Source organism: Polaromonas sp. P5_D5, assembly GCF_054049435.1.
Genome location: NZ_JBFUMJ010000002.1, coordinates 908,836 through 1,128,512 on the forward strand (window position 1 = coordinate 908,836; position 219,677 = coordinate 1,128,512).

Here is a 219,677-nt window from a genome sequence, read left to right on the forward strand (position 1 = left end):
TATCAATTTAATAGCTAACTCGCTTTGCGTGAACCTCAGGCCGTACACCGGGCGACTCCAGCGCTGTGCCTTTCGCGCGGACATTCAGCTCAAGCTCCACCAGCTCCTGCGCGTAATAAGCAAAAGCCTCTGCCCGCGCTCCGGCATGCACACGAGCGCCTCTTTCAGGGGCCGCTCACGCGGCCATCTGTACGGCGTGCCGGAAGATATCGCCCGGCGTGCTCATCCAGACCTGGCCCCGGTCACGTGCGGAGGCGACATGCTGAAGCGCGCGCCGCAGGTGGCGCAGGCGGTAAGGCTGGCCGACGATGTAGGGGTGCAGTGCAATGCCCATCACCAGTGGTGCTGAACCGCTGGCCTGCGATTGCTCCAGCATCTCATCAAGCTGATCGATGATCAGCTGCGCAAAGTCTTTGCCGTCCATCTGACGCGCAATGATCATCGGGATGTCATTGAGTTCCTGCGGGTAAGGCACAGCCCACAAAGCCTTTCCGCTGCGGGTGCGCATTGGCAGCGGCTGGTCGTCGTGGCACCAGTTCAGGGTGTAGCCATAGCCGCTTTCAGCGAGCAGGTCAGGGGTATGCAGGCTTTCCGAAATCCACGGTGAAAGCCACCCGGCGGGGGACTGGCCGCTCTCCTGTTGCATGCGTGTGCGGCACTGCACCAGCAGGCTGCTTTCGTCCGCTTCACTCATGGCGGCCTGGCGTTCGGCGTTGGTGTGGCCATGGCCGACCAGTTCATCGCCGCGCGCTACGCAGGCAGCCACCAGCTCGGGGCAGTGGTCATACAGTGCGGTGTTGATCAGGGCGGCCGCCGGCAGGCCCAGGCTGTCAAACAGCTCGAGGCAGCGCCAGCTGCCCACGCGGTTTCCGTACTCGCGCCAGCTGTAGTTCAGGACATCCGGCTGCGGGCTGGCCGGGCCGATGGTGGCACCCATGCCCTCGCCGAAGGCAAAGTGCTCGATGTTGAAACCCAGGTAGACAGCCAGACCAGCACCGTTGGGCCAGCGATAAGGTTTGCGCTGGTTGATCGCCTGGTAGTCAAAGCGATTGTGCGTCGGCAGGGCGCCGCTGTAGCTTGCCGCCATCAGCTGATCACAGCACAGCCAGGCCTGCCCGCACCAGCAGCCATTCGGCGCTGTCGTTCCACACGTCCATGTGTGTGATCAGCCCGCTTTTGACGACATAGCGGTCCACATAGCGGTTGCCTTCGAAAGGCGTTCCGTCAGGCCATTCTCCGTACAGGGTTCCCAGGCTGTAGACCACCGCTTCGTCGGGCACGGCACCGTTTGAGCCAGCGGCAACCGTTTCGGTGCGCTCAATCCTTTTTTTCACCCATTTGTAGCGCGATGCATTAAATTTGGTGCACTCAGCGGGGGCGCTCATGGCCCGGCCTCCGGTGAAAAGAATCTTCATGCCGGGTGCGGTGAACCGGCTGGCGGCCACCGGGTCAGGAAGCATGATGAGCCGGAGGAACTCATTGACCACGTCGGCAGCGCTTGCCGTGTCGCTGGAAAAGGTGTGAGTGCTGCTCAATCAGGATGCTCCTGCGGCTGTCGTTGCCGGAAAAATCATGTTATCACCTCGACGTTGGCCAGCTTGGCCACGCTGCGCCAGGTGTCGATCTGCGAATTGATCAACTGAACGAACTCTGCGCCGACCACCGCATTCTTGCGCGGCAGGGTCTGGATTTCTTCCAGTCTGGCTGCGATGTCCGGTTTGGCGAGAATTTCAGGGATCAGTGCCGTCAGCCGCGCAAGAATGGGCCCAGGCAGGCCTTTGGGCGCTGACAGCCCCAGCCACTGGGAACCCGTCAGCCTGGGAAAGCCGAGCTCGGCAAAGGTCGGAATGTTGGGAAGCGCTGGCAGGCGGCTCGGGGTAGAGACAGCCAGCGCGCGCAGGGACCCCGCCTTGAGTTGGGCCACGTTGGTGGTGATGGGATCGAGCAGGCTGTCGATCTGCCCGCCCAGCAGGTCTTGCATGGCCGGCGCGCTGCCTTGGTAGGGGATGTGGTCGTGTTGGGGCGCCTTGCCTTCAATCTTGAGCATTTCGCCAAACAGGTGATTGGCAGAACCGATGCCCGATGAGCCATAACGCACAGGCCGGGTCCTGGCGGCCGTCAGGTATTGCTCCAGGGTCTGGAAGGGCGACTGTGCACGCACCAGCAGCACCATGGGCGCTTCGACCAGCATGCCCATGTGAGAAAAATCATTCACCGGGTCAAAGGGCATGACTTTGCGGGTGGCTGTGGCATAGATGTGCACCGACGCATGGCTGACCAGCAGGGTGTAGCCGTCGGCGGGCTGCTTGGACACGTAGTCGGTGCCGATCAAGCCACCCGCACCCGCGCGGTTTTCCACCAGGACGGTCTGGCCCAGCGCCTGCGACAGGTGTGGCGCCATCATGCGTGACACGGTATCAACCAGACCGCCTGGTGGGAATTGCGCGACCAGTCTGATCGGCCCACGCGAAGGCCAGGCGCTTTGGGCGCTTGTCCATGCTGGAGCGGTCAGGGCAGAGATGCCGGCGGCCAGGGCGTGACGACGTTTCATGGAATGCTCCTGAAGGGCTGAAGGCTGCATTGGCAACCATCAACACGATTGAAAGCGGGGAAGCGGGGAAGCGGCTGATGACATCTGGCGATCAGCAACTTGTGTGCCAATTCGACTGTTCAGGCATTCGCGCTTTGGAGCCGGGTTTTCTTTGTGCCCCGACGCTGGCACCAGGAGGTGCCTCCCGGCCCAGGTCGTGTGACGGGATAAGCCTCATGTGACGGAAAGCCGGCACTGACCCGAACGGGACGGTCCGGTTTTGAGATGGTAAAAAGCGCAGCAGCCCCTCGCCGGATTTGCTCAATACGCTATGTAATTGATAGCATCCGCAGTACTGCCGCTCAAATCACGGCCGCACGCCCGGCGTCTCCATTGCCATGCCTTTTGCACGGGCATTCAGGTAAAGCTCCAGTTCCACCAGCTCCTGCGCGCCATAGGCAAACGGCTCGGCACGCACCCCGCTCATGCAGCCGCGGATGCGGCGCTGCAGCGAACCCAGCGCCTGCCATTCGAGACGGTACACCGGGTAGCCCGTGGGATGTGCCTCGGGAATCAGGCTGCTGGCCAGACGCCTGCCGGCCAAACCGTCATGGCACTGCGCGCAGGACAGGTTGAGCTGGCCCATGCGCTGCGCGAAAAGCTGCTGCCCACGCTGGCGGAAAGGCTCCAGCCGGGCATCATCGGGCGGTAATATTGGCAGGCCGCGCGACTGCAGCGCCACATAGCTTTCCAGGCTCAGCAGATCCTGGCTCTCCGGACGAAGTGGCGCGGCCTGCTGGTGATGCTGGCGGCACTGGTTGATGCGCTGGCTCAAGGTGATGGGCCGGCCGAGTTGAATGTCAAACGCCGGGTATCGCGCCGACACGCCGCGCATGCTGTCCGGCGTTGTGTGGCAGCTGATGCACGCCTTTCCGTTGGCACCTGTTGGCTGTTTCCACAGCGCTTCGCCGTCCTTGACCCACAACATGCCGGGATTCAGCGCATCGTCTTTCTGCATGGCCTGGGTGGATGCGCTCATGTCCTCAAAGCCTGAACGGCGAAGGTCTTTTGGCGGCGCGGTCTGTGCGCCGGCATGGCATGCCAGCAGGAAAGACAAAAGGCCCGCGGGGATGCGCGTCATCCCGTGACGGCCAGGTTGATGCTTTCAGTCTGCGCAAAACCGTTGTCGCCTTCCCAGCGAAGCACCAGCGTACCGCTCTCGGTGGCCACGGTATGGAAGGCGAGGTAGGGATTGGCCGAGACGGCCGAAAACAGCTCGGCGCTGAAGACCAGTTCGCCGTTGTAGCGGCAGCTGAAGGTCTTGATGATGTTGCGCGGCAGGATCTTGCCGTCCTCGCCGGCGCGAAAGCCGGTTTCCATCGGGTGGCCTATGGTCGCGCGTATCTCGATGACTTCACCGCGTCTGGCGGTAGTTGGGGCATTGATGAGTGTGCGTGCCATCAGGGATCGCCTTCAATACAAGCCGCCAGGGTCACGATGACATTGACGGTGTGCGACCAGTAGCTGCCGTCGCTCATCAGCGCCACTGCCACAAGCTGCTGCGAAGTGGCGAGCCGGATGCGCGTGGTCACGCTGGCCTTGCCGGAGCGAGGCCCTAGCGTGAAGCGGGCCACATCGCGCTGGGGGTTTTTCTCGTTGAAGACGGCAATGCTTTTCACGTGGTCGGCCGCCGTCATGGGGCTGTCCACCGTGACGGTGATGGGCACCACATTGCCGTTGTCGACCAACTCGGCTATGTCAAGCTTGACTTTGCCCGCTCGTACCGGAGCGCTTTGGGCATAGGCCGCCACCGCTGCCGCCAGCTCACCGGCCTGCGCCGCTGCGGGACGCAAAACGACGCCCAGGCCCATGCTGGCCGCGCCCGCCAGAATCTGGCGCCGATTAAAAGAAATAAAACGGCCTGCTGTGGTCATGAGTTCACTTCAGTGTGAGCAGAAAGGCCACCACGTCTTCAATTTGCTGGGCGTTCATGATGGGCTTGCCCTGCCAGGCCGTACCCACGCGCACGAGGCCGTCGTTGCGGTAGTAGGCGGGCATGATGCTGGCCGGGTTCAGGCGTTGCGCGTCGGCAATGCGCAGGCGCAGCTGCCCTTCGTTCCAACGTGCGCCCGCGCCCGCCAGGTCGGGCGCCAGGTTGCCCTGGAAGCGCTCTTCGGGAATGGGCCCGGTGTGGCAGAGCAGGCACAGGCCGTGTTGGCGGCTCGCGACGATGGCGCGGCCGCGTGCCGGGTCGCCGGGCGTGACCGTCAGTGCCTGGGGTATCGCGTCGCCAACAACCTGCAGCGCCGGGACGGATTGTTGCGCGAAGCTGGTCCAGGGCGCCAGCATCATCACCCCGCCGGCGATGGCGCCATGCCAGTTCATGCCTTCTTGAGATCGTGGTTCTTCAGCGGCAGGTCGCGTATGCGTTTACCCGTCGCCGCGAACACGGCGTTGAGCACTGCAGGCGCGGCGACCGCGATCGTCGGTTCACCGACGCCGCCCCAGAAGCCGCCCGAGGCGACAATGATGGTTTCCACCGCCGGCATGTGCTGCATCTGTACGACGGGGTAGGTGCTGAAGTTGTCCTGCTCCATGCGTCCGTCTTTTTGTGTGCATTCGCCGAACAGCGCTGCTGACAGGCCGTAAGCAAAGGAGCCTTCGACCTGCGCCTCGATCTGCTGCGGATTGACCGCATAGCCCGGGTCGGTGGCGGCCACGATGCGGTGGACCTTGAGCACGCCGTCGCTGCTCACCGATACCTCGGCGCAGGCCGCCACGTAGCTGCCGAAACCCATGGTTTGTGCCAGGCCCCGGTAGACCTTCTGGCCGCCGACGTCGGGCGGGGGCACGTTCCACTTGACGCGTTCGGCCACGGCATTGAGCACGGCCAGGTGCTTGGGGTGGTTCGTCATCAGCTTGCGCCGCAAGGCCAGCGGGTCCTGCCTGGTGGCAACCGCGATTTCGTCGATGAACGATTCGAGGTAAATCGTGTTCTGGTTCAGGTTCACGCCGCGCCAGAAGCCGGGCGGCACACTGGGGTTGCGCATTGCATGGTCGATCAGCAGGTTGGGGAAGCTGTAGCCAATGGAGGCTTCAGGCCCCGGTGCGTTGAGGCCCTGAAACTGCACCGGGTCGAGTCCGTTGCGCACGTTTTGCGGCGCCACGCCGGCCAGGATGGACTGGCCTGAAATGCGCATGTGCAACGCGGTGACGTTGCCCTGCGCGTCCAGCCCGGCCTGCAGCTTGCACTGCGTAACCGGGTGGTAGCGCCCATGCAGCATGTCTTCCTCGCGCGACCACAGCAGCTTGACCGGCACACCCGGCATTTGTTTGGCAATGTCCACCGCCTGGCGTACCCAGTCGTGCACCGCGCCGCGCCGCCCGAAGCCGCCGCCCAGGTGAATCTTGTAGACCTCGCATTTGCCGGCCGGCAGGCCTGCCGCTTCGGAGGTGGCCGCCAGAGCCGCTTCACCGTTCTGGGTAGGCGTCCAGACTTCGCAGCGCTCGGGCGTCCAGCGTGCGGTCGCATTCATGGGCTCCATGGTCGCGTGGTTCTGGTGCGGGTAGGAATACACCGCTTCGATGCGTCTGGCCGCTGAGGCCAGCGCTGCTTTGGCGTCGCCGTTCTGGTTGCCGACGGCTGCGTCGGGCGCGTCCAGCCCGGCCTTGAGCATCTGGGCAACGCTGGCGCTGGAGTTGGCGGCATTGGGGCCGTTGTCCCATTCGATGGGCAGCGCGTCGAGTGCGGTCTTGGCGCGCCACCAGGTGTCGGCCACGACGGCCACCGCACTGTCTCCGACTGCCAGCACCTTCTTCACGCCGGGGCGTTTCTCAACTGCGGCGGCATTGAAGCTTTTGACCTTGCCGCCGAACACCGGGCAGTCCTTGATGGCCGCGTTGAGCATGCCGGGCAGTTTCAGGTCTGCGCCGTACACCTGCTTGCCGGTGACTTTGTCCATTGTGTCCAGGCGCGCCAGTCGCTTGCCCACGAGCTTCCAGTCTTTCGGGTCCTTCAGCTTGACCTCGGCGGGCGGCGCCACTTTGGCTGCCGCAATCGCCACTTTGCCGTAGGTGGTTTTGCGGCCCGATGGCGTGTGGGTGATCACGCTGCTGGCCGCGGTGCATTCGGCCGCCGGCACCTTCCATTCATCGGCTGCGGCCTGCACCAGCATCATGCGGGCGGTGGCTCCGCCTTTGCGCACATAGTCGTGCGATTCGCGGATGCCGCGGCTGCCGCCGGTAGAGAAGTTGCCCCAGGCCCGGTTACGCGCCAGGTTCTGGCCGGGTGTCGGGTATTCGGTGGTGACTTTGGCCCAGTTGCATTCCAGCTCTTCGGCTACAAGTTGCGCGAGCCCGGTCAGGCTGCCCTGGCCCATTTCAGAGCGCGCGATGCGGATGACCACCGTGTCGTCGGGGCGCACCACAACCCAGGCGTTGATCTCCGGCGAGGCTGCGCCCTGGGCAGCCGCCGTGCCGGCGAACGGAATGTGGAAACCTACGATGAGGCCGGCCGAGGCACCCGAGGCCAGGAAGCGGCGGCGCGAGAGACGCAGAGAGTTTGCGGAGGGCAGGGGGGTGGCGCTCATGTCGTGCTCCCGTCGGTGTGTTGAATGGCGAGCGCCGCGCTTTTGGTGTTACCGCCCGCGGCAACAACCTTGATGGCGGCGCGGATGCGGTTGTAGGTGCCGCAGCGGCAGATGTTGGTCATCGCCTCGTTGATGTCGGCATCGGTCGGGTTCGGCTTGGCCTTGAGCAGCGCTGCTGCCGTCATCACCATGCCGCACTGGCAATAGCCGCACTGCGGAACGTCCAGCGCAACCCAGGCCTTTTGTATGGGGTGCGAGCCGTCGGGTGAGAGACCTTCGATGGTCACGATTTTTTCGGTCGCACTCACCGTCGAGACGGGCCGCACGCAACTGCGTGTAGGCACGCCATCGATGTGCACGGTGCAGGCGCCGCAGGCCGCGATGCCGCAGCCGTATTTTGTGCCGGTGAGCCCAAGCTGTTCGCGGATGACCCACAGCAGCGGTGTGTCGTCCTCCACTTCAAACTCACGCACGGTACCGTTGACGTTCAGTTTTGCCATGGATGCGCTCCTCAATATTTGAAGGAAGGATGGGCCGGATGACTGGGGGATAGTAGCGCTGGTGCATGTCAAATGCACCCGGCAATGCTATACCTGAGTAATGTGCTGACTTGCGCTTGGCAATAAAGTTCGGCCGGGTAAACCCTTGTGAGACCGGCGCTTTTCGTCAGCGAGCTTCTGCCAGCGGCAGGCCGGTGAAAGCCGCGTAGCGTTGAGCGGCAAGCCGCAGTGCGCCGGCGCTGCCGCGCGGCAGTGGCGCGAAGGGCGCTGTGCTGATGCTGAGCGCGCCTTTTTTTACCTGCGCCTGCCAGGTGCCGGCCACGCGCCCGCCGACCAGCAGCGCCGGGCGGAACAGGCCATTGGGCGTCATGAGCTTGCCGGCGTGTTCGCTGTCGATGATGGCTTTGCGATCCGTATAGCCCAGCACGTATTCGTCGAAGCCGGCGAGTAATTGAAGCGCGGGCTTGCCGGCTGGCGGTAAAGGCGTGCGTTTGGACCACCACACGGTGTTCCCCTCAAACAGTGCCCGTGCCAGGCCGGTTTCGGCCATCTCCAGCGCCGCCCTGGCTTCGCCGGCGGCCAGCCCTGACCACCAGGAAAAATCGGCCAGCGTAGCGGGGCCATGGCTGGCGAAGTAGCGCTGCGCCAGTTGTTTGAGTGCGTCCTCGCGAAGCAGCTCCTTGCTGGCTTCGAGTCCGGGAGGCAGCCATTCATCGAGCAGTGTGTAGGTGGCCTGCTTGCCGCGCGGGTTGCCCAGGCAAATCAGCCCGACCTGGGCCGCGCGGTACAGGATGCGCCCCCCGCGATGGCCTTCAGTGTTGATACGGTGCTGCGCGAGTGCAGCAAAAAGTTCCAGGCGCGTGAGCTGCTGGCCGCCTTCCAGGCACTGCCGGATGGCCGGGAGGATTTTGCGGAAGGCTGCCTCATCCAGCTGGACCTCACGGTAGGCTGCCGCGGTGCGGGTCAGCAAAGCCGGTGCGGTCAGTGCCAGCAGCCAGCGCAGGTCGGCGGCCGCCACCAGGTGCAGCGTGCCGCGCAGGACCCAGCTGCGGACCACCTTGCGTTGAGCCAGTGCCTGTTCAATCGACGCGTCGGTGATGGCCGCAGCGGTTGTGAAGCGCGAGCCAACTGCCCATCGGGCGTGGGCATATTCCTGTGCCTGCACGGCGCCAAACCACTGCACGGCCTGATCGGTTCGTTTGAAATTTGAGGCCCCAGGCGGGGCGGTTGCAACAAGGCGCTGGCTGGCCTGCCGCAGCGCGAGCAGTTCCTGCCGCGAGATCTCCGCCATGCTCAGGCAACGTTTTCAAGCATGGCGAGCATGCGGCTTTGCCAGGCTGCGGAAGAAAACCGTTCACGCAGCAGTTGCTGCGACGCCTGCACCATGGCCTGGCGGCGGGGTACGTCTGCCAGCAGGTCGGCGCATGCCAGGGGCATGTCCTTGAGGTCTGCCATGACCAGATGAACGCCTGGCTCGATGCCGAAATCTTCAGCGCCTTCAAAGATGTCGGAAACGACGGCCGTGCCGGCCGCCCAGCTTTCGAATGTCCGGAACTGGTCGAAGTACGTGTGTTCCGGATCGGCATGGATGTTCAGGTTGATGCGCGCACCGGCGCGGCAGGCGTCGCGCGCGGCGCCCCACAGGCCGCTCCAGACGAATTCGGCCTTCAGGGTGGGCGCCGTGCCGGCGAAGTATTGCTCGGCATCCCGCCGCCGGGGCGTGTCGCCGCCCAGCATGATGATGTCGCGGGTTCTCTGCGCTTCAGGAAGGGGCGTTCGCACATGTTTGCCGGCCACCATATAGGGCAGCTGGCAAGTGGCAAGTGCCGGGAAATGCTGTGCGAGGTAGCGTGCTATGGAGGAATCCATCGCCAGCACAGCGTGCAAGCCGGGTGCGATGGCGTCGAAAAGATCGGTCTTGTACCGATGTACGGTAGCCAGTGCATTCTTTGTCAATGGATCAAACATCCACAGCACGTGCTTGCCGTTGCGCGGCAGGCCCTGCACGGAAAAACGGGGCAGTGCATAAATTCCGGCAATCAGCAGGTTGACGTCGCAGTGGCCGACATCGGGCAACGGCGCGTCGGTGCTGGTGCCCAGGTCAATGAACTCCACGTCATGGCCTGCCTTCACCAAAACGTCCATCCACAAGCGCGAAGCGTTGCCAAACAAGGTGTCGATGTCGGTGTAGATGTGGATTTTCAACGCGTCTTCCTGCGGCTTCTTTGTGTTGCTCTTCAGCTTATAGCGCAAGGCGCCAAGGTGGCCAGGGCCAAGCAGGCGTTGGCGATCCGCAAATAGACCCAGGAGTCATTGCCGCTGTGATCTGTTGTCATCGCCGTTCGACGGTCCGAATGGCGGCGCTTGTCGTTCCGGCAATGCCATCCGTGCGCGGTATCGGGGACCTGCGGCAAAACTTTACACAACGCACCTGGATTTCCTGGGGAATTCTTCACCGGCAAGAAAGATTTTCAGTAAGTCAAAGGTAACTGAATGTATGTCTTTCTGGCTCTAAATGTAACCAATAGGGCCGCGTAATGTGTGCAGAAAAGCCCTTTTTGAAAAAATTGGGGCGAAATCATTACATAAGACTGTTGGTAATTAATCACTTTTTCTCCCTTGTATCAGGTTTCACAATTGGTTACCGTGAATTAGTTCACAAAAAATACAGCCCGCAAGTGTCGAATCACAACACCTGCAGGCACTTCGGAAACCTTGATTTTCAACGGGGCTGGCGATGAAGCGTATCGATCATGTGGGCGTGCACAGGATGTGGACTGGTGCTTTTTCTGTGCTCATGGTCATTGCGACAACTGCGCTGGCGCAGCAGGCGCCATCCACCATTGACCCCGGCCGGGTTCGCGAGCGTTTTGATTTCCAGCCTGAGCCCGGCGCCTCAGCGGCACCTCCGGAAATCAGGACCGAGCCAACAGGGCCTTTGCCTGAATCACTCAGGGCCATTAAGGTCACGCTCAGGCGCATTGATATTGAAAGCAGTACCGTGCTGCCCGGTGGCATTCTTCAGGCGAATGCGGACAGCTATACCGGACGGGAGATTACCGGCAGCGAGATTCTGCAACTCGCGTCTTCGCTCACCGCGATGTACCGTAACGCAGGCTACATCCTGTCATTGGTGGTGGTGCCGCCGCAGTCTCTCGCCGACGGTACGCTCACCCTGCGTGTGGTTGAGGGCTACATCGACAAGGTGAACATTCAGGCAGGGGACGATGTCAGTGCCCATGTGAAGGAGCAGCTCGCAGCCATCGGCGAGAAGATCAGGGCGTCGCGGCCCATTCAGGGCCCCGTGCTTGAGCGCTACCTCCTGATCGCCAATGATTTTCCGGGTGTCGAGTTGCGCAGCGTGCTGGCCCCTGCGCATGCGCCGGGTGCGGCTGACCTCACACTGATCGCCAGCGTGAAGAAAGTCGAGGGCTTCGCTGCCGCCGACAACTATGGGTCGAAATACCTCGGCCCCGCCGAGATCGGCGTGGAAGTGAACATCAACCAGTTGCTGGGCGTCAACGACCAGTGGCGCTTTCGGGGTATGAGCAGCGGCAACTCCGAGCTGGCCTATGCACAAATTTCCTATAGCCAGGTAGTCACGACAGAGGGTCTCAAACTGTCCGCTGCCGTGTCCAGGGCTCGCACACGTCCGGGCGACATCCTGACGCCGTTTGATATGCGTGGCAACGCGGACACGATGACGGTCTCTGCTGCGTATCCGCTGCTTCGAACCCGCAATGAGAGCGTGACTGCACGGGCAACGTATGAGCACACCGACGTGCAAACCGACGTGCTGGGCACCCGGGTGATTGAAGACCATCTCCGTGTGCTGCGCCTGGGGCTTGGGTGGCGGGTGCTTGACCGCCTGGGCGGGCAGAACTCGCTGGATGTGGATTTCAGCCAGGGACTGGGTGGCACCCGGGAATCCGATCCGCTCAAAAGCCGGGCAGGGGCCAAAGGGGTGTTCAACAAACTTACCTTCGATTACGAGCGTACCCAGCCCCTTGCTTCGAACCTTGCACTTACGCTGGGCCTGAGCGGGCAGTGGGCCAACACCCCCCTGCTTTCGTCCGAGCAGTATGCGGTGGGCGGCCGGCGGTTTGGGCGGGCCTACGAGCCTGCTGAACTGGTGGGCGAGCGCGGGCTGGCGTTTCGCGCCGAACCTCGTTATTCCGGTTCCTCGGACTTCGCGGGCTTCAGGTCATGGCAGCTCTTTGCCTTTTATGACATCGGCAAGGTCTGGACGGTGGGCTGTACTTGTGTGGGCATGCCCAACAGCCAGAGCCTGGCATCGGCAGGGCTGGGGACTCGCCTCTTCCTTCCACGGAACGTGGTGGCTGCGGTCGAGATCGCCTGGCCCCTGACCAAACCCATCGCGAGTTATCAGCCCCACGGAAAAGACCCCCGGCTACTGGGCACGCTGCTGGTGCGCTTTTGATGATTTGTTCAATGACTTTTCTTTGCCTCAAGAGGTGATCCATGAACGCTAAGCTGAACCCCCCGCGTATTTTTCCTGCCATCCGGCGCCGGCGATCTTTTGCGCTGAAAGCCCTTCCGGCGGCGGTCGCCATGCTGTTCTCGCCGCCAGGCTGGCCGGTTGACATCGCCGGTGGCGCAGGCCTTCCCCAGAACGGCACGGTGTTTTCCGGCACGGCCTCAGGCTCGGTGTCGGGCAACCAGCTCACCATCAACCAGGGAACCGACCGCGCCGTGGTTAACTGGGGCTCGTTCGACATCAACCCCGGAAAGATGGTGCAGATCAACCAGCCCAACGCAAGCTCGGCCATGCTGAACCGCGTGACAGGCGACGCCAGCCCCTCCCAAATACTGGGCAGCCTTTCGGCCAACGGAACAGTGATGCTGATGAACCCCAATGGTGTGATGTTCGGGCAAAACGCCGTGATCAATGTGGGCTCGCTCATTGCCACCACGGGCAACATTGACGTCAACAACTTCATCAACACCGGCGGCGCACAGATCACGGGGGCCGTCGGCAGTATCACCAACCATGGCAGCATCACCGCGCAAAATGCCGGCCTGGTGGCTTTGGTCGCGCCGTCGGTCACCAACCACGGCAGCATCACCGCCACCGGCGGCACGATTGCCCTGGCCGGATCGACCGCCGCCACGGTCACCACGGTGTCGCTCAACAGCGGGCTGTATGAGTTCGCCATACCGGGCGGTGCAACGGGTTTGAGCGTGTCCAATATGAACCATGCCAGCCTGAACGGCGCGACCCTCTTGCTGGGCGTGGGCGATGCCGCCAATCTGCTGTCCGGCGTCATCAACCTGGAGGGCATTCAGCAAGCCAGCAATGCCATCGTTGTCAACGGCCATACGGTGGTGCTGAAGTCGGCACTGGACGCAACCCAGGTCAGCGGCAATGCAGGCCAGGTCGATGTGTACAGCGGGGCACGTATCCAGGACGCCGTCAACATTTCAAAGACCGGCACACCAGGAGCGGGGGGCTCTGTAGATGTTCACGGAGGCGCTTATGCCGAGCAGGTCACCCTGAACAAGGCCAACCTGACACTGACAGGCCTGGATGGCGCAAAAATCGTGGTGCCCGATGCCGGGCAGGTCAACGGCATCAGCATTACCGCCAACAATGTGACGGTGACCGGGATGGAGATCGCCGGGCCTGTTAACCAGCCCTACACAAGCTATGCGTGGGGCTCCAACATCAGCCGCGGCATTGCGGTGGCCAATGGCGTCACCGGTTTCACGATCAGCAACAACAACATCCATGATGTGCGCAACGGCATCCTGATCGACGGGCGCAACACGGGCAGTGTGACGGGCAACCGGATTGAAAATACCAAGAGCGCCATCTCTGTGCAGTACACCGACGGCAGCGGCATTGCGATGGCCGGTAACAGCCAGGGCCCGGTGGGCAACGAGTGGGGCCTGAACCTGCACCTGAACGGGCACATGGTTGGATCGAACCCCAACCCTGTCTCCAACAGCACGCCGATCGCTGCCGCTCCCACTCTTTTACAGCAGCAGTCTTTGCTGGACCTGAGCGCGGCCAATGGCGGCTGGTCCGTACAGGACCAGGCGTACACCTCGTCCAACCGCACGCACGTGACGGTGGCCACCACGGGCTCGTCGGGTGCACAGGGCAGCGTGCTCACCCTGCTGGGAAGCATCCAGGGCGGCGTGGATGCCGTGGTCACGGGCGGCACGGTGAACGTGGCGGCCGGTAGCTACAGCGGCAGCGTCAGCATCACCAAGTCGCTGACGCTGGACGGCGCGGGGGTGGGGCAGACGGTGCTGCAGTCCGCCTCGGCTGGCACCGGCGACGCGGTCACTATCAACAATGCTTCCAACGTGACGCTCTCCGACCTGTCGATTGCCGACTACCTGTACGGCTTGCGCATCAACGGTACATCCAACGACGTGACCGTCAATCGCGTGGCTTTCAACAACAACACCTTCGGCATGCGCAACGGCACCACGACCCGGGCCGACAACTTCCGCATGCTCAACAGCACCATCACCGGCGGACAGATCGGTGTGCAGACCTACAACGGTTACCAGATGGTCGGCGGCGCTCCGGTGGCCACGGGCTCTTTTGAGAATGCATTGTTTGAGAACGTCACGGTGGACGGCCCCAGCTTCAAGGGCTTTTATCTTGAAACCGCGAACAACCTGACTCTCAGGAACGTCACCGTCTTGAATGCCGGCAACTATGGGGCGCCTGCATCTTCATCGCTGCATAAACGTTATGGCGCCGGCATCGACATCAACCTGAAATACGACAACTTCAATGCGATCAATTTTGACAACGTGACGGTCAAAAATTCTGGCGCGAGTTCGGGTGATCCGACGGCTGCGGCGGTGGTCATCAAAACACGCGGCATCGCCGGTGACAGCGCCGACTACATGGCCGCACCGGCCAGCTTGCAAAGCGTCAACATCTCCGGCGGCAGCATCGAGGGTTCCAGCCGGACAGGCATACGCTTTGAAACCATGAGCAATGGCCATGGCGGCCAGCCCACGGTCGCCATCGGCGGCGGCACCCAGTTCAAGAACAACGGGCAGGACATCTCGGTGGACGCTGTTGCGGTTGATGCTCGCGGCGCCGTCTTCGACGGTGCGGCCGACGGTTTCGCCATCGAAGACCGCGTGACCCATGCGCTCGATACCAACGGGCGAGGCCTGGTGACATGGACGGACGGCAATGTCTACGTCACGCAGGCCAGCGGCAGCATCCAGAGAGGCGTCAATGCCGTGGTTGCCGGCGGCACGGTCAATGTGGGCGGCGGCACTTATGTGCAGCCCTCCACGCTGGTGGTCGACCGTAGCGTCACGCTGGCCGGTTCGGGCCAGGGATCGACCGTGATCGACGCACGCGGCGTCAGCGGCTATGGCATCAACGTGACAGCCGACAATGTCTCGCTCAAGGACTTCACGCTCTACGGCCCGAGTGCCAACGTAGCCGGGTCCTACGGCATCAAGGTGGCACCCGTGGGAGACGCGTCAGCGCGGCTGCGCAATTTCTCCATCAGCAATGTCACCAGCCGCGGCGCGGGCCGGGCCGAGCTGGACCTCAATGGCGTTGACGGCGCGCTGATAGACCGTGTGACGGCCGACGGTGCGCCGGTGGGCAACAACACCGGCACGACGCAGGGCGCCGGCATACAGCTGACCGACAGCGCCAACGTCACCGTCAGCAATTCGACCACCCGCAACAACGCCTGGGGCGGCCTGGCGCTTTACCAGGCCAACCGTCATTACAACCAGCAGGTGAACAACATCACGGTGGCGAACAGCAACAGTTTTACCGAACGCAATCCGGTGTACATGCAGGATGAATCAGCGAGCCGCAACTTTGGCGCACTCAGCATCGCGGGCTTTGACTTTGCCGTACGCAATGCCGGTGCAGCAGACAACAGCTACCAGTACACCTGGCTGCAGGCCTCGCAGCAAAACGCCCTGGACTATGCCGTCAATCTGGGTAACGCGGGCTCCAGCTACGTTCAGGGCTGGAACGGCGCGCAGGCCACACAGGACTTCCAGGTGGGCATCGGCAATCTGCTGGGCGGCGGGACACAGGCGCTATCCATCGGGACGGCCATGGGCAATGCGGCAACCGGTGCCAATATCCGCGTAGGCGCCGGTACCTACGCCGAGGACGTGGTGGTAAACAACCCCTACAACCTGTACTTCGGCGGCTCGACCCTGCACGGCCTGACGCTCAATGCCGGCGCGGGCGGCTCCGGCATCAGTGGCAACGTCACGGTTGACGGTGCGGGTGGCATCCTGTTCAATGCCCCGGTGAACCTGCTGGGCGACACAACGCTGGCAACCCTGGGCGCCAACATTACGCTCAACGGCGATGTGCAAAACGCCGGCAGCGCAGCCCGCGCGCTGCGGCTCGTCGCAGGCTCGGGCAGCACCCGCGGCAATGTGCACATGGTGACGGGCGGCACGGAAACCAACGCGCTCGGCCGGTTTGAGGTTGTGGCCAGTGACTTCAGCCTGGACAGCACCTTGTGGGTGAAAGGCTACGGCATTGACGCACTCGGCAATGTTGCCCTGAGCAACCACACGCTGCGCGGGCAGGACGCTGCACAGTCCAACACCCTGAACGCCGGCGGCGACGTGAGCGGCTCCACCATCAGCCTGGGTGCCGTCCAGGTCACCAGCGGCGGCGACGTTTCGGCCAACGTCACCGCCAGCGAAGTGGCGGTGGCCGCCGTAGGCGACGTAAGCGGCACCACCACCAGCCAGGGCAATGTGCAGATCAGCAGCAGTACCGGCGACATCAGCRGCAACATCACCGGCAACAACGTGGTGGTGCAGGCTCAGGGCGACGTAAGCGGCACCACCACCAGCCAGGGCAATGTGCAGATCAGCAGCAGYACCGGCAACRTCAGCRGCAACATCWCCGGYAACAAYGTGGTGGTGCAGGCGCAGGGCGACGTGAATGTCGTGGTCACTGCCAGCAACTCGGCATCGCTGGCTGGCGACACCGTGGTGGCCAACGTGGTCGCGCCCATCATGGCCGTGGAGGCCGTCACCGAGGTGCAAATTTCCGGCACATCCGCCCAGGTGAGCATTGATTCGCCAAAAGGCAGCGTTAGCGGCAGCTTCGGGCAGGTGACCAATTCGGGCAGCGGCCTCGTTAATGTCAACGGCAAGCCGCAGGGCAACCAGCAACTTTCGTCCAATGCGGAAAATAACCGCGTGATTCCGGCCGGCAATAACGTGGCTGACAACGCCGGGGCCGGGGCTGACAGTGCAGGGGCAGCTACGCCGACGCTTCAACTGGCGCTGGCCGGTGAAGGTACGACTTCTCTGGTTTCGAGCACCCCTGCCAAAGCAGGCGATGCCATCGACAACGGCCAGGCCGTGGAGCTGGACATGTCACCAGGCAATGGAAAAGAGAAGGAATGAGGATTGGCCGGTGAATTGCCGGGCTGGGTGCAGGGCCTGAGCTTGACCCGAAGATTGGCGCCGATGCGACGCCTGCACCCTTGATTTCGATTTAATTCCGGTATTGGTCCTGCTGCATCAGCAGCTCAGCCTGCCGCGCAGCCGACACCTGCGGGGCTGCCGCCTGAACGGATGGCTTGTCCGGCGCGGTGGCTTGCGGCTGCTGCGGGCGGGCGGGCAATACGGCCGCGCGGGGTGTGGCCTCTTGTGCCACCCCATTGGACGGCTGCACGCGGCGGGCGCCGTCAAAGCGGCGCTGCCAGTAGCTCACGCCCATGCTTTCGACGCGCACTTCAGCGCCGGGCTTGGGCGAGTGGATGAACTTGCCGTCGCCGACATAAATGCCGACATGGCTGAAAGCGCGCTTCATGGTGTTGAAAAACACCAGGTCGCCAGGTTGCAATTCGGTTTTGTCGATGCGCTGGGTGGCGGCGGCTTGTTGCTCGGCGCGGCGGGGCAGCAGCAGCCCGACGCTTTGTTCGTAAATGGCGCGTACAAAACCGCTGCAGTCAAACCCGGTTTCAACGGTGTTGCCGCCGCGCTTGTAGGGCACGCCCAGGAAGCCCATGGCGTTGACGACCAGCTCGGACGCCTTGTTGGTGACACTGTGGCGGACGTTGTCAATCTGGGTCAGCAGGCCCTTGTCGGCGAGCAGTTTGTCCATGTCGTTGTCGCCGCCTGAATTGCCGGGTGCCGCATGTGCGCCGGCTGCCAGCAGGGCGGCAGAGGCTATGACGAGGGCAGGGGCAATCATTCGCATGGCGCCAAGCATACTTGACGGATTAGTCCTACGTCAACTCATGTTGTTTCTTGATAACGTTGACAAGCCATTGATTTGTAACGAATTTGTAGGGGATTACCCGATTTATTACCCCTGTATGCCATGTTTTACACCGCCTTGGCCCCCGCTTGGACATGATCAAAAGGCGGTTTTCCCGGTCAAATGGGCGTGAATGGGCCGATCAATGTGCTTTCGGGGGCTTTTTTTAGGGTGAAATATGGCTTTAAACCAATACCAACGGGCGCAAGCTGCTATATCTTTAATAGCGGCCAGCACGCTGTTTCAACCCGCCCAGGCTCAGAGTGTTCGTCCTGAAACCGTGGCGGCGGGCCTGGAGAACCCCTGGGGCGTGGCTTTTTTGCCGGGCGAGCGTTTTCTGGTCACGGAGCGCCCCGGCCGCCTGCGAGTCGTTGGGCCGGGCGGCAAGCTGGGCGCGCCGGTGGCGGGCCTGCCAGAGATTGCCGCCGGCGGGCAGGGTGGCTTGCTGGACGTGCTGGTCGACAGCGACTTTGCCCGTAATCGAACGCTGTATTTCTGCTTTTCCGAGCCGGCTGCCACCGGTAACGGCAACAGCACGGCGCTGGCACGCGCCAGCTTGAGTGCTGACGACACCCGGCTGGAGAACGTCAAGATCATCTTCAGCCAGAAGCCCAAGGTGGCCAGCACGGCGCATTTCGGCTGCCGCATCGTGGAAAGCCGCGCAGCATCGAACGGCGCGCCCGATGGCAAGCTCTTTCTCACGCTGGGTGAGCGCTTCAGCCGCAAGGACGACGCCCAGAAGCTGGACAACCACCACGGCAAGATTGTCCGCATCAACAAGGACGGCTCGGTTCCCCAAGACAACCCTTTTGTCGGCAAAGCGGGGGCCTTGCCTGAAATCTGGAGCTACGGCCACCGCAACGCCCAGGGCGCGACGCTGGGGCCCGACGGCACCTTCTGGATGCATGAGCATGGGCCGCAGGGCGGCGACGAAATCAACCTTCCCAGGGCCGGGGCCAACTACGGCTGGCCCGTCATTACCTACGGCGAAAACTACGGCGGCGGAAAAATCGGCGAAGGCCTGACCGAAAAGGCCGGCATGCAACAGCCGCTGCATTACTGGGTGCCGTCCATCGCGCCTTCCGGCATGGCGTTCCTGACCAGCGAGCGTTACGGCAAGTCCTGGCGCGGCAACCTGTTTGTGGGTTCGCTCAAGTTCGGCTACCTGGACCGGATCGAACTGGCGTCGCCGTTCTCCGGCAAGGTGGTGCGCGAAAGCAAGCTACTGTCTGAAGCCGGTGATCGCATTCGCGATGTGCGCCAGGGGCCGGACGGGCTGCTTTACGTGCTGACCGACAGCAACAACGGCAAGCTCATACGCCTGCTGCCCGGTGGCTGAACGCAGGCAGGCCTAGCCGGCCACCGCGATGAGATCGATCTCGACCGAGGCACTCTTGGGTAGCTGAACAACGCCCACCGACGTACGGGTGTGGGCCCCGGTAGGGCCCAGCACGGCATACAGCACTTCAGATGCGGCATCGGCGACTTCGCTTTGCTGGGTGAAATCCTGCGCCGACTGCACAAACACCGTGATGCGCAGAATGTGCTTCACGCGGTCCAGGCTGCCGAGGCTTTGCCGCAGCAGCGCCAGCGCGCGCATGGCGCAGATTTTTGCCGCCAGCTGGGCCTGCAGAACAGACGTTTCCGAGCCTACGCGGCCGGTCACGACCACGGTATTGCCAACGCGCGGAATCTGCCCGCTGACAAAGACCTGGTCGCCGTGCTGCACGACAGGCACGTAATTGCCGCCTATCTTGATCTCACCGTCAAAGCTGTAGCCGAGTTCGGCCTGCACTGCGGCGAACCGGGTGTCGCGTGAATCTTCCATGGGCAGGAATTCCTCTTTATGTAGTTGGATGGAGCGTAATGCGGGTGTTTCAGGCAGGGCTCTTGAGCCGTAGCAGGCTCAGACCCAGCAGGCCAAACGCACCGCCACAGAGACGGTTGAAAATGCGGGCCCGGCGGGGCGTGCCAAACCATTGGTGGGTGTGTTTGGCCAACAGCACATAGGTGAAGTGGGAGACCAGCACGCACGCAGCGAAGGCGCTGGTCAGTGCGAAAAATTGCGGCAGCATCGGCGCCTCCGGATGAATGAACTGGGGGAACAGCGCGGTGAAGAACAGGATGCTTTTGGGGTTGGTCACCGCCACCAGCAGGCCTTGCCGGAACAGTGCGGCATTGCTCTTTCCGGAGGATGTCCCGGCCGGCAAGGGCGTGTCGAACATGGAGGTCTTGCTGGTCCACTGCCGCCAGCCCAGGTACATGAGGTAGACGGCGCCCACGGCCTTGAGCACAGCGAACAGCCAGGCCGAGGTGTGCAGCAAGGTGCCCAGGCCCGCCATGGCCGCGGTAGAAACGGCGAACACGCCGAGCACATTGCCGGTTGAACTCCACAGCGTCTTGCGCGGCCCCCAGGCCACGGCGTTGGAAACCGCCAGCAAAATGCCCGGCCCGGGGCTGAGCGCGGTGACAAGTGAGATGGTGATGAAGAGCAGCCAGGCGGAAGTGGTCATGGTGAGATCAATTAAAAAATGATGAGGCGATTTATTTCCGGCGGCGGCTATGCCGCCTCGGCGCCATGCAACCAGCTGCGCACGGCCTTCACGACTCCTGAAAAGTACCTTAAAAGCACGCTTCCCGTCTGGCCCGGGGCTTTTGCCGGGGCTTGGTTCAGCACGCATGCCGCGCCCCCGTGCTGGGCGGTCACCGTGATCCATCCAGTCTGGGTGACGGTATGCGACTGCCCCGCCTCCAGCGGCATGCTGTCGCGAAAGACCTGCTCGCCAAGCCAGCGCGGGGTGCCGGTCACCAACAGCGTGCCCGAGGTGCTGATCAGGGCGCTTCCCGCTTTGGTATGAAAAAACAGGGACTCACCGGCGTCCAGGTGAAGGTGGCGAGGGGCGAATTGCTCTTTCATGGCGGCTCCATTCATGGGTTGGTGAACTGGAAAAATGGGGGAAGGAGACACCAAGGTTAAAGAGACCGGCACTTTCCCGACAGAGCCAGGCAAGTCCTTTCTGTATCGGTACAGATGACTATTTATTCATCTGTTATGGTCTGATTTCGCCCCATCTGTGGCTGTGTCCCGGCTTCCCCTTCACGGATCATTCGGTTTATGGACATGCAACCCTCGCCATCCCTGTCGCAACCGCTCTATCTACAGCTCTCCAGTCACTACCGCCAGGCGATCCAGTCCGGCGTTTTGTCGCCCGGGCAGCGTATGCCGTCCGTCAGGGCGTTGACGCGGCTGCACCAGGTCAGCCTGTCGACGGCGGTGGAGGCCTGCCACACGCTGGAAGACGAAGGCCTGCTGGAGGCGCGGCCGCGTTCGGGCTACTTTGTGCTCAAGCGTCGCCGGATGGATATCCAGCCGCCCAGCGAGCCGGAATGCGGCCACAGGCTGGACCCGGCACAGTACGTCGGCATCCATGACCGGGTGTCCGATTTCGTCGCCAAATGCGATGTCTACCCGCTGGTCACCAACCTGGCAGGCACCTATGGTTCGCCCGAGATGTACCCCGCCGAGGCCCTGAAAAACGCCGCCACGCGTGCGTTGCGCAAGCACCCGCAGCTGCTGGTGAACCCGCCCGACTTTCTCAACGATTCACCGCTCAATGCCGTGCTGGCCAAGCGGGCGCTGGAGGCCGGCATGCGGCTGTCAGCGGAAGACATCCTGGTCACGCACGGCTGCATTGAATCGCTGAACGTGGCCCTGCGCGCGGTGGCGCGGCCGGGCGACACCGTCGCCGTCGAGTCGCCCACCTACCACGGCCTGCTGCAGATCCTCGAAAGCCTGGGCCTGCGCGCGCTGGAGATTCCCACCAGCCCGAAGCTGGGGATTTCCGTGGAAGCACTGGATTTGGCCTTCCAGACACACGACCGCATACGCGCCGTGGTGGTGATCCCCAATTTCCACAATCCGCTCGGCAGTGTGATGCCCGACAGTGAAAAGGAAAAGCTGGTCGCGCTGTGCGAGCGCCAGCAGGTGGCGTTGATCGAAGACGACACCTACGGCGCCCTGGGGCCCGATGACATTCCGCTGAAGGCGGCCAAGGCCTGGGACCGCAGCGGCTCGGTGATTTACTGTGCGTCGCTGCGCAAGACCCTGTCGCCCGGACTGCGCCTGGGCTGGGTTGCCGGCGGGCGTTGGCAGGCGCGTATCAAGATGCTCAAGTACGCGCAAAGCCGCGCCAACGACATGCTGGGCCAACTGGCCGTGGCCGAGTTCATGGCCTCCAGCGCCTACGACCGCCACCTGGCCCGGCTGCGCCGCATGCTCAACGTGCAGCGCGAGCAGATGGCCGAAGCGATTGCGGCGCACTTTCCCGCCGGAACCCGGCTGCAAGTGCCCCATGGCAGCATGATGCTGTGGGTGGAGCTGCCGGCGGGCACCTCCGCGCAGGCGGTATTCGACACCGCCATCCGGAAGGGCATACGGGTGGCGCCCGGCTCCATGTTTTCCAACTCGAACCGCTTTGACCACTTCCTGCGCATCAGTTGCGGCTCACCGTTTTCCAGCGAGACCGACGACGCCCTGCGCAAGCTGGCAGGTATTGTGTCGGCGCAAGCTGGGCCCCGGCCGGCTTGAGGGCATGCGCTGCTATTTTGAGGATTTTAGGGCTCCAGCCCTTTAGGGATATGCGCGAGCAGCTATCTTTTTTATAGCGTCATGCGCTTAATGCACCGCAGCGTGGCTGCGTTTCACGAAAAACAGGCCCGCACCCACTGCCATCAGCATGCCGCCGAACAGCCGGTTTTGCAGCCGCACCGCACGTGCATTCCTGAAGAGCTTTTGCAAGCGGCTCGCGGCAAACGCGTAGCCGTGCATCACCACAGTGTCGACTGCCACAGTCGTGAGCGCCATCACTAGCAGTTGCGGCCACAGCGGCCGGGAAGGGCTGATGAACTGCGGCAGCACTGCCACCATGAAGAGGATGCCTTTGGGGTTGGTGACGTTGGTCAGCAGCCCGGTGAGAAAGCGCCTGCGCGCTGAAATGCCGTTCGCATCAGCTGCCGGGCCGGCATCTTCCGCCGCGATGCCGTTTGATGACCGCCATTGCGACCAGCCGATATAGATGAGGTAGAGCGCGCCCAGCACTTTCACGACGCTGAAGGCCAGCTCGGACGCCACCAGCAACGAGCCCACGCCCGCCCCGGCCACCAGCAAAATCACCACCAGCCCGATCTGCAGGCCCGCGATGGTGGCACGCGTGCGCTGCATGCCGTAGCTCAGGCCATGGCTCATGGCCAGCACCGCGCCCGAGCCGGGTGAGAGCGCGATCAGAATTGAGGCGAGGAAGTAAGCGGTCCAGGTGTCGATGGCCATGATGAAGCGGTGGTGAAAAGGGAGAGAGGAGAGGGTGCCCGCACCGGGCGAAAGCCTGCCATCCTACATGGACAGGCAATAGCCCGCGGGTATCATGGCCCAATGGCTTCAACAGCATCATCCTGGCAAGGCCGCCTCTCGCAAACACGCCGCACCGCCCAGCACTGGCTGATCGAATGGTGGCGTCTGGTGAAATTGGGCGCGATCATCCTGGTGTTGACCCTCTCGCCTTCCAGCTACAGCCCGCAAAGCCGCACGGTGCTGTCCCGCCACATCTACATCAACACGGCGCCCATCCTGCTGGGCTTTACCTTGCTGTGCGCGCTGGTCACCGTGGTGCTCACGCGTATCGTGCTGGTGACTGCGCTGAGCTACGGCTTGTCGCAGTACGCGTTGCAGGTGGTCATCCGTGTGCTGGTGCTTGAACTTATTCCGCTGACGGCGGCGCTTTTTGTGGCGCTGCGCTGCACCATCCCTGATGGCGCCGAACTCACGGCCATGCAGGCCAGCGGTGAGCTTGACGAGATGCGCGAGCGCGGCATCGAGCCGGTGCGGCGCGAGGTGCTGCCGCGCGTGGTGGCGGGCATGTTCTCCGGCATCACGCTGGCTGCGCTCAGCTGTGTGGTCGCGCTGGTGGTGGCCTATATGGCGACCTACGGCTTTGCCTTGTCGGGCCTGGCGGCCTACACCCGGCTCTTCGGCCAGGTCTTCAGCCCTTCCGTCACGCTGATCTTTGTGCTCAAAACGTTGTTCTTCTGCCTGGCCGTATCGTTGATCCCCATGGCTTCGGCACTCTACGGCATGGGCGAAGCCAGCGTGCGCACCAGTGCCGAGATGCGCGGCCTCGTGCGCATGTTCGCCGTGATTTTGCTGATTGAAGTGGCTTCGCTGGTCGGCAACTACTATTGACCTGCTTAAAAAAATACCAAAAACAACACCAAAACAAACCATGAGTTCACCCCACGACCCTTCATCCCCGGAGCACGGCCGGCCGGATCCGCTCCAGCCGGCGCGCGAGGCAGAGTCTTCGCCGGCGGAGATCGCCAGCCTGGAGTTCAAGGCCCGGCTGCTGCTGCTCTTCATGCTGCTGTTGGTGGTGGGCTCGGCCCTTTATGTGATGTATGCGCGCGGGGCGTTTGAGTCCACGCAAAGCCTGGTACTCATTGCGGAGGATTCCGAAGGCGTGGTGGTTGGCATGGACCTGACTTTCTCGGGTTTCCCGATAGGCCGTGTCAAGCGCATCGAATTGGCCAGCGACGGCAAGGCCCGCATATTGGTGGATGTCGCCTCCAAGGATGCCCACTGGCTGCGCACCACCAGCGTCTTCACACTGGTGCGCGGCCTCGTCGGCGGCACCAACATCCGCGCCTACACCGGCTTGCTGAACGACCCGCCGCTGCCCGACGGCGCGGAACGCACGGTGCTGCTGGGCGATGCCGCCGGCGAGGTACCCAAAGTGATCGCTGCCGCCAAGGACCTGATTGAAAACCTCAACACCCTCACGGGTAGCGGCGGCGCGGTGGGCACCAGCCTGGCCAACCTGCAGACGCTGACGGAGCGGCTGAACGGGCCGGGCGGTGCGTTGACGGTGTTGCTGGGCAGCGAGGCAGAGGCCAAAAAGTTTGCTGCCACGCTGGAGCGCACCAACTCGCTACTCACCAAACTCGACGGGCTGGCCGCCAAGACCGACACCCAGGTGTTCGGCGACAAGGGACTGATGCCTGAAACCCGGGCCACCGTGGTTCAGCTCAACGCCATGCTGGGCGAGGCCCGCACCAGCCTCAAGAAGGTGGATGCATTGTTGCAGGATGCCCAGGCCGTCACCCGCAACGCCAAAGATGCCACTGACGACCTGGGCGCGCTGCGCGCCGACGTGGAAGCCAGCCTGCGCAAGGTCGAGGGGTTGATCAACGAAATCAGCCGCAAATGGCCCTTCGCCAAAGACGCCCGCGATGCGGAAATGAAGTTGCCATGAAGAACACCTTTACGCATACCGCCGCGCTGACTTCGGCCTTGCTGCTGGCCGCCTGTGCCGGCGGCCCGCAACCGCCCGATTGGCAACTTGAGGCCAAAGGTTCGATGGACCGCTCTGTGGCCGCCTACATGGAAGGCAACAGCCGTGTCGAGATGGCCGAACTCGGGCGTGCCCGCACCCAGCTGACACGCTCCGGCCGGGCCGAGCTGTTAGCCACTGCCGAGCTGCTGCACTGCGCCACCCGGGTTGCCAGCCTGGTGCTTGATGAGCCGTGCACCGGCTTTGAGAAGCTGCGTGAAGACGCCACCGATGCCCAGCGCGCCTACGCTGATTACCTCAAGGGTCAGGTACAGCCGCAGGGCATCGCGCTGTTGCCTGAAGCGCAGCGCCGTGCCGCGGCCGGCGACGCCGGCGCTGTGGCGGCCATTGCCGACCCTTTGTCGAAACTGGTGGCTGCCGGCGTGCTGCTGCAGGCCGGTAAAGCCAGTCCTGCGGTGATCACCCAGGCGATTGATACGGCGTCTGTGCAAGGCTGGCGCCGGCCGCTGCTGGCCTGGCTGGGCGTTCAGCTGCGCCGGGCAGAGCAGGGTGGCGACACCCAGGAAGCGGCAAAGCTGCGGCGCCGCATCGAGCTGACGCAGGGCATGCCTGCACCGGTGAAACCGCAAACACCCTGATCCTTGTCCCGTTTTGCCTTGAGAGAAACAACCGTGAGCTACCGCCTCAGGCTTTACGCCTATGAAGACGCCTCCGCAGAAGAGCTGCAGGCCGCCGAGCAACGCTTCCGAACGGCGCTGGAAACCGAACTGGGAGACGAAAGCCTGGTCTGGCCGGTGTATGCGGCCTACATGAAACTGGTGGCGACTTACGGCGAGGCGCCGGCTGAAGATGTCCTGTCAAGCGACGAGCTGGAAATTTTCAACCAATGGCAGGCAGCCGAGCTGGCCGCCGTGACGGCGGCGCTGGGCCCCAACCGCTACATGGGCGACGCGCAGTTTGAAATTCGTCCGGCCTGAAAGGGAACGGACCTGAAGCGTTCAGGGAGAGCGGCTCAGCCGCGGTGAGGCCAGCGCCTGGAGCTGGTCGGCAATCGCAATGTCGACAGGCTTGAGCTGTTTGAGCAGCTGCGCTTTTTCCAGCGCGGCGTGCAATTGCTGCAAGTCCTTGCTGCTGGTGGTCGCCTTGATCTGGGCCAGCGCTGCCGGGGTGTTGCCGGTTTTCAGTACAGCCAGCATCTTGCTGACCCATTCACTCGTTGCAGGCTTTTTGGGGTTCATGCGCCATTGTAGGTTTGCTATTAAAAGCATAGCTTCTTGCGCCCGTCCTTATTGCGCCAAAAGCCGATTTCATGGTGAATTTTGCGGCATTCCACCTCCAGGGCTTGACCTTGAGTGCACTCAAGGTATTCCAATCCTTTCAGGGCCCCGGCAATGTTGCCGGCCTCCATCCACTTCGCATTCCGTGCGAAGAAGCCTTCAAGGAGTTTCATCATGAGTGCAGCATCCACCAACAACATCACAGCCGCCAACCGCCAGCGCATGCAGGAGGTCATGGCTGAACTGGACAAAGGCAACGGCCAGGCATTTGTCGACGCCATGGCAGATGATTTTTGCTGGACCCTTGAGGGCAGCACGCCCTGGTCGCGCACCTACCGCGGCAAGCAGGCGGTCGTCACCGAGCTGCTGCGGCCGCTGTTTGCCCAGTTCGCCACGCCCTATGTCAGCACCACAGGGCGCGTGATGGCCGACGGCGACATGGTCGTCATCGAGTTCCGCGGGCAAGTTACCACCCATGCCGGCAAGGCCTACAACAACCGCTATTGCTATGTTTGCCGCATGGAAGGCGGGCAGATGAAAGAATTGACGGAGTACTTCGACACCGCCCTGGTGAGCGCTGCGCTGGAGGCGCCCGCGCTGGCCGCCTGAGCCGTTATACAGTCGGGCATGGCTGAAAGTTTTCTGATCGGGCAGCTTGCCGCACGCACCGGCCGCAGCGTGCACACCATACGCTGGTATGAGGCGCAGGGCCTGATCCCCGGCGTGACGCGCGACGCCGGCGGCCGACGCGTCTATGGCGACCTGCACATCAGCTGGCTGGACCTGATGGACCGGCTGCGACGAACCGGCATGTCGATTGCCGAAATGCGGGAGTACACCGCGCTGGTCAAGCAGGGCAGCAGCACGCTCAGGCAGCGGCAGACGCCGCTGGCCGCGCACCGCGCGCAGGTCAAGGACATGATTGCCGAATGGCAGCTGGCGCTCAAGCTGCTGGACAGCAAGATCGACTTTTACGGCGAGTGGGTGGCGTCAGGTAAACGCCCGGCCGTGAAGGTCGCTGAGCGTGCGGGCGTTGCGCTTGCGTCGCGGCCCAAAGACAAATCGCGGCGGCCGGGTAAGGCCTAGCGATTGCCTGTCCTGGCGGCCTGGTTGTCCAGCGCGTCCAGCAGCAGGCGCAAACCCGCCAGTGCGGGATCGCTGCCCTCCATCTGCGCCCGCACGATGGCGCCGTCCACTGCCAGAGCCGCAGCCCGCGCCGCCTCGGTTTGGCCCGCGCCGTATGGCAGCAAATCGGCAATGACCTGCTGCATGTCCTGCTTGTGCCGGCGTGCAATGTCTGCCACGCCCGGCAGGGTGCCGCCCACTTCCGCCACGGCATTGATGAAAGCGCAACCGCGAAACGCCGGGTCGGCAAACCACTCGGCCATGGCCTGCACCAGCGGCGCCAGCCCACCGCCGGGTTGCGCGCCATGGCGGCCCAGCGCGTCGACAAACCAGCCCATCCAGCGTTCATGCCGGTAGTCCAGGAAGGTGCGGATCAATTCGTCCTTGCTGGGAAAGTGCCGGTAGAAGGTGAGCTTGGCCACGCCCGACTCGGCAATGATGCGGTCGATGCCGGTCGCGCGCAGGCCGTCGCGGTAGAAAAGTTCGTGTGCCGTGACGAGGATGCGTTCGCGTGCGGGGAGGGTGGAAACATCCATGGCAGCATTGTAGACGTCATGTAGACAGGTTTGTCTACATGTGCCAGAATTTCGTCATGGTAGACAAATCTGTCTACATCTGGCTTTTTCCCCGTTTTCCCAATTTGTTCAACCCCCCCAGGAGATCCCCATGGAATCACGGCCGCCGCTTCCCCCTTTTACCTTTGAAACCGCCGTGCAGAAAGTCCGCGCTGCTGAAGACGGCTGGAACACGCGTGAGCCGCAGCGCGTGTCGATGGCCTACACGCCGCAAAGCAAATGGCGCAACCGCGCCGAGTTCGTCACGGGGCGTGAAGAAATCGCAGGGCTGCTGTCACGCAAGTGGGTGCGTGAACTGGACTACCGCCTCATCAAGGAACTCTGGGCCTTTGGCGGCAATCGCATTGCCGTGCGTTTTGCGTACGAATGGCATGACGATGCGGGCAACTGGTTTCGCTCTTACGGCAACGAGAACTGGGAGTTCGACGAAAACGGCCTGATGGCCGTGCGCCACGCCAGCATCAACGACCTGCCCATCAAGGCCGCCGATCGCAAGTTCCATTGGCCGCTCGGGCGCCGGCCCGATGACCATCCGGGCCTCAGCGATCTTGGGTTGTGAGGGGTTTGGGGAGGGCTGTAAAATCCGCTCCCCCTGCGCACCGTGTTGTTTGATGTTGTTTGAAGGCGGTGCGTGACCTGAATTTGCCCCCGGCCCCTTGCCGGGGCGCTCCACCCGAGTGACCGCGTTTTGACTGACTCCCACACCCCGCCGGCCGGCTTGGCCGATGAATCCCCCAACGACACTCAGCCCATCCAGGAACCCAGGCTTTGGTGCGGCGACGGCTGGACGGCCAAGGTCATCAAGAATGAAGACGACGACGGCTGGGCTGTCGCCATGATCAAGGACGGCGAGCCCGAGCCCGCGCTGGTGGGGCCGTGGACCATGGGGCGCGACAAGAAGAACCCCAAGCCGCTGGATGGCCCGGCCTTCAGCACGCTGGTCAAAACCGCTTCCGAATTTGTGCGCCGGCATGAGCAGCAGCTGCACGCCACGCTGCACCAGAGCATTACCGTGACGGCCAACGCGGCGCGTGTCACCGTCTCGCTCGACATCGTACCGGACGAAGACAACCCACACGGCCTGCTCGGCGCCGCCGACGAAGCGGGCGAGCAGCTTGCACAAGTGCGCGTGGCGCCGTCCTTCAAGCTCAACCGCGCCAGCGCTGTGGCGTGGGCCGAAAGCGGCTTCGCCAAGCCGGCAGGGCGGTGAGCGCACCCCGCGCCTGTGGGATCGACTTCGGCACCTCCAACTCCACGGCGGGCTGGAGCCGGCCGGGGTTTCCCGCATTGCTGGCGCTTGAAGGCGGCAAACCCACGCTGCCGTCGGTGGTGTTTTTTCATGCCGAGGACGAGCATGTGAGCTACGGCCGCGCGGCTCTGGCCGACTACCTGGCCGGCTATGAAGGCCGCCTGATGCGTTCGCTTAAAAGCCTGCTCGGCACGTCGATGATCGACGACCACACCGAAGTCGCCGGCCGCGCGCTGCCGTTTCGTATGCTGTTGGCGCAGTTCATCGGTGAGCTCAAGCACCGCGCTGAAAGAGCCGCCGACCAGCCTTTCATGCAGGCCGTGTTGGGTCGCCCGGTATTTTTTGTCGACGACGATGCTGCCGCGGACAAGAAAGCCGAAAACACATTGGCCGAGATCGCCCATGCAGTGGGCCTCAAAGACATCGCCTTCCAGTACGAACCGATTGCGGCGGCGTTTGACTATGAGTCGCAAATCCGGCGCGAAGAGCTTGTGCTGGTGGTCGACATCGGCGGCGGTACGTCGGACTTTGCGCTGGTGCGCCTGTCGCCCGAGCGGGCCCGCAAGGCCGACAGGCGCGACGATATTCTGGCCAGCGGCGGTGTGCACATAGGCGGCACGGACTTCGATAAATACCTGAGCCTGGCCAGCGTCATGCCCACGCTGGGCCTGGGCAGCCTGCTTCACAGCGGGTTGCAGGTGCCGTCGGCCCAGTACTTCAATCTGGCGACCTGGCACACCATCAACCAGGCCTACAGCAAGAAGTCGTGGACGCAGATCAGCGATATCCGGCGTGGCGCAATCGAGAAAGACAAGCTGGACCGCCTGCAGAACCTGGTGCGCGAACGGGCAGGGCACTGGCTGGCCATGCAGGTCGAGGCGGCCAAGATTGCGCTGTCCGATGCACCCGAAACCGTCATGGACCTGGGGCGCATTGCGCCGGGCGAGACGCTCACCTTGCACCGGCCCGATTTCGACGCGGCCATCAATGAACTGGTCGGCACTGTGGCGCGTACCGTGATGGGACTGGTCAAGGACGCGGTTGTCAACGCCGACGACATTGACACCGTGTTTTTCACCGGTGGCTCCAGCGGGGTGCCTTTGCTGCGCGAGCAAATTTCAGCATTGCTGCCGCAGGCACGCAGTGTGGAAGGCGACCGTTTCGGCAGCATCGGCGCCGGGCTGGCGCTGGATGCAGCGCGCAAGTTTGGTTAGAGGCTGTGTTCTGATGCCGTGCGCTTGCTCACAGCAGGTTCATGAATTGCTGCAAGGCTTGGCCGGGATGCTCGTCGCGCCGGCGGATAAAAAGTGTTTTGACGGCGTATTTCTTGCCCGTCGATGGATGGCAGCGTAAGGCGGACCTGTTGGCAGCGTTTTCGACAATGGACCGTGGAAGCAGCGAGATGCCGACCTCCGCGGCAACACAGCCCAGGATGCCTTCCAGTGTGCCCATTTCAAGCCGGGTGTACCTGGGCCAGCCGCGCTCGCTCAGAAGCTGTTCGAACCGCTGGCGATAAGAGCAGCCGGTCTTGAACATGATCGCCGCCGCGCCGTTTTCCAGGCGCCTGCCGAGCTCACTGGAGCGCACCCAGCTGGCAGACGAGACGAGCACCAGTTCTTCTTCGAACGCGACCAGGCTGAGCAGCGCATGGTTGTTGAGCGGGCCGGCGATGAACGCACCATCCAGGCGCCGCGTGAGCACGGCCTCGATCAGTGTCGCGGTCGGGCCGGTTTCCAGCGTGATGGCCACCTGCGGAAGCACGCGGCGGTATGCGGCGAGCAGCGACGGCAGCCGGACCGCAGCGGTGGTCTCCATCGAGCCGATTGTCAGGACGGCGGGAGCGTCTTCCTCCCCTTTGGCCGCGGCCTGCGCTTCATCCATCAGCGCCACGATGCGGTTGGCATAGGGCAGCAGCCGCTGGCCCGCACGCGTGAGCTCCATGCCCCGGCTATGGCGCTTGAAAAGCGCCAGGCCCAGCTCCGATTCCAGCAGCCGGATGCGCTGGGTGATATTGGATTGCACGGTGTGCAGCGTTTGCGCGGCAGAGGTAATGCCGCCCTGGCTGGCGACGGCGGCAAACGTTTTCAGGCCCAGAACATTCATGGTCAACCCATCGCTAAAAGAGAACGGAGGGATCACAACAAATCGTTTTTACAGAGACATCATATTAGATACAGTTTGTTTCACCTAGCAACATCTGTGGCAACGCAAAGGGCCTGACGAATGAACCAGCTCTTCAGTGATTTGCATGACGGCGGGGCCATCGCTGGCATCTTTTCGGAGCGGAATTTTGTCGACCGCTGCCTTCGTTTCGAGCGTGAACTCGCTGTCGTGCAGGCTGAACTGGGTGTGATTCCTCAGGATGCGGCGGATGAAATCTGTCGCGTTGCCCACGTCGAAAACATCGATTTTGCGCAACTCAAGCAGAAGACGCGCCTGGTCGGCCTGCCCATGGTGGGGCTGGTGAACCAGGTGGTCAAGCTGTGCCGCGATGACCTGGGCCAGTATGTCCACTATGGCGCAACGACCCAGGACGTGATGGATTGCGCACTGGCGCTCCAGATGCAGGAAGCGTTCGCACTGATCGGCGATTCGCTGGCGCAGTTCTCGGGGGCGCTGGGCGCATTGGCCACGGCCCACCAGCGCACCATCCAGGCCGGACGGACCAATCAGCAGCATGCGTTGCCCGTCACGTTCGGCTTCAAGGCTGCGGTCTGGAATTCGGGCGTGCTGCGGCAGATGGACCGGCTTGCACAGGCTGTGCCGCGCGTGGCGACCGGGCAGCTGGGTGGCGCCGTGGGCACGCTGGCTTCCTTCTCCGGCGCGGGGCATGAAACACGCCGGCGCCTGATGCAAAAGCTGGGCTTGAACGAACCGGATATTGCGTGGCATTGCATGCGTGACGGCCCGTCCGAGGCGGTGCTTCTTTTGTCGCAGATCGCTGCGACGCTCGGAAAGATCGGCCGGGACCTGCTGATGCTTTCCAGCACGGAAGTCGGTGAAGTGGCTTTTGCCGCCGGCAGGGGCGCCAGCAGCACCATGCCGCAGAAAAACAATCCGGTCGCGGCGTCGTCCGTCGTCGCTCTTTCGAGAATGCTGTTCCACACGGCTCCGATGATGCTGGACGCGGCGCTGGTGGAGAACGAAAGGTCGCTGGACGCCTGGTATATCGAGCTGCATGCGGTGCCGCTGTGCTTCTGCCTGATGGGAGCCCTTCTGGCGCAGGCCACGACCATGCTGGACGAGCTGGTGGTGGACTCCGCAAGGATGGCGCGCAACGTGGCCCTCACAGACGGGGCGATCGTCACCGAGACCGTGCAGATGGCGCTGGCCAGGCGCATCGGCCTGAACCGCGCGCATGAACTGGTTACCCGTGCCTGCCAGAAGTCCAGGGTGGAGGGTGTATCGATAGCGGCTGCCCTGGTGGACTTGCAGTGCGGGCTGGACGAAGCCGCAGTGAACGCGCTGCTTGATGTGAACGAACACCTGTCTTTTGGTGCGCGCGAGGTGGACGCATCGCGCAGGCCACCGTTTGGCGCCGAAGGCCCGGCAACGCAATCCGCATCCGTTTAACCAACCCGAGGGGGATTTATGACCAGAGCCATCTGCATTGCCTTCATGTTCACCTTCTGCGCTGCGTCTGCGTGCGCTCAGGAGGCCTATCCCACCAAACCGGTCACCCTGATCGTGCCCTTTGCGGCCGGGGGGCCCATGGACAAACTGGCCAGGGAGCTTGCCGTGCCGATGCAGGCCCAGCTGCGCCAGCCTGTGGTTATCCAGAATCTGTCCGGCGCCGGCGGCAACCTCGGCACGGTCATCGCCATGCGGGCACCAGCCGATGGCCATACGCTGCTGATGGGGCACATCGGCATGGCGACTTCGCCGGCGCTGTACCGGAACCTGGGCTTCAAACCGGATGTGGATTTCGCGCCGCTGGGGGTGGTGGTCGACACGCCCCTGGTGCTGGTTGCGCGGCCGCAGGTGCCTGCGGACTCCTTGGTGAGCCTCATCCGCTGGATGGCCCGGCAGCCGCAGGTGAGGCTCGCGCACGCCGGTATTGGCTCGTCATCGCACCTGTGCGGCTTGCTGCTCCAGTCTTCATTGAAAGTCAGCATTACCACCGTGCCCTACCGTGGCAGCGCGCCCGCAGTGGCAGACCTGCTTGGCGGGCATGTGGACATGATCTGTGACCCCACCCCTACGACGGTCGGCCATATCCAGGCCGGCAAGCTCAAGGCAATTGCCGTGACCTCCGCCAAACCCCTGACCGGCACGTCGCTCGCCGCCGTTCCGACCATGGCACGGTTCGGCATTTCGGGTGTCGAGCTGAGCATCTGGTTTGCCCTTTATGCGCCGAAGGACACGCCGCCGCACATCCAGCAGCGGCTCAATGATGTGCTGCGGGTGGCCATGAAAACACCTGCCTTCAGGCAGGCGCAAATTGCCTCAGGCATACAGGTTGTGGAAGATGACCGTGCCACACTGGCCGGGCACCGCAGCTTTCTGGGCAACGAAATTGCCCGGTGGGGGCCCATCATCAAGGCGGCCGGTGTTTATGCCGACTAGCTGTGGATGCTGTCCCATGTATGTGGCAGCGCTACAGGAATTAAAAGAAGAAGTCAGTCCTTGATAAACGATATTTAACTATTGTTTTTGTATAAAACGCTAGTTTAGTATTGATTGGTCTGACTTAATTAGATAAAATACTATCGTTTTAACAAGAAACGATATTTTTCTATCTATGAAAACATTGTCTGAAGTTGCTGCCAGCCTGGAAAGCCAGCGCCAACGCCTGGGACTGGATTACCAGGCCGTTGCCGAAAGCACAGGGCTGACGCCTTTGTCGGTGCGCAGCGTCCTTCAGGGCAAGACGGCGCCGCGCGTGACCACGCTGATGGCCATTGCCGACCAGCTCGGGCTGGAGGTGCTGCTCCTGCCCAAGCTGGTGGCTGCAGGGCTGCAGCCGCAAGCCGCCGAAGGGCCGGCGCCGGCCTTGTCGCGGGTGGACCGCATCGTGGCCGAAACTTCCCAGCTCGCTGCGGCAAACATCAAGAACGTCAGGCCCTGATCCATGAACGTTCTGGCGCTCGATATTTATATCGGCACCTTGCGTGCCGGCCTGCTGTTCCAGTACGGCACGGGCAGCAGCGCGCTCACACGTTTCATTCCAGACGAGGTTTTTTGGTCCAACCCCGATTCGCCGGTGTTCTCCTGGGCCGCTACCGACGACGACCCGCAGCGCCGGGAGATTTTCTGGCGCAGTTATGTGAACACGCCGTTCTTCAATGCCGAAGGCGGGCGCCTGCCGGCCTTCTTCCAGAACCTGCTGCCCGAAGGGCCGCTGCGCCGCCACCTGGAGCAGTTGCGCGGTTGCGGGCCGAACGACCATTTCGACATGCTGGCCGCCTGCGGCACAGACTTGCCGGGCAATGTGTATGCCTACCCTGCGCACCTTGATGCCGACGCGCTGGCAGGGGTGGTGACGCAGCACAACGATGCGCTCGAAATGTCCGTCACGGCCGATCCCTTGCCCGACGCGACATCGCTGTCGGGCGTGCAGCCCAAGCTGGCATTGGTGCAGCAGCCGGGCCGCTACGTGGCGCGTACCCGCGACGCGCAAGGCACCCACATCATCGCCAAGCTGCCCACGGCCGAATTTGCCCTGTTGCCCGAAGTGGAAGAGCTTTCCCTGCGGCTTGCGCGGGCAGCCGGCGTGAACGTCTGTGAGGCCTGGCTGGCGCCCATGGACGAGATCGTCGCCGAGCAACCCTTTGTGCTTGGCGAAAGCCGGCATTTCCTGGCCGTCAAGCGCTTTGACCGCGGGCCTGAAGGGCACATTCATTGCGAAGACTTTGCGCAGATCCTGCGCATCCAGCCGGAAGAAAAATACACGCATCCCGCCGCAACCTACGCCGCCATGGCCCGGACTTTGCGCGAAGGCATGAGCCTGGATGCGCACGTGGGCGTGGGCGCTGCAGAGGAACTGATCCGCCGCGTGATGGTCAATGAAATGCTCGGAAACTATGACGCTCACGTCAAAAACTTCGGTGTGGTGTACCCGGGTGGCCGCACACCCGAGTTGTCTCCGGCCTACGACGTGGTGGCCTACGCGGCCTACCTGGGCGGCAGGGGCCACGCGCTGCGCTTTGTGCCCGGCGGAGAAAAACAGGCCAGGCTGACCGCCAAGACCTTGCGCAGTTTTTGCAACGCCACGGGCATGTTTGAAACGCGCGTGCGCGGCGTGCTCAATGAAGCAGTGGGAAAAGCGTGTGAGTCATGGCCGCAGATGATTGCCGCCAGTTCGCTGCTCGAACGGCAAAAGCAGAACCTGCTCAAGCACTTTGACGCCTGCGAGGCGGTGGTCAGCTGGCGCGCCCGGCGCAGGGCGAAAAGCGCCGCAGCCGGCTAGCTGAGAAACTGGCGCGGTTCCGGCTGTGGCCGGGACTCTTTCAACCAGGCTTGCAGGTCCTCCGACCCGCCGATTTTTTGGCCGCCTGCGAATACTTGTGGCGCCGTTCCCGCGCCTGCAACCGCTTGCAGCGTGCTGGTGGTGATGCCCTGGCCCAGGATGATCTCCTCATAGCTAAGACCTGCTTCGTCCAGCTGGCCCGGGCTTTCGCGCAAAACGGGCAGCCCGGCTTGCTGAAGAGGGTGATGGGCTCGGGCGCCACGGCTTGCGGTGCAAGGTACTTGAGCATGGTGTCGGCGTCCGAAACTTCGAAGGGGTCACCCTCCTTTTCAGGCTCAATGAACATCTTCTCGACCACGCCGTCCCGCACCAGCATGGAATAACGCCAGGAGCGCTTGCCGAAGCCTAGATCCCTCTTGTCGACCAGCATGCCCATAGCCCGTGTGAAGTCGCCGTTGCCGTCCGGGATCAGCGTGATGTTGCCGGCCTCCTGCGCCTTTCCCCATTCGTTCATCACAAAGGCGTCATTGACCGAGAAGCAGACCACGTCATCAATGCCGTGGGCCTTGAAGGTGTTGGCCAGCGCATTAAAGCGCGGCAAGTGGGTGGAAGAGCAGGTGGGCGTGTAGGCGCCAGGTAGTGAGAACACCACGACGTTCTTGCCGGCAAACAGGTCGGCCGTTTTCACGTCAACCCACTGGTCGTTCTGGCGTGTCTTGAAGGTGACGTCGGGGACGCGCTGTCCCTCGTTGTTGGGGAGCATGGGAAATCCTTTGGCTGGTATGTGTGCGGGGGAGCGGTGTGGCATGGCTCTTGATCTAAAAATCAGGGTGCCGATGTCGGTCGCAACCTTGCCGTCTGATTCATTGTGGAGAGCGTCAACGGCAGGACATGTCGGACAGCGACGACATCTGTGTAGGGCATCGTCAGCAAGGCAGGCGACCGGCAGGCCTGCTGGCCTGATGTTTGCATGACAATACCCATTTCATGAACCCCCGGAGCCCCGCATGAACTTTGCGCCCGACCTTGCGACGGTCACCCACGGTATTCAACTGGCAGTGGCGCCGGTGTTTTTGCTCACCGCGGTGTCGGGCATGATCGCCGCCGTCGCCGGGCGGCTGGCACGCATCATCGACCGCGCGCGTTTCCTGGAGAACCGGCTGGAGACCGGCGGCGTGGAAGAGGCCCGCGCGCACCGCATGTATGCCGAACTGCGCGAGTTGCGCCAGCGCGGCTGGCTGGTCAACATCTGCATCGCCTTTCTGACCTTTTGCGCCATGCTGATCGGCACTACCATCATCCTGCTGTTTTTGGGTGAGACGAGTGAGTTGCCGACCCTGCGCATTGCCACTGTCTGTTTTTTGTCGGGCGTGGTGTGCTTTCTTCTCGCGCTGGTCTGTTTCCTGGCTGAAACGCTGCTGGCCACACGCCTGCTCAAGTTTGCCGAGCCGAAAAAATAGCGCGGTGGTTTGAGGTTTGATTGTTTTGCAGGTCTTAAATGCCTGCAGGCCAATTGGAACAAGCGCGAGCAGCTATAAAAAATATAGCAATAAGGTTTTTCTCCTGTCGTAATAGTGGCCGGCAGAAAACGCCAGACCTTCAGATACGTGACAACGTATGACTGTGAAACAGCTTGTTTCCTTACATCCCCATGCTGTGTTTCTCCGCCAGAATTGTGCAGCTCTGCGTGTAGCGGCACGCCCGTGCGGACGTGCCCGCAGCGTGCAGCGCGGCAGGTGAATGCCCTGTCAACGGCAACCGCAGGCCGCCGTTGAAAAAGGGACGCTGTGCACTTGTTGCCTGTGTCCGGCGAGCCCTGTACTGAAAACCACTGGAGAACCACGATGACAACAACACACACACCGACAACAGGTTTGCGCCTGACCAGCCGCAGCCTGGCACTTTTGATGGCAGGCGCGCTGATGTGCTCCGCGAGCTTTGCCGAGAAACCCGAATGGGCCGGCGGCGGCAAGAACAAGGACAAGGGCGGCAAGCACAGCCAGGTGGAGCAGTCAGACCAGGACGATCACGGCGGTAAAAAAGACAAGAAGTCCAAAGGCAAGAAACACGAAGACGTCAGGGTAGGCGGCTATTTTGTTCCCGAGCAACGTGTGGTGCTGCAGGACTACTACGGCAAGCAATTCAAGTCTGGCCATTGCCCTCCGGGCCTTGCCAAGAAAAACAACGGCTGCATGCCCCCCGGCCAGGCCAAAAAGTATGCCATCGGGCAACCGCTGCCTGCCGGCGTGGTGTATTACCCGGTGCCTGCATCGGTGGTGGTGCGTCTGGGCCCTCCGCCCTCGGGCCATAAATATGTGCGTGTCGCGACCGACATTTTGCTGATTGCGCTGGGCACCAGCATGGTGGTGGATGCCGTGCAGGATCTGGGCTCGCTCTAAGCCCTAAAAAGTCCTGAAGCCCTAAGGCTTTCCGGGTTTGCGATGTTTGAGCTGCTGCAGCCCGGGCTGCCACGCTTTCATGCGCTCCATGACCAGGTCGTGCAGCGCCTGTGCCGCCACCGAAAGGCTGCCTTCCTGCCGGCGCACGGCATAAATTTTTCGTGACAGGCCAGGCGTGGCCAGCGGCCGCGTCAGCAGGTTCTTTCGCTCAAAGTGAAAGAGCGTGAGCGCCGGCACCACGCTGATGCCGATGCCAGCCTCGACCATGCCGGTCACCGTCGCCAGCTGGTCTACTTCCAGCACCGTATGGGTCTGCAACGGGTGCAGCGCTGCGTCCAGCGCCTGTCGCACGCTGCTGTTGCGCGACATGTGGATAAACGGGAAGGCCGCCAGTTTCTTCAGCGTCAATACTTTTTCTGCGGCCAGGGGATGGTCCGTGCGGCAGACCAGGTGAAAACGGTCGGTGCAAAGCAGCTGCGTGGTCAGGCCCGCGTGCGTGGCGCCTGTCGAGGCGAGCGCGAAGTCGGCTTTGCCGCTGCGCACCAGCTCAATGCAAGCGTCAGACAGCAGGTCGCTGAGGTTGAGGTCAATACCGGGCCAGGCCAGCCTGAATTCCGCAAAGATGGAGGGCAGCCAGCCTGCCGCGAGGGAGGGCAGGGCCGCAACATGCACGCGTCCCTTGCGGCGCTCGACGTGATCGCTCAGTTCACCCACCGCGGCGCTGAAGTCACCCAGCAATTGCCGCGCCGGCGCTTCAAACAATCTTCCCTCCGCTGTCAGCTGCACGCTGCGCGTGTCGCGGTCAAACAGCCGGGTATTCAGCTCTGCTTCCAGTGTCTGGATCAGGGCGCTGAACGCAGGCTGCGACAGGTGGCAGGCGGCCGCGGCCCGGGTAAAGCTGCTCAGCTCCACCAGCGCCAGGAAAGCCCGCAGCTGGCGCGTCGACAGGTTGGGGCTGCGTGCAGGCGGGCGGGCCGCATTTTTCGGGGTGGTAGTGGACGCAGCCATTAATCTGATTTTCAAGTCAATCAATAGGAATTTTGCATTTTACAAATAAAAGGTTGGGGCTTAAATTCGTGGCATTCAACGCTTGGCCATGATGACCTCTACCACCGCCGCTGCAGCCGCCCGTACCGCCACACCGCCCGCCAGCCTGCTGATCGGTTGCGCGGCCGGCTTTTCGGGTGACCGTGTGGACGCGGCCGGCCCAGTGGTAGACACCCTGATCGCGCGGGGCGGGCCGGCCTTCCTGATTTTCGAGACGCTGGCCGAACGCACGCTGGCCCTGGCGCAACTGCGCCGCCGCGCCGACCCCGGCGCCGGCTTCGAGCCGCTGCTGGACGACATGCTGCGCCCCGTGCTGGCGCGCTGCCTGCAGCACAACATCCGCATCGTCAGCAACTTCGGCGCGGCCAACCCGATGGGCGCGGCGCGGCATATTCAGGCCATGGCCCGGGAGCTGGGTTTGGCTGCACCGCGTATTGCGGTGGTCGAAGGTGACGACCTCTCGGAAGAGCGGCACCGCCAGCTGCTGCGCACCCAGCTGGGCAGCGCGATGGACGGCATCCGCATGGTCAGTGCCAACGCCTACATTGGCGCTGAAGCGATTGCCGCTGCGCTGGACGCCGGCGCGCAAATTGTGGTGGCCGGCCGCGTGGCCGATCCGTCGCTGGCCGTCGGGCCTGCCATGTCGCACTTTGGCTGGCGTGCCGATGATTGGGACCTGCTGGCACGCGCCACCATGGCCGGCCATTTGCTGGAATGCGGGGCGCAGGTTTGCGGCGGCTATTTTGCAGACCCCGGCTACAAGGACGTTCCCGATTTGCACGCCGTCGGCTACCCGATTGCCGAAATCAGCGCCGACGGCAACTGCATCATCGGCAAGGCTGCCAACACAGGCGGGCTGGTGAACCTTGCCAGCGTCAAGGAGCAGTTGTTGTATGAAGTGCATGACCCGGCTGCCTACCTCACGCCCGACGTTGTGGCGGACATCACCACGGCGCAGATTGAACAAGCCGGCCCCAACCGCGTGGCGCTGAGCGGTGTGCGCGGCCATGCCCGGCCTCCCAGCCTGAAGGTCAACCTCTGCCATGAGGGCGGCTGGCTGGCCGAAGGTGAAATCTCTTACGCCGGCCCGCGCGCCGAGGCCCGCGCCCGTCTGGCGGCCGATGTGCTGCGCCGGCGCCTGCCGGCCCTGGCGCTGCGGGTGGACCTGGTCGGCGCACTCAGCGTCATGGGTGACGATGCCGGCAACCTGCTCGCCGCAACGCCGCCCGGTGACGCGCGCGACATACGCCTGCGCGTGGCTGCCACACACACTGACCGCCTTGAGGCCGAGCGGCTGACGCGGGAAGTCACCGCCCTGTACTGCTGCGGCCCAGCCGGCGGCGGCGGCGTGCGCACGACACTGACACCAAGGCTCAACACCTTGCCCTGCCTGGTGCCCCGAGACGCTGTGAAGGTGTCGTTCAGGATGCTCGATACCGCAGCGCTGGCTACCGCAGGGGAGGCCGCATGAGCCAGGCCATGATCACGGTCCCGCTGTACCGCGCCGCGCACGGGCGAACCGGCGACAAAGGCAACCGTTCCAACATCAGCGTGATTGCCTGGCACGCTGAGCTTTATCCCGTTCTTTTGCAGCAACTGAGCGAAGCCGCAGTGGCGCGCCACTTTGCCCACCGCAAGCCCAGCTGTGTGCAGCGGTTTGAACTGCCCTTGCTGGGCGCGCTGAATTTTGTGCTTGACGACGTGCTGGATGGTGGCGTGAATGACGCGCTCAACCTCGACACGCACGGCAAGTCGCTTTCATTCTGGCTGCTGGATCTACCCATCGAGGTTCCCGCGGCGCTCGCAGGCCTGTTGGCCGGAGGAGACCACGCTTTTTAACGGAGCCGATTCACCAGGACACCAGGACACCAAGACGAGATCAACAACGTCAGATACGCCTCATCACAACATCAGGAGACAACATGAAAACCGCCACTCAAAAATTCGTCCACAGCCGCATCCGCCCCGCCATGCTCGGCATCGCCGCGCTATGGGCCATCGCGCCTCTCGCCGTGCCCATGGCGGCACAGGCGCAGGGCTTTCCCGAAAAGCCGATCACCTTTGTCGTGCCGTTTGCGGCCGGCAGCGCGACCGACCAGCTGGCACGCGCCATCGGCCAGGCCGTGACCAACGACACCAAGGTCAGCGTGGTGGTCGACAACAAGCCCGGCGCCAACAGCTTCATCGGCGCCCAGGCAGCCGCCAAGGCGAAGCCCGACGGCTACACCGTGTTCATCACCACCAACACCACGCAGTCGGCCAATGAGCACCTGTTCAAAAAGCTACCTTACGACCCGGTCAAGGACTTCGCACCGCTGACCGCGCTGGGCCGCGGCGGCCAGATCATGGTGGTCAACCCGGCACTGCCGGTCAACAGCGTGGCGGAGTTCATTGCGCTGGCCAAATCGAAACCCGGCAAGCTGTCTTTTGGCAGCGGCAGCTCGTCCAGCCGCGTGGCGGGCGAGCAGTTCAAGCAGATGACGGGCACCTACATCCTGAACATTCCGTACAAGAGCAATCCGCCCGCGGTGACGGACCTGCTGGGCGGCCAGATCGACATGATGATCACCGACATGGCGACCGGCCTGCCGCAGGTCAAGGGCGGCAAGCTCAAGGCGCTGGGTGTTTCCACCCGGCAGCGTTCACCGTTGGCGCCCGAGGTGCCGACCATCGCCGAGGCCGGCGTCAAGGGGTATGAAATGACCTACTGGTTTGCCGCCTACGCGCCCGCCGGCACGCCCGCGGACGTGGTGGCGAAGCTGAGCGACATGCTGGTCAAGGCGGCCCGCAGCCCTTCGGCCGCACCGTTTTACCAGGCCAGCGGCACTGAAATCTTCACCAGCAACCCGGAAGAGCTCCGCAAGTTCCAGGCGGCAGAAACGCTGAAGTGGGGAAAGATCATCAAGGCTGCGGGAATCGAGCCTGAATAACGGTGTGGGGCTGGATCTGAATTAAATGGGCCTCCAGCCCTTTGTGGGCGAGCGCAAGAAGCTATCAAATTAATAGCTAATGGGGCCGGCTGGCCTGGCCTGCCCGGCGGTGGGGCAGGCCAATACCGCGATGACCGGCTGGTCATCCGCCTGCAGGGCATCAGTGCTTCCTGTGCGTCATTCTTTAAATTTAAACAATGTTCAATTTTTAGAACAAGCGTTAATTTTTACCAAAAATGGCGCCATGGGCGGGTGGTCTTTCCGCCTATATTCAATTGATGCAAGCCCGAATAGACCGCCAGCAAGCCCAAAGTGATTTACGCCGAACCCTGATGCTGGACGCCGCCCGGTCCGTCTTCGAACGCCTGGGCATCGACGGCGCCAGCATCCGCGAGATCGCCAAGGAGGCGGGCTACACCGCTGGGGCCATCTATTCCTATTTTGACAACAAGGAAGCCATTTACGGAGCCTTGCTGGCCGAGTGCCTGGAGCGCCTCAATGGCGTGGTGGCGTCTGCGGGTGAGGCGCGGGGCGGCCCGGCTGAGGTGCTGGAAGCCAAGGCCAGCGCCTGGTTTGGTTTTTTTGCGGCCAACCCGCGCGACCTGGACCTGGGTTTTTACCTCATGCAGGGCATGCGCCCGCGCGGCCTGGGCACCGAGCTGAACCAGCAGCTCAACGACCGCCTTCACGACGCCTTGCGGCCCTGCGAAACGGCCTTGAAGGCCATGGGTTTGAATGCTGAGGACGCATTGCGCGAAAATACAGCCTTGTTCGCGCATGGCATGGGCTTGCTGCTCCTCAAACATACCGGTCGCATCCGCATGTTCGGGCAGGACGCCACGCTGCTGTTCGATGCTTATGTGATCGGCCTGGTGGAGCGCCTGCAGCGCAGTCCGGCCTGATCTTTCCGAGAACTCCTCCAGAATTTCCCAGGACCCCCGATGCTGCTTGACGCCGACGACTCCCAACTTGTGCTGGTCGACTACCAGACCCTTTTGATGCCCGCCATTTTTGAAGGCGGCCTGGTCATGGCCAACGCCGTGAAGCTGGCCCGCATGGCCAAATTGCTGGATGTACCGGTGTGGGGTACGGAAGAAAACCCCGAAAGCCTGGGCGCCACCGTGCCCGAAGTGCAGGCTGCCATTCAAGCCGCTGGCGGCAAGATCATGGACAAGATGTTCTTCAGCGCCGTGGCCGACGGCCTGGGCGACATGCTGCGCCCACCCGTGCGCAAGGCGCCGACAGGCGGCAACGCCCGCAGCCTGCCCAAACACCTGCAAAAGCCGGCGCCCGAACCGGAAGAGGGCAGAAGCACCATCGTCATCGCCGGCTGCGAAGCCCACGTCTGCCTGATGCAGACCGCGCTGGACCTGCTCGAAGAAGAGTTCGAGGTCTGGGTGGTCACCGACGCCTGCAGCTCACGCACCGAGCGCAACCGCGATGCGGCGTTTGACCGCCTCGCCGGCAACGGCGCCGAGCTGGTGACGACCGAGATGGTGGCGTTTGAGTGGCTGCGCACCGCTGAGCATGAGGTGTTCAGGGATGTGCTGGGGTTGGTGAAGTAGGGTGCGGACCAAACACACCTGATACAGATAAGCCCGCCCGGTCTGCCGTTGGTTCGCTCAAAATGTCGAACGTTCAGGTCAAGGGTGGATAACCAGCCACTGAGTGCCGACCACCTTCAGCGCCACCTCCATCCCAACTCAGGCCTCAATGAGAAATTACGCATTACCGGTAGCCATTCGGCTCCTGGCATTTATAGCGCCACTACTCTTTTTGCAACTGTATTCACAAAGAGCGTTCGAGTACGCACGCACACAAGAGCGTCACGGAGATACTGGCCTGGGGATCGCCATTCTTCTTGGTTTCATGACCTTCATCATGCTGGGCGCGTTCCTGATCGATCTCATCATCCAGATCCGAAAGAGACGGCCTTTCGCCTATTTGACTGACGCTTTCATCTTGCTGATGCTGCTCATGCCGTTTGGCTGGTTTGCGTGCAGTTGGTTTGGGTTGCACAACAGTCTTGCTTGCAGGATTCCCATGGTATTTTTCAGCCAGGTCCTAAGCTGGCTTGATCTGTGAGGCTTTTTGGCTGCCTGGCAGGCGTTTGAGTTTTGTCCAGTTGCAACCCGTACCTTGTTCCGAATGAAATACCTATCTCGCGTCTTCCGCGTCTTTTTTATCTCCCTGGTGCCGATGGTGCTGACAGCCTGTGCGTTTGGCACGGGTGAAATTGTGCAGCCTGCTAGCCAGGTCGATTCACCAAGGCTTGCGTATCCGGCGCATGCCAGGCGCCTTGAAGAGCAGGGCGTTGTCAGGTTGCGGGTGCGGGTCCTTGCGAGTGGCAGCGCGGGCGAGGTGCGGCTCCGTCAAAGCTCGGGTTCTGCCACGCTGGATGCGGCCGCAGTCGAGGGCGCGAAAAAGTTCAAGTTCAACCCAGCCAGAACGAAGTGGGGCCGTGCCGTGGACTCCTGGGTGGATCTGCCGATCAAGTACGCTCTTGAGTAGCTGGCCGGGCGGTCCTTGTTGCTCTTTACTTCCAACGTTAGTCCCACAATGAAATACTTTCTTGCATCAGTGGCGATGTTCATTTCGTTTGCGGCCTCTGCCGGCGATTGTCCAGGTGGTTCCCCCTCGGCTGACGGCTGTCAGAAGCTTCTCGAGCCGCTCGAGAGGCAACTGGCTGCAGCAGAGAAAGCTGCAGAGTTCAAACTCTCAGCGGCCCTGCGTGAAAATGGCCCGGAGTACGTGACTGAAGCGGTGAAGGCGTTGCGCGAAAGCAGTCAGGCCTGGCGAAAATTGAGAGATTCGGAATGCTGGTATCTGGCGCTCAAGGATGGAATGAGCATGTCGCCGGACTATGCAAGCCCAGTTGCGGCCGCCTGTAGGGTGGACCGCACGCGGGACCGCGTCTCGTGGATGGCCAAATGATGACTACGTGGTTCTTCGACGGGGACGCGCTGTTGCGTCCGTGCGCTTTTGGCTTATGCGCCGGTCAACGTTAGGCGCTTTGATAATGAAACCCAGCCCGAAGCACGCCGCGGTCGCGCTCGTCACGTTCGGGGTGTTGTTTGGTGTTGCTGCGGCACTCTGGCCAAAAGCCGAGGTTCAACAGTCCGTCGAGTGCGTTAAAAAAAGTGCCTGTCTGCCGAGCTACAGGAATACGGCTGTATGCGAGACGCTCCTTGTCGGAGTATCGGAAAGAGAGCTCATCGTTCGTCTCGGGCAACCGGTCCAGGTGAAAGGTTTGTTGCTGTACTTTGAAGCTGGCGCGGACGAGCGAGGTCCGATTGAAGTAGAACTCGGTGAGAATCGGAATGCAATTCGTCTGTCTTGTCGGCCAAGCGTCTAACGCCTCCTGCAAGCGGACGCCTTGCTGCGTCGCTTAGGTCCAACGCTGGGCCCAATCGGCTTCGCAGCGTGCGAATACCAAACTTAAAAGGAACGCCACCTGCCATGAACACCATTCTCGTTTCACTGTTCGAGTACAAGGCATGGGCGAACACCGAGCTCCATGCCGTCCTCGAAAAGTTTGATGCGCAGCAGCATCCCGGTGAGTTTCGCGCCATGCTTCACACGCTTGATCACGCCAACGTTGTGGATCGAATTTTTCAAGGCCATCTGACCGGCGTCGCCACGCAGCTCTTCAAGGCAACGCACTCCGAACCTACTCCGAGCTTGCCGGAGTTGCGGGAGATCGTGAAATCCACAGACGACTGGTACCTGCAGTTCGTACGCGGCGTCAGCGCCGAGCGTTTGAAACATCGGGTGCGTTTCACATTTGCTGACGGTGACAGCGGCGAGATGTCTTGTGAAGAGATGCTGCTCCACGTCATTACGCACAGCGGCTATCACCGCGGGAGCATTGGCCAGATGCTTGAAGACTTGGGAACCGACTCTCCGCCAGACTCCCTGACAAAGTTTTTGCACAGGCATGAACCGGAGCGTCGACTCGGAGCGAAGGGTTAGCGAGACGGGCGCACGGCAACGCATGCAGTGACGGCGTCTAACCCCTCATCCAACTCTCCCTTGGCACCAACCCCGTTTGCATTTAACAACTCATGGCAGCTTTGGACACAGGCCCTTTTTTTCATGGCACGAAAGCCGGATTGCAGACAGGCGATCTGCTGACGTCAGGCTTTAAATCAAATTACGACGACAGCGTTGTGATGAATCACATCTATTTCACAGCCATTCCCAAAGGCGCCGGGCTTGCCGCGGAAATAGCCAAAGGCAGCGGCAGGCCGCGGGTCTATATCGTTGAACCGACGGGAGAATTTGAGAACGATCCCAACGTCACAGACAAGAAGTTCCCGGGCAACCCGACTCGGTCCTATCGAAGCAAACTGCCTGTAAAAGTTGTTGGCGAACTCGAAAGCTGGGAACCCTATGACTCACAGTTCATTCAACAACTGAGAGACCGCATAGAGAATGGCATGGGCAAAATCATCAATTGATGTGAGACTCCCCCTATGAAACGAGTATTCAGTCGCGGCGATAGGGCGCCTAACCCCTCGCTCAAGCGCCGACCCGTTTTGGCCGGCACCGTCGGCTTCGCTCTAACGTCAGGCGCCATAGCAATCTGGGAGACGTAGGACTAAACCCATGACCAAGATGAAAAAGCCTGAAGATGCGCCCGGTGCATTTCAAGCCGCCTGGAATGGCCACGACATGGCTGCTCTCGGTGTGCTGTTCGACCAGGACGCAACGTTCGTGAATCGCTTCGGGCACCATGTCCGGGGCGTTGCAGAGATCGTGGCACTCCACGTTCCGATTCAAAGTTGCCAATCGGTTCTAACATATGCCGAAATTTCCCATCCCCATAGATTCGATGCATAACATGTCGTGGTGGCTCTGGTTCACCGCGGCCTGCTTGGCGGTTCTAAACTTTGGCGTCTGCGTTGCCGTGTCACGGAGCGGTAACTACACTCGAGCGCAGGTACTACTTCAATCCGCGCTTGTATGGATGTTGCCGGTTTTCGGAGCAATATTTGTCGCGCTTGTTCTTCGTGCGGATGCAACGCCGCGCACGAGGGCTGGACCGTTCATCCCGCCCACTGATGACCCTGGCGGCGCCAGTGGGGACCTTGGCGGAGGTGGTGGCCATGTTCCATAAAATATCAATTAACGCGGACCCACAACAGCAGGGAGCGGTTGTGCCGCAAGTGTTGGTGGTCCGGTCATCTTTACTTTAGGCCTCCAATTTCATGGGAGCAATCTTTGCATTCAAATGTTCATGCTGCGGTGAGCTGCATGAGGGCTCACCGAGCTTTGCATTTCAGGCGCCAGATCCATACACCTGGCTAACAGAGGAGCAGAAGCAAAGCATCGGGCAGGTGTCCGACGACCTCTGCGTTATCCGTCATGCTGAAAGAACCGACTACTTCGTCAGAGCTGTTTTGGAAATTCCAATACACGGCGTTAGTGAGCCCTTTGTTTGGGGTGTGTGGGTTTCTGCAAGTCAACAGAGCTTTGAGCGCTATGTTCAAACCTTTGACACCCCAGTGGAAGGTGACGGTTTCTTTGGCTGGCTCTGCAACCAAATTGACCTGTATCCAACCGAGCAATCCAGGTCCGCAGATGTGTACATACAGCCTGGAGGTCTTCGGCCCAAGGTTGTGTTGCATTCCGCAGCCAATGAGGCTGATCAACTGGCAGTTGACCAGCTTTCGGGCATTACAGTTGAACGTGCCCAGTACCTGGCTGAGAAGGCTATGCACCAATGAGAAAGCGGCCTACGGTCATGTTCGGTTTGGCCCACATCCATTCCTAATGGACCTCTTTTTCGATAGGAGCAGCGGGCTGCCGTTGTGGTGCAGATCCAGCAGAAATCCGCGCTGCGGCCGCACAGGGTTAACAGCGAAGCCATTTCCAGCGAAGTCCCAGCGCGCCGGTATCATGGCGAGCCCGTAATCCCCTGAGAACCGCATGACCATCCTGCTGCTCCCCCTCGTCCTTTTTGCCCTCATCACCCTGATGCCGGTGAAGTGGGCCGCCGGGTTTGTCGATGCCGGCAACACCAGTTATGGCGCTGCAGCCATCGCGGCCATCACCGCGCCCGCTGTGAGCCTGGTGGTCTTCAAGCTGTCCGGCGGGTTCATGGGCTTCGTGTTTGCCTTTATGGCCGGCATTGGGATTTACGCCGCGATTTTCCGCGTGCCAGGCCGGTCCCTCATCGGCTTCTCCATCATGGTCGTTGCCTTGCAGGCTGCTGTGCTGTTTGCTTTGATCTCATTTGGCGTCACCACGGGGCAGGGGCTGGTCCTTCGATAAGTAAGTGCGTCTGGCGCACGCCCGGGTTCTTTCGGGTGATTGGCTCGACTGGATGACGGAGCCTGGGTTTGCGCTTGCGCCAGCATACGAGGGCGGCTGACCCTTGGTTTTATGTGCTATCAAAACAATAGCTGCTTGCGCTCGCCACAATTGGCTTTCGGGCTGATTTCACTCATAAAAATCGCCAAAATCTGCCATTGAGGCACCCTTGGGGCCTCAAAAGCGGCGCAAAACCGCTCCAAACCACCTCCGGGAAGCCACAACACACTCTATTTGAACAGTGAAAGTAGCTTTTATCCAATAGGGACAAGCGCAAGCAGCTATCAAAACAATAGCGAAATCCGGCGCACCAAGGGCCGCGTCAGCCTCCTGAAAGCCCGTTATCCATAATTAAGAATTCAGTTTTGCTGATTTTCCAACGTTTCTGGCCGTTTGAGACAACAACCCCTCTGGAGACAACGCCGTGTTCAAGTCACTTCTGCTCACCAAGTCCGACGCCGGCTTTTCAGCGGCCATCACCGACACCGACGAGGCCCAGCTCCCCGCCGGTGACGTGCTGGCGCAGGTCGAATATTCCACCCTCAATTACAAGGACGGCCTGGCCATTACCAACAAGGGGCCGGTGGTGCGCAGCTGGCCCATGGTGGCGGGCATTGACGGCGCGGGCACGGTGCTCGAGTCGACTCACGCCGGCTGGAAGACCGGCGACCGCTTTGTGCACAACGGCTGGGGCTTGGGTGAAACGCGCTGGGGGCTGATGGCCGAACGCGCGCGCTTGCAGGGCGATTGGTTGGTGAAGCTGCCGGCAGCCTTCACCACCCGCCAGGCCATGGCGATTGGAACGGCGGGCTACACCGCCATGCTCAGCGTGCTGGCGCTGGAGCGGCATGGCGTGAAGCCCGGCGACGGCGAGGTGTTGGTGACCGGCGCAACCGGCGGCGTGGGCAGCGTGGCCGTCGCCTTGCTGGGCAAGCTGGGTTACACCGTGGTGGCGGCCACCGGCAAGGCCAGCGAGGAAGCCTATTTGAAACAGCTGGGTGCCACCAGCGTGATCGACCGGGCCGAACTGTCTGCACCCGGCAAGCCGCTGCAAAAAGAACGCTGGGCGGGCGTGGTGGACGCCGTTGGCTCGCACACGCTGGCCAATGCCTGCGCGCAGACGCGCTATGGCGGCGTGGTCACGGCCTGCGGGCTCGCGCAGGGCGCGGATTTCCCGGCGACGGTGATGCCGTTTATCTTGCGCGGCGTGACCCTGGCGGGCATCGACAGCGTGATGGCGCCGCTGGCCAAACGCCAGCAGGCCTGGGACCGGTTGGTAAAAGACCTGGACACTGCCAGGCTCGAGGCCATGGTGGAGGAGATTCCGATGGTGAAAGCGGCAGAAAAAGCGGCCGACTTGATGTCGGGCAAGGTGCGTGGCCGTATCGTCGTCAAAATCTGAGCATGAATTCAAAAAGCAAAAACGGAGACGAGACATGACGAGCTACGCAGACTTTTACCGCCAGTCCATCGACCAGCCCGACACCTTCTGGACCGAGCAGGCCCAACTGATCGACTGGCACAAGCCCTTCACCCGCGTCTGCAATGACGACAATCCGCCGTTTGCCCAGTGGTTCGAAGGCGGACAAACCAACCTCTGCCACAACGCGGTAGACCGGCACCTGAAAGACCGGCCAGACCAGCCCGCGCTGATCTACGTCTCCAGCGAAACCGGCGTTGAAAAAACCTACACATTCGCCGAGCTGCACGCCGAAGTGCAGCGCATGGCCGCCAGCCTGCTGGCCATGGGCGTCGTCAAGGGTGACCGCGTGCTGATCTACATGCCCATGATTGCCGAGGCTGCCTTTGCCATGCTGGCCTGTGCGCGCATAGGCGCCATCCACTGCGTGGTGTTTGGCGGCTTTGCCAGTGGCTCGCTCGCCTCGCGCATTGACGACGCCACGCCGCGCGTCATCATCAGCGCCGACGCCGGCTCGCGCGGCGGCAAGGTGGTGGCGTACAAGCCCTTGCTTGACGAAGCCATCCGCTTGTCAAAACACCAGCCCGAAGCCGTGCTGCTGGTTGACCGGGGCCTCGCGCCCATGCCTATCGTGGCCGGGCGCGACCTGCACTGGGAGACCCTGCGCGCCAAGTACATGCACGCGCTGGTGCACTGCGTGTGGCTGGACTCCGCCGCCATCAGCTACACCATCTACACCAGCGGCACCACCGGCAAGCCCAAGGGCGTGCAGCGCGACACAGGCGGTTATGCCGTGGCGCTGGCCGCCAGCATGAAGCACATCTTTGACGGCCGCGCAGGGGAAACCTATTTTTCGACCAGCGACATCGGCTGGGTGGTGGGCCACAGCTACATCGTCTACGGCCCGCTGATCGCCGGCATGGCCACCATCATGTATGAAGGCCTGCCCACGCAGGGCATGGACAAGCAGCCCAATGGCGCGATCTGGTGGAGCCTGGTCGAAAAATACAAGGTCACCGGCATGTTCAGCGCGCCCACCGCGGTGCGCGTGCTGAAAAAGCAGGACCCGGCCCTGCTCAAAAAACACGACCTCTCCAGCCTGCGCGCGTTCTTCCTGGCGGGTGAGCCGCTGGATGAACCCACAGCCCGCTGGATCAGCGAAGGCCTGAACGTGCCCATCATCGACAACTACTGGCAGACCGAATCGGGCTGGCCCATCATCACGATTGCCAACGGCGTCGAAAAGAAGGCCAGCAAGTTCGGCAGCCCCGGCGTGCCCATGTACGGCTACAAGGTGAAAATCCTGCACGAGTCCACCGGCGAAGAGCTGACGGAGCCCAATGAAAAAGGCGTGGTCGTCATTGAAGGCCCGACGCCGCCCGGCTTCATGCAAACCATCTGGAAGGACGACGCGCGCTTCGTCAACACCTACTGGAAGAGCGTGCCCGGCAAGATGGTTTATTCAACCTTCGACTGGGGCATACGCGACGAAGACGGTTACTACTTCATCCTGGGCCGCACCGACGACGTGATCAACGTCGCCGGCCATCGCCTGGGCACGCGCGAGATCGAAGAAAGCATTTCAGGCCATGCCGGTGTCGCCGAGGTGGCGGTGATCGGCGTGGCCGATCAGCTCAAGGGCCAGGTGGCGATGGCTTTTGCTGTGCCCAAAGATTCGAGCGTGCTGGCCGACAAGGCAGCGGCGATGAAGCTTGAAGGCGAGGTCATGAAACGCGTGGATGGTGACTTGGGTGCAGTCGCCCGACCATCGCGTGTGCACTTTGTGTCGGCCCTGCCCAAGACCCGCAGCGGCAAGATGCTGCGCCGCGCGATTCAGGCCGTGTGCGAGGGCAGGGACCCAGGAGATTTGACTACGATGGATGACCCGGCGGCGCTGCAGCAGATTCGGGATCGGGTGGCTGGGTAGGTCGCCCCCACGAAGGACCGTGCGTCACAAAATCATCGGATACGCTTATGCAGGCGCTTCACAATTTCGTATCCCGCAGGGTGAATATCGCTTCGAAGTGAAGGTCTTTGCAGCGCCCGGCCAGTTGCGACAACACGGCTTTACCCAGGGCCGAGCGCGCCCTGGGATGCGTGATCAGTATGCGAATCCCCAGATCAGTCCTTGCGTGAGGAAAAGCTTTGCCTAGCTCTGCGCTATGCACCCATTCCGAATAGGCATTGAGTTGCGGATGGCGCGTGGTTTGGTCAGGCCGTCTTCCAGTGGCCGGTCAATGACCAGAAGCAGCGTAATGGTGCCTGATTTGTCATCTACCTGAATGCCGTCCAGCTGGTGTATGTCGTTGACTCCCAGGCCAGCCGCAGGCGCGAATTTTGCGCAAAGAAGCAGCAGACTGATGAAAGAAATACGCCAAAGCAGAGATCGCATAAGAGGTTGGTAATTCGCAGTTTTAACTTTGGCGGAGACGTGAAGGGCGTTGCTAGTCCGGTAAGGCAAGCGCCATGCCTTCCATCATGCCTTTCGCTTCTGGTTCCGGGGACTCTGTCCAGACGCGGTTCCCGTTGGTAGCGGTGGGGCGGTTAGCGGCCTCCTGGATAAGAGCACCGACTAAACCAAAAAACTGACCAAAGCCACCACTTGGCTGTGAAAACGTCGCGAGTAGATAGAAAAAACGCCGTTCGTCTGATTGCACGCTGATCTCGGTAACGCGTTCCTGGCCCGCAGGGGTGGCGGCTGTGAGCCGCCGGGCGCCGGGCGCGACGCCGATGGCTGTATAGCTATTCGGTGGCATGGTGGCTACTTTGACGCCATCCACCAGCACGGTCACTGTCTCCATATCTCCGGAAATTCTCACCAGATACAGCAGCGCTTGCCCCGGCATGGGGTCTTGCAACTGTATTTCTTTTGGCTGCGGTGTGGCCGTAGCTGCGGGGGGATTGGCCCAGGCGCAGACGGTCGCAAGCAAAAGTATTCCTGATAGTGCGTGCCGGATCATCTTGGCCTTCAAGTTCGGGTGAATCGAGCCGTAGCGGCTGCTTGGCGTTGCTGATTCTAGAGGGCCGGGCGAACAAAAATGCCTTTGAGGGACCCGGGAGATTTTGACCACGATGGATGACCCGGCGGCGTTGCAGCAGATTCGGGGTCGGGTGGTGAGATAAGGGTTTTTTCAGGGCTACGCATGCTCACTTTGTACCTGCCGCCACGGTGGCCAGCAATAGTTCTGTTGCCTGCTGGATAACCGGGCCTGCCAAGGGTTCGCGTTGCATCACGGACATGGGGCCTTCGCCGAAGTACAAGCCGTCTGACACCAGAAAGCTCAAGCGCACATTGCCCGGCTTGGGCGGACCAAGGCGTGGCTTGTCCCAGGGGCCGATGCGTGAAACGATGCGCTCAGATGCAACGAACAGGCGCTGGACCATGGGAAGGAAGCTATCAATCCCTTCAATGATGACGAGCTTTCCGGATTGATTGACGTAGCGAACTCCACCTTCCGAAAAGGCGGCCAGCACGTCAAGGCCGCCGGCGAGGGGAACTTCGATGATGACGCCGAGAAGGACTTTGGGCGGGACCGCTTTGCCGGCCTGCCTGAGCTTTGAGAAGGCCAGGTATCGTACCCGTCCTTCCTGCGAGGTGTCGCAAGCCAATGTCTGCAGTTGAGGCGCGTCGGCGGGCACCGAGAAGAGTGTGGCCTGCCAAGGTGTTTGCTTCTGCCCCGGGGATGCATTGAAAGCGGCGGCGTCGTCGCAAAACAGCAGGTTGTAGATGGCATTGGCGGCATCGCCGGCATATGGTGTGTACGGAGGATTGGCTGTCGCCGCACTGGCGGGCGCACTGCTCACGCCGACGGAGGCGAGGAATTTTTTAAACATGAATGGGCCTCTATGGTGAAGTTCGATGCTGACACTAAGACAACAAGGTTCTGTCACGAAGCATGAACTGGAGCACGGATGCGCCTACAAAAGCCAGAAAAAAAGCGCCAATCCAGATCGAGAGCGGCAAGTCACTGAAAAAGGCTATGTTGCCGGATTTGTCACTGAAGTTTTGACAGAAGAATGAAATCGTCGAGTTGTACATGCAGTGAAGCGCAATGCATGGCCATAAGGACCTGCTTCGTTCATAAAGCCAGGCAAGGACAGATCCGGCAATCAATCCCACCATGAACTGGTAAATATTCAGATGAGCGGCACCAAATAACGCCGCTGAGGCAAAAATAGCGAACTTCCTGGGATATTGCGCCAGAAAACTGCGCACGATAATGCCGCGAAAAAGCATTTCCTCCAGAACGGGAGCCAGGATGCAAACCGTGATGACAGACATGGGATCGTTCGTCATCATTCTCTGGAACATCATTTCCTGTGATCTTGACAAAGGGAATGCCGAGACCATCACTGCATCCACTGACAACATGGCTAACACCAGTGCAGGAATCAGCATGGCGATAGGAAGCATCAACAGCATGATGGTGACGCTTGCCGAATTTCGGGACGCATGAAACAAGGCCCGGTAGCTCAGCTGCTTGTGATGCAGCACAAGGCTGAACACGCCGGCATAGCCAAGAACTGTTGCGATGCCCCAGACGCCGTTGAGTGCATCTCCGCGCAACCCGAGCATATCGGCTAGCGCCACCAATGCGACGTATTCAAACAGGAATAACGCAAGAACGATCAGCGCAGCCTGGCCCAGGGTTGGGAAGCTTGCGTACTTTTCTGTGGCCCTATTCATGCCGCCAACCTCGGCTGGCTTCCGGTCGCGAAACTGCGGGGCGATGTGGTGCGCCATCCATTTTGTGGTCCTCCCAAACTCTTGTAAGGCATGAGTTATATCAGTTGTCTCATCTTGAGAAAAAGTGTTGAGACTTTGTTTCAGCCAAGGGTTTCTACCCGGATACCTCCCGATGCCCGGTCGTAGCATGAGTCCCGCAAGGCCTTCGGGTAGTAGCTGACTTTTGGGGGCCTGCCCGATCCTGTGATGACAGCGATTCAACAAAAGGGGACCCCACATGACAACAAAACTCAACGTGAACGGCAAGGCCGTTTCCGTCAACGCTGAACCTGACACGCCCCTCTTGTGGGTGATACGCGATGAGCTGGGCATGACCGGCACCAAGTTCGGCTGCGGCGCGGCGCTATGCGGCGCATGCACCGTGCACCTCAACGGCAAGCCGGTGCGGTCGTGTCAGACACCGCTGTCTGCAGCTGCCGGCCAGAAAGTGGCCACGATTGAAAGCCTTTCACGCAACAACACACATCCGCTGCAGGTAGCGTGGATCAAGCATGATGTGCCGCAGTGCGGCTACTGCCAGTCGGGGCAGTTGATGAGCGCGGCGGCCCTGCTCACGAGCAACAAGAACCCGAGCGACGCGGACATTGACGCGGCGATGAGCGGCAACATTTGCCGCTGCGGCACCTACCCGCGCATCAAGGCGGCGATCAAGGATGCTGCTTCCACCCTGCGCAAAGCCTGAGGAGAATGATCATGACTGACAACACACTGGTCTCCCTCGATCGCCCTGATCGTCGTACCTTCCTCAAAGCCTCATCTGCCGTCACGGGCGGGCTGATGATGGGCGTCACGCTGGGCTTGCCGCTGGCAACCCAGGCCGCGGGCACGCTCTACACGCCCAACGCCTGGGTGCACATGGCCGATGACAACACCATCACGCTGTTGTCGGCCCGCTCCGAGATGGGGCAGGGCGTGTACACCTCCATGCCGATGTTGATTGCTGAAGAGCTGAACGTGGATTTGCGCAAGATCAAGGTGGCGATTGCGCCTCCGGGCAAGGTCTACACCAACGCCTTGCTGGGCGCGCAGATTACCGGCGGCTCGACCTCGGTGCGTGACGGCTGGGAAAAGCTGCGCATTGCGGGCGCGCAGGTGCGCATGATGCTGGTGTCGGCGGCGGCTGCCAAATGGAATGTCGATGCCTCGACGCTCAAGGCCGAGAACGGCATGGTGATTGGCCCCAATGGCAAGAAGGCGACCTATGGTTCGCTGGCCGAGGCCGCATCGAAGCTGCCGGTGCCGGAGAAGGTCGCGCTGAAAGACCCGAAAGACTTCACCGTGATCGGCAAACCCACCAAGCGGCTGGACACGCCGATGAAGGTCAACGGCACGGCCGAATTCGGCATTGACGTGAAGCTGCCCGGCATGGTCTACGCCAGCCTGCAGCAATGCCCGGTGATCGGTGGCAAGGTCACCAGCTTTGACGCCGCCAAGGCCAAGGCCATGCCAGGCGTGATCGACGTGGTGCAGATTCCCGATGGCGTGGCCGTGGTGGCCGACAGCTACTGGCATGCCTACAAGGCGCGCCAGGCGCTGACAGTGCAGTGGGACGAAGGCCCGGTCGCGGCCATCAGCAATGCCAGCATGCTGGAGGGCATACGCAAGGCGGCCGACAGCGGCAAGGTGATACCCATCATCGCGCCCAAGGGTGATACGGCGGGCGCCATGAAGGGCGCGGCCAAGACCTTGAAGGCCGAGTACGTTTCGCCGCTGCTGGCACACGCCACGCTGGAGCCGATGAATTTCACGGCCGACTACAAGAACGGCAAGATCCTGCTGATCGGCCCCACGCAATTCCAGCAGGGTGCTGAGGGCAGTGTGGCGGCGGCGCTGGGCATCAAGCCCGAAGACATCACGCTGAAGACGACCTTTCTGGGCGGCGGCTTTGGCCGGCGGCTGGAGCTGGACTTCATCGTGCAGGCGGCGCAAATCTCCAAGGCGGTCGGCAAGCCCGTCAAGCTGCTGTGGAGCCGCGAGGACGACACCACGCACGACTTCTACCGGCCCATGGCGGTGAACCAGCTCTCGGCCGGGCTGGGGGCCGACGGCAAGCCGGTGGCGCTGAATTTCAAGGTGACCTCGCAGTCCATTACGCAGCGCGCCTTTGGCCTGCCCAAGGACACGCTGGACCCTTTCATGGCCGAAGCCGGCGTGATGCCGTATGACATTCCGAACACGCAATACGACCTGGTGATCCACGACAGCGGGCTGCGTGTGGGCTACTGGCGCTCGGTGAGCCACGCGCTCAATGCCTTTGCCAATGAGAGTTTTGTCGACGAAATGGCGCTGGCGGCGGGCAAAGACCCGTATGCCTACCGCATGTCTCTGCTGGAAAAGCAGCCGCGCTTTGCCAATGTGTTGAAGATGGCTGCCGACAAGTCCGGCTGGGGCACACCGCCGCCGGCAGGGCGTAGCCGCGGCATCGCGCTGATGGAGGGGTACGACACCTACATGGCGCAGGTGGCGGAGGTGTCGGTGAAGGACAACCAGATCACGGTGCACAAGGTGACGGTGGTGGCCGACCTGGGCCGCATGGTCAACCCCGACACGGTGCAGGCGCAGATCCAGTCGAGCATCGTGTTTGGCCTGTCAGCCGCGCTGAACAACCAGATCACGTTGGACAAGGGCCGGGTGCAGCAAACCAATTTTGGCGACTACCCGGTGCTGCGCATGCATGAATCGCCGGTGATGGACATCACCCTGGTGCCCAGCACCGAGAAGCCGGGCGGCATTGGCGAGCCGGCCACGGCGCTGGTGGCGCCCGCGGTGGCCAACGCGGTGTTTGCCGCCACCGGCAAGCGGGTGCGCACGCTGCCGCTCAATGACAACCTGGCGAAGGCTTGAGGCCGCAGGGCTTTGAGGCCGGGCCGAGGCAGAAAAAACTGCGGGCTGCTAGCATTTGACGCATGGATAACATTGACCTCGAAGTTCTGAAGACCTCATCGCAGTGGCTGGCCGCAGGCCTGCGCTGCGAACTGGTGACTGTGCTTAAAACCTGGGGCTCCAGCCCGCGGCCTGAAGGCTCCATGCTGGCCATCTGTGAAGACGGCCGGGTGGTGGGTTCGGTGTCGGGCGGCTGTATTGAAGACGACATGATTGACCGGGCCCGCCGCGAGGGCCTCAGCCAGACGCAACCGGCCATCGTCACTTATGGCGTTTCAGCCGACGAGGCGCGCCGCTTTGGCCTGCCTTGCGGCGGCACCATTGAGCTGGCCATAGAACCTTTGTCAAAAGCCAGCCGCATTGACGAGCTGCTGCAGCGCTTGCAGGCCGGTGAGCTGGTGGCGCGCCGCCTTGATTTGCAGACGGGCGCCGTCACGCTGAGCACGGCGCAGCCCAGCCAGGGCATGCAGGTGTCTGAAGCGGCGCTGGTGACCTTGCACGGCCCGCGCTGGCGACTGCTGATCATCGGTGCCGGACAACTCTCCCGCTTTGTGGCGCAAATTGCGCAGGGCATGGACTACGCCGTGACGGTGTGCGACCCACGCGAGGAATACCGTGACAGTTGGCAGGTAGAAGGTGTGGAACTGGCCACCGGCATGCCCGACGACGTGGTGCAGGCCATGAAGCTGGACGCCCGCTGCGCGGTGATTGCGCTGACGCACGACCCCAAGCTGGACGACCTGGCGCTGATGGAGGCGCTGCGCTCCGACGCGTTCTACGTCGGCGCCATCGGCTCCCGGCTGAACAACCAGCGCCGCCGCGAAAGGCTGGCCGAACACTTTGACATGACGGCCGAAGAGCTAGGCAAGCTGCACGGCCCGATCGGCCTTTACATCGGCAGCAAGACGCCGCCCGAGATTGCGATTTCCATCCTGGCGGAGCTGACGGCAGTCAAGAATGGTGTGACGTCGGGACAGATGGCCAATGTCGCCGCTGCCAAGAGCCAGCTTGGTTTGCCGCCGACCGGCGAAGTCTGCGCCATCACGCAGTAGGCACGGCCGCCGCAAGTACGGCCGCAGTTTGGCGGGTCAAGCCGCAAATTCAGAAGAAAAAACGCCTGCAGGCCAATAGGGGTTTGCGCAAGCAGCTATTGTATTGATAGCAACTGATCAGGTGTCGACGGCCTGTGCGGCGCTCACGTCGAATGCCACCGGTGGCAAGCCTGCGCGTGAGCGTTCCGCCATGTGGGCCCAGGCTGCTTCCCGGTCCTTGACGCGCGCAGCCGCATCAAACAGGGGCGGGGGCGGTGTTTTGTTCCGCGCTGCGTGCAGCCTGGCCTTTAGCTGCTGCAACGCTTCTGGGTTGCGGCCTAGCCGCACAGCCTCCGCAACATAAGCCTGCGGGCTTTCCAGAATGCATTCAGGCAGGCCGGCAGCCTGCAGAATGCTTGCGCCCATGCGCGCGGCCATGCTGCTGCCGGGGCGGGTGATCGCAGGAACGCCCTGGCGCAGGGCTTCTTCCAGTCCGGGCGCGGCATTGAGGCGCAACGTGTCCAGGAACAGGTCGGCACAGCCCAGGTGGGCGGGTATCTCGGGCCAGGCGGCAAGGGCTGAAAAGATGAGCCGCTGTGCGCCCACGCCCGCAGCCTGTGCTTCGCGCACGAGGTTGGCTGCGGCCCGGCTGCAAAAAGGCAGCCACAGCACCGCGTCGGGCAGCGACCGCAGGATTTTCATCCAGCCGGCGAAGGTGGCCGCATCCAGCAGGGGCGGCAACAGGCATGAACACAGCACCAGGGTGTCCGCGGGCAACCCGGCTTTTTCGCGGGAAGGGGTCGTGGGCTCGGCATCCATGCCAAAGCTTCCCGGCCAGCAAGTTTGCGGCAGGCGGACGATGGGGCCGGCCTGGTCCTCCACCTGCGGGTGGATGAAGTGATCGGAAAGGGTGTAGTCCCATGCGCCCGGTACATGATGGCTGTAAAGGCCGGGCTCGCGCAGCTGCACGGGCGCGACTCGCATCAAGGCGATTTCCTGCCGCGTCCAGGCCGGGTTCAGGGCCTGTTCAACGTAAATATCAAGCCTGTCCAGCCGGATGCGCCCCACCGCTTCGAGGTCGGTCATGTGCCCCAGTTCATTCACACTGGCCGCATGGCGGCGCAAAACCTCCAGGTGCTCCGGCTGCGGACGTCCTGTGAAGGCGTAGACATGCATGGCAAAGCGGCTGCTGTCGTGCAGTGCGAGTTGCTGCTCGAGCGCCCGCATTTGCCGGGCGTCGGCCAGGCTTTGCACAGCGAGGCCGACGTGGATGCGGCTGTCGCTCTGCAGGCGGCGTGTGCGCGAATCGGGCTTGAACGGCGGGCAGGGTTTGAGCCGGCTTTTCACTGCGTCGAGAGTTTGCCGGCGCATCTGCTGGAGTGCGTCCTCATCCATGGCGAATACCAGACCGTGGAAAGGCGCATCGCCCCAGTCGCGGGGTTTTTGGGCGGCAAGGGATTCAGCCAGGGCTTTCTGCAGGATATCCGTGAGCTTGTGGTGATGCCGCCAATCGCCGATGGCGATATTGCGGAAGGCTTGCCGGATGTGGATTTGCAGCGCGTCGTCGGCCACGTGGTCGGCGGCCTTGCCCTGGATGGTGCCCTCCAGCGCAGCACCTTCGGCGGTTTCCAGTTTCAGCAGGAACTCACCCAGCAGGTTGCGGGTGTTGCCATCGAGGTCTTTCAGGGCCGCGTCGGCTTTTTCGAGCTCACCGGTGAAAGCCAGAAGCGCGAGGTGCCGAAGTTTCAGTTCGACGTGTTCCGGAAATTGCGCCAGGGCAAGCCGGGTAGCCTCCACGGCCTCGGCATAGCGCCGCCCGCCTGAGAGGTATTCGGCGAGGTTGGCGTGGTAAGGCGGGTGGCCGGGCTGAAGATCAAGGCACTTGCGGGCCAGGTGAATGGCCAGGTCCCACTGCGATGAACTCGCCGCCAGGATGGCGACGTTGTTCAGGGAGCGCAGGTGGTCGGGGTTGAGTTCCAGGGCCCGTGCGTAGGCCGCCTGGGCCTTTTCAAGATCGCCGCAACCCTCTGCTGCAATCGCCAGGTTGGCTGCGCCGTCGGCGTCCTGCAGCAGCGATGCTTCAACGCCCAGCAGGGTGCGGTAGGCGGCCTGCGGGCGATCCAGCACGCTGAGCAGGGTGGCACAGGCGGATGCCGAATTGACATTCGTCGGCGAGAGGGCATGCGCCTTTTCAAAAGCCGCAAGCGCCAGCTCGGGCTGGCCGGCGCTGTCCAGCTGGCTGCCTTGCGACATCCAGGCCTCGTGATCCGCCTCACCGATACCGGGGCGGGTTTTATCCATCGCAACTGTGTCGCCGTCGTGCATGCAGGAATTATGTGGCACGGTGGGTTCGGGGATTCAGGCGGGCGCGGAGATAATCGCGGCTAATGACCCAAGGCCTCACTTCCACCGACCCCGGCGCGCTGCACCTGCTAGGCCGGTTCGGCGAGTTGTACACGGGCGCGGAGCGGGAACTGCTGGACCTCGCGCGGCTTCTGGCCGGCAGGCGCGCGGTCAAGCTGTGGTCCGATGTGCCGGTGCACCCGGCGTACGCGCCCGAGGGCATTACCGCCGTGCAGCCCTTTGCGCACCAGTTTCCCAGGGACGGCACGCTGCTGATAGGCGGCGTGCATCTGCAGCCGGGAATCTGGCTGAAATACACGCGGTTTCAACGAATCATTCTTTTCCACAACATTTCACACCAGGGGCAGCTGTTTGCCATTGTCGAAGGCGTGCGGGAATACACCGGCCTCGACCCTGAGATTGTTTTTGTGTCCGACTGGCTGCGCCGCACTGCGGCATTGACCGGGCGCGTCATTCCCAGCCTGCTCGACCTCACGCCTTTTGCAGAGGTTGCCGTTGAACGTTTTGCCCGATGGCCGCATGGTGGAACCCAGCCGCGGCCCTTCACGGTCGGGCGTGCCAGCCGTGATCTGCTGGAAAAGCACAGCCCGCAGGACCTTTCGCTTTACCGCATGCTGGCCAGCTGCGGCATACGGGTTCGCATCATGGGAGGAACCTGCCTGGCGCCGGGTTTGGCCGGAACCGAGGGCATTGAGTTGCTGCCTGCGGGTGCGGAGTCCGTGCCGGATTTTTACCGTTCACTGGATGCGATGTTCTACCGCACCGGAAACTTTTTCGAGGCGTATGGACGGGTGGTGCTGGAGGCCATGGGTGCCGGTTTGCCGGTAGTGGCCCACGTGAACGGTGGCTACGCCGAAGTGATCGAGCAGGGCGTCTCGGGGTTTTTGATCCGCTCGCAGGAGCAGGCTCTCGACGCCCTGATGTCGCTCAATGATTCGGTGGATTTAAGGCTTCAGCTGGGCATGGCAGCGCAAGAGCGGGCCAGCCAGGTGCACGGCCCCGACGCAACGGAGCGCGACCTGGCGTTCTATCTCAAGTGAACGGTGACCGGCCGCCCCATCAGGGCGCGGCAAATGCTGCTGCGCCTGAATAGCGAATGTTTCCGTTGGTGCCGGTGTAAACCATGCCGGCGCGGCTTGCATTCACCCCGGTGAAGAAACCGTCCACGGTGAAAACCGGTCCACCGTTGGAGTAGCTGAACTGCCCGCCTGCAACACTGATATTGGATGCCGCAAAACCGCCAAGTGTCGTGACCACGCCCATGCTCAGCTTGGCCGTGCCGAAGTTGACGCTGAACGTTGCGGATGTCAGGGTTCCGGAGGCCACTGCCGCCTGTACGGACGTGTCGTAACCCGTGACTGGCGTCTGGCCGATCAGGTTGTAGCTGAGGGTGCCCGTTGTGGGCATCACCAGGGTAGGCTGGCCGATGATGTAGTGGAGATCATTGATGTTGGTGGTGCTCGGGTTGCGTGTGCCCGTGGTCCACGAACCCCAACCGATAAAGTCGCCCGCGTCGGTAGAGCCCGCCGAGCCTGCAAAGGCGTTGATGGTGGGGGTGAAATCCTTGCCATTGGCGCTGAGCGCGGTCAGTTTGCCGGTGTCAATGGTTGCGGAAGTGCCCGTGGCAACAGGCGAAATGGTGGAAGGTCCGAAATTGCCCTGCGAGTGGTAGGTTGCGGTTGACTTGAAATTTGTGAACGTGCCTGTGTTGACTGGCTTGACATCGGTCACAACCGCTTTATTGATGATGATGGGCTCTATTGGAGGTTCGGGCGTGGGTATGGGCGGGCGTACATTCGTTCGTTTCGGCGTGTCTGTGTTGTTGACCACCCGGACAGACTCACCTGCCGTCAGCCCGACACATCCCCCCGAATTGCAGACCTCAATCGCATCCAGCTCGGTTGTCACGCTCAGCGAGCCGTCCGGGTTGTACCCTGCATTGAAGCCAGAGCCGCGGATACCGATGGTGGCCGTCGTGGTGGTGACACGATAGTTTTCACGGTTGCGTTTGCCGATCAATCCGGTGATGGCCCGCATGCTGCCGCGCAGCAGGTCTACCAGGAAGCGGTCTTCCTTCGGGTCGGCCTTGTCCACATAGTTGGCGACCTTGAACTCTGTTCCCGGCTGCAGCGAAACGACACCGCCATCGGAGAACTTCACCTGGGCGCGGCCATCGAGGCCGGTGATGATGGCCTGGCCACTTTCGATGTCCTTGCCTTTGACCAGCGCGTCGGTCTTGCCGTCCGTGCGCCGCAAACTGACTTCGCCGGTGGTGAACTGCGCCACGCCCGCGGAAGGCGCTGCCAGGGCCTGCAGTGGGTAAATGGCGGCCAGCGCAATAACCAGGGCGGTGTGTTGGAGCTTGATGTGCGGGGTCATGGTGGTTCTCCGGGTATTCAATTAATGCTGACTGGGCGGCGCGCGGCGTTAAAAGGGGTGGCCTTGGTCACTGGGGTGGTCTCAGGACCAGGGTGGTCTGCTGGAAAACGGCCGCACCGGAAACCTGGCCCGCGTTGGGGCCCGCGCCGGTAACCGACGAGGCGCTATAAACCAATGCGGCGCGGCTGGCCTCGTTGCCGGTGAAGAAGCCAGTGACATTCGCTCCTGAGGAGTTCGTGATCTTGGCGTTGTTGATGTCGATGCTGCTGCTGACGCCATAGTCATTTCCGCCAAAGCGCGTGGTGAGGTCCACGCTGCCATAGCCTTGTCCGACGCCGAAATTGGCGACCAGCGAACCGCTGACAAGCTGACCCGCACCCAGCAGGCTGGAGAACGCAGTGCCGCCGGCGAACTGGTAGGTGCCCTGCATGTTGTCGGCCGGCATCTGGGCCGTCGGCGTGGGCCGGCCCATCACAAAGTGAACGGATTCAATCGCGCTGGGCGAGCCCCCCACGAACTTTTGCCCCGTCACCCAGCTGCCCCAGCCGACGAAGTCGGGATCGGACGGAGCACCCAGCGCGCCTTTTTCCATCGTGGTGAGGCCGGGCGTGCTGCGGAACTGGGTCAGGACGTTGCGGCTGTCGAGGCTGTCGACATCGATGGGTTTGCCGCTGAGGAAGCTGGTCAGCACAGCGGTGCCGGCCTCGGGGTAGTAGCTTTCGACCACCGGGTTGGCCGCGCTGTCGGTGAACGCAATCGCGGCGGCCAGGTCGGTGAACACCTGTTTGACGGGTGTGGTGGGGACAATGGCGGGCTTGCCGTCGGACGTGGTCTGGTTGCCCGCAACGACCACCTCCTGGACGGGCGGCGGCGTCGGCACGTTGGCCCGCGTATTGGTGCGAACTGGCGCCTCGGAGCTGGTAATGACCCGCACCGACTCGCCGGCCGTCAGGCCGACGCAGCCACCGGCGTTGCAGACCTCGATGGCGTCCAGTTCCGTCGTGATGCCCAGTGATCCGTCCGGGTTGTAGCCCACGCTGAAGCCGGAACCGCGTATGCCTATGGTGGCCGTGGTGGTCGTGACCTTGTAGTTCTCGCGGTTGCGCTTGCCGATCAGGCCGGTGATGGCCCGCATGCTGCCGCGCAACAGGTCGACCAGGAAACGGTCCTGCTTTGGGTCAGCCTCGTTGACATAGTTGGCGATTTTGAACTCGGTATTGGGCTGCAGTGACACCAGGCCGCCATCCGAAAACCGGACCTGGGCGCGGCCCGCGGCACTCGTCAGTATGGATTCGCCGCTTTCCAGCGGTTTACCCTTGGCCAGTGCCTCGGTTTTGCCGTTCGCGCGCAGCACGTTGACGTCGCCGGCGATGAACTGGGCCACGCCGGCTGATTCGGCGGCGAACGATTGCACGGGGAAGGCCACCGCAATCACGACCGACAGCACGGCGTGTTTGAGAGAGCGTTCCCGGATGGTTTTCATGGGGTGTCTGGCGGGGCGTGTTCAGTCGGCACGGCAGGTTTAGAAGTCGCGGCGCACGGTCACGGAGAAAAGGCTGCGGTTGTAGTCGGAAATGGCAATGTTCGACTTGACGGAGGTCAGTGACAACTGCGGCGTCACGCGCCAGAGTTTGGCGGGCACCCAGTTGAGGCCAAGGTTCAGGTTGAGCTGCCTGTCGCTGCGGGTGACCAGGAACAGCGGATCGGTGCCGCCGTATTTGCGGTCTTCATAACTGATATTGCCAAAAAAGGCGAGGTCGTCCCTGATGGATTTCTGTGTACCCAACCGGATGCCGAACAGGTGGTGGCCCATGTGCGGAACGCCGCTGGCTTTTTCCTTCTCGGCACCCACATAAATGCCCCCGAAAACCAGCAAACCGTCGCGGAATGCATGGGCGTAGGACGTACCCAGCACGGTTCGGTCCGCATCACGAAGCGATTGACCCGGATAGCTCAACTCGCCCCATTGCAGGTAAGTGCTCCACTGGCGGAAGCCGTCGATGCGGTAGGTCCATTCGCCGACCAGGCCTTGCTGGTCGCGCGCGCGGGATCCGGCGACGGTATAGCTGCCGGCCTGCACGACACCGGTGAATTCGTGCTTTTCGTAGCGGTAGCTGGCACCGGCGTTGACATCAACCTGGCCGGTGTTGAAGTCGTTGTACTTGGCATTGATGCGCGAATTCCCGCTTGCGTTCGCGATCAACGACCAGCGCGGGTCGACGACGTAACGGGCTGACAGCCCGCCGCCCAGGGTCATGAAGGCATCTTTGGTCTCAACACCCGAAGCATTGAGGGTGAAAATTGCGCCGCCAAAAAGCGGAACCGCGACATTGGGATTGCCGGGGCCGCTGTTGACATTGGTGTCGTAGCCAACGCTGGCTTCCAGGTACGGTTTGACAGACGAACGGGCAGCTTCTTCCGTACGGTCGATGGCCTGCAGGAATTGGTCGATGGTGGCGGCGGCCTCCGCCGGGATGTTGTCTTGTTTGGCTTCCATTAACACCTTGCGTGAGCCGGCGTTGTCCCCGACGGCAAAAAGTGCCCGTCCAAGCTCCGCGCGCGCACGGGAGTTGGCCGGCTGCACCGCCAGCACGCGTTCGAGCGCGAATATGGCGCGGGTGAATTGCCCTGTGTCGTTGGCGGCGATACCCAGCACCGTGTCGAAGTCGGGGTCGCCTGCGCGTGCGGTTTCCTGGGGCTCAAGCAGATCGAAGGCTTTTTGTGCCTGGCTCTGGTCGAGCAGCGTACGCGCCTGACTGACCAGTGCATCGACTTCCGCATGCGCTGCAGCGGCCATCATGACGGCGAGAAGGATGCCGGTACTTTTGAAGATGAAGGTTTTTTTTGAAGACATAAGTATTGGGTTTTACCGGTCCCGGGTAACAACTCGTAAGTAACAAAAGTTTTATATCACGACGAGGGGTCTTTCAACGCTTTTTTACACCCCAGCCACCCCGCTCAAGTGCATGGAGGCAACACCTTTTGAGCGTTTGGCGGGTTGGTTGGTGATATTTACGTGTTCGCCTTGCGTGCCTAGGGTATTTACGGGTTTTTTGAGGCGGCTTCAGGCTTAATATCAGCAATTACTTATATTAAGAATAAATCGCTATGAACGAGATGATCCAAACCAGTGCGCAAGTCGAGAGGGGCCGTGTGTTTGAACTGGCGGCCGAGTTGTTCGCCGTGCTCGCAACGCCGATGCGCCTTCGCGTCTTGAGCGCCCTGTGCGAGCGTGAAAAGTCCGTGAACGAGTTGCTGGCGGAGATCGACACCACCCAGCCCAATCTTTCCCAGCACCTGGCCGTGCTGTACCGCACCGGTGTACTGGCCAAGCGCAAGGAAGGCACCCAGGTGATTTACCGCGTTCAGAGCGAAAAAGCCGTGGCGCTGTGCCGCAGCGTCTGCACCCAGATCGCCATTGAGCTGGATGAGCCGGGCGGATTGTCGCCGGCCGAAAGCTTGTCGCCGCGATCCGCCTCCCACGACGCCTGAACCGAAAGAACGCCTTTTATGCTGAGCCGTTTCATACAGCGCGCACCGGAGAATTTCCTCTCAGGAGCGCAAATAGCGGACGTGCGCGCCGGGCGCCGCGGTTTTCTGGCCGGGGCGTTTGCGGCTGCGTCAGCCGGGGTGGCGGCGGTGGGCCAGGCACGGGCAGCGACTCCGGAAGGCGATACCAATATCCTGAACCTTCCCGCCCACAGCAAGGGACTGGGCCAGCCCGTGGCGGCCCGTGGTTACGGCCTGCCCAGCGAATGGGAAAAAAACCTGCAGCGCCGCGAAAGCCCGGGCCTTACCCGCATCGGCCAGGCCAGCGTGAGCTTTTGCCCTTTGCAGGGTCTCTTCGGCATCATCACGCCCAGCGGCCTGCACTTTGAGCGCCACCACCAGGGCTGGTGGGACATCCACCCTTCGAAACACCGGCTGATGGTGAACGGCTCCGATGACGCCATGCTCAAACGCCCCATGGTCTTCAGCATGGATGAGCTGATGCGCCTGCCGAACGTCAGCCGCATGCACTTCATCGAATGCGGCGCCAACACCGGCATGGAGTGGGGCAACTCGGCGGTGCCAACAGTGCAGTACACCCACGGCATGCTGAGCTGCAGCGAATTCACCGGCGTGCCCTTGCGCACCCTGCTGGAGCTGTGCGGCGCCGACCTCAAGCGCGCCAAATTCATCCTGGCCGAGGGGGCCGACGGCTCGGGCATGACCCGCACCATCCCCATGAGTCTGGTGATGAGCGGCGAAGTGCTGGTGGCCTATGGGCAGAACGGTGAAATGCTGCGTCCTGAGAACGGCTATCCGTTGCGGCTCATCGTGCCGGGCGTGCAGGGCGTGAGCTGGATCAAATACCTGCGGCGCATCGAGGTGGGCGACATGCCTTATGGCGCCAAGGATGAGACGATCCATTACGTGGACCTGCAGCCCAGCGGCCTGCACCGGCAATACACCAGCATCCAGGAAGTCAAAAGCGTGGTGACCTCGCCCAGCGGCGGGCAGGTGCTGCTGCAAAAGGGCTTTCATAACGTCACGGGCCTGGCATGGAGCGGCCGGGGCAAGATCAAACGTGTGGACGTTTCCGTGGACGGTGGGCGCAACTGGGCGCCGGCGCGTCTGGAAGGGCCGGTGCTGGCCAAATGCCTGACGCGTTTTAATGCCGATTTTGTATGGGACGGAAAACCCGCCATTTTCCAGAGCCGCGCTGTTGACGAGACCGGCCAGATCCAGCCGACGTACAACGAACTGCGCAAAGTGCGAGCGTCCCGCAGCATTTATCACAACAACGCCATCCAGTCGTGGTCGCTGGAAGAAAACGGCGAGGTGAAAAATGTCCAGATCTAAGGCTTTGTCCGTTTCTCATGGCGTTCGCGTTGCGATGGGCTCACTGCTGCTGGCGGGTGTCACCCAATGGGCTGCGGCTGCTGACAAACCGGCGGTTCTCTCCGGCATCGGGCGCACGGCGACACCAGCGGAAGTCAAGGCCTGGGACATCGATGTGCGGCCCGACTTCAAGGGCCTGCCCAAAGGGCAGGGCTCCGTGCGGCAAGGCGAAGTGATCTGGGAGGCGCAATGCGCGTCCTGCCACGGCAGTTTTGCCGAGTCGTCCGAAGTGTTCACGCCGATTGCCGGCGGCATCACGGCCGACGACATCAAGAATGGCCGTGTGGACGGCTTGATGCCTGGCTCCAACCAGCCGAACCGCACCACGTTGATGAAAGTCTCCACGCTGTCGACGCTCTGGGACTACATTAACCGCGCCATGCCCTGGAACGCCCCGAAAACATTGACGGCCGACGAGGTTTATGCCGTCACTGCCTACATCCTGAACCTGGGCAATATCCTGCCCGACAACTTCACCTTGTCGGACGCGAACATCCGCGACGTACAGGCCCGTTTGCCGAACCGCAACGGCATGACGACGTCGCACGCGATGTGGCCGGGCAAGGAGCTGGGCGGCACGGCGCGCCCCGATGTCCAGGGCTCGGCCTGCATGAAAAATTGCGCCGGCGAGGTGGTGGTCAAAAGCTTTTTGCCGGACTACGCGCGCAACGCCCATGGCAACCTGGCCGAGCAGTCGCGGATGGTGGGCGCCAGCCGGGGTGTGGACACCACCCGGCCCCCCATGGCCGGAATATTTGAATCAAATACGGCCCTAAACCAGGCAGGACGAGCGCAAGCAGCTCCTGAAAAGATAGCAAACTCCACGCCGGTTGTTGCCGTGCAGCCGCCAGCTGTCGTTAAAACCGCCGCGCCCGGCGTTGCGTCCGTCATGCCGTTGCTGCAAAAAAATACCTGCACCGCCTGCCATGGCATGGACAGCAAGCTGGTCGGGCCATCCTTCAAGGATATAGCCAACAAATATAAAGACCGCGCCGATGCGGCGGCTTACCTCTCGGGCAAAATCAAGGCCGGAGGGCAGGGGGTCTGGGGCGCAATCCCCATGCCGCCGCAGGCACTGAGTGCGGCGGAGTCGACGCAGATTTCCCAATGGCTGGCTCAGGGCGCGTCAAAATGAGGCGCATGGAAATTGACGATGTCGAGACAGCCGGCTTCAATTTTTTTGACAGCATGCTCGGGATAAGTACCGTTCCGCGGCTTGACGTTTTTGTGTCCAATCATTGTTAGTTTTTCAGACATTCAAGTTATATAAAAAAGGAGTTCACCATGGAACGTCGTGATTTTCTGGCCAGCAGTTCTGGCGCCACTGCGCTGGTGCTGGTAGCGGCCACCGGGCTGAACCCGGCCCACGCGCAAAACGCGCCAGGCTGGAACAAGGCCGCTTTTGACAGCAAGTCCCTGGCCGATGCCGCCAAGGCCATGGGCGCGACCAGCGCTCCGGTTGAAAGCAAGGACCTGCTGCTGCAGGCGCCTGAAATTGCCGAGAACGGCAATGTGGTGCGTGTCGGCGCGCAAAGCAACATTGCCAACACCACCCAAATTGCGCTCGTTGTCGAAAAGAACCCCAGCGCGCTGGCTGCCATGTTTGAGATTCCCGCCGGCACCGACGCCAACGTCTCGACCAACATCAAGATGGGCCAGTCCTCCAATGTTTACGCGCTGGCGAAGGCCGGTGACAAGTACTTTTATGCAGTGAAGGAAGTGAAGGTCACTTTGGGCGGTTGCGGCGGTTAACCGGCTACTGCGCGGCTGTGATCCGTCGTTGCGGGGCCCGTCCGGAAATCCTCACGGCCCTCAAGGTCGCTCCGGTTTCCAGCCACCCGCGCCTAGGCTGACAGCCGCTCGCTACGCCGGCAACGTTGCTAAGAGAATTTAAGGATTGAAGGAGAAAAAATGTCAGAACCGATGCGAATCCGGGCGCAGGCCCAAGGCGATAAAACCACCGTGCGCGTGCTGGTGAGCCACGAAATGGAAAGCGGCCAGCGCAAGGACGCGGCCGGCAAGACCGTCCCGGCCTGGTTTATCCAGAACATCAGCGCCACCTGGAACGGCAAGACCGTGATGAGCGCGCAGTGGGGCACGGCCGTGTCCAAGAACCCTTTTGTGCAATTCAGCTTCAAGGGCGGCAAGGCCGGCGACAAGATCGCGGTCAGCTGGGTCGACAACCACGGCGACAAGCGCACCGACGAAGCCGTCATTGCCTGAATCCCGGCCGTTTTCCCGCAGCGGCACATTGGCTGCCCCACAACGATATTTGAGGAGTCCACGATGAAGTTGAGCCTGTTTGGGCTGGCGGCCCTGGCCGCCATGGCCACCTTGTCATTGCCTGCGGCGGCGCAAAAGAGCACCGCTGAAGGTATTGCCGAATACCGCGCCATGCTGGCTGACGGCAACCCGGCCGAGCTGTACGAAGCCCGTGGCGAGGCACTCTGGAAACAGGCGCGCGGCCCCAAAAATGCCTCGCTTGAAAAATGCGACCTGGGCAAGGGCCCGGGCGTGGTGAAGGGTGCTTTCGTCGAGCTGCCGCGTTTCTTTGCCGATACCCAGCGGGTGCAGGATATGGAGTCGCGCCTGCTGACCTGCATGGAGCAGCTGCAGGGTTTTAATGCCGCCGAGATCGCCAAAACCCCTTTCGGCGCGGGTGAGCAGAAATCCATCGAGTCGCTGGTGGCCTATATCTCGGGTGAATCGCGCGACATGACCTTCAAGGTGCCGCAGTCGCACGCCAAGGAAAAGCTGATGTACGAAGTCGGCAAAAAAGTGTTTTACCTGCGCGGCGGGCCCTACGACTTTTCCTGCGCATCGTGTCATGGCGAGGACAACAAGCGTGTCCGCCTGCAGGATTTGCCCAACCTCACCAAACAGCCCGGCGCCGGCAACGGTTTCGGCGCCTGGCCGGCCTACCGTGTCTCCAGCGGTGACCTGTGGAGCATGCAACGCCGCCTGAATGACTGCTATCGCCAGCAGCGTTTCCCTTTCCCGGGCTACGCCTCTGATGCCACCATCGCCCTGGGGGTGTACATGGGCGTCAACAGCAAGGGCGGTGCTTCCATTGCGCCGGCCCTCAAACGCTAATCAGGCAGGAGAGAACTGATGAACACGATTTACACCAAAGCCGCACTGTCCACCGCCTGTCTGGCATCGACGGCCTTTTTCCTGTCCAGCTGCGCCATTGCGCCCACGGCGCAGGAGGTAGACGAAGCCACCCAGCAGGTGCTGAAAAGTTCCTTCCGTGAGCAGGGCATCGCGAAGATGGACCGCCTGGCGCTGGACGCTTCCAACCAGGCCTGCTCGGAAGCCGCCGGCAAGCCGCTGGAGGAAAAAGCCGCCAAGGCCATTGAAGAAGCCAACCTCAAAACCGTGAAACTGCCTTCCGATGGCAAGTACCTCGGGAACTGGAGCGAAGGCGAAAAAATTGCGCAGAACGGCCGCGGCCTGACCTGGAGCGACAAACCCGGCGAAGCCAATGGCGGCAGCTGCTACAACTGCCACCAGATCAGCAAGGCTGAACTGTCTTTCGGCTCCATCGGCCCCAGCCTTTACAACTACGGCAAGCTGCGCGGCGTAAGCAATCCGGCGTCGCCCGAGAGCAAACCCATCGTGGAGTACACCTGGGGCAAGCTGTGGAACGCCAAGGCCTACAACGCGTGTTCCGACATGCCGAGGTTTGGCCATGCTGCCATCCTGAACGAGCAGCAGATCCGTGACGTGATGGCGCTGCTGCTGGATCCGAACTCGCCCATCAACAAATAATCTGAGTTCTTTATGCCGCCAGGCCAATAGTGGTGGGCGCAAGCAGCTCCTGAATTGATAGCAACTTGATACTTTGCCTGGGTAGCCGGGCAGGATGACCAACGCCATGAACCTGTCCCGCCGAGAGTTTGCAAGTGTCATGGCCGCTGCGCTGGCTGCCGGTTTTCCTTTGCGTGAGGCCGGCGCCGTCCAGGCCGCCAGCTTGTACGAACTGCCCCGTACTGGCAATGTGCACTTGCTGCACATGACCGATTGCCATGCCCAGCTGCTGCCGATCTACTTTCGAGAACCTTCCGTCAACCTGGGCGTGGGTGCGATGCGCGGGCAGGCGCCGCACCTGGTGGGCGAACATTTGCTGAAGGCTGCCAGCCTGAAGTCGGGTACGCCCGAGGCGCATGCGTTGACTTTCCTGAACTTCGAGCGGGCCGCGCGCCAGTACGGCAAGGTGGGCGGTTTCGCACACCTTGCGACGCTGGTGAAGCAGCTGAAGGCTGGCCGCCCCGGCGCCTTGCTGCTGGATGGCGGCGATACCTGGCAGGGTAGCGCTACGGCGCTCTGGACGCAGGGCCAGGACATGGTGGATGCAGCCAGGCTGTTGGGCGTGGATGTGATGACGGGCCACTGGGACTTCACCTATGGCGAAGAGCGGATCAAAAAAATCGTCGAGCAGGACTTTGCCGGCAAGGTCGACTTTATTGCGCAAAACGTCAAAACCAGCGACTTTGGCGACCCGGTGTTCAAGCCCTACGTCATCAAGGAAATGAATGGCGTGCCCGTCGCCATCGTCGGCCAGGCTTTTCCCTACACGCCGATTGCCAACCCTGGCTGGCTCACGCCGAACTGGACTTTCGGAATTCGCGAAAGCGAAATGCAGGAAACCGTGAACGAGGCACGCGCCAAGGGTGCGCAGGCCGTGGTGCTGCTCAGCCACAATGGCATGGATGTGGACCTGAAGATGGCCTCGCGCGTCACGGGAATCGACGCCATTCTGGGCGGCCACACCCACGACGGCGTGCCGATGCCTGTCATCGTCAAAAACCCGGGCGGGCAGACCATCGTGACCAACGCCGGCAGCAACGGCAAGTTTTTGGGTGTGCTGGACCTCGACGTCAAGGACGGCAAGGTGGCCGGTTTCAACTACCGGCTACTGCCGGTGTTCGCCAATCTGTTGCCGGCCGATGCGGCCATGAATGCGCTGATCGACAAGGTGAGGGCGCCTTACAGCGCCAAACTGGGTGAAAAACTGGCGGTGACGGAAGGCACGCTGTACCGCCGCGGCAACTTCAACGGCAGCTTTGACCAGCTGATCCTGGACGCCCTGATGAATGTGCGTGGCGCCGAGATCGCCTTTTCGCCCGGATTCCGCTGGGGAACTTCGCTGCTGCCCGGCCAGGCCATCACGCGCGAGCACGTGATGGACCAGACCGCGATCACTTATCCCTGGACCACGCTGACGGACATGCGCGGCGACATGATCAAGACCATCCTGGAGGACGTGGGCGACAACCTGTTCAACCCCGACCCGTATTACCAGCAGGGCGGCGACATGGTGCGTGTGGGCGGTTTGACCTACACCTGCGAGCCCGGCGCCAAAATGGGTGAACGCATCCAGGACATGCGTCTGGGCGGCAAGCCCATCGAAGCCGGCAAGACCTACAAGGTGGCTGGCTGGGCGCCGGTGGCGGAGGCTAGCAAAAACGCCGGCCCTCCGGTCTGGGAGGTGGTGGAAAGCTACCTGAAGGCCAAAAAGGTCATTCAACCTGTCAAAGCCAACACTCCGCGGCTTGTGGGTGTGACCGGAAATCCGGGCCTTGCCGTCTGACTTTCAGCCCCCAAATACAGCAGTAACTTCAACGCATGTGAGAGCATGTAAGAGGTATGTGAGAGCGTTGGGGGTGCGCAGAAACCATGGCCTTTTCAGGTATGGTCATGAGCACCGTCTTTCCGCTGTCACAGTTCGGTGGCACAATCTGGGTTGTTTCTGAAGGCCCTTCCTGCCACAGTCGCATCCGCTAATCGGTCCAGCCGTGTTGCGGAAGGTTAATTAACAAGCTTTAACCAGCTAATGTTTCCCAAAGGGAAACGGAGGTCAGCGGATATGAGTTCCAACCCGGCAGCATCGTCTGTCTATTCTGCCTATCAAGGCAACACTTATCTCTTCGGCGGCAACGCGCCCTATGTCGAAGAGATGTACGAAAACTACCTTGCCAACCCTGGCAGCGTGCCCGACAACTGGCGCGAGTATTTCGACGCACTCCAGCACGTTCCCGCCGTAGACGGCAGCAATGCCAAGGACGTTCCACACCTGCCGGTCGTCAACGCCTTTGCCGAGCGCGCCAAGCAGGGCCAGACCAAAGTTGTGGTCGCCAGCGGCGCCGACTCCGAAATGGGCCGCAAGCGCACGGCCGTCCAGCAGTTGATCGCCGCCTACCGCAACGTCGGCGCACGCTGGGCCGACCTGGACCCGCTCAAGCGTGCCGAACGCGACAAAATTCCCGAACTGGAGCCGTCTTTCTACGGTTTCAGCGACGCCGACCAGGAAACCGTGTTCAACACCAGCAACACGTTCTTCGGCAAAGACACCATGAGCCTGCGCGAGCTCATGAACGCGCTGCGCGAAACCTACTGCGGCACGATTGGCGCCGAGTACATGTACGCGACCGACCAGAACCACAAGCGCTGGTGGCAGCAAAAGCTCGAATCGATTCGCAGCAAACCCAATTTCACCAAGGAAAAGAAGCTCCACATCCTGGACCGGTTGACTGCAGCCGAAGGCCTGGAGCGTTTCCTGCACACCAAGTACGTCGGCCAGAAGCGCTTCTCGCTGGAAGGCGGCGAGAGCTTCATCGCCTGCATGGACGAGCTGATCCAGCAGGGCGGTATCAAGGGCGTGCAGGAAATAGTGATCGGCATGGCCCACCGCGGCCGCCTGAATGTGCTGGTCAATTCCCTGGGCAAAGTCCCCGCCGACCTGTTCGCCGAATTCGACCACACCGCACCTGAAGACCTGCCCAGCGGCGACGTCAAGTACCACCAGGGCTTCAGCTCCGACGTGACCACCCCTGGCGGCCCGGTCCACCTGACTTTGGCTTTCAATCCCTCTCACCTGGAAATCGTCAACCCCGTGGTTGAAGGCTCGGTGCGCGCCCGCATGGATCGCCGTGCCGACCCCAAAGGCCTGCAGGTGCTGCCGGTGCTGGTGCACGGTGATGCCGCTTTTGCAGGGCAGGGCGTTGTGATGGAAACGCTGGCGCTGGCCGAAACCCGCGGTTATTTCACCGGCGGCACGGTGCACATCGTGATCAACAACCAGATCGGTTTCACCACCAGCGACCCGCGCGACAGTCGCTCGACGCTGTACTGCTCCGACGTCGTCAAGATGATTGAAGCGCCGGTGCTGCACGTCAATGGCGACGACCCGGAAGCCGTGGTGCTGGCTACCCAGCTGGCCCTCGAGTTCCGCATGGAGTTCCAGAAGGATGTCGTGGTCGACATCATCTGCTTCCGCAAGCTGGGCCACAACGAGCAGGACACGCCAGCGCTGACCCAGCCGCTGATGTACAAGAAAATTGCACAGCACCCCGGCACCCGCCGCCTGTACGCCGACAAACTGACGGCGCAGGGCATGGGCGACACCCTGGGCGACGACATGGTCAAGGCCACGCGCGCCGCGCTGGATGCCGGCAAGAGCACGTTTGATCCGGTTCTCACCAACTTCAAGAGCAAGTATGCGGTTGACTGGGTGCCTTACCTGGGCAAGAAGTGGACCGATGCCGGCGACACCGCCATCCCGATGGCCGAGTGGAAGCGCCTTGCCGACAAGATCACGGCCATCCCCGCGACCGTGACGCCGCATCAGCTGGTCAAGAAGGTGTATGACGACCGCGCAGCCATGGGCCGCGGCGACGTCCCTGTGGACTGGGGCATGGGCGAGCACATGGCGTTTGCCTCACTGGTGGCAAGTGGCTACCCGGTGCGCCTGTCGGGCGAAGATTGCGGACGCGGCACGTTCACGCATCGCCATGCCGTCATTCACGACCAGAATCGCGAAAAGTTCGACACCGGTACCTATGTGCCGCTGCAGAACGTGGCCGACAACCAGGCTCCGTTCGTTGTCATCGACTCCATCCTGTCTGAAGAGGCGGTGCTGGCGTTTGAATACGGCTATGCATCGAACGACCCGAACACGCTGGTGATCTGGGAAGCCCAGTTCGGCGACTTCGCCAACGGCGCGCAGGTCGTGATCGACCAGTTCATCGCCTCGGGCGAAGTCAAGTGGGGCCGCGTCAATGGCATCACCCTGATGCTGCCGCACGGCTATGAAGGCCAGGGCCCGGAGCACAGCTCGGCACGCCTGGAGCGTTTCATGCAGCTGTCGGCGGATACCAACATGCAGGTGGTGCAACCGACGACCGCCAGCCAGATCTTCCACGTGCTGCGCCGCCAGATGGTGCGCAACCTGCGCAAGCCGCTGGTCATCATGACGCCCAAGTCGCTGCTGCGTAACAAGGACGCCACCTCGCCGCTGTCCGAATTCACCAAGGGTGGGTTCCAGACCATCATCCCCGAGACCAAGGATGACATCAACAAGAAGGCAGACAAGGTCAAGCGCATCATCGCGTGCTCGGGCAAGGTGTATTACGACCTGGCCAAGAAGCGTGAAGAAAAGGGCATTGACGATACGGCCATTATTCGTGTTGAGCAGCTTTATCCGTTCCCGCACAAGGCTTTTGCGGCCGAGCTGAAAAAGTACCCGAACGCCACCGACATCGTGTGGTGCCAGGACGAGCCACAAAATCAGGGTGCCTGGTTCTTTGTGCAGCACTACATCCACGAGAACATGTTCGAAGGTCAAAAACTGGGCTATTCCGGCCGTGCTGCTTCGGCATCACCGGCTGTGGGTTATTCGCACCTGCACCAGGAGCAGCAAAAGGCGCTGGTGGACGGCGCGTTTGCCAAGCTCAAGGGCTTTGTGCTGACCAAGTAAGGTCGCCCCTTCCCGAACCAAGAACACGAATACAAGAACGAACCCGAAAGAATCAACATGGCTATCGTAGAAGTCAAAGTCCCCCAGTTGTCCGAGTCCGTGGCCGAGGCCACCATGCTGCAGTGGAAGAAAAAAGTCGGTGATGCAATCGCGGTGGATGAAATCCTGATTGAGATCGAAACCGACAAGGTGGTGCTGGAAGTGCCGGCGCCTTCCGCCGGCGTGCTGACCGAGCTGGTCGTCGCGGACGGCGGCACGGTGGTGTCAGATCAGGTGATTGCCCGGATCGACACCGAAGGCAAAGCGGGTGCCGCTGCTCCTGCAGCCGCTCCGGCGGCGGCCGCTGCAGCACCTGCCGCTGCTGTTGTCTCCGCGCCTGCACCCGCAGCCGGTGGCTCCATGGCTGGCGTTCCCATGCCGGCTGCAGCCAAGCTGATGGCCGACAACAACCTTGCCGCTGGTTCGGTGCCTGGAACCGGCAAGGATGGCCGCGTTACCAAGGGCGACGTCCTCGGTGCGGCTGCTGGCGGTGCCAAGCCGGCCGCTGCTGTTGCCATTCCCACAGGCGTGCCTACTGCGGCCTTGCCGCAGGTTGCTGCTTCCGCCAAACCTTCCGATCTGGGTGACCGTCCCGAGCAGCGCGTGCCCATGAGCCGCCTGCGCGCGCGTATCGCCGAGCGCCTGCTGCAATCGCAGGCCACCAACGCCATCCTGACCACGTTCAATGAAGTGAACATGGCGCCGGTGATGGAAATGCGCAAGCGCTTCCAGGAGAAGTTTGAAAAAGAACACGGTGTGAAGATCGGCTTCATGAGCTTCTTCGTCAAGGCCGCTGTGCATGCGTTGAAGAAGTATCCCGTGCTCAACGCATCGGTTGACGGCAATGACATCGTTTACCACGGCTACTTCGACATCGGCATCGCCGTCGGTTCCCCGCGCGGCCTGGTGGTGCCCATTCTGCGCAATGCAGACCAGATGAGCTTTGCCGACATCGAGAAGAAGATTGCCGAATACGGTGCCAAGGCACGCGACGGCAAGCTGGGCATTGAAGAAATGTCCGGCGGTACTTTCTCGATCTCCAATGGCGGTGTTTTCGGCTCCATGTTGTCCACGCCCATCATCAACCCGCCGCAGTCGGCGATCCTGGGCGTGCATGCGACCAAGGACCGTGCCGTGGTCGAAAACGGCCAGATCGTGGTCCGTCCGATGAACTACCTGGCAATGAGCTATGACCACCGCATCGTCGACGGTCGTGAAGCTGTGCTGGGCCTGGTGGCGATGAAAGAAGCGCTGGAAGATCCTGCACGCCTGTTGTTCGACATCTAAGGCTGTCGATGCGCCGCCTCGTCGCCTGCCTGGCCTGCACGTTGAGCGTGGGTCTGGCTGCGGCTGCTGCGCCGGCTGGCGACAACTGGAGCGGTTACTACGGGCTGCAATGGGTCAGTGTTTCGCAGGCGGAGTCCCGGCTGGTATTGGCGAAGGCGCCGGATGCTGACCCGGGGAAGCTGGTTGAAACATACCAGTCGGACCTGGCGCGATGGACCATTGCCGATGTGCGGACCCCTACGGAAACCGTATTCCTGCGCCGCTTTCTCGCGGAGGAGTACGAGGGCTTTGGCTGGGCCGCGCTGCATGCCGCCGGCGGGATTGAATGCCTCGATGCCAGACATTTGTTTGTCTGCAAGACCACGCCCGGAACGACCGTGAAAATTGGCCGCGATGGTCCCCAGCAGGAAAGCCTGCAGGCGCGCACCGGTGTATTTGGAATCGTCCTCCATGCGGGGGCGTTTGAACTCAAGAAGGAATAAAGAAACATGTCTAAACAATTCGACGTCATCGTCATCGGTGGCGGCCCCGGCGGTTACATTGCCGCGATTCGCGCCGCCCAACTGGGTTTCAACGTCGCCTGTATCGACGAATGGAAGAACGCCAAAGGTGGCCCGGCCCTGGGTGGCACCTGCACCAACGTGGGCTGCATTCCGTCCAAGGCGCTGCTGCAATCGTCCGAACATTTCGACCACGCCAGCCACCACTTTGCCGATCATGGCATCGAGGTCAAAGGCCTCGGCCTGGATGTCACGAAGATGCTTGCCCGCAAGGACACGGTCGTCAAGCAGAACAACGACGGCATCGTCTACCTGTTCAAGAAGAACAAGGTCACCTTTTTTCACGGCCGCGGCTCCTTTGTCGCTGCAAAAGACGGCCTCTATGACGTCAAGGTCGCCGGTGCCGCTGAGGAAACCATCTCCGGCAAGCACATCATCGTGGCCACGGGTTCCAACGCCCGCGCTCTCCCGGGGGCACCATTTGACGAGGAAAACATCCTGTCGAATGACGGCGCACTGCGCATCGGCGCCGTGCCCAAGAAGCTGGGCCTGATCGGCTCCGGCGTGATCGGCCTGGAAATGGGCTCGGTCTGGCGCCGCCTGGGTGCAGACGTGACGGTACTGGAAGGCCTGCCGACGTTCCTGGGCGCAGTCGATCAGCAGATCGCCAAGGAAGCAAAGAAAGCATTCGACAAGCAGGGTCTGAAAATCGCGCTCGGCGTGAAGGTCGGCGAGATCAAGAGCGGCAAGAAAGGTGTGAGTGTTGCCTATACCGATGCCAAGGGCGAAGCCCAGACCCTGGAAGTGGACAAGCTCATCATCTCCATTGGCCGGGTAGCCAACACCCAGGGCCTGAACCCTGAAGCCGTTGGCCTGAAGCTCGACGAGCGCGGCGCCGTGGTGGTGGATGAGGAATGCAAAACCAGCCTGCCCAATGTCTGGGCTATCGGCGACGTGGTACGCGGCCCCATGCTGGCGCACAAGGCCGAGGAAGAGGGCGTTGCGGTTGCCGAGCGCATTGCTGGGCAGCATGGTCACGTCAACTTCAACACGATTCCCTGGGTGATCTACACCAACCCTGAAATCGCCTGGGTGGGCCAGACCGAAGAGCAGCTCAAGGCTGCCGGCCGGGCATACAAGGCAGGGACTTTCCCGTTCATGGCCAATGGCCGCGCACGCGCGCTGGGTGACACGACTGGCATGGTGAAGATGCTGGCCGATGCCGCGACGGATGAAATTCTCGGCGTGCACATCGTCGGTCCGATGGCCAGCGAACTGATCGCCGAATGTGTGGTGGCCATGGAATTCCGGGCCAGCAGTGAAGACATTGCCCGCATCTGCCATGCCCATCCGTCCCTGAGCGAAGCGACCAAGGAAGCCGCGCTGGCAGTCGACAAGCGCACCTTGAACTTCTGAGCACGCAGGCAAGAAGTCGGTGAATCAACCGGTGCGCTCGGCGTACGACGCCGAACTTGCGGCGCGGGGCTATCAAAGCGATCCTGCCCAGTTGCGGGCAGTCGAAGCGCTTGAGCGTTGCGCCTCTGAGTGGGCGGCGTTCAAGGAGCAGCGCTCCAATGCCATCAAGAAGCTGATAAACCGGCCTGATATCCCTCGTGGCGTGTACATGCACGGAGGCGTTGGCAGGGGAAAAAGTTTCTTGATGGACTGCTTTTTCGGGGCTGTCCCGCTCAGGCGCAAGGTACGGCTGCACTTTCACGAGTTCATGCGCGAGGTGCACCGGGAGTTGCAGGACCTTCAGGGTACGGCGAATCCGCTGGATGAGCTGGGCCGGCGCATTGCGAAGCGATACCGGCTCATCTGTTTTGACGAGTTTCATGTGGCGGACATCACCGACGCGATGATTCTTCATCGTCTGTTGTCGGCGCTGTTTGACAATGGAGTCGGCTTTGTCACAACTTCCAACTTTCTGCCGGACGAGCTGTATCCGAATGGCATGCATCGCGACCGTGTTCTCCCGGCCATTGAACTCCTGAAGGCCAAGCTGGAGGTCATCAGTGTTGACAACGGGACGGACTACCGCGGGCGCACGTTAGCCCAGGCGAAGCTCTATCACACCCCGCTAGGCCTTCAGGCCGATGCTGAAATGACTGAAACTTTTAATGCGCTGGCAGAGTCTCAGGATGAGAACCCGGTATTGCAGATTGAGTCCAGGCAAATCCAGGCCAGGCGCAAGGCGGGGGGGGTCGTCTGGTTTGACTTCAAGACGCTGTGCGGTGGTCCGCGTTCGCAAAACGATTACCTGGAAATAGCCACGCAGTTTCATACCGTGCTGCTAAGCGATGTACCGCATATGCCGGTGCGTATGGCGTCGGAGGCACGGCGGTTTACCTGGCTGGTGGATGTGCTGTATGACCGCCGGGTCAAGTTGATCATGTCGGCAGAAGTCGCTCCTGAGGCGTTGTACACCGAGGGGCCGCTGGTACACGAATTCCCCCGTACGGTTTCCCGGCTCAACGAAATGCAGTCAAAGGAATTCCTGGCGCTTGAACGCAGAAACGTGGATACAACACTCACATGAAGCATCTGGTTACCGCCTGTTTTCTCATCGCTTTAAGCGTGCTCGCGAATGCGCAGTCCACGGTCGAGACGGCTGCACCCGCTGACCAGATGCGAAGCATTGATGCCGAGCGGACGAGAATCAGCGCCGAACGCAACAGGCTGGAAGCAGGATTTTTGGCTGAGGATGCAGCCTGCTACGACCGGTTTGCCGTCAACAGCTGCCTGGGAAAAGTCAATGACCGGCGGCGCGAAGCCATGGCAGACCTTCGCCGGCAAGAGCTGTCGCTCAATGACGAGGAACGCCGCATCAAGGGTGCGGAGCAGATCCGTAAAACGGAAGAAAAATCGTCACCGGAGAAACAGCAGGAAGCCGCGGATCGTCGGGCGAAGGCTCTGGAAGACTCCCAGTCTCGTCTTGAGCGGGAAAAAAAGAAAACCGAAGACCGTGCGGCGGCCAAGGCAGGTGAGCAAGGTAGTAGTGACGCGAACGCTGCCAGATTAAAAAGCGGTCAGGAAAAATCCCAGTCCAGAAGCGAAAAGCAGGCTGTTGCAGCGGAAGAGGCTAAAAAATTCAACGACCGCCAAAAGGAGGCGCTGGAGCGCAAAGCCCAGCATGAAAGAGATCGTCTGAAGCAGACCAAGCCGCCAGCGAAGTCCTTACCCTTACCCGACTAAGCGGGCCGGTGGCTCAGCGGCCAAAGGCTCGAGTTTGACAATCACCAGCGAGAGATTGTCACCGCCGCCTCGCGCGCGGGAACGTGCTTTCTGAATCAGGAATTCAGTGGCTTCACGGGGTGACAGCATGGACAGGGCTGAGCCCATTTCACTGGTGCTGAAATAGTGCCAGACCCCATCGCTGCAAGCCAGCAGGACGTCTTCAGGCCGGAGTTGCGGGATGAAATGGTGGGTAATAGGTGGCGCATCTTCCGTACCCAGGCAACCCATCAGGATGTTTGACTGCGGATGAACATTGGCTTCTTCCTCAGTAATCTCGCCTTTGTCCACCAGAGTCTGCACATACGAATGGTCCACCGTCCTGTGTACCAGCTTGCTGCCCTGGTAATGGTAGATCCTGGAGTCTCCGGTATGTACCCAGTGACAGTCCCCACCCGGGTTGATCAGAAATGCCGCCAGCGTGCTGTGCGGTTCCTGCTCAGCCGAGATCGCAGTCAATTTGATGACGATATGGGCCTCTTCAATGACCTGCTTGAGCATCGCAGGCGCATCGTCCGTTTCCGGGGCATAACGTTCAAAAAGCTGCTTGGCCGTCAACATGACCTGATCGGAGGCTTTGCGCCCCCCGCTACGGCCTCCCATACCGTCCGCCACGATACCCAGCATGCAGCCGGGAATGCGTGAGTGACTGAACAGGTTGACCTGATCCTGCTGGTAGTCCCGATCGCCTTTATGGATACCGGTGGACGCTGTGATTCGATAACCTTTGGACATTGTGTGGTCGTTCAAGCGCGAGCTCGATTTATGGTCGCAATCGACGTATTATCAAGCGAAGCAGCGTGTACGGATAAAAACCTTGGACTTAAATCTACATTCCCCGGAACGCCAGCTGATCGAACTCAAAATGGAGCACGCCGATCTCAATGCGCTGGTGGACCTGACCGCGCACGCCTTTCCCATTGACGAGTTGTTGCTCAGGCGCCTCAAAAAGCGGCGTTTGCAGCTTCGTGACCAGATTGCACAGCTTGAGCTGTCGCTGGATCCCCCAGAGCCTGCTTGATGACCCTTGCGATTGAAGTCGAAGAGGCCTTCGCGCCGGGAGGCGTCCTGTCGCGTGCCGCTGAGCATTTTGTGCCTCGCAGCGGCCAGACCGAAATGGCCCTGGCCGTGGCGCGTGCCATTGAGGGTGCATACCCCTTGGTGGTCGAGGCCAGCACCGGCGTCGGTAAAACTTTTTCCTACCTGGTCCCCGCTTTGCTGAGCGGCGAGCGTGTGTTGTTGTCGACGGCGACCAAGGCCTTGCAAGACCAGCTTTTCGGTCGTGATTTGCCGCGCCTGGTGGAGGCGCTGGGTCTTCCGGTCAGCACGGCGCTTCTCAAGGGGCGGGCCAGCTACCTGTGTCTGCACCGCATGGAAATGGCGCGTCAGGAGGCTTATTTGCCCGACGGCGTTTCCGTGCGCGCCCTGGCCAAAATTGAAGAATGGTCCAAGCTCACGCGCACCGGCGACCTGGCCGAACTCCCGGGGCTGGACGAACGTTCGCCGATGATTCCTCTGGTGACCTCCACGCGTGAAAACTGCCTGGGCGCCACCTGTCCGCGTTTTCGGGCCTGTCATGTGAACCTGGCCCGCAGGGAGGCCATGGCTGCCGACGTGGTGGTGATCAACCACCACCTGTTCTTTGCCGATCTGGCGGTGCGCGAATCCGGCGTCGCTGAGTTGCTGCCTTCCGTGCGCATCGCCATCTTCGATGAAGCGCACCAGCTCAACGAGACCGGTGTGCAATTTCTGGGAACAAACCTGACCACGGGCCAGCTTCTTGATTTTGCAAGGGACATGCTGGCAACTGGCCTGCAGCTGGCCCGCGGGCTGGTGGACTGGCAGGAGGTGGTGTCGACCGTCGAGCACGCTGCGCGCGAGCTGCGTCTGTGTGCCGGGAAACAGTACCCAGGCACCAAACTGCGATGGGTGGGTGAGTCTCCGGAGGGGTTGAATGCGGCTGAGTGGACCAGTGCGTTGCAAGTCATTCACACGTCTTGCGAGCAGGCTTCTGCCGCCCTGGATACGGTCAGTGAAATCGCGCCTGATTTCGTTCGCCTCCATGAGCGTGCCGAGGAGCTGTCGGAACGCGCCCAGCGCTTCGTTCAGGCATGCGAGGCGGGCTGCGTGCGCTGGGCTGACGTGGGAACCCAGCTCCGGCTGGTCGAATCGCCGCTGGATATTTCGAAGGCGGTGAAAAGCAAAGTGCTGGGCGCTTCCGCCGGCTCGGCAAAGTCATGGATATTCACTTCTGCCACACTGGGAGATGACGACAAGCTCAGCTGGTTTACCAAGCCTTGCGGGCTGGAGGATGCCGAGGTCTTGCGGGTAGGAAGTCCTTTTGATTACGAGAGGCAGGCGGCGTTATATGTGCCTGGGGTGTTCCCCAAACCGGGAGACCCCGCGCACACCATGAAAGTCGCCGAAGCTGCAGCCAGATGGTCGAGACGTCTCGGGGGGCGCACTATGGTTTTGACGACCACACTGCGGGCTTTGCGCACCATTGGTGATGCACTCAGAGAGGTTTTTCTGAATTCGCCGGACATGGAGGTGCTGGTTCAGGGGGCCATGCCCAAGCGTGTGCTGATTGAACGCTTCCGAGAAGGCAATGCCAAAGGCGGCAAAGGCTGCGTGCTGGTGGCTTCGGCGTCATTTTGGGAGGGCATTGACGTGCCTGGCGACGCGCTTCAACTGGTTGTCATTGACAAGCTGCCTTTTCCTCCTCCGAACGACCCGCTGGCAGAGGCGCGCTCAAAGCTCCTCGAATCACAAGGACGCAGTGCTTTTAACGACTATTTTCTGCCCGAGGCGGCGGTGGCTCTCAAGCAGGGTGCCGGGCGTCTGATACGCCGAGAAAGTGACCAGGGGGTGTTGGTGGTGTGCGACAGCCGCCTGGCAACCATGGGTTATGGGCGGCGTTTGCTGAGAGCTCTTCCGCCGATGCGGCGGTTGGCATCCGAGGAGGAGCTGTTCGACCGGCTGGAAGCTCTTACCAGAACTTGTACCAAGGATTGTCTCCCGACTTGAATCCCTTGCTTAAGTATTCGCTTTGCGGGTAGCTCTTTTCGAGGATACGGCGGGTATCGTCACGCAATTCAACCATACCCAGCGCTTCGTAGGACTTATAAAGAATGAAGGTAGCCTCTTCCAATGCGGGTACATCGCGGTAGTCGGCGATTGCACTCTGCGCACGGTTGATTGCCGCCACGTAGGCACCCCTTGAGTAATAGTACCGCGCGACATGCACTTCGGATTGGGCCAGCGAGTTCACGATATAGCTCATCCGCAGACGGGCATCCGGCGAGTATTTTGACTCTGGAAAGCGAGTCACAAGGTCCCTGAATGACTCAAAGGATTCCTTGGCTGCTTTTTGGTCCCTTTCGGACAAGTCCTGACGGGAGATAAACCCGAAAATGCCGAGATTGTCATTGAAGTTCACCAGGCCTTTGAGGTACAGCGCATAGTCCAGGGCCGGGCTGGCCGGATGCAGTCTCATAAACCGGTCCAATGTCGCGATGGCCTGGGCTTGTTCTCCTCCCTTGTACTGGGCATAAGCTTTCTCAAGCTGCGCTTGCTGGGCGAGGGGGGTACCTGCAGCACGGCCTTCCAGTTTTTCGTACAACGGGATCGCCTTGTCATAGGCCCCGCCGCTGGCCTCATCCTTTGCTTCGGCGTAAATCTTGTTGGGGCTCCATGTGGCCGTCTTGTCGGGCGCAGGGGTGCTCGAGCATCCGGCAATCACAAAAGATAAAGCGCAAACGGCTGCAAAAAGCGGCATTGCATTGGGAACAACCGATAATTTGGTGGAAAACATTGCAATCGACCTTCTTGATGACTGATTCAGAACAAAGCAAATTGATTATATCGGGCGCTACTGCGCCTGAGGAGGTTCCCGATGAGGCGCTGGAGGAGGGCGATACGGCTGTCGAGGTGGAGTTGCGGCAGGTAGCTGTCCCGGTCGAAAGCCATGGCAGCCGTCTCGACCGCGCGTTGGCCGCCATTGTGCCCGAGTTCTCGCGCACGTATCTTCAGCAGTTGATCGACTCAGGCATGGTGAAACTCGGGGGCTCTACAGTCACCAAGACATCCACGAAGGTCAAGGCTGGTGATGAACTCGCCATTGAGTTGCGTCCAACGCCGCAAAGCCAGGCATTCAGGCCTGAAGCGATGGCACTGGACATCGTGTTCGAGGACGCTTACCTGATGGTGATCAACAAACCTGCCGGGCTGGTTGTGCATCCGGCGCCCGGCAACTGGAGCGGGACCTTGTTGAACGGCTTGCTCGCGCATGATCCGCAGGCCGTCTTCCTGCCACGCGCCGGCATTGTTCACCGCCTTGATAAAGACACCAGCGGTTTGATGGTGGTCGCCCGGCAGCGGACGGTGATGGACCAGTTGGTCGGCCTGATCGCCGCCCGCGACGTGAGCCGGGAATATGTCGCACTGGCCCACGGTGCCTGGCTGGGCGGGAAAACCCGGCAGGTAGAAGCTGCCATTGGGCGGGATCCACGCAACCGTTTGCGGATGGCCGTGGTGGACTTGGAAAAGAATGCCGGGAAGTCGGCATCCACTATGGTGTCGCTGCTTCAAAGTGCCGGTGAGCACTGCCTGGTCAAATGCAAGCTGCACACCGGTCGCACGCACCAAATCCGGGTCCATATGGCCTTCATTGGCCATCCCCTGGTATCCGACGAGTTGTACGGGGGGGCTCCTGCTCCTGGGCTTGGCCGTCAGGCGCTGCATGCGTGCCGGCTGGCATTCGAGCATCCGGTGACTGGCAAAGTGATGGAATTCCGGTCGGACCCTCCGGCCGACCTTCAGGCCGCTATTTCCGGTTTGGGCCTGATATACAATCAAATCCAGTAGTTTTCAGCTACCTGCACCATGGCATCCTGATCAGGAGATTGCGTATTGGGTGCCCTGCGCGCCAAGCGCCGAACCCACGTTTTCCCGGCCTTTTTTTCCGCTTTTTTTCGGAACGACCACAATCATGAATACGACGGATGCAAAACGCGTCCTCGAAACAGCACTTATTTGCGCGCAGCAACCATTGCCCCTGCGCGAAATGGGAGTTCTGTTTAACGGGGTATTGACTGCGGACAGCCTCAAGCTGGTGCTTGAGGAGTTGCAAAGCGATTGGTCTGGTCGTGGCGTGGAACTTGTTCACGTGGCGACGGGATGGCGCTTTCAAAGCAGGCCGCAGATGCGTGAATATCTGGACCGGCTGCACCCCGAAAAACCCCCGCGTTATAGCCGTGCCACACTGGAAACCTTGGCCATCATTGCGTATCGTCAGCCGGTGACGCGCGGTGACATGGAGGACATCCGGGGAGTCACGATCAACAGCATGATCCTCAAGCAGCTCGAAGACCGCGGGTGGGTGGAGGTGATCGGCCATCGGGAAACTGTCGGCCGGCCGGCACTTTATGCCACCACCCGGCAGTTTCTTGACGACCTTGGGGTCGAGTCGCTGGACCAGCTTCCCGTGATGGACGACAGCCCGAATCAGCTTCCGATGCTCGAGCAGATTGAGTTTGGCATCTCTGAACTTGCGGGCAAGCCGGAGGCGGACGCGGATGGTACAGATGTTGAGCGGCTTGAGCCTGCTGTGCTGGAGCCTGCTGTGCTGGAGCCTGCTGTGCTGGAGCCCGTGTCAGGCACGGTTGAAGAGTTTGAGATTGGTGAGATCGCCGAGGCGCCAACTCTGTACACGCAATCAGAGGTCGCTGGCGACAGTGATACCGAGCCTCTTGAGAGCAATGAGACCGGTGGCGATGAGCCCACCCGAATGTAAATCATGACCCAACAAGACCCTCCTGCTTCCGAATCTGCGGACACACCTCGTGAGCCGCAGGACAAGGTGCTCATAGAGGAGCAAGCCTTGCAAGATTTGCCGGAAGCAATAGCACGCTCCGAGTCCGGCCCCGCGCAAGCCATCCGTGCTCCAGCGCCGCGGCCTTCAGCCGGCCGCAACGCCCCAGCCCCGGGTGCCATCCGGTTTGAGGATGTCGTGACGGGGCAATTCGATGCTGATGAGGAAGACGTTGCCTTGGCATTGCCCAAGCGAGTGCTCGCGCCCCAGCCCGAAACCCCCAAGTTGCACAAAGTGCTTGCCCAGGCGGGGCTGGGTTCACGGCTGGAGATGGAGCAACTGATTCTGGAGGGGCGAATCTCGGTCAACGCTGAGCCTGCCCATATAGGACAACGCATCCAGTTTGGCGATACGGTCAAAGTCAATGGCAAGCCAATCCGGGTGCGTATCGACCCGCCGCCGCCGAGGGTGATTGCCTATCACAAGCCCACCGGAGAGGTGGTCACGCATGATGACCCGCAAAACCGTCCGACCGTTTTTCGCCGTTTACCCAAGCTGTTCCAGGGAAAGTGGCAATCGGTCGGTCGCCTCGACTTGAATACGGAGGGCCTTCTGCTGCTGACCAGTTCGGGTGAATTGGCCAACAAGCTGATGCATCCGCGTTTCGGCCTGGAGCGTGAGTACGCTGTCCGTGTGCTCGGTGCGCTCAGTAACGAAGAGAAAAAACGTCTGCTCGAAGGTGTGAACCTGGATGACGGCATGGCCCAGTTCAGCTCCATTGAAGCCGGAGGGGGGGAAGGCGCTAACTGCTGGTACAAGGTCACCATTTCCGAGGGGCGTAACCGCGAGGTCAGACGGATGTTTGAGGCAGTGGGGCACGCTGTCAGTCGCCTTATTCGCATCCGCTATGGGGCCATGGTTCTCCCGCGCGGCCTTAAGCGTGGCGCGTTTGTCGAGCTTGATGAGCGCGATATTTGGGCCCTGACAAACGCTTTGACCCGTTCTGAATCTCGCGCAGTGCTTGAGGGGGCGCAGGGAGCCGGCATTCATGGGGAGGGGGGTGAGCCACCGAGACGGGGACCGCGCCGAAACGAACGACAGCGCGGGGACCGCGGACGGCCGTCAGCGCCAAACAGCGAAGCATCTCAAGCGCCGGTACAAGGCGGATCGGGGGACGATCAGGAGATTCATGATCCACATGAGTTGCAACCGCCGCTGAATCTTAACGATTCTGCATCCCGTGGAAACCGGCGCCGCGGTGGCAAGGGGCGCAACCAGGGCGGCAATCCGGGTGGTGGTTTCCGGACCGGCCAGCCGCAAGGCAACGGCAATGGAGTACAGGGACAAAAACGGCGGGATGACCGTGGTGACAAAGCTGCCGGAGGAGCGCAGCCCGATCCGATGAAAACCTCATTTGGTTATATCGGTGCGGACACTTTTACCCGGCAGCGACAGGGGCAAGGCCAGGGTCAGCAGCGTCGCGGGGGCGGTGGTACGGGCGGAAACGGTACCGGTGGACCGCGCCGCGGCGGTGCCGGTGGTGGAAACCGGGGGGGCGGCAATCGCGGCGGTGGGAGCCGTGGCGGAAATCGATGACCCCGCAGAGGCACCTCAAACCGCAAGGTTGATTTGAGCCAATACGCCTACAGGTTAAAATCATGGGCTTTATTCAAATTTTTGAATAATTTACGACTCCAAAAAATTTAAGTTAAGGAAATCTCATGGCAATCGAGCGCACTCTCTCCATCATCAAACCCGACGCCGTGGCGAAAAACGTCATTGGGCAAATCTATGCGCGTTTTGAAGCTGCTGGCTTGAAGATTGTGGCCGCCAGGATGGCTCACTTGTCGCAAGGCGAGGCTGAGGCTTTTTATGCGGTGCACAAAGAGCGCCCATTCTTCAAGGACCTGGTTTCCTTCATGATTTCCGGTCCCGTCATGATCCAGGCGCTGGAAGGTGAGGGCGCCATCCTGAAAAACCGTGATCTGATGGGAGCTACCGATCCGAAGAAGGCTGCCGCCGGCACCATTCGTGCGGATTTCGCAGACAGCATTGATGCCAATGCCGTCCATGGTTCGGATGCCGCTGAAACGGCCAAGGTGGAAATTGCTTTCTTCTTTCCCGGCATGAACGTTTACTCGCGTTAACTATGTCTCGCCCCATGCTTTGCTACACCCAGCCAGGGCCGTCGCTTGCTTGGGGCAGTTCAGTCGGTTCTCTACTGCGATGACTGCCAACCTTCTTGACTACGATCTGGATGGTTTGGCGGCCTTTTGTGGGCAGCTTGGTGAAAAGCGTTTTCGCGCCACACAGCTTTTCCGCTGGATCCACCAAAAAGGGGTTGCAGATTTCGGGCAAATGACGGATTTGGCAAAATCCCTGCGCGACAAGCTGGCAGGATCAGCTCAGGTCGTAAGCCCCACGGTGGTTTCCCGGCACGATTCCGCCGATGGCACTATCAAATGGTTATTTGATGTCGGTGCAGGCGATATCATTGAAACTGTTTTTATTCCCGAAACCGACCGAGGAACATTGTGCATTTCCTCGCAGGCCGGTTGTGCTGTTGGTTGCCGGTTCTGCTCCACGGGTCATCAGGGTTTCAGCCGTAACCTGACCACGGGAGAGATCGTTTCCCAGCTATGGTTTGCCGAGCATTTCCTGCGGCAGCATCTAGGCAGGGATGAACGGGTGATTTCCAACGTCGTCATGATGGGCATGGGTGAGCCCCTGCAGAACTACTCGCAGCTCCTGCCAGCCCTGAAGGTCATGCTTGACGACCATGGTTATGGCCTATCACGCCGACGGGTGACGGTATCGACATCGGGCGTTGTGCCCATGATTGATCGGTTGGCCGGGGACTGCCCGGTAGCCTTGGCTGTATCGCTGCATGCACCGGAAGATGGGCTGCGCGACAACCTTGTGCCTTTGAATAAAAAATACCCCATAGCCGAACTGCTTGCGGCTTGTACCCGCTATCAGTCATCGGCACCCCGGGACTTCATCACGTTTGAGTATTGCATGCTCGATGGTGTGAACGACCAGCCAGAGCATGCGCGTCAGCTCGTATCGCTGGTTCGGGCCCAGGCAGCGCAAGGGCTCTCCTGCAAATTCAACCTGATTCCCTTTAATCCATTTCCGGCTTCGGGGTTGAAGCGTTCTGACATGCCGCAGGTGATGGCATTTGCGAAAATCCTGATGGATGCGGGTATTGTGACAACCGTTAGAAAAACCCGGGGGGACGATATCGATGCAGCTTGCGGGCAACTGGCTGGCGATGTACAGGACCGCACAGGTGTGGATCAGCGCATGGCGGCGCAGCGGCAAGGTATGCTCGGGGGAATCAAGGTCGTAGTGGCCAAAGGGATGGGTACATGAGATTTCGCGCCAATATGATCTGGGTTCCAGCCTGCTGGCTGGCAGTATTGCTCGCAGGATGCGCCAATCACGCAGGCGCTCCAGGGTCTCCGGGCAACCGCACTGACATTATTACGGAATCAGACGAGCCTGATCAGCGCAGGCGTGCGCGTCTTCGGCTTGAATTGGCTTCGGGCTACTTCGAACAGGGGCAAACCAATGTGGCTCTCGACGAAATCAAGCAGTCGCTGACCACGGATCCAACTTTTGCGGAGGCCTACAACCTGCGCGGACTGGTGTACATGCGTCTTAACGATATTCCTCTGGCTGAGGATAGTTTTCGCAGGGCTCTTGCATTGAATCCCCGCGATGCGGATGTTGCGCATAACTATGGATGGTTGATGTGCCAGCAAGGACGCTATAACGAGTCTTCTCGGTTCTTTGCCCAGGCCGTGGCGAACCCAACATACGCAGGCAAGGCCAAAACGCTGATGGCGCAGGGGGTTTGTCAGGTTCGTGCTGGACAGCATGCAGAAGCCGAGCAAAGCCTCCTGCAGTCTTATGAATTGGATGCAGGAAATCCTGTTACTGGTTACAACCTGGCTAGTCTTTTGAACGATCGTGGCGATCTAACTCGGGCGCAGTTTTACATACGACGACTGAACAACAGTGATCTTGCAAATGCTGAAACCCTGTGGCTAGGCATCAAAATCGAGCGTAAATTAAACAACCGGGATACGGTACGGCAGCTCGGTGATCAGCTAAAAAAGCGTTTTGCGCAGTCCCGGGAGGCTGCTGCTTATGACAAAGGGGCGTTCAATGAGTGACGCTGACGTTGTTGCATCGGCTGGGGAGGCCATATCTGGAATGGCTGCGTCTGGCGTTGACCGGGGTACTGACTTCGAGCCCACGGCAGGCACACTGCTTCGTGAGGCAAGAGAGGCTGCAGGCATACATATCGCGGCCCTCGCGGTATCTTTGAAGGTTCCGGTAAAAAAACTCGAAGCGCTGGAGCTGGATCGCTTTGACTTGCTGCCGGATGCTGTTTTTGTTCGGGCCCTGGCTTCCAGCGTGTGCCGTAGCCTGAAACTGGATGCGGCCCCTGTGCTTGAACGCTTGCCTCAAACCAGCGCCCCCAAGCTGATATACCAAGGTGCTGGCATCAATGCACCGTTTCGCTCGCCAGGGGAAGGCCCCCGGCCTGCTGTGTGGACCCAGGTTTCGAAGCCTGCAGTGCTGGCTGGCCTGGCGTTGTTGCTTGGTGCTCTGGTATTGATTTTCCTGCCAGTCATCAAGCCGGATGCCACGAAGGGTCAGAGTGATAGCGAGATGCAAGCTGGCGGTGCCGAGGCCGCCAAACCGCTGCCCGCAGCTGTGGCGATGACGGGCGGAGGATTGGTAAACGACGCCAAGCCTGTTTTTCCCACAGAGCAGAGTCATGAGACTTTTTCAGGCACCGGTGCTGCCACGGTTGCCGGCTCTTCTGCCGGCCCTGTTGTGACGACAACTACCTCTCTACCTGGTCCGGCCGTTCAGCCTGCTCCGGTGCCAGTGGCAAGTGGTGTTGCTGCACCTGTATCGCCAGCGGCACCGGCGGGTATCGTGACTTTTCGCGCCAGAGGCGAGTCCTGGGTGGAGGTGACGGATGCCAAGGGAACGGTTGTGCTGCGCCGTACTCTGACCGCCGGAGAGGTCGCTGGGGCGTCCGGGGCGTTGCCACTGGCCGCCGTGGTGGGTAAGGCAGATGTGACGCAAGTGCAGGTGCGCGGTCAGGCTTTTGATCTGAGCAGCGTGGCCAGGGACAATGTTGCCCGATTTGAGGTGAAATAATGACGAAGGGTTGCCTCCCGATCGAGTCCGCTTTTCCCAAAGCGCGGCGCTCTCTCCAGTCACAGGTGTCATGGGGCGGCCGTATTTTGACCGTCGGCGGTGATGCGCCGGTGCGCGTCCAGTCCATGACCAATACCGACACGGTGGATGCCATTGGTACCGCGATTCAAGTCAAGGAACTGGCGTTGGCGGGTTCCGAGATGGTTCGCATCACCGTCAACACGCCGGAAGCGGCGCAGGCTGTTCCGCATGTGCGTGAGCAACTCGATCGGATGGGGATCGACGTTCCACTGATAGGGGACTTTCATTACAACGGCCATAGGTTGTTGACGGATTACCCCGCTTGCGCGGAGGCGTTGTCCAAATACCGCATCAATCCTGGAAATGTTGGCAAGGGCGACAAACGTGACCGGCAGTTTGGCCAAATGATAGAGGTTGCCATGCGCTGGAAAAAACCAGTGCGTATCGGTGTGAACTGGGGCAGCCTTGATCAGGAACTGCTGGCCAGCTTGATGGATGAGAACAGTGCGCGTGCAGTCCCTTGGGATGCCAGGCAAGTCATGTATGAAGCATTGATTACGTCCGCGATCGATTCCGCCCGGCGCGCTGAAGAAATGGGAATGCCTCGTCACCAGATCATCCTTTCCTGCAAGGTAAGCGGTGTTCAGGACCTGATTTCGGTCTATCGAGAATTGGCCCGGCGCACAGATCACGTGCTTCACCTGGGGCTGACGGAAGCCGGTATGGCCACCAAGGGCACGGTGGCTTCTGCCACGGCGTTATCGATCCTGCTGCAAGAAGGCATTGGCGATACCATTCGCGTTTCCCTAACACCCCAGCCGGGTGAGGCCCGCACCCAGGAGGTGGTTATTGCGTCAGAGATTCTCCAGGCGCTTGGTTTGCGGACCTTTGTGCCCAGTGTGACGGCATGCCCAGGTTGCGGACGTACCACCAGTACGACCTTCCAGGAGCTGGCCAAGCAAATTGACGATTTTCTGCGTGCTCAGATGCCTGTCTGGCGCGAACAATATCCCGGCGTCGAAGGGCTCAAGGTCGCCGTCATGGGCTGTATCGTCAATGGACCGGGTGAAAGCAAACATGCCGATATCGGCATCAGCCTGCCCGGCTCCGGCGAGGCGCCGGCCGCACCGGTGTTTATTGATGGTGAAAAAAGACTGACCTTGCGTGGCGACAACATTGCGCAGGAATTCCAGGTCATTGTTGAAAACTACATTGAAAAACGCTTTGGCACGCACACCGTCGCTGAAGCTGCGTAATACCCATGGTTGAAAAAGCAGCTACCGGCCCGGTAGAAAAATCCGCCGTGGCCAAAGTGAAAAAACTGACAGGCGTCAAGGGGATGAACGACATCCTGCCGCAGGAGTCGGCTCGTTGGGAGTGGTTCGAAGCCAAGGTGCGCGCGTTGATGGCCCGCTATGCCTACGCCAATGTACGCACGCCGATCGTCGAGCCGACCGCGCTGTTTGTGCGTGGTCTTGGCGAGGTGACCGACATCGTCGAAAAGGAGATGTATTCCTTTGTCGATTCGATGAATGGCGACCGGCTCACGTTGCGCCCTGAGGCTACTGCCGGTATTGTGCGCGCGATGATCGAACACAACGCGCTGTACAACGGGCCGATACGGGTCTGGTCGGCGGTGCCGCTGTTTCGTCATGAGCGGCCACAGAAGGGGCGTTATCGCCAATTTCACCAAATCGACGTTGAAGCGCTGGGCTTTGCCGGACCCGATGTGGATGCCGAGCAAATTCTCATGTGCCGAGCGCTGCTGCACGACCTGGGCATTCCGATGGAGCACGTGCGGCTCGAACTGAACAGCCTGGGCCAGCCCAGCGAGCGAATGGCGCACCGTGCCGCGCTGATCACGCACTTTGAGGCGCATGCCGGCGTGCTTGACGAAGATGCAAAACGCCGGCTGCACAGCAACCCGTTGCGCATCCTCGATACCAAAAATCCTGCCATGCAATCCGTCGTGGAAGCCGCTCCGCAGCTCATGGACTTCCTTGGCGAGGCCTCGCTGGCGCACCTGAACGCGGTGCGCGCGGTGCTCGACGCGGCAGGGCTGGCCTATCGCATTAATCCGCGCCTGGTGCGTGGCATGGATTACTACAACCTCACGGTGTTCGAATGGGTCACCGACAAGCTTGGCTCACAGGGTACGGTTTGCGGCGGTGGCCGTTACGACGGCCTGTTCGAGCAGCTTGGCGGCAAGCCAACGCCTGCGGTAGGGTGGGGCCTGGGTGTGGAACGAATGCTGCTTCTGCTTGAGGCGGTGGGCGTGTTGCCGCCGGTGAGCGGCCCCGACGTCTACGTGATCGTTCCGTCTGCCGAGATGATGCCAACCGTGATGGCAACCTGCGAAGCCTTGCGCGCTGCTGGCATCAACGTGCAGATGCACGCCGGCACAGGCGATGGCATGGGCAGCATGAAGTCCCAGTTCAAGAAAGCTGACGGTAGCGGTGCGCGCTACGCCCTGATTTTTGGCGAAACCGAGTTCGCTCAAGGCTGTGTTGCCGTCAAACACCTGCGGGGCGAAAAAGACCAAGCCTTGCAGGCCCAGGCACTCCAGCCCTTGGGGGATGTCATGGCCTGGGCTCACAGCCTGCGCGGCTGAGCCGCCACGGCCGGCCATTTGGAGTGCTGGCCGGGCCTCTACAATCACCCCAACTCAATCCGCACCATTTCCGGGGCAGAACAAAGACTTTTATGGCAAAACATCTCGATTTGGAAGAACAGGAACAGCTTGACGAGCTCAAGCACTTCTGGAAGCAGTACGGTGACATGATCACCTGGGCCCTGATTGTGGTGCTTGGCGCCTTTGCCGCATGGAACGGATACCAGTACTGGCAGCGTAACCAGGCAGCCCAGGCTTCGGTCATGTATGACGAAGTCGAGCGCGCTGTGCAGTCCGGTGACGTGGCAAAAATTGACCGCTCATTGGCCGACATGAAGGATCGTTTTGGCCGGACAACGTACGCGCAACAGGCGGGACTGCTTGCCGCCAAGGCTTATTACGACAAAGGCAATGTCGACGCATCGCGTGCTGCCCTGAATTGGGTCGCTGAAAAAGCCTCTGATGAGGGCTATCAGGCCATTGCCCGGTTGCGCCTGGCGGGGCTGCTGATTGAGAAGAAGTCTTACGACGAGGCCCTGCAGCAGGTTTCGGGCCCATTTCCGAAGGACTTCACGGCATTGGTCGCCGACCGGCGTGGCGATATTCTGGCAGCGCAGGGAAAGAAGTCAGAGGCGAAAAGTGAATACGAAAAGGCTTACAAGGGGCTTGACGAGCGCTCCGAGTACCGGCGTCTGGTTGAGGTCAAGCTCAACGCGCTGGGGGTTGATCCCAGCGCAGGGACAACCAAGGCCGATGCGCCATCAAATAAAGAGGTGAAGAAATGATTTATCAATCTTTTAGGCCTCTGGTCCAAGCGGTGCGTGCGCCGGCAGCTATTGTTTTGATAGCGATTCTGAGTGGCTGTTCCTTTTTCGGTGGCGGTCCTGCAAAACCGCAACCCGCGGAACTTCAGCCGGTCACTGGATTGGTGTCTGCGCGCCAGATATGGACCACCCGCGTGGGGCAGGTGAACTTCCCGCTTGAGATGGGGGTTTCGGGCAACACCGTGGCAGTGGCCAGTGGTGACGGCACAGTGGCTTTGCTGGATGCCCAAACTGGCCGCGATTTCTGGCGCCTTGCGCTGAATACACCCTTGGCCGCCGGTGCTGGAAACGACAGCAAGGTCGTTGCCGTGGTAACCAAGGCCAATGAAGTCATCGCGTTGCAGGATGGCAAGGAACTCTGGCGCCAAAAGCTGGGCGCCCAGGCATTTTCCGCTCCCTTCGTGGCTGGCTTGAGGGTATTTGTCCTGGCCGCAGACCGTTCGGTCACGGCCTTTGACGGGCTGACGGGTCGCAAGCTTTGGGCGCAGCAGCGGCCCAACGAGCCCCTGGTGCTTCGTCAGTCCGGCGTCATGCTGGCGGTGGGCGATACGCTGGTCGTCGGTTTGGCCGGACGCCTCGTGGGTCTTAACCCGTCCAACGGTAGCATCCGTTGGGAGGCGCCGATTGCCACGCCTCGCGGCGTCAATGACGTGGAGCGGCTCGTCGACCTGGTGGGACGTGTCAGCCGGCAGGGCGATATCGTTTGCGCGCGGGCGTTCCAGGCGAGCGTTGGATGCGTCAACGCTGTGCGCGGCAACCTGTTGTGGGCCAAGCCGGCCAATGGTGTACAGGGCATTGATGGAGACGATCGCCTGCTGTTCGGCACGGAAGCTGATGGCACTGTGAACGCCTGGCGCCGCACCGATGGTGAGCGTGCGTGGTCCACCGACCGCCTGCGCTACCGCAGCCTCACGGCGCCGGTGGTCGTCGGGCGCTCTATCGCCATGGGCGATTTTTCCGGCTACATCCACCTGCTTTCCCGCGAAGACGGCTCACTGCTCAATCGCCTGCCTACCGATGGCTCAGCCATTGCGGCAACGCCCGTGCTTGCTGGCAATACGCTGATCGCCGTGACGCAAAACGGTGGTGTTTACGGCTTCCAGCCTCAATAAGGGCCTACGGTCCTGCCAGAAACTGATTGATGAAACCTGTCATAGCGCTAGTCGGCCGTCCGAATGTGGGCAAGTCGACGCTTTTCAACCGGCTGACCAAGACGCGGGATGCGATCGTGGCCGACTTTGCCGGCCTGACGCGGGATCGTCATTACGGTAACGGGAAGCTGGGACCCCACGAATACATCGTGATCGACACCGGCGGATTTGAACCCGATGCGGCGTCCGGTATTTACAAGGAAATGGCCAAGCAGACCCGGCAGGCGGTCGCGGAGGCCGATGTGGTCATCTTTGTGGTCGACGCCCGCGCCGGCATCAGTGCGCAGGACCACGATATTGCCAAATACCTGCGAAAGCTGGGCAAACCCACCATCCTGACTGCCAACAAGGCCGAGGGCATGACTGAAGGCGTGCAGCTGTCCGAGTTCTTTGAATTGGGCCTGGGCGAGATGCTGGCGGTTTCCGCCTCACACGGCCAAGGCATGCGCACGCTGGTTGACATGGCCTTGGCGCCGCTCAATTTGCCGGATCCGGACGAAGAGGCTGAGCCTCAAGATCCTTCTGTGATTCGTCTGGCCGTGGCAGGACGCCCCAACGTGGGGAAGTCCACATTGATCAACACCTGGCTGGGCGAAGAACGCCTGGTGGCCTTTGATTTGCCCGGGACAACCCGCGACGCCATTTCTGTGCCTTTTGAGCGTGCCGGGCAGAAGTTTGAGCTGATTGACACGGCAGGACTGCGCCGCAAAGGCAAGGTTTTTGAGGCCATCGAGAAGTTTTCCGTGGTCAAGACCCTGCAGGCCATCGAAAACGCCAATGTAGTGCTGCTGCTGCTCGACGCCACCCAAGGTGTGACCGATCAGGACGCCCATATTGCCGGCTACATCCTCGAAAGCGGCCGTTCGGTAGTACTGGCCATCAACAAGTCGGACGCTGTGGACTCCTACCAGCGTGAGCTGCTCGAGCGCTCCATCGAGACCCGGTTGGGTTTCCTCAAATTTGCCGCCATCCATCCAATCTCAGCCATCAAACGGCAGGGCCTGGGGCCGGTCTGGAAGTCGATTGTTCAGGCCCATGCATCGGCCAACCGCAAGATGTCCACACCGGTGCTCACCCGGCTGCTGCTGGAAGCCGTGCAGTTCCAGCAACCCCAGCGCTCGGGTGTTTTCCGCCCCAAGCTGCGTTATGCCCATCAGGGCGGCATGAACCCACCCATCATCATCATCCACGGCAATTCGCTCGAGCATGTCACCGAGTCGTACAAACGCTATCTGGAAGGACGTTTCCGCAAGGAATTTGACCTGGTCGGCACGCCGCTGCGTATCCAGATGAAGAGCTCCCACAACCCCTTTAAAGACAAGGAATCGGCCTAGGACTACATGACCCGGGCCACGCCCTGTGGTAAGGTCAAGTTCTATTAACTTTTGAACACGGAAAATATCGTGAGCAATAACAAAGGCCAGCTCTTGCAGGACCCATTTCTCAACACCTTGCGTCGCGAGCATGTTCCTGTTTCCATTTATCTCGTCAACGGGATCAAATTGCAGGGCCAGATCGAATCCTTCGATCAATATGTGGTTCTGCTTCGCAACACTGTGACCCAAATGGTCTACAAACATGCGATTTCCACCATCGTTCCAGGTCGCGCCGTAAATTTCGCGACCAACGAGTCTGAAGAAAGCCCCGCCAGCTGAGTTCGTACGATGCTCCGGTGAGCCCGAAACCCCTGGTCCTTCTTGTAGGGGTCGATCTGGGGTTGCCAAACTTTGATGCTGATCTGCAGGAACTGGGTTTGCTCGCGCAAACAGCAGGCCTGCAGCCGGTTGCGCGCGTCACCTGCAGGCGCAAGGCGCCCGACGCCGCGCTCTTCATCGGCAGCGGAAAAGCCGACGAAATCAAGCTGATGGCGCTGGATACCGGCGCCACGGAAATTCTGTTCGACCAGTCTCTCAGCCCGGCGCAGCAGCGCAACCTGGAGCGGCACCTGGACATGCCGGTCAACGACCGGACCCTGCTGATTCTTGAAATCTTTGCCCAGCGCGCGCGTAGCCACGAAGGCAAGCTGCAGGTTGAGCTGGCCCGGCTGCAATACATGTCTACGCGACTGGTGCGGCGCTGGTCCCACCTGGAGCGGCAAACCGGCGGCGCCGGCGTGCGCGGCGGCCCGGGTGAGAAGCAGATCGAGCTCGACAAACGCATGATCGGTGACGCGATCAAGCGCACCAAAGAACGCTTGCTCAAGGTCAAGAAGCAGCGGCAAACGCAGCGAAAGCAGCGCGAGCGCCGCAATTCCTTCACGATTTCCCTGGTGGGTTACACCAACGCGGGAAAATCCACGCTCTTCAATGCGCTGGTCAAGGCGCGTGCCTACGCGGCCGACCAGCTGTTCGCCACGCTCGACACCACCACAAGGCAGCTTTATTTGGGTGACGCCGCGCGTTCCGTGTCGCTGTCGGACACGGTGGGGTTCATCCGCGACCTGCCGCACGGCTTGATTGATGCCTTTGCCGCAACGCTGCAGGAAGCAGCGGATGCCGACTTGCTGCTGCACGTGGTGGACGGCGCCAATCCCGACTACCTCGAGCAGATCGAGCAGGTCCAGCGTGTGCTTTCGGAGATTGGCGCGGCCGATGTGCCGCAAATACTGGTGTTCAACAAGCTGGACGCTATTGAAAAGGACAGCTTGCCCCTGCACTTGCAAGACATGTTCGAACTGAGGGACGCGTTTGAAGGCTCAAGCCGCAGCGTTGAACGGGTGTTCGTGAGTGCGCAGACAGGTGAAGGCCTGCCGCTTTTGCGGGCGCTGCTGGCTGGCTATGCGGTCAACCCGCCCGCCGACGAAATCCCCCAAACTGCCGAGGACCTTGCCTGATATGGCGGTTTCATTAGGCACAATGTCGGTGTAACGAAAAAAAGTGAGTTTGATCCCATGAATCTGAACCCCGTGCTGCAGACCTTGACGAGCTTGCCAGGCCGGCTCAAGCAACGCGCCCAAGGCATGTTCAATCTCAATGATCCGCGCTGGGGTCGGGATGACGACAAACCGTCCTCCGACGACACCAAGCCCGAAGCTCCGCGGGAGGACAAGCAACCGACCCGGCCCGCCAACCGCCCACAGGGGCAGGGACCTAACCAGGGCCCACCCGACCTGGACGAACTCTGGCGCGACTTCAACCGCAAGCTGGGCGGCCTTTTTGGCGGCGGCAAGAACAACCCCAACCGTGGTGGATTTGGCCGCGGTAATGGCGGTGGAAACAACGGCGGCAGCGGCGGCGGCTTTCAGCCCGACATGAAAAGTGCCGGCATTGGTGTCGGACTGATTGCCAGCGTCGCGGTGCTGATCTGGCTTGGCACCGGGTTTTTCATCGTCCAGGAAGGTCAGCAGGCCGTCATCACCCAGTTCGGAAAATACCACTCCACCGTGGGCGCGGGCTTCAACTGGCGGCTTCCGTATCCTGTGCAGCGCCACGAAATCGTTGTGGTCACGCAGATCCGTTCAGTGGATGTCGGCCGTGACGTCATCATCAAGGCGACAGGCCTGCGCGACTCGGCCATGCTGACTGAAGACGAAAACATCGTTGAAATCAAGTTTGCCGTGCAGTACCGCCTGAACGATGCGCGCGCCTATCTGTTTGAAAGCAAGGACCCTGCAGCGGCGGTGGTTCAAGCTGCCGAAACAGCCGTCCGTGAAGTGGTCGGGAAAATGAAGATGGATCTCGCCCTGGCGGAAGAGCGTGACCAGATCGGGCCACGCGTGCGGGCCCTGATGCAGACCATCCTCGATCGTTACAAGGTCGGCGTTGAAGTTGTCGGCATCAACCTTCAGCAGAGCGGTGTGCGCCCCCCCGAGCAGGTGCAGGCAGCGTTTGACGATGTGCTCAAGGCCGGCCAGGAGCGCGAACGCGCCAAGAACGAAGCCCAGGCATACGCCAACAATGTGATCCCGCGTGCCGTGGGTTCCGCGTCCCGCCTCAAGGAAGAGTCTGAAGCCTACAAAGCCAAAATCGTGGCCCAGGCACAGGGTGATGCCCAGCGCTTTCGTTCGGTGCTGACCGAATACCAGAAGGCGCCCCAGGTGACCCGTGACCGTATGTACACCGACGCCATGCAGCAGGTTTATTCCAGTGTGACCAAGGTGATGGTCGAGTCCCGTCAGGGCTCCAACCTGCTGTACCTGCCGCTGGACAAAATCATGCAGATGACGACGCAGGGTGATGTCGGCAGTACCGCAGAGCCCGCACTGGTTCCCGGCGCAGCGTCTTCGCCAACGGTGCCTGCCGCGCCTGTTTCCAGCTTGCCCCTTGATGCCCGATCCCGCGATGCTTCCCGCACGCGCGATCGTGAAACACGCTAAGGAAGACGATCGTGAATAGAGTTGGATTTATCATTTCTTCGTTGCTGGTGATCCTGGCATTGCTCAGCTCCACGCTTTTTGTGGTGGACCAGCGGCAGTTCGGCGTGGTTTATGCGTTGGGGCAGATCAAGGATGTGGTCACTGAGCCGGGCCTGCATTTCAAGATGCCGCCGCCGTTCCAGAACGTCTCCTACATCGACAAGCGCCTGCTGGTGCTCGACAGCGTCGACGCCGAACCCATGCTGACGGCAGAAAAGCAGCGTGTCGTGATCGACTGGTACGTGCGCTGGCGCATCATCCAGCCCACCGACTACATCCGCAACGTCGGCCTGGACGAAAAAACCGGCGCCAACCAGCTCAACCGCGTGGTGCGCAATGCCTTCCAGGAAGAGATCAACAAACGCACCGTCAAGGACCTGCTTTCGCTCAAGCGCGAAGCCCTGATGGCCGACGTCAAGCGGGAAGTGCTTCAAGCCGTGCAGGGTGCGCAGCCCTGGGGCGTTGACGTGGTCGACGTGCGTATCACGCGCGTGGACTATGTGGAAGCCATCACCGATTCCGTCTACAAGCGCATGGTTGCGGAGCGCCAACGTGTGGCCAATGAACTGCGTTCTACCGGTTTGGCAGAAGGCGAAAAAATCCGCGCCGACGCCGACCGCCAGCGAGAAGTCACCATCGCCAACGCCTACCGCGATGCGCAAAAGGTCAAAGGCGAGGGCGATGCCGAAGCCGCTCGCACCTACGCAGAATCGTTCGGCCGCGACCCGCAGTTCGCTCAGTTCTACCGCAGCCTCGATGCCTACAAAGCCAGCTTCAACAAGAAGAGCGACGTGATGGTTCTGGACCCTTCATCCGACTTTTTCAAGGCGATGCGCGGCCCAGGCTCCGGCAACGCCGCACCCGCCAAAAAATAAGCCGGCGTGGACGGCAACACCTTCTGGATGGCGCTGGCCCTGATGCTGGTCATCGAGGGCCTGTTGCCTTTCATCTCTCCCGGCGGCTGGCGCCGCATGTTCGAGCAGATTCTCACTCTGGGCAACGGTCAGATCCGCTTCTTCGGCTTGTGCAGCATTGCGGCGGGCCTGATCCTGCTGGCTGTGCTGGCCTGATTTCGCCTCCCTCGGCAAGCCGGCCACTGGCAGGTATTTCCGCCAGAGTGCGTCATTGGGTCCTCAGTGGGCCGAAAACCCGCTTCAAGCCCGGTAAAATGCTGTTTTTAACAGCCCACGAAAATCACAATGCCCGCCTGGTCGTCATCATGGCAATTGCCCGATCAAATTGCCGATGTCCTGCCCTCCGAGGCGCGCCACATCGAAGAGCTGCGCCGTCTGTTCCTCGACACCGCCCGCAGCTATGGCTATGAACTTGTCATGCCGCCGCTGCTCGAGCACCTCGAGTCGCTCCTGACCGGTACCGGCGAGGCCCTAGATCTGCAGACTTTCAAGCTGGTGGACCAACTCTCCGGCCGCACCCTGGGCCTGCGTGCCGACACCACGCCCCAGGTAGCCCGCATTGATGCGCATTTGCTCAACCGCAGCGGTGTTGCCCGCCTGTGCTATTGCGGCCCGGTGCTGCACACCCGTGCCGACCGCCCTCATGCCACCCGTGAACCGCTGCAGTTTGGCGCGGAAATCTACGGCCATGCCGGACTGGAAGCAGACCTGGAAGCCCAGCAGCTGGCGCTGGAAGGCCTCAAGGCGGCCGGTGTCACTGAACTGAGCGTGGACATGGCGGACGTCCGCATCGTCAACAGCCTGCTGGCTGGCGCCACCGTCAACGGCAAAACACTGGCGCTCATCCATGCCGCGCTGGCGGCCAAGGACGCGAGCGAACTCGGCAGCCTGATCGCCAGCCTCAAGGACGGCATTTCGGCTGTGGCGCGAGACGGTCTCAAGGCGTTGCTGCAGCTTTATGGTGACGAGAAAGTGCTGGCCGAAGCGGAAAAAATCCTGCCGCCCTCAACAGGCCTTAAGGCGGCGCTGCAAAACCTGAAATGGCTGGCCGCACACACCAGGGGTGAAAAAGGCGATGTCAAGGTCAGTTTTGACCTGGCCGACCTGCGCGGCTACGCCTATTACAGCGGCACCCGCTTTGCCATTTACGGCCAGGGCGCCGAACTGGTGCGCGGCGGCCGCTATGACGAAGTCGGTGCCGTGTTCGGCCGCAACCGGCCTGCAGCAGGCTTCAGCCTTGACCTCAAAGAGCTGGTCAGTGTGCTGCCACCCCGGGCCCTCAAGGCCGCCATCCGTGCGCCATGGGGGGAAGATACCGGCTTGCGTGCCGCCATCGCCCGCCTGCGTGCGGGCGGCGAAACCGTGGCCTGCGTGCTGCCCGGCCACGAACATGAAGTCAATGAGTTTGATTGCGACCGCGAACTGGCAAACGCTGCCGGTCAATGGGTGGTCCAGCCCCTTAAAAAAGCCGCTTGAGGGCCTGCGCCCGGCTTTATCCCGAAACCTTAACGAGAATTGAAGATGACAAACAAACAAACCGCAGCCGCGGGCCGTAATGTCGTGGTCGTGGGCACCCAGTGGGGCGACGAAGGCAAGGGCAAGCTGGTCGACTGGCTGACCGAGATGTCGCAAGGCGTGGTGCGCTTTCAGGGCGGCCACAATGCCGGCCACACGCTGGTCATCAATGGCGTGAAAACGGCGCTGCACCTGATTCCCAGCGGCATCATGCGCCCCGGCGTGAAGTGCTATATCGGCAACGGCGTGGTGTTGTCGGCCGCCAAATTGTTCGAAGAAATTGAGGGGCTGGAAAAAGCCGGCGTTGAGGTGCGTTCGCGCCTGCGCGTCAGCGAAGCCTGCCCGTTGATCCTGCCTTTTCACGTCGCGCTGGATGTCGCGCGCGAGGCTTACCGCGAGAAGGGCGGCACGACCAAGATCGGCACCACCGGCCGCGGCATCGGCCCCGCGTATGAAGACAAAATTGCCCGCCGCGCGCTGCGCGTGCAGGATCTCAAGTACCCAGACCGTTTTGCCGCCAAGCTGCGTGAACTGCTGGACCTGCACAATTTCGTGCTGACCGGCTACCTGCATGCGCCGGCAGTCGACTTCGACACCGTCTACGCCGAAGCCATGCGCCACGCCGAGTTGCTCAAGCCCATGATGGCCGACGTTTCGCGCGAACTCAACGATGCCAACGAGGCCGGTGCCAACCTGCTGTTTGAAGGCGCGCAAGGCACCTTGCTCGACGTCGATCACGGCACCTATCCCTATGTCACTTCCAGCAACTGTGTGGCCGGCAATGCCGCCGCGGGCGCGGGCGTGGGCCCGGGCATGCTGCATTACATCCTCGGTATCACCAAGGCTTACTGCACCCGCGTGGGCGGCGGGCCTTTTCCGACCGAACTCGACTGGGAAAAGCCCGGCACGGTGGGCTACCACCTCAGTACCGTGGGCGCCGAAAAAGGCGTGACCACGGGACGTAGCCGCCGCTGTGGCTGGTTTGACGCCGCGCTGCTCAAGCGCTCGGCCCAGGTCAACGGCCTCTCGGGTTTGTGCATCACCAAACTCGACGTGCTGGACGGCATCGACGAGCTCAAGCTGTGCACCGGCTACGAGCTTGACGGCCATATCACCGACATCCTGCCGATGGGTGCTGAAGAGATCGAGCGCTGCAAACCCATTTACGAGACCTTGCCGGGCTGGAGCCAGAGCACCGTGGGCGTCACGCAATACGACAAGCTGCCGGCTGCCGCGCAGAAATACCTGCACCGCATCGAGGAAGTGACTGGCGTGCCGATCCACATGATTTCGACCAGCCCGGACCGTGACCACACTATCCTGCTGCGCAATCCGTACGCCGCCTAGCCATAAAACTTCAGCAAAAAATGCACCCAGTCCAATAGGGACGGGCGCAAGCAGCTATCAAATCAGGAGCATTTCATGTTGACAGAAGACGGCAAGCATCTCTATGTGAGCTATGACGAGTACCACAACCTGATTGAAAAACTGGCCATCAAGATCCATCAGTCCGGCTGGCAATTTGACACCATCCTGTGCCTGGCCCGCGGCGGCATGCGTCCCGGCGACATTCTTTCGCGCATTTTCGACAAGCCGCTGGCCATCATGTCTACCAGCTCCTACCGCGCCGACGCCGGCATGACGCAGGGCAACCTCGACATTGCCCGCTTCATCACCACGCCCAAGGGCGAGATCGCCGGCAAGGTGCTGCTGGTCGACGACCTGGCCGATTCCGGCCACACGCTCAACGCGGTGATCCACCAGCTCAAGAACAACTACAAACCGATCACAGAACTCCGCAGCGCCGTGATCTGGACCAAGGGCGTCTCGACCTTCCAGCCTGATTATTCGGTCGAACTGCTGCCCACCAATCCGTGGATCCACCAGCCGTTTGAGGGCTACGACTCGTTGTCACCAGCGCAGTTGATGGCGAAGTGGAAGATTTAGCGGCGTCCGATACGTCGGTTTGGCACTGGTCAGCGCCTCATGATGCAAAGTCCGCCGGTCTTGCCGTCCGCTGACGGACCGCACAACTGGCGATCGCTTCAAACGGGAGCGCCAGCCGGCTTGGCCAGAGGGATCTTCTTCCTGTTAGTGGGCCTATTTTGTGGCGGGTTCATGGCATTTTTGGGTCGTGAGGCACGCGATTCCTGGCTGTCATTACTTGTCGTCGGCGGTGGTGCATTCACGGTGATGATTGTCCTATGGACGACGCTGTGGACTTTCCGGCATGGCAGCTTCAACTTTGACATCAATCAAAAAACAAAGCGCATTCGCAAGTGGAAAACCTCTCCCTTTCTCAAGAGAGGTTTCGATGAATACGCATACGATGATTTTCATGCGGTTCGATCGGTGCAAATATTCGACGGCGACGTTTACTGCGTGGTGGTCGAGCTACTTTTCAAAGCAACGAAACCTGCCCTTGAAGTAGCACGCTTCAATGCGATAGGACGTGTTGCATCCTACTTGTGGAGAGGCACCAACACACTGTGTTTGGTAAGCACCGAAAGTCCGAGTGGTGCGGCCTTGCGCCAAGACTTGGCGAAGTCGATGGGCATCACAGACGAAGGCTATTTCGACAAGGAGCAATGAGGTGCTTGCCGATGTTGCCCGGAGGGATTTTTCGGCTCACTACGTCACGCGGACCAACAAGCCAATTCGTGTGTCCATGATGGCCGGATCACCCCCAACGAGGGTTGAGCAAGACCGGAAAACTGCCGTAATATCCCCACATGAGCGATTCTCCATCCGACATTTCCACCACCCTGATCCACCACCCGTACAAGCCACCCGCCGGCTTTGACGCCATCCCGCCCGGGGTCTACAAAGCCTCTACCATTGCATTCCCGACCGTCGCCGCGCTGCGCACCCGCGACTGGAAGCACAAGACCGGCTACACCTACGGCCTGCACGGCACGCCGACCACCTTCACGCTGGAAGAGCGCATCGCCACCCTGGAAGGAGGCAAGTACTGCACCCTGGTGCCCAGCGGCCTGGCGGCAGTGGTGCTGGTTGGCATGGCGCTGCTCAAGGCCGGCGACGAGCTGCTGATTCCCGACAACGCCTACGGGCCCAACAAGAGCTTCGCGCAGGGCGAACTGGCCGCCTGGGGCATCACCCACCGCTTCTACGACGCGATGAACCCCGCAGACCTCGCCGCCAAGCTGGGCCCCAAAACCCGGCTGGTATGGATCGAAGCGCCGGGCTCCATCACGCTGGAGTTTCCCGACATGCCGGCGCTGGTCGCCGCGGTCAAGGCGCACCAGAATGCGCATCCCGCCGGCATCGTGACCGCACTCGACAACACCTGGGGCGCCGGCCTGGCTTTCAATGCGTTTGACCTGGGGCTCGATATTTCGGTCCAGGCCCTGACCAAATACCCCAGCGGTGGTGCCGATGTACTGATGGGCTCCGTCGTCACGCGCGACGAGGCGCTGCACCACCTGGTCCATTTTTGCCACATGCGCGTGGGTTATGGCGTGGGCGGCAACGATGCCGAACTGGTGTTGCGCGGCCTTAACAGCATGGCCTTGCGTTATGCCGCCCAGGATGCTGCGACGCGGGAGCTGGCCGGCTGGCTGCAAACCCGGCCGCAAATCGCAGCCATGCTGCATCCAGCGTTGCCCGGCTCGCCTGGCCATGAAACCTGGAAACGCGACAGCAGGGGCGCCGCCTGCCTGATGAGTGCCGTTTTCAAGCCGGAGTTCACGCAGGACCGGGTGGACCGCTTTTGTGACAGTCTCAAGCTCTTCAAACTGGGCTACAGCTGGGCGGGCCCCATGAGCCTGTGCGCGCCGTACGACATACCGGCCCTGCGCACCACCACGCCATGGCCATACAAGGGGGGCCTGGTGCGCTTTTCGGTGGGCCTGGAGGCCGTTGCAGACCTGCAGGCGGACATTGCCCAGGCGCTGGAAAAAGCCTGACCAAAGGCTTGGCATACCGTGACGGCAATGCAGTACAGTAAGGGTTACCTATTCACGAAAGCACGCAGTGGCAACTCCCAATTACTCTTACGAAAAGCGCCAGAAAGAGCTTGCGAAAAAACGCAAAAAAGAAGAAAAGCTCAAGCGCAAGGCAGAGGGCAAGCCGGACGATGCCGCTGACGACGGGACCGATACGCCCGATGTCGACGGTGAGGCGCCCGGTGGCCTTCCACCTGTAGACCCGGCCCCCTGAGCCTCCCGATTCTTGATGAAAAAAGGCTATAGCCCTTGATGGACAAGCGCAAGAAGCTATTGATTTGATAGCAACAAAACGCAAAAAAGCCAAAAAAACGGCAGGCAATCAAAAACCCGGCAACACCTGTGAAGGTCAGCCGGGTTTGTCGTTTCAGGGGGCGGAATTTTCAGCCTGTAGGGCTTGCGCCAGCGCGGTCATGGCTGCGGTGCTGTGATCCTGCGGCGAAAGCACACGGGCCGTGGCATGCCCGGAAAAATTGCGCTGCATCGACTGCAGGTAACCTGGGTCGTAGTGCTTGACCAGCAACTCACGCACCACGGAAGCCACGTCGCCGCTGCGGGCGCGGGCCTGCCAGTCCTGCACTGTGGCCTTGCCGCGTGCTTCCGTCAGTGCGCCCAGGCGCTCGCAGAAGAACGCGATGTCCTTTACGAAAAAGTCATAGTCTTCCAGCAGCAGGGCCACCCGTTCATCTTCGGGCAGGTCCAGCTGCAGGCAAGGGCTGGCCCGCATGGCGGTGATCAGGCCTTCCGGCACGGCCACATTGCCGACTTTCTTGCTTTCACTTTCAATGTAGACCGGCTGGGCCGGATCAAAACGTTTCAGCGCAGCCCAGATGCTGCTGTCAAACGCCTTCTGGCTGGGCTGCTGCACGCCGGGGATGGCGCCCAGCACCGAGCTGCGGTGGTTGGCCAGCGCTTCCAGGTCCAACACCTGCGCGCCTTCGGCCGCCAGGGCCTGCAGCAGCCGGGTCTTGCCCGAACCTGTGGGGCCGCACACCACCCGGTAGTTAAAGCGGCCGGCCAGCTGCGGCAAATCCGCCACCAGCGCGGCGCGAAATGCCTTGTAACCGCCGTCCACCAGCGTCACCTTGAAGCCGATCTGGTCCAGCACCAGCGCCAGCGAGCCGCTGCGCTTGCCGCCGCGCCAGCAGTACAGCAGCGGTTGCCATTCGCGGGGTTTGTCCAGTACATCACGCTGGATGTGCTCGGCAATGTTTTTGGCCACCAGCGCCGCGCCCAGTTTTTTGGCTTCGAACTGGCTGATCTGCTTGTATTTGGTGCCGACGATTTTGCGTTCCTCGTCGTGCAGGCTGGGCCAGTTCACCGCGCCCGGGAGGTGGTCTTCGGCGTATTCGCCTTCGCTGCGGGCGTCAATCACCCCGGAATAACGTCCGAGCGTTTCGAGCGCTTCTTCGGCGGAAATGCGGTCCAGGCTCACTTGACCAGTTTCTTCAGCTCGGGCCACACATTGGCAAGCATCTTCGCCTGCGACTGCTCGTTCGGGTGGATCCGGTCAGCCTGGAAGTTGGCCACCGGGTCGGCCGCGTCGGCAATGCCCTTGAGAAAGAAGGGCACCAGGGCCACTTTTTCCGCCTTGGCAACCTTGCCGAACAGCCCTGAAAACGTGGCCGCGTAGGCACTGCCGTAGTTGGGCGGTACCTGCATGCCCACCAGCAGCACCCGGGCCCCTGTTTTTTTGGACGCCTGCGTCATCGTGACAAGATTCTTTTCGGTCATGTCCAGCGGCAATCCCCGCAGTGCATCGTTGCCGCCCAGCTCAATCACCACCACCGCAGGCTTGTGCCGTGCCAGCAGCGCCGGGAGGCGTGAACTGCCGCCCGAAGTGGTGTCGCCACTGATGCTGGCGTTGACGACTTTGGCAGTCTTTTTTTCGCTGGCAAGCTGTTTTTCAAGCAGCGGCACCCAGCCGGTTCCGCGTTTCAGGCCGTATTCGGCGCTGAGTGAATCACCGACCACCAGAATGGTTTCCCCTTTGGGCGCCGGCGTTTGCGCCATTGCCGCCGGAGCGCCGCCACCCATCACGGCGGCCACAAGCAGCGCCCCGAAAGGTTTTAGCAAACGTTTTGCCGCCGCAAGGGCAAGCTTGGTAAAGTCTGAATTCATATTTCCTGACAAGGCCGACATGTTTGAACCCGTGGTGAGTGGCGTGAATGATGGTTCCAGGGCTACGGCTTCCGCTGTGCCCGCACCGTCCCCGACGTCTTCAATTATTTCCGTTGAGCATGTTTTCAAGTCAGTCACGGACTCCACCGGCACATTGGCCATTTTGCGCGATATTGACTTCGCCCTGGCCCCGCGGGAAACCGCTGCCATTGTCGGTGCGTCGGGTTCCGGCAAAAGCACCTTGCTGTCCATCATCGCAGGGCTGGACACGCCCACGCAGGGCACGGTCAGGCTGGCGGGGCAGGACATCTTTGCAATCAGCGAAGACGACCGGGCCGCCCTGCGTGCGCAGAAGGTCGGGTTTGTCTTCCAGAGCTTTCAGCTCATGGGCAATTTGACGGCGCTTGAGAACGTCATGCTGCCGCTGGAGCTGTCGGGCGCCAAAAACGCACGCTCGCTGGCCACCGACATGCTCAAGCGTGTCGGCCTGGGGGAGCGGCTGGGCCACTACCCGAAAGTGTTGTCGGGTGGCGAACAGCAGCGTGTGGCGCTGGCCCGTGCTTTTGTGGTGCAGCCGGCGGTGCTGCTGGCCGATGAGCCGACAGGCAGCCTGGACTTTGCCACCGGCGAGACGGTGATGTCGCTGATGTTTGAGCTCAACCGCGAACTCGGCACGACCCTGGTACTGGTGACGCATGACCAGGCCATCGCGTCGCGCTGTGAGCGTCGCATCACCATTGATGCGGGGCGTGTCAGCCCGGCGTGATGCCGAGAGTTCCCCAGCGGAAAAGCATAAGGGGAAATGGCCTGAAGGCCTTTGTCATCGGGCGCAAGCAGCTATCAAAAGCATAGCGTATTGCGGGGCGTAAAAGCCGCCCTCAGCGCCCGCCGTGCATTTTCTGCGCGATGGCCAGAAATTTCGCGCGATCATCAGGCCGGTCAATCTGCTGCGCCAAAGCGTGGATCAGTGCCAGAAAGGTAAGCTGCCGGGCTGCTTCCTTGCGCACCAGGGTTTTGGCGAGCGGGCCGATATGCTGGCTGAGCGCGCGTTCCAGCTGCGCCTGCAGCTCCGCATTGAAATTCTGCACATTGATTGATGTGGAGGATGCCGAGGTCGTTCCGGATGTCGTTGCCGACGTGGACAGGGGCCGGCTCATGTCGCTGCGCAAGGGGCGGGAAAACGTCGAGGAAATGGGCCGGCTGTAGCTGCTGCTGCCGCCGGTAGACCGCAATGGGCCACTGGCGCCATGCAACCCCGAATTCACCGTCGCGCTGGCGTGGCGCGGCTTCAGGAAGGCTTCGCGGGCCGTCGCATCGGGAATGGAAATGGCCAGCAGGTCGCGGAGCCCCTGGGCGCTGACCGTGCGCGGAATGGCTTTCTTGACCAGCACCTTGGCCAGCGGCCCGATGGCCTTGGCCAGCTCGTTTTCAATTTCCAGCGCGATTTCCGGGGTGAGCGACGCCAGCGCGGCAAAAGAGGCGGTGTGTTCGAACTCCATGTTGCGGGACATCGGCGCGGCCGGTGCGGCGTTCGGGTCCAGCACCGCATAGATCTCGTGCGAGCGCAGATGCTTGTCCATGTGCGGGCCGAGGTAGTCGAAGAGGCTGGCGGCGCTGTCGGTGATGCGTGAAATCACGTCGTAATAGGCACGCGAGACCACGATCTGGTTGGGCCTGGAAAAGTCCATGATGCGCTGAGCCACATTGATGCCGTCGCCCACCACATTGACGCGGTTGTTGATGTCAAACACCATGCGGATTGGCCCCAGGTGCAGGCCCACCCTCAGGGACAGCTTGCGGCCGTACTTTTGTACCAGCAGGTCGCGCAGCAGCAGGGCCGACTGCAGGGCCTCTTCGGGGTCGCCCAGAAAGCAGATCGCCGCGCCGTCGCCGGTGTCGATCATGATGCGCGACGACTCCTTCACGCCGCCGATGGCCTTGGTGATGAGTTCGTTGAACAGGGTCTTCAGTGCCACCTGTTGGTCAACCGAATAGGTGGAGTAGGACACCAGGTCCAGGAACATGATCGTGCCCAGTACGTTCTTGCGCAGGTTTTCGGCACTGTTGAGCGGAATGGACTGGGAATTGGCCGCGTAGGCGAGCACGGCGCTTTCGGACAGCAGCTTGCTTGTCTTTGTGGTTGACGTATCGGTCTGCGGCGCTACCGTCGCTACCGGGGCAATGGCGGCTGTGTTGGACGACGGGTTGGCGGCGCGGATGGTCTGCGTCTTGAGAAAGTCCGAGCTGATCAGGGCCTGGCGCAGGGCTCCGACGTCCTGCGGGCGCTGTGTTTCGTTGGGCATCATGGCCCAGTCGATGGCGCGCAGCAGGGGCGCACCGAAGACCACCGCGCTGGCCGTGTCGGCCGCCTTGGGCATGGTGTCCTCGCGCACCCGCGAGGCCGACTCCATGGGCTTGTGGCCCGTCGTCATCCAGTACATCACCGCACCCAGCGAATAGACGTCCGTCCAAGGCCCCTGGTGGCCCTTGCTGTGGTACTGCTCAAACGGTGCGAAGCCCGGGCTCACGATGTTGGTCATGTCGTGGTTGCCGGTCACGCGCCGGGCGGCACCGAAGTCGAGCAGCACCGGCGTGCCGTCGGCGCGGATGTAGATGTTGTCCGGCTTGATGTCGCGGTGCAGGAAATTCACCTTGTGCACCGCTTCCAGCCCGTCCATCAACGGGTAGATGATCTTCAGCAGGCCCTGCTGGTCCAGCGCCGGCTGCCTGGCCAGCCAGCGCTTGAGCGGGTCGCCGGACTCGTATTCCATGACGATGTAGGCGGTCCCGTTTTGCTTGAAGTAACGCAGCACCCGCACGATGTTTGGGTGGCGAAAGGACGCCAGCGCCCGCGCTTCGTCGAGGAAACGCTCCAGCCCCCAATTGAACTGGCCGTTGTTCGCGCTTGAGCGCACGTGCACTGACAGGTCTTCCGAACGCACGGCCAGGTCGCCGGGAAAGTACTCCTTGATGGCTACCGGCAGCTGCAGGTTGATGTCCTGCGCCAGATAGGTGATGCCGAAGCCGCCACCGCCCAGCATCTTGTCGATGCGATATTCAAAAACGGTTTGCCCCGGCAGAAGCGCAGCCGCGTCCTTGCCTTCGCCGCCTGTGGGACGCACGGGCAGGGCTTGCGTTGTTTCTTCCGGTTCTTCCATTCGTGGGATCGATTCGTGGGGGCTGAGGGTGCCTGTGAATTATTGAGCCCGGCCGGACATCAGGCGCCGTGGTCGATCATCTGCATGGCTTTTTCGAGGCTGCGCCGCATGCGGTTGAACGCGCCGCCGAGCACGGACACTTCGTCTTTTCCGCCGTCAGCGAATTCCGGTACATCAAAGTCACCGGTGCTCACCTTGTCGGCGGCCTGGGACATGCGGCGGATAGGCCGCACGATGAGCCAGCTCAGCATCAGGTTAAGTACGACAAAAACCACGGCGAAGACAGTTGCCAGTGAGACCATGAAGGTCTTGAAGGTGCGGTCTGCGTTGCGGATGGGAATGTCCATGGGAACGGTGACAACCTGCGCGCCGATGATTTCGTTGTGTTTCCAGCCGAAGCCGTTGGCCTCGCCGTAGATCTTGATCATGCTGGCGGGCGCATTGGCCGGCACGCTGTGGCACTGCAGGCACGCCGCGTTGGTGATCTGAATGGGCTTGGCTATATAAAGCAGGCGGCCGGTGGCGGCGGCACGCTCGGAAATCAGTTCTTTCGATTCGGCGTTCTGGCGGAATTGCTGGACGATGTCCGCTTCCCAGTCGGTGGCGCGGTCGCGCGGGTTGGTCGGGTTCAGCGTGGCTTCCTTGTAGCCGTAGTCACGGTACTTTTTCTGGATGTGGCCCAGCGTTTCGGTGGCGGCGTAGGCCGGAACGGTCTGGGGCAGGAACACTTCCTCGAGTTGTTTGTCCAGGTGCGGCTTGATCTGCTCGACGGTGTAGGCCCGTACGGAAAGCGCGGTGTCCATCATGAGGCGGGCGTTGCGCAGAACCTCTTCGCGCGCATTGTCCTGCAGCAGCTGGCGCGAGATGTAGCCGGCCGCGGCAAAGCCGGCCAAAAAAACCACGACCAGCACCAAATTGAATTTCAGTCTCAAGCCCATAGCGCCTCCAGGTGCCCTGCAGTCAGCAGAGCGGGATTATTCAACAGGTTCAACAAATTGTTACTATTTTAGTCCTGCCCGGAGGCCATTGTGCCCCGCTCGTCGCACCCGATACACCGGTAGTAATGCCAATTACGGCCAACAGTGATAATCGCTGCCATGTCTTCTTCTCCCAAAGTGCTTTTTGGCTTCCATGCCGTCGGCGTTCGTATCAAAACAGCGCCCCAATCCGTCCTGGAAGTGTTTTTCGATGTGTCCCGCCGCGATGCGCGCATGCGCCAGTTCACGGACCGGGCCCGGGAGGCGGGTGTGCGGTTGATCGAATCCGACGGTTTGCGCCTGGCAAAGATGTGCGGCAGCCACGGCCACCAGGGCGTTGTGGCCCGGGTCGACGCACTGGCGCAGGTCAAATCGCTCGACGAATTGCTGGAGCAACTCGAAGAAGCCGGTGTGGCCCAGCCGCTGCTGCTGGTGCTCGACGGCGTGACCGACCCACACAACCTCGGCGCCTGCCTGCGTGTGGCCGATGGCGCCGGCGCCCATGCTGTCATCGCGCCCAAGGACCACGCGGCCGGCATCAACGCGACCGTCGCCAAGGTCGCCAGTGGCGCCGCCGAAACCATGCCTTATTTCATGGTGACCAACCTGGCCCGCACCCTCGGCGAGCTCAAGGAACGCAACATCTGGTGCATAGGCACCAGCGACGATGCGGAAAAAACAATTTACGACGTGGACCTGAAATGCCCCGTGGCGCTGGTGCTCGGCGCTGAAGGTGAGGGCATGCGCCAGCTCACGCGCAAGACTTGCGATGAACTGGTCAGCATCCCGATGCATGGCGCGGTGGAAAGCCTGAATGTGTCCGTAGCCAGCGGGGTGTGCCTGTACGAAGCCCTGCGCCAGCGCAGGGCATGACGACGCCGCAGCACTTCGACCTGGTCGTCATAGGCGCCAGTTTTGCCGGGCTGGCCTGCGCGCGCGCCGCGGCCAGGGCGGGCCTGCAGGTCGCCATTGTCGAAAAGAAGACTTCTTCCGGCGACAAGCTGCACACCACCGGCATCATCGTGAAAGATGCCATAGACACCATCCCGTGGTTGCGGCAAGTACCCGCGGCGCTGGTGCGGCAGGTGGACGGTGTGAGGCTTTATTCGCCCAATCTTCGCCATGTCGATCTGCACGCGCCCGGGTATTACTTCTGGGCAACCGATACACCGGCCCTGCTGGACTGGATGTGTGCGTCCGTCGTGGCGGACGGTGTCACCTTGCTGGCCGGCACGCTGTTCGAGCAGGCTGCGCGAGACAGCGGCGGTTGGGCCGTGTCGGTCAAGTCGGTCACCTCGCAGGAGCCGATGGTGCTGCAGGCCCGCTACCTGGTCGGCGCCGACGGCCCCCATTCACGTGTGGCCAAGGCTTTGGGCCTGTCGCTCAATACCCAGTTTCTCTTTGGCATCGAGCATGAATACGGCCAGGCCCGGCTGGATGCCAACCTGCTGCACTGCTTCATAGACCGTCAGCTCGCGCCCGGCTACATCGGCTGGGCCGTTGCGGGTGCCGGCATTCACCAGATCGGGCTGGCCAGGCGGATGTCGCCTTCAGGCGCGTCCGTGCCTGCCAAACAGGCATGGATGGGTGCTTTCATGGAAAAAATCGCGCCGCATGTGGATGTCGGCAACGCAAGTCCGCTGGCGACGCGCGCCGGCATGATTCCCTGCGGCGGGGTGCTGAAGCGGGTGTCCGATGCACGCGTCATGCTGGTCGGTGACGCTGCCGGCATGGTGTCGCCCGTGACGGCCGGTGGCATCCATACGGCCCTGCAGCATGGCGATGCGGTGGGCAGCGCGGTAGCCGCCTTTTTGCAGGAGGGCGCGGTCGACGGCAGCGACCCGGCCGATCCGGCGCAAGGGCTGGTGCGGCACTATCCGAAGTTCCGCGCCAAGCGCACCTTACGCTGGCTGTTTGACCGCTTTCAGGCAGACTGGATCTTCAATATGGCCCTGGACACCGAACCCATGCGGCAGGCTGCGCGCATGGTGTACTTTCACCGGCGCGGCAAACCAGAGTAGCCGCCCCGGAACGGGCCTCTAGACCAGCCCATACCAGCCCAGCAATGCGCCGGCGCCCAGCAGCCACAGCAGATGGATCTTGCTGCGCCAGACAATCACGGCGGTGGTGGCCGCCAGCAACCACACCGGCCAGTCTTTCAGCGAACTGCCGTTGGCGGTGGCCAATATCCAGCTTGTCGCGATCAGCAAGGCCACCACAATGGGCCCCATGCCCTGCTTGAAAGCCCGCACCGCGCGCAGCTCGCGGTTGCGGTGCCCCCACTGCGCAGCCAGGTAGGTGAGGGTGGTGCTCGGAATCAGGATGCCCAGCATCGCCAGGAAAACGCCCAGCAGCCCGGTCAGCATGCCCCCTGCGTTCAGCCCCACATTCCAGCCCAGCAAAGCGATGAACAGCACATTCGGCCCGGGGGCTGATTGCGCAATGGCAATGGACGCGTTGAACTGCGCGTCGGTCAACCAGTGCTGTTTGTCGACCAGGAAACGGTGCATGTCGGGAGCGGTGGTGATGGCCCCGCCTATCGACAGCAGCGACAGCGAGAGGTAATGCAGGAAGAGGTCCAACCACTCCCGCGCGCCGAAGACGAGGTGCAGCGATTCGGTCATGGTGCCAGCCTGCGGTAAGCGAGCACACAGGCCACGCCGCCCAGCCCCAGCAGCACATAGGCCAGGGGAAAGCGCAGCAGGGCGATGGCCACGAAACATGCCACACCGAACGCGGCGCACAGCTGCAGGCCCAGCACGTTTTTCTTGAGCGCGCCGAACAGTTTCAGGCCGGTCGCGCCGATCAGCCCGGCTGCCACGGCGCCCATGCCGCGCAGCGCGCCAGCCACGCCGGGATGCCCGGCAAACTGGGCATAGACCACCGCCAGCAGCAGCACGAGCACCAGCGGCACGGTCAGCATGCCGGCCAGCGCGGCCAGGGCGCCCTTGAGGCCGAAGTAGCGGCCACCTATCATCAGTGAGATGTTGACTACATTGGGCCCGGGCATGATTTGCGCGACGGCCCAGTCTTCAATGAATTCCTCGCGCGTCATCCAGCGCTTTTTTTCGACCAGCTCGCGTTGCACGACAGCCAGTACACCGCCAAAGCCCTGAAGCGCCAGCAAGGTGAATGAGATGAAAAGGTCGGAGAGGGATCGGGGTTTCGGGTGGTCTTCGGCGGGAGGGGTGCTCATGCACCAATTATCGCCGCTTCATTGATGCACCACAGCCCGTACACAGGAGACCAAGGGCCGCCGTTTGCTATTAATAAGATAGCTGCTTGCGCTCGTTGGATATGGGCTGGAGGCCAAAATGGCGTAAATTTTTGAGCCAGCGCCCGACATGCCCTGCATGGCGGCTACAGCCGCAGCTCCCAGGTTTCGCCCACCAGGTTTTCTTTCCCAAAGCCATGGTAGGGCTCGCTCCTGGTCAGCTTGAAACCACGCCTGGCGTAAATGGCGCGCGCTGCGTCCAGGCAGCTGTTGGTCCAGAGCACCATTTTTTTGTAGCTCTTGCTGCGCGCAAATGTGATGCACTCGTCGGCCAGGCGCCCGCCCAGGCCAAGTCCGCGCGCCTGCGGCGTGAGGATCAACATGCGCAGCTGGGCCACGGTGGCTGATTTACGCGCCACAAACACCGCGCCCGCCCGCTCACCGTCGACTTCGGCTACCCAGCACTTCTCCCACTCCGGCTGGTGGTTCTTGAGGTACTTGCCGGCAATATCGGCCACCAAGGCCTCGAACTCGCTGTTCCAGCCGTATTCACGCGCGTAAATTTCACCGTGTTGCTGCACCACCCAGCCGATGTCGCCGGGCCCGGGGTCGCGCAACAGCACGGTTCGTGTTGCGGCAGGTTCCGTGCTGCTGGCCAAAAGCCGCTGCACCGTGGTCATGGCCGTCACCACCTTTTGCTGGTGGTCCGGCGCCAGCGCGGCCAGCAGGGCGGCGGCTTCGTCACGGGAGCGCTGCTGCAGCGGCGCAAATGCAGCGTGGCCGGCCTTGGTCAGCTTCAGCAGGCTTTGCCGCGCGTCCGCTGGCGAAGACGCGCGCGCCAGCCAGCCTTGGCTTTCGAAGCGGCGCAGGATGCGGCTCAGGTAACCCGCGTCCAGCGCCAGGTCGCGCCCCAGCTCAGTGGCCGTGGGCTGGTCGCGGTGGGCCAGTTCATACAACACCCGCACCTCCGTCAGCGAAAACTCGCTGTCCAGATAAGGGTCCAGCACGCCGATGCGCTGGGTGTAGAAGCGGTTAAAGCTTCGCACGGCCTTGACGTGGGCTGTAGAAGCGGAGGGCGCTCCAGTCTGGGGCGGGGCAGGCGTGCTTGAGGCGGTGGTATTAATTGACGAGGCCATGGCTGATATCGTCAATCAATTAGTTGACAAAGTCAAGTATCTAGCATTTGCCCGGTCTCAACCGGCCTCAGATCACCCGGCGCGGCGCCGCTGTGGCCGCATCGCCGCTGTTGGGCGCGCCGGTCGGCTCAATCAGCAGCAGGTGCGCCTCTTGCGGTGCCCGCGGACGATGACGCACGCCGCGCGGCACCACATACAGCTGGCCGGGCTTGAGCGTAACGGTGGGCTGGCCGTCGATGTCGATGTGCAGCTCGCCCTTGAGCACCAGGAAGAAGTCGTCGCTCTCCGGGTGCGAATGCCAGCTGAATTCCCCCTGCACCTTGACGACCATCACGTCGTGCCCGTTGAACTCGCTCACGGTGCGCGGCTGCCAGTGGCCTTCAAAGGTCGCGAGCTTGGTCTGCAGGTCTACGGCTTCTTTCATGTGAACTCCTCTTTCATGGCGGTTGAATGCGGTTGAAGGGGAGTCTCCTTGTCCAGGGCTACCGCGTCTTGTACGATTGTTTCCTTTACGATTGTTTCATGCACGACGCCCAGGCCCCCACGCCCAAAGACTGGGCCCGCTTTCGTCCCGGCGCACTCGCCGGTGTGACGCAGATGAACGCGCACTTCACCGAACACACCTTCGAGCGCCACAGCCACGAAACCTATTCCATCGGCGTCACCGCCTCCGGCGTGCAGACCTTTCACTGCGGCGGCACGCTGCACGCCAGCCTGCGCGGCGATGTGATTCTTTTTAATCCCGACGAGCCGCATGACGGCCAGCGCGGCACGCAGGAAGGCTTTGGCTACAGCATGCTGTATGTGTCGCAGCAGGTGGTGAACGAATGCCGCGACAAGGAAGCTGGCCTCGACATGGCGGCCTACTTTTGCCAACCTGTGGTGCGCGACGCCGCCATGGGTCGTGCGCTGACGCGAGCCATAGGCGCAGGCGGTCAGGCGCAGGAGTCGCTGCGCGCTGAAGAGCTCACGCGCAATGTGCTGGTGCGCTTGCTGCAGCGCTATGGAGAGCGGCGCTCAGGCGATGATGTGAAGCTGGCTGGCGTTGCACGCATGGCCCGCATTCGCGACTACCTGCGCAGCCACTTCGACCAGGACATCACCGTCGATGCCTTCGCAGGCGAGGCCGGCTTGTCGCGTGTTCACCTGACCCGCGCCTTCGCCCGGCAGTTTGGCGTTCCGCCGCATATCTACCTCAACGCCGTGCGCATCGAACGCGCCCAGTCAGCCATGCTGGCCGGGCAGGGCCTGGCCGAGGTGGCCGCTGCCTGCGGTTTTGCCGACCAGAGCCATTTCAGCCGGCGCTTCAAGGGGAGTGTGGGTTTGTCGCCGGGGGCGTGGCTGCGGCAGATGAAGCCTTCCGCGGCCACAATCGGGTGAATCTATTGCAGGTCGGCAAATAAGGATTCCCCGCGGTCAAGCGGGTCCACAACCACGTTATAGATCTCATTGATGCGCCAGATCGGGGTTTCATAGGCGGCCTGGCCCTGCACCCTCACCAGAAATGCGCTTTTCCTTTCGTGAGCGGCAAGGGTCAGCTCACAGGAGAACTCGATTTGCCCTGTGTCCGTCGAAATGGCGCTCACGAGTTCATGCGCGGCAAGCGAGAGGCGCTCGGCGCTTTCGTGAGGCAAGAGTTGGTCAACCTCATAGGTCCGCAGCACGATCGCAGTGATGCGATCGATGAGGTCGTCAACTACCGAGTTCGGATTTGTGACCATCTGTGGGTGCATTTTGTGGATTCTCCTGCATCTCCCAAAGAACTAAAAAGCTATATCTATATTGCAGATTGTCATGAGCGGCATGTTGAATCGTGGAAGCCGTGAATAGGCAACAGGATTGGCTATTTGCCCGCACCAGCCTATTTTTGAAGAATACAGCTCGCAAGTTGCACGCATAGAATCGCCAGCAAGCATGGGCGCGTCTTGTTTGCTTCAAGGTCGGCCCCCCGAGAGCACGGAACGGCCGTCACCATGTTGAGTCATCAATCATTCCAGAGGATCCCTTGAAAAAAGTATTGCTACTTCTCGCCATTGCTCTTCTTTCAGCTTGCGCGACTACATCTTTTCGCTCGAACGCGCCTGAATTCGCGGGAGAGAATCGTGTAAGTTCGGTTTACGTCTACTCATTTCTTGACTTGCGTGAAGGAGCTCTGGGAAGGAAATTCCTGGCAGAAGTAAAGCGTCAGCTAAATGATTCATTGAGCAAGGAAAATATCTCGTCCAAGCAACTTTGGTTTAACGATTCCCCATTTGCCACCCAGTTCTCCCTGGAAGAAAAAGGCCCAAACCCTTCCAACACCAGTACACGTGTTCCAGTTGAAGAGGTAATCAAGGCCACACAGGACGAAGAAAGACTTTTTGGCGCTTCGCATCGTTTGATTGTGTTTCCTGCCTCGGTCATGCAATCTAATACCGGAGCAAGTTTTAGTATCCGATGGTCTTTAGTCGATCTAAAGACCAATCAAACTGTCTGGGCCACTACTTCAGTGAGCAACCACGCGAAATGGTTTCTTGGTGATGAGAACCCGGAAGCACGAGCTACCACTTTTGTTGAAGAGTTGATGAGCGAGCTTAGAAAATCAAAAGCTATCCGTGAGCGCAGGGCCTGATTGTTCGGTCAAGCATGGTTCCCGACAGCAGGAAGTCATTTTCGCGATACCACCCGATACCACCCTAGACCGACATCCCACCAGAAACCTCAATCACTGCCCCATTGATATAACTCGCCTCATCGCTCGCGAGGAAGGCATAGACATTGGCAATCTCCTCGGGCCGTCCGAGGCGCCTGAGCGGCACATGGGCCTCCATCTCCTTCAGTACCTTGTCGGGGATAGTGCTGAGGATGGGCGTTGAAATAAAACCGGGGGCCACGGCATTCACGCGCACGCCCTTGGGGCCCAGTTCGCGGCTCCAGGTTTTGGTGAAGCCGATCACGCCGAACTTGCTGGCGGCGTAATTCGTCTGGCCGAAGTTGCCGTAGATGCCGACGACTGAACTCGCATTGAGGATCACGCCGCTGCCTTGCGTTGTCATGGTGTCGGCCACGGCTTGTGCGCAGTGAAAGACGCCGCGCAGGTTCACGTCGATCACCTTGTCGAACTGTTCGAGCGTCATTTTCTGCAGGCGTGCGTCCTGGGTGATGCCGGCGTTGTTGACCAGCACGTCGACGCGGCCGAACTGGTCTTTGACCTTGCCGACCACCGCATCCACCATGGCGCGCTGGGTCACATCCATCACATAACCGACGGCCTGCGCGCCCAGGGCCTGGCACTGCTTGACGGCATCATCCACCCCGGCTTGTTTCACGTCGCAGACGATGACGGTGGCGCCTTCCTGGGCAAACTTGAGTGCGGTGGCCAGACCAATGCCCTGGGCTGCGCCGGTGATGATGCTGATCTTGTTTTGGAGTCTTGGCATGAAGTGGATATTTGGATATGGATCGATGAGATGAATGGGAGGATGGGTGAGTTAAACGAAGCAGCTCAGTAAACCGGCTGATGCTGGCGAATCGCATCTTTGACCGCACCCGTGAGCGTAAAGCCGGGCCCGAATTTTTTGGCCAGTTCGCCGCAGCGCGAGACAAAGGCGTCAATCCCCATGCCGTAGATAAACTGCATCGCGCCGCCGGTCCAGGCCGGAAAGCCGATGCCGAAGATGGAGCCGATGTTGGCGTCATGCACGGTGGTCAGCACCCCTTCGCTGAGGCATCGGGCAGTCTCCACAGCCTGGCGGTAAAGCAGCCGGTCTTTGAGTTCGTTGATGTCCCAGGCGGCGCCGGGTTTTTCAAACAGGGGCTTGAGTTCGGGCCACAGGTGTTTTTTCGCGCCTGGCTCGGTGGGGTAGTCGTAAAAGCCACCACCGGCCGCGCGGCCGGGGCGCTTCAACTCTTTTACCATCCGTTCGACCAGCAGCTCGCCGGGCGTGGCGGTGTAGGTCTTGCCCTCTGCGGTGAAGTCGGTGCGTGTCTGGTCCAGCACGTGCACGCTCAGTGACAACGCGGTTTCGTCCAGCACGGCCAGCGGGCCGACGGGCATGCCGGCCTGGATACCGGCATTTTCAATCGCGGCGGCGGGAATGCCTTCGCCCAGCATGGCCGCGCCTTCCATCACAAAGGTGCCGAAGGTGCGGCTGGTGTAAAAGCCGCGCGCATCGTTCACCACGATGGGGATCTTGCCCAGGGCCTGCACGTAGTCGAAAGCGCTGGCCACGGTTTCGTCGTCGGTCTGCTTGCCGCGAATGATCTCGACCAGCTTCATCTTGTCGACAGGGCTGAAGAAGTGGATGCCGATGAATTTTTCGGGCCTGTCGCTTGCCGTGGCCAGGCTGCTGATGGGCAAGGTTGAGGTGTTGGATGCGAAGAAACCGCCGGGTGCCAGCAAAGGCTCGGCCTCCTGAGTCACTTTGGCCTTGAGGTCGCGCCGCTCGAAGACGGCCTCGATGATGAGGTCGCAGCCGGCCAGTTCCGCAACCTGGTCGGTCGCGGTGATGCGAGAGAGCAGGGCGCTTTGCTCGGCGGCCGTCATGCGGCCCTTCTCCACACGCGGCGCGGTGATCTTGCTGCTGTAAGCCTTGCCGGCTTCGGCCTTGTCCTGGCTCACGTCCTTGAGCACGGTGGCAATGCCTTTGCTGGCTTGTGCGTAAGCGATGCCCGCACCCATCATGCCGGCGCCCAGCAGGCCGACCTTGGCAGGCCTGAAACGCCCTACGCCTTTGGGCCGCGACTGCCCGCTCTTGATGGCGTTCATGTCGAAGAAAAAGGTGTTGATCATGGCCTTGGCATTGGTGCCCGTCATGAGTTTGGCGAGGTAGCGGCTTTCGATGCGAAAGGCGGTTTCCAGGTCCACCTGTGTGCCTTCCACCATGCAGGCCAGGATGGCTTCAGGCGCGGGGTAGAGGCCGCGCGTCTGCTTTTTGAGCATGGCGGGCGCGGCGCTGAGCGCCGCGGCGATCTTGGGGTTGGCCGGCGTGCCGCCCGGGATTTTGTAGTCCCGGGCTTCCCAGGGGTGCTGGGCTGTGGGGTTGGTGGCGATCCAGGCAAGTGCTTTGCCGCGCAGCTCATCGGCATCGGCCACCAGCTCGTGCACCAGTCCCAGCTCAAGCGCCTCACGCGGGTTAAAGGTTTTACCTTCGACCAGATAGGGTTGCGCGCCCATCAAGCCAAGGTGGCGCGTCATCTTGCTCACGCCGCTGGCGCCCGGCAGCAGGCCCAGCGTGACCTCGGGCAGGCCAAACTGCGTTTTACGGTCGTCCACCGCCACGCGGTAGTGGGCGACCAATGCGACTTCCCAGCCGCCGCCCAGTGCCGTGCCGTTAAGGCAACTAGCCACGGGGATGCCCAGCGTTTCGAGGGTACGGAAGTTTTTCTTGACGCGTTCGATCTCTGCGTAGGCCTTGGGCGCGTCGGCCGGTGTGAGGCGCATCACGGCCTTCAAGTCAGCGCCGGCAAAAAAAGTGCTTTTGGCGGAGGCGAGGATGATGCCTTTGAGGGCGTCTTTGTCTTTCACCACCTGCGCGGTGACTTCAGTGAGATCGTCCTGCCACTGCAGGCACATGGTGTTGACGGGGGAGTCTGGTTCGTCAAACGTGATGGTGGCAATGCCGCCCTCGATTTGGTACTGGATGGTCTTCATGGCATTCAGACTCTTTCAACAATCGTTGCGATGCCCATGCCGCCACCCACGCACAGCGTGGCCAGGCCGTAGCGCAGCTTGCGCCTGTGCAGCTCGTCGATCAGTGTGCCGAGGATCATCGCGCCGGTGGCGCCCAGCGGGTGGCCCATGGCAATGGCGCCGCCGTTCACGTTGACCTTGTCGTGCGGCACCTTCATCTCTTTCATGAAGCGCATCACCACGGCGGCAAAGGCCTCGTTGACTTCGAACAGGTCGATCTGCTCCACCGTCATGCCGGCCCTGGCAAGTGCCTTGCGCGTGGCGGGCATGGGGCCGGTCAGCATGATGGTCGGGTCGGCGCCGCTCAGTGCGGCGGCCACGATGCGGGCGCGCGGCTTGAGGCCATGGGTTTTGCCGGCGGCTTCCGAGCCCACCAGTACGGCGGCCGCGCCGTCCACGATGCCCGACGAATTGCCGGCGTGGTGCACGTGGTGGATGCGCTCGACCTGCGGATAGCGCTGCAGCGCCACCGCATCAAAGCCCATGCCGCCCAGCTGGTCGAAGGCAGGCTTGAGTGAAGCCAGGCCCTCCAGCGTGGTGTGGGGTTTGATGAATTCGTCTTCGGCCAGAATCGTCTGGCCCAGAAAATCCCTGACTGGTACGACGGAGCTGGCGAAGTGGCCGGCGGCGCGGGCTTTGGCAGCGCGCTGCTGGCTTTCGAGCGCAAAGGCGTCCACGTCGGCGCGGCTGAAACCTTCCATCGTGGCGATCAGGTCGGCGCCTATACCTTGCGGCACAAACAGGGTGGCGCTGTTGGTTTCCGGGTCTTGCGCCCAGGCGCCGCCGTCGGCGCCAATCGGTACACGGCTCATGCTCTCGACGCCACCGGCCACCACCAGGTCTTCCCAGCCGGAGCGCACTTTTTGCGCGGCCATGTTCACAGCCTCCAGACCCGAGGCGCAAAAGCGGTTGACTTGCACGCCCGAGGCGCGGAAATCCCAGCCTGCCTTGAGCGCGGCCACCTTGGCAATCACCGCACCCTGTTCACCCACCGGTGAAACCACGCCCATCACTACGTCGTCGATGGCCGCAGTGTCGAAGCCGCTGCGCCGTTGCAGGTCGGTCAGCACGCCGGCCAGCAGGTTGACGGGCTTGACCTCATGCAGGCTGCCGTCTTTTTTGCCTTTGCCGCGCGGCGTGCGGATGGCGTCGTAGATAAAGGCTTCGATGCTCATGATGGCTTTCCTCGGGAAGGCGGGAACGCAGGGCTGGCGGGGAGGGGCCGTTGAAGTATATGCATTTCGCCAAGCAGTCGCTTTGCATAAATAGACGAACGGAAAGCCGCGTTGTGTTGTAGTGGGCTGAGGCCGGACCTGACCTTCCTCAATTCCTGACCGACATCGTTCAGGGGAGGTGGATGCCCGCGATGAATCAGAGGTGCCGTGTCTCGGCAGGGGTGTTCCACCAGGCGTTGTTGCGCCCGTCCGCGTAGTTGACCGGCGCGCTGATCAGTTCAGCCGGTTCGGCGTTGTCCAGCGCGGCGATGTTGATGGATACATAGTCGCCGCCTATCTGCTCCACGTAACCCCGACCGAAAGGCCGCACGCCGCAGTGCCTGCAAAACAAGTGGTGGCCGCTTTTGGTGCCGAACTGGTAGTCGTTCAGTTCGTTCTCGCCGGCCAGCAGCCGAAATGCGTCGGGTTTGATGATGGCGCCCCAGTTGCGGGTTTTGGTGCAGATGGAGCAATTGCAGCGGCCCGTGCCTTTGCTGAGGTCGATGTCGGCTTCAAAGCGGACGGCGCCGCAGTGGCAGCTTCCGGTATAGGTCTTTTGCATGGGGTGAACTCCTTGACGGTTGCAGGTTGTTGGGAATATCCGGATATGACAGAATGTTGTCATGTCTGAAAGTATAGTTAAACGACAGCATGCTGTCAAATTAGAAATTGCCAACGAAGAGGTCAAGCGCACGCCGGCCGCCAATTCCCTGAGTTGGCTGGTGGTGCAGGTGATGCAGCTCAACGGCTTGTTGACGGCGGCCGGCGATGCGCTGGCGGCGCCGGCCGGGCAGACTTCGGCGCGCTGGCAGGTGCTGGCTGCTGTGGAGGACGCGCCGCTGTCGGTGGCACAGATCGCACGCGCCATGAACCTGACGCGGCAAAGCGTGCAGCGCGTGGCGGATTTACTGGTGGAAGAGGAGCTCAGCGTCTATGAAAACAATCCGGCTCATGCACGCGCCAAGCTGCTGCGGCTTACGGCCAAAGGTCGCAAGGCCTTGCAAACCATACAGGCAGGGCAAAAAGTATGGGCCAATGCGTTGGCTGAGGGGATGAATGAGGCTCAGCTACGCGCCGCGAGCGCCGTGCTGGCGCAGTTGCAGCAGGCCTTGATGGCGCAGGAAGCGCCGCAGGAATAGTGGGAGATTGGTGTGAGATTGCCGGCGCGTGCCGCTTAAGACGGGTCTTTGCTGCGCGTGCGGCTCACGGCGCTGAAGATTCCTATCCCCAGGAAGATCAGCGCACCTATGCCGATGTACAGATGCGGCACGCCGGCCACCACGGCACCCCAGATGACACCGGCCAGGAAAATCACGAAACCGATCATGTAAAGCGCAAAAGACATTTTCTTCTCCACGAAATGTTGTGGCACCACTATGCGTGCCTTGGTGCCGGCGCTTTATCGGGTAGATGCGCTGATGGGTGTCAGCGAGGGCCTACGAATGGTTTCAGGAGGCTGTGGCCAATTCCGTCACCCGGGGCTTGAAGCCCTCCGGGAGGCCATTGCTCACGAGGCGGCCGCGGGGATGCATGGGACGCAGATATTGGTGCAGCACCAGGGCGGCAGCACCCACCGCTGAAGCCAGCAGACCGTAACGCGCCACGCGCACCATGGGAGCAGTTACGCCGGCATGGGTGGCGTAGTTTTGCAGCGTCTGCCTGGCAACCTCCACCAATTCCGGAAAATGCTGACAGGATGCGCCGCCCACCACCAGCACGCTGGGGTCGAAAGTGGTCCAAAGGTTCTGCAGCAGCACACCCAGGTAGTGTCCCGACCGGCGAGCGTCCGCCAGCTGGCCCAGAGCGCCCGAACCGATGAAGGCTTCTGCACATCCACGCCGTCCGCAGGAGCACGCGGGACCGTCGAGTTCCAGAATGCTGTGGCCGATCTCGCCGGCCATGCCCCGCATGCCGGTGAACAGCCGGTCGTTGAGCACGATGCCCGCGCCCACGCCGACATCGCAGGTCACAAAAATCAGCGAGTCCTTGCCGTCGTTCTCCGAGAATTCGTATTCGCTCAGCGCGGCCGTGTCCGCTTCGTTTTGCACGTGCACCGGTACCGGGGGCAGGCCTGCATGAATCAGTGCCTGGGTGATCTGCGGCAAGAAGTCCACGTTGCGCCAACCAAGGTTGGGGGCAAATCGGACCACACCGGTGGTTTCGTCAAACGCGCCGGGCAGGCCGATGCCCACACCTGAAAGTTGCGCGCCGCGCAATACCAGCTGCGCCTGGGCCAGCACTGTCAGATCGGCAATCTGGCTGCAGACGTCTTGCGGCCGTGTGCCGCGCAAAGGTTCTTGCGTTGACCACAGCACTTGCCCCAACAGGGACACGCTCACCACACGCAAGGTGTCGACTGCCACTTCCACACCAATCAGGCCGCGCGACCGGCAGTCGATTTGCAGGGGCGTGGAGGGCCGCCCCACACCGTTGGCGGCGGCCATGCTGATTTCACTGAGCCAGCCTTCATCAATGAGTTCGCGCACCAACAGGCTGACCGTCGACTTGGTCAACCCGCTATGGTTGGCCAGTTGCGCGCGCGAGCGCCCCGGCTGGTTGCGCAGCAAGCGCATCAGCACACTGCGGTTGATGCGTTTGACGAGTTGCTGGTCACCTGTGGTTTTCATGGCCGATGGCATGGTTCAGGCTATGCGGTGCGGCGCCTGCGTTTTCCCTTCCGGCTGCTTGCCGGCGATGATCATGCCGAGAATCTGGTCTTCGTTCAGGTCGGCCGTGCGGTAGGTGCCGATCAGGCGGCCGTTTTTCATTACCGACAGGCGGTCGCTGAGCGAAAAAACATCCTGCATGTCATGCGTGATCAGGAAAATGCCCACGCCTTCGGCCTTGAGCTGCAGAACCAGGTTGGCCACCATGGCGGACTCCTCCGGGCCCAAGGCGGCGCAGGGTTCGTCCATGATCAGTATGCGGGCATTGAAATAAATGGCGCGCGAGATGGCCACCACCTGGCGCTGCCCGCCCGAGAGGCGCCGCACCGGGGTGTGGATGTTGGTGAAGTTTTTATTCAGGCGCCCAAATACCTTGCGTGCCTGCGCCTCCATGAAGTAGTCGTCCAGCGTATTCCAGGCCGTCATTTTTTCACGGCCCAGAAAAAGGTTGGCCACGGCGTCCAGGTTGTCGGCGAGCGCCAGCGTCTGGTAGATGGTCTCGATGCCCTGGTGCTGTGCATCGGCCGGGGTCCGGAGATTCACTTTCTGCCCCATCACATGGATCTCGCCCGAATCGATAGGGAAAGCGCCGGCCAGCATTTTCATGAGGGTTGATTTGCCCGCGCCGTTGTGGCCCAAGACGGCGACAACTTCGCCTGGGTACAGGTTCAGGTTCACGCCGTCCACGGCATGAACGCCGCCAAAGGCCTTGCGGATGTCCTTGAATTCGACCAGGGGTTCGGTAGTGATTTGCATTTCAGTGATCCATTGCGCTGCGCGCCACCCGCGACACATGAAACCGCACGGCAAAGGCCAGGGACACCGCGGAACCGGCTTCGCCGGGCCGCTGGTGTGCCTTGCAGGCCGCGTGGCTGCCGGAGGCAGCCACCGCTCGACCCGTCCAGACCGACGCAGGTCGGTCTGGAGCCGCGGGTCTCGCCCCCCTTGAGGGGCTGAGAGCCGCGGCTCCAAGCCTGCCTGCGCAGGCTTGGACGGCTTCGAAGGGCCTCCGCCTCTGGCGGAGGTGCCGGGCGCCGAAGGCGCTTCGGGGGTGTTTCATCCTAGTTTTCCTGCGCCCACTTGCGGTAGAGCACGTCAAATACCACCGCCACAATCAGCACCTGCCCGATGATGATCATGCGTTTTCCGATGGAGACGTCCAGCAGCAGCATGCCGCTGTCCAGCGACTGCATGATGAGGGCGCCTAACACCGAGCCGATGATGGTGCCACTGCCTCCGGCCAGTGCAGTACCGCCGATCACCGCGGCGGCAATCACGAACAACTCCATGCCGGTGCCCAGCGAGTTGGTGCCTGCGTTCAGGCGGGCCACCGACACGATCGCCGCGATGGTGATGAGCACGGCGAGCAGGGCAAACAACATGAGCGTCACCCGCTTGACCGGTATGCCGACCAGTACAGCAGCGTCGGGGTTGCCGCCCATGGCGTAAACATAGCGGCCAAAACGGGTGCGCTGGGAGATGAAGGACATCACCACCGCCACGGCCGCCCAGATGAGCACCGGGATCGGGATGCCCTGGGGAGCGTCCTTGTTGGTGACCAGATAGCTGTTCATGGTGGCAGCGAACGCGGCCAGCAGGGCCACCGGTGCCGCCACCAGCAGTACATCCACCCACACGGGTTGGTTGGGCATCTCATGGCGCGTAGAGGCACGGCGGCGCAACAGCATGCGAATCACCAGAACCAGGCTCACACAGACGGTCAGGACCCAGGTGGCGGTCACGCCGATGCCACCGTCATAGCCGCCACCGAGTTGCAGAAAAGTCTCGTCGCTGACGGGCTGGGTCTTGCCGTCGGCCACCAGAAAAGCCGCGCCGCGCAAGGACATCAGCCCTCCCAGCGTGACCACAAAAGACGGGACGCCGAGCATGGCGGTCAGCCATCCCTGGTATACCGACACCACCAGCGCCGCAGCCAGCCCGGCGAGTGAGGCCGCCGGCCAGGACCATCCCAGGGTGTATTGAAGATAGGCGATGAGCACGCCGACAAAACCGATCACCGAACCGACCGACAGGTCAATATGCCGGGCCACAATGATCAGCACCATGACAGTGGACACGATGCCCACCACCGCTGTTTGCTGGGCAATGTTGTAGAGGTTCTCAGGCGACAGGAAAATGCCGCCCGACAGGACCTGGAATACGCCCGCCAGGACGGCGAGCACGCCCCCCATGAACACCAGCCGCCAGTCGACAGCAGCGTTGCGCAGGAATCGAACGGGAAATTGCATGGTTTTGAGGATGCAGCACTCCCCAAGGCAACCTACAGGCCGGTTGCCTTGCCTGCTTGCGCAGAACGGGGAGCAGGTGGTTGAACGCCTGTATTAAAGCCTGTATTACTTGCAGGCCGCGACGTTGCCCGTGACACCCTTGCAGAGTTCGTCTTTCTTGATCCAGCCGGCTTTCACCACCACATCGAGGTTGTCGCGGGTAATAGGCACGGGCTTGAGGAACTGGGCCTGCAGGGCGATCTTTTTCTCGCCACCATTCCAGGAGGTCGCGCCGTCGACTTTTTTGCCGGCACCCAGATTGACAGCTGCGCTGGCCGCCTGTTTACCGAGGTCGCGCGCATCTTTCCACACCGACACGGTCTGGGTGCCCATGGCCACACGGTTCAGGGCGGCAAAGTCACCGTCCTGGCCGGACACCGGCACGCCCTTGAGGCCTTTGGAACTCAGCGCCGCCACGACACCGCCAGCGGTGCCGTCATTGGAGGCCACCACAGCATCGACTTTGCCGCCGTTCTTGGTCAGGATCTGTTCCATGTTTTTCTGCGCGACTTCGGGTTTCCAGCCCTCGGTGTATTCCTCACCCACGATCTTGATGTCGCCTTTCTTGACGGCGGCATCAATGATTTCCTGCTGGCCCTCGCGCAGGAAATTGGCATTCGGATCGGTGGGAGAGCCCTTGATCATCACGTAGTTGCCCTTGGGCTTGGCCTGGAACACCGCACGGGCCTGCATGCGGCCGACTTCCTTGTTGTCGAAGGTGATGTAGAACACGCCGGGTGCCTCGATCAGGCGGTCGTAGGCAATAACCGGCACTTTTTGTTTGGTGGCCTTGTTCACGGCGGGCAGGATGGCGTCCTTGTCCATGGCCAGCACGATCAGGACCTTGGCGCCCTTGGCCATCAGGCCGTCAATGTCCGCCAGTTGTTTTTCGGGGGAGCCCGCGGCGTCTGCGCTGATGTACTTGGCGCCCAGCTTTTCAAGCTGCGTCTTGATGGCGGCCTCATCGGTTTTCCAGCGCTCCTCCTGGAAGTTGGACCAGCTGACGCCGACAGTGACCTGCGCAAATGCGCCGGCAGCGGCCAGGCTGAGTGCCATTGCGGTGAGGGAATTTTTTAGTTTCATGAATGTCTCCGATAGTTCTGCCCAGTCGGGCGTGTAGTTTTGAAAACCCAGCTGAATCCCGGTAATCGTTCCGCTGCAAACGCAGCACTTCAGAATTAGTTTGAACGACGCACTAATTATGTGGACCTGAAAAATTCCCCGCCTAGGGACAAACCCCGGGTACGCGGGGGTCACTTTAAATTTTTGATGGTTTCTGTAATACCAAAGGCTGAGCAGCAGGCGCTGCAAGCAGAAAACCGTCAGCGGCAACGGCTGGCTGGATCGGTTTTCCCCTGGAAAGGCTGCGCTTCAGTGGGCGGCAGACGGCTCTGTCACCCCAAGCTTGATGGCCCAGCTTGACAGTGCGGGCAGGATGGAGGGGTAGAGCTCCACGCCCGATTCCATTTGCCTGGCTGCCAGCGCAATGCCTTTTTCCCCCGGGGTGCGCACGGCAGACCCTGCCTGCGCGGGTCGTGATGCGCGGCAGGCATCGGCGACATGGCCAGTCTGGCGTATGAAGGCATCCAGGCCGGCAAAAGTGCGCGGGTCAATCACCTGCAGGAACACCGTCGCGCCCCATCCCTCTTTCGGATCGGCGCGGCCGTGGCCTGCGAGGCCTCCGGTTAATGCCTCTACCAGCAAGGTGAGGCCATAACCCTTGTGGCCCGAGTCCATGCCACCCAGCGGCAGGATGGTGCCCTTGGGTTCGTCGAACAGCACCGAAGGGTTGTCGCTGGCCACGCCGTGGCCGTCCATCACCCAGGCAGCAGGCAGCCGCTGGCCTTCCTTGTGCAGCCGGTTGGTCATGCCGTTGGTCGTGGCCGAGGTGGACACATCCATCAGCACCGGAACGCCGTTGGTGGGAATGCCGGCAGAAACCGGGTTGGGTGTGAACACCGGGTCCAGCCCGCCAAAGGGGGCAACGCTGGCCGTGTTCGGGTCCGAGCAGGTCAGCAACATCATCAGGCCCTGATCGGTGGCGCGCTTGAGATAGGCGGCCAGGCAGGCGATGTGGTGGCTGCGGCGAATCACCACGGTGCAGGTGCCCTGGGTGGCGGCACGCTCAGTGGCCAATGCCATCGCTTGCAGAACCAGCCAGGGGCCGGGCAGGCGGCGGCCGTCCCAGGTCACGGCGGCCGGATGGTCGGCCAGCACCGTTGGGGTGCCGAGTTTTTCCATCGCGCCAGATTCCAGCTCAGCCAGGTAGCCCGGCAGCAGGGCGAGCCCGTGGGTGTTGTGGCCCATCAGGTCGCCCTGGACCAGGATGTCGGCCACGGCAGCGGCTTTGTCGTGCTCCAGCCCGGCGGTGGTCAGCAGGGTTTGGGCGTAGTTGATCAGATCGGTCTGGGCGTATCGCATGGATTTGTCTCGGGGTTGTCTCAATGTTGTCGCTGTAGATGCTCTGTTTTTGATAGCTGCTTGCGCTCGTCCTGTATGGGTTAGAGGGCGTTTTGATGTGTATCTTCCAGCGCGGCAGGTCACGTCAGGCCGGCCATCGTTATTTTGAACATTCTAGGGACGAGCGGGTAGGGGCGCACACCGCACAATCCATCGCGGCATTTAATCCGGTGCCATAAAAAAAGCGGAAAGCAGGCCATGAGCCCGCTTTCCGCCTGAGGCACCGAAGGCGGTGCAGGCGAACATGTTTATGGTTACGTCGCCAATCAGCCCAGCTTGATGCTGCTGGGGTCCGCGGTGAGGTAGCCGACAGCCGCGCCGAAGCGGTCCTTGTAGTTCGCGCGCACCAGCGGATCCAGCGTGGCTTGCACCTTGCCATGCAGCGAGTTCCAGTCTCCCGCATGCTGGAAGTTGCTCATGATGTAGGTCCAGCCGTTGAGGTCGTCCACCACATGCAGGCCGGTGGCTTCGGCGCCCGCGGGCATGGACATCAGGCGCGACAGCTGTCGGGTGTCGACGTTGTAGGCCCAGATGAAGTTGTTGATGTGCGAGCCGCTGTCCTCACCAATGAAGAGGGTGCGCATTTTTTCCGAGAACTTCAGGTTGTCGGGGTTGGCGATCTGGTTGGGGTCGGCCTTGTTGCCCAGCGCGTCGGCGGCAATGTCTTCGCCGACCAGCAGGGCCCTGGTGTGCACCGGCATCCATTCGCTGTCGATGGCGTTGCCACCCAGGTCTTTCTGGCCGCCGTCCAGCTTGTGCGCCATCACGCCGCCGGCGATCAGGGCCTTGTCGAGCGCGATGCCGCTGGCCGCGTTCCAGCCCTTGCCGGTCTTGACCATGGAGTCCTGGATATTCTGCAGCGCCGAGTAGGCGACCTTGTCCTTGATGTTGACGGTGGTGCCTTCCATTTTGGAAAATCCCATGCTCCCGCCCATAAGGTAGGCATAGCGGTGGGTTTCCAGGAAGGCTGCGGCTTTTTCCATGCCGGGCTTGATCTTGATCCAGTTGGCGTTGCCGCCATAAAACACCTTGGTGAAGCTCGCATCACCGGGGTCTGTTTTCGATACCGCCATGATGTCGGCGGGCTTGAGCGTGTCGGCCATCTTTTCGATCTCGGCGCTGGTGGCGTGGCCCAGCTTGATCCAGGAGATCTTCGCGCCCTGGTCGGCAGGGTTGACCGAGAAGCCGGTGCCCAGCTTGCCCACATACAGCGTGCCGGAAGACAGGTCTTTTTCACGGTCCGCCACAAAGACGAAGAGGCCGCTGTTGGTGGCGTCGTCGCCCATCAGCACGGTGCGGTTGTCCGGCATGACCTGCACCAGCTCATGCGAGATGCGGCCCATGTTGTAGTGTTTCTTGACCGTGCCGGTGCCGTCGGGATGCACGGTGACTTCCGGCAGGTGGCCGTAGTGATAAGGGTTCGCTTTGGTTTCGTCGCCATAGACGTTCTTGCTGAACTTCTTGAATTGCGCGCTTTCCGCGGCGAAGGGGGCATCGGGCTCGTACTCTTCGCTGGACAAGTGGGTGTTCCAGGGCGAGAGGCTGGCGCCACAGGTGATCCACAGGCCATGCGCTTTGGACATGTCCACGTTGTGGTATTTCACGAGGCTGAGCTTGCCGGTGGCCTGGTCCTGGTCCAGCGTCAGCACGGCGATGGGTGAGGGCAGGTTGCCGTAAGCGTCGGCGCCAGCCAGGTCTCGCGTGGTGTATTCAAACTGAACTACGGCAAAAACTGCTTTGCCTTTGACTCCGGGTACGTTGGCATTGGGCAGGCCGAGCAGCGAGGTGCCGTCAGGTCCGTCCGAGAATATCTGGCGTTCCTTGCCGGGCACCGAGCGGTCAATGATGGGCCGGTTGCTGATGTCCACATAGCCGCCGGCGAGGATGGTGCCGCCCTTGCCGTCCGGCACCATGTCGCCGGTCACGAAGAAGGGCTGGTAGGCGAGCTTGTAGCTCTGCGTGCTGTTGTCTTTGAGGCGCACCTGGAGGCTGGAGCCCACGGTGGTGGTGGCCATGGCGGCTGCGTTGGCAAGCGTTGGGGCGGCCATGGAGGTGAAGCTGGAAGACAAGTAATTGCCCGCAGCGGCGGGGCCGCTGCCGGTGGCGCAGCCCGACAGCAGGGTGCTGGAGGCCAGGGCCCCCAGCGGCAGCATGGGCGCAGTCGCCAGGAATTTCAGGGCCGTGCGGCGGGAGGGAAGGGAAGGGGTGGCCAGGTCGGACATTGTTATGGTTTCCAGTGTTTCAGGTGGGTGATCGCGAAGCCGCAGCCCTGGCCGCGCACTCCGGCGGGGCAAGTCGGGCTGCGCTGCGGGAATCTTAGGAAGCTTGTGTGACAGTTTCTTGAAAAGGGCTGCCACAGACGGCCCCAGGCAGGGGTGGCTCCCGCTGATTAACCTCGCGCCGGGTACTTGAATATCCCCGGGGGAACCGCAAGCTGGTTTGCTGCGGGCCAAAATCGGTCTGCCAGAACAGCAACCCTCAAGGCCCCCCCATGACCACCCAACTCAAAATCGATTTCGTGTCCGACGTTTCCTGCCCCTGGTGCGTGATTGGCCTGAAGTCGCTGGACCAGGCGCTGGAGCGCGTGCACGGCGACATCCAGGCCGAACTGCACTTTCAGCCCTTTGAGCTCAACCCGAAGATGTCGCCCGAAGGCCAGGAAATCACCGAGCACATCACCGAGAAATACGGCATCACGCCCGCGCAGGCCCAGGCCAACCGTGAGAACATCCGCGCGCGCGGCGCGCAGGTCGGCTTCAAGTTCAGCATGGCCGACGAGCCCGGCGGCGGGCGCAGCCGCATCTACAACACCTTTGACGCGCACCGCCTGCTGCACTGGGCCGAACTGGAAGGTGTGGACAAGCAAAAGGCGCTGAAGGAACTGCTCTTCAAGCGCTACTTCACCGACGGCCAGAGCCCGGCTTCACACGAGGTGCTGGCGAAAGCGGCTGCCGAAGTGGGGCTGGATGAAGCCCGGGCGCGGGAGGTGCTGGCGTCAGGCGAATACGCGGCAGAGGTGCGCGAACGCGAACAGTTCTACCTGACCCAGGGCATCCACTCGGTGCCGGCCGTCATCATTAACGACCGCCATCTGATCTCTGGTGGGCAACCCGCTGAAGTGTTTGAGCAGGCCTTGCGGCAGATTGCCGCCGCAGGCTAACGGCTCGCGCCCAGCACTTCAAAAGTGCCCGACTGCTGGACCCAGTCCTTGCCGTTGGATGCAAACCCTGTGGCTGTGCCGGTCTTGAGATTGAGCGCTACCGTGATCGTGTAGCCGCTTTCGGCTGAAAGATAAGACACCACATGCACGTCGTCCGAAATTTTCACGGCGGCGCTGGCGCTTTCGTGGTGGTCTTTTGAACCCGGACCGGTGCTGCGCCAGGTCACCCCTCCGTCGGCCGAAAAAATATGCTCAAAGCTAAGGCCCTTCGTCGGGCCGTCCTTGAAGCTCCAGCGCAGGGTCTTGCCGTGCAGGGATTCGTTGAGGGCGGCTGTCATGGGAGCTCCAAAAGTAAAAAGTAACGTCAGCGCGACTGAATGAAGGCGGATGCGCTTGCCGACAGTTTCAACTTAGCTCCCGCACAGGAACATGTTTGTGGGAGGCGTGTTAATCGGATGTAGGACAAGCGGACGCGCTGGCATTTGCTGTGGATTCAGCCGTGGATTCAAGGCCGGGTTTTCAATGGCAGTGCTGCTGCCATCGTCTGGGTACTCCAAAGCCCAAATTCTCTTTCTTGTCGTTGCTCCTGTTTTGATAGCTGCTTGCGCTGGCCCTGAAAGGCCTGGTGGCTGAAATCGCGTAAATTTTTGACGCGGCAGTTTGCCTGGGCGTGCGCGGCGTTCTCCTACAAAAGTGGCTGTGCTTGCCTGACCGTGCGGTACTCCCCTGGGTTGCACCATCGATTCAGATGTCTGGAAATCACGTTGCCCTATAGGCGGCGTCTGGGCAGCTTTTCACAAAGCGACAAGAGACAAAGGAGCACACCATGGCAAAGGAACAACACGACCAGAATCCTGATCCCCGCGCGGCCTGGGCCAGGGGGGAGAACCGGTACCCAGGTGCATTGAAGACCGCCGTCGCAACGGGCGATGACGCAGTGGACGACGATGACGCCATCATCGAAAGCCTGAATGACCTGCTCGAGTCTTGCCGTGACGGTGAGTATGGTTTCCGCGAATGCGCCGGGCACACCAAGGCGCAGGACATCAAGACACTGCTGCTTCGCCATGCCGATGAATGCCGGGCTGCAGGCCTGGAGCTGCAAACCCTGATTCGCCAGCTCGGCGGGAAGCCCGATGAAGGCGGCTCGGTCAGCGGTGCATTGCATCGCGGATGGGTTTCCGTACGGGCCACGCTGAGCGCGTTGAGTGACCAGGCGATGCTCAATGAGTGCGAGCGCGGGGAAGACGCTGCAGTGGCACGCTACCGCAAAGCCCTGAAGCGCAATTTCCCCGCCGGTATCAGAGCCGTGGTGGAACGCCAGGCCCAGGGCGCGCAGCGCAACCATGACCAGGTGAAAGCCCTGCGCGATGCGCTGAAGGCCTGATAAGGGTCGGCCTTCGCACGCAAGGAATCGGTAAGATTTTTGTCGGCACTCGAGGCTCGGCAAACCAAGGGGCGGCATTTGTCGCCCCTTTTTTTATTCCTCCATGTCGGGAGTGCCCCCGTTAGTTCTTCAAGCTGCTTGCGCAATCCACCTGGGCGTCGAGCTGTACGCCGTTGCGTGAATAGTCAGCATCGGTGACCTTGCAGCCGGAGCGCAGTTCAATCGCCTGCAGCAACGCTGCGCGGCCCGCAGGGGTCGATATGACGCTGCCGCCTTTTGACCCTGGAGCAATGGCTGTCCAGGTGCCGGCTGTCAGCTGGCTGATGAGATAGGTCTGCCCGTCGACGCTAACGGGGTGCGGGGGCGGCTCTGCTGTTGTGCCGGCACATCCGGCCAGGCAGATGGCCGCAAACATGCCGGATGGCCATCCACGGTTTTTCATGAAAGGGGGCCGGACAGGCTGCTTTTGATTGCAACCATGAAAGGTATCGGCGTGGCGACAGTTTCGGCTTTGGGCTCGGGCGCCTTGGGTGGYGCTTTGGGAACCTTGTTGTCGGGGCAGCCGGACAGGAAAAACAAGGTCGCCAGTACAAAGGGCAGGTAGGGTTTCATGGGTGTCTCCAGGTGCGTTCTATGGCGCTGTCTGAATAATAGGACGCAGCCGGCAACAGGGCCAGCCCTTGGGCCGCAAGTCGCGGCGAATGCCTACACCCGGCGCGAAGGTGAGCCCGTCACACCCATGCGCTGCAAGGCCTCGCTCAGGCTGCGTGCCGGGGCCGGGGTCGCGCATTGCTGTTGAGCGGGCCCGTGGGCACTGGGGTGCCGAGCCGCGGGCGGACAGGAGTCAGGCGGTGTGGGCGACTGGTTTTCTGCGTCCGGCAGTGTCTTGCCTCGGAGCTCTGCGGCCATTCGCCGACCTTCAGTCTGCAGGTAAAGCGTCAAATCCATTTCATCGAGCTGCTTCATGGTGAGCATTTCTGGTTCATCCCTTGAATAAGGCCGGGCAAACAGAACTCCTTATCCAGGCGAATCTAGGCTCAAGCCCTTCACCCGCGTGTCAGGCCATAGGCCTTGGGTCTGTAGGAGTGCAACGACAACCCAGGCAGGGCCGCCGTGAGGGCTATTTCGCGGCCGGTGGCGCCTTGAAGCCCACTTGTTTCATGGCGGCGGTGAGCCCGTTGCGTGACGCCTCGTAAGTCTCCCAGGGCTGGTTGCCGATGGCCAGGCGCCCGCCCAGGGTTTGCGCCGTCCAGTGTGCGCCGCCGGTCAGCGAGGCCAGTTCATCCCAATCGACAGGGACGGACACGCCGAGGCCCGGCCGGGCACGCATGGACCACGCCGCGACGGTGGTGGCGCCAAATCCATTGCGCAGGTAGTCCGGAAAAATCTTGCCGATGCGGTTTTTAGGGCCGCTCTTGGCGGCAAAGCGCTGGGGGATCACGGTGGCCAGGTGCATCACGATGGCATGCGAAAAATCCTTCACGGTGTCGAAATCGTATTGCCGCTTGAGCGGCACCACCACGTGCAGGCCTTTGCCGCCGCTGGTTTTCAGGAAATTCGCGAGCTTCAGTTCGTCGAGAAAGGCGCGCACCAGTTGCGCAGCTTCCTGAACCTGCGGCCAGACAACGCCTTCACCCGGGTCCAGGTCGAACGTCATGCGGTCGGGCTTGTGGATGGCGCGCGTGGTGGCGTTCCAGGTATGGAACTCGATCACGTTGATCTGCGCGGCCGCCAGCAGGGCGGCGGCGGAGGGAACTTCCAGCAGCGGACCATGGCCGGGGTCCAGCGCGGGGTCCAGCAATTTGATGCCGGGAATTGACGTAGCTTCGGCATGCTTCTGGAAGAACAGTTCACCACCTATGCCCGAAGGCGCGCGCACCAGCGCGGTAGGCCGGGCCTTGAGGTGCGGCAGCATCAGCGCCGAGACCTGCGCGTAGTGCTCGACCACGTTTTGCTTGGTGAAGCCGGTGCTGCTGTCGATCACCCGGTCAGCATGCGTGACACGCAGGGACTTCAGCGCTGCAGGGGCGGACTTCGCGGTCTTTTTTTCAGGGACGTTCAGGCCACCCTTCGCGGTAGGTTTTTCGGTGGAGGTTTTTTGGGCGGGGTTCACGGTAGTGCCTTTCTTGCCGCGCTCCAGGACGGCGGGTTTTTCACGGAGGATGTTCGTTGCGGGTTTGTCGGTGCGCAGGCCCTGGAATACGGAGTGGCGGATATGGCCGCCATGGGTCCATTCACCAAAGGCCACTTCGGCCAGCAAACGCGGCTTGACCCATTGGCCTTTGACGCCGGCGGGCAGCTTTGCGAACGGGCTGCGATCGGTGTGAAGTTTTTCCAGCCGGGCTTTCAGTGTGTCCAGCATCTCGTCGTTGAAGCCGGTGCCGACATTGCCGGCGTATTGAAGCGCACCTTCTTCATCGTGGACGCCCAGCATCAATGCGCCCAATCCGATGCGCGAGCCTTTGGGTGCGGTGTAACCCCCAATCACGAACTCCTGGCGCAACTGGGTTTTGAGCTTGATCCAGTCCGGCGAGCGGCGTGACACGTAAGCCGAGTCCACGCGTTTGCCGATCACACCTTCCAGCCCGACACGCCGGGCCGACTCAAGCAGATCCTGCGGTGCTTCATCAAACGCATCGCTGAAACGGATGGTGTCCTGCGGATTGCGGGTGACCAGCGCGCAGAGGATTTCACGGCGCTGCGCCAGTGGCAGTTGCCGCAGGTCCAGCCCGTCAAAGTAGGGAAGGTCGAACACGTAAAAAATGATGCGGGCCGTGCTGGCATGGTCAAACGCGTTTTGCAGCGCGCCGAAGTCGGGCACGCCGTGTTCGTTCATCACGACGATTTCGCCGTCTACCCAGCCAGAGGAAATTTCCAGCGCGCCCACGGCCTTGGCAAGCCTGGAAAGCTTGTCGGTCCAGTCGTTGCCCTTGCGTGTGAAAAGGCGAACTGATGAGCCGTCGATACGCGCCAGCAACCGGTAACCGTCGTATTTGATTTCATAAACCCAGCCTTCGGGGCTGGCAGGCGGGCGCGTGACCAGCGTGGCCAGTTGCGGCGCGAGCGTTTCGGGCAGCTTCGCCTTGATGGCGCCTTCGGGAATGCTTGCATCAGCTTGTTTTGGGCGTGCCTTGGCCCGGGTTTTTTTGACAGGCGCCGTCAGCGCTTTCTTTACGGCGGTGCTGGCTGTGGCATCGCGCGGCAGAGGCTTGCCCGAGAGCACGCTGTTGGGCAGCGCCTTGAGTACGTCAAACTCTTTTTCGGCGCGGGCATGCTCGTCGTGCTCTTTGATCAGCAGCCAGGGTTCATGGGATTCGTCGCCTCGCCCGTGCATGCGCACCAAGGTCCAGCCGCCCTTGAGCTTTTCGCCATGCAGTTCAAACTTGAGCTTGCCGCTTTTGAACCCCTTCACCGGGTCGCCGATCGGCGTCCACAAGCCGCGGTCCCACACGATCACGTCGCCCGCTCCGTATTGTCTGGCCGGGATGCTGCCCTCAAAACCGGCGTAGGAAAGCGGGTGGTCTTCTACATGCACGCCCATGCGCTTGACGGCCGGGTCCAGGCTGGGGCCCTTGGGGACGGCCCAGCTTTTGAGGGTGCCTTGCAACTCCAGACGGAAGTCGTAGTGCAGCCGGCTCGCGTCGTGCTTCTGGATGACGAAGCTGAGGGCTTTATCCGAGCGGGCGCCGCCGTGAGCGGGCTCCGGCGTACGCGCGAAGTCACGCTTGGCGCGGTAGTTTTTCAGCAGGTCGCGGGCGCCCATGTCGTCGGCTCATGCGGCCGGAACTCAGGCGGCGCGCCGCCTTGCGGGCGCATGCGAGGGCGATTTGGCTGCGGTCTTCTTGCGCGCCGGGGTTTTGGTGGACGCCTTGGTCGTGGCTGCCGCCTTGGCTTTGGGTCCGTCGCCGCCGCCTTTACGCAGGCTGCGCTGCAGCAATTCCGTCAGATCGATGATCTTGGCGCTGGAGCGGCCTTCGGTCTCTTCTTCCTCCGGCTGCACCACATTCTCCAACTTGCCTGCTTTGGCCTTGCGCTTGACCAGCGCCATGATGTCGTCCTTGAAGGAGTCGGTGAACTGATCGGGCTTCCACTTGCCGGTCATGTCGTCCACCAGCTGTTTGGCCATGGCGAGTTCCTTGTCGGTCAGGCCGGCGGCCTTGGCGCCTATGGGCGGCAGATTGAGCTCTTCCAGCGACCGTATGTCTGCACCCCAGCGCAACAGGTTCAATATCAAGGCAGGCCCCGAGGGCACCAGCACGGCCAGGTGCTGCTTGGTCTGGATGATTACGCGGGCGATGCCCACGCGCTGGGTTTTCAGCAGGGTGTCGCGCAGCAATGCATAGACTTTCTGGCCTTTGTTGATAGGGGCGACGTAGTAGGGGCGCTCGAGGTACACAAAGGGTATGTCGGTGTTGGGCACAAAGCTTTCGATTTCAATGGTCTGCGTGGTCTTGGGGTAGGCGGACTTGATCTCTTCTTCAGACAGCACCACGTACTGGCCGTCTTCGTACTCGACGCCTTTGACGATGTTTTCCTTGGTGATCTCTTTGCCGGTGCGCTTGTTGACGCGCTTGTAACCCACAGGGTCCATGCTGCGCTTGTCCAGCCAGTCGAAGTCAATGCCGCTCTCCGAGGTGGCCGAATGCAGCGCTACAGGGATGTGGACCAGGCCGAAACTGATGGCCCCTTTCCATAAAACGCGCGATGCCATGGTGTGAGTCTTTCTGCTGATGATTGCGGGCTGGCCTGGGGGAGTGGGGAGTGCAGGCCACAACTATCAGTCCAGTCTCCGGCCCGCGTGCACGCAGGCGTGTCGGTGTGCGATGGGGTACGGGCGTCGTCCGGAACCGACTGTTCGCATGGGGTTTGTCCTACGGGTTTGATCTGCGTGCAGCACGCACAATCGGCTGCAACTTTTCAAGGAGCTGACCCATGCTTTCACGCCGCGCCGCCACCCGAGTTTCCCTTGCCGCGATGGCCGTAGCCGCTGCCGCCATCACGGGCTGCGGCGTGATGAACAAGCAATCCAGCCTGGTCGCATTCACCACGCAGCTTCGCGGCGCCAATGAGGTGCCCGCCAATGCCAGCACCGGTAGCGGCTCGGTCGATGCCGTTTTCGATACCAGTACCAACCTGCTGCGCTGGAAGGTCAACTACACCCGTCTGACCGGCCCGGCGACTGCGGGACACTTCCATGGTCCGGCCGCCATCGGCGCCAACGCCGGTGTTGCTTTGGGGTGGGCCAGCCCCCTCCGCACCCCCATGGACGGCAGCGCCACACTGACGGCCGCCCAGGCCGCCGACCTGATGGCGGGCCGCTGGTATGCCAACATCCACACAGCTGCTTATCCCGCAGGGGAAGTGCGCGGCCAGATGACGATGGTGCGTAACTAGGGCCTCCCGAAGAGGCCCCTCGGGCCCGTCTTGATAAATGGTTGCGGGCGCAACCGGATCGGTTTATAGTTGCGGACGCAACCATAAACTTACCCGGTCGCTACATGATCAAGCTCGACAGAACCCTGACCTACCGCCTGCACCTTCTGCACAAGCTGACGGACATTGAAAGCCAGCGTGCTTATGTGGCGGACGCGCGCCTGTCGATGAGTGATGCCCGTTGCCTCACGGCCGTGGGCACCTTCGCGCCGCTGTCGGTGAACGACCTCGCGCAAAAAGCCAATCTGAACAAAGGCCAGGCCAGCCGTGCGGCCCAGTCGCTGGTCGATCAGGGCCTGGTCGTCAAGGCCGCAAGCCCGACGGATGGGCGCGGCGTGGTGCTGACACTCACCCCCAAAGGCAAAAAGGCATGGCAGCGCACCATGGAAGTGGTGGGGCAGCGCAACCAGGATATTTTTGGCGTGCTGAGCGCGGCCGAGCGCACGCAGCTCAGTGATTTTTTCGACAGGCTGATCGAGAAGGCCAAGGCCGGCGGTGGTGAGCCCGGCGATGCTGAAGAATGATGGCGTCGATTCGTTGAACTGAACATTGCAGATTCCCGGGGGAAACATCCATGAGCACCAACACCTTGCATTACCAGTCCGGCTTCGGCAATGAATTTGCCAGCGAGGCCGTTGCCGGCGCGCTGCCGCAAGGGCGCAACAGCCCGCAGCGCGCGCCGCACGATTTGTACACCGAGCTGATTTCCGGCACCGCTTTCACCGCGCCCCGCGCCGAGAACCGCCGCACCTGGATGTACCGCCGCCAGCCTTCTGTGATGACAGGTGGTTACAAGCCGTATGAACAGCCGCAGTGGACGACCGGCGCGGCGGGTGGCTGCGCCGTGCCGCCCGATCCCTTGCGCTGGAATCCATTCGCCATTCCCCCCGAGCCGCTGGATTTTGTGGACGGCATTCGCACTGTGGCCGCCAACGGCGACGCCGAAGCGCAGACGGGCATGGCCGCGCAGGTGTATGTCGCCAATCGTTCCATGTTGCAACGCGCGCTGGTCAATGCCGACGGCGAGATGCTGCTGGTGCCGCAGCAGGGCCGGCTGGTGGTCACGACCGAGCTCGGCATCCTGGATGTCACTCCCGGGGAAATCGCCGTGGTGCCGCGTGGAATGGCCTTCAGCGTGGGCCTGCCCGACGGCGCATCGCGCGGCTACGTCTGCGAAAACTACGGCGCGCACTTTCGCCTGCCGGAACTCGGCCCGATCGGCTCCAACGGCCTGGCCAATGCGCGTGACTTCCTGGCACCTACGGCGGCGTTCGACAGCGCGCCTGCGCCCAAGGGCGGCTTTGAGATCGTCAAGAAATTCGGCGGCCGCCTGTGGTCGGCCAGGCAAGCGGCCAGCCCCTTCAATGTGGTGGCCTGGCACGGCAACCTGGTGCCTTACAAGTACGACACGGCCCATTTCATGACCATCGGCTCCATCAGCTATGACCATCCGGACCCATCCATCTTCACCGTGCTGACCTCGCCCTCGGACACAGTGGGCACGGCCAACTGCGACTTCGTGATCTTTCCGCCACGCTGGCTGGTGGCCGAGAACACCTTCCGCCCGCCCTGGTACCACCGCAACCTCATGAGCGAATTCATGGGCCTGGTCTATGGCCAGTACGACGCCAAGCCCGAAGGCTTCAAGCCCGGCGGCGCGTCGCTGCACAACTGCATGGTGCCGCACGGCCCGGACACCGAAGCCTTCGAGAAAGCCAGCACGGCCGCACTGGCGCCGCACAAGCTGGACAACACGCTGGCCTTCATGTTTGAAAGCCGCTACCGCTTCATCCCGACGGCCTATGCGCTGGAGGGTGGGGCGCTGGATGCCGGCTACAGCAGTTGCTGGGCCGGGCTCAAAGACCAGTTCAAGGGCTGACGCGCATGAACCAGTCACTCAACGCCACCCACGACCTTGGGCTGCGCAGCTGGGTCGCATCTGCGAATGACGCGGGAACAGACTTTCCCATCCAGAATCTGCCGTTTGGCACCTACAGCCAGGGGCCGCAGGGCGCGCGCAAGATCGGCGTGGCTATTGGCGACCAGGTGCTGGATGTTCGGGCGGCCGGGCTGCTCGATACCGGTGATATGAACGGGTTGATGGCACAAAGCCTGGCGACAACGAGCGCGCTGAGAGCGGCGATCTCGCGAGGCCTCGCAGAGGGCAGCTCAAAGCAGGCTGAGTGGAAGAACTTTTTGTCCCCCCAGGATTCGGTGACCCTGCACCTGCCTTGCCGCATCGGCGACTACACCGACTTTTACACCGGCATCCACCACGCCACCACCGTCGGCAAGCTGTTTCGGCCCGACGCGCCGCTGCTGCCCAATTACAAGTGGGTTCCCATCGGCTACCACGGCCGCGCGTCGTCCATCGGCGTGAGCGGCCAGGCCTTTCCCCGCCCGATGGGCCAGACCAAAGGCCCGGACGACGCGGCGCCCGCGTTGCGGCCCACCCAGCGACTCGACTACGAACTGGAACTCGGCGTGCTGGTGGGGCAGGGGAACGCGCTGGGCGAGCCCATCGCCATGGCTCAGGCTGAAGCACGTGCCTTTGGCATGGTGCTGCTTAACGACTGGTCGGCGCGTGACGTGCAGGCCTGGGAATACCAGCCGCTCGGCCCGTTCCTGTCCAAAAACTTCGCCAGCACCCTCTCGCCGTGGGTCGTCACGATGGAGGCACTGGCGCCGTTTCGCGCACCGTTCGTGCGGCCCGAAGGCGACCCGCAGCCCTTGCCGTACCTGGACTCGGAGGGCAACCGCCGCCTGGGCGGTATGGATGTGGCGCTGGAAGTGTGGATAGAGACCGAGGCCATGCGGGAAGCCGGCCGGGGCCCCGAGCGCCTGTCGCAGTCGAACTTTCGCGACGCCTACTGGACGGTGGCACAGCTGCTCACGCACCACACCGTCAACGGCTGCAACCTGCAGCCCGGCGATTTGCTGGGCTCGGGCACGTTGTCAGGCCCGGCGCCGGAACAGGCCGGCTCGCTGCTGGAGCTGAGCATGGGCGGCAAGAATGCGTTGACCCTGGCCAATGGCGAAAAGCGCATCTTCCTGCAGGACGGCGACGCCGTCATCCTGCGTGCAAGCTGCGTGCGCGAAGGCTTCCGGCGGATTGGTTTTGGCGAATGCCGTGGGCAGGTGCTGCCGGCCAGGCGGCCGCAGTGAAGCCTGAAGGAGAGTGATTCGCTATTAATTTAATAGCAACTTGCGCCCGATGTATAAGGGCTACAGGCTCTTTTCATAGGTAAAAACACGGTTTTGGGGCCGTGAGGCGGGTTTCAATGCACAAAGGCGGCCTTGAATCACTTTTAGCTCCCGTTTCAGCCCGGCTTCTGCCTCGCCCCTTGGCAAGACTTTCCAATGGGCTGCTGCTGATACTTCGACCGGCAACGAAGCATCCGGTCAGCCCTTGCGCAAGAATGGCAGCATGCATCCCGAACACATTCTTGCGGCACCCAGCCACCCCAACCCCTATCCTTATTACGCCACGCTGGTGGCCGGCCCGCCGCTGGTGTTTGACACAGCACGCAAGCTCTGGGTCGCCACCAGTGCGACCGCGGTCAATGCCGTGCTGGGCAACCCGGCATGCCGTGTGCGGCCGGCGGCTGAGCCCATCCCGCACGCCATCGTCGGGTCTGCGGCGGGTGAGGTGTTCGGCCACCTGGTTCGCATGAACGACGGCACCCGGCACGACGCACCCAAACTTGCCTTGCAGCGATTTCTGGCCGCGCTGGATCTGGACCGTGTTGGCGAGCGCACTGGCTTGATTGGGGCGAAAGTCATGGGTGGCGAACCCCTGCGCGGAGCGGCGTTGTCGCAGTGGGTTTTTGATGTGCCGGTGATGGCAGTCGCTGATGCCCTGGGTTTTGCGCAGGCCGAGCTGCCGCTTGTTGCTGGCTGGACGCGCGACTTTGTGGCGTGCCTGTCTCCGCTCAGCACGCCGGAGCAGTTAGCTGCGGCGGGTGATGCAGCAGCGGCCTTGCTGGCAAGGTTCTCGGTGCTTGTGCAGGCGGAGGCAAGCCCGGACAGCGCCGTCGCCCGTGTCCGGCTGGAAGCGCAGAAGGTGGGTTGGAATGACGCCGCAGCGTTGCTCGCCAACCTGGTCGCCCTGCTGTCGCAGACCTGCGAGGCGACTGCCGGACTTGTCGGGAACAGCCTGGTGGCCCTGGCCACGCAGCCGGGCCTGGCCGAAACCGTGGGGCAGGATCCGGGCAAGCTGCTTCAGATGGTGAACGAGGTCAGCCGCCACGACCCGTCCATCCACAACACGCGCCGTTTTGTGGCAGAGGCAACGGAGGTGGCGGGGGTTTCCCTGAAGGCGGGCGATGCCATCCTGGTGGTTCTGGCGGCCGCCGGCCGTGACCCTTTGTGCAACCCGGAGCCCGACCGGTTTTTGCTGGACCGCGCAAGCCGTGAGCTGCCCGGCTTTGGGTGGGGAGCGCACCAATGTCCGGGGCAGACGCTGGCCTGCACCGTCGCTGCCGCGGCGGTCAAGGCCTTGCTGGATTCAGGCAAGCTGCAGTTGCCGAAACCGGGAGGCTGGCACTACCGGGCTTCCATGAACGCCCGCATCCCGTTTTTTCTGATGGATACCACGACTGAAAGCTCCACATGATCGCCATCATTTTTGAAGTGCAGCCCGCTGAAGGCAACATGCAGACCTATCTCGATATTGCTGCTGCGCTCAAGCCGCAGCTCGAGCAAATAGACGGCTTTATTTCCGTCGAACGTTTTCAAAGCCTGAGCAACCCGGGCAAGCTGCTATCGCTCTCATTCTTCAGGGACGAAGCCGCCGTGATGGAATGGCGCCGTCTGGAATCCCACCGCAAGGCGCAAAGCCGCGGGCGCGGTGGCGTGTTTGAAAACTACCGCCTGCGTGTGGCCCATGTGCTGCGTGACTACGGGCTGAACGAACGGGACGAGGCGCCGGCGGACAGCCGCGAGCAGCACGGCTAGGCGCTGCGGGGCCTGGCGCGCTTCCAGCGGGGCGGCCACCACCACCAGCTCAGCAACACCAGCAGGCCGAATCCGGTATAGGCCACCATGAACACCCACGCCGGCGCGTTGAAGAAGATCAGCCGCGACAGCCAGTGCTCAATGAAGGAGCCGCCATAACTGGCTTGCCCGGCCAGCTGCCTCAGGGCCTGTTCCCAAATGGTGAGCGGGCAGATCTCGCCCAGCCAGCTTTGCGCCACCACAAAGCCGATCAGCGCCAGATGCGTGAGCCTGACCCACGGCGCGCGAACCCAGACCCAACCGCACCAGCCGCCGGCCATGAACAGTAGTTGGCCGAGCACGGCAAAGGCGACGATAGCGACGTGCAACACCAGGATCGAGTCTGCTAGCAGGGCAGCGGTGAAAGGGCTCATGGGTGTGTGAGGAGTTAGTAAAGCGTGTTTATTCGCGGCTGTTCGTGGCCACGCGGCCACTTTAAACGCGCCAATCGTGCATTGAGAGGTGTTTGTAGGGCTTAAATGCCGAATAAAGAGGCAAAACTCAGGGTAAACCTTACAATGGAGGGTTACCCCAAACCCTCCATGAACGCCCCCGTCGACGTCTCCTTCTTTGCGCGCGCCGCCAAGCCGCTCACCAGTTACCGCAAGTACTGGGCGGCCCGCTTTGGCACGGCCAAATTTCTGCCCACCACGCGGGCCGAAATGGACGCGCTCGGCTGGGACAGCTGCGACATCATCATCGTCACCGGCGACGCCTATGTAGACCACCCGAGCTTCGGTATGGCCGTCATTGGCCGCATGCTGGAGGCGCAAGGCTTTCGCGTCGGCATCATCGCCCAGCCCGACTGGCAAAGCGCCGAACCCTTCCGCGTGCTGGGCAAGCCCAACCTGTTCTTCGGCGTGACCGCCGGCAACATGGACTCGATGATCAATCGTTACACGGCGGACCACAAGATCCGCAGTGATGACGCCTATACCCCCGGCGACATCGGCGGCAAACGCCCCGACCGCGCGGCGCTGGTGTATTCACAGCGCTGCCGCGAAGCCTACAAAGACGTGCCTATCATCCTGGGCGGCATTGAAGGTTCGCTGCGCCGCATCGCGCATTACGACTACTGGTCCGACAAAGTGCGCCGCAGCGTGGTGGTCGATGCGAAATGCGACCTGCTGCTTTACGGCAACGCCGAACGCGCGATTGTCGAGATCGCTCACCGCCTGGCTGCCAAAGAGCCGGTGGCCAGCATCACCGACGTGCGCGGCACGGCCTTCATCCGCCGCAGCGGCGACGAAACCGCCAACGGCTGGTTTGAAATCGATTCCACCAGCGTGGATGCGCCGGGCCGGGTCGAAGCGCATGTCAATCCGTATTTGATGATTTCCGACCAGGCGCGCGAGCAGGGCGCTACCTGCGCGCGGGAAGACGAGGCCGCTGAAGTGGCGGTTGAGGCTGAAGCAAAGGGCTCGCCCGTGCTCGCCAAGGCCGTCAAGCCCGCCGCCGCGGCCAACCCGGCCATCAAGCCGCTGACTTTCGTCGCCAACCCGAATCTGCCGTCCACAGTGCACACTGCGCAGGGCAAGATCAAGGTTCCCCCGCGCGACCGATCCGTGATCCGCCTGCCGTCTTACGAGCAGGTCAAGAGCGATGCGGTGCTGTATGCCCACGCCAACCGCGTGCTGCACCTTGAGACGAACCCCGGCAACGCACGCGCCCTGGTTCAGGCCCATGGCGACGGCGCCACCGCGCGCGATGTATGGATCACACCGCCGCCCATCCCGCTGACCACCGCCGAGATGGACTACGTGTTCGACTTGCCCTATGCACGCTCGCCGCATCCGCGCTATGCCGACGAAAACGGCAGCCATGACGGCGCCACCAAGATCCCGGCGTGGGAGATGATCCGCTTTAGCGTCAACATCATGCGCGGCTGCTTTGGCGGCTGCACTTTCTGCTCCATCACCGAGCACGAAGGCCGCATCATCCAGAGCCGCTCCGAAGACTCTGTCATCCGCGAGATCGAGGCGATCCGTGACACCGTCAAGGGCTTTACCGGCGCGATCTCCGACCTGGGCGGCCCCACCGCTAACATGTACCGCATCGGCTGCAAGTCGCCCGAAATCGAGGCCGCCTGCCGCAAGCCGAGCTGCGTGTACCCGGGCATCTGCTCCAACCTCAATACCGACCACAACCCGCTGATCAAGATGTACCGCCGCGCGCGGGCCTTGAAGGGCGTGAAGAAGATTCTCATCAGCTCCGGCCTGCGCTACGACCTGGCCGTGCAAAGCCCCGAGTACGTGAAAGAGCTTGTCAGCCATCACGTGGGYGGCTACCTCAAGATCGCGCCCGAGCACACCGAGCAGGGCCCGCTCACCAAGATGATGAAGCCCGGCATCGGCAGCTATGACAAGTTCAAGCAGATGTTCGACAAGTATTCGCTGGAAGCCGGCAAGAAGCAGTTCCTGATTCCGTACTTCATCGCCGCCCACCCAGGCACCAGCGACGAAGACATGATGAACCTGGCGATCTGGCTCAAGAAAAACGGCTTCAGGGCCGACCAGGTGCAGACGTTTTACCCGAGTCCGATGGCCACGGCCACGACGATGTACCACACCAACAAGAACCCGCTGCGCAAGATCACGCGCGACAGCGAGACGGTGGACATCGTGCGCGGCGAGCGCCGCCGCCGGCTGCACAAGGCCTTTTTGCGCTACCACGACCCCAACAACTGGCCGGTGCTGCGCGAAGCGCTCAAGGCCATGGGCCGGGCGGATTTGATCGGCAACGGCAAGCACCACCTGATTCCGACCTTCCAGCCGATGACCGACGGCAGCTACACCAGCGCGCGGCGCAAGAACTCGACCGGCACGGCCACCACAGTCAAGGCTTCGCCGGTGGTAAAGGGCCGATTGCTGACCCGTCACACCGGCCTGCCGCCGCTGGCGCAGGGCGCCGGTGGCAAGCCCGGTGGCCGCAAGGGCCGCTAGGCGCTGCCAGCGCAGGTATTTCGATGTAAAAAGGCTCCGATGGAGCCTTTTTTATGAATGAAATTGGCTTTGAGCCCAATGGGAACGTACGCAAGCAGCTATTGAATTGATAGCAACTACGTGCACGTACCGGCAGCTTCGGTGTGCCCGGCTAAGCTTGACGGGTGCTCCATCTCAAAAATATCCCAACAATATTTCCCCCAACGTGAATCCTTTTGCCCGCATGACCCCTCCTTGCAGCGATGCCGCATTTTTGACGGCAGCCAAAGGAGATTTCATGTTCTATCGCAAAAATGTGGGTCCCAAAGAGCGTTGGGCGCGTGGTGTGTCCGGCGCCTTGATGGCCGTTTGCGGCCTGCTGGTGCTGGGTGTAACGCCGCCTGGTTTGCTCGCGGCCTGCGCCGGTGTGGTCACAGCGCTGACAGGGCTGTTGGGCTTTTGCCCGGCTTGCGCCATGGTGGGCCGCAGGCTGGAAAAGCCGGGCACTTGGTGATGGCCATTGAAATAGCCCTTTTTGCCGCAGCGCAGGCCGGTGAGCCGGCCGCGCTGGCCTCGCTGCTGCGGCAGCTGCAGCCCGATGCCCGCCGCTACGCCCGCTACCAGTGCCATCGCGGCTCCGCCATCGAAGACGTGGTGCAGGAGGCGCTCATCATCATCTACCGCCGCGTCGGCACCGTGCGCGACGCCGCAGCCCTGGGCGGCTGGATGTTCAAGATCATCGCGCGGCTGTGCATGCTGCCGGCGCTTGCGCTGATGCGCGGCACCCAGGCGCTTACCGACTACGACAAGGACCAGTACTTCGCGCAGATGCCGCAGGACGAATTGCGCATCGACCTCGTCCGCGCACTGGAGTCCTTGCCGCTGATGTACCGTGAGGTGGTGCTGTTGCGCGACATGGAGCAGCTCACCATCACCGAAATCGCGCAGCGCCTGCAGCTCACCCGCGAAGCCACCAAAAGCCGCATCCACCGGGCACGCGCCATGGTGCGTGAATACTTGCGGCCTGATGGAGCTACGCGCGAGAAGACCGGCGCATGACGCGGTTTTACGTCATGGACTTCTTGCAGTCAGCAGGAGAGGGTAGTTACGGCCGCATGTGATGGGGTTCTCTGGCAAGATAAGTAGAGGCAAGCCGCCAGGCCTCAGACCTTCTACTGACCCTGGCTTCATTCACACCTTCTGGAGACACCATGGACATTGCCCGCAAAGCACTTGCTGCTTTCACCATGGCCGCTGTGCTGGCCTGTGCATGGCTGGCGCCGCTGGATGCCCCCGCGATGYGGCAGGTGGATGCCGGCCTGAAAAGGGCGCTGCTGAGTTTTGCCACGGCCAGGCTGCTCAACGGCGTGATTTCGGTGGCGCAGGGGACTGAAGCGTCGGTGCAGCCTTTTGGCGTGGGTGTCACGTTTGCGCCCGGGCAAATCCTGGATCCCGTCAACGACCTGGTGGAGCAGTTTTCGCATTTGATGCTGGCGGCCAGTGTTGCGTTCGGCGTTCAAAAAGCGCTGATCAGCATCGGCAGCTACTGGCCGGTATCGCTGGCGCTGAGTGCCACGGTGCTGGGCTGGTGGTGGTGTTACCTGCGCAGGCCGCAGGTGCCTTTGTGGCTGTCAAGGTTGCTGGTGATCCTGCTGATGCTGCGCTTTGCGGTTCCGGTGGTCACGCTGGGCACCGACATGCTGTGGCAAAAATTCCTCGCGGCCGACTATGCCGCCAGCCAGCAATTGATCGACAGCGCCACCGGCAAGGCCGGCCAGCTCAATTCGCCGGCCGCCGCAGCCCCCGACAACCGCGGCCTGGTGGACAGCCTGAAAGACTGGCTGGCAAAGAACGGTGACGTGACAAAACACTTCGAGAGCCTCAAGCGGGCGGCCGAGCAGGCCACCGAACACATCGTCCGGCTCATCGTGATCTTTGTGCTGCAGACGCTGGTGATCCCCTTGTTGCTTTTGTGGGCCCTGTACGGCTTCGTCAGGCAGGTGTTGCTGGGGCAGCGCTGGCAAAGGCTGCCGGCAGCCTCCATCCTGTATTGATGCGCGAAGGTGCCGGCGCATCTGGTTCGTGCATAAAATCGGCCGTTTGATCAATAAGGACGTGCGCAAGCAGCTCCTGATTTGATAGCGAATGCAGTCTGATAGCCTGAAACTACAGCCAGACAGTCAGCGACTTTCTCAGCGGCGGCCAAAACAGCCAGGCCCAAACAAGCAGCGCGTGCAAGAAGACCATCAGCCAGTAGATATCCCGAAACGATTGCTTGCTCGACTTGTGCCGCAAGACCTGCTGTGCCAGCCATGCGCCGGGCCAGCCGCCCGCCAGCGCCAGGAGTTGCAACGTGTTTTCCGGTGTGCGCCACTGACCGGTCTGCGCCGCGCGTTTGTCCGCCCAGTACACCCAGAACGTCAGCAGGTTGAGCACAAACGACGCCGGCAATGTCCACCAGGGCAGCAGCGAGCGCCAGACAGCCCAAAGCATCAACCCGCCATAGGCCATGCTGATGAGCAGCATGAGCCCGAAACCGGGTCCTGCGGCCGAAGCGGCGGCTTGCTTTTGTGGGCGCCGCTGAGGGGTGTCCCTCTTTTCAGTGCGAGAGCGAGCCGGGCTGGAGGTGAGACCCCGTTCGGCACTCATTGCTTCGATCGCTATCGCACGTGGGCCTTTACCGCCGACGTGAATTTCTTCAAAGGTGACAACCGTCCCTTGGCGCGGCTGCATGCCGCCACGTACATCTCGCAGATGGAAAAAGACGTCTGCACCTGAGGTTTCGCCGCGGATGAATCCGAATCCGCGTGCCGCGTCCCAGCGTGCAATCGTTCCTTGCTTCCTCATGAATATATGGTTCGGTGCAAGTGAATTACCGTTCCAGCGTGTGTAGCGGAATATCTTTTTCCACGGCCAGCTTGTCCAGCTCCTTGCGCGTCTTGCCCAGAAGCCAGGCCTCAATAGCCGCATGCGTCGCGGGCGCAAACATGGCCTTCATGCTGGAGGCCGTCACGCCGGCCGCTGCGCACAGGCTCGCGGCAAAGTGCGGCTCCAGCGCGGCGAGTGCTACGCGTCCGTCCTTGCAGCGGTACACGCGGTAGCCCGCATGCCCGCCGCCCACCGCAGCACCGGGCTGGGTCAGCCCCCAGGCGCGGGGCAGGGCCAGGTAAGCCGCCGCGCCGGAAAGGGCCACTCCAAGAAAGATACCTTTGCCTTTTGCCCGCTGGTGCATCACGGCCTGCAGTACGGCTGCGCTGGCCATCAATGAGCCGCCCATGTCGGCGTACAGCGTGGCAGGCAGGTCCACACCGGTGATCAGGTCGTTCTGGGCCAGATAGGTGAGGTCGTGGCCCGGCTCGTCAGCCCGTTCCCCCGGGCTGCCGACGATGGCGACCTGGCTCAGGTGCGGGTGCTGTTTGTGCAGTGCTTTCCATGTCAGTCCCAGCTTGGCCAGCGCGGCTGGCCTGAAGGAGGTGAGCAGCACATCGGTTTTGGCGAGTTCGCGGTGCAGCAGCGTCTGGCCGCGCTCGGTTTTCAGGTCGGCTGTGGCGATGCGCACACCCGCATGCAGGGTTGCATAGGCGGTGGGGTTATAGAGCTTCATCGGGTCACCCGATGCGCCGGCCGGAGCCCCCTCGGGCGGTGGCGGTTCCAGCTTCGCGCAGCGGGCGCCCATTTCGCGGCAGCGCATCAGGGCGGCCGGGCCCGGCAGGTTGAGCGCCAGGCTCAGCACGCGCACGCCTTTGAGTGACTGCATTGGCTGGACCGCCTTGGCAGTGGAGGCTGTTTTGCGGATGGGGGCGGGTTTGGAGGGTGAGGGCGGCATGGAGGTCACTGTGAACGGGCAGGGGCCGCAAAGCGGCGGGCACCGGGCGGTTGTGGGGTCAATTTACCTCAAACCCCTGAGCGGCGGCTTCACAGGTGTCACTGCCGGATGGTTGGATGAGAAGAAAATTTCTGTTTAATGGCTATTAATTATTGTTTTACAGTAATTATTCTGAGACACTGAAGGCCTTTAAACAAGGCAAAGAGGTGCTCCCTTGAAAAATACGGCAACTCCCATGACCCCCGCCGGGCCGGATGTTCAGGGTATTAGCAGCGTGCTGGCCTGGGCTTGTGCCTTGCTGGCGGTGGCATTGCCGCTGGCGGTGGCTTACCACCTGCTCAGTACGCCCGTTGAAAGTCTGCTGTTGCGCGCCGGGGTTGTGTTGTCGGCATCGCAAGCCGCTGCGCTTGACGTCACGCTGGCCCAGAAAAGCTTTGCTGCCTTGCTGGGCGTGCTGCCGGTGTGCTGCGCGTCGTACGGGCTGGTGTGCGCCATGCGCTGCTTCTCCGGCTTTTCGCAGGCCGAATATTTCAGTGTGCGCACTGTCAAATACCTGCGCGGTTTTGCCGCCGGCATTTTTGCGTCGGTGGTGGCCAGCGTGGTGTCGTCAACGCTGATCACCCTGGTGCTGACATCCGGCGCACCGGCCGGCCAGCGTGCACTGTCCCTGGGCATGGGCAGCAATGAACTGCTCACGCTGCTGTTTGCCGGCATGGTCTGGCAAATCGCCGCCGTGATGGCGCGGGCAGTGGCACTGGCCGAAGAGAACGCGCAGTTCGTCTGATTCTTTCGCCGCCTACCGCTTACCGCTCACCGCATGCCCATCGTTGTCAAACTCGATGTGATGCTGTCTGAACGCAAGGCCAGATCGAAAGACCTGGCCGCGTATGTCGGCATCACCGAAGCCAACCTGTCCTTGCTCAAACAGGGCAAGGTCAAGGGCGTGCGCTTTGACACGCTGATGCGCATTTGCGAATTTCTCGATTGCCAGCCGGGGGACCTGCTGGTTTCGCGGCCAGACGACACCACCTGATTCATTGTTCTGGAGCTTCCTCATGAAACGTCTTGCCATCGCCGCGGCCCTGGTCGCCCTGCTCAGCGCCTGCGCCGATATCAACTGGGAACAAACCGCCAAGGAGTCCGTTAAATCGGCTTGCCGGGGTGCGGGCAATTGCCGCATTCCCTGTGACCGCGCCAATCCGGCCACCTTCAATGACCCGCAATGCCTGACGGGCGGCAGGCGTCCGTCGCCATAATGGCTGTCATGAAATTCAAGCAAAAAATCTCTGCAGTCGGGCGGGCAGCATGAGCGCCAGCGCCGAATTTGTCCGCTATGTGCGTGAACTGCTGGCGCCGCTGGGAGATATCCGCGATGGAAAGTTCTTTGGTGGCCATGCGATGAAGCACGGTGGCAAACAGTTCGCCATGGTCATGGGCAACACCCTGTACTTCCGGGTGGACGACACCTCGCGCCTGGCGTATGAGAAGAAGGGCTCCAGGCCCTTCAGCTACTCAACAAAGAACGGTGTGGTGCAGGTGCGCAAGTACTATGCCGCGCCCGCGGAGCTGCTCGATGACCCGGCGCAGTTGCTGGTGTGGGCCCGGCAGGCGATCAGTGCAACGGGTGCCTGATTTACGCCACTCCGAAAAAGTTCAGGCTTAAAGCGGCAAGCCCACGTAGTTTTCGGCCAGCGCCGTTGACGCTGCCTGCGAATGGATCAAGTAATCCAGCTCGGCCTCCTGGAGCTTTTGCCCGAAGCCACCTGCATCGGGAAACTTGTGCATGAGCGAGGTGAACCACCAGGAGAAACGCACAGCCTTCCAGACGCGGCGAAGGCAGGTGTCTGAATAGCTGTTGATGCCGGCTTCGCTGCCCGCATAAAACTCTGCCAGTGCGCGAGCCAGGTACCGGACGTCGCTGGCCGCCAGATTCAAACCCTTGGCGCCCGTGGGCGGCACGATGTGGGCCGCGTCGCCCGCCAGGAAGAGGCGGCCGAAGCGCATGGGCTCGGCAACAAAACTGCGCAGCGGCGCAATGCTTTTTTCAATCGAGGGGCCTGTGACCAGGCTTTCCGCCAGCTCGGGCGCCAGGCGGCGGCGCAGCTCGTCCCAGAAGGCGTCGTCGCTCCAGTTCTCCACCTTGTCGTCCAGCGGGCATTGCACGTAATAGCGGCTGCGGGTGTGGCTGCGCATGCTGCACAAGGCAAAACCACGCGCATGGTTGCTGTAGACGAGTTCGTGGGAAACCGGCGGTGTCTCCGACAGCACGCCCAGCCAGCCGAAAGGATAGACGCGCTCAAAGGTCTGCAGCGCATTGGCCGGCACGCTGGCGCGGCTCACGCCGTGAAAGCCGTCACAGCCGGCGATGAAGTCGCATTCCACTTCGTGCGCCACGCCGTGCTGCACATAACGCACTTTGGGGTGTGGCCCGTCAAAGTCATGAAGGCTCACGTTTTCGGCTTCATAGGCGGTTGCCAGGCCTGCTGCAGCGCGCGCGTCCATCAGGTCGCGTGTGACTTCCGTCTGGCCGTAGACCATCACCTGTTTGCCGCCGGTCAGTTGCTGCATATCAATGCGGTGATGGGCGCCGCCAAAGCCCAGGGCAAAGCCGCCGTGCACCAGGCCTTCCTTGTGCATGCGGCCGCCTACGCCGACCTCGTCCAGCAGGTCGGTCGTGCCTTGCTCCAGTACGCCTGCGCGTATGCGTCCCAGCACGTATTCCTTGCTGCGCTGCTCAATCACGATGGCATGGATGCCGGCCTTATAAAGCAGCTGGCCCAGCAAATGCCCGGCGGGGCCGCCGCCCACGATGGCTACCTGTACGCGCATGGTGTCTCCGTTTAATTTGTCGGGCAATGTGCCCCATGCGAGAAGGTTATGCGGCTGCGTGCGCCGTGCCCAGCGCGTGGCTGCGGCTTTGCACGATGTCCGGCTCACTTGTGCGATGATCGCGCAATGGTCACTTCAAAAACCGTTTCGAAAACCGGCACTTTCCCGATCGCCAAGCCCGACATGATTGAAGGCATGGCCAAAGGCATGGCCGTGCTCGAGAGTTTTGACACGCAGCGCCAGCGCCTGAACGCCACGCTGGCAGCGGAACGCGCGGGCATCACGCGGGCGGCCGCGCGCCGCCACCTGCTCACGCTCACGCACCTGGGTTACCTCGAAACCGACGGCAGCTATTTCTGGCTGGCTGCCAAGGTGCTGCGCTTTTCAGGCAGCTACCTGGCCACCGCGCGCCTGCCGCGCGCTGTTCAGCCCGCGCTGAACCGGCTGGCCGCGCAAACGCAGGAGTCGTTTTCCGTCGCGGTGCTGGACGGCGACGAGATTGTCATCATCGGCCGCAGCGGTTTTGAGTGGAAGTCACCGGCAGACAGCGGCAGGGCGGCGCCGGCGCGCGTACTGGCTTACGGCTTGCACCTCGGTGCGCGCCTGCCGGCGCATGCGACTTCCACCGGGCGCGTGCTGCTGGCTGCCAAAACAAAAAGCGATTTCAATGCCTGGCTGAAGGCCAGGACCGACACAGGCAACCTGGCCCGGCTGACTCTGCACACGACGACCGACCCGCGCAAACTTCGCGCGCTTGTTGACCAGGTGCGGCTAGACGATTACTGCGTGGCCAGCGAAGAGCATGAGCTGGGCGTGCATGCGCTGGCCGTGCCGCTGCGCGATATGCAGGGGCATACGGTGGCCGCGCTCAATGTGGTGTCGTCGCCGCAGCGGCTGCGTGCAGACCTGCTGCAAAAAGAACTGCTGCCGCTGTTGCTGGATGCAGCGCGCGAGTTGCGGTCACTGCTGTAGGGTGCCCGGTTTTAATAAGAAATCAGGCTCGAAGGCAATAGGGACGGGCGCAGCAAGCTATTAAAATGATAGCCATTGCCGGCATGGCGCAGGCGCGCCGGTAGCCTAAACGCCCAGATACTGGGCCAACAATTCCGGCCTGGCATGCAGCTCGGCCGAGCTGCCTTCAAACACCACTTGGCCCTTGACCAGGATCACATTGCGGTCGGTGATCTGGGTGACGTGTTTCCAGTTCTTGTCGACGATCACGCTGCTGATGCCGGTTTCGCGAATCAGGCCGCAGATGCGCCAGATGTCCCGCGCAATCAGCGGCGCCAGGCCTTCGGTGGCTTCATCGAGGATCAGTACGTCGGGGTTGGTCATCAGCGCGCGGCCGATCGTCAGCATCTGCTGCTCGCCGCCCGAAAGCTGCTGCCCGCCGTGGTTCAGGCGTTCTTTCAGGCGCGGAAAGGTCTCCAGCACGCGCTCGTAGGTCCAGTCGTTTCTGCGGCCCACGCCGTCTGCGGCGCTTCCTGGTCTGCCGGCGCGCGCCGCCATCTTGAGGTTCTCGGTCACGCTGAGATTGCCGAAAATGCCGCGGCCCTCGGGCACATAGGCGATGCCGAGGCGGGCGATTTCGTAGGGCGGGGCGCCCGTCATGGGCCTGCCGTTGATTGCGACCGAGCCCGAGCGCGGTTTGACGAGGCCCATGATGCTTTTGAGCAGCGTGCTCTTGCCCATGCCGTTGCGGCCCATGAGGCCTATGGTCTCGCCGCGTGTGACGTGAAAGTCTATGCCGCGCAGTACGTGGCTGGCGCCGTAGTAGGTGTTGATGTCCTGGGCGGCGATCAGGATGTCAATTTGTTTTTCTGGCGTGTTCATGAATGCTCCTCGCCAAGGTACGCGGCTTGCACACCGGCATCCGCACGGATCTGCGCCGGCGTGCCGCTGGCGATCACCTGGCCGTTGACCATCACCGTGAGCTTGTCGGCCAGCGTGAACACCGCGTCCATGTCGTGCTCGACCAGCAGGATGCCGTGGTTTTTCTTGATGGCCAGCAGCAGGGCGACCATGCGCTCGGCCTCGGCCACGCCCATGCCGGCCAGCGGCTCGTCGAGCAGCAGCACCTGCGGCTCGGTGGCCAGCGTCATGGCGATTTCGAGTTGACGCTGCTCACCGTGGCTGATAGTGCCGGCGATGCTGTGCTTGCGGTGTTGCAGGCCGGCCAGTTCCAGCGCTTCTTCTGCGCGGGTGTTGACTGCCGCGAAGTTCGTGGCGCGCTTGAGCCAGTGCGCGGCATGCGGCGCACGCGACTGTGACGCCAGCCGCACGTTTTCCCAGACGCTGAAAGGCAAAAAGATGTTGGTCTTCTGGTAGCTGCGGCCCAGGCCCTTGCCCGAGATTTTTTCGGGTGTCCAGCCAGTGATGTCGTGCCCACCCAAAGTGACCGTACCCGAGGTCGGCGGCAAGTCGCCCGAGAGCAGGTTGGTCAGCGTGGATTTGCCGGCACCGTTGGGGCCGATGACGGCGTGAATGTGGTTGCGCCAGAGATCGACCGATACGTCGTTGACGGCAGCCAACCCGCCGAAGCGTTTTGTCAGGTTCTTTGCACTGAGGAGGACTTCACTCATGGCCGGCCTCCGCCTTATTCTTGCGCTGGGTGAATTTTTCGACCAGGCCCAGGATGCCGCGCGGCGCAAACGTGACCAGCAGCACGATAAAGAGGCCCATCCACAGCTGCCAGTGCTTGCCCAGGTTGACGCTGCCGATTTGCGGCAGGTCCTTGAAGACGTGCAGCAAATACTCAAAGGCGAACGCGCCAACGATGGCACCGGCAAAATTGCCCATGCCGCCCAGGATGACCATCATGATGGCATGCGCGCTCATGTGAAAGCCCATGAGCTCGGGGTTGATGTAGCCCGTTTGCGCACCCCACAGGTAACCAGCCAGGCCCGCCAGCGCGCCAGCCAGCGTGAAGGCCGAGAGCTTGTAGCCGAAGGTACCGAAGCCCATGGCGCGCATGCGGTGCTCGTTGACGCGTATGCCTGCCAGCGTACGGCCGAAGGGGCTCCAGAGCAGGCGCCGCAAGAAGGCGTAGACCAGCAGCACGGCCGCGAGCGTGAAGTAGTAAAGCGTGATTTTCTTGTCGAGGTCGAAGGGCACCCAGCCGAAGATGGCTGCGCTGGGCTTGAAGTTGATGTACAGCCCATCGGAGCCGCCCAGCACCTTGTTGTCGAAGAAGAGGTAGAACACCATCTGCGCAAACGCCATGGTGACCATGATGAAGTAGATACCGTGGGTGCGCACCACGAAGAAACCGATGATGAGTGCGGCAAGGCCCGAGGCCGCCACGGCCACTGGCAAAGTCCACCACAGGCTGACAGGCTCGCCGGCAGGTGTCAAAAAGGCCAGCGCATAACCTGCCAGGCCGAAGTAGGCTGCATGGCCCAGCGACACCAGCCCGGTGACACCTTGCAGCAGGTCCAGGCTCATGGCAAAAATCGCCATGATCATCATGCGCGTGACCATCTGGGTGTAGAAGTCGGTGCCGACAAAAGGGAAGGCGATCAGCGCGATGAGGCCGAGCCCAAGCGCCACCTGCACACCGCGCGGCAGGATTTCGAGATTGGATTTGGCTGAACTCATAGCGCTTTAGCCGATAACTGAACTGGATGTGTGGAGGCTTTTCCCCTCCAGGCCGGGGCCGCGGAACCGGCTTTGCCGGGCCGCAGGCGCAGCGCCCCCTCGGGGGGCAGCGCAGTACACGAAGTGACAAGCGTGGGGGCCATGGAATTCATTGTTTAAAGAGTCCTTCTGGTTTCCACAAAAGGACAGCCGCCATCAACATATAAACCAGCATGCCCGCCATCGAAGGCAGCAGCACCTTGCCAATGGTGTCGACCAGGCCGACCAGCAGGGCCGAGATCAGCGCACCGCGCACCGAGCCGATACCGCCAATGACCACCACCACAAAACACATGATGAGGACTTGCGAACCCATGTTGGGGTAGACGCTGGCCACGGGTGCGGCGATCATGCCGGCCACTGCGGCCAGGCCCACGCCCAGCGCGAACACCACGGCGTGAATCAGCTTGATGTTGATGCCCAGCGATTCGGCCATGTCGCGGTTAAAGGCGCCGGCGCGTATCTTCATGCCCAGGCGGGTTTTGGAGATCATGAAATAAAGGCCCAGTGCCAGCGCGATGCAAACACCCGACATAAAGAGGCGGTAGACGGGGTAGGAGAGGTTGTCGGTAAGCGGAATCGAGGCGCCCAGCAAGTCGGGAATCGTGACGCCATGGACATCGTCGCCCCAGAGGATGGAGCGCACTTCTTCAAAGATATAGATCAGGCCAAAGGTCAGCAACACCTGGTCCAGGTGGTCGCGCTGGTAGAAGTGCCTGAACAGCAACCACTCCAAAGCCAGGCCGAAGGCGACCGACAGCACCGCGCCCAGCACGATGGCCAGCGTGAGGCTGCCCGTCAGCGTACTGAGCGACCAGGCCAGGTAGGCGCCCAGCATGTAGAAACTGCCGTGGGCCAGGTTGACCACACCCATGATGCCGAAAATCAGCGTGAGGCCGGCGGCCAGCATGAACAGCAGCAGGCCGTACTGGACGCTGTTGAGCAACTGGATGAGGAAGTTGGCGAGATCCATAAATCCGATTAGGTGTGACGGCGTGTGAATAACAAGAGGCTGCCCATCAGGGTGAATAAACCGCCGGAGACGCGGTTAAACCAGCGCACGGCCCGGCTGGATCTCAGCAGCGGTGCGATGCGCGCCACGCCCAAGGCGCAGCCGGTCAGCACGGTGAACTCAAACGCCATGAAGGTGAGGGCGAGGATGGCGAATTGCGGCACAAAGGGCGCGGCCGGATTCAAAAATTGCGGGAAGAACGCGGCAAAGAACAGGACCGCTTTGGGGTTGCTGGCGCCGACCAGGAAGCCGCGCAGGAAAAACGAACGGCGCTGGGCTGGTGCTTCACCTGCGGCAGGATCAAAGACAGCCGCTTCACTGCGGAAGGTCTTGATCCCCAACCAGATCAGATATGCAGCGCCAATCACCTTGGCTACGGTAAAGGCGGTTTCAGACGCCGCCAGCAACGCGCCTAGTCCCATGGCCGACAGCAGCATCACACACAGCACCGCGCTGACGCTTCCAGCCACCGAAGTCATGGCCTTGCGCGGACCATGGTTGAGCGCATTCGTCATGCACATCAGCATGGTCGGGCCGGGTGTGAGGATCAGCAGGGCGACTGCTGCGACGTAGAGGAGGTAGGTAGTGAGCGTCATGGTGAGGATGCTACAAGACAGAAAGCACACCTCATACCAGTTTTACCTAAGAATGAGGCGGGGCGGCCCATGTGACTTCATACCAGCATGAGCCGCGGGACTGGCTTTGCCAGACCGCAGGCGGGCGGCCCCCTCGGGGGGCAGGGAGCTACACGAAGTGAGCGACCGTGGGGGCCACGTCTTCAGGCCATCTTGCAACCGGCGCCTGAGTCGGCCAGCGCCTTGGCTGCCACACCAATCACCTTGTTTTCCTTGTTCTCGACCACGCGCAGGTACATGTCCTGCACCGGGTTGTGCGACGGGCTCATGGTCCATTTGCCGCGCGGGCTGTCGATGACGGCGCCTTCCAGGGCCTTGTAGAGCGCCGGCTTGCTGCTCAGGTCACCCTTCACCGCGTTGGCGCCCTGAATCAGCAGCAGGCCGGTGTCGTAGCCCTGCACGGCGTAAACGTCGGGCTGTAGCCGGAAGGTCTTGGCGTAGCTCAGGCGGAACTGGCCATTGCGCTGCGTTGGCAGCGAGTCGCTGTAGTGCATGGTCGTGATGATGCCGTTGGCAGCGGGGCCGGCGGCCTCGAGCACGCCTTCGGTCAGGAAGCCGGAGCCGTACAGGGGAATCTTTTCCTTCAGGCCCGAGGCGGCGTAATCCTTGATGAATTTGGCCGCGCCGCCGCCGGCGAAGAAGCAGGCCACGGCATCTGGCTTGAGTGCGGCGATTTCGGTCAGCAAGGCCTGGAATTCGACTTGCGGGAAGGGCAGGCCGAGCTCCTTGACGATGGTGCCGCCCGCGGCGGTATAGCTTTCCTTGAAGCCTTCAAAGGCCTCGTCGCCTGCGGCGTATTTCCAGGTGATCCACACAGCTTTTTTGTGGCCGCGGTCGACCATGGCCTTGCCCAGCGCGCGCGTGGGTTGCGAGTTGGTGAAAGACGTGCGGAACACATTGGGCGCGCACAGGCTGCGCGTGGCGGCATGCACGCCGGCGTTGGGGATCAGGCTCAGCACGCCGGAGTCGCGGGCGACTTTCTGGATGCCCATCTGCACGCCCGAGTGCACCGTGCCGACGAGTACGTCGACCTTGTCGCGTTGCACCAGTTTGTTGGCGTTCTCAATGCCTTTGGATGGCTCGGACTCGTCGTCGACCTTGAAGTATTCGATTTCGCGGCCGCCGAGTTTGCCGCCTTGTTCGTTGATGGCCATGCGAAAGCCGTTTTCAATGGCGACGCCGAGCTGGGCGAAGGTGCCGGTATAGGGCAGCATGAAACCCACACGCACCTTGGCGGACTGCGCACGCACGATTTCGGGCAGCAAGAGGCCGGTGGAAGCGGCACCGATAACGGCAGCACTGCGGGTCAATACAAGTCGGCGTGAAGTCATGGAATAGCTCCTGGTTGAGACTGAAGACAGTGAGACGAATAGTAAGCGTGCGTTGTGTATGCAGCCCTAGTGTAAAACCCGAGATTGAAGATTAAATTGTTTATGCCTAAAGCAATACCCGTGCCCGATTCGCGCATTTTCTGACCCTCCGGCGCAGGGTATTTTCCGGATGCCTGCTTCCCGGGGTTTTCCATGTCAGTGCGGCTGGCGCAGCTTGAAGCGCTGGATCTTGCCGGTGGCCGTCTTGGGCAGCTCGTTCACAAATTCAATCCAGCGCGGGTATTTGTAAGGTGCAAGCTGCAGCTTCACATGGGCCTTCAGTTCGTCTACGGTGGCGGCCTGCCCGACCTTGAGCACCACATAGGCCTTGGGCTTGACGAGTTCGTCGGCGTCGGCCACGCCTATCACCGCCACTTCCAGTACGGCGGGGTGCGTCATCAGGCAGGCTTCGACTTCAAACGGCGAGACGTAAATGCCGCCGACCTTGAGCATGTCGTCGCTGCGTCCGCCGTAGGTGTAGTAGCCATCAGCGTCGCGGGTGTACTTGTCTCCGCTCTTGGTCCATTCGCCGGCAAAGGTGGCTTTGGTTTTGGCGCGGTTGTTCCAGTACATGATGGCCGCGCTGGGCCCGCTGATCTGCAGCTCTCCGATTTCCCCGTCGGCGCATTCACGCCCGTCGTCGCCGATGATGCGCAGCCCGTAACCCGGCACGGCCTGGCCGGTTGTGCCGTAGCGCACCTGGCCGGGACGGTTGCTTAAAAAGATGTGCAACATCTCGGTGGAGCCGATGCCATCCAGGATTTCGCAGTCGTATTGCGCAGTCCATTTTTTCCCGATTTCAGCGGGCAGGGCTTCCCCGGCGCTGGTGCACACGCGCAGGCGCAACTCGGACTTCGCCGGCCGGGCCGGATCGGCCAGCAGGGCCGCATACAAAGTGGGCACGCCATAAAAAATCGTGGGCTGGTATTTTTTGAGCAACGCAAACACGTCAGCGGGCGTGGGCCGCGCGGGCAGCAACACCGTGGTGGCACCCACACTCATGGGGAAAGTCAGCGCGTTGCCCAGGCCGTAGGCAAAAAAGAGCTTGGCGGCGGAATACACCACGTCGTCTTCCCGGATGCCCAGCACGCCGCGGCCATACAGCTCGGCCGTCTGGATCAGGTGGCTGTGCAGGTGTACGGTGCCTTTGGGTGCACCCGTCGAGCCGCTGGAATAAAGCCAGAAGCAGACGCCGTCGGCGCAGGTGTCTGCTATGGTTTTGGTAGCTGGTTGCGCACGCAGGACGCCGGCCAGCGTTGGATATGACGGGGACTCTTCAATGCCGGCGACGATCACGGTTTTCAGCGTGTCCATTTTCTCGAGCAGCGGCTCAAAGGCCGGGAGCAGGGCATTGGAGACGACAAGGCCTTGCGCCCGCGAGTCGCGCAGCATGAACTCGAAGTCGGCAGGGGTGAGCAGGGTGTTGGCCGCCACGGGCACCACGCCCGCAAGAATGCAGCCAAGGAAAGCGACGGGCCATTGCGGCGTGTCCAGCATGGCCAGCAACACGCGGCTTTCAGGGGCAACTCCCTGGGCACGCAAGGCGTTGGCAAAACGGTGGGCCTGGTCGGTGAGTTCGCCGTAAGTCAGCGCCTCGCCGGTGGTGGCATCGATGAAGGCGGCCTTGCCCGCACGGCCGGCATTGCGCTGCAGCAGGTCGTGCGCGGCGTTGTAATTGCGCGGAATGGTTACCCGTGGCGGGCTTGCCGAATGGTCTGCGGTGCTTGCTTGCATGCTTGTCTCCAGATTGCTCTTGCTATTATTTTGGTAGCTGCTTGCGCACGCACATCAAGCGCTACGGGCCGATTTCTTATAAATTCATGATGCAGATCAAGCGGTGGCCGGGCTGGCACCCAGCGTCTGCAGTGCGCCGGTGAGCCACTGGCGGCACCACTCGGTACCTTCTGTCTCGGGCATGGTGCCGCTGCTGGCGTCGTGGCACCAGATATCGCCGATGCGCTGGGCGCCCAGGTCGGTCAGGCGTTCGTCGAACTTCTTGCCGCCGAAGCAGAAGGTCTGCATATAGGTGCGGTCGCCGAGCGCGATAACGCCGTAGCGCACATGCCCCAGGAATTGCGGGTTGGCGCTCAATGATTCGTAGAGGGCACGGGCGTTGTCGGGCACATCGCCGGAGCCGTAGGTGGAACTGCAGATGAGATAAAGTGCATCTTCCGCCTTCGAAGCATCAAAGACGCTGATGTCCAGGTTGTCCATCAGTTCGACCTCAATGTCGCTGACCAGGTCGGCACAATCCATTTGAATGGCCTGTGCAACATAGTCGGCGGTACTGGTCATGGTACCTACAAGGATTTTGAGTTTCATCAAGAAGTCTCCAAATAAAAGATGCAATAAACTGCTTGACATCAATTTAACCTGAAGTATACTGCAATTTAAACGAAATGCAACTGACAAAGCCCTGAAAGGGCGACTTTTTACACAGGTGCTTCTTGGAAATCATGTCCGAACAGGAATCGAAAGCCACGCTCAGTGAACTGGGCGCCCGTGTTCGTGCCTGGCGCGCGCGTCGGGGCATGACGCGCAAACAGCTGGCGTCGGACTCTGGCCTGAGCGAGCGCTTTCTGGCCGACGTGGAAACCGGCAAGGGCAACGTTTCAATCAATTCCCTGGAAGCCGCGGCCCGGGCGCTGAACATTTCCATTCTTGAGCTGCTGCAAGACGCGCCGCGGCCGGCTTTGGCCCGTGTGCAAGGCCTGTTGACTCGGCTGGACGACTCCCAGCTCGACCAGGCCTACAGCCTGCTTGGCAGCACCTTCGGCCTCAGCGACTCACTGGGCCGCGAGCAGCGGGTAGCGCTGATCGGCCTGCGTGGCGCCGGCAAGTCCACCTTGGGCAGCCAGCTGGCGGCCGAGCGTGGCGTGCCTTTTATCGAGCTGGACCGCGAGATTGAGCGCGAAGCCGGCACCAGCATGAACGAAATTTTGCTGCTGCATGGGCAGGCCGGCTACCGGCGCTATGAGCGTCGCGCGCTGTTCCGCATCGCCGAAGACCACCCGAATGGCGTTGTCATGACCACGGGCGGCAGCATCGTGAGCGAGCGCGAAACCTTCGATTTGCTGCAAAGCCGTTTTTACTGCGTCTGGCTCAAAGCCAGCCCCGAAGAACACATGGCCCGCGTGGTGGCCCAGGGCGACATGCGGCCTTTCGACACGACCCGCGGCGCGACCGACGAGGCGATGGAAGACATCCGCCGCATCCTTTCGAGCCGCGAAGCGCTCTATGCCCGCGCCGACGCCGTGGTTGATACCGCTGCGCGCACACTGAAACAAAGCCTCAAAGACCTGGAACGGGCCGTTCCCAAAACAACCGTCCGCGACACCGTCGAACGGGCATAACCGGAGACACCCCATGAACGCCATGACAGAACCGCTTTTATTCAAACAGGTCATCGAAGGCCAGGAGCGCGAGCTCGTGAGTTTCTCCACCCACCCCAGCAAATACCAGCACTGGACGCTGAGCGTGGAGGGTGACGTCGCGCGTCTGAAGCTGGACATCAACGAAGACGGCGGCATCATGCCCGGCTACAAGCTCAAGCTCAACAGCTACGACCTCGGCGTGGACATCGAACTGCACGACGCGATCAACCGTGTGCGCTTTGAGCACCCGGCCGTCAAGGTGGTGGTGTTCGAGTCGGGCAAGGAAAAGATCTGGTGCTCGGGCGCCAACATCTACATGCTGGGCCTGTCGACGCACGGCTGGAAGGTCAACTTCTGCAAATTCACCAACGAAACCCGCAACGGCCTGGAAGACTCCTCGCGCCATGACGGCCTCAAGGCGATTGCCTCGGTGACCGGCGCCTGTGCCGGCGGCGGCTACGAGCTGGCCCTGGCCTGCGACCGCATCATCATGGTGGACGACCGCTCTTCCACCGTCAGCCTGCCTGAAGTGCCCTTGTTGGGCGTGTTGCCCGGCACTGGCGGCCTGACCCGCGTGACCGACAAGCGCAAGGTGCGCCGCGATCTGGCCGATATCTTCTGCACGACCAGTGAAGGCGTGCGCGCCGACCGCGCCAAGGACTGGAAACTGATCGACGCCCACGCCAAGCCGCAGCAGTTTGGCGATCTGCTTGCTGCAGAAATTGAAGCACTTCGCGCACAGTCTACAAGGGCTACGGGCTCAAAAGGCATTGAGCTCACACCGCTGAAAGCAGTTATTGATGACGCCGGCTATCACTACAGCCTGGTTAACGCGCAGGTCGACCGCGAAAAGCGCATTGCCACCATCACGGTAAAAGCGCCAGCCGCAGCCATTGAGTCCACGCCCGATGCCATCGAAGCCGCAGGCGCCAACTGGTACCCGCTGAAATTGCAGCGCGAACTGGACGACGCCATCCTCAACCTGCGCACCAACGAACTGGAAGTCGGCACCTGGGTCATCAAGACCACCGGCGATGCCGGCCAGGTGATCCGCATGGACGAAACGCTGGCCAAACTGAAGGACCACTGGCTGGTCAAGGAAACCACGGGCGCGCTGCGCCGCACCCTGGCCCGGCTGGACGTCACCAGCCGTTCGCTGATTGCGCTGGTCGATGCGGGTTCGTGCTTTGCCGGCACTTTCTACGAGCTGGCCCTGGCCTGCGACCGCATCTACATGCTGGACTTGCCCGATTCACCAGATGCCGCGCCTGCACTGCAACTGAGCCCGGCCAACTTCGGCTGGTTCCCCGCCGTCAATGGCCTGACACGCCTGCAAACCCGATTCTGCGAAGACGATGCCACCATTGCACAGTTGCAAAAACTCGGCGACAGCCCGCTGCGTGCCGACCAGGCGCTGGCGCTGGGCCTTGTGACTTTGACGCCCGATGACATCGACTGGGAAGACGAGATCCGCATCATGCTGGAAGAGCGCGCCTCGCTCTCACCCGACGCCATGACCGGCATGGAAGCCTCGTTGCGCTTCCCGGGGAAAGAGACGATGGAGACGCGCGTGTTTGGGCGGCTCTCGGCCTGGCAGAACTGGATTTTCATTCGTCCGAATGCGGTGGGTGAGGACGGTGCCTTGAAACTTTTCGGCACGGGCAAGAAAGCCAAGTTCGACTGGAAGAGGGTGTAACCCCCCGAAGCGCCTGCGGCGCCTCCCCCAGGGGGCGCCACCTGCGGCCCGGCAAAGCCGGTTCCGCGCTGGCACTGGTACTGACATTGCTGCTGCCGCCTCGCAACTTATTTGATGGAAGAACGCCATGAGCTCAATAGATCTGCAAGCCCTCATCCCCAACAACGTCCACCTCGGCGAAAACCGCCAGCTCCAGCGCGCGCTCGAGCACTGGCAGCCCGCCTTTCTCAACTGGTGGGACGAGATGGGCCCCAGTGACTTCAAGGCCAAGGAAGTCTATTTGCGCACCGCCGTCGGCGTGGATGCATCAGGCTGGGCCAGCTACGGCTATACGCCCATGCCCGACTACCGCTGGGGCATCTTTTTGGCTGACAAGGAAGAGGGTCGCAAGATCGGCTTTGGCGACCATATGGGTGAAGAGGTCTGGCAGGACGTGCCCGGCGAATACCGCTCGACCTTCCGCCGCCTGATCGTGACGCAGGGCGACACCGAGCCGGCCTCGGTCGAGCAGCAGCGCCTGCTGGGCCACACTGCGCCTTCGCTGTATGACCTGCGCAACCTGTTTCAGGTCAACGTTGAGGAAGGCCGCCACCTTTGGGCCATGGTGTATCTGCTGCACGCGCACTTTGGCCGCGACGGCCGTGAAGAAGCAGAAGAGCTGTTGATGCGCCACAGCGGAGACGCCGACAAGCCGCGCATCCTGGGCACCTTCAATGAGCCCATGGACAACTGGTTGTCCTTCTTCATGTTCACCTACTTCACCGACCGTGACGGCAAGTTCCAGCTCAAGTCATTCGCTGAATCCGCTTTCGACCCGCTGGCCCGCACCACACGCTTCATGCTGACGGAAGAAGCCCACCACATGTTTGTGGGTGAAACCGGCGTGGGCCGAGTCATCAAGCGCACGCTGGAGGTGATGAAAGAGCTGGATACCGACGATGTCGCCACGCTGCGCAAAGCCGGCGTGATTGACCTGCCCACGGTGCAAAAATTCATGAACTTCTGGTTCACCTCTTCGCTGGACCTGTTCGGCTCGGAAGCGTCGTCCAACGCCGCCAACTACTTCAGCAATGGCATCAAGGGCCGGCCGGACGAAGCCAAGTTCGCCGACCACGTGGAGCTCGAAACCGAGATGAGCATCGTTGTGCCGAACGGGCAGGGCGGTACTAAAAACGAGACGATTTCAACCCGCAACGGCATGAATGAAATCACGCGGCTCGAATACGTCAAGGACTGCAATGTCGGCGTGACGCGCTGGAACATGGGCATCAAGCGCGCGGGTGTAGACTTTGAGCTGACCCTGCCCTCGACGCGTTTCCGTCGCGAAGTCGGCGCTTGGGCCGGCAACTTCACCGATCCGCTGGGCAATCCGATCAGCGCCGCCGATTTCGAGGCGAAAAAAGACCAGTGGCTACCCACGCCGGCCGACACGGCGTTTGTGAAAAGCCTGATGAACCGCGTGACCGAGCCCGGCAAGATGGCGGCCTGGATCGCGCCGCCTGATCGCGGCATTAACGCGAATCCACTTGAGTATGAATACGTCAAACTCTAAGGGTGTGGTTTAAGCCAAGTCGGGGCCGCGGGACTGGCTTTGCCAGACCGCAGGCGCAGCGGCCCCCTCGGGGGGCAGGACGCTACACGCAGTGAGCAACCGTGGGGGCTAACCAATCCTGCCGCCGCGCTCCTTGAGGAGGTCCCGCAGTAGCGAGCGGTGGCAACGCGCCTCGTTCTCGCAGTAGCAACCCATCGCGAAATTCGTCTGGTGCGACAGCGCCGCGAGCAAGTCCAGGTTGCGGCTGGCATCTGGTTCGTTCATTTCAGCCCGGTATTTCTTGCTGAAGGCTGCCCAGTCCTTGTCGGAGTTAACCGACTGGCCCAGTTTCATGGTTTCCACGCTGGGCGCCAAATTGGGGTACCACACGTCATACCAGTTACCGGATGCAAACTCCGTTTTGGGTATACCGCGCGGTGGCCGGCGCACCGTGCCTATGCGCAGTCCCTCGCCAGCGGTGCGTGTCGTACCCAGCCTCACGATCTTGATGGCCATGGCAGTCTCCTTTGGGGTGCGATTTTGGCAGGCTTTGTTTGGAAGCGCCCGCGGGTACTGCCAGCCTTATGGAACGTGCTGGCCCCCGTAGCGTGGAGAAAAGTTGGGGCCGTGCGTGAAAGTGAGCCAAGTTCGGGCTATAATCTTGGACTTGTCGGAGTGTGGCGCAGTCTGGTAGCGCACCTGGTTTGGGACCAGGGGGTCCAAGGTTCGAATCCTTGTACTCCGACCAAAAATTCCCAGCAAAAAGCCCACCTATGTGGGCTTTTTCATGCCTGTTTGCGGAGGCGTCTCGCCAGTCCGGCCTTGGCAGTCCTCAGGACCTCAGGCCCACCAACGGCGGCGTTTTCAGGGCTTGAGCAAGGACCCAAAGTTGGATGTGCGCCAGTATTCGCGCACCTGTTCCAGTTTTTCCTGAAAATCCCGAAAGTGCAGCGGCTTGCGAACGTAGCTGTTGAGCCCGCCCTGGAGCTCTTTCACCACCGGGGAATATTTGGATTCGGACGTCAGGAGGATGACGGGTACAAAGAAGGTGCGGGGGTCGGCCCGCATGCGCTGCATGACTTCCAGCCCGCTGAGGCCGGGTAAATTCAGGTCCAGCATGACGAGTTCGGGCGGATGGTCGTTGGTCCGGTTGCTGTAAGCACCTTCGCAGAAAAGGTATTCCAGGGCTTCCGAGCCGTCGCGGGCAACGATGATTTCATGGTCCGCACCGTTTTCCTGCAACGTCACCATGGTGAGCTCGACATGGGCAGGGTTGTCTTCCACCAGCAGCAGGATTGGTCGGGTCATGTGCGTGCCTTTGCGTTTCTTTCGTGTAGACAATATACCCCTGACAGGGAGCCAGCCATAGGTGAGTCATTGCGGTGTGTGAGAACCACAACAAACCACTGAGTCCGAATCACCGCGTGCCGGACATGTCCGACCCTGTTGCCCGGGGTATCCGGCAGGCGTTTGAAGGTATGATTCGCGACGAACTGAATCCTGCAGTTCGCACGTTTGCGGCTCCGCCGCGCTGACACACATACAGACTGCCCGTAGCTCAGTTGGATAGAGCATCAGCCTTCTAAGCTGAGGGTCGGGGGTTCGATCCCCTCCGGGCAGGCCAATCGACCGCTTCAAGCTACTGCGGACCCGTGATCAAAGCCAATACGTTCCTCGCGATCCTCACGTACCCGGAGGTACGTTCCGGTCGCTGCGGTACGGTTTGGCTTTGCTGACGGGCCCTCGCTACGCTTGCTATCGGTCGATTTTCTTGTCTGGGCTTCAGCCCGATGCGCTTTTATCCTCACGTACCTGAAGTACGTTCCGGTTCTTCCGGTGCGGCTCGGACTTGCTGACGCGTTCTCGTTACGCGATCTGATCCCAAATCGGGAACAACGCTGCGGTACCCCTCGCTACGCTTGCTATCGGCCGGTCCCAAAGCGGGGCAGTGCACTGGCAAGGCGCCGGCTACGAGCCTGAGCTCAACGCTTTTCGTACTGCGTCTTGCCAAACAGAATTTCCCGCGCCTTGTCGTCGGTGATGGGTCTGCGCAGATCGGCCAGCACTTTGACGCCGCGTTGTACAGCGGGGCGGTCGCTGATCAGGTCAAACCATTTTTTAAGGTGCGGGTAATCGGCCCAGTCGATGCCGTGGTTTTGCCAATTGCGCAGCCAGGGGAAGATGGCGATGTCGGCGATGGTGTATTCATCGCAGGCGATGAACTTGTGGGTGGAAAGCTGCTTGTCCATCACGCCGTAAAGCCGCTTCGTTTCATTCGTGTAGCGGTTGATGGCGTAGTCGATTTTCTCCGGCGCGTACTGCCGGAAATGGTGGGTTTGCCCGATCATGGGGCCGACGCCGCCCATCTGGAACATCAGCCACTGCAGCACCTGGAATTTGAGGCGGTCGCTTTTTGGCAAAAACTGGCCGGTTTTTGCGGCAAGGTACAGCAGGATGGCGCCGGATTCAAACACCGGGATCGGCTTGCCGTCGGGGCCGACCGGGTCAACGAGCGCAGGAATCTTGTTATTCGGGCTGATAGCCAGAAATTCGGGTTTGAACTGGTCGCCGGTGCCGATGTTGACTGGAATCGCCCGCCAGTCCCGATCCAGCTGCAGCCCGCATTCTTCCAGCATGATGTGGACCTTGTGGCCGTTCGGTGTGGGCCAGGAGTAAACATTGATCATTGGCGCTTCCTTGGACTAACATGAGGTTGCTGCACTTTAAGAGAAAAGCCAAAACCATGTTTGAGCGGTTGAAGAAAGTCTTTGTCGGGGGTAAGGGGGATGCGGGCGACGCCGGCGCCTCTGACGATGCCGTGTCCGAGTGGGCCGGTACCCGCGGCTTTTCTTATACCGGCCTGGGGGAAGGCAAGGGTTTCGCCCTGAAAGGTTCCGTGAGTGGCAAACCCTGGAAGATGGAGCGTGGCCGGGCCTCGCGCGACTACATCCGCGGCGAAGAACTCCGCGCCCGCGGTGAGATCAAGGTCAACGACGACGTCACGGTGCTGGTCATGAACCGGGCACTGAAGGATTCACTTGAAAAACGTGCTTACCAGGCCTATACCGACACCCTGCAGACCACCGCAGACCTGAGCATGCCGGAAGAGGTGCGCTGGCTGGCCATGTATTCGGAAGTAGGTTGGGAAAGCCTGCCCAAGCCGTTCTGGCAGCGCTACGCAGTCATGGCAGACCAGCGTGTGCATGCGCAGGCCTGGCTGGACACCCACCTGGTCGACTTGCTGATGAACTGGCCGGAGCCATCACCAGATGCGCAAGTGCCTTTTATCCTGATGATTCTGCGCGGCAAGGCTTACCTGCGCATGCAATACACCCCCGCCGACATGCCGACGCTGGAACATGCGGCCCAGATCTTCACGAGCGCCTGCGAATCGGCCATTGCAGGCCTGTCCAACGACATCACGCTCTGATCGCATTGCCATTTTCAGGGTGAAATTGGCACTTTAGCCGTATGGGGTGAGCGCGAGTAGCTATTGATTTAATAGCAAAATTTGGGTGTATCAGCCGCCACGCGTGATGGGCATCTCGACTTCGCCGGGCATCAGCAAGTGCTTGGCCAGCTCAAGCTTGGCCAGAGAAGCTCGATGCACCTCGTCCGGGCCGTCGGCCAGGCGCAGGGTGCGCTGGCTGGCGTAGGCATAGGCCAGCGGGAAGTCGTCCGACACACCGCCGCCGCCGTGGGCCTGGATGGCCCAGTCGATGATCTGGCAGGCCATGTTGGGCGCCACCACCTTGATCATCGCGATCTCGGCCTTTGCAACCTTGTTCCCAACGGTGTCCATCATGTAGGCGGCTTTGAGCGTCAGCAGGCGGGCCTGCTCGATCATGCAGCGGGCCTCGGCGATGCGTTCGTGCCAGACCGACTGGCTGGCGATGGGCTTGCCGAAGGCGACGCGGGTATTGAGGCGTTTGCACATCAACTCCAGCGCACGCTCGGCGATGCCGATGCTGCGCATGCAGTGGTGGATGCGTCCGGGGCCAAGGCGCCCCTGGGCAATTTCGAAACCACGGCCTTCGCCCAGCATCAAATTGGCGGCGGGCACGCGCACATTGGTCAGTCGCACTTCCATGTGGCCGTGCGGGGCGTCGTCATAGCCGAATACCGACAGAGGGCGGATGACCTCGATGCCGGGCGTGTTGGCGGGCACCAGGATCATGGATTGTTGCTCGTGGCGGCCGGCGTCGGGGTTGGTTTTGCCCATGACGATGTAGATGGCACAGCGCGGATCGCCCGCGCCGGATGACCACCACTTGAGGCCGTTGAGGACGTAGTTGTCGCCGTCGCGTTCGATACGGCACTGGATGTTGGTCGCATCAGACGAGGCGACCTCGGGCTCGGTCATCAGGAAGGCAGAACGGATCTCGCCCTTGAGCAGCGGATCCAGCCACTGGTCCTTGTTGGCTTCGGAGCCGTAGCGGGCGATGGTTTCCATGTTGCCGGTGTCGGGCGCCGAGCAATTGAACACCTCGGCCGCGAAAGGCACGCGGCCCATGATTTCGCACAGCGGCGCGTATTCGAGGTTGGACAAACCTTCAGGCGCGCGCGGCGAGTGCGGCAAGAACAGGTTCCACAGGCCGGCGGCACGCGCCTTGGGTTTGAGCTCCTCGACCAGCCTGGTCGGGATCCAGGCATTGCCCTTGGCACGGTTCTCGGCGATTTCGCGGAAAAAGCGGGCCTCATTGGGGTAAACATGCTCGTCCATGAACTTGAGCAGGCGCGCCCGCAGTTCCTGTACTTTTGGGGTGTAGTTGAAGTCCATGAAATCTCCAGAAAGATGTGAGGCGATGTTGTGGTGAGGCAGCGGTCGTTCAGCCCTGGCTTTTCAGGGCAAAGCCCCATGCCATCTTCGCCAGCAGCGGCGCGCCGGCGGCCGAGCTGACGGCCTGGGCGCTGGAGGCCGTGCCGGCCTCGACGCGCTTGGCAATGCCTTGCAGAATGGCCGCGATGCGAAACAGGTTGTAGGCCATGTAGAAGTTCCAGTCGGCCTTGAGCGCCTCGGGCGTGGCCAGCCCGGTGCGCTCGCAGTAAAGGCGTATGTAGTCGGATTCGGTGGGAATGCCCAGGCTGACGACATCGAGCCCACCAATGCCGCGGAAAGCGCCCGGCGGGATGTGCCAGGCCATGCAGTGGTAGCTGAAGTCGGCCAGTGGATGGCCCAGGGTGGAGAGCTCCCAGTCAAGCACCGCCAGCACGCGTGGCTCGGTGGGGTGAAAGAGCAGGTTGTCCAGCCGGAAGTCGCCATGCACGACGGACACCATGCTGTCGTCGCGCGCACTGGCCGGGATGTTGGCCGGCAGCCACTGCATCAGGCTGTCCATCTCGGCGATAGGCTGGGTGATGGATGCGGCGTACTGCTTGCTCCAGCGGCCGATCTGGCGTTCAAAGTAGTTGCCGGGCTTGCCGTAGTCGGCCAGGCCTCGCTCGGCAAACTTCACCTTGTGCAGTGCGGCGACCACGCGGTTCATCTCGTTGTAGATCTCGCCGCGCTGGGCGTTGGTCATGCCGGGAAGTGACTGGTCCCACAGCACGCGGCCCTCGACGAACTCCATCACATAGAAAGCGCGGCCGATCACGGATTCGTCTTCGCAGAGGCAATACATCCTGGGCACCGGCACGTCGGTACCCTGCAGCCCCTGCATGACCTTGAATTCGCGTTCCACCGCATGGGCCGACGGCAGCAATTTGGCCACCGGTCCCGGCTTGGCGCGCATCACATAAGAAGCGGTGGGCGTGATCAGCTTGTAGGTCGGATTGGACTGGCCGCCTTTGAAGATTTCCGCGGTCAGCGGGCCCTGGAAGCCAGGCAGGTGCTTGTCGAGATAAGCGGCAAGGGCTTCGAGATCAAAAGCGTGCCCACCCGAAACAGCCCGTGTACCGACAAAGTGATCGAAATTGCTCATGCTCAAACGTGTTGTCTCTGTTTATTTGTCAATTTCAGCTTCAGAGATGCGCATCAGGGTTGCGCGGTTGCGCACCACCAAGCCTCCCGGCTCGATCCGGATGGCTTCTTCGCGCTCCATGGATTTGAGCTCCTGGTTGACGCGCTGGCGCGAGGCGCCCAGCAGTTGTGCCAATTCCTCCTGCGCCAGCTGCAGGCCGATTCGCACCTCGCCGCTGTCCGCCAGGCTGGGCACACCGTAGCTGCGCACCAGGTGCAGCAGCTGCTTGGCCAGCCTTGCCCGCAAGGGCAGGGTGTTGAGGTCTTCCACCAGGCCGAAGAGCTGCCGTATGCGCCGCGCATGCAGGCGCAGCAGGGCTTCGTACAGCTCGACATGCTGGCTCAGAATCTTGCGCAGGTCGGCGCGCGAGACGCACAGCAGCGTGGTTTCGCCATGGGCATAGGAGTCGTGGGTGCGCCGCTCGCCGTCGAAGATCGCCACATCGCCGACCCAGAGGCCCGGCTCCACATAGGTCAGCGTGACCTGCTTGCCCGAAATCGAGGTCGAACTGACACGGATGGCACCCCGCGCGCAGGAGATCCATTCTTCCGGCACATCGCCGCGGGCGCTGATGAGTTCGCCGTCTTTGTAGCGTTTGACGTAGGCGCATCGAAGTATGTCGTGCCTCAGTGATGGGGACAGGGATGAAAACCAGCGGCCGTTGTTGATGGCCTCTCGTTCCTCTATCGTAAGAATGGGATCGTCCATGGGCTGTCTTTTGAGTGACTAACAAGACGTCCATTGTCGCTTGAGGGACCCGCCCGGCGCCAGCGGGCTGTCGCATGGGTGTCGCCCGGCCGTAGGCCTGGATTGTCGGTTGGGCAGCCCGCGACCGGCTGCCTGCCGCCTAGCGGTAGTGCGGCGTGCGCTTGTTCAGGAAGGCGTCTATGCCTTCACCCGCGTTGGCGTCGTGCAGGTTGCGCACGAAGTGATCACGTTCGCGGGTGAGCTGCTCGGTCAGCGTGCTGCCGGCTGCGTCGTTGATGAGTTCCTTGATGCTGGCCAGCGCGTTGGGTGCGCGTGCATTCAGATTGTCGGCCAGTTCAAGCGCTTGGGCCAAGGCCTCGCCCGGGGCCGCAACGCGGTTCACCAAGCCAAAATCATGGAGCCGGCGCGCGCCTATGCGTTCGCCGGCCATCAGCAATTCGCTGGCCAGCGCACGCGGCAAGGCACGCGCCAGGACCCAGCTGCCGCCGCCGTCGGGCGAGAGTGCCACGGTGCTGTAAGACATCACGAACACAGCGTTGTCCGCTGCAACGACGAAATCGCAGGCCAGCACCAGTGAAAAACCTGCACCGGCGGCAGCACCTTCCACGGCGGCGATCACCGGCTTGGGATAAGTCCGGATCGAGTCGATCCAGTTGTGCAGGCCTTCAATGCTCTGGGCTTGCACCTCCGGCGCCTCGCGGCGGTTGGCCTCCAGGCGCTGCAGGTTGCCCCCGGCGCAAAACATGGCACCTTCGCCGGTGATCACCACGCTGCGGATGTCGGGGTTGTTTTCAGCGGCATTCAGTGCCTCAATGCCCGCGGCGTAAATGTCGGGGCCGAGCGCGTTCTTGAACTCGGGGTTGCTGATCGTCAGGATAAGGGTCTGACCCTCGCTCGTACCTTTGATTGCGCCTGCCATGCTAGTTTTTCCAATGCATCGAAATAAGAAATAGGCAGGGACCAAGTCCCCGTACAGATCCCCTTGCCAGTGGGGGCCGCGGAACTGGCTTCGCCAGGCCGCAGGCGCCGCCCCCTCGAGGGGGGGAGGTGCTACACGAAGTGAGCATCCGAAGGGGGTGCTATTCCTCCTGGTGTAACAGGCTAAGGCCGATGGCGCCGCGCCGCCGTAGCCAGGGGGAAGGGCGGTAACGTTGGTCGCCATACACGGTTTGCATATTGAACAGGACTTCCAGCACATTGGTGGGGCCATAGCGATCGCCCATGGCCAGCGGCCCCAACGGATAACCCAGGCCCAGCGTGACGGCGGTTTCCAGGTCCTTCGGGCTGCAAATGCCTTGCTGGCAGATGTCGCTGGCGATGTTGACGATGGTGGCTACGACGCGCTGGGTGACAAAACCGCCACTGTCGCGGATCACGCTGACGGCCTTGCCGTCGCGGGCGAAGAGGGCGTGCGCGGCGTCGCGCATGTCGGTGCGGGTGGCCGGGTTGGTCGCCAGCACGCGCCGCTTGGTGGCTGCGTCGTCGATCAGCATGTCGATACCCACAGTGCGGGCCGGGTCCAGCCGTTCGACAACGGCGACGGTGGTGATGTCAAAGCCCAAAGGGGCCACCAGCATCAGGGCCTGTGGTGATGCGGAGGCGCCGGTTTCGATTTTGGCGCCCAGGTTTTTGAGCAGTTGCAACAGCTCCGAGCGGCGTGCAGCACGCGGCGACACCCACACCGGCGGGAGTTCGGTCACATCAGGGACGGCAGGCTCGGGCGGCACCTGCATGGCGCCGTCGGTGTAGCGATAAAAGCCTTCTCCGGTCTTGCGGCCCAGCACGCCGCCGGCCAGGCGCTGCGCCGTGATCACATTGGGACGGTAGCGGGCTTCTTCGTAGTACTGGTGGTAGATCGACTCCATCACGGGATGGGAGACGTCGAGCCCGGTGAGGTCCATCAGCTCGAAAGGGCCCAGCTTGAAGCCGGCCTGGTCGCGCAGGATGCGGTCTATGGTGGCGAAATCGGCGATGCCTTCGCTGACGATGCGCAGCGCTTCGGTGCCGTAGCCCCGGCCGGCGTGGTTGACGATGAAGCCGGGCGTATCTTGCGCCTGCACGGGTGTGTGGCCCATTTGCCGGGCGTATTGGCTCAAGCCTTCGCATACAGAGGGGATGGTCTTCAGGCCGGCGATGATCTCCACCACTTTCATCAGCGGAACGGGGTTGAAGAAATGGTAACCGGCCAGGCGGTCGGGGTGCTTCAGGTCTGCGGCGATGGCCGTTACAGACAGCGAGGAGGTATTGCTGGCCAGAACGGTGTGCACAGGTACCAGTGTCTCGAGTTCGGCGAACAGGGCTTTCTTGACCTCCAGCCGCTCCACGATGGCTTCGATGATGAGGTCGCAGGCCGCCAGGTCAGTGAGAGTGGAGGCCAGCACAAGCCGGTCTTTGTGCCCGGCTGCCGCGGCTGCGTCGATGCGGCCTTTTTCAACGAGCTTGTCCCATTGGGCGCAGATGGCTTCGCGCGCTTTTTCCGCGGCGCCTGCCTGCGCGTCCATCAGCCTGACGATGCTGCCGGCCTGCACGGCGATCTGCGCAATGCCGCGCCCCATGGCGCCGGTGCCAACTATTCCCACATTCGCGTAATTTACTTCCATGCCTGAATTATGGCTGACCGTATTTGGCAGGGTACCGTGTCAAAATTGCCCACCCCATGAAACTTGCCAAGAAGCCTGTCAAATATCTCCTTGGCGTTCTGCTGATGGGCGTTGCCGTCCACAGCATGGCCTTGTCGCTGGGGCGCATGCGCGGCGCCACCCTTGTCGGACGCCCCCTTGATGTCACTCTGTCGGCGCACCTGGACGGCACGGAAGGGCTGTCTGCAGTCTGTGTGGCGGCAGATGTGTTTTTTGGCGACAGCCAGGTTGCCCAGGACAAGGTACGCGTTGTCACGTCGCAAGGCGCTTCCGGTGAGGCACTGATCCGCATCCGCACCAGCTCAGGCGTCGACGAGCCGGTGGTGACACTCTATGTGCGTGAAGGATGTCTGCAGAAAAACACGCGCAAGTACGTGCTGCTGGCGGAAGTGGCCGGAGAAAACACCAGCCCGATTCCCGTTGTCGGCGGAGAAGCCGTGGCGACTGCCCCTCTGGTGGCGCAGATGCCTGGTGTTGTTGGCGCCGGCGGCAACGCCACAAAGGCACAGGCAGGCTCCGCGCCCTCCAGCCCGGGAAAAGCCCCAAGAGCGAGGTCCGGAAAAGTCCCGCCTGCCGGAGGCAGTGAATTGCGATCGGCTACCTCAGTTGGGTTGCTGCAGGCAACGCCTGCTGTTCGCGGGGCTGGCAAGTCCGCATCCGAGCCGGCGGGCAAGCTCCGTTCTCGCCTGAAACTTGACCCCATTGATCTGGCGGCCGAGCGCGACCCTGTGCTCCGGTCTTCGCCGGAGCTGCTGACGGAGCCCTCAACAGACGCCCAGCAGCGCGCTGCCGCCGCCGCACTGTGGCAGGCGCTTAATGCACAGCCGCAAGACATGGTGCGCGACAGCCAGCGCCTGAAATCCCTGGAAGCCGATGTTGCCGGCATGCTCGCGCGAAGCCAGAAAACCGAAAAAGCCGTGATGGAAATGCGCGGCCAGCTTGAGCAGGCGCGCGGTGAACGCTATAACAACTGGCTCGTATACGCCCTTTACGCCTTGCTGGTCGCCTCCCTTCTTGCGATCCTGGCACTATGGATACGTAGCCGACAGCAAAGCCGTGTCAGCCGGGGATCATGGTGGGGCAAAGGGTTTGCCGAAGACAGCGCGCCTTATGTGACTGAAGGTACGGGTAACACCGGGAAGGTCTTCTTGCGCAGGGCCTCAGAAGCTGAATCGGTGAGCGCCGGGCCTATGCCCGATTCGCTGGTTGATTTCGATCCCAGCGAACCATTTTTCGAGGCGCCGAAAAATACGCCGGCTTCAAGCGCCGTGGCGCGCCCAAGGGTTGCCGAATCCAGATTCCCCTCGGAATTTCTGCCTAGCCTGAGCGGTATCAGCAGCATGCCGCGGATTGTGAATGCCGAAGAGCTGTTTGATGTGCAGCAACAGGCCGATTTTTTCCTGTCGCTCGGCCGGCCCGACAAGGCTGTAGATGTTCTGCGCCACCACATCATGGACAACGTGGAAACAAGCGCGCTCGTCTATCTCGACCTGTTTGACCTCTATCACAGCTTGGGACGCCGGGAGGATTACGACGCGTTGCGCACAGACTTCAACAAGATGTTCAATGCCAAGGTGCCGGCATTCGACGAATACGCGGCGAATACGCACGATCTTGAGTATTACACGGAGGCCCTCTCGCGGATTGAGGCCCTCTGGCCAACGCCCAAGGTACTCGACGTACTTGAAGAGTCCATATTCCGCAAACCGGATTCGCGGGGAGAGGTCTTCAGCCTGGCCGCCTACCGCGAGCTGTTGCTCCTCCACTCGATCGCAAAAAGGATTGTTAGCCGGCCGCCCGGCGACGCCGAAGCACCGGTAAAACCATCGGACGCACCGTCGATTCCGACCATGCCGGATACGCTCCCAAGCGTTGCAGGCTTTGGACCCACCAGCATCCAGCCACTGTCAGCCCGGTTCCAGATCGTGGCGCCTTTGCCGTCTCCTGCCGTGGCAGGTGCAACCGACCCGACGCAGCCTCCCGCTTCCCCCCGGCTTGGCCTTGATATTGATTTGAGTGCAGGTGAGGGCGGGGACCTGGTCCCGTTTCCATCGATCGACGCTGGTGCGCGGCCGCCGCAAGCCGCTGCCAACAATCTCATCGAGTTTGACCTCGACTTTCCGGATTCTTCGGGGCCGACGCAGAAAACTTGAGCGAAGTTTGAGCCTGGCTCGCCGGGAATCCCGGGTTTACGCGCACTTGATCAGGCTGGGCGTGTCACATCAGCGCCGTACTTGCAAGGCCCCCGGGTTGACGATATTGGTGGGCGTGCCCTTGATGAAGTTGACGACGTTGTCAAACGCCGCGCCAAAGTACAACTCATAGCTGTCCTGTTCAACATAGCCAATATGCGGCGTGCAAATGCAGTTTTCCAGGCGGAGCAGCGCATGGCCTTGCAGGATGGGCTCCGACTCAAAAACATCGATGGCCGCCAGGCCGGGCCGCCCGCGATTGAGGGAGGCGATCAATGCTTCCGGCTCGATCAGCTCCGCCCTTGATGTATTCACCAGCAGGGACGTGGTTTTCATGCGCGACAGGTCTTCCAGCGTGACGATACCGCGTGTCTCTGCGTTGAGTCGCAGGTGAAGGCTCAGTACATCGCTTTGCTCAAAGAATTCGGCTTTGCTGGCCGCGACTTCAAAGCCATCGGCCTGTGCCCGCTCCAGTGATGCGTCGCGGCCCCAAATGACGACACGCATACCGAAGGCCCTCCCGTAGCCAGCCACAATTTGCCCGATCTTCCCGTAGCTCCATACCCCCAATGTCTTGCCCTTGAGGACGGAGCCAATGCCGAAGTTGGGTGGCATCGAAGCTGACTTGAGCCCTGCCTGCTGCCAGGCGCCATGCTTCAAGTGGGCTACATAGTGCGGAATGCGGCGCATGGCGGTCATCACCAGTGCCCAGGTCAGCTCCGCGGGTGCCGTAGGAGACCCAATGCCCTCGGCAACCGCGATGCCGCGTTCTGTGCAAGCCGCGACATCTATATGGCTTCCGACACGGCCTGTCTGGGCAATCAGCTTGAGTTTGGGCAGCTTTTCAATAACTTGCCGGTTGAGCTGGGTTCTCTCCCGGATCAGGACGATGACATCGGCATCCTTGAGGCGGACGGACAGCTGGCCGATGCCTTTAACGGTGTTGGTATAGACCTTGGCGGGGTAGGCCTCCAGCTTGGCTGCGCAGTTCAGTTTCCGCACCGCGTCCTGATAGTCGTCGAGGATCACAATATTCATGCCGATATTGTGCCTGCAAGATTTTTCTTCCTTGCCGCCGGGGTCACTTCCGACTGGGGATTTTGTATCTCAAGGAAACGCACCAGACGGCGCCGCAAAGCGCATAGGCCCGGGCTGAACTTCTGGTGGGAAGCTTGCCGTACCAGTTATCTCAAAGAGGTTTCTCGCTGGCTCATGCGCTCAAGTTCCGCGCAGACGTCGGCCATGCGGCCGGATATCACCATGCGGCCAGCGCACGCTGGGCCGACATTGGAGTCAAACTCACGGACAACTCGCAGCCGGCTGGGTCGGGACGCCTTGACAGAGCGTTGGACGGCAAGAGTACCAGTGGCGCGGGCAGACGGGCCGCGCATTGCCGCGAAATCGCCGGAAGCAAAGGGTAGCGCAAGCTGGTGAGATCTGGGCTGCGCGCCGGCTGGCGCGGAAAAACGGCTTGCCCCAGCCATACCCTGCGCCGGCAAAAACAATGACACCAATGCCTGCACGGGTGCCAGCAGGACTGACGACATTGGTGTATGTGAAAAACTGATGATTCCCATGATGAACTCCTGTATGAGAGAGGTTTACACAGGCAGGATTGCAAACTGGCAAATTGCCAGGAAGGCCCCGGCACCAGGGTGTTGGCCATCACAACGGCCAAACGCCCGCCACCTGGTGCGTGGCCAGGTGAACTGCCTACATCAGCATCGTGTTGCGAATGAGGCCGACGGCCAGGCCTTCCAGTTCGAAAGGCTCGCCGGGCTCGACCACAATGGTTTTAAAGTCCGGGTTTTCGGGCAGAAGTTCGATCAGGTGCTTGTTGCGGCGAAAGCGCTTGACGGTCACTTCATCACCCAGCCGGGCCACGACAATTTGACCATTCTTGGCTTCCTTTGATTGCTTGACGGCCAGCAGGTCGCCATCCATGATGCCTGCGTCCCGCATGCTCATGCCGCGAACCTTGAGCAGGTAGTCGGGCTGGCGCTGAAACAGGCTGCTTTCAAAATAATAGGTTTGCTCGACATGTTCCTGCGCGAGAATCGGGCTGCCAGCAGCAACCCGCCCCACCAGAGGTAGGGCGAGTTGGGCCAGGCTTTGCAACGGCAGGGAAAACTGTTTGATTCTGGATTCGTTCAGGCTGCGAAGGGCGTCATTGCGCAAACGTATGCCGCGTGAGGTCCCGCTGACCAGCTCGATGACGCCTTTGCGGGCCAGTGCCTGCAAGTGCTCCTCGGCGGCGTTGGCAGAGCGAAAGCCAAGCTCAGCGGCGATTTCAGCACGGGTGGGCGGGGCGCCCGTGCGCGCGATGGCGCTCTGGATCAATTCCAGAATTTGCTGCTGGCGCGCAGTGAGCTTGGGAGCCTCAGAGGGAAAATGTGGAAAGTTATCGAGTGTGCTCATCACTGTTGCTCCTTGAATCACAACTTCAGCCCGCTTGCGTATTGCCTGTTGCCTGTTGGCTTTGGGTACGCACGTTGCTGTAGCTGTTTTAATATCCAGTAACTGTATTTTCATCCAGTTTTTAAAAGATTGCAAGTTTACGTTTTATGTATCCTCAAAATATTGTGATTCTGGGCACTGGCGGCACGATTGCCGGGCAGGCTGCGAGTGCGTCGGACAACATCGGCTATACCGCCGCCCAGGTGGGCGTTGAGCAGCTGGTCGTGGCGGTCCCGTCCTTGGCAAGGTACGGCCCCTTGATGACCGAGCAGGTCGCGCAGGTCGACAGCAAGGACATGAGCTTCGAGGTATGGATGCAGCTGGCCAGTCGGGTCAATTACTTTCTGGCCCAGCCGGACGTGCAGGGCATTGTTATCACGCACGGAACGGACACGCTGGAAGAGACGGCATATTTCCTTCATGCGGTGTGCCGCCCCGATAAACCTGTGGTGCTGACCTGCGCCATGCGGCCCGCGACGGCGCTGGTGCCTGACGGCCCCCAGAACATGCTGGATGCCATGGCGGCGGCGCGTCATGCGGGGGCGAGGGGTGTGGTTGCGGTGTGCGCCGGAACCATCCACAGCGCGCTGGACGTGCAGAAAGTGCATACCTACAAGGTTGACGCCTTTGACTCTGGTGATGCGGGGCCGATTGGCTATGTGGAGGAAGGATTCCTCAGGTTAATGCGAAATTGGCCTGAAACCCATGTAGAACGAGCGCAAGCAGCTATTAAAATAATAGCGAACTCCGTGGTTCCGGTCCAGTGGCCGCACGTTGAGATCGTCATGAACCATGCCGGCGCCAGTGGTGCGGTCGTGGACGCGTTGCTGGCGCAGGGTGTTCAGGGGCTTGTAGTTGCCGCCACGGGTAATGGCACCTTGCACCATGCGCTGGAGGCGGCCTTGCTTCGCGCGCGGTCTGCGGGGGTGCGGGTCGTCCGGTCGACAAGGTGCCTCAATGGTCGTGTCTTGCCCACACCCGGGGATCTGTTTTCTGATTCGCAGGGGCTGAGCCCCGTGAAGTCGAGAATAGCGATGATGCTCGAGCTGTTGGCGCAAAGCTGAACCCTGCCTTCCGATTTCAGTCTGCCGGGAACTGGAATGAAAAAAGCCGTCAGACTGACGGCTTTGGGGTGCAGATGGACTCGCTGGAGGCTCGATTCAGCCCGCCAGCGCTTTGAACGCGCGGGCGGTGATCTCGTCAACACCGCCCATGCCGCTGATGGCTCGGTATTTGGGAGCCAGGTCGGGCTCTGCCTTGGCCCAGCTGGAGTAATACTCAACCAGCGGGCGGGTCTGGGCGCTGTAAACCTCCAGGCGCTTGCGGACAGTTTCTTCCTTGTCGTCATCGCGCTGGATCAGCGGCTCGCCGGTCACATCGTCTTTGCCTTCGACCTTGGGCGGATTGAACTTGACGTGGTAGGTGCGGCCCGAAGCGGGGTGCGAACGGCGTCCGCTCATGCGCTCGATGATGGCGTCGAAGGGGACGTCGATTTCAAGAACGTAATCCAGCTTGACGCCGGCAGACTTCATGGCGTCGGCCTGCGGAATGGTGCGCGGAAAGCCGTCAAACAGAAAGCCCTTGGCGCAGTCGGGCTGGGCAATGCGCTCTTTGACCAGATTGATGATCAGGTCGTCGCTGACCAGCGCACCCGAGTCCATGATTTTTTTGGCTTCAATGCCCAGTTGCGTGCCGGCTTTGACGGCCGCACGAAGCATGTCGCCGGTGGAAATCTGGGGAATGCCGTACTTCTGGCAGATGAAGGTCGCTTGCGTCCCTTTGCCCGCGCCAGGTGCGCCCAACAAAATCAGTCTCATGGATGTCCTCGGATTTTATGAATTCTTGAAGTCAGCCCGAACCGCCGGCCGGTTTCCGCAGGGGCTGCTTGACAGGTATGGAGGGCTGCCGACACGTCCTGCAGGCCTCACACTTGTGTTTTTCCCAAGGATAGCATGCACCCCTGACAGCAACTTACGAGCCGGCGTTATGCCGGGGAGGGCAGGTCAGGAAAACAGCTTGCGGGCGAGGTCCAGGTCTTCCGGGGTGTCAACGCCCGGCCCGGGCGCGTCGCCGGTGATGTGCACGGCGATGCGATGGCCGTGCCACAGCGCCCGGAGTTGCTCAAGGCACTCCAGTTGCTCGAGTGGCGACTGGGGAAGGCGCGGGAACTCCCGCAGAAATCCCACCCGGTAGCCGTAAATGCCGACGTGCCGGAGTGGCCGGGGCAGGCTGCTGCCGGCCTCCCACCACACCTTGCCGGTAAAGTCGCGCGCGGCCGGAATGGGTGAGCGGCTGAAGTAAAGGGCCGTATGGCGCGCGTCAAGCACCACCTTGACCACGTTGGGGTTGTTCAGGTCGGCCAGCTGCTGGATGGCATGCGCCGCCGTGCTCATGGCGCAGTCCGGGCGCTCGATGAGCAGGCGCGCGACCGCGTCGATCAAGGCCGGGTCAATCAGCGGCTCGTCACCTTGCACGTTCACCACAATGTCGTCGTCCGCGAGTCCCAGCACGCTGCAGGCTTCCGCAAGCCGGTCGCTGCCGCTGGGGTGGTCTCCTCGTGTCAGCACGGCGACGATGCCGAAAGACGCGCATTTTTCGATGATTTCGTTGCTGTCGGTTGCGACGACGGTGCGCAGGGCAGTGCTCTGCATCGCGCGCTGCGCCACACGCACGACCATGGGCGCGCCGCCGATGTCGGCCAGCGGCTTGTTGGGCAGGCGTGTGGAGGCCAGCCTGGCCGGAATGAGGACGGTGAAGCTCATGCTTTCGGGGTCTGGCTTGTGTTTTTCAAGGACTCGTTCACAGGCCGAGCTCTTCGTCGGTCAAGGTCCGCGCTTCGCTTTCCAGCAGCACGGGAAGTCCGTCGCGCACCGGGTAGGCGAGGCGGGCGCTGCGGGAAACAAGCTCCTGTTTTTCCCGGTCATAGTCGAGCGGGCCTTTGGTCACAGGGCAGACCAGCAGTTCAAGCAGTTTGGTGTCCATGGCCTGATGGTAAGGGAGAAATCAGCGGTGCCAGCCGGGCATCGAGTGCGGCAAAGAACGCTGGTTCGGGCGAAAACACCAAAGGCACGGCCAGAACCTCCTTTTGTGACGTGCCCTGCAGTGCAAAAAGCTTGACAGCGTCTTTTTCGGTGCACAGCACCACACGCCCTTTGAGCGCCTCCGCCTCCAGGTCTTGATCGGTGAAGTCATGGTGGTCGGGCAGGGCAGTTGTGGCCTGCAGCGTCAGGCCGGTTTCCCTCAGCATTCCGAAAAATGCTTCAGGGTTGGCTATGCCCGCAAGTGCCGCCAGAGGCCGGCCCCGCAGGCTCGTTAGCGCGACCGGTTCGCCCCGGCCGGAATAAGCTTCGTTGCCCAGTTTGCGACTGGAAACAAACCCTTCAAATGCCGGTTTTTGCCCGGTGTGCAGCACAAAATTCAAGCCAACCCGTTCGCGTGCGGGCCAGGGCTCACGCAACGGGCCTGCCGGTAGCAGCCAACCGTTCCCCACACCTCGGTCGTCGAACACGGCAATCTCGATATCGCGTTGCAGGGCGTAGTGTTGCAGCCCGTCGTCACACACGACTACAGCCGTGCCCGGATATGCGGCAAGCAATGCACGCACGGCGTCTACACGCTTGCCGGCAACAAAAACAGGCGCACCCGTTGCACGCTTGATAAGGGCCGGCTCGTCGCCTGAGAGATGAGGGGATGCGCCGGGGATCACCTCCAGGCAGTCGGTGCCGTGCCTTCCGTAACCGCGGGACACCACCCCTACCAGTACCTGTTGCGCCTGCAGATGTTTCACCAGGGCAATCACCAGCGGTGTTTTTCCGGCGCCGCCGGCGATGACGTTTCCGACCACGACCACCGGAACGCCAAAATGTTCGGACCGGAGAATGTGACGGCGATACAGCACCCACCGCAGCCGCACGACCAGGCCATAGACCTGGGCAAGCGGCCAGAGCAGGCATGCCAGCCAACCCCGTCTGTGCCAGGCATTCTGCAAAATCTGTTTCACGTGATGACTGCCATTTCGCCGCGAAGGCTGCATGGAATGGGCAACCGGCCCCGGCCTATCTGGCCCCGGCCGTTGCGGCGCTTTGCGTTGCAAATGTGATTTGCGTCAGCCCCTGGCGGCGTGCGGCCTCCATGACGGTGATGACGGCTTGATGTGTGGCGTTGGCATCGGCGCTGATGATGATGACGCTTTCCTTGCCGGCTTTCGCTGCTTCGGCAAGCGCGGCTCCCAGCACTTCGATGCCACGGCCTTCCACCAAAGTCTTGTTGACCATGTAGCGACCGTCGCTGCTCACGGCGACGATGACTTCCTTGGGATAGTCGCGCTGTTGTTCGGCGTTGGCGATCGGCAGCTTGACCTGAAGTTCGGTGAACTTGCTATAGGTGGTGGACAGCATCAGGAAGATCAGCACCACGAGCAGCACATCGATGAAGGGGATCAGGTTGATCTCCGGCTCGTCATGAGGATGGGGGCGAAAGTTCATTTTCTGAGGGTATTGAGGTGGCGTACAAAACGCTCGGCCGCCAGCTCCATCGTCAGCAGATATCCGTCCACTCGCGCCCGGAAATAGCGCCAGAAAATCAGCGAGGGAATGGCCACCATCAGGCCGAAAGCCGTGTTGTAGAGCGCAATCGAGATGCCTTGCGCCAACTGGGCAGGGTTGCCGCCGGCGGCATTGCTCACACCTCCGCCACCTGCCTGCGAGCCGAAAATCTCGATCATGCCGATGACGGTACCCAGCAGACCGAGTAAGGGCGCGGCAGAGGCGATGGTTGCCAGGGCTGCCAGGTAGCGCTCCAGCTTGTGGGCCGCCTTGCGTCCCGCGCCTTCCAGCGTGGAACGCAGGTCATCTTCGCTGATCCGTGGATTGGTGTTCAGCGCACGAAAACCGCTGGCAAGCACTTCGCCGAGCAGCGAATTCTGTTCAAGTTGCGCCACCACATCGGGGGAGGGGACGGAGGCGCGGGAGACGGTGATGGCTTCGTCAAGCAGCTTGGCGGGGGCGATTTTTCGGATTTTTAGGCTGGTAAAACGCTCGATAACCAGAGCAAGGGCCAAGACAGAGCAGGCAACCAGGGGCCAAATCGGCCAACCTGCGGCTTGTATGATCGAAAACAATGCACATCTCCAGGCAGTAAGTTGTGGTGGATTATGGCTTACAGAAACTGCCATCTCGTTGCAGCCGAGCCTGATCTGTTAAATGTTCGCAACGTCATCGCGTGTCGGACGTAGCCCACAGAAGCTGTGGATAACTTTGTTAGCAAGTGGAGGCACAGCGGCCTCCAAGCCGCGCCAAATCGTGCATGTGACAGAACGATGAAATTTTGAGCAGAATTAAGTTATTCAAAATCAATGAGTTACACGAATTTATCTCGATATCCGCGGGAAACCAGGGGGTTGAGCCTTGAAGGGCGGCTCTCTGTGGAGTATTACACCCGGATTGCCAAGGGGTTTAGGCGTGTTTGATGCATCGACTCCTTCGGGGAAGCCGCAAGCGGGAGCGCGCGACGCGGGCATTCGGGTATGGCCCGTCGGGTCTTTGCTGAGGGCTATTTCAGACAGCCTTGAAGCCCGGTTTAACCCCGTCGCGGTGCAGGGTGAGATCAGCGGTTTTTCGCGTGCGGCCAGCGGCCACTGCTATTTTTCACTCAAGGATGAACAGGGGCAGGTTCGCTGCGCCATGTTTCGCCGCGCTGCCACGATGCTCGATTTTTCCCCGCGCGACGGCCAATTGGTGGAGTTGCGGGGACGGCTGGGTGTTTATGAGCCGCGCGGTGAGTTGCAACTGGTGGTGGAGTCCATGCGCCAGGCGGGCCAGGGCAACCTTTTTGAACAGTTCCTGCTGCTCAAGGCCAGACTTGAAGCTGAGGGTCTTTTCGACCCAGGCCGTAAAAGGCCTTTGCCTTTGCTGCCCCGCGCCATTGGTGTGGTGACTTCGTTGGGTGCCGCCGCCTTGCACGATGTCATGAGTGCTTTGCAGCGCCGTGTGCCACATATTCCCGTGGTTATCTATCCTGCCAGCGTACAGGGCAGCCAGGCAGCCGGCGAATTGCGCGCCGCTTTGCTCAAAGCCTATCAGCGGCGATCCCAGGACCGCGTGGATGTCTTGCTGTTGGTACGCGGCGGCGGTGCCATGGAAGACCTGTGGGCTTTTAATGATGAGCAACTCGCCCGAACCCTGGTGGAATCGCCCATGCCAGTGATCAGCGGGGTGGGACATGAAACCGACTTCACGATCGCTGATTTTTGCGCTGACGTGCGTGCGCCCACGCCGACCGCCGCGGCAGAACTCTGCGCGCAGCCCCAGGCTGTCTGGCTGGGTGCGCTGGACCTGGCTCTGTCGCGGCTGCAAAACGGTGTAGACCGCCAGCTGGAGTCGCACAACCAGCGCCTGGACTGGGCGGCTTCGCGAATCAGCCGGCCGTCGCATCTGGTTACCAGGCAGCATGCCCGTCTGGCCGGGCTCGGCCAGAGCCTGAGCCATGCGGCGCGTTCGGCACTGCAGCACGAACGGCGCAGGCTGCAGGTCTTGGGCAGCGATTTTCCGCACGAAGTGCAAGGCAGCCTGCAACGAGGTCGGCAGCGCGTCGAGCGCGCACAGTTGCGGCTTGAATTACTGGATCCCAAACTGGTCCTGAAGCGCGGTTATGCCTGGCTTGCCGACCTTCATGGGCAGCCCATTACCAGCCAGGAAAATACACACATAGGGCAACCCGTACGCGCTACCCTTGCCGACGGCGAGGTCGATTTGACGGTTTCTGCGCGCAGGCTGATTTAGTTTTTACAATGACATCGTTAAAAGCAGTTTATTCATCACCACGAGGAAAAAATCATGGAACACAAACTCCCCCCGCTACCGTACCCGATCGACGCCCTGGCGCCGCATTACAGCCAGGAAGCCTTTGAATACCACCATGGCAAGCACCACAATGCTTACGTGGTGAACCTCAACAACCTGCAAAAAGGCACTGAGTTTGAAGCCATGACGCTCGAAGAGATCGTCAAGAAATCCAGTGGTGGTGTGTACAACAATGCGGCCCAGATCTGGAACCACACCTTCTTCTGGAGCTGCATGAAGCCTGCCGGCGGTGGCGAACCTGGCGGCGCACTGGCTGCAGCCATCAACGCCAAGTTTGGCTCTTACGCTGCGTTCAAAGAAGCTTTCGTCAAATCGGCCGTTGGCAATTTTGGCTCCGGCTGGACGTGGCTTGTCAAAAAAGCCGATGGTACGGTTGATATTGTCAACACCGGCCCGGCAGGTACCCCTCTCACCACCGCCGACAAGGCCCTGCTGACGGTGGATGTCTGGGAGCACGCCTACTACATCGATTACCGCAACCTGCGTCCGAAATTTGTCGAAACCTTCCTCTCCAATCTGGTGAACTGGAGTTTTGCCGAGGCCAACTTCGCCTGAGGCGAGAAGCCTTCGCTCACAAAAAAGCCGACATGAGTCGGCTTTTTTTGTTTTAAAAGCGAGAAATCAGCGCTTCGCCTCGAAAATCGGGCCACCCAGTTTGCTGCCGGCCTTGATGCGTTTTCGCGCAAACCAGCCCTTGTTCATTTCCAGGACAAAGCGCACGGGTTGGGCAGAGCAGTGTGGGTCTGTGGTTTGAGGTTTCATGTCGGCAAGGTTCACGATGGTGCCGTCATCCGCCACAAAGGCGGCGGTCAGTGGCAGCAAGGTGTTTTTCATCCAGAAGCACTGCTGGGCTGGCTGCTCGAAGATAAAAATCATGCCTTCCTGTTGCGGCATTTCCTTGCGGAACATCAGGCCGATTTGCCGCTGTTCCGGCGTGAGGGCCACCTGTGCCTCAATCAGGTGCATGCCGGCCGACAGCTTGACGCGCTGTAAATTCATCTGGGGGCCGTCCTGCGCCGAAGCACCCAGGGGCACGAGCAGAGCGGCAACAGCCAGTATCTGGGTGAAGCCCTTGAACGTCACACGAAACAAGACGGTACCGGGTTTGAAAAACATAGAGTCACCACGCATGAAGTTGATCGGCCAGCATAAACGACGCGCATAAAAAATGCCCGCACGCGGCGGGCATTTTGACCGAAGTCACCAGGAATTACTTCTTGGCTTCAGCTTTTGCTTTTTTGGCGGCAGCAGCTTCGGCTTTCTTGGCTGCAGCGGCTTCAGCTTTTGCTTTCTTGTCAGCAGCAGCTTTTTCTTTCTTTGCGGCCTTGGCAGCAGCTTTTTCTTCTTTGGTCATTTTGGCTGGCTTTGCTTCAGCTTTGGCTTCTGCTTTTGCAGCAGGAGCGGCTGGCGTTGCGGCAACAGCTGGCTTGGCTGGGGTAGCCGCAGGAGCGGAAGCTTGTGCGAAAGCACCAGCAGCGAAGAGGCCAGCGATCAAAGCAGCGAGGATTTTGTTCATTTGGAATTTCCTTTGATAACGTTATTGGAAAAAATACCCCGAACTTCTCGGAGGCCCTACCGTAACGAGGCCGGTTCCAAAGCCGTTGACACGATGCCCCCAAATTCTTTTGCTGTACGGTTTTACGGCTAGAATTTAGGGGTTTTTACCTAACTGTTGCGTGGCGTGCCCTTGGACGCCTTGCGCTTACCGGAGACTTTTGTTCATGTATCAGCACATCAAGGTGCCTTCCCAAGGCCAAAAAATCACTGTCAATGCCGACAACTCGTTGAACGTACCTGACGAACCCATCATTCCGTTCATTGAAGGCGACGGCACCGGCGCAGACATTACGCCGGTGATGCTGAAAGTGGTTGATGCTGCTGTTGCCAAAGCCTACGGCGGCAAGAAAAAGATCCACTGGATGGAAGTGTTTGCCGGTGAAAAGTCCACCAAGGTCTATGGCCCGGACGTCTGGCTGCCAGAAGAAACCCTGCACGCTGTTCGTGACTACGTCGTGTCGATCAAGGGTCCGCTGACGACCCCGGTGGGCGGCGGCATCCGCAGCCTGAACGTGGCGCTGCGCCAGGAGCTGGATCTTTACGTCTGCCTGCGCCCCATCCAGTATTTCAAGGGCGTTCCTTCGCCCGTCAAAGAGCCTGAAAAGACCCACATGGTCATCTTCCGCGAAAACTCGGAAGACATCTACGCCGGTATCGAGTTCGAGTCCGGCAGCGACAAGGCCAAAAAACTCATCAAGTTCCTGCAGGACGAGATGGGCGTCAAGAAGATTCGCTTCCCGAACACCTCCGGCATCGGCATCAAGCCGGTTTCCAGCGAAGGCACCGAGCGCCTGGTGCGCAAGGCCATCCAGTACGCCATCGACAACGACAAGCCCAGCGTGACCATCGTGCACAAGGGCAACATCATGAAGTTCACCGAAGGCGGCTTCCGTGACTGGGCTTATGCCCTGGCCAAGAAGGAATTCGGCGCCGTGGAAATTGACGGCGGCCCATGGATGAAGTTCAAGAACCCCAAGACCGGCAAGGAAATCACCGTCAAGGACAGCATCGCCGATGCTTTCCTGCAGCAGATCCTGCTGCGTCCCGCTGAATACAGCGTGATCGCCACCCTGAACCTGAACGGCGACTACGTGTCCGACGCGCTGGCTGCCCAGGTCGGCGGCATCGGCATCGCCCCCGGCGCCAACCTGAGCGACACCGTCGCCATGTTTGAAGCCACCCACGGTACTGCGCCCAAGTATGCTGGCAAAGACTACGTGAACCCCGGCTCCGAGATCCTCTCGGCCGAAATGATGCTGCGCCACATGGGTTGGACCAAGGCTGCCGACCTGATCATCAGCTCGATGGAAAAATCCATCGACTCCAAGAAGGTCACTTATGACTTCGCCCGCCTCATGGAAGGCGCAACCCAGGTCAGCTGCTCCGGCTTTGGCCAGGTCATGATCGACCACATGTAAAGCTGGCTCAGCCGGTTTTTCCGAGAACCGCCCGGGAGCAATCCCGCGGCGGTTTTTTTCTTGGCCACGGAAAAGGAAAAAAATCACGCTTGAATGTCGCGTTCCCGCCACCAATTTCCCTATCAGGCGCACTGGACTACATCGGTGGCTAGAATGAATTCCATGGCAACCAAGTCTCCAAAATCCCCCAACTCTCCGGTGCAGCCCCCAGTCCCGGCTATCAAGCCCGATAACGGCAATGGGGGAGAGTCGGTCGTATTGGAGCGCCGGCCGCAAAAGACCAAGCCCCCGCAGATGTACCAGGTGGTCCTGCTCAACGACGACTACACCCCCATGGAGTTCGTGGTGGTGGTGATCCAGGAGTTTTTCAACAAGGACCATGACACCGCCACGCAGATCATGCTGAAGATCCATCTGGACGGCAAAGGTGTCTGTGGCGTGTTTTCCAGGGACGTAGCGGCGACCAAGGTGGACCAGGTCACCGAAGCTGCCCGGAAAAACGGCCATCCGCTGCAGTGTGTCAGTGAGCCCATTGAATAATCGTAAATCCGGCCAATATTCCCTTCATAAGTCAGTAGAGTTAACCCAAGCAAGCCGAAAGGAAGATCAATGATTGCCCAGGAACTAGAAGTCAGCTTGCACATGGCGTTTGTCGAGGCGCGTCAGCAGCGCCACGAGTTCATCACCGTTGAGCATCTCTTGCTTGCCTTGCTGGACAACCCCAGTGCAGCCGAGGTATTGCGCGCCTGCTCAGCCAATGTGGACGACTTGCGCAAGTCGTTGGCCAATTTCATCAAGGACAACACCCCGCAGGTCGCCGGCACCGACGATGTCGACACGCAGCCCACGCTGGGCTTCCAGCGCGTGATCCAGCGCGCCATCATGCACGTGCAGTCCACCGGCAATGGCAAGAAGGAAGTCACCGGCGCCAATGTGCTGGTCGCCATTTTTGGTGAAAAAGACTCCCACGCCGTGTATTACCTCCACCAGCAGGGCGTAACCCGCCTGGACGTGGTGAATTTCATCGCGCACGGCATCAAGAAGAGCGATCCACCCGAGCCAGCCAAGGCCGGCGAGAGCGCCGCCGAGAACGAAGAGGGCGGCGAGAAGAACGAAAAAGCCTCACCGCTTGAACAATTCACCGTCAACCTGAACCAGCTCGCCAAGGACGGCAAGATCGATCCGCTGATCGGCCGCCAGTATGAAGTCGAGCGCGTCATTCAGATTCTCTGCCGCCGCCGCAAGAACAACCCGCTGCTGGTCGGTGAGGCCGGTGTGGGTAAAACCGCGATTGCCGAGGGCCTGGCCTGGCGCATCACGCAAAAAGACGTACCCGAGATCCTGGCCGAAGCCAATGTGTACTCGCTCGACATGGGCGCATTGCTGGCCGGCACCAAGTACCGCGGTGACTTCGAACAACGCCTGAAGGGCGTGCTCAAGGCATTGAAGGACAAGCCCAACGGCATCCTGTTCATCGACGAAATCCACACCCTGATCGGTGCCGGTGCGGCCTCGGGCGGTACGCTGGATGCGTCCAACCTGCTCAAGCCGGCGCTGTCCAGCGGCCAGCTCAAGTGCATCGGCGCGACCACCTTCACCGAATACCGCGGTATCTTCGAAAAAGATGCGGCCCTGTCGCGCCGCTTCCAGAAGGTCGATGTGGTCGAGCCGACCGTGCAGGAAACGGTCGACATCCTCAAGGGCCTGAAGTCGCGCTTTGAAGAGCACCACAGCGTCAAGTACGCCGTGGCTGCCCTGCAGGCTGCCGCCGAGCTCAGCGCCAAGTACATCAACGATCGCCATCTGCCCGACAAAGCCATTGACGTGATCGATGAAGCCGGCGCTGCCCAGCGCATCCTGCCCGCGTCCAAACGCAAGAAGATCATCACCAAGGCCGAGGTCGAAGAGATCGTGGCCAAGATCGCCCGCATCCCGCCCGCCAATGTCTCCAACGACGACCGCGGCAAGCTGCAGACGCTCGAGCGGGACCTGAAAAGCGTGGTCTTCGGCCAGGACAAGGCCCTTGAAGTGCTGGCCTCTGCCGTCAAGATGGCGCGCTCCGGCCTGGGCAAGGACGACAAGCCGATCGGCTCCTTCCTGTTCTCCGGCCCCACTGGCGTCGGCAAGACGGAAGCTGCCAAGCAACTGGCCTACATCATGGGCATCGAGTTGATCCGCTTCGACATGTCCGAGTACATGGAACGCCATGCCGTGAGCCGCCTGATTGGCGCGCCTCCGGGTTACGTCGGTTTTGACCAGGGTGGCTTGCTGACTGAGGCCATCACGAAGAAGCCGCACGCCGTGCTGCTGCTTGACGAGATCGAAAAGGCGCACCCGGACATCTTCAACGTGTTGCTGCAGGTCATGGACCACGGCACGCTGACGGACAACAACGGGCGCAAGGCCGATTTCCGCAACGTCATCATCGTCATGACCACCAACGCCGGTGCCGAGACGATGAACAAGGCGACCATTGGCTTTACCAACCCGCGCGAGTCCGGCGACGAGATGGCCGACATCAAGCGCCTGTTTACGCCCGAGTTCCGCAACCGCCTGGACGCGACTGTCAGCTTCAAGGCGCTGGACGAAACCGTCATCCTGCGCGTGGTCGACAAATTCCTGCTGCAGCTCGAAACGCAACTGGCCGAGAAGAAGGTGGAAGTCACCTTCACCGATACGCTGCGCAAGTACCTCGGCAAGAAGGGCTTTGATCCGCTGATGGGCGCCCGCCCGATGCAGCGCCTGATCCAGGACACGATCCGCCGTGCGCTGGCCGACGAGCTGCTGTTTGGCCGGCTGACCGACGGTGGCCGCCTGACGGTGGACATGAAGGTCACGACGGACGAGAAGGGCGTTGAGACCGGAGAAGTCCAGCTCGACATCCAGCCGCTGCCGAAGAAGGAAGGTAAAGCCAAGCCGGAAGCCGAAGCGGCAGAAACCAACTGACCATTCGCTGATCGAGCCGATCCAGCGGCGCGGATAGTTTCCGCGCACCCAAAAAAGGCCGCTAGCATCACGCTATCGGCCTTTTTTCATTTCGCCCGCGCCCCAACCCCAGAGACACCCCGCTTTGACCCTTCCCGAACTCAGCTCAGAATGGAAAACCGGCCTCTCCCTGGTCTGGAGTGCCTACATTGCAGTGCTGTCGGTCTGGATCGTGATGCAAAAGCGCGCGCCGGTCTCCACCATGAGCTGGATCCTGTCGCTGGCCCTGCTGCCGTTTGCCGGCTTCGTGATTTACTACTTCCTCGGTCCCCAGCGCCTCAAAAAGCAGCGCCTCAAGCGGCTGCGCAGCCGCGCCGGTGCGCGTGGCGATGCCGATCTGGCCCAGTTGCAGGGCGTGGCCGAAAGAGCACCTCCGGCGCTGCGGCAGATGACCGCCCTGGGAACCGCCGCCTGCGGCCTTCCGGTGTCCAGTGCCACAGGCGTCCAGCTGCTTTCAGGCGGGGCGCATACCTTCGACAGCATCTTCCAGGCGATCCGCGACGCCCGCCATCATGTGCACCTCGAGTACTATATTTTTGAACCCGACCGCATCGGCACTGCCCTGCGCGACTTGCTGGCCGAAAGGGCCGAGCAGGGCGTCAAGGTGCGGCTGCTGGTCGATGCGCTCGGCTCCAAGCGGCTTGGGAGCCGGTTTCTGGCACCGCTGGAGGCCGCCGGCGTCGAGGTTGCATTCTTTCACGATACCCGCATAGGCCGCCGCCTGCGCCCGGTGACCAACTACCGCACCCACCGCAAGATTGTCGTCTGCGACGGCCGTGTCGGCTTCACGGGCGGCGTCAACATCACCGATGAAGAAGACCGGCGCACCCGCGCCGATGCCTACCATGATGTGCACCTGCGCATTGAAGGCAGCGCGGTGCGGTGGCTGCAGACCACCTTCCTGGAAGACTGGACCTATGCCACCGGCGAATCGATAGCCGACACGGACGGGACCCTTCCGCACCTGCTGCCCCTCCTGGTGCCCGACGAAGAAGCCGGCGACATCCCGGTGCAGGTAGTGACCAGCGGGCCGGACAACATGCTGGAGCCGATTCACCGCATGCACCTGGCCGCCATCAATGCCTCCACCCAGCGCGCCTGGTTGACCACGCCTTACTTCGTGCCAGGGGAGCCCGCGCTGATGGCTCTAACCAGCGCTGCACTGCGCGGCGTCGACGTGCGCCTGCTGGTGCCGCGCCGCAGCGACAGCTTTGTCGTCAGCGCCGCGGCGCGCTCCTACTTCGACGAACTGATCGCCGCTGGCGTCAAGGTCTGGGAGTACAAGGCCCGCATGCTGCACTCCAAAACACTGGTCGTCGACGACAGCTGTGCCATGGTCGGCACCGCCAATTTCGACAACCGCAGCTTTCGCCTCAACTTCGAAGTGATGGCCGTGGTCTACGGCCCCGCGCTGGCAGGGCCGCTCGCTGCGCAGTTTGAAACCGACCTGCTCAGCGCCGCGCCCGTGCGCGCACATCGCCCCCAGAACTTTTTGATGCGCCTGCTCGACGCCACGGCGCGGCTGTTTTCACCCTTGCTCTAATTACCTACTTCGAGTTCTTCATGCCCCACACCTTCCTCTGGCACGACTACGAAACCTTCGGCATCAACCCGCGCCGCGACCGGCCCGCGCAGTTCGCCGGCATTCGCACCGACGCCGAGCTCAACGAAATCGGCGAGCCGCTGATGATTTATTGCAAGCCGGCCAACGACTACCTGCCCAATCCAGAGTCCTGCCTGCTCACCGGCATTACCCCCCAGTTGTGCATGGAGCGTGGCGTGGCCGAGCACGAATTCGCCGCGCAGATCGAAGCCGTTCTGGCCGAGCCGGGCACGATCGGCGTGGGCTACAACACCATCCGCTTCGACGACGAAGTCACGCGCTACATGTTCTGGCGCAACCTCATTGACCCCTATGCGCGCGAATGGCAAAACGACTGCGGCCGCTGGGATCTGCTCGATGTCGTGCGCATGGCCTATGCGCTGCGGCCCGAGGGCATCACCTGGCCGCTCAAGCCCGACGAACGCAGGCCGGACGACGCCAGCGCCGTCCGCCCCAGCTTCAAGCTCGAAGACCTGGCGCGTGCCAACGGCCTGCTGCACGAGTCGGCGCACGACGCCCTGTCTGACGTGCGCGCCACCATCGCGCTGGCCCGCCTGATCCGCAAGGCGCAACCCAAGCTTTTCGACTTTTGCCTGGGCCTGCACAAAAAAGACCGCGTGGCCGCAGAGCTCGGCTTGCCCACCAGCCCGCAAACAGCCCAGCCGTTTTTGCACGTCTCGGGCATGTTCCCGCCAGAGCGCGGCTGCCTGGCCGTCATGTGGCCGCTGGCAACGCATCCGACGAACAAGAACGAGCTGCTGGCCTGGGACTTGTCGCAAGACCCGAGTGAGCTGCCCCTGCTCGACGTTGCCACGTTGCGGCAACGCCTCTTCAGCAAATCGGCCGAGCTGCCCGAAGGCGTGCAGCGGCTGCCCCTCAAGTCGGTTCACCTGAACAAGTCACCCATGGTCGTGCGCAAGCTCGCCACGCTGTCGCCGGAGATGGCCGCCAAATGGAATGTAGACATCCCTGCAGCGCTGGCCAACGCCGAAAAAGCCGCCGGCCTGCCCGACATGAGCGCCATCTGGCCCGAAGTCTTCCAGCGGCCCAAAGAGCCCACGCCGGATGTTGATGAAGACCTGTACGGCGGCTTCATCAACAACACCGACAGGCGCCGGCTGAACCAGCTGCGCGCCTTGCCCCCCGCCGAGCTGGCTCATGCCCGCATCGGCTTTGACGATGAGCGCCTCGGGGAACTGGTGTTTCGCTACCGGGCGCGCAACTTTGCCGAAACCCTGTCGCCCGAAGACGCCGAACGCTGGGAAGCGCATCGCGCTGCGCGCCTGCTGGAGGGTGAGGGCGGGGCACGCAATGTGGATGCGCTGTTTGCCGAGATTGATGTGTTGGCGGAGACGGCAGATGAGAAGGGGCAGGCGGTGCTTGAGGCGCTTTATGAGTATGCGGAGATGATTGCGCCTGAGGACTGAGGCGCACAACCGGGCTCAAGGCGCGTCTTTTCTCCAGCCGGGATAGGGAAAAGGTGGCAATACCTGTTGTGAAGTCTTCTTGCCAGTATCGCGGTACACAAACTCGATTCTGACAACTCGCCATTTTTGCTGGATGAGTTTGAGATAAACCGTATAGGCATTGGGATCTCGCCCGAAATCTCCGACCTCACCGACGACCGCCACAGCATTTTCGGTATCGACCGGGCTTACGCTGGTGACAAAGTGGCCAGCGCCGGTGCCGAGGTAATAGGACTTGGCGAACAGTTCCACATTGGCTTCAAGGTTTTTTTGAGAAACCTCAGACAGCATTGACTGGGCATAGCACCCTGCAGACAAAGCCGTTATTGCTGCCGAAAAGAAAATCCGGCAGACGGTGTGTGAAATATTCATGGCGTGTGGAATTGATGTTCAACCACGGTGGCGTGTTTCACGCAGATCATAGATGCTGAGGGCGGCTGGCCGGGGGTTGCCCGGCGGCAAGTAACTTTCTTTTGCTTCGCCAAAAGAAAGTCACCAAAGAAAAGGCGACCCTGCTGTCTGCGACCCCTTCGCTTCGCTACGGGGCAACCTGCGGTGCTCGGTTCAGGCGGGGTCTCGCTCGAACTCGCTTCGCTCAGACAATCGCGATCCCTGATCCGCCTGAACCTGCGCTCCTCGGCGCAGACAGAAGGGAAGGGGCAATCGGGTGCGGGAACCGAAGACAAATGCCAGCTCCAATACCGACAAGGACTCGCCATGGCGAGTCCTTGTTTCTTCCGGTATTCGGCTGTTAGGTATTCCTTCCCCAACCCCTTGTGGATGCGCCGAGGAGCACAGGGCCAGACGGATCAGGGCAAAAACTTGTTTGAGCGAAGCGAGTTGTTTTTGACCCCGGCTGGACCGAGCACCGCAGGTTGCCCGCAGCGAAGCGAAGGGACGCAGGAACCAGGGTCGCCTTTTCTTTGCTTACTTTCTTTTGGCGAAGCAAAAGAAAGTGAGTTGCATGCCGGGCAACCCCCGGCCAACCGCCCTCAGCAAAGACCGCCCCCATCAAACCAACAACAACCCAAAAAGAAGCCGCTATCAATTCAATAGCTGCTACCGCTCGCCCCCATTAACCGCAACGCCTGGTTTTCAAAAAATCAACCCTCAAGCCGCAGCCCGCTCCACCAAAGGCGCATAAGCCCCACCAAACCGGTTCCCCAGAAAATCCCCCAAAGCAATATCCTCCTGCCGCACAAACCCCTGCGCAGGCAAACGCCCGTTAGCCAGCAAATCCAGCACCGTGCAAATACCAGCCGCCGTAGTGATCTGGATCGCACTGCGCAGCACGCCGCCGACCACGTGGCTGTATACCTTGTGGGCGTAGGTCTCCTGCATCAGCCGGCCTTCGCGCTGGCCGCTCACGGTGACGAACACGATGACCACGTCCTGCATCGTTGTGGGCAGGGCGTTTTCCAGTATGTCTTTCAGTACACCGCGGCGGTCGCGCAGGCGCAGGTCGTTGAGCAGTGCCTTCATGATCGCCGCGTGGCCGGGATAGCGGATGGTCTTGTAGTTGAGGTTGGTGACCTTGCCCTGCAGCGTCTCGCACAGGGTGCCCAGGCCGCCTGAGGTATTGAAGGCCTCGTACGTCACGCCGTCGAGCGAAAACTCCTCATGCTCAGCCAGCGGCGGCACCTGGCGCAGCACGCCTTCCACAATGGCTTCGCAGGGTTCGCAGTACTCGTTGATGACGCCGTCGGTGCTCCAGGTCAGGTTGTAGTTCAGCGCGTTCGACGGGAACTGGGGCAGGGCGCCTACGCGCATGCGCACGCTGTGCAGGCTGTCAAAACGCCGGCACAGGTCGGCCGCCACGATAGACACAAAGCCCGGCGCCAGGCCGCATTGCGGGATCAGCGCTGAGCGCGCGGTGCTGGCCAGCTCCCGCACGCGCCGCGTGCTGGCCACGTCTTCGGTCAGGTCCAGGTAGTGCACACCGGCTGCCACGGCAGCTTCGGCAATCGATGTGGTGAGGTGGAACGGCGCCGCGCTGAGCACCGCAAACTGCCCTTCAAGCGCTGCGCGCAGGGCGACAGGGTCGGTGACGTCCAGCACCTTCAATTGAACCCCGGCGCCGGCCTTGATACCTGCAAGTGCGGCCTGCGATGCGTCCACCACCGTCACCGCGTAGTCCTGGCTGGAGCCCAGCAGGGCGGCAATGGTTGAGCCGATTTTGCCTGCGCCTACGACCATGATCTTTTTCATATCCGCTCCTTGATGGGCCCCTCCAGGTGAAGGGCGTTGACTGATTGTGGAGCGCAGCACCGGCGGTTGGTAGTATCAATTTATACAAATAGAAGTCATAATTTAGTGAAATAGAAGGCATCTACCATCTATTTGCCTACCCTGCTTTAACCATAGTCACGCCCGGCACATGAATCTCGACGCCATAGACCAGATACTGCTCAGCGAATTGCGTGAAAACGCGCGCTGCCCGGTGGCTTTGCTCGCCCGCAAGGTGGGTTTGTCGCGCACCGCGGTGCAGGCCCGCATGGAGCGGCTGGAGCGCGACAAGGTCATCACCGGCTACGGCGTGCGCACCGGCGACGCGTATGAGCAGTCGCAGGTAGCCGCCCACGTGATGCTCACCGTCGGCCCCAAGCTGTCGGGCCCGGTGGAGGCGGCGCTACGCAAGATTCCCGAGGTCCGCTCACTGCTCTCCGTCAGCGGCACGTTCGACATGATCGCCATCGTGCAGGCCGGCTCGATTGAGCGGCTCGATGCGCTGATCGATGGCATCGGCCTGCTAGACGGGGTCGAGCGCACCAATACATCAGTGGTGCTGTCTACGCGCATTCAGCGCTGACATCTTGCTGCTGGCGCCCCTTGAACGTGGCGCTCCTGCCGCCAGCCGATTGCTATACATTTAATAGCGGCTCGCGCCCGTTGTAATTGGTGAAAGGCCATTTTTCTTCCAAAAAAATGATGCTTCCGGACTCAAAAATGGCTTCCTGTCGGCCAAAAAGCACGTCCAAAACGGCTTTTCAGACCGATTTCAGGCATCAAATTGGCTTCCAGTCCAATCAGGATCTGCGCGAGCAGCTATTGATTTGATAGCGAATACGGCCTTACACAGCACCCGCCGGCCAAGGCGCATGCTTGCCCATCACGCCTTCATACAGCACGCTGGTTTCAAAGCGCGCCAGCCAGGCCTGCACCTGCGGCCAGGGTTGCGCGGCAAACCAGGCCGCATCGGTATGTGCAAACTGCCGCACAAACGGCAGCAACGCCATGTCGGCCAGGCTGGCATGCGTGCCGAAGAGCCAGCCGCCAGCCAGCACGGTTTCCAGCTGGCCCAGCCAACTTGCGCATGCAGCCTGGTGTGACAAGGCAAAGCCCGCGTTGTCGCCTGCGGCTTCTTCGGCGTAGCGATTCGGGTATTTGTAGCGGTCCAGGCTGCGCTTGAAGGCGCCGTCGTTGCCGGCAACCAGCGCGAGCATGTCATCAAGAGAGCCCTGCGGTGATGTGAGCCAACCCTCGGGATCATTGCGCCGCAGCGCCCACAGCATCACGTCCAGGCTTTCATCAATGACTTCGCCGCCGGGCAGCACCAGCACCGGCACGGTGCCTTTGGGCGAGGCAGCCAGCATCTCGGCGGGTTTGTTGCGCAACACGACTTCGCGCAGTTCATGCGGCTCGCCACTCACGGCCAGCGCCAGCCGCGCGCGCATCGCATATAGGCAGCGGCGAAAGGAATACAGGACGGGCAGGGCGCTGTTCATGGCCTGAGACACCAGGTGCTTCAGGTGCCGGATTGCCGCACGCCGATGTGCGCGGCATTGCGCGCTTCGGCCAGCTCAACCTGGCGCTGGCGCTCGCGGTAGCCGGCTTTCTGTTCTTCCGTCGTCTTTGCATGGCAGTGCGCGCAGCTCACGCCCAGCTCGTACAGCGGCGACTGGCGGTCTTCTTCGCTCAGCGGATCGCGGCAGGATCGGCACAGCGTGAAGGCGCCGGGCTTGAGGCCGTGGCCGACGGACACACGCTCGTCAAACACAAAACATTCGCCTTCCCAGGTGCTTTGCGCCTCGGGCACGGTTTCCAGGTACTTGAGGATGCCGCCCTCGAGGTGGTAGACCTCCTCGAAGCCTTTGGAGCGCAGCAGCGCGGTGGATTTCTCGCAGCGAATGCCCCCGGTGCAGAACATGGCTACCTTCGGCTTTTTGCCGTCATGCGCCGCCAGCTTGCCGCCTTCGGCCATTTCGCTCTCCACCCAGCCGGGCAGCTCTGAAAAGCTGCTGGTGTGCGGGTTGATGGCGCCGTGGAAGGTGCCGATGGACACCTCGTAATCGTTGCGTGTATCGACCAGCACCACGCCCGGTTCGTTGATCAGCTGATTCCATTCCTGCGGCTTGACGTATTCGCCGGCCATCAGCGCGGGGTGGACTTCCGGCACACCCATGGTGACTATCTCGCGCTTGAGGCGCACCTTCATCCGGTAAAACGGCATGGACTCAGCCCACGCTTCCTTGTGCTCCAGCGTCGCCAGGCGCGGGTCACTGCGCAGATAGGCCAGCACGGCGCGCACACCTTCTTCAGGCCCGGCAATCGTGCCGTTGATGCCTTCTGCCGCAAGCAGCAGCGTGCCCTTGACACCATGGGCCTCACACTGCGCCAGCAGCGGCGCCTGCAGCTCGGCGAAATCGGGCAGCTCAACGAACTGGTAAAGGGCGGCGGTCAGGAATTCGGGCATGAGAAAACAGGCGAAAAGCGAAAAGAAATGTGCGGTCGTTCAAAAGAGGGCAAACAGGGYAAAGGCCGGAAAGCACGAAAAGACTCTAAATGGTGCGTGTACGCGCTGAAATGGCGCTGATAACGCGCCGAAATGGCACAAGCGCTCCCAGGCTCCATCGTAGCGGCTCGGTTTTAGCATTTTGTAACCCCGATTTTGTGACGGAAAGCGCCGAATTCAATGTTTTATGGCCATGCTGGTAGACATTTTGTTGCAATGCAGCAAAATGACCGTGTACTTATTGATCTGGCGCAAATACCTTCCTGGAAATCAAAGTAGACGCAGACCTCGAACCGACCCCAGATGGCCCCACCACTTTTTGTCAAACCATGTCCAGAAGCATAAGCAGTCTTTGGCTTAAAAGCATGCGCCGCATGGGCAAGGCCCAGCAGGCGCAGGGCTTGCGGCTGTTTGAAAGCCTGCTTCCCAAGGTCACGCCGACGTTGCCTGCCACCACAACGCCGCGCCGGCGCAGGCCCGGGGTCAAGCTGTTGAAACCGGTGGTTGTCCGGCCCGCCAAAAAAGCCCGCCGGCCCACGGCGGCACAGGCCCGCGCCGCAGCCGGGTTGCCCGGCACCTGGCGCAAGGCCTGGTTTACCTTGCCCGGGGACGGCTTGCTGACGGATTCCCGGCGCATGCTGTATTGGCTGTATCTTCCTGCCGCGGCCGCTACGGCCACTACGGCCATTACTGCCGGGGTTCCCGATGCCCCTGCAGCACCGCGCCCGCTGGTGGTCATGCTGCACGGCTGCCAGCAGACGGCGGCTGACTTTGCAGCGGGCAGCCGCATGAATGAACTGGCCGAGCGCAAGGGTTTTGCGGTGCTCTACCCCCAGCAATCCAGTGCGGCCGACGCCCACCGCTGCTGGCACTGGTACAAGCGGGCCACACAAAACGGGGAGGGCGATGTGGGCGTGATCGCCGCCATGATTTCCCAGGTGCAGCAAAAACACGGGCTTGACGCTTCACGAACTTACGTTGCGGGCCTGTCGGCCGGCGCCGCGCTGGCGGCCATCGTGGCACTGCGCCACCCGGAGCTCATCGCGGCCGTGGGCATGCATTCCGCACCCGTGTTCGGCACCACCCACTCGCCCTTCAGCGCCTACCGGGCCATGCAACACGGCTCGGGCTCGTCTTACGATGCGGTGGCGCGCTTGTTTGCCAGCGACCAGCCGGCGTTCCCGGGCATGCCGGCCATCCTGATCCATGGCGACAACGATGCCGTGGTGCGGCGGGTGAACGCCGAGCAACTGGCCGAGCAGTTCGAAATCATCAACAACCCGGTCATTACCCAAAATGCGGCCCGCCTCGAGCCGGTGGTTCGCCGTTACCCCGAGCGCCGCAGCGGCAGGCGGCCACGCCATGCCTACCAGACCACGACCTGGTACGCCGGCCGCAAGCCGCAGCTGGTGAAGTGCGACGTAGACGCCCTGGGCCACGCCTGGAGCGGCGGAGACGCCAGCATGGAATACAGCGAGCCTGAAGGCCCCGACGCCACGCTGATGATGTGGACGTTTTTCACCTACCACCGCCGCAATGCCGCTCCGGCCGCGGCAGGGCCTGGTGCGGCGAAGTAGCTGAGCCTGAATCTGCTATTAAATCAATAGCTGCTTGCGCTTGTTCCTTGCGGGCTGCAGCCTGTTTTTTCTTAAAACCGTCAGCGCGGCAGCAGCCCCGCCATAAAACTGTCAACCGCATCGGTATACCCGCCGGGCAGGCCCAGCGTGGTGTTGACCTGTTCGTGCGTCAGGTCTTGCGGCAGCACGCTGGCCCGCACGCCTTTGGCCGTCACTTTCGCAGCAAAGTCACGCGACTGTGCGCAGGGGTCATCCGCCCGTTGTGTCGAGCAGACCAGCAGCATCGGCGTGGCGTCAGCCGCCAGCACGCTGGTGGGCGACACAGTGCGCCAGTAGGCCGGGTCAGTGCCAAATACGCGGTCATAAAACCGCATGTGCCGCGCTTTCATGATGCGCTCAAGGTCCAGCGCGGCGCTGTCAAGTGCCACAGTGCCTAGCCACGGCCTGGCGCCTGACGTATAGGCCAATGCCGGCGAGGCACCCAGCAGTGCCACCAGGTGTGCGCCCGCCGAATGCCCCATAAGAATGACCTTGGCCGGATCGCCACCCCACGAGGCGGCCATGGCCTGCGTCTTGGCCAGGGCACTGGCCACATCGCGCGCCTGCACCAGCGGGTCAACCTGCGGCGACAGGCGATAACCCACCGACACCAGGACGTAGCCCTTCTGCTTGACCCACCAAGCCACCTTGTTGTCGGTCACGTTGGCCATCGCCTTGTTGCCCACCATCCAGGCACCGCCGTGCACCATGACGATGACCGGTGCGTTGGCTGCCGGCTGCTGCGGCAGGTAGGCATCCATGCGCTGGCGCGGATCTGCGCCGTAGGCGATGTCGGGGATTTGGCGCACACCGGCCGGTACGGTGGACCTGGCGGTTTTTCTCGCCAGGCGGCCGCTGTCCTGCTGGGCAGGTGCCGGCCCGGCGTAGAGAACCGCGGTGAGCACCAGCGCAAGCGTCGGCCAGTGTGTGAGGAGGCGAGGGGCAAGGGACATGTCATGGCTCCAGTGGTATTGCGGCGGGCAGGCCGGACAGCATATCCGGCCCGCCTCTGACCTTGTGCGTCAACGATGGGTCAGGCATTCGGGCTGCGCGATGCGTAGTCGTCAGCCAGCGGGTTTGCGCGAGCCTTTTTTCGATGCCACAAAGGTCTCGATGTCGGCCAGCGAGATAGTGCCTGCATGGCTGGCGTCGATGGCGTCAAAGTTTTTGTACACCTTGGGCATTTTTGCCTGCGCCTCCTCGCGGGTCAGCTTGCCGTCCTTGTTGGTGTCGGCCGCCTCAAAGCGCTTTTGCAGTTCGGTACGGGCTTTTTCCAGGCGGGCGGCATTGGGTGCCTGGGCATGGGCTGCGGTACCTAGTGTCAGCAGACCAATGATTGAAAGTGCGCGGAGATTGAACGAGGGGGTCATGAGAGTGCTCCAAAAAAATGAAAGTGAAGGTTGAAATTTTGAAAACCGGATTTGATGAAAGGCCCAGGCGCGCTCAACGCGACGGGCAGCTCATCGCCGCACCGGCGGCGTCGTAGCAAGTTGTGCTGCGGGTAACGCCAGTGGCCTGGTTGTAGGACGCCGTGCTTTGCACGCTGTTGCCGGTGGCAGCGCTGGTGGCCGTGGTGTTGCGGCTGGCGTTGACGGCGCCGTCAGCGGTTTTGCTGCTGCTGCCGCTGCTTTCCACGCTGCCTTTGGCCCCGGTGGCGGCAAAATTGCCACTGCGCTGTGCCGAACCGTCCGCGCTGCGGCTGGCCTGGCCGGTGCGCACGGCGGTGGCGCCGTTGGGGCCTGTGGTGGAGGCGCTGCCCGCTGTGCTGGCATTGCCTTGCCCGTCGGCGGTGGTGCTGCGGTTGCGCACCCGTGTGCCGCCTTGCGGGCCCTCGCGGGTGACCGCCCTGGTGGCGGTGGCGCTGCCATCGGCATGGGTCCGCACCACGTGGCGGCTGGCCGCTTCGGCGGGGGTGGCAAAACCTGCGGCCAGCAGGGTGCATGTCAGGGCGGTGGTCAGGGCAGTGGCGGAAAGCATGGTTTTCATGGTGAACTCCTTGAAGGTTGACGTTGAACGGTGAAGGGTCTTGAGATTCCGGCCGCATTGCAGCGCCGTGATGTCACTGTGGCCGCCAGATGTGAGCCAGGCATGGCTGCGAGCGGCCTCTTGATGACAAGGCATGAATAAATCCCGGCTTTGTCATCGTTTGTCATGATTTGCCGGGCGGGCGGCCAGACGCGGGCCGCTACCATGGGGCATCTTTCTTGCGACGGGTGTTTTCTTATGGTTGTTTCCAGCGCTCTTTTGCAGACAGGCCTTTCACGATGAGCGAGCCACTGGCCCGGGTCCTGGTGGTCGACGATGAGGCCGACCTGCGCAGCCTGCTGCAGCGTTACCTGAGCGATCAGGGTTACGCCGTGCGCACACTGGAAGACGCCAAAACCCTGGACACCCTGCTGGCGCGTGAGCGCTTCGACGTGCTGGTGCTCGACGTCATGATGCCGGGCGAAGACGGCCTGGCGGTGTGCCGCCGCCTGCGCGCGCAGGGTGAAACCATTCCCATCGTCATGCTGACCGCCCGCGGCGACCCGGTGGACCGCATCGTCGGGCTGGAAATGGGCGCTGACGACTACCTGCCCAAGCCTTTTAACCCGCGCGAGCTGCTGGCCCGCATCCAGGCGCTGGTGCGCCGCCAGCGCATGCTGGGCGCGCACAGCGGCCCGCTGCCCGGACAAGGCACGGTGCAGTTTGGCGCCTTCACCCTGAAGCTGGAAGCACGCCGGCTGGAAAGAAATGGCGAAGACGTGCCGCTCACCACCGGTGAATTCAGCCTGCTGCAGGCGCTGGCCCTGCACCCCAACCGGCCGCTGGGCCGCGACAGGCTGATCGAGCTGGCCTACGGCCGCGACCACGAAGCCACCGACCGCAGCATCGACGTGCAGGTCATGCGCCTGCGCAAGCTGATTGAGGCAGATCCTTCCCAGCCGGTGCACATCCAGACCGTGTGGGGCGTGGGCTATGTGTTTGTGCCGGAAGGCGGCGCGGCAAAAAACGGCAAGGCGGGCAAGCCGTGAGGCCATTTCCATGAAGCTGTTTCCGCGCAGCCTGTTCGGCCGCAATGTGCTGCTGATCGTGGTGCTCATTGTGGTCGGCCAGCTGGCCAGCGCGCTGCTGGTGCGCCAGCTGATCATCAAGCCGCGGCTGGCGCAGCTGTCGGTGGCGGTGGCGCGCAATGTCAGTTCCATCCGTGCCGGCCTGGCCGCCATGCCGCCCGCGCAGCGCGAGGCCTTTGTGGCGCAGTTCAACCGCCGTGCCATGCAGGGCATTGCCGATGACGACGAGGGTGACGGCCGTGGCGAACGCCGGCTGCTGAGCCGGCTTGAGCGGCGCTTCGTCAATGAAGCCTCGCGCGGCATTGCGCTGGAAGGCGAGGGCTCCGAGATCATCTGGCGCCGCGAGGCCGGCGGCAGCCTGGCGGTGCGGCTGCGCCTGGATGGCGCCGACCATTGGGTCAACCTGCCCGGCGTGCTGCCGGCGCGTGAATTCACCGGCGCCTGGGTCGTGACATCATTCGCCAGTGCCTTGCTGGCCTTGCTGGGCGCGCTGTTGATTCACCGTTACCTGAACCAGCCCTTGCGCCGCGTGATGGCTTCGGCGCACACACTGGCGGGCGGCACCAGCCCGCAGCCGCTGCCCGAAGACGGCCCGACGGAAATCGCCGACCTGAGCCGCAGCTTCAACCAGATGGTGCGCAGCCTGGCCCAGGCCGACGACGAGCGCACGCTGATGCTGGCCGGGGTGTCGCACGACCTGCGCACACCCCTGACCAAACTTCGCCTGGGCATCGAGATCCTGCGCGACAAAAGTGATCAAGGCGACGATGAGCTGATGGCCCGCATGACGCGCGGCGTGGAAGAAATGGACGCCATCATCAGCCAGTTCCTGGACTTTGCCCGCAGCACCGAAAGCGAAGCGCCGGCGCCGGTGGCGCTGGATGTGCTGGCGGCTGAAGTGGCGGCGGCCTCGGCCGGCCACGGCATGCCGGTGGCGCTGCAGGGCGGTAACCCGCCGCCCGTGCCCTTGCGCCCGCGTGCGATGCGCCGCGTGCTCACCAACCTGGTTGAGAACGCCTGGCGCCATGGCCTGCCGCCAGTTACGATAGCCACCGGTGTGCAAGGCGACTCGGTCTGGATGGAGGTGACTGACCATGGTGCCGGCATTGACGCAGCGCAGGCCGAGGCTTTGAAACAACCCTTTCGCCGCGCTGAAAGCACACGCACCGGCCCGCCCGGCGCCGGGCTGGGCCTGGCCATCGTCGACCGCATCGTGCGCGCGCATGGCGGAAAGTTTGAACTGCTGCCTGCCGACGGCGGGGGCCTCTGCGCCCGGATCACACTGCCGCGGGCCTGAAAATACCCAAAAAAAGGCCTCAAAAGGCCTTTTTCAAGCATCAAAACGGGCTGCAGGCCAATAGAGACGAGCGCAAGCAGCTATTGATTTGATAGCGATTGCTGCGGCTTCAGCCGAACTGCACCAGGTTGAGAATGGGCAGCGGGCCGCCGGGGAACTGCGCCAGGCGTCCACCCACGGCCAAAGCGCCGAGGTCGATTCCCGAGAACCCGAGCTGGCTGATCAGTGCCGCCACGGTCGCCTTTGCCTTGGCGTCGTCGCCCGAGAAAAACAGCACGCGTTTGCCGCCCTGGTCGGCGGGGTCAGTGGCCAGCAGCTGGGCGACCAGGTGGTTAAAGGCCTTTACCACGCGCGCGCCGGGCACCAGCTCAGCAAACACTTCGCTGGAGGCGCGGCCGTTCAGCTCAACGGGCCGGAGAGGAGGGCCTTCGACCGCGTTGTTGGCGTCAATAACGACACGGCCGCCAAAGTTGGGCAAACCGGCCAGCGCTTCAGGCAGGCGGCCCCAGTTGACGGCCACCAGCACGATGTCTTTTGTGGCGGCTTCCTTGACGGTGCCGGCGTGGATGGTGGGGCCGAGTTCGCGCACGATGTCTTTGAGCGAGTCCGGGCCGCGGCTGTTGGACAGCGTGGCATGGATGCCCTGGCGGGCCAGGGTTTTGGCAAACGCCGTGCCGATGGCGCCGGCACCGACGATCCCGATGCTGGGGGTGCTGGATGGGGTTGAGGGGGTAGACATAAATTCACTCCTTGGTTGTTGATGGGTGAATGATGGGTTTTTTATTGCCTTTTGATAAGCGGGTAATTGATTGAATTATTTTCAATCATTGCTTTAAGATGGGGAAATGGAAACCCTGGCCAACCTCGAATCGTTTATTCGCAGCGCCGAAGGCCGCAGCTTTTCTGAGGCGGCACGGCGCCTGGCCCTGACGCCTGCCGCCGTCAGCCGCAACGTCGCCATGCTGGAGCGAAACCTGGGCGTGCGGCTGTTTCAGCGCTCGACCCGCAAACTCACGCTGACCGAAGCCGGTGAACGCTTCCTGGGATCGATCGGCGGCAACCTCGACGCGCTGCAGTCCGCCATCGCGGCCGTTTCCAGCGACAGCGGCACTCCCGCGGGCCCGCTCAAGGTCAGCATGTCACCCACCTTCGGCACCGAGTACATCGTGCCTTTGCTGCCGGCCTTCCTGGACCGTTATCCGCTCATACGTCCTGACTGGTACTTTGAAAACCGACCGGTCGACCTGATTGCCGAGGGGTATGACGCGGCCATCGGCGGCGGCTTTGAGCTGTCACCGGGCGTGGTGTCTCGCGCGCTGGCCCCGATCCACCTGGTTGCCGTGGCATCGCCCGCCTATATGGCAGGCCAGCAGGCTCCAGCCAACCCCACGGGTCTGGCCGGGCTCAAAGGTATCGCCCTGCGTTCCAGCGGAACGGGCCGGGTTCGCCAGTGGGTCATGCGCGACGCGGCCGGTGCTGAGGTTCCGGCAGTTTTTATGGAGTCAATGGTCATGAACGATCCGACGGCCATGCGCGCCGCGGCGCTGCTGGGTCTGGGGGTAGCGCTCGTGGCTTTGCCCGATGTGCTGCCTTTGCTGGAGCGCGGCGAGCTCGTCAGGGTGCTGCCGCAGTGGTATGTCGATGCCGGCGCGATCTCGATTTACTACGCCACGCGCAGCCAGATGCCTGCCAAGACGCGGGTGTTTATCGATTTTGTGGTCGAGGCTTTCGAGCGTGACCAGCTGACCCGGCGCTTTGCCGGCGGCCCCGTGTAGACCGCGAACAGGTCCCAAGTGGCCCGGTCGCCAGCAAGGGCGGCAGACTTCACCCACAATCCTTTTTACGTTTCCGTATCTGCATCTCTTCGAAGGCAAAGACCCCTATGACCCAATCCCTCAAAGCCGCTGTGATGGGCGCAGGCGCCGTTGGTTGTTATTACGGCGGCATGCTGGCCCGTGCGGGGCTTGACGTGACGCTGATCGCCCGGCCCCGGCATGCTGACGCCATCCAGAGTGACGGCCTGCACATGGAAACCCGCACTTTCGACGAACACGTGCGCCTGGCCGCCAGCAGCGAACCCACCGCCGTGCAGGGGGCCGACCTGGTGCTGTTCTGCGTGAAGTCCACCGACACTGAAGCGGCCGGTGCGCTGATCCGGCCGCACCTGGCGCCGGATGCGCTGGTGCTCTGCCTGCAAAACGGCGTGGACAACGCCGACCGCCTGCGCACCGTGCTGCCGCAGCACGCAGTGGCCGCCGCCGTGGTGTACGTGGCCACCGAAATGGCCGGCCCCGGCCACGTCAGGCACCACGGCCGCGGCGAGCTGGTGATTGAGCCCACCAGCCGGAGCAAGGCGGTTGCCCAGGCCTTCATCGCAGCCGGTGTGCCGGTTGAAATCTCCAGCAACGTGCGCGGCGCGTTGTGGGCCAAGCTCATCCTCAACTGCGCCTACAACGCCGTCTCGGCCATCGCGCAGCTGCCGTACGGCAAAACCGTGCAAGGCGAGGGCGTGAAAGACGTCATGCGCGACGTGGTGGCCGAATGCCTGGCCGTGGCAGAGGCCGAAGGCGTGCAGGTGCAGGGCGACATGCACCTGGCCGTGGACAAACTGGCCGGCAGCATGCCCAACCAGTTGTCATCCACCGCACAAGACCTGGCGCGCGGCAAACCCACTGAGATCGACTACCTCAATGGGCTGGTCGTCAGGCGCGGTGAAGCGCTGGGTGTGGCCACGCCGGCGAACCGGGTTCTGTGGGCTCTGGTGAAGTTGATGGAGTCCAGGCAGGCCCTCACCTGAATCGCCGGGCTCTCAAGCTCTTAACCCCGCCGCCCGGTATCGGCTCGGGTTGGCGCCCGCCGCCTTGTGCATCATGCGCCGGAGCGCCGTGGCATCTTCGTAGCCCACTTGCTCGGCCACGCGTTCGATGGTCATCCGGCTGGACTCAATCAGCATCCGCGCGCGATTGAGCCGAACGCTTTGCACCAGCGCCATCGTGCTCTTGCCCGTGGCCTCGCGCACGTGGCGCGACAGCGTCCGCTGCGACATCGCGAATTCGTTTGCCAGTGCCTCCACGCTGGGCGGGCTGGGCAGGGCGGACTCGATCCGCGCCACCAGGCGGGCAACCAGTGCGTTGCCGCTGGAGAGCATGGCCGGCACCACAAAAGGCGCTTGCGCCTGCCGCCCGTCGATCAAGAGGATGCGTCCTACAGCCTCGGCCAGGGTTACCCCGAACTGCTCGCGTAGCAAATGCAGCATCAGGTCGGTTTGCGCAAAGGCGGCGCCTGCGGTGCTCACCGGGCCGTCGGCGCACACCATCCGGTCGGCATTGACGGTACAGGCCGGCTCCCGCCTTCGAAGCTCCGGCGCCAGCCACCAGGAGGTGGTGACCCGGCGCCCGGCCAGCACACCGGCCGCCTGAAGCAAAAAAACCGCCGAGCACGACGCCGCAACACGGCCACCGTGCGCAGCATGCGCGGCGACGGCCTGAATCACGCGTTGCGCGTCTGCGGTGGCCAAGCCGGTGTCGAGGGCCTGCGGGTTGTCCAGGCCCAGGCCCGGCACGATCCAGGTGGCAGCATCGGGCCGGTAGCGCCGGGGCAGGGCCGCGGTGTCTATGTGAAGGCCCGAGCTCAGCGGCACCGGGCCGCCGGTGGCTGACAACACGCGCCAGGTGGGGCGCGCCAGCTTCATGCGCGGCGCGAGGGCAGACGCGGCCTGCAGGATATCGAGCGTGGCCGCCACGCCGGTGGCAAAGGTGCCCGGCAGCAGCAGGAGGGTGAAATCTCGCATTGGCTGAAAAGGCCTTAAACATGTCGAAATAGACACTGGGAGTTTACGCGCGTGCGGTGCCAAATTCATCTGTTCCATGAATTCCACGGACGCCATTGCTCCCACCGTTCGCAAAGCAAGGACACCGATGACAACGCGCAAGCTGACCGAAGACGACTCCCTCGAGGATTTCACCCAGCGCGAGATCACGCTCGACGGCATCACCAGGAAGGTCTACCTCATGGGTACAGGCCCGGCCGTGATCGTCATGACCGAGATGCCCGGCATCAGCCCGCACGTGGCGCGCTTCAGCCGTTGGCTGCGCGACGCGGGTTTTACCGTCTACATGCCGTCGCTCTTTGGCCGCGACGGCGCCGTGCCGCGTGCCGATGAAGGCGCGGCCATCTTTCAGCGCGCCTGTGTCAGCGCCGAGTTCCGCGCGTTCGCATCCAACCAGGCCAGCCCGGCCACGCAGTGGCTGCGGGCACTGGCAAGGCTGGCGCATGACGAGTGCGGCGGCCCCGGCGTGGGCGCTATCGGCATGTGCTGGACGGGTAATTTCGCCCTCACGATGATGCTGGAGCCCGCCATGCTGGCGCCGGTGCTGTGCCAGCCGTCGCTGCCGCTCAATGACCCGGCCGGCATCGAAATTTCGCCTGCGGACATCAAGGCCGTCCGCCAGCGGCTGGACCGCGAGAACCTCACGGTGCTGGCCTATCGGTTTGAAGGCGACAGCTTTTGCAGGGCCCAGCGCTTTGCGGCCTATGCCGAGGCGCTGGGCGACCGCTTTGTGGGCCGCGTGCTGCCCGACAGCGCCGCCAACCCCGACGTGCCGCCGTTCTTTGCGGCGCACGTGAAGACACCGCACAGCGTGGTCACCGCCCACCTGATCGACGAGGCGGGCCAGCCCACACTGGCGGCGCGTGACGAGATCCTGGCGTTCTTTGCGCAGCGGCTTGCGCCTTAGCGCCTGTATCCGGCAGTGGCCCAGCTGGCACCAAAATATTTAAAGATGGACACCTCGATGCACAAATTTGGGGCAGTCACTCCCTTCGCAGTGCCAAAACGACGGGTAAAAGCGTCGCTAAAGCGTCGGCAAGCCCGGATTCGCGGTGTTTTGTTAGCGGCACGGTATGTGCTTGCATCCATCAGGTCAGGCTAACGAAGGCCTGCGCAGGGTACGGCAAGCTTCGCAGTGCCCATCGATCTGAATGGATAACGTCGTCCACTTCGGTCTTCAAATCTTTTTGAAGATCTCGAAGTGGATTTTTTTTTGGCAAAACAGGACTTAGAGGGATCGTATGGCTTATTTAGTGCCTTCGGAATTTGTGACCAAGATGGTGGATGCGGGTGAATCCAAAATCTTCATGTCCACCCGCGACACCGTTATCCGGGCCTACATGGCCGGCGCCATCCTGGCTCTGGCAGCCTGGTTCGCCGTCACCATCAACGTGCAGACCGGCCAGCCCCTGCTGGGCGCCGTGCTGTTCCCGGTGGGTTTTGTCATGCTGTACCTGTTCGGCTTCGACTTGCTGACCGGCGTGTTTGTGTTGTGCCCGCTGGCGCTGATCGACAAGCGCCCGGGCGTCACGCTCAAGGGTGTGCTGCGTAACTGGGGCCTGGTGTTCGTCGGCAACTTCGCGGGCGCCTTCACGGTGGCGGTGATGATGGCCATCTACGTCACCAACGGCTTCTCGACCGAGCCCAGCGCCGTGGGCAAGGCTATCGGCATCGTGGGCGAGAGCCGCACGCTGGGCTACCAGAAATACGGTGCGAACGGCATGCTCACGCTCTTCGTGCGCGGCATGTTGTGCAACTGGATGGTGTCGGCCGGCGTGGTGGGTGCGATGATCTCCACCCAGGTCAGCGGCAAGGTGATCGCGATGTGGATGCCCATCATGCTGTTCTTCTACATGGTGTTTGAGCACTCCATCGTGAACATGTTCCTGTTCCCATCCGGCCTGCTGCTGGGCGCGCATTTCACCATCATGGACTACCTGATCTGGAACGAAATTCCGACGGTGCTGGGCAACCTGGTGGGCGGCCTGGCCTTCACCGGCTTGACGCTGTATGCCACACACATTAAAACCGGACCGACACGTTCTTTCAAATAATCCGCCTCCAAAACAAAGGCCCTCGCGCATCTTGCATGCGCGGGGGCTTTGCCGGTACCCCACATGTCCAGTGAACTGAAGATATCGGCAGGTCAGTATTCGGACAAGGGCCGCAAGGAAACCAACCAGGATTTCCACGGTATCTATGTACCTAAAGAGCCGCAACTGAGCGCCAAGGGCATCGCCGTTGCGCTGGCCGACGGCATCAGCAGCAGCGCCGTCAGCGACGTGGCCAGCCAGTACGCCGTCACTGGTTTTCTTGAAGACTATTACTGCACCTCGGAGGCCTGGTCGGTCAAGACATCGGCCGAGCGGATCTTGAGCGCCACCAACTCCTGGCTGCATGCCCAGACGCAGAAAAGCCAATACCGCTACGACAAGGATAAAGGTTATGTGTGCACGCTGAGCGCCATGGTCATCAAGTCGACCACCGCGCATATTTTTCATGTCGGTGACTCGCGCATTTACCGCCTGCGCGGCAAGGCGCTGGAACAACTGACCAACGACCACCGTGTGTGGATTTCCCAGGGCCAAAGCTACCTTGGCCGTGCGCTGGGCTTCAAGCCGCAGCTTGAGATCGACTACCAGACCCAGCAGGTGGAGCAGGGCGACATCTTTCTTCTGGCCACCGACGGCGTGTACGAACACGTCAGCGAATACGACATGGCCGGCCTCATCCACATCTGTGCCGACGAGCCCGGTGGGCTTGATATGGCGGCCAAATCCATCGTTGAAAAAGCCCTGGAGCGGGGCAGCGGCGACAACCTCACGGCACAGGTCGTGCGTGTCGATGAGCTGCCCAACGGGCAGGCCGGCGAGTTGCTCCAGCAGCTGTCGGGCCTGCCGCTTCCGCCCATCCTGGAGGCCAGGACGCAGTTTGACGGCTACACCATCGTCCGCGAAGTGCACGGCAGCAGCCGCAGCCATATTTACCTCGCCACAGACAACGAAACGGGCGTGCTCGTCATCCTGAAAACACCGTCAATAGACCTGGGCGGTGACCCGGCCTACCTTGAAAGGTTTTTGACGGAAGAGTGGATCGCCCGGCGCATCAACAGCGCGCATGTGCTGAAGCCTTATGTGCCGACCCGAAAGCGCCACTATGTGTATGTGGCCACCGAATACATCGACGGGCAAACGCTGAGCCAGTGGATGATCGACAATCCCCGGCCCGGCCTGGAAGCCGTGCGCGGGCTGGTGGAGCAGATCGCCAAAGGCCTGCGCGCGTTTCACCGGCTGGAGATGCTGCACCAGGACCTGCGGCCCGAGAACGTCATGATCGACAAGACCGGCACGGCGAAGATCATTGACTTTGGCTCAACCCGCGTGGCCAGCCTCATGGAAGCAGATGCGCCCGGCGGGCACGAAGACATCCTGGGCACGGCCCAGTATTCGGCGCCGGAGTATTTTGTGGGCGAGGGCGGTACCACGCGCTCAGACCTGTTCTCGCTCGGCGTCATCACCTACCAGATGCTGACCGGCAAGCTGCCCTACGGCGCCGAAGTGGCCAAATGCCGGACCCGGGCCGCACAAAGCAAGCTGCGCTATGACTCCGTGCTGTACGAAGACCGTGACATACCCGCATGGATGGACGGCGTGCTCCGCAAGGCCGTTCACCCCGATCCCGCCAAGCGTTATGGCGAGCTGTCGGAGTTCTTGTACGACCTGCGCCACCCCAACCAGGCGTTTCTGGACAAGGCTCGCCCGGCTTTGCTGGAGCGCAACCCGGTGGCGTTCTGGAAGGGCCTGTCGCTGCTGCTGGCCGCCTGCCTGTTCATTTGCCTGGTGATCATCGGCAGACATTGAGCCAGGGCGCCGGCGCTGCCTTCTCGCCATCTTTGTGACTCTGTAGCAAAAGCTACAGAACACTTTTCCCGGCGCGGCTATCTTCGCGTTCGTGCCCGCATTGCGGCATGTCACGAAGAAGGAAAAACCCATCATGTCCAAGGAAATCTACTGGCTGGCATTGACCCTGGCCGCTGCGGCGTTGTTCGCCTTGCCTTACGTTCTCAACCGCATTGCCGTGCGTGGCCTGGGCGGCACGCTGGCCAACCCGTCAGCCACAGAAAAACCCCTTGCCGAGTGGGCCCAGCGCGCACAGCGGGCCCAGGCCAA

The 219,677-nt window shown here is 61.7% G+C and carries 220 protein-coding genes, 2 tRNA genes and 2 pseudogenes (1 of these 224 running past the window's edge); 125 read left to right on the top strand and 99 right to left on the bottom strand.

Features of this window, described 5'->3' with window-relative positions:
* Window positions 1–175: 175 nt before the first annotated feature.
* The 11 genes from ACXJKE_RS10855 to ACXJKE_RS10905 form a co-directional block, all read right to left on the bottom strand.
* On the bottom strand, window positions 176–1,087 hold the full coding sequence (locus ACXJKE_RS10855) for a polysaccharide deacetylase family protein (RefSeq protein ID WP_457280583.1): 912 nt from the start codon (window positions 1,085–1,087) through the stop codon (window positions 176–178).
* A gap of 7 nt (window positions 1,088–1,094) precedes the next feature.
* Complete coding sequence (locus ACXJKE_RS10860; protein ID WP_457280981.1) at window positions 1,095–1,460, bottom strand: nuclear transport factor 2 family protein; 366 nt, start codon at window positions 1,458–1,460, stop codon at window positions 1,095–1,097.
* Between the two features lie 110 nt (window positions 1,461–1,570).
* Window positions 1,571–2,551 carry a Bug family tripartite tricarboxylate transporter substrate binding protein gene (locus tag ACXJKE_RS10865; RefSeq protein ID WP_457280584.1) on the bottom strand — a complete coding sequence of 327 codons (981 nt, stop codon included), beginning with the start codon at window positions 2,549–2,551 and terminating at the stop codon, window positions 1,571–1,573.
* Window positions 2,552–2,897: 346 nt separating this feature from the next.
* Window positions 2,898–3,671: a sulfur oxidation c-type cytochrome SoxA gene (soxA, locus tag ACXJKE_RS10870; protein ID WP_457280585.1), complete on the bottom strand. Its 774-nt coding sequence runs from the start codon at window positions 3,669–3,671 to the stop codon at window positions 2,898–2,900.
* Entirely contained in the window at window positions 3,668–3,991 is a 324-nt protein-coding gene (gene soxZ / locus ACXJKE_RS10875) for a thiosulfate oxidation carrier complex protein SoxZ (RefSeq protein WP_457280586.1), read from the bottom strand. The genes soxA (ACXJKE_RS10870) and soxZ (ACXJKE_RS10875) overlap by 4 nt, the downstream gene beginning before the upstream one ends.
* Window positions 3,991–4,464, bottom strand: a complete 474-nt coding sequence (locus ACXJKE_RS10880; RefSeq protein WP_457280587.1) for a SoxY-related AACIE arm protein — start codon at window positions 4,462–4,464, stop codon at window positions 3,991–3,993. The genes soxZ (ACXJKE_RS10875) and ACXJKE_RS10880 overlap by 1 nt, the downstream gene beginning before the upstream one ends.
* A 4-nt stretch (window positions 4,465–4,468) precedes the next feature.
* The gene (gene soxX, locus ACXJKE_RS10885; protein ID WP_457280588.1) at window positions 4,469–4,915 is read right to left on the bottom strand and encodes a sulfur oxidation c-type cytochrome SoxX; all 447 of its coding nucleotides are present in this window, start codon (window positions 4,913–4,915) and stop codon (window positions 4,469–4,471) included.
* The gene (locus ACXJKE_RS10890; protein ID WP_457280589.1) at window positions 4,912–7,119 is read right to left on the bottom strand and encodes a molybdopterin cofactor-binding domain-containing protein; all 2,208 of its coding nucleotides are present in this window, start codon (window positions 7,117–7,119) and stop codon (window positions 4,912–4,914) included. Before ACXJKE_RS10890 ends, soxX (ACXJKE_RS10885) begins: the two co-directional genes overlap by 4 nt.
* On the bottom strand, window positions 7,116–7,619 hold the full coding sequence (locus ACXJKE_RS10895; RefSeq protein WP_457280590.1) for a (2Fe-2S)-binding protein: 504 nt from the start codon (window positions 7,617–7,619) through the stop codon (window positions 7,116–7,118). The genes ACXJKE_RS10890 and ACXJKE_RS10895 overlap by 4 nt, the downstream gene beginning before the upstream one ends.
* 166 nt (window positions 7,620–7,785) lie before the next feature.
* Window positions 7,786–8,910, bottom strand: a complete 1,125-nt coding sequence (locus ACXJKE_RS10900; protein ID WP_457280591.1) for a winged helix DNA-binding domain-containing protein — start codon at window positions 8,908–8,910, stop codon at window positions 7,786–7,788.
* Window positions 8,911–8,912: 2 nt separating this feature from the next.
* The gene (locus ACXJKE_RS10905; protein WP_457280592.1) at window positions 8,913–9,824 is read right to left on the bottom strand and encodes a glycosyltransferase family protein; all 912 of its coding nucleotides are present in this window, start codon (window positions 9,822–9,824) and stop codon (window positions 8,913–8,915) included.
* A gap of 532 nt (window positions 9,825–10,356) precedes the next feature.
* On the opposite strand from ACXJKE_RS10905, the gene ACXJKE_RS10910 reads away from it, so the two are divergent.
* The gene (locus ACXJKE_RS10910; RefSeq protein WP_457280593.1) at window positions 10,357–12,060 is read left to right on the top strand and encodes a ShlB/FhaC/HecB family hemolysin secretion/activation protein; all 1,704 of its coding nucleotides are present in this window, start codon (window positions 10,357–10,359) and stop codon (window positions 12,058–12,060) included.
* A 41-nt stretch (window positions 12,061–12,101) separates the two neighbouring features.
* The gene (locus ACXJKE_RS10915; protein WP_457280594.1) at window positions 12,102–17,024 is read left to right on the top strand and encodes a beta strand repeat-containing protein; all 4,923 of its coding nucleotides are present in this window, start codon (window positions 12,102–12,104) and stop codon (window positions 17,022–17,024) included.
* A 91-nt stretch (window positions 17,025–17,115) separates the two neighbouring features.
* On the opposite strand, the gene ACXJKE_RS10920 is transcribed toward ACXJKE_RS10915, so the two are convergent.
* The gene (locus ACXJKE_RS10920; protein WP_457280982.1) at window positions 17,116–17,817 is read right to left on the bottom strand and encodes a C40 family peptidase; all 702 of its coding nucleotides are present in this window, start codon (window positions 17,815–17,817) and stop codon (window positions 17,116–17,118) included.
* Between the two features lie 244 nt (window positions 17,818–18,061).
* Here ACXJKE_RS10920 and ACXJKE_RS10925 point away from each other — a divergent pair, with 244 nt between their 5' ends.
* A complete protein-coding gene (locus tag ACXJKE_RS10925; protein WP_457280595.1) occupies window positions 18,062–19,222 on the top strand; it encodes a PQQ-dependent sugar dehydrogenase in 1,161 nt (386 codons plus the stop codon).
* 12 nt (window positions 19,223–19,234) lie between these two features.
* On the opposite strand, the gene ACXJKE_RS10930 is transcribed toward ACXJKE_RS10925, so the two are convergent.
* From ACXJKE_RS10930 to ACXJKE_RS10940, 3 genes are read right to left on the bottom strand one after another with little or no spacing between them, the layout of a single operon-like run.
* Window positions 19,235–19,711, bottom strand: a complete 477-nt coding sequence (locus tag ACXJKE_RS10930) for a RidA family protein (RefSeq protein ID WP_457280596.1) — start codon at window positions 19,709–19,711, stop codon at window positions 19,235–19,237.
* A gap of 49 nt (window positions 19,712–19,760) precedes the next feature.
* Complete coding sequence (locus ACXJKE_RS10935) at window positions 19,761–20,396, bottom strand: LysE family translocator (protein WP_457280597.1); 636 nt, start codon at window positions 20,394–20,396, stop codon at window positions 19,761–19,763.
* A 47-nt stretch (window positions 20,397–20,443) separates the two neighbouring features.
* Window positions 20,444–20,800, bottom strand: coding sequence for a hypothetical protein (locus ACXJKE_RS10940; protein ID WP_457280598.1), 357 nt, complete (start codon window positions 20,798–20,800; stop codon window positions 20,444–20,446).
* Window positions 20,801–20,998: 198 nt separating this feature from the next.
* On the opposite strand from ACXJKE_RS10940, the gene ACXJKE_RS10945 reads away from it, so the two are divergent.
* Window positions 20,999–22,471 carry an aminotransferase-like domain-containing protein gene (locus ACXJKE_RS10945; RefSeq protein ID WP_457280599.1) on the top strand — a complete coding sequence of 491 codons (1,473 nt, stop codon included), beginning with the start codon at window positions 20,999–21,001 and terminating at the stop codon, window positions 22,469–22,471.
* Window positions 22,472–22,558: 87 nt separating this feature from the next.
* Here the strand turns inward: ACXJKE_RS10945 and ACXJKE_RS10950 are convergent, their stop codons facing one another.
* Window positions 22,559–23,209 (bottom strand): LysE family transporter, encoded by a 651-nt coding sequence (locus tag ACXJKE_RS10950; RefSeq protein WP_457280600.1) that lies wholly within the window; start codon window positions 23,207–23,209, stop codon window positions 22,559–22,561.
* Window positions 23,210–23,311: 102 nt separating this feature from the next.
* Here ACXJKE_RS10950 and ACXJKE_RS10955 point away from each other — a divergent pair, with 102 nt between their 5' ends.
* Genes ACXJKE_RS10955 through ACXJKE_RS10970 form a run of 4 tightly spaced genes read left to right on the top strand, consistent with a single transcriptional unit; the run spans window position 23,312 to window position 26,200 of the window.
* On the top strand, window positions 23,312–24,118 hold the full coding sequence (locus ACXJKE_RS10955) for an MlaE family ABC transporter permease (RefSeq protein ID WP_457280601.1): 807 nt from the start codon (window positions 23,312–23,314) through the stop codon (window positions 24,116–24,118).
* Between the two features lie 40 nt (window positions 24,119–24,158).
* A complete protein-coding gene (locus tag ACXJKE_RS10960; protein WP_457280602.1) occupies window positions 24,159–25,184 on the top strand; it encodes an MlaD family protein in 1,026 nt (341 codons plus the stop codon).
* A complete protein-coding gene (locus tag ACXJKE_RS10965) occupies window positions 25,181–25,861 on the top strand; it encodes a hypothetical protein (protein WP_457280603.1) in 681 nt (226 codons plus the stop codon). The genes ACXJKE_RS10960 and ACXJKE_RS10965 overlap by 4 nt, the downstream gene beginning before the upstream one ends.
* A 33-nt stretch (window positions 25,862–25,894) precedes the next feature.
* The gene (locus ACXJKE_RS10970) at window positions 25,895–26,200 is read left to right on the top strand and encodes a hypothetical protein (protein WP_457280604.1); all 306 of its coding nucleotides are present in this window, start codon (window positions 25,895–25,897) and stop codon (window positions 26,198–26,200) included.
* Window positions 26,201–26,221: 21 nt separating this feature from the next.
* On the opposite strand, the gene ACXJKE_RS10975 is transcribed toward ACXJKE_RS10970, so the two are convergent.
* Window positions 26,222–26,461, bottom strand: a complete 240-nt coding sequence (locus ACXJKE_RS10975; protein ID WP_457280605.1) for a hypothetical protein — start codon at window positions 26,459–26,461, stop codon at window positions 26,222–26,224.
* A 20-nt stretch (window positions 26,462–26,481) separates the two neighbouring features.
* Entirely contained in the window at window positions 26,482–26,676 is a 195-nt protein-coding gene (locus ACXJKE_RS10980; protein WP_457280606.1) for a hypothetical protein, read from the bottom strand.
* Here ACXJKE_RS10980 and ACXJKE_RS10985 point away from each other — a divergent pair.
* Both ACXJKE_RS10985 and ACXJKE_RS10990 read left to right on the top strand, forming a co-directional pair.
* Window positions 26,675–27,109, top strand: a complete 435-nt coding sequence (locus tag ACXJKE_RS10985) for a nuclear transport factor 2 family protein (RefSeq protein ID WP_457280607.1) — start codon at window positions 26,675–26,677, stop codon at window positions 27,107–27,109. The two genes, ACXJKE_RS10980 and ACXJKE_RS10985, sit on opposite strands and share 2 nt — an antisense overlap.
* Window positions 27,110–27,127: 18 nt before the next feature.
* Complete coding sequence (locus ACXJKE_RS10990; protein ID WP_457280608.1) at window positions 27,128–27,586, top strand: MerR family transcriptional regulator; 459 nt, start codon at window positions 27,128–27,130, stop codon at window positions 27,584–27,586.
* On the opposite strand, the gene ACXJKE_RS10995 is transcribed toward ACXJKE_RS10990, so the two are convergent.
* The gene (locus ACXJKE_RS10995) at window positions 27,583–28,161 is read right to left on the bottom strand and encodes a TetR/AcrR family transcriptional regulator (protein WP_457280609.1); all 579 of its coding nucleotides are present in this window, start codon (window positions 28,159–28,161) and stop codon (window positions 27,583–27,585) included. The genes ACXJKE_RS10990 and ACXJKE_RS10995 overlap by 4 nt on opposite strands.
* A 130-nt stretch (window positions 28,162–28,291) precedes the next feature.
* Here ACXJKE_RS10995 and ACXJKE_RS11000 point away from each other — a divergent pair, with 130 nt between their 5' ends.
* The 3 genes from ACXJKE_RS11000 (at window position 28,292) to ACXJKE_RS11010 (ending at window position 30,663) form a co-directional block, all read left to right on the top strand.
* On the top strand, window positions 28,292–28,759 hold the full coding sequence (locus tag ACXJKE_RS11000; protein ID WP_457280610.1) for a nuclear transport factor 2 family protein: 468 nt from the start codon (window positions 28,292–28,294) through the stop codon (window positions 28,757–28,759).
* Window positions 28,760–28,888: 129 nt separating this feature from the next.
* A complete protein-coding gene (locus ACXJKE_RS11005) occupies window positions 28,889–29,410 on the top strand; it encodes a hypothetical protein (RefSeq protein ID WP_457280611.1) in 522 nt (173 codons plus the stop codon).
* Window positions 29,407–30,663: an Hsp70 family protein gene (locus ACXJKE_RS11010; RefSeq protein ID WP_457280612.1), complete on the top strand. Its 1,257-nt coding sequence runs from the start codon at window positions 29,407–29,409 to the stop codon at window positions 30,661–30,663. Before ACXJKE_RS11005 ends, ACXJKE_RS11010 begins: the two co-directional genes overlap by 4 nt.
* A gap of 28 nt (window positions 30,664–30,691) precedes the next feature.
* Here ACXJKE_RS11010 and ACXJKE_RS11015 read toward each other — a convergent pair whose 3' ends face one another.
* Complete coding sequence (locus ACXJKE_RS11015; protein WP_457280613.1) at window positions 30,692–31,552, bottom strand: LysR substrate-binding domain-containing protein; 861 nt, start codon at window positions 31,550–31,552, stop codon at window positions 30,692–30,694.
* A 120-nt stretch (window positions 31,553–31,672) separates the two neighbouring features.
* On the opposite strand from ACXJKE_RS11015, the gene ACXJKE_RS11020 reads away from it, so the two are divergent.
* The 4 genes from ACXJKE_RS11020 to ACXJKE_RS11035 all read left to right on the top strand — a co-directional run bounded on the left by ACXJKE_RS11020 (window position 31,673) and on the right by ACXJKE_RS11035 (window position 35,858).
* Window positions 31,673–33,022 carry a class-II fumarase/aspartase family protein gene (locus ACXJKE_RS11020; protein ID WP_457280614.1) on the top strand — a complete coding sequence of 450 codons (1,350 nt, stop codon included), beginning with the start codon at window positions 31,673–31,675 and terminating at the stop codon, window positions 33,020–33,022.
* A gap of 18 nt (window positions 33,023–33,040) precedes the next feature.
* Window positions 33,041–34,015 carry a tripartite tricarboxylate transporter substrate-binding protein gene (locus tag ACXJKE_RS11025; RefSeq protein ID WP_457280615.1) on the top strand — a complete coding sequence of 325 codons (975 nt, stop codon included), beginning with the start codon at window positions 33,041–33,043 and terminating at the stop codon, window positions 34,013–34,015.
* 175 nt (window positions 34,016–34,190) lie between these two features.
* Window positions 34,191–34,517 (top strand): helix-turn-helix domain-containing protein, encoded by a 327-nt coding sequence (locus tag ACXJKE_RS11030; protein ID WP_457280616.1) that lies wholly within the window; start codon window positions 34,191–34,193, stop codon window positions 34,515–34,517.
* 3 nt (window positions 34,518–34,520) lie between these two features.
* Complete coding sequence (locus ACXJKE_RS11035) at window positions 34,521–35,858, top strand: type II toxin-antitoxin system HipA family toxin (protein ID WP_457280617.1); 1,338 nt, start codon at window positions 34,521–34,523, stop codon at window positions 35,856–35,858.
* Here the strand turns inward: ACXJKE_RS11035 and ACXJKE_RS11040 are convergent.
* Window positions 35,855–36,621: pseudogene (locus ACXJKE_RS11040) on the bottom strand (glutathione peroxidase). The gene ACXJKE_RS11035 and the pseudogene ACXJKE_RS11040 overlap by 4 nt on opposite strands.
* Before the next feature lie 244 nt (window positions 36,622–36,865).
* Between ACXJKE_RS11040 and ACXJKE_RS11045 the strand changes: the two are divergent.
* Both ACXJKE_RS11045 and ACXJKE_RS11050 read left to right on the top strand, forming a co-directional pair.
* Window positions 36,866–37,318 carry a DUF2721 domain-containing protein gene (locus ACXJKE_RS11045; RefSeq protein ID WP_457280618.1) on the top strand — a complete coding sequence of 151 codons (453 nt, stop codon included), beginning with the start codon at window positions 36,866–36,868 and terminating at the stop codon, window positions 37,316–37,318.
* 384 nt (window positions 37,319–37,702) lie between these two features.
* Entirely contained in the window at window positions 37,703–38,257 is a 555-nt protein-coding gene (locus ACXJKE_RS11050) for a hypothetical protein (protein ID WP_457280619.1), read from the top strand.
* A 21-nt stretch (window positions 38,258–38,278) separates the two neighbouring features.
* Here the strand turns inward: ACXJKE_RS11050 and ACXJKE_RS11055 are convergent, their stop codons facing one another.
* On the bottom strand, window positions 38,279–39,265 hold the full coding sequence (locus ACXJKE_RS11055; RefSeq protein WP_457280620.1) for a LysR family transcriptional regulator: 987 nt from the start codon (window positions 39,263–39,265) through the stop codon (window positions 38,279–38,281).
* 91 nt (window positions 39,266–39,356) lie between these two features.
* Here ACXJKE_RS11055 and ACXJKE_RS11060 point away from each other — a divergent pair, with 91 nt between their 5' ends.
* From ACXJKE_RS11060 to ACXJKE_RS11095, 8 genes are all read left to right on the top strand, one after another.
* Window positions 39,357–40,775, top strand: coding sequence for an acyclic terpene utilization AtuA family protein (locus ACXJKE_RS11060; protein ID WP_457280621.1), 1,419 nt, complete (start codon window positions 39,357–39,359; stop codon window positions 40,773–40,775).
* Entirely contained in the window at window positions 40,772–41,143 is a 372-nt protein-coding gene (locus tag ACXJKE_RS11065) for an AtuA-related protein (RefSeq protein WP_457280622.1), read from the top strand. Before ACXJKE_RS11060 ends, ACXJKE_RS11065 begins: the two co-directional genes overlap by 4 nt.
* Window positions 41,144–41,226: 83 nt before the next feature.
* The gene (locus tag ACXJKE_RS11070; RefSeq protein ID WP_457280623.1) at window positions 41,227–42,234 is read left to right on the top strand and encodes a Bug family tripartite tricarboxylate transporter substrate binding protein; all 1,008 of its coding nucleotides are present in this window, start codon (window positions 41,227–41,229) and stop codon (window positions 42,232–42,234) included.
* Window positions 42,235–42,512: 278 nt separating this feature from the next.
* Entirely contained in the window at window positions 42,513–43,136 is a 624-nt protein-coding gene (locus ACXJKE_RS11075) for a TetR/AcrR family transcriptional regulator (RefSeq protein ID WP_457280624.1), read from the top strand.
* A gap of 39 nt (window positions 43,137–43,175) precedes the next feature.
* The gene (locus ACXJKE_RS11080) at window positions 43,176–43,799 is read left to right on the top strand and encodes an isochorismatase family protein (protein WP_457280625.1); all 624 of its coding nucleotides are present in this window, start codon (window positions 43,176–43,178) and stop codon (window positions 43,797–43,799) included.
* 103 nt (window positions 43,800–43,902) lie between these two features.
* Window positions 43,903–44,319 (top strand): hypothetical protein, encoded by a 417-nt coding sequence (locus ACXJKE_RS11085; RefSeq protein ID WP_457280626.1) that lies wholly within the window; start codon window positions 43,903–43,905, stop codon window positions 44,317–44,319.
* 63 nt (window positions 44,320–44,382) lie between these two features.
* Window positions 44,383–44,745, top strand: a complete 363-nt coding sequence (locus tag ACXJKE_RS11090; protein ID WP_457280627.1) for an energy transducer TonB — start codon at window positions 44,383–44,385, stop codon at window positions 44,743–44,745.
* A gap of 48 nt (window positions 44,746–44,793) precedes the next feature.
* Complete coding sequence (locus tag ACXJKE_RS11095) at window positions 44,794–45,168, top strand: lysozyme inhibitor LprI family protein (RefSeq protein WP_457280628.1); 375 nt, start codon at window positions 44,794–44,796, stop codon at window positions 45,166–45,168.
* 70 nt (window positions 45,169–45,238) lie between these two features.
* Here ACXJKE_RS11095 and ACXJKE_RS11100 read toward each other — a convergent pair whose 3' ends face one another.
* Window positions 45,239–45,601 (bottom strand): hypothetical protein, encoded by a 363-nt coding sequence (locus ACXJKE_RS11100; protein WP_457280629.1) that lies wholly within the window; start codon window positions 45,599–45,601, stop codon window positions 45,239–45,241.
* A 92-nt stretch (window positions 45,602–45,693) separates the two neighbouring features.
* Here ACXJKE_RS11100 and ACXJKE_RS11105 point away from each other — a divergent pair, with 92 nt between their 5' ends.
* The 7 genes from ACXJKE_RS11105 (at window position 45,694) to ACXJKE_RS11135 (ending at window position 51,896) form a co-directional block, all read left to right on the top strand.
* Window positions 45,694–46,206, top strand: a complete 513-nt coding sequence (locus tag ACXJKE_RS11105) for a DinB family protein (RefSeq protein ID WP_457280630.1) — start codon at window positions 45,694–45,696, stop codon at window positions 46,204–46,206.
* A gap of 92 nt (window positions 46,207–46,298) precedes the next feature.
* Window positions 46,299–46,694 carry an NAD(+)--rifampin ADP-ribosyltransferase gene (gene arr, locus ACXJKE_RS11110; protein ID WP_457280631.1) on the top strand — a complete coding sequence of 132 codons (396 nt, stop codon included), beginning with the start codon at window positions 46,299–46,301 and terminating at the stop codon, window positions 46,692–46,694.
* A gap of 148 nt (window positions 46,695–46,842) precedes the next feature.
* Entirely contained in the window at window positions 46,843–47,076 is a 234-nt protein-coding gene (locus tag ACXJKE_RS11115) for a hypothetical protein (RefSeq protein ID WP_457280632.1), read from the top strand.
* A 368-nt stretch (window positions 47,077–47,444) separates the two neighbouring features.
* On the top strand, window positions 47,445–47,963 hold the full coding sequence (locus tag ACXJKE_RS11120) for a DUF2199 domain-containing protein (RefSeq protein WP_457280633.1): 519 nt from the start codon (window positions 47,445–47,447) through the stop codon (window positions 47,961–47,963).
* A gap of 202 nt (window positions 47,964–48,165) precedes the next feature.
* A complete protein-coding gene (locus ACXJKE_RS11125) occupies window positions 48,166–48,510 on the top strand; it encodes a hypothetical protein (RefSeq protein ID WP_457280634.1) in 345 nt (114 codons plus the stop codon).
* A 463-nt stretch (window positions 48,511–48,973) separates the two neighbouring features.
* Window positions 48,974–49,951, top strand: coding sequence for an acrylyl-CoA reductase (NADPH) (gene acuI, locus ACXJKE_RS11130; RefSeq protein WP_457280635.1), 978 nt, complete (start codon window positions 48,974–48,976; stop codon window positions 49,949–49,951).
* Between the two features lie 34 nt (window positions 49,952–49,985).
* On the top strand, window positions 49,986–51,896 hold the full coding sequence (locus tag ACXJKE_RS11135; RefSeq protein ID WP_457280636.1) for a propionate--CoA ligase: 1,911 nt from the start codon (window positions 49,986–49,988) through the stop codon (window positions 51,894–51,896).
* A 517-nt stretch (window positions 51,897–52,413) separates the two neighbouring features.
* Here ACXJKE_RS11135 and ACXJKE_RS11140 read toward each other — a convergent pair.
* The 3 genes from ACXJKE_RS11140 to ACXJKE_RS11150 form a co-directional block, all read right to left on the bottom strand.
* Window positions 52,414–52,899: a hypothetical protein gene (locus ACXJKE_RS11140; protein ID WP_457280637.1), complete on the bottom strand. Its 486-nt coding sequence runs from the start codon at window positions 52,897–52,899 to the stop codon at window positions 52,414–52,416.
* A 217-nt stretch (window positions 52,900–53,116) separates the two neighbouring features.
* On the bottom strand, window positions 53,117–53,803 hold the full coding sequence (locus ACXJKE_RS11145; protein ID WP_457280638.1) for a hypothetical protein: 687 nt from the start codon (window positions 53,801–53,803) through the stop codon (window positions 53,117–53,119).
* 34 nt (window positions 53,804–53,837) lie between these two features.
* Window positions 53,838–54,713: a CPBP family intramembrane glutamic endopeptidase gene (locus ACXJKE_RS11150; RefSeq protein WP_457280639.1), complete on the bottom strand. Its 876-nt coding sequence runs from the start codon at window positions 54,711–54,713 to the stop codon at window positions 53,838–53,840.
* Between the two features lie 220 nt (window positions 54,714–54,933).
* Here ACXJKE_RS11150 and ACXJKE_RS11155 point away from each other — a divergent pair, with 220 nt between their 5' ends.
* The 3 genes from ACXJKE_RS11155 (at window position 54,934) to ACXJKE_RS11165 (ending at window position 58,651) form a co-directional block, all read left to right on the top strand.
* Window positions 54,934–55,398, top strand: a complete 465-nt coding sequence (locus tag ACXJKE_RS11155; protein ID WP_457280640.1) for a (2Fe-2S)-binding protein — start codon at window positions 54,934–54,936, stop codon at window positions 55,396–55,398.
* A gap of 11 nt (window positions 55,399–55,409) precedes the next feature.
* A complete protein-coding gene (locus ACXJKE_RS11160) occupies window positions 55,410–57,560 on the top strand; it encodes a molybdopterin cofactor-binding domain-containing protein (protein ID WP_457280641.1) in 2,151 nt (716 codons plus the stop codon).
* A gap of 62 nt (window positions 57,561–57,622) precedes the next feature.
* Entirely contained in the window at window positions 57,623–58,651 is a 1,029-nt protein-coding gene (locus ACXJKE_RS11165) for an XdhC family protein (protein ID WP_457280642.1), read from the top strand.
* 117 nt (window positions 58,652–58,768) lie between these two features.
* On the opposite strand, the gene ACXJKE_RS11170 is transcribed toward ACXJKE_RS11165, so the two are convergent.
* Window positions 58,769–60,973: an O-linked N-acetylglucosamine transferase family protein gene (locus ACXJKE_RS11170; RefSeq protein ID WP_457280643.1), complete on the bottom strand. Its 2,205-nt coding sequence runs from the start codon at window positions 60,971–60,973 to the stop codon at window positions 58,769–58,771.
* Window positions 60,974–61,017: 44 nt separating this feature from the next.
* On the opposite strand from ACXJKE_RS11170, the gene ACXJKE_RS11175 reads away from it, so the two are divergent.
* Window positions 61,018–62,034, top strand: coding sequence for a glycosyltransferase (locus ACXJKE_RS11175; RefSeq protein ID WP_457280644.1), 1,017 nt, complete (start codon window positions 61,018–61,020; stop codon window positions 62,032–62,034).
* Between the two features lie 19 nt (window positions 62,035–62,053).
* Here ACXJKE_RS11175 and ACXJKE_RS11180 read toward each other — a convergent pair whose 3' ends face one another.
* The 3 genes from ACXJKE_RS11180 to ACXJKE_RS11190 form a co-directional block, all read right to left on the bottom strand.
* Window positions 62,054–63,373 (bottom strand): FecR family protein, encoded by a 1,320-nt coding sequence (locus ACXJKE_RS11180; protein ID WP_457280645.1) that lies wholly within the window; start codon window positions 63,371–63,373, stop codon window positions 62,054–62,056.
* 67 nt (window positions 63,374–63,440) lie between these two features.
* Window positions 63,441–64,856 carry a FecR family protein gene (locus ACXJKE_RS11185; protein WP_457280646.1) on the bottom strand — a complete coding sequence of 472 codons (1,416 nt, stop codon included), beginning with the start codon at window positions 64,854–64,856 and terminating at the stop codon, window positions 63,441–63,443.
* Between the two features lie 39 nt (window positions 64,857–64,895).
* Window positions 64,896–66,227: a surface lipoprotein assembly modifier gene (locus ACXJKE_RS11190; RefSeq protein ID WP_457280647.1), complete on the bottom strand. Its 1,332-nt coding sequence runs from the start codon at window positions 66,225–66,227 to the stop codon at window positions 64,896–64,898.
* Window positions 66,228–66,481: 254 nt separating this feature from the next.
* On the opposite strand from ACXJKE_RS11190, the gene ACXJKE_RS11195 reads away from it, so the two are divergent.
* From ACXJKE_RS11195 to ACXJKE_RS11260, 14 genes are all read left to right on the top strand, one after another.
* On the top strand, window positions 66,482–66,865 hold the full coding sequence (locus ACXJKE_RS11195) for an ArsR/SmtB family transcription factor (RefSeq protein WP_457280648.1): 384 nt from the start codon (window positions 66,482–66,484) through the stop codon (window positions 66,863–66,865).
* Window positions 66,866–66,883: 18 nt separating this feature from the next.
* Window positions 66,884–68,218 carry a sulfite dehydrogenase gene (gene soxC, locus ACXJKE_RS11200; protein ID WP_457280649.1) on the top strand — a complete coding sequence of 445 codons (1,335 nt, stop codon included), beginning with the start codon at window positions 66,884–66,886 and terminating at the stop codon, window positions 68,216–68,218.
* Window positions 68,205–69,392: a c-type cytochrome gene (locus tag ACXJKE_RS11205; RefSeq protein WP_457280650.1), complete on the top strand. Its 1,188-nt coding sequence runs from the start codon at window positions 68,205–68,207 to the stop codon at window positions 69,390–69,392. The genes soxC and ACXJKE_RS11205 overlap by 14 nt, the downstream gene beginning before the upstream one ends.
* 149 nt (window positions 69,393–69,541) lie before the next feature.
* The gene (soxY, locus tag ACXJKE_RS11210) at window positions 69,542–70,009 is read left to right on the top strand and encodes a thiosulfate oxidation carrier protein SoxY (protein WP_457280651.1); all 468 of its coding nucleotides are present in this window, start codon (window positions 69,542–69,544) and stop codon (window positions 70,007–70,009) included.
* A gap of 159 nt (window positions 70,010–70,168) precedes the next feature.
* Window positions 70,169–70,480: a thiosulfate oxidation carrier complex protein SoxZ gene (gene soxZ / locus ACXJKE_RS11215; RefSeq protein ID WP_457280652.1), complete on the top strand. Its 312-nt coding sequence runs from the start codon at window positions 70,169–70,171 to the stop codon at window positions 70,478–70,480.
* 63 nt (window positions 70,481–70,543) lie between these two features.
* Window positions 70,544–71,350, top strand: coding sequence for a sulfur oxidation c-type cytochrome SoxA (gene soxA, locus ACXJKE_RS11220; RefSeq protein WP_457280653.1), 807 nt, complete (start codon window positions 70,544–70,546; stop codon window positions 71,348–71,350).
* Between the two features lie 18 nt (window positions 71,351–71,368).
* The gene (soxX, locus tag ACXJKE_RS11225; RefSeq protein WP_457280654.1) at window positions 71,369–72,028 is read left to right on the top strand and encodes a sulfur oxidation c-type cytochrome SoxX; all 660 of its coding nucleotides are present in this window, start codon (window positions 71,369–71,371) and stop codon (window positions 72,026–72,028) included.
* A gap of 106 nt (window positions 72,029–72,134) precedes the next feature.
* Window positions 72,135–73,850 carry a thiosulfohydrolase SoxB gene (soxB, locus tag ACXJKE_RS11230; RefSeq protein WP_457280655.1) on the top strand — a complete coding sequence of 572 codons (1,716 nt, stop codon included), beginning with the start codon at window positions 72,135–72,137 and terminating at the stop codon, window positions 73,848–73,850.
* A gap of 276 nt (window positions 73,851–74,126) precedes the next feature.
* Entirely contained in the window at window positions 74,127–77,015 is a 2,889-nt protein-coding gene (locus ACXJKE_RS11235; RefSeq protein WP_457280656.1) for a 2-oxoglutarate dehydrogenase E1 component, read from the top strand.
* A 57-nt stretch (window positions 77,016–77,072) separates the two neighbouring features.
* A complete protein-coding gene (gene odhB / locus ACXJKE_RS11240; RefSeq protein ID WP_457280657.1) occupies window positions 77,073–78,341 on the top strand; it encodes a 2-oxoglutarate dehydrogenase complex dihydrolipoyllysine-residue succinyltransferase in 1,269 nt (422 codons plus the stop codon).
* An 8-nt stretch (window positions 78,342–78,349) separates the two neighbouring features.
* The gene (locus tag ACXJKE_RS11245) at window positions 78,350–78,823 is read left to right on the top strand and encodes a hypothetical protein (RefSeq protein WP_457280658.1); all 474 of its coding nucleotides are present in this window, start codon (window positions 78,350–78,352) and stop codon (window positions 78,821–78,823) included.
* 6 nt (window positions 78,824–78,829) lie between these two features.
* Entirely contained in the window at window positions 78,830–80,257 is a 1,428-nt protein-coding gene (gene lpdA, locus ACXJKE_RS11250) for a dihydrolipoyl dehydrogenase (protein WP_457280659.1), read from the top strand.
* Window positions 80,258–80,276: 19 nt separating this feature from the next.
* The gene (gene zapE / locus ACXJKE_RS11255) at window positions 80,277–81,380 is read left to right on the top strand and encodes a cell division protein ZapE (RefSeq protein ID WP_457280660.1); all 1,104 of its coding nucleotides are present in this window, start codon (window positions 80,277–80,279) and stop codon (window positions 81,378–81,380) included.
* Window positions 81,377–82,036 carry a hypothetical protein gene (locus ACXJKE_RS11260; protein ID WP_457280661.1) on the top strand — a complete coding sequence of 220 codons (660 nt, stop codon included), beginning with the start codon at window positions 81,377–81,379 and terminating at the stop codon, window positions 82,034–82,036. The genes zapE and ACXJKE_RS11260 overlap by 4 nt, the downstream gene beginning before the upstream one ends.
* On the opposite strand, the gene ACXJKE_RS11265 is transcribed toward ACXJKE_RS11260, so the two are convergent.
* Window positions 82,025–82,810 carry a PP2C family protein-serine/threonine phosphatase gene (locus ACXJKE_RS11265; RefSeq protein WP_457280983.1) on the bottom strand — a complete coding sequence of 262 codons (786 nt, stop codon included), beginning with the start codon at window positions 82,808–82,810 and terminating at the stop codon, window positions 82,025–82,027. The two genes, ACXJKE_RS11260 and ACXJKE_RS11265, sit on opposite strands and share 12 nt — an antisense overlap.
* A gap of 82 nt (window positions 82,811–82,892) precedes the next feature.
* On the opposite strand from ACXJKE_RS11265, the gene ACXJKE_RS11270 reads away from it, so the two are divergent.
* The gene (locus ACXJKE_RS11270) at window positions 82,893–83,096 is read left to right on the top strand and encodes a DUF465 domain-containing protein (protein WP_457280662.1); all 204 of its coding nucleotides are present in this window, start codon (window positions 82,893–82,895) and stop codon (window positions 83,094–83,096) included.
* Entirely contained in the window at window positions 83,096–85,102 is a 2,007-nt protein-coding gene (locus tag ACXJKE_RS11275) for an ATP-dependent DNA helicase (RefSeq protein ID WP_457280663.1), read from the top strand. The genes ACXJKE_RS11270 and ACXJKE_RS11275 overlap by 1 nt, the downstream gene beginning before the upstream one ends.
* Here the strand turns inward: ACXJKE_RS11275 and ACXJKE_RS11280 are convergent.
* Window positions 85,065–85,889: an outer membrane protein assembly factor BamD gene (locus ACXJKE_RS11280; RefSeq protein ID WP_457280664.1), complete on the bottom strand. Its 825-nt coding sequence runs from the start codon at window positions 85,887–85,889 to the stop codon at window positions 85,065–85,067. The genes ACXJKE_RS11275 and ACXJKE_RS11280 overlap by 38 nt on opposite strands.
* Before the next feature lie 17 nt (window positions 85,890–85,906).
* Between ACXJKE_RS11280 and ACXJKE_RS11285 the strand changes: the two genes are divergently transcribed.
* The 23 genes from ACXJKE_RS11285 (at window position 85,907) to ACXJKE_RS11395 (ending at window position 108,640) form a co-directional block, all read left to right on the top strand.
* Window positions 85,907–86,941, top strand: coding sequence for an RluA family pseudouridine synthase (locus ACXJKE_RS11285; RefSeq protein ID WP_457280665.1), 1,035 nt, complete (start codon window positions 85,907–85,909; stop codon window positions 86,939–86,941).
* Window positions 86,942–87,065: 124 nt separating this feature from the next.
* A complete protein-coding gene (gene scpB, locus ACXJKE_RS11290; RefSeq protein WP_457280666.1) occupies window positions 87,066–87,869 on the top strand; it encodes an SMC-Scp complex subunit ScpB in 804 nt (267 codons plus the stop codon).
* Window positions 87,870–87,872: 3 nt separating this feature from the next.
* Window positions 87,873–89,483, top strand: a complete 1,611-nt coding sequence (locus ACXJKE_RS11295) for a pseudouridine synthase (RefSeq protein WP_457280667.1) — start codon at window positions 87,873–87,875, stop codon at window positions 89,481–89,483.
* A gap of 125 nt (window positions 89,484–89,608) precedes the next feature.
* Window positions 89,609–90,034: a nucleoside-diphosphate kinase gene (ndk, locus tag ACXJKE_RS11300; protein ID WP_457280668.1), complete on the top strand. Its 426-nt coding sequence runs from the start codon at window positions 89,609–89,611 to the stop codon at window positions 90,032–90,034.
* Between the two features lie 79 nt (window positions 90,035–90,113).
* A complete protein-coding gene (rlmN, locus tag ACXJKE_RS11305) occupies window positions 90,114–91,262 on the top strand; it encodes a 23S rRNA (adenine(2503)-C(2))-methyltransferase RlmN (protein ID WP_457280669.1) in 1,149 nt (382 codons plus the stop codon).
* Window positions 91,259–92,068, top strand: a complete 810-nt coding sequence (gene pilW, locus ACXJKE_RS11310) for a type IV pilus biogenesis/stability protein PilW (protein WP_457280670.1) — start codon at window positions 91,259–91,261, stop codon at window positions 92,066–92,068. The genes rlmN and pilW overlap by 4 nt, the downstream gene beginning before the upstream one ends.
* Entirely contained in the window at window positions 92,043–93,071 is a 1,029-nt protein-coding gene (locus ACXJKE_RS11315) for a helix-turn-helix domain-containing protein (protein WP_457280671.1), read from the top strand. Before pilW ends, ACXJKE_RS11315 begins: the two co-directional genes overlap by 26 nt.
* The gene (gene ispG, locus ACXJKE_RS11320; RefSeq protein ID WP_457280672.1) at window positions 93,071–94,348 is read left to right on the top strand and encodes a flavodoxin-dependent (E)-4-hydroxy-3-methylbut-2-enyl-diphosphate synthase; all 1,278 of its coding nucleotides are present in this window, start codon (window positions 93,071–93,073) and stop codon (window positions 94,346–94,348) included. Before ACXJKE_RS11315 ends, ispG begins: the two co-directional genes overlap by 1 nt.
* A gap of 5 nt (window positions 94,349–94,353) precedes the next feature.
* Complete coding sequence (gene hisS / locus ACXJKE_RS11325; RefSeq protein ID WP_457280673.1) at window positions 94,354–95,703, top strand: histidine--tRNA ligase; 1,350 nt, start codon at window positions 94,354–94,356, stop codon at window positions 95,701–95,703.
* A gap of 92 nt (window positions 95,704–95,795) precedes the next feature.
* Window positions 95,796–96,488, top strand: coding sequence for a YfgM family protein (locus ACXJKE_RS11330; RefSeq protein WP_457280984.1), 693 nt, complete (start codon window positions 95,796–95,798; stop codon window positions 96,486–96,488).
* The gene (bamB, locus tag ACXJKE_RS11335; RefSeq protein WP_457280674.1) at window positions 96,485–97,639 is read left to right on the top strand and encodes an outer membrane protein assembly factor BamB; all 1,155 of its coding nucleotides are present in this window, start codon (window positions 96,485–96,487) and stop codon (window positions 97,637–97,639) included. The genes ACXJKE_RS11330 and bamB overlap by 4 nt, the downstream gene beginning before the upstream one ends.
* A gap of 29 nt (window positions 97,640–97,668) precedes the next feature.
* Complete coding sequence (der, locus tag ACXJKE_RS11340) at window positions 97,669–99,012, top strand: ribosome biogenesis GTPase Der (protein WP_457280675.1); 1,344 nt, start codon at window positions 97,669–97,671, stop codon at window positions 99,010–99,012.
* 51 nt (window positions 99,013–99,063) lie between these two features.
* Complete coding sequence (gene hfq, locus ACXJKE_RS11345) at window positions 99,064–99,333, top strand: RNA chaperone Hfq (protein ID WP_411883131.1); 270 nt, start codon at window positions 99,064–99,066, stop codon at window positions 99,331–99,333.
* Window positions 99,330–100,511, top strand: coding sequence for a GTPase HflX (hflX, locus tag ACXJKE_RS11350; protein WP_457280985.1), 1,182 nt, complete (start codon window positions 99,330–99,332; stop codon window positions 100,509–100,511). The genes hfq and hflX overlap by 4 nt, the downstream gene beginning before the upstream one ends.
* A gap of 57 nt (window positions 100,512–100,568) precedes the next feature.
* On the top strand, window positions 100,569–101,993 hold the full coding sequence (hflK, locus tag ACXJKE_RS11355) for an FtsH protease activity modulator HflK (protein ID WP_457280676.1): 1,425 nt from the start codon (window positions 100,569–100,571) through the stop codon (window positions 101,991–101,993).
* An 11-nt stretch (window positions 101,994–102,004) separates the two neighbouring features.
* Window positions 102,005–102,907, top strand: a complete 903-nt coding sequence (gene hflC, locus ACXJKE_RS11360; protein ID WP_457280677.1) for a protease modulator HflC — start codon at window positions 102,005–102,007, stop codon at window positions 102,905–102,907.
* 6 nt (window positions 102,908–102,913) lie between these two features.
* The gene (locus ACXJKE_RS11365; RefSeq protein ID WP_457280678.1) at window positions 102,914–103,102 is read left to right on the top strand and encodes a DUF2065 domain-containing protein; all 189 of its coding nucleotides are present in this window, start codon (window positions 102,914–102,916) and stop codon (window positions 103,100–103,102) included.
* A gap of 129 nt (window positions 103,103–103,231) precedes the next feature.
* Window positions 103,232–104,422 carry an ATP phosphoribosyltransferase regulatory subunit gene (locus tag ACXJKE_RS11370; protein WP_457280679.1) on the top strand — a complete coding sequence of 397 codons (1,191 nt, stop codon included), beginning with the start codon at window positions 103,232–103,234 and terminating at the stop codon, window positions 104,420–104,422.
* Between the two features lie 45 nt (window positions 104,423–104,467).
* A complete protein-coding gene (locus ACXJKE_RS11375; RefSeq protein ID WP_457280680.1) occupies window positions 104,468–105,808 on the top strand; it encodes an adenylosuccinate synthase in 1,341 nt (446 codons plus the stop codon).
* A gap of 75 nt (window positions 105,809–105,883) precedes the next feature.
* The gene (locus ACXJKE_RS11380) at window positions 105,884–106,408 is read left to right on the top strand and encodes a phosphoribosyltransferase (RefSeq protein ID WP_411877599.1); all 525 of its coding nucleotides are present in this window, start codon (window positions 105,884–105,886) and stop codon (window positions 106,406–106,408) included.
* 39 nt (window positions 106,409–106,447) lie between these two features.
* A complete protein-coding gene (locus tag ACXJKE_RS11385; protein ID WP_457280681.1) occupies window positions 106,448–107,053 on the top strand; it encodes a hypothetical protein in 606 nt (201 codons plus the stop codon).
* Between the two features lie 140 nt (window positions 107,054–107,193).
* Window positions 107,194–108,387, top strand: a complete 1,194-nt coding sequence (locus ACXJKE_RS11390; protein ID WP_457280682.1) for a PLP-dependent transferase — start codon at window positions 107,194–107,196, stop codon at window positions 108,385–108,387.
* Between the two features lie 67 nt (window positions 108,388–108,454).
* Window positions 108,455–108,640: a hypothetical protein gene (locus tag ACXJKE_RS11395; protein ID WP_457280683.1), complete on the top strand. Its 186-nt coding sequence runs from the start codon at window positions 108,455–108,457 to the stop codon at window positions 108,638–108,640.
* Window positions 108,641–108,793: 153 nt separating this feature from the next.
* On the opposite strand, the gene mnmH is transcribed toward ACXJKE_RS11395, so the two are convergent.
* Window positions 108,794–109,861, bottom strand: coding sequence for a tRNA 2-selenouridine(34) synthase MnmH (gene mnmH / locus ACXJKE_RS11400; protein ID WP_457280684.1), 1,068 nt, complete (start codon window positions 109,859–109,861; stop codon window positions 108,794–108,796).
* Complete coding sequence (locus ACXJKE_RS11405; RefSeq protein WP_457280986.1) at window positions 109,858–110,463, bottom strand: arylesterase; 606 nt, start codon at window positions 110,461–110,463, stop codon at window positions 109,858–109,860. The genes mnmH and ACXJKE_RS11405 overlap by 4 nt, the downstream gene beginning before the upstream one ends.
* A 103-nt stretch (window positions 110,464–110,566) precedes the next feature.
* On the opposite strand from ACXJKE_RS11405, the gene ACXJKE_RS11410 reads away from it, so the two are divergent.
* On the top strand, window positions 110,567–111,313 hold the full coding sequence (locus ACXJKE_RS11410) for an ABC transporter ATP-binding protein (RefSeq protein WP_457280685.1): 747 nt from the start codon (window positions 110,567–110,569) through the stop codon (window positions 111,311–111,313).
* A gap of 112 nt (window positions 111,314–111,425) precedes the next feature.
* Here ACXJKE_RS11410 and ACXJKE_RS11415 read toward each other — a convergent pair whose 3' ends face one another.
* Window positions 111,426–113,705: a protein kinase domain-containing protein gene (locus ACXJKE_RS11415; RefSeq protein ID WP_457280686.1), complete on the bottom strand. Its 2,280-nt coding sequence runs from the start codon at window positions 113,703–113,705 to the stop codon at window positions 111,426–111,428.
* 59 nt (window positions 113,706–113,764) lie between these two features.
* Window positions 113,765–114,643, bottom strand: coding sequence for a c-type heme family protein (locus ACXJKE_RS11420; protein WP_457280687.1), 879 nt, complete (start codon window positions 114,641–114,643; stop codon window positions 113,765–113,767).
* A gap of 159 nt (window positions 114,644–114,802) precedes the next feature.
* On the opposite strand from ACXJKE_RS11420, the gene rlmB reads away from it, so the two are divergent.
* Together rlmB and ACXJKE_RS11430 are read left to right on the top strand one after the other, a co-directional pair.
* Window positions 114,803–115,555, top strand: a complete 753-nt coding sequence (rlmB, locus tag ACXJKE_RS11425; protein ID WP_457280688.1) for a 23S rRNA (guanosine(2251)-2'-O)-methyltransferase RlmB — start codon at window positions 114,803–114,805, stop codon at window positions 115,553–115,555.
* Window positions 115,552–116,703 carry an NAD(P)/FAD-dependent oxidoreductase gene (locus ACXJKE_RS11430; protein ID WP_457280689.1) on the top strand — a complete coding sequence of 384 codons (1,152 nt, stop codon included), beginning with the start codon at window positions 115,552–115,554 and terminating at the stop codon, window positions 116,701–116,703. Before rlmB ends, ACXJKE_RS11430 begins: the two co-directional genes overlap by 4 nt.
* An 18-nt stretch (window positions 116,704–116,721) precedes the next feature.
* Here ACXJKE_RS11430 and ACXJKE_RS11435 read toward each other — a convergent pair whose 3' ends face one another.
* From ACXJKE_RS11435 to ACXJKE_RS11450, 4 genes are all read right to left on the bottom strand, one after another.
* Window positions 116,722–117,306, bottom strand: a complete 585-nt coding sequence (locus ACXJKE_RS11435; protein WP_457280690.1) for a chromate transporter — start codon at window positions 117,304–117,306, stop codon at window positions 116,722–116,724.
* Window positions 117,303–117,878: a chromate transporter gene (locus ACXJKE_RS11440; protein ID WP_457280691.1), complete on the bottom strand. Its 576-nt coding sequence runs from the start codon at window positions 117,876–117,878 to the stop codon at window positions 117,303–117,305. The genes ACXJKE_RS11435 and ACXJKE_RS11440 overlap by 4 nt, the downstream gene beginning before the upstream one ends.
* A gap of 164 nt (window positions 117,879–118,042) precedes the next feature.
* Window positions 118,043–119,032 carry a bifunctional helix-turn-helix transcriptional regulator/GNAT family N-acetyltransferase gene (locus ACXJKE_RS11445; protein ID WP_457280692.1) on the bottom strand — a complete coding sequence of 330 codons (990 nt, stop codon included), beginning with the start codon at window positions 119,030–119,032 and terminating at the stop codon, window positions 118,043–118,045.
* Between the two features lie 67 nt (window positions 119,033–119,099).
* Window positions 119,100–119,456 carry a cupin domain-containing protein gene (locus tag ACXJKE_RS11450; RefSeq protein WP_457280693.1) on the bottom strand — a complete coding sequence of 119 codons (357 nt, stop codon included), beginning with the start codon at window positions 119,454–119,456 and terminating at the stop codon, window positions 119,100–119,102.
* Between the two features lie 98 nt (window positions 119,457–119,554).
* Here ACXJKE_RS11450 and ACXJKE_RS11455 point away from each other — a divergent pair, with 98 nt between their 5' ends.
* The gene (locus ACXJKE_RS11455; protein WP_457280694.1) at window positions 119,555–120,412 is read left to right on the top strand and encodes an AraC family ligand binding domain-containing protein; all 858 of its coding nucleotides are present in this window, start codon (window positions 119,555–119,557) and stop codon (window positions 120,410–120,412) included.
* Between the two features lie 2 nt (window positions 120,413–120,414).
* On the opposite strand, the gene ACXJKE_RS11460 is transcribed toward ACXJKE_RS11455, so the two are convergent.
* Complete coding sequence (locus tag ACXJKE_RS11460) at window positions 120,415–120,765, bottom strand: hypothetical protein (RefSeq protein ID WP_457280695.1); 351 nt, start codon at window positions 120,763–120,765, stop codon at window positions 120,415–120,417.
* Window positions 120,766–121,037: 272 nt separating this feature from the next.
* On the opposite strand from ACXJKE_RS11460, the gene ACXJKE_RS11465 reads away from it, so the two are divergent.
* On the top strand, window positions 121,038–121,643 hold the full coding sequence (locus tag ACXJKE_RS11465) for a hypothetical protein (RefSeq protein ID WP_457280696.1): 606 nt from the start codon (window positions 121,038–121,040) through the stop codon (window positions 121,641–121,643).
* 64 nt (window positions 121,644–121,707) lie between these two features.
* Here the strand turns inward: ACXJKE_RS11465 and fabG are convergent, their stop codons facing one another.
* The 4 genes from fabG to ACXJKE_RS11485 form a co-directional block, all read right to left on the bottom strand.
* On the bottom strand, window positions 121,708–122,451 hold the full coding sequence (gene fabG / locus ACXJKE_RS11470) for a 3-oxoacyl-ACP reductase FabG (RefSeq protein WP_457280697.1): 744 nt from the start codon (window positions 122,449–122,451) through the stop codon (window positions 121,708–121,710).
* 65 nt (window positions 122,452–122,516) lie between these two features.
* Window positions 122,517–124,664 (bottom strand): 3-hydroxyacyl-CoA dehydrogenase NAD-binding domain-containing protein, encoded by a 2,148-nt coding sequence (locus ACXJKE_RS11475; RefSeq protein WP_457280698.1) that lies wholly within the window; start codon window positions 124,662–124,664, stop codon window positions 122,517–122,519.
* A 5-nt stretch (window positions 124,665–124,669) separates the two neighbouring features.
* Window positions 124,670–125,878 carry an acetyl-CoA C-acetyltransferase gene (locus ACXJKE_RS11480; RefSeq protein ID WP_457280699.1) on the bottom strand — a complete coding sequence of 403 codons (1,209 nt, stop codon included), beginning with the start codon at window positions 125,876–125,878 and terminating at the stop codon, window positions 124,670–124,672.
* Between the two features lie 196 nt (window positions 125,879–126,074).
* Window positions 126,075–126,479 (bottom strand): GFA family protein, encoded by a 405-nt coding sequence (locus ACXJKE_RS11485; RefSeq protein ID WP_457280700.1) that lies wholly within the window; start codon window positions 126,477–126,479, stop codon window positions 126,075–126,077.
* A gap of 61 nt (window positions 126,480–126,540) precedes the next feature.
* Here ACXJKE_RS11485 and ACXJKE_RS11490 point away from each other — a divergent pair, with 61 nt between their 5' ends.
* Window positions 126,541–127,056 carry a MarR family winged helix-turn-helix transcriptional regulator gene (locus tag ACXJKE_RS11490; protein ID WP_457280701.1) on the top strand — a complete coding sequence of 172 codons (516 nt, stop codon included), beginning with the start codon at window positions 126,541–126,543 and terminating at the stop codon, window positions 127,054–127,056.
* Between the two features lie 35 nt (window positions 127,057–127,091).
* Here ACXJKE_RS11490 and ACXJKE_RS11495 read toward each other — a convergent pair whose 3' ends face one another.
* From ACXJKE_RS11495 to ACXJKE_RS11525, 7 genes are all read right to left on the bottom strand, one after another.
* Window positions 127,092–127,262 (bottom strand): hypothetical protein, encoded by a 171-nt coding sequence (locus ACXJKE_RS11495; protein WP_457280702.1) that lies wholly within the window; start codon window positions 127,260–127,262, stop codon window positions 127,092–127,094.
* 103 nt (window positions 127,263–127,365) lie between these two features.
* The gene (locus ACXJKE_RS11500) at window positions 127,366–128,544 is read right to left on the bottom strand and encodes an ROK family protein (protein WP_457280703.1); all 1,179 of its coding nucleotides are present in this window, start codon (window positions 128,542–128,544) and stop codon (window positions 127,366–127,368) included.
* Window positions 128,545–128,559: 15 nt separating this feature from the next.
* Window positions 128,560–129,339 (bottom strand): ATP-binding cassette domain-containing protein, encoded by a 780-nt coding sequence (locus ACXJKE_RS11505; RefSeq protein ID WP_457280704.1) that lies wholly within the window; start codon window positions 129,337–129,339, stop codon window positions 128,560–128,562.
* Window positions 129,340–129,644: 305 nt separating this feature from the next.
* Window positions 129,645–130,775 carry a sugar ABC transporter permease gene (locus tag ACXJKE_RS11510; RefSeq protein WP_457280987.1) on the bottom strand — a complete coding sequence of 377 codons (1,131 nt, stop codon included), beginning with the start codon at window positions 130,773–130,775 and terminating at the stop codon, window positions 129,645–129,647.
* 162 nt (window positions 130,776–130,937) lie between these two features.
* Complete coding sequence (gene xylF / locus ACXJKE_RS11515; protein WP_457280705.1) at window positions 130,938–131,954, bottom strand: D-xylose ABC transporter substrate-binding protein; 1,017 nt, start codon at window positions 131,952–131,954, stop codon at window positions 130,938–130,940.
* A gap of 288 nt (window positions 131,955–132,242) precedes the next feature.
* Window positions 132,243–133,292: an Ldh family oxidoreductase gene (locus ACXJKE_RS11520; RefSeq protein ID WP_457280706.1), complete on the bottom strand. Its 1,050-nt coding sequence runs from the start codon at window positions 133,290–133,292 to the stop codon at window positions 132,243–132,245.
* A gap of 305 nt (window positions 133,293–133,597) precedes the next feature.
* Window positions 133,598–135,553: a PhoX family protein gene (locus tag ACXJKE_RS11525; RefSeq protein WP_457280707.1), complete on the bottom strand. Its 1,956-nt coding sequence runs from the start codon at window positions 135,551–135,553 to the stop codon at window positions 133,598–133,600.
* Between the two features lie 269 nt (window positions 135,554–135,822).
* Between ACXJKE_RS11525 and ACXJKE_RS11530 the strand changes: the two genes are divergently transcribed.
* On the top strand, window positions 135,823–136,491 hold the full coding sequence (locus ACXJKE_RS11530) for a DsbA family oxidoreductase (RefSeq protein ID WP_457280708.1): 669 nt from the start codon (window positions 135,823–135,825) through the stop codon (window positions 136,489–136,491).
* On the opposite strand, the gene ACXJKE_RS11535 is transcribed toward ACXJKE_RS11530, so the two are convergent.
* Window positions 136,488–136,829: a MoaF N-terminal domain-containing protein gene (locus ACXJKE_RS11535; protein ID WP_457280709.1), complete on the bottom strand. Its 342-nt coding sequence runs from the start codon at window positions 136,827–136,829 to the stop codon at window positions 136,488–136,490. The genes ACXJKE_RS11530 and ACXJKE_RS11535 overlap by 4 nt on opposite strands.
* Window positions 136,830–137,317: 488 nt before the next feature.
* Between ACXJKE_RS11535 and ACXJKE_RS11540 the strand changes: the two genes are divergently transcribed.
* Window positions 137,318–137,878 (top strand): ferritin-like domain-containing protein, encoded by a 561-nt coding sequence (locus ACXJKE_RS11540; protein ID WP_457280710.1) that lies wholly within the window; start codon window positions 137,318–137,320, stop codon window positions 137,876–137,878.
* Between the two features lie 121 nt (window positions 137,879–137,999).
* Here ACXJKE_RS11540 and ACXJKE_RS11545 read toward each other — a convergent pair whose 3' ends face one another.
* From ACXJKE_RS11545 to ku, 5 genes are all read right to left on the bottom strand, one after another.
* Window positions 138,000–138,320, bottom strand: coding sequence for a hypothetical protein (locus ACXJKE_RS11545; protein ID WP_457280711.1), 321 nt, complete (start codon window positions 138,318–138,320; stop codon window positions 138,000–138,002).
* On the bottom strand, window positions 138,317–138,490 hold the full coding sequence (locus ACXJKE_RS11550) for a hypothetical protein (protein ID WP_457280712.1): 174 nt from the start codon (window positions 138,488–138,490) through the stop codon (window positions 138,317–138,319). Before ACXJKE_RS11550 ends, ACXJKE_RS11545 begins: the two co-directional genes overlap by 4 nt.
* A 93-nt stretch (window positions 138,491–138,583) precedes the next feature.
* Window positions 138,584–138,844, bottom strand: a complete 261-nt coding sequence (locus tag ACXJKE_RS11555) for a hypothetical protein (protein ID WP_457280713.1) — start codon at window positions 138,842–138,844, stop codon at window positions 138,584–138,586.
* A gap of 154 nt (window positions 138,845–138,998) precedes the next feature.
* Complete coding sequence (gene ligD / locus ACXJKE_RS11560; protein ID WP_457280714.1) at window positions 138,999–141,641, bottom strand: DNA ligase D; 2,643 nt, start codon at window positions 141,639–141,641, stop codon at window positions 138,999–139,001.
* A 24-nt stretch (window positions 141,642–141,665) separates the two neighbouring features.
* On the bottom strand, window positions 141,666–142,589 hold the full coding sequence (gene ku / locus ACXJKE_RS11565) for a non-homologous end joining protein Ku (protein WP_457280715.1): 924 nt from the start codon (window positions 142,587–142,589) through the stop codon (window positions 141,666–141,668).
* Window positions 142,590–142,810: 221 nt separating this feature from the next.
* On the opposite strand from ku, the gene ACXJKE_RS11570 reads away from it, so the two are divergent.
* The 6 genes from ACXJKE_RS11570 (at window position 142,811) to ACXJKE_RS11595 (ending at window position 148,267) form a co-directional block, all read left to right on the top strand.
* Window positions 142,811–143,272: a CHRD domain-containing protein gene (locus ACXJKE_RS11570; protein ID WP_457280716.1), complete on the top strand. Its 462-nt coding sequence runs from the start codon at window positions 142,811–142,813 to the stop codon at window positions 143,270–143,272.
* A 104-nt stretch (window positions 143,273–143,376) separates the two neighbouring features.
* The gene (locus ACXJKE_RS11575) at window positions 143,377–143,835 is read left to right on the top strand and encodes a MarR family winged helix-turn-helix transcriptional regulator (RefSeq protein WP_457280717.1); all 459 of its coding nucleotides are present in this window, start codon (window positions 143,377–143,379) and stop codon (window positions 143,833–143,835) included.
* A 50-nt stretch (window positions 143,836–143,885) separates the two neighbouring features.
* Window positions 143,886–145,190 carry a homogentisate 1,2-dioxygenase gene (gene hmgA / locus ACXJKE_RS11580; protein ID WP_457280718.1) on the top strand — a complete coding sequence of 435 codons (1,305 nt, stop codon included), beginning with the start codon at window positions 143,886–143,888 and terminating at the stop codon, window positions 145,188–145,190.
* 5 nt (window positions 145,191–145,195) lie between these two features.
* Window positions 145,196–146,476 (top strand): fumarylacetoacetase, encoded by a 1,281-nt coding sequence (gene fahA, locus ACXJKE_RS11585; protein WP_457280719.1) that lies wholly within the window; start codon window positions 145,196–145,198, stop codon window positions 146,474–146,476.
* 262 nt (window positions 146,477–146,738) lie between these two features.
* Complete coding sequence (locus tag ACXJKE_RS11590) at window positions 146,739–147,926, top strand: cytochrome P450 (RefSeq protein WP_457280720.1); 1,188 nt, start codon at window positions 146,739–146,741, stop codon at window positions 147,924–147,926.
* Window positions 147,923–148,267 (top strand): antibiotic biosynthesis monooxygenase family protein, encoded by a 345-nt coding sequence (locus tag ACXJKE_RS11595; RefSeq protein ID WP_457280721.1) that lies wholly within the window; start codon window positions 147,923–147,925, stop codon window positions 148,265–148,267. The genes ACXJKE_RS11590 and ACXJKE_RS11595 overlap by 4 nt, the downstream gene beginning before the upstream one ends.
* On the opposite strand, the gene ACXJKE_RS11600 is transcribed toward ACXJKE_RS11595, so the two are convergent.
* On the bottom strand, window positions 148,264–148,680 hold the full coding sequence (locus ACXJKE_RS11600; protein WP_457280722.1) for a DUF2784 domain-containing protein: 417 nt from the start codon (window positions 148,678–148,680) through the stop codon (window positions 148,264–148,266). The genes ACXJKE_RS11595 and ACXJKE_RS11600 overlap by 4 nt on opposite strands.
* 168 nt (window positions 148,681–148,848) lie before the next feature.
* On the opposite strand from ACXJKE_RS11600, the gene ACXJKE_RS11605 reads away from it, so the two are divergent.
* The 4 genes from ACXJKE_RS11605 (at window position 148,849) to ACXJKE_RS11620 (ending at window position 153,281) form a co-directional block, all read left to right on the top strand.
* Complete coding sequence (locus ACXJKE_RS11605; protein ID WP_457280723.1) at window positions 148,849–151,248, top strand: YgiQ family radical SAM protein; 2,400 nt, start codon at window positions 148,849–148,851, stop codon at window positions 151,246–151,248.
* Window positions 151,249–151,525: 277 nt separating this feature from the next.
* On the top strand, window positions 151,526–151,741 hold the full coding sequence (locus ACXJKE_RS11610; RefSeq protein WP_457280724.1) for a YgaP family membrane protein: 216 nt from the start codon (window positions 151,526–151,528) through the stop codon (window positions 151,739–151,741).
* Entirely contained in the window at window positions 151,741–152,286 is a 546-nt protein-coding gene (locus ACXJKE_RS11615; RefSeq protein WP_457280725.1) for an RNA polymerase sigma factor, read from the top strand. The genes ACXJKE_RS11610 and ACXJKE_RS11615 overlap by 1 nt, the downstream gene beginning before the upstream one ends.
* A 152-nt stretch (window positions 152,287–152,438) precedes the next feature.
* Window positions 152,439–153,281: a hypothetical protein gene (locus tag ACXJKE_RS11620; RefSeq protein WP_457280726.1), complete on the top strand. Its 843-nt coding sequence runs from the start codon at window positions 152,439–152,441 to the stop codon at window positions 153,279–153,281.
* A 112-nt stretch (window positions 153,282–153,393) separates the two neighbouring features.
* Here ACXJKE_RS11620 and ACXJKE_RS11625 read toward each other — a convergent pair whose 3' ends face one another.
* The 3 genes and pseudogenes from ACXJKE_RS11625 to ACXJKE_RS11635 all read right to left on the bottom strand — a co-directional run bounded on the left by ACXJKE_RS11625 (window position 153,394) and on the right by ACXJKE_RS11635 (window position 154,984).
* A complete protein-coding gene (locus tag ACXJKE_RS11625; protein ID WP_457280988.1) occupies window positions 153,394–153,753 on the bottom strand; it encodes a DUF1294 domain-containing protein in 360 nt (119 codons plus the stop codon).
* Between the two features lie 138 nt (window positions 153,754–153,891).
* Window positions 153,892–154,197: pseudogene (locus tag ACXJKE_RS11630) on the bottom strand (cold shock domain-containing protein); the annotation flags it as partial.
* Window positions 154,100–154,984, bottom strand: a complete 885-nt coding sequence (locus ACXJKE_RS11635; protein ID WP_457280727.1) for a CoA transferase — start codon at window positions 154,982–154,984, stop codon at window positions 154,100–154,102. The gene ACXJKE_RS11635 and the pseudogene ACXJKE_RS11630, both read right to left, overlap by 98 nt.
* Window positions 154,985–155,267: 283 nt before the next feature.
* On the opposite strand from ACXJKE_RS11635, the gene ACXJKE_RS11640 reads away from it, so the two are divergent.
* The 4 genes from ACXJKE_RS11640 to ACXJKE_RS11655 are packed head-to-tail and all read left to right on the top strand — an operon-like array spanning window position 155,268 to window position 156,685.
* Window positions 155,268–155,837, top strand: a complete 570-nt coding sequence (locus ACXJKE_RS11640; RefSeq protein ID WP_457280728.1) for a DUF2975 domain-containing protein — start codon at window positions 155,268–155,270, stop codon at window positions 155,835–155,837.
* A gap of 33 nt (window positions 155,838–155,870) precedes the next feature.
* The gene (locus ACXJKE_RS11645) at window positions 155,871–156,086 is read left to right on the top strand and encodes a helix-turn-helix domain-containing protein (RefSeq protein WP_092127875.1); all 216 of its coding nucleotides are present in this window, start codon (window positions 155,871–155,873) and stop codon (window positions 156,084–156,086) included.
* A 22-nt stretch (window positions 156,087–156,108) separates the two neighbouring features.
* Window positions 156,109–156,309, top strand: coding sequence for a hypothetical protein (locus tag ACXJKE_RS11650; protein ID WP_457280729.1), 201 nt, complete (start codon window positions 156,109–156,111; stop codon window positions 156,307–156,309).
* 49 nt (window positions 156,310–156,358) lie between these two features.
* Entirely contained in the window at window positions 156,359–156,685 is a 327-nt protein-coding gene (locus tag ACXJKE_RS11655) for a TfoX/Sxy family protein (RefSeq protein WP_457280730.1), read from the top strand.
* 27 nt (window positions 156,686–156,712) lie between these two features.
* Here ACXJKE_RS11655 and pobA read toward each other — a convergent pair whose 3' ends face one another.
* On the bottom strand, window positions 156,713–157,882 hold the full coding sequence (gene pobA / locus ACXJKE_RS11660; RefSeq protein ID WP_457280731.1) for a 4-hydroxybenzoate 3-monooxygenase: 1,170 nt from the start codon (window positions 157,880–157,882) through the stop codon (window positions 156,713–156,715).
* Between the two features lie 126 nt (window positions 157,883–158,008).
* Here pobA and ACXJKE_RS11665 point away from each other — a divergent pair, with 126 nt between their 5' ends.
* A complete protein-coding gene (locus ACXJKE_RS11665; RefSeq protein WP_457280732.1) occupies window positions 158,009–158,854 on the top strand; it encodes an IclR family transcriptional regulator domain-containing protein in 846 nt (281 codons plus the stop codon).
* A 105-nt stretch (window positions 158,855–158,959) separates the two neighbouring features.
* Here ACXJKE_RS11665 and ACXJKE_RS11670 read toward each other — a convergent pair whose 3' ends face one another.
* From ACXJKE_RS11670 to ACXJKE_RS11705, 8 genes are all read right to left on the bottom strand, one after another.
* Window positions 158,960–159,715 carry an ABC transporter ATP-binding protein gene (locus ACXJKE_RS11670; RefSeq protein WP_457280733.1) on the bottom strand — a complete coding sequence of 252 codons (756 nt, stop codon included), beginning with the start codon at window positions 159,713–159,715 and terminating at the stop codon, window positions 158,960–158,962.
* Window positions 159,712–160,464 carry an ABC transporter ATP-binding protein gene (locus ACXJKE_RS11675; RefSeq protein ID WP_457280734.1) on the bottom strand — a complete coding sequence of 251 codons (753 nt, stop codon included), beginning with the start codon at window positions 160,462–160,464 and terminating at the stop codon, window positions 159,712–159,714. Before ACXJKE_RS11675 ends, ACXJKE_RS11670 begins: the two co-directional genes overlap by 4 nt.
* Window positions 160,457–161,479: a branched-chain amino acid ABC transporter permease gene (locus ACXJKE_RS11680; protein ID WP_457280735.1), complete on the bottom strand. Its 1,023-nt coding sequence runs from the start codon at window positions 161,477–161,479 to the stop codon at window positions 160,457–160,459. The genes ACXJKE_RS11675 and ACXJKE_RS11680 overlap by 8 nt, the downstream gene beginning before the upstream one ends.
* 148 nt (window positions 161,480–161,627) lie before the next feature.
* The gene (locus ACXJKE_RS11685) at window positions 161,628–162,491 is read right to left on the bottom strand and encodes a branched-chain amino acid ABC transporter permease (protein ID WP_457280736.1); all 864 of its coding nucleotides are present in this window, start codon (window positions 162,489–162,491) and stop codon (window positions 161,628–161,630) included.
* A gap of 8 nt (window positions 162,492–162,499) precedes the next feature.
* Window positions 162,500–163,126, bottom strand: coding sequence for a LysE family translocator (locus ACXJKE_RS11690; protein ID WP_457280737.1), 627 nt, complete (start codon window positions 163,124–163,126; stop codon window positions 162,500–162,502).
* 182 nt (window positions 163,127–163,308) lie between these two features.
* Window positions 163,309–164,496, bottom strand: coding sequence for an ABC transporter substrate-binding protein (locus ACXJKE_RS11695; protein WP_457280738.1), 1,188 nt, complete (start codon window positions 164,494–164,496; stop codon window positions 163,309–163,311).
* Window positions 164,497–164,691: 195 nt separating this feature from the next.
* Window positions 164,692–166,269, bottom strand: a complete 1,578-nt coding sequence (locus ACXJKE_RS11700) for a benzoate-CoA ligase family protein (RefSeq protein ID WP_457280739.1) — start codon at window positions 166,267–166,269, stop codon at window positions 164,692–164,694.
* A gap of 96 nt (window positions 166,270–166,365) precedes the next feature.
* Window positions 166,366–166,857, bottom strand: a complete 492-nt coding sequence (locus tag ACXJKE_RS11705; RefSeq protein ID WP_457280740.1) for a flavodoxin domain-containing protein — start codon at window positions 166,855–166,857, stop codon at window positions 166,366–166,368.
* A 134-nt stretch (window positions 166,858–166,991) separates the two neighbouring features.
* On the opposite strand from ACXJKE_RS11705, the gene ACXJKE_RS11710 reads away from it, so the two are divergent.
* The 3 genes from ACXJKE_RS11710 to boxB all read left to right on the top strand — a co-directional run bounded on the left by ACXJKE_RS11710 (window position 166,992) and on the right by boxB (window position 171,157).
* Window positions 166,992–167,888: a helix-turn-helix transcriptional regulator gene (locus tag ACXJKE_RS11710; protein WP_457280741.1), complete on the top strand. Its 897-nt coding sequence runs from the start codon at window positions 166,992–166,994 to the stop codon at window positions 167,886–167,888.
* 13 nt (window positions 167,889–167,901) lie between these two features.
* Window positions 167,902–169,605: a 2,3-epoxybenzoyl-CoA dihydrolase gene (gene boxC / locus ACXJKE_RS11715; RefSeq protein WP_457280742.1), complete on the top strand. Its 1,704-nt coding sequence runs from the start codon at window positions 167,902–167,904 to the stop codon at window positions 169,603–169,605.
* Window positions 169,606–169,732: 127 nt separating this feature from the next.
* Window positions 169,733–171,157 (top strand): benzoyl-CoA 2,3-epoxidase subunit BoxB, encoded by a 1,425-nt coding sequence (gene boxB / locus ACXJKE_RS11720; protein WP_457280743.1) that lies wholly within the window; start codon window positions 169,733–169,735, stop codon window positions 171,155–171,157.
* Between the two features lie 108 nt (window positions 171,158–171,265).
* On the opposite strand, the gene ACXJKE_RS11725 is transcribed toward boxB, so the two are convergent.
* Entirely contained in the window at window positions 171,266–171,652 is a 387-nt protein-coding gene (locus ACXJKE_RS11725) for a DUF488 domain-containing protein (protein WP_457280744.1), read from the bottom strand.
* A 155-nt stretch (window positions 171,653–171,807) separates the two neighbouring features.
* Between ACXJKE_RS11725 and ACXJKE_RS11730 the strand changes: the two genes are divergently transcribed.
* Window positions 171,808–171,884: transfer RNA gene (locus ACXJKE_RS11730), tRNA-Pro, on the top strand.
* A gap of 116 nt (window positions 171,885–172,000) precedes the next feature.
* Here ACXJKE_RS11730 and ACXJKE_RS11735 read toward each other — a convergent pair.
* Window positions 172,001–172,444 (bottom strand): response regulator, encoded by a 444-nt coding sequence (locus tag ACXJKE_RS11735; protein ID WP_457280745.1) that lies wholly within the window; start codon window positions 172,442–172,444, stop codon window positions 172,001–172,003.
* A gap of 239 nt (window positions 172,445–172,683) precedes the next feature.
* Between ACXJKE_RS11735 and ACXJKE_RS11740 the strand changes: the two genes are divergently transcribed.
* A tRNA-Arg gene (locus ACXJKE_RS11740) sits at window positions 172,684–172,760 on the top strand.
* Between the two features lie 358 nt (window positions 172,761–173,118).
* On the opposite strand, the gene ACXJKE_RS11745 is transcribed toward ACXJKE_RS11740, so the two are convergent.
* A complete protein-coding gene (locus ACXJKE_RS11745; protein WP_457280746.1) occupies window positions 173,119–173,823 on the bottom strand; it encodes a glutathione binding-like protein in 705 nt (234 codons plus the stop codon).
* Between the two features lie 56 nt (window positions 173,824–173,879).
* On the opposite strand from ACXJKE_RS11745, the gene ACXJKE_RS11750 reads away from it, so the two are divergent.
* Window positions 173,880–174,566 (top strand): hypothetical protein, encoded by a 687-nt coding sequence (locus tag ACXJKE_RS11750; RefSeq protein ID WP_457280747.1) that lies wholly within the window; start codon window positions 173,880–173,882, stop codon window positions 174,564–174,566.
* A gap of 90 nt (window positions 174,567–174,656) precedes the next feature.
* Here the strand turns inward: ACXJKE_RS11750 and ACXJKE_RS11755 are convergent, their stop codons facing one another.
* The 5 genes from ACXJKE_RS11755 to ACXJKE_RS11775 all read right to left on the bottom strand — a co-directional run bounded on the left by ACXJKE_RS11755 (window position 174,657) and on the right by ACXJKE_RS11775 (window position 180,404).
* Entirely contained in the window at window positions 174,657–175,916 is a 1,260-nt protein-coding gene (locus tag ACXJKE_RS11755) for an acyl-CoA dehydrogenase family protein (protein WP_457280748.1), read from the bottom strand.
* Window positions 175,917–175,965: 49 nt separating this feature from the next.
* A complete protein-coding gene (locus ACXJKE_RS11760; protein ID WP_457280749.1) occupies window positions 175,966–177,057 on the bottom strand; it encodes a phosphotransferase in 1,092 nt (363 codons plus the stop codon).
* Window positions 177,058–177,078: 21 nt separating this feature from the next.
* A complete protein-coding gene (locus ACXJKE_RS11765) occupies window positions 177,079–177,804 on the bottom strand; it encodes a Crp/Fnr family transcriptional regulator (RefSeq protein WP_457280750.1) in 726 nt (241 codons plus the stop codon).
* Window positions 177,805–177,943: 139 nt separating this feature from the next.
* Complete coding sequence (locus ACXJKE_RS11770; protein WP_457280751.1) at window positions 177,944–178,723, bottom strand: oxepin-CoA hydrolase, alternative type; 780 nt, start codon at window positions 178,721–178,723, stop codon at window positions 177,944–177,946.
* Window positions 178,724–178,883: 160 nt separating this feature from the next.
* A complete protein-coding gene (locus tag ACXJKE_RS11775) occupies window positions 178,884–180,404 on the bottom strand; it encodes a 3-hydroxyacyl-CoA dehydrogenase (protein ID WP_457280752.1) in 1,521 nt (506 codons plus the stop codon).
* A gap of 56 nt (window positions 180,405–180,460) precedes the next feature.
* Here ACXJKE_RS11775 and ACXJKE_RS11780 point away from each other — a divergent pair, with 56 nt between their 5' ends.
* Window positions 180,461–182,596 (top strand): type IV pilus assembly protein FimV, encoded by a 2,136-nt coding sequence (locus ACXJKE_RS11780; protein ID WP_457280753.1) that lies wholly within the window; start codon window positions 180,461–180,463, stop codon window positions 182,594–182,596.
* Window positions 182,597–182,665: 69 nt separating this feature from the next.
* On the opposite strand, the gene ACXJKE_RS11785 is transcribed toward ACXJKE_RS11780, so the two are convergent.
* From ACXJKE_RS11785 to lexA, 3 genes are all read right to left on the bottom strand, one after another.
* Window positions 182,666–183,673 carry a D-2-hydroxyacid dehydrogenase family protein gene (locus tag ACXJKE_RS11785; protein WP_457280754.1) on the bottom strand — a complete coding sequence of 336 codons (1,008 nt, stop codon included), beginning with the start codon at window positions 183,671–183,673 and terminating at the stop codon, window positions 182,666–182,668.
* A gap of 146 nt (window positions 183,674–183,819) precedes the next feature.
* Window positions 183,820–184,212: a hypothetical protein gene (locus tag ACXJKE_RS11790; protein ID WP_457280755.1), complete on the bottom strand. Its 393-nt coding sequence runs from the start codon at window positions 184,210–184,212 to the stop codon at window positions 183,820–183,822.
* A gap of 136 nt (window positions 184,213–184,348) precedes the next feature.
* On the bottom strand, window positions 184,349–185,053 hold the full coding sequence (gene lexA, locus ACXJKE_RS11795) for a transcriptional repressor LexA (RefSeq protein WP_457280989.1): 705 nt from the start codon (window positions 185,051–185,053) through the stop codon (window positions 184,349–184,351).
* A 146-nt stretch (window positions 185,054–185,199) separates the two neighbouring features.
* On the opposite strand from lexA, the gene ACXJKE_RS11800 reads away from it, so the two are divergent.
* The gene (locus tag ACXJKE_RS11800) at window positions 185,200–186,156 is read left to right on the top strand and encodes an asparaginase (protein ID WP_457280756.1); all 957 of its coding nucleotides are present in this window, start codon (window positions 185,200–185,202) and stop codon (window positions 186,154–186,156) included.
* Window positions 186,157–186,252: 96 nt separating this feature from the next.
* Here the strand turns inward: ACXJKE_RS11800 and adk are convergent, their stop codons facing one another.
* From adk to ACXJKE_RS11830, 6 genes are all read right to left on the bottom strand, one after another.
* Window positions 186,253–186,909: an adenylate kinase gene (gene adk, locus ACXJKE_RS11805; RefSeq protein ID WP_457280757.1), complete on the bottom strand. Its 657-nt coding sequence runs from the start codon at window positions 186,907–186,909 to the stop codon at window positions 186,253–186,255.
* Between the two features lie 186 nt (window positions 186,910–187,095).
* Entirely contained in the window at window positions 187,096–187,854 is a 759-nt protein-coding gene (kdsB, locus tag ACXJKE_RS11810; RefSeq protein WP_457280758.1) for a 3-deoxy-manno-octulosonate cytidylyltransferase, read from the bottom strand.
* A 37-nt stretch (window positions 187,855–187,891) separates the two neighbouring features.
* Window positions 187,892–188,074, bottom strand: coding sequence for a Trm112 family protein (locus ACXJKE_RS11815; RefSeq protein ID WP_122956562.1), 183 nt, complete (start codon window positions 188,072–188,074; stop codon window positions 187,892–187,894).
* Window positions 188,055–189,125 (bottom strand): tetraacyldisaccharide 4'-kinase, encoded by a 1,071-nt coding sequence (lpxK, locus tag ACXJKE_RS11820; RefSeq protein ID WP_457280759.1) that lies wholly within the window; start codon window positions 189,123–189,125, stop codon window positions 188,055–188,057. Before lpxK ends, ACXJKE_RS11815 begins: the two co-directional genes overlap by 20 nt.
* 22 nt (window positions 189,126–189,147) lie before the next feature.
* Window positions 189,148–189,576 (bottom strand): ExbD/TolR family protein, encoded by a 429-nt coding sequence (locus tag ACXJKE_RS11825; protein WP_457280760.1) that lies wholly within the window; start codon window positions 189,574–189,576, stop codon window positions 189,148–189,150.
* Complete coding sequence (locus tag ACXJKE_RS11830; RefSeq protein WP_457280990.1) at window positions 189,573–190,211, bottom strand: MotA/TolQ/ExbB proton channel family protein; 639 nt, start codon at window positions 190,209–190,211, stop codon at window positions 189,573–189,575. Before ACXJKE_RS11830 ends, ACXJKE_RS11825 begins: the two co-directional genes overlap by 4 nt.
* Window positions 190,212–190,551: 340 nt before the next feature.
* Here ACXJKE_RS11830 and xseA point away from each other — a divergent pair, with 340 nt between their 5' ends.
* On the top strand, window positions 190,552–191,871 hold the full coding sequence (xseA, locus tag ACXJKE_RS11835) for an exodeoxyribonuclease VII large subunit (RefSeq protein ID WP_457280761.1): 1,320 nt from the start codon (window positions 190,552–190,554) through the stop codon (window positions 191,869–191,871).
* 54 nt (window positions 191,872–191,925) lie between these two features.
* The gene (locus ACXJKE_RS11840; RefSeq protein WP_431096247.1) at window positions 191,926–192,507 is read left to right on the top strand and encodes a Fe-Mn family superoxide dismutase; all 582 of its coding nucleotides are present in this window, start codon (window positions 191,926–191,928) and stop codon (window positions 192,505–192,507) included.
* A 66-nt stretch (window positions 192,508–192,573) separates the two neighbouring features.
* Here ACXJKE_RS11840 and ACXJKE_RS11845 read toward each other — a convergent pair whose 3' ends face one another.
* Window positions 192,574–193,068, bottom strand: coding sequence for a DUF192 domain-containing protein (locus tag ACXJKE_RS11845; RefSeq protein WP_457280762.1), 495 nt, complete (start codon window positions 193,066–193,068; stop codon window positions 192,574–192,576).
* Between the two features lie 94 nt (window positions 193,069–193,162).
* Window positions 193,163–193,468 carry a hypothetical protein gene (locus tag ACXJKE_RS11850; RefSeq protein WP_457280763.1) on the bottom strand — a complete coding sequence of 102 codons (306 nt, stop codon included), beginning with the start codon at window positions 193,466–193,468 and terminating at the stop codon, window positions 193,163–193,165.
* A 199-nt stretch (window positions 193,469–193,667) separates the two neighbouring features.
* On the opposite strand from ACXJKE_RS11850, the gene icd reads away from it, so the two are divergent.
* The 5 genes from icd (at window position 193,668) to sbcB (ending at window position 200,942) form a co-directional block, all read left to right on the top strand.
* The gene (icd, locus tag ACXJKE_RS11855; protein WP_457280764.1) at window positions 193,668–194,927 is read left to right on the top strand and encodes an NADP-dependent isocitrate dehydrogenase; all 1,260 of its coding nucleotides are present in this window, start codon (window positions 193,668–193,670) and stop codon (window positions 194,925–194,927) included.
* Window positions 194,928–195,089: 162 nt separating this feature from the next.
* Window positions 195,090–195,467 (top strand): ATP-dependent Clp protease adapter ClpS, encoded by a 378-nt coding sequence (clpS, locus tag ACXJKE_RS11860; protein WP_457280765.1) that lies wholly within the window; start codon window positions 195,090–195,092, stop codon window positions 195,465–195,467.
* 69 nt (window positions 195,468–195,536) lie between these two features.
* Window positions 195,537–197,873, top strand: coding sequence for an ATP-dependent Clp protease ATP-binding subunit ClpA (gene clpA, locus ACXJKE_RS11865; protein ID WP_457280766.1), 2,337 nt, complete (start codon window positions 195,537–195,539; stop codon window positions 197,871–197,873).
* A 124-nt stretch (window positions 197,874–197,997) separates the two neighbouring features.
* A complete protein-coding gene (cls, locus tag ACXJKE_RS11870; RefSeq protein ID WP_457280767.1) occupies window positions 197,998–199,455 on the top strand; it encodes a cardiolipin synthase in 1,458 nt (485 codons plus the stop codon).
* 20 nt (window positions 199,456–199,475) lie between these two features.
* Window positions 199,476–200,942, top strand: a complete 1,467-nt coding sequence (sbcB, locus tag ACXJKE_RS11875) for an exodeoxyribonuclease I (RefSeq protein WP_457280768.1) — start codon at window positions 199,476–199,478, stop codon at window positions 200,940–200,942.
* Between the two features lie 15 nt (window positions 200,943–200,957).
* On the opposite strand, the gene ACXJKE_RS11880 is transcribed toward sbcB, so the two are convergent.
* The gene (locus ACXJKE_RS11880; protein ID WP_457280769.1) at window positions 200,958–201,353 is read right to left on the bottom strand and encodes a hypothetical protein; all 396 of its coding nucleotides are present in this window, start codon (window positions 201,351–201,353) and stop codon (window positions 200,958–200,960) included.
* A 738-nt stretch (window positions 201,354–202,091) separates the two neighbouring features.
* Window positions 202,092–203,189: a saccharopine dehydrogenase C-terminal domain-containing protein gene (locus ACXJKE_RS11885; RefSeq protein WP_457280770.1), complete on the bottom strand. Its 1,098-nt coding sequence runs from the start codon at window positions 203,187–203,189 to the stop codon at window positions 202,092–202,094.
* Window positions 203,190–203,358: 169 nt separating this feature from the next.
* Between ACXJKE_RS11885 and ACXJKE_RS11890 the strand changes: the two genes are divergently transcribed.
* Window positions 203,359–203,790, top strand: a complete 432-nt coding sequence (locus ACXJKE_RS11890) for an Lrp/AsnC family transcriptional regulator (protein ID WP_457280771.1) — start codon at window positions 203,359–203,361, stop codon at window positions 203,788–203,790.
* Window positions 203,791–204,052: 262 nt separating this feature from the next.
* Here ACXJKE_RS11890 and ACXJKE_RS11895 read toward each other — a convergent pair whose 3' ends face one another.
* The gene (locus tag ACXJKE_RS11895; RefSeq protein ID WP_457280772.1) at window positions 204,053–204,706 is read right to left on the bottom strand and encodes a glutathione S-transferase; all 654 of its coding nucleotides are present in this window, start codon (window positions 204,704–204,706) and stop codon (window positions 204,053–204,055) included.
* A gap of 20 nt (window positions 204,707–204,726) precedes the next feature.
* A complete protein-coding gene (gene trhO / locus ACXJKE_RS11900; RefSeq protein WP_457280773.1) occupies window positions 204,727–205,674 on the bottom strand; it encodes an oxygen-dependent tRNA uridine(34) hydroxylase TrhO in 948 nt (315 codons plus the stop codon).
* Between the two features lie 368 nt (window positions 205,675–206,042).
* On the opposite strand from trhO, the gene ACXJKE_RS11905 reads away from it, so the two are divergent.
* Entirely contained in the window at window positions 206,043–207,290 is a 1,248-nt protein-coding gene (locus tag ACXJKE_RS11905; RefSeq protein ID WP_457280774.1) for an extracellular catalytic domain type 1 short-chain-length polyhydroxyalkanoate depolymerase, read from the top strand.
* 80 nt (window positions 207,291–207,370) lie between these two features.
* Here ACXJKE_RS11905 and ACXJKE_RS11910 read toward each other — a convergent pair whose 3' ends face one another.
* From ACXJKE_RS11910 to ACXJKE_RS11920, 3 genes are all read right to left on the bottom strand, one after another.
* Window positions 207,371–208,282 carry an alpha/beta hydrolase gene (locus ACXJKE_RS11910; RefSeq protein WP_457280775.1) on the bottom strand — a complete coding sequence of 304 codons (912 nt, stop codon included), beginning with the start codon at window positions 208,280–208,282 and terminating at the stop codon, window positions 207,371–207,373.
* Window positions 208,283–208,393: 111 nt separating this feature from the next.
* Window positions 208,394–208,699 carry a hypothetical protein gene (locus ACXJKE_RS11915; protein WP_457280776.1) on the bottom strand — a complete coding sequence of 102 codons (306 nt, stop codon included), beginning with the start codon at window positions 208,697–208,699 and terminating at the stop codon, window positions 208,394–208,396.
* A 73-nt stretch (window positions 208,700–208,772) separates the two neighbouring features.
* Window positions 208,773–209,315, bottom strand: a complete 543-nt coding sequence (locus ACXJKE_RS11920) for a hypothetical protein (RefSeq protein WP_457280777.1) — start codon at window positions 209,313–209,315, stop codon at window positions 208,773–208,775.
* Between the two features lie 278 nt (window positions 209,316–209,593).
* Between ACXJKE_RS11920 and ompR the strand changes: the two genes are divergently transcribed.
* Window positions 209,594–210,343: an osmolarity response regulator transcription factor OmpR gene (gene ompR, locus ACXJKE_RS11925; protein ID WP_457280778.1), complete on the top strand. Its 750-nt coding sequence runs from the start codon at window positions 209,594–209,596 to the stop codon at window positions 210,341–210,343.
* 10 nt (window positions 210,344–210,353) lie between these two features.
* Window positions 210,354–211,679: an ATP-binding protein gene (locus ACXJKE_RS11930; protein ID WP_457280779.1), complete on the top strand. Its 1,326-nt coding sequence runs from the start codon at window positions 210,354–210,356 to the stop codon at window positions 211,677–211,679.
* A 109-nt stretch (window positions 211,680–211,788) separates the two neighbouring features.
* Here ACXJKE_RS11930 and ACXJKE_RS11935 read toward each other — a convergent pair whose 3' ends face one another.
* Entirely contained in the window at window positions 211,789–212,418 is a 630-nt protein-coding gene (locus ACXJKE_RS11935; protein WP_457280780.1) for an NADPH-dependent F420 reductase, read from the bottom strand.
* 106 nt (window positions 212,419–212,524) lie between these two features.
* Between ACXJKE_RS11935 and ACXJKE_RS11940 the strand changes: the two genes are divergently transcribed.
* Both ACXJKE_RS11940 and ACXJKE_RS11945 read left to right on the top strand, forming a co-directional pair.
* Entirely contained in the window at window positions 212,525–213,454 is a 930-nt protein-coding gene (locus ACXJKE_RS11940) for a LysR substrate-binding domain-containing protein (protein ID WP_457280781.1), read from the top strand.
* 107 nt (window positions 213,455–213,561) lie between these two features.
* On the top strand, window positions 213,562–214,476 hold the full coding sequence (locus tag ACXJKE_RS11945) for a ketopantoate reductase family protein (protein ID WP_457280782.1): 915 nt from the start codon (window positions 213,562–213,564) through the stop codon (window positions 214,474–214,476).
* Between the two features lie 12 nt (window positions 214,477–214,488).
* On the opposite strand, the gene ACXJKE_RS11950 is transcribed toward ACXJKE_RS11945, so the two are convergent.
* Window positions 214,489–215,469, bottom strand: coding sequence for a GlxA family transcriptional regulator (locus tag ACXJKE_RS11950; RefSeq protein ID WP_457280783.1), 981 nt, complete (start codon window positions 215,467–215,469; stop codon window positions 214,489–214,491).
* A gap of 127 nt (window positions 215,470–215,596) precedes the next feature.
* On the opposite strand from ACXJKE_RS11950, the gene ACXJKE_RS11955 reads away from it, so the two are divergent.
* The 4 genes from ACXJKE_RS11955 to ACXJKE_RS11970 all read left to right on the top strand — a co-directional run.
* The gene (locus ACXJKE_RS11955) at window positions 215,597–216,415 is read left to right on the top strand and encodes a dienelactone hydrolase family protein (protein WP_457280784.1); all 819 of its coding nucleotides are present in this window, start codon (window positions 215,597–215,599) and stop codon (window positions 216,413–216,415) included.
* A gap of 334 nt (window positions 216,416–216,749) precedes the next feature.
* A complete protein-coding gene (locus ACXJKE_RS11960; protein WP_457280785.1) occupies window positions 216,750–217,562 on the top strand; it encodes a formate/nitrite transporter family protein in 813 nt (270 codons plus the stop codon).
* Between the two features lie 63 nt (window positions 217,563–217,625).
* A complete protein-coding gene (locus ACXJKE_RS11965) occupies window positions 217,626–219,368 on the top strand; it encodes a protein kinase domain-containing protein (RefSeq protein ID WP_457280786.1) in 1,743 nt (580 codons plus the stop codon).
* A 133-nt stretch (window positions 219,369–219,501) separates the two neighbouring features.
* A protein-coding gene (locus tag ACXJKE_RS11970; RefSeq protein ID WP_457280787.1) for an MAPEG family protein crosses the window boundary here: on the top strand, window positions 219,502–219,677 show its 5' portion. Its footprint extends 223 nt past the window's final position; 176 of the gene's 399 nt are visible here — the first part of the coding sequence; it begins with the start codon at window positions 219,502–219,504; its stop codon lies off the right edge, out of view.

What these genes read in the sequence shown, in the direction of transcription:
- ACXJKE_RS10855 (WP_457280583.1), bottom strand. Translation starts at nt 1,087, where the DNA reads ATGGCGGCAAGCTACAGCGGCGCCCTGCCGACGCACAATCGCTTTGAC.
- ACXJKE_RS10860 (WP_457280981.1), bottom strand. Translation starts at nt 1,460, where the DNA reads ATGCTTCCTGACCCGGTGGCCGCCAGCCGGTTCACCGCACCCGGCATG.
- ACXJKE_RS10865 (WP_457280584.1), bottom strand. Translation starts at nt 2,551, where the DNA reads ATGAAACGTCGTCACGCCCTGGCCGCCGGCATCTCTGCCCTGACCGCT.
- soxA (WP_457280585.1), bottom strand. Translation starts at nt 3,671, where the DNA reads ATGACGCGCATCCCCGCGGGCCTTTTGTCTTTCCTGCTGGCATGCCAT.
- soxZ (WP_457280586.1), bottom strand. Translation starts at nt 3,991, where the DNA reads ATGGCACGCACACTCATCAATGCCCCAACTACCGCCAGACGCGGTGAA.
- ACXJKE_RS10880 (WP_457280587.1), bottom strand. Translation starts at nt 4,464, where the DNA reads ATGACCACAGCAGGCCGTTTTATTTCTTTTAATCGGCGCCAGATTCTG.
- soxX (WP_457280588.1), bottom strand. Translation starts at nt 4,915, where the DNA reads ATGAACTGGCATGGCGCCATCGCCGGCGGGGTGATGATGCTGGCGCCC.
- ACXJKE_RS10890 (WP_457280589.1), bottom strand. Translation starts at nt 7,119, where the DNA reads ATGAGCGCCACCCCCCTGCCCTCCGCAAACTCTCTGCGTCTCTCGCGC.
- ACXJKE_RS10895 (WP_457280590.1), bottom strand. Translation starts at nt 7,619, where the DNA reads ATGGCAAAACTGAACGTCAACGGTACCGTGCGTGAGTTTGAAGTGGAG.
- ACXJKE_RS10900 (WP_457280591.1), bottom strand. Translation starts at nt 8,910, where the DNA reads ATGGCGGAGATCTCGCGGCAGGAACTGCTCGCGCTGCGGCAGGCCAGC.
- ACXJKE_RS10910 (WP_457280593.1), top strand. Translation starts at nt 10,357, where the DNA reads ATGAAGCGTATCGATCATGTGGGCGTGCACAGGATGTGGACTGGTGCT.
- ACXJKE_RS10920 (WP_457280982.1), bottom strand. Translation starts at nt 17,817, where the DNA reads ATGATTGCCCCTGCCCTCGTCATAGCCTCTGCCGCCCTGCTGGCAGCC.
- ACXJKE_RS10925 (WP_457280595.1), top strand. Translation starts at nt 18,062, where the DNA reads ATGGCTTTAAACCAATACCAACGGGCGCAAGCTGCTATATCTTTAATA.
- ACXJKE_RS10930 (WP_457280596.1), bottom strand. Translation starts at nt 19,711, where the DNA reads ATGGAAGATTCACGCGACACCCGGTTCGCCGCAGTGCAGGCCGAACTC.
- ACXJKE_RS10935 (WP_457280597.1), bottom strand. Translation starts at nt 20,396, where the DNA reads ATGACCACTTCCGCCTGGCTGCTCTTCATCACCATCTCACTTGTCACC.
- ACXJKE_RS10940 (WP_457280598.1), bottom strand. Translation starts at nt 20,800, where the DNA reads ATGAAAGAGCAATTCGCCCCTCGCCACCTTCACCTGGACGCCGGTGAG.
- ACXJKE_RS10945 (WP_457280599.1), top strand. Translation starts at nt 20,999, where the DNA reads ATGGACATGCAACCCTCGCCATCCCTGTCGCAACCGCTCTATCTACAG.
- ACXJKE_RS10950 (WP_457280600.1), bottom strand. Translation starts at nt 23,209, where the DNA reads ATGGCCATCGACACCTGGACCGCTTACTTCCTCGCCTCAATTCTGATC.
- ACXJKE_RS10955 (WP_457280601.1), top strand. Translation starts at nt 23,312, where the DNA reads ATGGCTTCAACAGCATCATCCTGGCAAGGCCGCCTCTCGCAAACACGC.
- ACXJKE_RS10960 (WP_457280602.1), top strand. Translation starts at nt 24,159, where the DNA reads ATGAGTTCACCCCACGACCCTTCATCCCCGGAGCACGGCCGGCCGGAT.
- ACXJKE_RS10965 (WP_457280603.1), top strand. Translation starts at nt 25,181, where the DNA reads ATGAAGAACACCTTTACGCATACCGCCGCGCTGACTTCGGCCTTGCTG.
- ACXJKE_RS10975 (WP_457280605.1), bottom strand. Translation starts at nt 26,461, where the DNA reads ATGAACCCCAAAAAGCCTGCAACGAGTGAATGGGTCAGCAAGATGCTG.
- ACXJKE_RS10985 (WP_457280607.1), top strand. Translation starts at nt 26,675, where the DNA reads ATGAGTGCAGCATCCACCAACAACATCACAGCCGCCAACCGCCAGCGC.
- ACXJKE_RS10980 (WP_457280606.1), bottom strand. Translation starts at nt 26,676, where the DNA reads ATGATGAAACTCCTTGAAGGCTTCTTCGCACGGAATGCGAAGTGGATG.
- ACXJKE_RS10990 (WP_457280608.1), top strand. Translation starts at nt 27,128, where the DNA reads ATGGCTGAAAGTTTTCTGATCGGGCAGCTTGCCGCACGCACCGGCCGC.
- ACXJKE_RS10995 (WP_457280609.1), bottom strand. Translation starts at nt 28,161, where the DNA reads ATGGATGTTTCCACCCTCCCCGCACGCGAACGCATCCTCGTCACGGCA.
- ACXJKE_RS11000 (WP_457280610.1), top strand. Translation starts at nt 28,292, where the DNA reads ATGGAATCACGGCCGCCGCTTCCCCCTTTTACCTTTGAAACCGCCGTG.
- ACXJKE_RS11015 (WP_457280613.1), bottom strand. Translation starts at nt 31,552, where the DNA reads ATGAATGTTCTGGGCCTGAAAACGTTTGCCGCCGTCGCCAGCCAGGGC.
- ACXJKE_RS11020 (WP_457280614.1), top strand. Translation starts at nt 31,673, where the DNA reads ATGAACCAGCTCTTCAGTGATTTGCATGACGGCGGGGCCATCGCTGGC.
- ACXJKE_RS11025 (WP_457280615.1), top strand. Translation starts at nt 33,041, where the DNA reads ATGACCAGAGCCATCTGCATTGCCTTCATGTTCACCTTCTGCGCTGCG.
- ACXJKE_RS11030 (WP_457280616.1), top strand. Translation starts at nt 34,191, where the DNA reads ATGAAAACATTGTCTGAAGTTGCTGCCAGCCTGGAAAGCCAGCGCCAA.
- ACXJKE_RS11035 (WP_457280617.1), top strand. Translation starts at nt 34,521, where the DNA reads ATGAACGTTCTGGCGCTCGATATTTATATCGGCACCTTGCGTGCCGGC.
- ACXJKE_RS11045 (WP_457280618.1), top strand. Translation starts at nt 36,866, where the DNA reads ATGAACTTTGCGCCCGACCTTGCGACGGTCACCCACGGTATTCAACTG.
- ACXJKE_RS11050 (WP_457280619.1), top strand. Translation starts at nt 37,703, where the DNA reads ATGACAACAACACACACACCGACAACAGGTTTGCGCCTGACCAGCCGC.
- ACXJKE_RS11055 (WP_457280620.1), bottom strand. Translation starts at nt 39,265, where the DNA reads ATGGCTGCGTCCACTACCACCCCGAAAAATGCGGCCCGCCCGCCTGCA.
- ACXJKE_RS11060 (WP_457280621.1), top strand. Translation starts at nt 39,357, where the DNA reads ATGACCTCTACCACCGCCGCTGCAGCCGCCCGTACCGCCACACCGCCC.
- ACXJKE_RS11065 (WP_457280622.1), top strand. Translation starts at nt 40,772, where the DNA reads ATGAGCCAGGCCATGATCACGGTCCCGCTGTACCGCGCCGCGCACGGG.
- ACXJKE_RS11070 (WP_457280623.1), top strand. Translation starts at nt 41,227, where the DNA reads ATGAAAACCGCCACTCAAAAATTCGTCCACAGCCGCATCCGCCCCGCC.
- ACXJKE_RS11075 (WP_457280624.1), top strand. Translation starts at nt 42,513, where the DNA reads ATGCAAGCCCGAATAGACCGCCAGCAAGCCCAAAGTGATTTACGCCGA.
- ACXJKE_RS11080 (WP_457280625.1), top strand. Translation starts at nt 43,176, where the DNA reads ATGCTGCTTGACGCCGACGACTCCCAACTTGTGCTGGTCGACTACCAG.
- ACXJKE_RS11090 (WP_457280627.1), top strand. Translation starts at nt 44,383, where the DNA reads ATGAAATACCTATCTCGCGTCTTCCGCGTCTTTTTTATCTCCCTGGTG.
- ACXJKE_RS11095 (WP_457280628.1), top strand. Translation starts at nt 44,794, where the DNA reads ATGAAATACTTTCTTGCATCAGTGGCGATGTTCATTTCGTTTGCGGCC.
- ACXJKE_RS11105 (WP_457280630.1), top strand. Translation starts at nt 45,694, where the DNA reads ATGAACACCATTCTCGTTTCACTGTTCGAGTACAAGGCATGGGCGAAC.
- arr (WP_457280631.1), top strand. Translation starts at nt 46,299, where the DNA reads ATGGCAGCTTTGGACACAGGCCCTTTTTTTCATGGCACGAAAGCCGGA.
- ACXJKE_RS11115 (WP_457280632.1), top strand. Translation starts at nt 46,843, where the DNA reads ATGACCAAGATGAAAAAGCCTGAAGATGCGCCCGGTGCATTTCAAGCC.
- ACXJKE_RS11120 (WP_457280633.1), top strand. Translation starts at nt 47,445, where the DNA reads ATGGGAGCAATCTTTGCATTCAAATGTTCATGCTGCGGTGAGCTGCAT.
- ACXJKE_RS11125 (WP_457280634.1), top strand. Translation starts at nt 48,166, where the DNA reads ATGACCATCCTGCTGCTCCCCCTCGTCCTTTTTGCCCTCATCACCCTG.
- ACXJKE_RS11135 (WP_457280636.1), top strand. Translation starts at nt 49,986, where the DNA reads ATGACGAGCTACGCAGACTTTTACCGCCAGTCCATCGACCAGCCCGAC.
- ACXJKE_RS11145 (WP_457280638.1), bottom strand. Translation starts at nt 53,803, where the DNA reads ATGTTTAAAAAATTCCTCGCCTCCGTCGGCGTGAGCAGTGCGCCCGCC.
- ACXJKE_RS11150 (WP_457280639.1), bottom strand. Translation starts at nt 54,713, where the DNA reads ATGGCGCACCACATCGCCCCGCAGTTTCGCGACCGGAAGCCAGCCGAG.
- ACXJKE_RS11155 (WP_457280640.1), top strand. Translation starts at nt 54,934, where the DNA reads ATGACAACAAAACTCAACGTGAACGGCAAGGCCGTTTCCGTCAACGCT.
- ACXJKE_RS11160 (WP_457280641.1), top strand. Translation starts at nt 55,410, where the DNA reads ATGACTGACAACACACTGGTCTCCCTCGATCGCCCTGATCGTCGTACC.
- ACXJKE_RS11165 (WP_457280642.1), top strand. Translation starts at nt 57,623, where the DNA reads ATGGATAACATTGACCTCGAAGTTCTGAAGACCTCATCGCAGTGGCTG.
- ACXJKE_RS11175 (WP_457280644.1), top strand. Translation starts at nt 61,018, where the DNA reads ATGACCCAAGGCCTCACTTCCACCGACCCCGGCGCGCTGCACCTGCTA.
- ACXJKE_RS11180 (WP_457280645.1), bottom strand. Translation starts at nt 63,373, where the DNA reads ATGACCCCGCACATCAAGCTCCAACACACCGCCCTGGTTATTGCGCTG.
- ACXJKE_RS11185 (WP_457280646.1), bottom strand. Translation starts at nt 64,856, where the DNA reads ATGAAAACCATCCGGGAACGCTCTCTCAAACACGCCGTGCTGTCGGTC.
- ACXJKE_RS11190 (WP_457280647.1), bottom strand. Translation starts at nt 66,227, where the DNA reads ATGTCTTCAAAAAAAACCTTCATCTTCAAAAGTACCGGCATCCTTCTC.
- ACXJKE_RS11195 (WP_457280648.1), top strand. Translation starts at nt 66,482, where the DNA reads ATGAACGAGATGATCCAAACCAGTGCGCAAGTCGAGAGGGGCCGTGTG.
- soxC (WP_457280649.1), top strand. Translation starts at nt 66,884, where the DNA reads ATGCTGAGCCGTTTCATACAGCGCGCACCGGAGAATTTCCTCTCAGGA.
- ACXJKE_RS11205 (WP_457280650.1), top strand. Translation starts at nt 68,205, where the DNA reads ATGTCCAGATCTAAGGCTTTGTCCGTTTCTCATGGCGTTCGCGTTGCG.
- soxY (WP_457280651.1), top strand. Translation starts at nt 69,542, where the DNA reads ATGGAACGTCGTGATTTTCTGGCCAGCAGTTCTGGCGCCACTGCGCTG.
- soxZ (WP_457280652.1), top strand. Translation starts at nt 70,169, where the DNA reads ATGTCAGAACCGATGCGAATCCGGGCGCAGGCCCAAGGCGATAAAACC.
- soxA (WP_457280653.1), top strand. Translation starts at nt 70,544, where the DNA reads ATGAAGTTGAGCCTGTTTGGGCTGGCGGCCCTGGCCGCCATGGCCACC.
- soxX (WP_457280654.1), top strand. Translation starts at nt 71,369, where the DNA reads ATGAACACGATTTACACCAAAGCCGCACTGTCCACCGCCTGTCTGGCA.
- soxB (WP_457280655.1), top strand. Translation starts at nt 72,135, where the DNA reads ATGAACCTGTCCCGCCGAGAGTTTGCAAGTGTCATGGCCGCTGCGCTG.
- ACXJKE_RS11235 (WP_457280656.1), top strand. Translation starts at nt 74,127, where the DNA reads ATGAGTTCCAACCCGGCAGCATCGTCTGTCTATTCTGCCTATCAAGGC.
- odhB (WP_457280657.1), top strand. Translation starts at nt 77,073, where the DNA reads ATGGCTATCGTAGAAGTCAAAGTCCCCCAGTTGTCCGAGTCCGTGGCC.
- ACXJKE_RS11245 (WP_457280658.1), top strand. Translation starts at nt 78,350, where the DNA reads ATGCGCCGCCTCGTCGCCTGCCTGGCCTGCACGTTGAGCGTGGGTCTG.
- lpdA (WP_457280659.1), top strand. Translation starts at nt 78,830, where the DNA reads ATGTCTAAACAATTCGACGTCATCGTCATCGGTGGCGGCCCCGGCGGT.
- ACXJKE_RS11260 (WP_457280661.1), top strand. Translation starts at nt 81,377, where the DNA reads ATGAAGCATCTGGTTACCGCCTGTTTTCTCATCGCTTTAAGCGTGCTC.
- ACXJKE_RS11265 (WP_457280983.1), bottom strand. Translation starts at nt 82,810, where the DNA reads ATGTCCAAAGGTTATCGAATCACAGCGTCCACCGGTATCCATAAAGGC.
- ACXJKE_RS11275 (WP_457280663.1), top strand. Translation starts at nt 83,096, where the DNA reads ATGACCCTTGCGATTGAAGTCGAAGAGGCCTTCGCGCCGGGAGGCGTC.
- ACXJKE_RS11280 (WP_457280664.1), bottom strand. Translation starts at nt 85,889, where the DNA reads ATGTTTTCCACCAAATTATCGGTTGTTCCCAATGCAATGCCGCTTTTT.
- ACXJKE_RS11285 (WP_457280665.1), top strand. Translation starts at nt 85,907, where the DNA reads ATGACTGATTCAGAACAAAGCAAATTGATTATATCGGGCGCTACTGCG.
- scpB (WP_457280666.1), top strand. Translation starts at nt 87,066, where the DNA reads ATGAATACGACGGATGCAAAACGCGTCCTCGAAACAGCACTTATTTGC.
- ACXJKE_RS11295 (WP_457280667.1), top strand. Translation starts at nt 87,873, where the DNA reads ATGACCCAACAAGACCCTCCTGCTTCCGAATCTGCGGACACACCTCGT.
- ndk (WP_457280668.1), top strand. Translation starts at nt 89,609, where the DNA reads ATGGCAATCGAGCGCACTCTCTCCATCATCAAACCCGACGCCGTGGCG.
- rlmN (WP_457280669.1), top strand. Translation starts at nt 90,114, where the DNA reads ATGACTGCCAACCTTCTTGACTACGATCTGGATGGTTTGGCGGCCTTT.
- pilW (WP_457280670.1), top strand. Translation starts at nt 91,259, where the DNA reads ATGAGATTTCGCGCCAATATGATCTGGGTTCCAGCCTGCTGGCTGGCA.
- ACXJKE_RS11315 (WP_457280671.1), top strand. Translation starts at nt 92,043, where the DNA reads ATGACAAAGGGGCGTTCAATGAGTGACGCTGACGTTGTTGCATCGGCT.
- ispG (WP_457280672.1), top strand. Translation starts at nt 93,071, where the DNA reads ATGACGAAGGGTTGCCTCCCGATCGAGTCCGCTTTTCCCAAAGCGCGG.
- hisS (WP_457280673.1), top strand. Translation starts at nt 94,354, where the DNA reads ATGGTTGAAAAAGCAGCTACCGGCCCGGTAGAAAAATCCGCCGTGGCC.
- ACXJKE_RS11330 (WP_457280984.1), top strand. Translation starts at nt 95,796, where the DNA reads ATGGCAAAACATCTCGATTTGGAAGAACAGGAACAGCTTGACGAGCTC.
- bamB (WP_457280674.1), top strand. Translation starts at nt 96,485, where the DNA reads ATGATTTATCAATCTTTTAGGCCTCTGGTCCAAGCGGTGCGTGCGCCG.
- der (WP_457280675.1), top strand. Translation starts at nt 97,669, where the DNA reads ATGAAACCTGTCATAGCGCTAGTCGGCCGTCCGAATGTGGGCAAGTCG.
- hflK (WP_457280676.1), top strand. Translation starts at nt 100,569, where the DNA reads ATGAATCTGAACCCCGTGCTGCAGACCTTGACGAGCTTGCCAGGCCGG.
- ACXJKE_RS11370 (WP_457280679.1), top strand. Translation starts at nt 103,232, where the DNA reads ATGCCCGCCTGGTCGTCATCATGGCAATTGCCCGATCAAATTGCCGAT.
- ACXJKE_RS11375 (WP_457280680.1), top strand. Translation starts at nt 104,468, where the DNA reads ATGACAAACAAACAAACCGCAGCCGCGGGCCGTAATGTCGTGGTCGTG.
- ACXJKE_RS11380 (WP_411877599.1), top strand. Translation starts at nt 105,884, where the DNA reads ATGTTGACAGAAGACGGCAAGCATCTCTATGTGAGCTATGACGAGTAC.
- ACXJKE_RS11385 (WP_457280681.1), top strand. Translation starts at nt 106,448, where the DNA reads ATGATGCAAAGTCCGCCGGTCTTGCCGTCCGCTGACGGACCGCACAAC.
- ACXJKE_RS11390 (WP_457280682.1), top strand. Translation starts at nt 107,194, where the DNA reads ATGAGCGATTCTCCATCCGACATTTCCACCACCCTGATCCACCACCCG.
- ACXJKE_RS11405 (WP_457280986.1), bottom strand. Translation starts at nt 110,463, where the DNA reads ATGGGTGGCGGCGCTCCGGCGGCAATGGCGCAAACGCCGGCGCCCAAA.
- ACXJKE_RS11410 (WP_457280685.1), top strand. Translation starts at nt 110,567, where the DNA reads ATGTTTGAACCCGTGGTGAGTGGCGTGAATGATGGTTCCAGGGCTACG.
- ACXJKE_RS11415 (WP_457280686.1), bottom strand. Translation starts at nt 113,705, where the DNA reads ATGGAAGAACCGGAAGAAACAACGCAAGCCCTGCCCGTGCGTCCCACA.
- ACXJKE_RS11420 (WP_457280687.1), bottom strand. Translation starts at nt 114,643, where the DNA reads ATGGGCTTGAGACTGAAATTCAATTTGGTGCTGGTCGTGGTTTTTTTG.
- rlmB (WP_457280688.1), top strand. Translation starts at nt 114,803, where the DNA reads ATGTCTTCTTCTCCCAAAGTGCTTTTTGGCTTCCATGCCGTCGGCGTT.
- ACXJKE_RS11430 (WP_457280689.1), top strand. Translation starts at nt 115,552, where the DNA reads ATGACGACGCCGCAGCACTTCGACCTGGTCGTCATAGGCGCCAGTTTT.
- ACXJKE_RS11435 (WP_457280690.1), bottom strand. Translation starts at nt 117,306, where the DNA reads ATGACCGAATCGCTGCACCTCGTCTTCGGCGCGCGGGAGTGGTTGGAC.
- ACXJKE_RS11440 (WP_457280691.1), bottom strand. Translation starts at nt 117,878, where the DNA reads ATGAGCACCCCTCCCGCCGAAGACCACCCGAAACCCCGATCCCTCTCC.
- ACXJKE_RS11445 (WP_457280692.1), bottom strand. Translation starts at nt 119,032, where the DNA reads ATGGCCTCGTCAATTAATACCACCGCCTCAAGCACGCCTGCCCCGCCC.
- ACXJKE_RS11450 (WP_457280693.1), bottom strand. Translation starts at nt 119,456, where the DNA reads ATGAAAGAAGCCGTAGACCTGCAGACCAAGCTCGCGACCTTTGAAGGC.
- ACXJKE_RS11455 (WP_457280694.1), top strand. Translation starts at nt 119,555, where the DNA reads ATGCACGACGCCCAGGCCCCCACGCCCAAAGACTGGGCCCGCTTTCGT.
- ACXJKE_RS11460 (WP_457280695.1), bottom strand. Translation starts at nt 120,765, where the DNA reads ATGCACCCACAGATGGTCACAAATCCGAACTCGGTAGTTGACGACCTC.
- fabG (WP_457280697.1), bottom strand. Translation starts at nt 122,451, where the DNA reads ATGCCAAGACTCCAAAACAAGATCAGCATCATCACCGGCGCAGCCCAG.
- ACXJKE_RS11475 (WP_457280698.1), bottom strand. Translation starts at nt 124,664, where the DNA reads ATGAAGACCATCCAGTACCAAATCGAGGGCGGCATTGCCACCATCACG.
- ACXJKE_RS11480 (WP_457280699.1), bottom strand. Translation starts at nt 125,878, where the DNA reads ATGAGCATCGAAGCCTTTATCTACGACGCCATCCGCACGCCGCGCGGC.
- ACXJKE_RS11485 (WP_457280700.1), bottom strand. Translation starts at nt 126,479, where the DNA reads ATGCAAAAGACCTATACCGGAAGCTGCCACTGCGGCGCCGTCCGCTTT.
- ACXJKE_RS11490 (WP_457280701.1), top strand. Translation starts at nt 126,541, where the DNA reads ATGTCTGAAAGTATAGTTAAACGACAGCATGCTGTCAAATTAGAAATT.
- ACXJKE_RS11495 (WP_457280702.1), bottom strand. Translation starts at nt 127,262, where the DNA reads ATGTCTTTTGCGCTTTACATGATCGGTTTCGTGATTTTCCTGGCCGGT.
- ACXJKE_RS11500 (WP_457280703.1), bottom strand. Translation starts at nt 128,544, where the DNA reads ATGAAAACCACAGGTGACCAGCAACTCGTCAAACGCATCAACCGCAGT.
- ACXJKE_RS11505 (WP_457280704.1), bottom strand. Translation starts at nt 129,339, where the DNA reads ATGCAAATCACTACCGAACCCCTGGTCGAATTCAAGGACATCCGCAAG.
- ACXJKE_RS11510 (WP_457280987.1), bottom strand. Translation starts at nt 130,775, where the DNA reads ATGGGGGGCGTGCTCGCCGTCCTGGCGGGCGTATTCCAGGTCCTGTCG.
- xylF (WP_457280705.1), bottom strand. Translation starts at nt 131,954, where the DNA reads ATGAAACTAAAAAATTCCCTCACCGCAATGGCACTCAGCCTGGCCGCT.
- ACXJKE_RS11520 (WP_457280706.1), bottom strand. Translation starts at nt 133,292, where the DNA reads ATGCGATACGCCCAGACCGATCTGATCAACTACGCCCAAACCCTGCTG.
- ACXJKE_RS11525 (WP_457280707.1), bottom strand. Translation starts at nt 135,553, where the DNA reads ATGTCCGACCTGGCCACCCCTTCCCTTCCCTCCCGCCGCACGGCCCTG.
- ACXJKE_RS11530 (WP_457280708.1), top strand. Translation starts at nt 135,823, where the DNA reads ATGACCACCCAACTCAAAATCGATTTCGTGTCCGACGTTTCCTGCCCC.
- ACXJKE_RS11535 (WP_457280709.1), bottom strand. Translation starts at nt 136,829, where the DNA reads ATGACAGCCGCCCTCAACGAATCCCTGCACGGCAAGACCCTGCGCTGG.
- ACXJKE_RS11540 (WP_457280710.1), top strand. Translation starts at nt 137,318, where the DNA reads ATGGCAAAGGAACAACACGACCAGAATCCTGATCCCCGCGCGGCCTGG.
- ACXJKE_RS11545 (WP_457280711.1), bottom strand. Translation starts at nt 138,320, where the DNA reads ATGAAAAACCGTGGATGGCCATCCGGCATGTTTGCGGCCATCTGCCTG.
- ACXJKE_RS11555 (WP_457280713.1), bottom strand. Translation starts at nt 138,844, where the DNA reads ATGAAGCAGCTCGATGAAATGGATTTGACGCTTTACCTGCAGACTGAA.
- ligD (WP_457280714.1), bottom strand. Translation starts at nt 141,641, where the DNA reads ATGGGCGCCCGCGACCTGCTGAAAAACTACCGCGCCAAGCGTGACTTC.
- ku (WP_457280715.1), bottom strand. Translation starts at nt 142,589, where the DNA reads ATGGCATCGCGCGTTTTATGGAAAGGGGCCATCAGTTTCGGCCTGGTC.
- ACXJKE_RS11570 (WP_457280716.1), top strand. Translation starts at nt 142,811, where the DNA reads ATGCTTTCACGCCGCGCCGCCACCCGAGTTTCCCTTGCCGCGATGGCC.
- ACXJKE_RS11575 (WP_457280717.1), top strand. Translation starts at nt 143,377, where the DNA reads ATGATCAAGCTCGACAGAACCCTGACCTACCGCCTGCACCTTCTGCAC.
- hmgA (WP_457280718.1), top strand. Translation starts at nt 143,886, where the DNA reads ATGAGCACCAACACCTTGCATTACCAGTCCGGCTTCGGCAATGAATTT.
- fahA (WP_457280719.1), top strand. Translation starts at nt 145,196, where the DNA reads ATGAACCAGTCACTCAACGCCACCCACGACCTTGGGCTGCGCAGCTGG.
- ACXJKE_RS11590 (WP_457280720.1), top strand. Translation starts at nt 146,739, where the DNA reads ATGCATCCCGAACACATTCTTGCGGCACCCAGCCACCCCAACCCCTAT.
- ACXJKE_RS11595 (WP_457280721.1), top strand. Translation starts at nt 147,923, where the DNA reads ATGATCGCCATCATTTTTGAAGTGCAGCCCGCTGAAGGCAACATGCAG.
- ACXJKE_RS11600 (WP_457280722.1), bottom strand. Translation starts at nt 148,680, where the DNA reads ATGAGCCCTTTCACCGCTGCCCTGCTAGCAGACTCGATCCTGGTGTTG.
- ACXJKE_RS11610 (WP_457280724.1), top strand. Translation starts at nt 151,526, where the DNA reads ATGTTCTATCGCAAAAATGTGGGTCCCAAAGAGCGTTGGGCGCGTGGT.
- ACXJKE_RS11615 (WP_457280725.1), top strand. Translation starts at nt 151,741, where the DNA reads ATGGCCATTGAAATAGCCCTTTTTGCCGCAGCGCAGGCCGGTGAGCCG.
- ACXJKE_RS11625 (WP_457280988.1), bottom strand. Translation starts at nt 153,753, where the DNA reads ATGCTGCTCATCAGCATGGCCTATGGCGGGTTGATGCTTTGGGCTGTC.
- ACXJKE_RS11635 (WP_457280727.1), bottom strand. Translation starts at nt 154,984, where the DNA reads ATGCAGTCACTCAAAGGCGTGCGCGTGCTGAGCCTGGCGCTCAACCTG.
- ACXJKE_RS11645 (WP_092127875.1), top strand. Translation starts at nt 155,871, where the DNA reads ATGCCCATCGTTGTCAAACTCGATGTGATGCTGTCTGAACGCAAGGCC.
- ACXJKE_RS11650 (WP_457280729.1), top strand. Translation starts at nt 156,109, where the DNA reads ATGAAACGTCTTGCCATCGCCGCGGCCCTGGTCGCCCTGCTCAGCGCC.
- ACXJKE_RS11655 (WP_457280730.1), top strand. Translation starts at nt 156,359, where the DNA reads ATGAGCGCCAGCGCCGAATTTGTCCGCTATGTGCGTGAACTGCTGGCG.
- pobA (WP_457280731.1), bottom strand. Translation starts at nt 157,882, where the DNA reads ATGCGCGTACAGGTAGCCATCGTGGGCGGCGGCCCCGCCGGGCATTTG.
- ACXJKE_RS11665 (WP_457280732.1), top strand. Translation starts at nt 158,009, where the DNA reads ATGGTCACTTCAAAAACCGTTTCGAAAACCGGCACTTTCCCGATCGCC.
- ACXJKE_RS11670 (WP_457280733.1), bottom strand. Translation starts at nt 159,715, where the DNA reads ATGAACACGCCAGAAAAACAAATTGACATCCTGATCGCCGCCCAGGAC.
- ACXJKE_RS11675 (WP_457280734.1), bottom strand. Translation starts at nt 160,464, where the DNA reads ATGAGTGAAGTCCTCCTCAGTGCAAAGAACCTGACAAAACGCTTCGGC.
- ACXJKE_RS11680 (WP_457280735.1), bottom strand. Translation starts at nt 161,479, where the DNA reads ATGAGTTCAGCCAAATCCAATCTCGAAATCCTGCCGCGCGGTGTGCAG.
- ACXJKE_RS11685 (WP_457280736.1), bottom strand. Translation starts at nt 162,491, where the DNA reads ATGGATCTCGCCAACTTCCTCATCCAGTTGCTCAACAGCGTCCAGTAC.
- ACXJKE_RS11690 (WP_457280737.1), bottom strand. Translation starts at nt 163,126, where the DNA reads ATGACGCTCACTACCTACCTCCTCTACGTCGCAGCAGTCGCCCTGCTG.
- ACXJKE_RS11695 (WP_457280738.1), bottom strand. Translation starts at nt 164,496, where the DNA reads ATGACTTCACGCCGACTTGTATTGACCCGCAGTGCTGCCGTTATCGGT.
- ACXJKE_RS11700 (WP_457280739.1), bottom strand. Translation starts at nt 166,269, where the DNA reads ATGCAAGCAAGCACCGCAGACCATTCGGCAAGCCCGCCACGGGTAACC.
- ACXJKE_RS11705 (WP_457280740.1), bottom strand. Translation starts at nt 166,857, where the DNA reads ATGAAACTCAAAATCCTTGTAGGTACCATGACCAGTACCGCCGACTAT.
- ACXJKE_RS11710 (WP_457280741.1), top strand. Translation starts at nt 166,992, where the DNA reads ATGTCCGAACAGGAATCGAAAGCCACGCTCAGTGAACTGGGCGCCCGT.
- boxC (WP_457280742.1), top strand. Translation starts at nt 167,902, where the DNA reads ATGAACGCCATGACAGAACCGCTTTTATTCAAACAGGTCATCGAAGGC.
- boxB (WP_457280743.1), top strand. Translation starts at nt 169,733, where the DNA reads ATGAGCTCAATAGATCTGCAAGCCCTCATCCCCAACAACGTCCACCTC.
- ACXJKE_RS11725 (WP_457280744.1), bottom strand. Translation starts at nt 171,652, where the DNA reads ATGGCCATCAAGATCGTGAGGCTGGGTACGACACGCACCGCTGGCGAG.
- ACXJKE_RS11735 (WP_457280745.1), bottom strand. Translation starts at nt 172,444, where the DNA reads ATGACCCGACCAATCCTGCTGCTGGTGGAAGACAACCCTGCCCATGTC.
- ACXJKE_RS11745 (WP_457280746.1), bottom strand. Translation starts at nt 173,823, where the DNA reads ATGATCAATGTTTACTCCTGGCCCACACCGAACGGCCACAAGGTCCAC.
- ACXJKE_RS11750 (WP_457280747.1), top strand. Translation starts at nt 173,880, where the DNA reads ATGTTTGAGCGGTTGAAGAAAGTCTTTGTCGGGGGTAAGGGGGATGCG.
- ACXJKE_RS11755 (WP_457280748.1), bottom strand. Translation starts at nt 175,916, where the DNA reads ATGGACTTCAACTACACCCCAAAAGTACAGGAACTGCGGGCGCGCCTG.
- ACXJKE_RS11760 (WP_457280749.1), bottom strand. Translation starts at nt 177,057, where the DNA reads ATGAGCAATTTCGATCACTTTGTCGGTACACGGGCTGTTTCGGGTGGG.
- ACXJKE_RS11765 (WP_457280750.1), bottom strand. Translation starts at nt 177,804, where the DNA reads ATGGACGATCCCATTCTTACGATAGAGGAACGAGAGGCCATCAACAAC.
- ACXJKE_RS11770 (WP_457280751.1), bottom strand. Translation starts at nt 178,723, where the DNA reads ATGGCAGGCGCAATCAAAGGTACGAGCGAGGGTCAGACCCTTATCCTG.
- ACXJKE_RS11775 (WP_457280752.1), bottom strand. Translation starts at nt 180,404, where the DNA reads ATGGAAGTAAATTACGCGAATGTGGGAATAGTTGGCACCGGCGCCATG.
- ACXJKE_RS11780 (WP_457280753.1), top strand. Translation starts at nt 180,461, where the DNA reads ATGAAACTTGCCAAGAAGCCTGTCAAATATCTCCTTGGCGTTCTGCTG.
- ACXJKE_RS11785 (WP_457280754.1), bottom strand. Translation starts at nt 183,673, where the DNA reads ATGAATATTGTGATCCTCGACGACTATCAGGACGCGGTGCGGAAACTG.
- ACXJKE_RS11790 (WP_457280755.1), bottom strand. Translation starts at nt 184,212, where the DNA reads ATGGGAATCATCAGTTTTTCACATACACCAATGTCGTCAGTCCTGCTG.
- lexA (WP_457280989.1), bottom strand. Translation starts at nt 185,053, where the DNA reads ATGAGCACACTCGATAACTTTCCACATTTTCCCTCTGAGGCTCCCAAG.
- ACXJKE_RS11800 (WP_457280756.1), top strand. Translation starts at nt 185,200, where the DNA reads ATGTATCCTCAAAATATTGTGATTCTGGGCACTGGCGGCACGATTGCC.
- adk (WP_457280757.1), bottom strand. Translation starts at nt 186,909, where the DNA reads ATGAGACTGATTTTGTTGGGCGCACCTGGCGCGGGCAAAGGGACGCAA.
- kdsB (WP_457280758.1), bottom strand. Translation starts at nt 187,854, where the DNA reads ATGAGCTTCACCGTCCTCATTCCGGCCAGGCTGGCCTCCACACGCCTG.
- ACXJKE_RS11815 (WP_122956562.1), bottom strand. Translation starts at nt 188,074, where the DNA reads ATGGACACCAAACTGCTTGAACTGCTGGTCTGCCCTGTGACCAAAGGC.
- lpxK (WP_457280759.1), bottom strand. Translation starts at nt 189,125, where the DNA reads ATGCAGCCTTCGCGGCGAAATGGCAGTCATCACGTGAAACAGATTTTG.
- ACXJKE_RS11825 (WP_457280760.1), bottom strand. Translation starts at nt 189,576, where the DNA reads ATGAACTTTCGCCCCCATCCTCATGACGAGCCGGAGATCAACCTGATC.
- ACXJKE_RS11840 (WP_431096247.1), top strand. Translation starts at nt 191,926, where the DNA reads ATGGAACACAAACTCCCCCCGCTACCGTACCCGATCGACGCCCTGGCG.
- ACXJKE_RS11845 (WP_457280762.1), bottom strand. Translation starts at nt 193,068, where the DNA reads ATGTTTTTCAAACCCGGTACCGTCTTGTTTCGTGTGACGTTCAAGGGC.
- ACXJKE_RS11850 (WP_457280763.1), bottom strand. Translation starts at nt 193,468, where the DNA reads ATGAACAAAATCCTCGCTGCTTTGATCGCTGGCCTCTTCGCTGCTGGT.
- clpS (WP_457280765.1), top strand. Translation starts at nt 195,090, where the DNA reads ATGGCAACCAAGTCTCCAAAATCCCCCAACTCTCCGGTGCAGCCCCCA.
- clpA (WP_457280766.1), top strand. Translation starts at nt 195,537, where the DNA reads ATGATTGCCCAGGAACTAGAAGTCAGCTTGCACATGGCGTTTGTCGAG.
- sbcB (WP_457280768.1), top strand. Translation starts at nt 199,476, where the DNA reads ATGCCCCACACCTTCCTCTGGCACGACTACGAAACCTTCGGCATCAAC.
- ACXJKE_RS11880 (WP_457280769.1), bottom strand. Translation starts at nt 201,353, where the DNA reads ATGAATATTTCACACACCGTCTGCCGGATTTTCTTTTCGGCAGCAATA.
- ACXJKE_RS11885 (WP_457280770.1), bottom strand. Translation starts at nt 203,189, where the DNA reads ATGAAAAAGATCATGGTCGTAGGCGCAGGCAAAATCGGCTCAACCATT.
- ACXJKE_RS11890 (WP_457280771.1), top strand. Translation starts at nt 203,359, where the DNA reads ATGAATCTCGACGCCATAGACCAGATACTGCTCAGCGAATTGCGTGAA.
- ACXJKE_RS11895 (WP_457280772.1), bottom strand. Translation starts at nt 204,706, where the DNA reads ATGAACAGCGCCCTGCCCGTCCTGTATTCCTTTCGCCGCTGCCTATAT.
- trhO (WP_457280773.1), bottom strand. Translation starts at nt 205,674, where the DNA reads ATGCCCGAATTCCTGACCGCCGCCCTTTACCAGTTCGTTGAGCTGCCC.
- ACXJKE_RS11905 (WP_457280774.1), top strand. Translation starts at nt 206,043, where the DNA reads ATGTCCAGAAGCATAAGCAGTCTTTGGCTTAAAAGCATGCGCCGCATG.
- ACXJKE_RS11910 (WP_457280775.1), bottom strand. Translation starts at nt 208,282, where the DNA reads ATGTCCCTTGCCCCTCGCCTCCTCACACACTGGCCGACGCTTGCGCTG.
- ACXJKE_RS11915 (WP_457280776.1), bottom strand. Translation starts at nt 208,699, where the DNA reads ATGACCCCCTCGTTCAATCTCCGCGCACTTTCAATCATTGGTCTGCTG.
- ACXJKE_RS11920 (WP_457280777.1), bottom strand. Translation starts at nt 209,315, where the DNA reads ATGAAAACCATGCTTTCCGCCACTGCCCTGACCACCGCCCTGACATGC.
- ompR (WP_457280778.1), top strand. Translation starts at nt 209,594, where the DNA reads ATGAGCGAGCCACTGGCCCGGGTCCTGGTGGTCGACGATGAGGCCGAC.
- ACXJKE_RS11930 (WP_457280779.1), top strand. Translation starts at nt 210,354, where the DNA reads ATGAAGCTGTTTCCGCGCAGCCTGTTCGGCCGCAATGTGCTGCTGATC.
- ACXJKE_RS11935 (WP_457280780.1), bottom strand. Translation starts at nt 212,418, where the DNA reads ATGTCTACCCCCTCAACCCCATCCAGCACCCCCAGCATCGGGATCGTC.
- ACXJKE_RS11940 (WP_457280781.1), top strand. Translation starts at nt 212,525, where the DNA reads ATGGAAACCCTGGCCAACCTCGAATCGTTTATTCGCAGCGCCGAAGGC.
- ACXJKE_RS11945 (WP_457280782.1), top strand. Translation starts at nt 213,562, where the DNA reads ATGACCCAATCCCTCAAAGCCGCTGTGATGGGCGCAGGCGCCGTTGGT.
- ACXJKE_RS11950 (WP_457280783.1), bottom strand. Translation starts at nt 215,469, where the DNA reads ATGCGAGATTTCACCCTCCTGCTGCTGCCGGGCACCTTTGCCACCGGC.
- ACXJKE_RS11955 (WP_457280784.1), top strand. Translation starts at nt 215,597, where the DNA reads ATGACAACGCGCAAGCTGACCGAAGACGACTCCCTCGAGGATTTCACC.
- ACXJKE_RS11960 (WP_457280785.1), top strand. Translation starts at nt 216,750, where the DNA reads ATGGCTTATTTAGTGCCTTCGGAATTTGTGACCAAGATGGTGGATGCG.
- ACXJKE_RS11965 (WP_457280786.1), top strand. Translation starts at nt 217,626, where the DNA reads ATGTCCAGTGAACTGAAGATATCGGCAGGTCAGTATTCGGACAAGGGC.